General features: G+C 68.0%; 188 protein-coding genes, 8 tRNA genes, 3 rRNA genes, 1 pseudogene and 1 riboswitch (1 of these 201 cut by a window edge). Of the genes and pseudogenes, 134 read left to right on the top strand and 66 right to left on the bottom strand.

Annotated elements, in window-relative coordinates:
- On the bottom strand, nucleotides 1-1,746 hold the 5' portion of the coding sequence (gene glgP / locus AC1DB8_RS08775) for an alpha-glucan family phosphorylase (RefSeq protein ID WP_476892785.1). It extends 873 nt beyond the left edge of the window; only the first 1,746 of its 2,619 coding nucleotides appear in the window; its start codon is at nucleotides 1,744-1,746; the stop codon falls past the left edge of the window.
- A 140-nt stretch (nucleotides 1,747-1,886) separates the two neighbouring features.
- Here glgP and AC1DB8_RS08770 point away from each other — a divergent pair, with 140 nt between their 5' ends.
- From AC1DB8_RS08770 to AC1DB8_RS08695, 16 genes are all read left to right on the top strand, one after another.
- A complete protein-coding gene (locus AC1DB8_RS08770) occupies nucleotides 1,887-3,968 on the top strand; it encodes an alpha-1,4-glucan--maltose-1-phosphate maltosyltransferase (protein WP_476892784.1) in 2,082 nt (693 codons plus the stop codon).
- The gene (treS, locus tag AC1DB8_RS08765; RefSeq protein WP_441419054.1) at nucleotides 3,965-5,761 is read left to right on the top strand and encodes a maltose alpha-D-glucosyltransferase; all 1,797 of its coding nucleotides are present in this window, start codon (nucleotides 3,965-3,967) and stop codon (nucleotides 5,759-5,761) included. The genes AC1DB8_RS08770 and treS overlap by 4 nt, the downstream gene beginning before the upstream one ends.
- 1 nt (nucleotide 5,762) lies before the next feature.
- Nucleotides 5,763-9,443, top strand: coding sequence for a 1,4-alpha-glucan branching enzyme (locus AC1DB8_RS08760; protein WP_476892783.1), 3,681 nt, complete (start codon nucleotides 5,763-5,765; stop codon nucleotides 9,441-9,443).
- A 398-nt stretch (nucleotides 9,444-9,841) separates the two neighbouring features.
- Nucleotides 9,842-11,368: ribosomal RNA gene (locus tag AC1DB8_RS08755) — 16S ribosomal RNA — on the top strand.
- A 498-nt stretch (nucleotides 11,369-11,866) separates the two neighbouring features.
- Nucleotides 11,867-14,894, top strand: a 23S ribosomal RNA gene (locus AC1DB8_RS08750).
- Nucleotides 14,895-15,065: 171 nt separating this feature from the next.
- Nucleotides 15,066-15,182, top strand: a 5S ribosomal RNA gene (gene rrf, locus AC1DB8_RS08745).
- The 16S, 23S and 5S rRNA genes sit together here, the layout of an rRNA operon.
- A 1,312-nt stretch (nucleotides 15,183-16,494) precedes the next feature.
- Nucleotides 16,495-17,559 carry a hypothetical protein gene (locus AC1DB8_RS08740; RefSeq protein ID WP_476892782.1) on the top strand — a complete coding sequence of 355 codons (1,065 nt, stop codon included), beginning with the start codon at nucleotides 16,495-16,497 and terminating at the stop codon, nucleotides 17,557-17,559.
- A gap of 6 nt (nucleotides 17,560-17,565) precedes the next feature.
- Nucleotides 17,566-18,558 (top strand): HAD-IIA family hydrolase, encoded by a 993-nt coding sequence (locus AC1DB8_RS08735; protein ID WP_476892781.1) that lies wholly within the window; start codon nucleotides 17,566-17,568, stop codon nucleotides 18,556-18,558.
- A gap of 10 nt (nucleotides 18,559-18,568) precedes the next feature.
- A complete protein-coding gene (locus AC1DB8_RS08730) occupies nucleotides 18,569-18,817 on the top strand; it encodes a hypothetical protein (RefSeq protein WP_441418928.1) in 249 nt (82 codons plus the stop codon).
- Nucleotides 18,814-19,638, top strand: coding sequence for a TlyA family RNA methyltransferase (locus AC1DB8_RS08725; RefSeq protein ID WP_476892780.1), 825 nt, complete (start codon nucleotides 18,814-18,816; stop codon nucleotides 19,636-19,638). The genes AC1DB8_RS08730 and AC1DB8_RS08725 overlap by 4 nt, the downstream gene beginning before the upstream one ends.
- Before the next feature lie 13 nt (nucleotides 19,639-19,651).
- Nucleotides 19,652-20,689: an NAD kinase gene (locus AC1DB8_RS08720; protein WP_441418926.1), complete on the top strand. Its 1,038-nt coding sequence runs from the start codon at nucleotides 19,652-19,654 to the stop codon at nucleotides 20,687-20,689.
- Nucleotides 20,690-20,692: 3 nt separating this feature from the next.
- A complete protein-coding gene (recN, locus tag AC1DB8_RS08715) occupies nucleotides 20,693-22,429 on the top strand; it encodes a DNA repair protein RecN (protein WP_476892779.1) in 1,737 nt (578 codons plus the stop codon).
- 73 nt (nucleotides 22,430-22,502) lie between these two features.
- On the top strand, nucleotides 22,503-24,269 hold the full coding sequence (locus tag AC1DB8_RS08710) for a CTP synthase (protein ID WP_476892778.1): 1,767 nt from the start codon (nucleotides 22,503-22,505) through the stop codon (nucleotides 24,267-24,269).
- 27 nt (nucleotides 24,270-24,296) lie between these two features.
- On the top strand, nucleotides 24,297-24,959 hold the full coding sequence (locus AC1DB8_RS08705; RefSeq protein ID WP_476892777.1) for an NUDIX domain-containing protein: 663 nt from the start codon (nucleotides 24,297-24,299) through the stop codon (nucleotides 24,957-24,959).
- On the top strand, nucleotides 24,959-25,984 hold the full coding sequence (gene xerD / locus AC1DB8_RS08700; RefSeq protein WP_476892776.1) for a site-specific tyrosine recombinase XerD: 1,026 nt from the start codon (nucleotides 24,959-24,961) through the stop codon (nucleotides 25,982-25,984). The genes AC1DB8_RS08705 and xerD overlap by 1 nt, the downstream gene beginning before the upstream one ends.
- 151 nt (nucleotides 25,985-26,135) lie before the next feature.
- Entirely contained in the window at nucleotides 26,136-27,773 is a 1,638-nt protein-coding gene (locus tag AC1DB8_RS08695; RefSeq protein ID WP_476892775.1) for an HNH endonuclease signature motif containing protein, read from the top strand.
- A 22-nt stretch (nucleotides 27,774-27,795) separates the two neighbouring features.
- Here the strand turns inward: AC1DB8_RS08695 and AC1DB8_RS08690 are convergent, their stop codons facing one another.
- Nucleotides 27,796-28,290, bottom strand: a complete 495-nt coding sequence (locus tag AC1DB8_RS08690) for an N-acetyltransferase family protein (RefSeq protein WP_476892774.1) — start codon at nucleotides 28,288-28,290, stop codon at nucleotides 27,796-27,798.
- Between the two features lie 118 nt (nucleotides 28,291-28,408).
- Between AC1DB8_RS08690 and AC1DB8_RS08685 the strand changes: the two genes are divergently transcribed.
- The 4 genes from AC1DB8_RS08685 to AC1DB8_RS08670 all read left to right on the top strand — a co-directional run bounded on the left by AC1DB8_RS08685 (nucleotide 28,409) and on the right by AC1DB8_RS08670 (nucleotide 31,268).
- A complete protein-coding gene (locus AC1DB8_RS08685; RefSeq protein ID WP_476892773.1) occupies nucleotides 28,409-28,912 on the top strand; it encodes an RNA polymerase sigma factor in 504 nt (167 codons plus the stop codon).
- 2 nt (nucleotides 28,913-28,914) lie between these two features.
- Nucleotides 28,915-29,706 (top strand): hypothetical protein, encoded by a 792-nt coding sequence (locus AC1DB8_RS08680; RefSeq protein ID WP_476892772.1) that lies wholly within the window; start codon nucleotides 28,915-28,917, stop codon nucleotides 29,704-29,706.
- Between the two features lie 32 nt (nucleotides 29,707-29,738).
- The gene (locus tag AC1DB8_RS08675; RefSeq protein WP_476892771.1) at nucleotides 29,739-30,239 is read left to right on the top strand and encodes an NUDIX domain-containing protein; all 501 of its coding nucleotides are present in this window, start codon (nucleotides 29,739-29,741) and stop codon (nucleotides 30,237-30,239) included.
- Nucleotides 30,240-30,398: 159 nt separating this feature from the next.
- A complete protein-coding gene (locus AC1DB8_RS08670; protein WP_441418916.1) occupies nucleotides 30,399-31,268 on the top strand; it encodes a hypothetical protein in 870 nt (289 codons plus the stop codon).
- A gap of 82 nt (nucleotides 31,269-31,350) precedes the next feature.
- Here the strand turns inward: AC1DB8_RS08670 and AC1DB8_RS08665 are convergent, their stop codons facing one another.
- The 4 genes from AC1DB8_RS08665 to AC1DB8_RS08650 form a co-directional block, all read right to left on the bottom strand.
- Nucleotides 31,351-32,490, bottom strand: a complete 1,140-nt coding sequence (locus AC1DB8_RS08665) for a bifunctional 2-methylcitrate synthase/citrate synthase (RefSeq protein WP_441418915.1) — start codon at nucleotides 32,488-32,490, stop codon at nucleotides 31,351-31,353.
- Between the two features lie 62 nt (nucleotides 32,491-32,552).
- The gene (gene prpB, locus AC1DB8_RS08660) at nucleotides 32,553-33,455 is read right to left on the bottom strand and encodes a methylisocitrate lyase (RefSeq protein ID WP_441418914.1); all 903 of its coding nucleotides are present in this window, start codon (nucleotides 33,453-33,455) and stop codon (nucleotides 32,553-32,555) included.
- A complete protein-coding gene (locus AC1DB8_RS08655; RefSeq protein ID WP_476892770.1) occupies nucleotides 33,455-34,975 on the bottom strand; it encodes an MmgE/PrpD family protein in 1,521 nt (506 codons plus the stop codon). The genes prpB and AC1DB8_RS08655 overlap by 1 nt, the downstream gene beginning before the upstream one ends.
- Nucleotides 34,976-34,985: 10 nt before the next feature.
- Nucleotides 34,986-35,627: a GntR family transcriptional regulator gene (locus AC1DB8_RS08650; RefSeq protein WP_441418912.1), complete on the bottom strand. Its 642-nt coding sequence runs from the start codon at nucleotides 35,625-35,627 to the stop codon at nucleotides 34,986-34,988.
- A gap of 183 nt (nucleotides 35,628-35,810) precedes the next feature.
- Here AC1DB8_RS08650 and AC1DB8_RS08645 point away from each other — a divergent pair, with 183 nt between their 5' ends.
- Nucleotides 35,811-37,730, top strand: a complete 1,920-nt coding sequence (locus AC1DB8_RS08645; RefSeq protein WP_476892769.1) for a propionyl-CoA synthetase — start codon at nucleotides 35,811-35,813, stop codon at nucleotides 37,728-37,730.
- Nucleotides 37,731-37,786: 56 nt separating this feature from the next.
- On the opposite strand, the gene AC1DB8_RS08640 is transcribed toward AC1DB8_RS08645, so the two are convergent.
- Together AC1DB8_RS08640 and AC1DB8_RS08635 are read right to left on the bottom strand one after the other, a co-directional pair.
- The gene (locus AC1DB8_RS08640; RefSeq protein ID WP_441418910.1) at nucleotides 37,787-38,506 is read right to left on the bottom strand and encodes a response regulator; all 720 of its coding nucleotides are present in this window, start codon (nucleotides 38,504-38,506) and stop codon (nucleotides 37,787-37,789) included.
- The gene (locus AC1DB8_RS08635; RefSeq protein ID WP_476892768.1) at nucleotides 38,503-40,224 is read right to left on the bottom strand and encodes a sensor histidine kinase; all 1,722 of its coding nucleotides are present in this window, start codon (nucleotides 40,222-40,224) and stop codon (nucleotides 38,503-38,505) included. The genes AC1DB8_RS08640 and AC1DB8_RS08635 overlap by 4 nt, the downstream gene beginning before the upstream one ends.
- Nucleotides 40,225-40,358: 134 nt before the next feature.
- Between AC1DB8_RS08635 and AC1DB8_RS08630 the strand changes: the two genes are divergently transcribed.
- The 10 genes from AC1DB8_RS08630 (at nucleotide 40,359) to AC1DB8_RS08585 (ending at nucleotide 50,217) form a co-directional block, all read left to right on the top strand.
- A complete protein-coding gene (locus tag AC1DB8_RS08630; protein ID WP_476892767.1) occupies nucleotides 40,359-41,726 on the top strand; it encodes a cation:dicarboxylate symporter family transporter in 1,368 nt (455 codons plus the stop codon).
- Nucleotides 41,727-42,025: 299 nt separating this feature from the next.
- A complete protein-coding gene (locus AC1DB8_RS08625) occupies nucleotides 42,026-42,925 on the top strand; it encodes a ParA family protein (protein WP_441418907.1) in 900 nt (299 codons plus the stop codon).
- Between the two features lie 8 nt (nucleotides 42,926-42,933).
- On the top strand, nucleotides 42,934-43,782 hold the full coding sequence (locus tag AC1DB8_RS08620; protein ID WP_476892766.1) for a segregation and condensation protein A: 849 nt from the start codon (nucleotides 42,934-42,936) through the stop codon (nucleotides 43,780-43,782).
- A gap of 92 nt (nucleotides 43,783-43,874) precedes the next feature.
- A complete protein-coding gene (gene scpB / locus AC1DB8_RS08615; RefSeq protein WP_441418937.1) occupies nucleotides 43,875-44,495 on the top strand; it encodes an SMC-Scp complex subunit ScpB in 621 nt (206 codons plus the stop codon).
- 109 nt (nucleotides 44,496-44,604) lie between these two features.
- Nucleotides 44,605-45,807: a pseudouridine synthase gene (locus tag AC1DB8_RS08610; protein ID WP_441418905.1), complete on the top strand. Its 1,203-nt coding sequence runs from the start codon at nucleotides 44,605-44,607 to the stop codon at nucleotides 45,805-45,807.
- A 3-nt stretch (nucleotides 45,808-45,810) separates the two neighbouring features.
- A complete protein-coding gene (locus tag AC1DB8_RS08605; protein WP_441418904.1) occupies nucleotides 45,811-46,920 on the top strand; it encodes a prephenate dehydrogenase in 1,110 nt (369 codons plus the stop codon).
- The gene (cmk, locus tag AC1DB8_RS08600; protein ID WP_476892765.1) at nucleotides 46,920-47,678 is read left to right on the top strand and encodes a (d)CMP kinase; all 759 of its coding nucleotides are present in this window, start codon (nucleotides 46,920-46,922) and stop codon (nucleotides 47,676-47,678) included. The genes AC1DB8_RS08605 and cmk overlap by 1 nt, the downstream gene beginning before the upstream one ends.
- A 49-nt stretch (nucleotides 47,679-47,727) precedes the next feature.
- Entirely contained in the window at nucleotides 47,728-48,426 is a 699-nt protein-coding gene (locus AC1DB8_RS08595) for a lysophospholipid acyltransferase family protein (RefSeq protein ID WP_476893026.1), read from the top strand.
- Nucleotides 48,423-49,973 carry a ribosome biogenesis GTPase Der gene (gene der, locus AC1DB8_RS08590; RefSeq protein WP_346959094.1) on the top strand — a complete coding sequence of 517 codons (1,551 nt, stop codon included), beginning with the start codon at nucleotides 48,423-48,425 and terminating at the stop codon, nucleotides 49,971-49,973. Before AC1DB8_RS08595 ends, der begins: the two co-directional genes overlap by 4 nt.
- 167 nt (nucleotides 49,974-50,140) lie before the next feature.
- Nucleotides 50,141-50,217, top strand: a tRNA-Pro gene (locus AC1DB8_RS08585).
- A gap of 91 nt (nucleotides 50,218-50,308) precedes the next feature.
- Here the strand turns inward: AC1DB8_RS08585 and AC1DB8_RS08580 are convergent.
- The gene (locus tag AC1DB8_RS08580) at nucleotides 50,309-51,178 is read right to left on the bottom strand and encodes an Fpg/Nei family DNA glycosylase (protein WP_476892764.1); all 870 of its coding nucleotides are present in this window, start codon (nucleotides 51,176-51,178) and stop codon (nucleotides 50,309-50,311) included.
- Nucleotides 51,179-51,331: 153 nt separating this feature from the next.
- On the opposite strand from AC1DB8_RS08580, the gene gcvH reads away from it, so the two are divergent.
- The 5 genes from gcvH (at nucleotide 51,332) to AC1DB8_RS08555 (ending at nucleotide 54,451) form a co-directional block, all read left to right on the top strand.
- A complete protein-coding gene (gene gcvH / locus AC1DB8_RS08575; RefSeq protein ID WP_138769663.1) occupies nucleotides 51,332-51,718 on the top strand; it encodes a glycine cleavage system protein GcvH in 387 nt (128 codons plus the stop codon).
- 164 nt (nucleotides 51,719-51,882) lie between these two features.
- Nucleotides 51,883-52,356, top strand: coding sequence for an FHA domain-containing protein (locus AC1DB8_RS08570; protein ID WP_175321575.1), 474 nt, complete (start codon nucleotides 51,883-51,885; stop codon nucleotides 52,354-52,356).
- A 23-nt stretch (nucleotides 52,357-52,379) separates the two neighbouring features.
- Nucleotides 52,380-53,096 (top strand): transcriptional regulator FtsR, encoded by a 717-nt coding sequence (ftsR, locus tag AC1DB8_RS08565; protein ID WP_175321576.1) that lies wholly within the window; start codon nucleotides 52,380-52,382, stop codon nucleotides 53,094-53,096.
- On the top strand, nucleotides 53,096-53,599 hold the full coding sequence (locus AC1DB8_RS08560) for a bifunctional nuclease family protein (RefSeq protein WP_175321577.1): 504 nt from the start codon (nucleotides 53,096-53,098) through the stop codon (nucleotides 53,597-53,599). Before ftsR ends, AC1DB8_RS08560 begins: the two co-directional genes overlap by 1 nt.
- A gap of 264 nt (nucleotides 53,600-53,863) precedes the next feature.
- On the top strand, nucleotides 53,864-54,451 hold the full coding sequence (locus AC1DB8_RS08555) for a MerR family transcriptional regulator (RefSeq protein WP_476892763.1): 588 nt from the start codon (nucleotides 53,864-53,866) through the stop codon (nucleotides 54,449-54,451).
- Here the strand turns inward: AC1DB8_RS08555 and AC1DB8_RS08550 are convergent.
- Nucleotides 54,374-55,222: a ParA family protein gene (locus AC1DB8_RS08550; protein WP_441418900.1), complete on the bottom strand. Its 849-nt coding sequence runs from the start codon at nucleotides 55,220-55,222 to the stop codon at nucleotides 54,374-54,376. The genes AC1DB8_RS08555 and AC1DB8_RS08550 overlap by 78 nt on opposite strands.
- A gap of 320 nt (nucleotides 55,223-55,542) precedes the next feature.
- Between AC1DB8_RS08550 and AC1DB8_RS08545 the strand changes: the two genes are divergently transcribed.
- Nucleotides 55,543-58,938, top strand: coding sequence for a pyruvate carboxylase (locus tag AC1DB8_RS08545; RefSeq protein ID WP_476892762.1), 3,396 nt, complete (start codon nucleotides 55,543-55,545; stop codon nucleotides 58,936-58,938).
- Nucleotides 58,939-59,030: 92 nt separating this feature from the next.
- Here the strand turns inward: AC1DB8_RS08545 and AC1DB8_RS08540 are convergent, their stop codons facing one another.
- Nucleotides 59,031-60,851 carry an AMP-dependent synthetase/ligase gene (locus AC1DB8_RS08540; protein WP_441418898.1) on the bottom strand — a complete coding sequence of 607 codons (1,821 nt, stop codon included), beginning with the start codon at nucleotides 60,849-60,851 and terminating at the stop codon, nucleotides 59,031-59,033.
- A gap of 253 nt (nucleotides 60,852-61,104) precedes the next feature.
- Between AC1DB8_RS08540 and AC1DB8_RS08535 the strand changes: the two genes are divergently transcribed.
- A complete protein-coding gene (locus tag AC1DB8_RS08535) occupies nucleotides 61,105-62,127 on the top strand; it encodes an ROK family glucokinase (protein WP_476893025.1) in 1,023 nt (340 codons plus the stop codon).
- Nucleotides 62,128-62,172: 45 nt separating this feature from the next.
- On the opposite strand, the pseudogene AC1DB8_RS08530 reads toward AC1DB8_RS08535, so the two are convergent.
- From AC1DB8_RS08530 to AC1DB8_RS08520, 3 genes and pseudogenes are all read right to left on the bottom strand, one after another.
- Nucleotides 62,173-62,722 (bottom strand): annotated as a pseudogene (locus AC1DB8_RS08530) (hypothetical protein).
- Nucleotides 62,715-63,518, bottom strand: coding sequence for an alpha/beta hydrolase (locus AC1DB8_RS08525; protein WP_476892761.1), 804 nt, complete (start codon nucleotides 63,516-63,518; stop codon nucleotides 62,715-62,717). The pseudogene AC1DB8_RS08530 and the gene AC1DB8_RS08525 overlap by 8 nt, the downstream one beginning before the upstream one ends.
- 14 nt (nucleotides 63,519-63,532) lie before the next feature.
- Entirely contained in the window at nucleotides 63,533-64,360 is an 828-nt protein-coding gene (locus AC1DB8_RS08520; RefSeq protein WP_476892760.1) for an alpha/beta hydrolase, read from the bottom strand.
- Between the two features lie 111 nt (nucleotides 64,361-64,471).
- On the opposite strand from AC1DB8_RS08520, the gene AC1DB8_RS08515 reads away from it, so the two are divergent.
- Both AC1DB8_RS08515 and AC1DB8_RS08510 read left to right on the top strand, forming a co-directional pair.
- Complete coding sequence (locus tag AC1DB8_RS08515; protein WP_175321586.1) at nucleotides 64,472-65,212, top strand: lysophospholipid acyltransferase family protein; 741 nt, start codon at nucleotides 64,472-64,474, stop codon at nucleotides 65,210-65,212.
- Nucleotides 65,213-65,277: 65 nt separating this feature from the next.
- Complete coding sequence (locus AC1DB8_RS08510; RefSeq protein WP_441418894.1) at nucleotides 65,278-66,726, top strand: class II 3-deoxy-7-phosphoheptulonate synthase; 1,449 nt, start codon at nucleotides 65,278-65,280, stop codon at nucleotides 66,724-66,726.
- Nucleotides 66,727-66,836: 110 nt separating this feature from the next.
- Here the strand turns inward: AC1DB8_RS08510 and AC1DB8_RS08505 are convergent, their stop codons facing one another.
- Nucleotides 66,837-68,966 carry a protein kinase domain-containing protein gene (locus AC1DB8_RS08505; protein WP_476892759.1) on the bottom strand — a complete coding sequence of 710 codons (2,130 nt, stop codon included), beginning with the start codon at nucleotides 68,964-68,966 and terminating at the stop codon, nucleotides 66,837-66,839.
- 104 nt (nucleotides 68,967-69,070) lie between these two features.
- A complete protein-coding gene (locus AC1DB8_RS08500; RefSeq protein WP_476892758.1) occupies nucleotides 69,071-70,459 on the bottom strand; it encodes a lytic transglycosylase in 1,389 nt (462 codons plus the stop codon).
- Nucleotides 70,460-70,774: 315 nt separating this feature from the next.
- On the opposite strand from AC1DB8_RS08500, the gene AC1DB8_RS08495 reads away from it, so the two are divergent.
- Nucleotides 70,775-71,128, top strand: a complete 354-nt coding sequence (locus AC1DB8_RS08495; RefSeq protein ID WP_441418891.1) for an Rv2175c family DNA-binding protein — start codon at nucleotides 70,775-70,777, stop codon at nucleotides 71,126-71,128.
- A 113-nt stretch (nucleotides 71,129-71,241) separates the two neighbouring features.
- On the opposite strand, the gene AC1DB8_RS08490 is transcribed toward AC1DB8_RS08495, so the two are convergent.
- Nucleotides 71,242-72,336 carry a polyprenyl synthetase family protein gene (locus AC1DB8_RS08490; protein ID WP_476892757.1) on the bottom strand — a complete coding sequence of 365 codons (1,095 nt, stop codon included), beginning with the start codon at nucleotides 72,334-72,336 and terminating at the stop codon, nucleotides 71,242-71,244.
- Nucleotides 72,333-72,860 (bottom strand): hypothetical protein, encoded by a 528-nt coding sequence (locus tag AC1DB8_RS08485; protein WP_476892756.1) that lies wholly within the window; start codon nucleotides 72,858-72,860, stop codon nucleotides 72,333-72,335. The genes AC1DB8_RS08490 and AC1DB8_RS08485 overlap by 4 nt, the downstream gene beginning before the upstream one ends.
- Nucleotides 72,861-72,957: 97 nt before the next feature.
- On the opposite strand from AC1DB8_RS08485, the gene dinB reads away from it, so the two are divergent.
- The 23 genes from dinB to dnaE all read left to right on the top strand — a co-directional run bounded on the left by dinB (nucleotide 72,958) and on the right by dnaE (nucleotide 100,823).
- Nucleotides 72,958-74,184 carry a DNA polymerase IV gene (dinB, locus tag AC1DB8_RS08480; RefSeq protein WP_476893024.1) on the top strand — a complete coding sequence of 409 codons (1,227 nt, stop codon included), beginning with the start codon at nucleotides 72,958-72,960 and terminating at the stop codon, nucleotides 74,182-74,184.
- A gap of 319 nt (nucleotides 74,185-74,503) precedes the next feature.
- A complete protein-coding gene (locus AC1DB8_RS08475) occupies nucleotides 74,504-74,875 on the top strand; it encodes a DUF3040 domain-containing protein (RefSeq protein ID WP_175321592.1) in 372 nt (123 codons plus the stop codon).
- A gap of 352 nt (nucleotides 74,876-75,227) precedes the next feature.
- Entirely contained in the window at nucleotides 75,228-75,656 is a 429-nt protein-coding gene (gene mraZ, locus AC1DB8_RS08470; protein WP_056740915.1) for a division/cell wall cluster transcriptional repressor MraZ, read from the top strand.
- Between the two features lie 185 nt (nucleotides 75,657-75,841).
- Nucleotides 75,842-76,843, top strand: coding sequence for a 16S rRNA (cytosine(1402)-N(4))-methyltransferase RsmH (gene rsmH, locus AC1DB8_RS08465; RefSeq protein WP_441418887.1), 1,002 nt, complete (start codon nucleotides 75,842-75,844; stop codon nucleotides 76,841-76,843).
- Nucleotides 76,840-77,511, top strand: a complete 672-nt coding sequence (ftsL, locus tag AC1DB8_RS08460) for a cell division protein FtsL (RefSeq protein WP_441418886.1) — start codon at nucleotides 76,840-76,842, stop codon at nucleotides 77,509-77,511. Before rsmH ends, ftsL begins: the two co-directional genes overlap by 4 nt.
- Nucleotides 77,512-77,556: 45 nt before the next feature.
- Nucleotides 77,557-79,359 carry a peptidoglycan D,D-transpeptidase FtsI family protein gene (locus AC1DB8_RS08455; RefSeq protein ID WP_476892755.1) on the top strand — a complete coding sequence of 601 codons (1,803 nt, stop codon included), beginning with the start codon at nucleotides 77,557-77,559 and terminating at the stop codon, nucleotides 79,357-79,359.
- Between the two features lie 113 nt (nucleotides 79,360-79,472).
- Nucleotides 79,473-81,128: a UDP-N-acetylmuramoyl-L-alanyl-D-glutamate--2,6-diaminopimelate ligase gene (locus AC1DB8_RS08450; protein WP_476892754.1), complete on the top strand. Its 1,656-nt coding sequence runs from the start codon at nucleotides 79,473-79,475 to the stop codon at nucleotides 81,126-81,128.
- Nucleotides 81,129-81,134: 6 nt separating this feature from the next.
- Nucleotides 81,135-82,658: a UDP-N-acetylmuramoyl-tripeptide--D-alanyl-D-alanine ligase gene (locus AC1DB8_RS08445; protein WP_476892753.1), complete on the top strand. Its 1,524-nt coding sequence runs from the start codon at nucleotides 81,135-81,137 to the stop codon at nucleotides 82,656-82,658.
- Complete coding sequence (gene mraY, locus AC1DB8_RS08440; protein ID WP_175321598.1) at nucleotides 82,655-83,764, top strand: phospho-N-acetylmuramoyl-pentapeptide-transferase; 1,110 nt, start codon at nucleotides 82,655-82,657, stop codon at nucleotides 83,762-83,764. Before AC1DB8_RS08445 ends, mraY begins: the two co-directional genes overlap by 4 nt.
- Entirely contained in the window at nucleotides 83,746-85,347 is a 1,602-nt protein-coding gene (gene murD, locus AC1DB8_RS08435) for a UDP-N-acetylmuramoyl-L-alanine--D-glutamate ligase (protein ID WP_476892752.1), read from the top strand. Before mraY ends, murD begins: the two co-directional genes overlap by 19 nt.
- A 2-nt stretch (nucleotides 85,348-85,349) precedes the next feature.
- Nucleotides 85,350-86,864 carry a putative lipid II flippase FtsW gene (ftsW, locus tag AC1DB8_RS08430; protein WP_476892751.1) on the top strand — a complete coding sequence of 505 codons (1,515 nt, stop codon included), beginning with the start codon at nucleotides 85,350-85,352 and terminating at the stop codon, nucleotides 86,862-86,864.
- Between the two features lie 6 nt (nucleotides 86,865-86,870).
- Nucleotides 86,871-87,998, top strand: a complete 1,128-nt coding sequence (gene murG / locus AC1DB8_RS08425; protein ID WP_476892750.1) for an undecaprenyldiphospho-muramoylpentapeptide beta-N-acetylglucosaminyltransferase — start codon at nucleotides 86,871-86,873, stop codon at nucleotides 87,996-87,998.
- Between the two features lie 109 nt (nucleotides 87,999-88,107).
- Complete coding sequence (gene murC / locus AC1DB8_RS08420; protein ID WP_476892749.1) at nucleotides 88,108-89,520, top strand: UDP-N-acetylmuramate--L-alanine ligase; 1,413 nt, start codon at nucleotides 88,108-88,110, stop codon at nucleotides 89,518-89,520.
- Nucleotides 89,513-90,415 carry a cell division protein FtsQ/DivIB gene (locus AC1DB8_RS08415; RefSeq protein ID WP_476892748.1) on the top strand — a complete coding sequence of 301 codons (903 nt, stop codon included), beginning with the start codon at nucleotides 89,513-89,515 and terminating at the stop codon, nucleotides 90,413-90,415. The genes murC and AC1DB8_RS08415 overlap by 8 nt, the downstream gene beginning before the upstream one ends.
- 285 nt (nucleotides 90,416-90,700) lie before the next feature.
- Nucleotides 90,701-91,915: a cell division protein FtsZ gene (gene ftsZ / locus AC1DB8_RS08410; protein WP_175321604.1), complete on the top strand. Its 1,215-nt coding sequence runs from the start codon at nucleotides 90,701-90,703 to the stop codon at nucleotides 91,913-91,915.
- Between the two features lie 129 nt (nucleotides 91,916-92,044).
- Nucleotides 92,045-92,803, top strand: a complete 759-nt coding sequence (locus AC1DB8_RS08405; protein ID WP_441418877.1) for a purine nucleoside phosphorylase YfiH/LACC1 family protein — start codon at nucleotides 92,045-92,047, stop codon at nucleotides 92,801-92,803.
- Nucleotides 92,800-93,537, top strand: a complete 738-nt coding sequence (locus tag AC1DB8_RS08400) for a YggS family pyridoxal phosphate-dependent enzyme (protein ID WP_476892747.1) — start codon at nucleotides 92,800-92,802, stop codon at nucleotides 93,535-93,537. The genes AC1DB8_RS08405 and AC1DB8_RS08400 overlap by 4 nt, the downstream gene beginning before the upstream one ends.
- A gap of 101 nt (nucleotides 93,538-93,638) precedes the next feature.
- Entirely contained in the window at nucleotides 93,639-94,169 is a 531-nt protein-coding gene (locus AC1DB8_RS08395; RefSeq protein WP_175321607.1) for a cell division protein SepF, read from the top strand.
- Nucleotides 94,170-94,319: 150 nt separating this feature from the next.
- Nucleotides 94,320-94,628 carry a YggT family protein gene (locus AC1DB8_RS08390; RefSeq protein WP_441418875.1) on the top strand — a complete coding sequence of 103 codons (309 nt, stop codon included), beginning with the start codon at nucleotides 94,320-94,322 and terminating at the stop codon, nucleotides 94,626-94,628.
- A gap of 150 nt (nucleotides 94,629-94,778) precedes the next feature.
- Entirely contained in the window at nucleotides 94,779-95,462 is a 684-nt protein-coding gene (locus tag AC1DB8_RS08385; protein WP_441418874.1) for a DivIVA domain-containing protein, read from the top strand.
- A 150-nt stretch (nucleotides 95,463-95,612) separates the two neighbouring features.
- Nucleotides 95,613-96,251 carry a signal peptidase II gene (gene lspA / locus AC1DB8_RS08380; RefSeq protein WP_476892746.1) on the top strand — a complete coding sequence of 213 codons (639 nt, stop codon included), beginning with the start codon at nucleotides 95,613-95,615 and terminating at the stop codon, nucleotides 96,249-96,251.
- On the top strand, nucleotides 96,244-97,200 hold the full coding sequence (locus tag AC1DB8_RS08375; RefSeq protein ID WP_476892745.1) for an RluA family pseudouridine synthase: 957 nt from the start codon (nucleotides 96,244-96,246) through the stop codon (nucleotides 97,198-97,200). The genes lspA and AC1DB8_RS08375 overlap by 8 nt, the downstream gene beginning before the upstream one ends.
- 65 nt (nucleotides 97,201-97,265) lie before the next feature.
- Nucleotides 97,266-100,823, top strand: a complete 3,558-nt coding sequence (gene dnaE, locus AC1DB8_RS08370) for a DNA polymerase III subunit alpha (protein ID WP_476892744.1) — start codon at nucleotides 97,266-97,268, stop codon at nucleotides 100,821-100,823.
- 96 nt (nucleotides 100,824-100,919) lie between these two features.
- Here dnaE and AC1DB8_RS08365 read toward each other — a convergent pair whose 3' ends face one another.
- Nucleotides 100,920-101,378 (bottom strand): flavin reductase family protein, encoded by a 459-nt coding sequence (locus AC1DB8_RS08365; RefSeq protein ID WP_175321743.1) that lies wholly within the window; start codon nucleotides 101,376-101,378, stop codon nucleotides 100,920-100,922.
- Between the two features lie 206 nt (nucleotides 101,379-101,584).
- Between AC1DB8_RS08365 and AC1DB8_RS08360 the strand changes: the two genes are divergently transcribed.
- The 3 genes from AC1DB8_RS08360 to nrdR all read left to right on the top strand — a co-directional run bounded on the left by AC1DB8_RS08360 (nucleotide 101,585) and on the right by nrdR (nucleotide 104,239).
- Complete coding sequence (locus tag AC1DB8_RS08360) at nucleotides 101,585-102,166, top strand: hypothetical protein (protein ID WP_476892743.1); 582 nt, start codon at nucleotides 101,585-101,587, stop codon at nucleotides 102,164-102,166.
- Complete coding sequence (hisD, locus tag AC1DB8_RS08355; protein ID WP_476892742.1) at nucleotides 102,163-103,584, top strand: histidinol dehydrogenase; 1,422 nt, start codon at nucleotides 102,163-102,165, stop codon at nucleotides 103,582-103,584. The genes AC1DB8_RS08360 and hisD overlap by 4 nt, the downstream gene beginning before the upstream one ends.
- A gap of 163 nt (nucleotides 103,585-103,747) precedes the next feature.
- On the top strand, nucleotides 103,748-104,239 hold the full coding sequence (gene nrdR, locus AC1DB8_RS08350; RefSeq protein ID WP_175321615.1) for a transcriptional regulator NrdR: 492 nt from the start codon (nucleotides 103,748-103,750) through the stop codon (nucleotides 104,237-104,239).
- 142 nt (nucleotides 104,240-104,381) lie between these two features.
- On the opposite strand, the gene ppgK is transcribed toward nrdR, so the two are convergent.
- Complete coding sequence (ppgK, locus tag AC1DB8_RS08345) at nucleotides 104,382-105,185, bottom strand: polyphosphate--glucose phosphotransferase (RefSeq protein ID WP_441418868.1); 804 nt, start codon at nucleotides 105,183-105,185, stop codon at nucleotides 104,382-104,384.
- A 66-nt stretch (nucleotides 105,186-105,251) separates the two neighbouring features.
- Nucleotides 105,252-106,130: a type I methionyl aminopeptidase gene (map, locus tag AC1DB8_RS08340; RefSeq protein WP_441418867.1), complete on the bottom strand. Its 879-nt coding sequence runs from the start codon at nucleotides 106,128-106,130 to the stop codon at nucleotides 105,252-105,254.
- 98 nt (nucleotides 106,131-106,228) lie between these two features.
- Here map and AC1DB8_RS08335 point away from each other — a divergent pair, with 98 nt between their 5' ends.
- On the top strand, nucleotides 106,229-106,396 hold the full coding sequence (locus AC1DB8_RS08335; RefSeq protein WP_175321618.1) for an SPOR domain-containing protein: 168 nt from the start codon (nucleotides 106,229-106,231) through the stop codon (nucleotides 106,394-106,396).
- A gap of 132 nt (nucleotides 106,397-106,528) precedes the next feature.
- Here the strand turns inward: AC1DB8_RS08335 and panB are convergent, their stop codons facing one another.
- Complete coding sequence (panB, locus tag AC1DB8_RS08330; protein ID WP_441418866.1) at nucleotides 106,529-107,479, bottom strand: 3-methyl-2-oxobutanoate hydroxymethyltransferase; 951 nt, start codon at nucleotides 107,477-107,479, stop codon at nucleotides 106,529-106,531.
- A 273-nt stretch (nucleotides 107,480-107,752) separates the two neighbouring features.
- Between panB and glnA (AC1DB8_RS08325) the strand changes: the two genes are divergently transcribed.
- From glnA (AC1DB8_RS08325) to AC1DB8_RS08305, 5 genes are all read left to right on the top strand, one after another.
- Nucleotides 107,753-109,093: a type I glutamate--ammonia ligase gene (glnA, locus tag AC1DB8_RS08325; RefSeq protein WP_138769615.1), complete on the top strand. Its 1,341-nt coding sequence runs from the start codon at nucleotides 107,753-107,755 to the stop codon at nucleotides 109,091-109,093.
- A gap of 9 nt (nucleotides 109,094-109,102) precedes the next feature.
- Complete coding sequence (locus AC1DB8_RS08320; RefSeq protein WP_476892741.1) at nucleotides 109,103-112,114, top strand: bifunctional [glutamine synthetase] adenylyltransferase/[glutamine synthetase]-adenylyl-L-tyrosine phosphorylase; 3,012 nt, start codon at nucleotides 109,103-109,105, stop codon at nucleotides 112,112-112,114.
- Between the two features lie 186 nt (nucleotides 112,115-112,300).
- Nucleotides 112,301-113,746, top strand: a complete 1,446-nt coding sequence (locus AC1DB8_RS08315) for an amino acid ABC transporter substrate-binding protein/permease (RefSeq protein ID WP_476893023.1) — start codon at nucleotides 112,301-112,303, stop codon at nucleotides 113,744-113,746.
- The gene (locus AC1DB8_RS08310; RefSeq protein WP_441418864.1) at nucleotides 113,743-114,492 is read left to right on the top strand and encodes an amino acid ABC transporter ATP-binding protein; all 750 of its coding nucleotides are present in this window, start codon (nucleotides 113,743-113,745) and stop codon (nucleotides 114,490-114,492) included. The genes AC1DB8_RS08315 and AC1DB8_RS08310 overlap by 4 nt, the downstream gene beginning before the upstream one ends.
- 58 nt (nucleotides 114,493-114,550) lie before the next feature.
- Entirely contained in the window at nucleotides 114,551-115,066 is a 516-nt protein-coding gene (locus AC1DB8_RS08305) for a GNAT family N-acetyltransferase (RefSeq protein ID WP_441418863.1), read from the top strand.
- A 63-nt stretch (nucleotides 115,067-115,129) separates the two neighbouring features.
- On the opposite strand, the gene AC1DB8_RS08300 is transcribed toward AC1DB8_RS08305, so the two are convergent.
- From AC1DB8_RS08300 to glnA (AC1DB8_RS08290), 3 genes are all read right to left on the bottom strand, one after another.
- Nucleotides 115,130-115,423, bottom strand: coding sequence for a DUF6221 family protein (locus AC1DB8_RS08300; RefSeq protein WP_476892740.1), 294 nt, complete (start codon nucleotides 115,421-115,423; stop codon nucleotides 115,130-115,132).
- 21 nt (nucleotides 115,424-115,444) lie between these two features.
- Complete coding sequence (locus tag AC1DB8_RS08295) at nucleotides 115,445-115,894, bottom strand: hypothetical protein (protein ID WP_441418861.1); 450 nt, start codon at nucleotides 115,892-115,894, stop codon at nucleotides 115,445-115,447.
- A 189-nt stretch (nucleotides 115,895-116,083) separates the two neighbouring features.
- Nucleotides 116,084-117,508 carry a type I glutamate--ammonia ligase gene (gene glnA, locus AC1DB8_RS08290; protein ID WP_138769611.1) on the bottom strand — a complete coding sequence of 475 codons (1,425 nt, stop codon included), beginning with the start codon at nucleotides 117,506-117,508 and terminating at the stop codon, nucleotides 116,084-116,086.
- Between the two features lie 298 nt (nucleotides 117,509-117,806).
- On the opposite strand from glnA (AC1DB8_RS08290), the gene AC1DB8_RS08285 reads away from it, so the two are divergent.
- On the top strand, nucleotides 117,807-118,244 hold the full coding sequence (locus AC1DB8_RS08285) for an RDD family protein (RefSeq protein WP_441418860.1): 438 nt from the start codon (nucleotides 117,807-117,809) through the stop codon (nucleotides 118,242-118,244).
- Between the two features lie 160 nt (nucleotides 118,245-118,404).
- Here AC1DB8_RS08285 and AC1DB8_RS08280 read toward each other — a convergent pair whose 3' ends face one another.
- From AC1DB8_RS08280 to lipB, 4 genes are all read right to left on the bottom strand, one after another.
- Nucleotides 118,405-118,767, bottom strand: a complete 363-nt coding sequence (locus AC1DB8_RS08280) for a DUF3817 domain-containing protein (RefSeq protein ID WP_441418859.1) — start codon at nucleotides 118,765-118,767, stop codon at nucleotides 118,405-118,407.
- 168 nt (nucleotides 118,768-118,935) lie between these two features.
- Nucleotides 118,936-119,697, bottom strand: a complete 762-nt coding sequence (locus tag AC1DB8_RS08275; RefSeq protein ID WP_175321643.1) for a DUF4191 domain-containing protein — start codon at nucleotides 119,695-119,697, stop codon at nucleotides 118,936-118,938.
- Nucleotides 119,698-119,787: 90 nt separating this feature from the next.
- Entirely contained in the window at nucleotides 119,788-120,795 is a 1,008-nt protein-coding gene (lipA, locus tag AC1DB8_RS08270; RefSeq protein ID WP_175321644.1) for a lipoyl synthase, read from the bottom strand.
- Nucleotides 120,792-121,460 carry a lipoyl(octanoyl) transferase LipB gene (lipB, locus tag AC1DB8_RS08265; protein ID WP_441418858.1) on the bottom strand — a complete coding sequence of 223 codons (669 nt, stop codon included), beginning with the start codon at nucleotides 121,458-121,460 and terminating at the stop codon, nucleotides 120,792-120,794. The genes lipA and lipB overlap by 4 nt, the downstream gene beginning before the upstream one ends.
- Before the next feature lie 107 nt (nucleotides 121,461-121,567).
- Here lipB and AC1DB8_RS08260 point away from each other — a divergent pair, with 107 nt between their 5' ends.
- On the top strand, nucleotides 121,568-123,262 hold the full coding sequence (locus AC1DB8_RS08260; protein ID WP_476892739.1) for a protein kinase domain-containing protein: 1,695 nt from the start codon (nucleotides 121,568-121,570) through the stop codon (nucleotides 123,260-123,262).
- 25 nt (nucleotides 123,263-123,287) lie between these two features.
- On the opposite strand, the gene AC1DB8_RS08255 is transcribed toward AC1DB8_RS08260, so the two are convergent.
- Complete coding sequence (locus tag AC1DB8_RS08255; RefSeq protein ID WP_441418856.1) at nucleotides 123,288-124,181, bottom strand: TIGR01777 family oxidoreductase; 894 nt, start codon at nucleotides 124,179-124,181, stop codon at nucleotides 123,288-123,290.
- 74 nt (nucleotides 124,182-124,255) lie between these two features.
- Between AC1DB8_RS08255 and AC1DB8_RS08250 the strand changes: the two genes are divergently transcribed.
- Complete coding sequence (locus AC1DB8_RS08250) at nucleotides 124,256-127,849, top strand: S41 family peptidase (RefSeq protein ID WP_476892738.1); 3,594 nt, start codon at nucleotides 124,256-124,258, stop codon at nucleotides 127,847-127,849.
- A 71-nt stretch (nucleotides 127,850-127,920) separates the two neighbouring features.
- Here the strand turns inward: AC1DB8_RS08250 and AC1DB8_RS08245 are convergent, their stop codons facing one another.
- The 5 genes from AC1DB8_RS08245 to AC1DB8_RS08225 all read right to left on the bottom strand — a co-directional run bounded on the left by AC1DB8_RS08245 (nucleotide 127,921) and on the right by AC1DB8_RS08225 (nucleotide 134,166).
- Complete coding sequence (locus AC1DB8_RS08245) at nucleotides 127,921-128,349, bottom strand: OsmC family protein (RefSeq protein WP_441418854.1); 429 nt, start codon at nucleotides 128,347-128,349, stop codon at nucleotides 127,921-127,923.
- A 235-nt stretch (nucleotides 128,350-128,584) separates the two neighbouring features.
- A complete protein-coding gene (locus AC1DB8_RS08240; RefSeq protein WP_441418853.1) occupies nucleotides 128,585-128,935 on the bottom strand; it encodes a hypothetical protein in 351 nt (116 codons plus the stop codon).
- Between the two features lie 96 nt (nucleotides 128,936-129,031).
- A complete protein-coding gene (gene sucB / locus AC1DB8_RS08235) occupies nucleotides 129,032-130,816 on the bottom strand; it encodes a 2-oxoglutarate dehydrogenase, E2 component, dihydrolipoamide succinyltransferase (protein WP_441418852.1) in 1,785 nt (594 codons plus the stop codon).
- 126 nt (nucleotides 130,817-130,942) lie between these two features.
- Complete coding sequence (gene lpdA, locus AC1DB8_RS08230) at nucleotides 130,943-132,328, bottom strand: dihydrolipoyl dehydrogenase (protein ID WP_441418851.1); 1,386 nt, start codon at nucleotides 132,326-132,328, stop codon at nucleotides 130,943-130,945.
- Between the two features lie 311 nt (nucleotides 132,329-132,639).
- Nucleotides 132,640-134,166 carry a leucyl aminopeptidase gene (locus AC1DB8_RS08225; protein ID WP_476892737.1) on the bottom strand — a complete coding sequence of 509 codons (1,527 nt, stop codon included), beginning with the start codon at nucleotides 134,164-134,166 and terminating at the stop codon, nucleotides 132,640-132,642.
- Nucleotides 134,167-134,501: 335 nt separating this feature from the next.
- On the opposite strand from AC1DB8_RS08225, the gene AC1DB8_RS08220 reads away from it, so the two are divergent.
- From AC1DB8_RS08220 to AC1DB8_RS08205, 4 genes are all read left to right on the top strand, one after another.
- Nucleotides 134,502-135,440, top strand: coding sequence for a proteasome assembly chaperone family protein (locus AC1DB8_RS08220; RefSeq protein WP_441418849.1), 939 nt, complete (start codon nucleotides 134,502-134,504; stop codon nucleotides 135,438-135,440).
- A gap of 34 nt (nucleotides 135,441-135,474) precedes the next feature.
- Complete coding sequence (locus tag AC1DB8_RS08215) at nucleotides 135,475-136,806, top strand: MFS transporter (RefSeq protein ID WP_476892736.1); 1,332 nt, start codon at nucleotides 135,475-135,477, stop codon at nucleotides 136,804-136,806.
- Nucleotides 136,807-136,872: 66 nt separating this feature from the next.
- Nucleotides 136,873-138,240, top strand: coding sequence for a DUF4192 family protein (locus tag AC1DB8_RS08210; RefSeq protein ID WP_476892735.1), 1,368 nt, complete (start codon nucleotides 136,873-136,875; stop codon nucleotides 138,238-138,240).
- 275 nt (nucleotides 138,241-138,515) lie between these two features.
- Nucleotides 138,516-139,850, top strand: a complete 1,335-nt coding sequence (locus tag AC1DB8_RS08205; RefSeq protein WP_441418846.1) for an RNA polymerase sigma factor — start codon at nucleotides 138,516-138,518, stop codon at nucleotides 139,848-139,850.
- Between the two features lie 204 nt (nucleotides 139,851-140,054).
- On the opposite strand, the gene AC1DB8_RS08200 is transcribed toward AC1DB8_RS08205, so the two are convergent.
- On the bottom strand, nucleotides 140,055-140,276 hold the full coding sequence (locus AC1DB8_RS08200) for a DUF7455 domain-containing protein (RefSeq protein ID WP_476892734.1): 222 nt from the start codon (nucleotides 140,274-140,276) through the stop codon (nucleotides 140,055-140,057).
- Nucleotides 140,277-140,502: 226 nt separating this feature from the next.
- On the opposite strand from AC1DB8_RS08200, the gene AC1DB8_RS08195 reads away from it, so the two are divergent.
- Entirely contained in the window at nucleotides 140,503-142,611 is a 2,109-nt protein-coding gene (locus tag AC1DB8_RS08195) for a DNA gyrase/topoisomerase IV subunit B (RefSeq protein WP_476892733.1), read from the top strand.
- A 55-nt stretch (nucleotides 142,612-142,666) separates the two neighbouring features.
- Here the strand turns inward: AC1DB8_RS08195 and AC1DB8_RS08190 are convergent, their stop codons facing one another.
- Nucleotides 142,667-143,671, bottom strand: a complete 1,005-nt coding sequence (locus tag AC1DB8_RS08190; protein ID WP_476892732.1) for a M56 family metallopeptidase — start codon at nucleotides 143,669-143,671, stop codon at nucleotides 142,667-142,669.
- A gap of 5 nt (nucleotides 143,672-143,676) precedes the next feature.
- On the bottom strand, nucleotides 143,677-144,063 hold the full coding sequence (locus tag AC1DB8_RS08185; RefSeq protein ID WP_441418842.1) for a BlaI/MecI/CopY family transcriptional regulator: 387 nt from the start codon (nucleotides 144,061-144,063) through the stop codon (nucleotides 143,677-143,679).
- A gap of 311 nt (nucleotides 144,064-144,374) precedes the next feature.
- On the opposite strand from AC1DB8_RS08185, the gene AC1DB8_RS08180 reads away from it, so the two are divergent.
- Genes AC1DB8_RS08180 through AC1DB8_RS08165 form a run of 4 tightly spaced genes read left to right on the top strand, consistent with a single transcriptional unit; the run spans nucleotide 144,375 to nucleotide 151,591 of the window.
- Nucleotides 144,375-145,973 (top strand): cytochrome ubiquinol oxidase subunit I, encoded by a 1,599-nt coding sequence (locus AC1DB8_RS08180; RefSeq protein WP_476892731.1) that lies wholly within the window; start codon nucleotides 144,375-144,377, stop codon nucleotides 145,971-145,973.
- 35 nt (nucleotides 145,974-146,008) lie between these two features.
- Nucleotides 146,009-147,058, top strand: a complete 1,050-nt coding sequence (gene cydB, locus AC1DB8_RS08175) for a cytochrome d ubiquinol oxidase subunit II (protein WP_441418840.1) — start codon at nucleotides 146,009-146,011, stop codon at nucleotides 147,056-147,058.
- Between the two features lie 6 nt (nucleotides 147,059-147,064).
- Nucleotides 147,065-150,580: a thiol reductant ABC exporter subunit CydD gene (cydD, locus tag AC1DB8_RS08170; protein WP_476892730.1), complete on the top strand. Its 3,516-nt coding sequence runs from the start codon at nucleotides 147,065-147,067 to the stop codon at nucleotides 150,578-150,580.
- A gap of 21 nt (nucleotides 150,581-150,601) precedes the next feature.
- Nucleotides 150,602-151,591, top strand: coding sequence for a GNAT family N-acetyltransferase (locus tag AC1DB8_RS08165; protein ID WP_476892729.1), 990 nt, complete (start codon nucleotides 150,602-150,604; stop codon nucleotides 151,589-151,591).
- A gap of 29 nt (nucleotides 151,592-151,620) precedes the next feature.
- On the opposite strand, the gene AC1DB8_RS08160 is transcribed toward AC1DB8_RS08165, so the two are convergent.
- A complete protein-coding gene (locus tag AC1DB8_RS08160) occupies nucleotides 151,621-152,139 on the bottom strand; it encodes a DinB family protein (RefSeq protein WP_441418837.1) in 519 nt (172 codons plus the stop codon).
- Nucleotides 152,140-152,203: 64 nt separating this feature from the next.
- On the opposite strand from AC1DB8_RS08160, the gene AC1DB8_RS08155 reads away from it, so the two are divergent.
- Complete coding sequence (locus AC1DB8_RS08155) at nucleotides 152,204-152,587, top strand: VOC family protein (protein ID WP_441418836.1); 384 nt, start codon at nucleotides 152,204-152,206, stop codon at nucleotides 152,585-152,587.
- 328 nt (nucleotides 152,588-152,915) lie between these two features.
- Here the strand turns inward: AC1DB8_RS08155 and AC1DB8_RS08150 are convergent, their stop codons facing one another.
- Complete coding sequence (locus AC1DB8_RS08150) at nucleotides 152,916-155,438, bottom strand: DNA gyrase/topoisomerase IV subunit A (protein ID WP_476892728.1); 2,523 nt, start codon at nucleotides 155,436-155,438, stop codon at nucleotides 152,916-152,918.
- Nucleotides 155,439-155,548: 110 nt separating this feature from the next.
- On the opposite strand from AC1DB8_RS08150, the gene AC1DB8_RS08145 reads away from it, so the two are divergent.
- The 3 genes from AC1DB8_RS08145 to AC1DB8_RS08135 all read left to right on the top strand — a co-directional run bounded on the left by AC1DB8_RS08145 (nucleotide 155,549) and on the right by AC1DB8_RS08135 (nucleotide 160,358).
- Nucleotides 155,549-158,296 carry a bifunctional acetate--CoA ligase family protein/GNAT family N-acetyltransferase gene (locus AC1DB8_RS08145; RefSeq protein ID WP_476892727.1) on the top strand — a complete coding sequence of 916 codons (2,748 nt, stop codon included), beginning with the start codon at nucleotides 155,549-155,551 and terminating at the stop codon, nucleotides 158,294-158,296.
- A 33-nt stretch (nucleotides 158,297-158,329) separates the two neighbouring features.
- On the top strand, nucleotides 158,330-159,073 hold the full coding sequence (locus AC1DB8_RS08140) for a DUF5998 family protein (RefSeq protein WP_476892726.1): 744 nt from the start codon (nucleotides 158,330-158,332) through the stop codon (nucleotides 159,071-159,073).
- 79 nt (nucleotides 159,074-159,152) lie between these two features.
- Nucleotides 159,153-160,358, top strand: coding sequence for an alkaline phosphatase family protein (locus AC1DB8_RS08135; RefSeq protein ID WP_476893022.1), 1,206 nt, complete (start codon nucleotides 159,153-159,155; stop codon nucleotides 160,356-160,358).
- 25 nt (nucleotides 160,359-160,383) lie between these two features.
- On the opposite strand, the gene sepH is transcribed toward AC1DB8_RS08135, so the two are convergent.
- Nucleotides 160,384-161,790, bottom strand: a complete 1,407-nt coding sequence (gene sepH, locus AC1DB8_RS08130) for a septation protein SepH (RefSeq protein ID WP_476892725.1) — start codon at nucleotides 161,788-161,790, stop codon at nucleotides 160,384-160,386.
- A gap of 324 nt (nucleotides 161,791-162,114) precedes the next feature.
- Here sepH and AC1DB8_RS08125 point away from each other — a divergent pair, with 324 nt between their 5' ends.
- Nucleotides 162,115-162,414 (top strand): DUF4193 domain-containing protein, encoded by a 300-nt coding sequence (locus AC1DB8_RS08125; protein WP_138769577.1) that lies wholly within the window; start codon nucleotides 162,115-162,117, stop codon nucleotides 162,412-162,414.
- Between the two features lie 57 nt (nucleotides 162,415-162,471).
- Here the strand turns inward: AC1DB8_RS08125 and AC1DB8_RS08120 are convergent, their stop codons facing one another.
- The gene (locus tag AC1DB8_RS08120; RefSeq protein WP_476892724.1) at nucleotides 162,472-162,957 is read right to left on the bottom strand and encodes a DUF3093 domain-containing protein; all 486 of its coding nucleotides are present in this window, start codon (nucleotides 162,955-162,957) and stop codon (nucleotides 162,472-162,474) included.
- A 120-nt stretch (nucleotides 162,958-163,077) separates the two neighbouring features.
- Between AC1DB8_RS08120 and dut the strand changes: the two genes are divergently transcribed.
- The 4 genes from dut to AC1DB8_RS08100 all read left to right on the top strand — a co-directional run bounded on the left by dut (nucleotide 163,078) and on the right by AC1DB8_RS08100 (nucleotide 165,505).
- Nucleotides 163,078-163,608 (top strand): dUTP diphosphatase, encoded by a 531-nt coding sequence (gene dut, locus AC1DB8_RS08115; RefSeq protein WP_476892723.1) that lies wholly within the window; start codon nucleotides 163,078-163,080, stop codon nucleotides 163,606-163,608.
- Between the two features lie 79 nt (nucleotides 163,609-163,687).
- Nucleotides 163,688-164,404 carry a DUF3710 domain-containing protein gene (locus AC1DB8_RS08110; protein ID WP_476892722.1) on the top strand — a complete coding sequence of 239 codons (717 nt, stop codon included), beginning with the start codon at nucleotides 163,688-163,690 and terminating at the stop codon, nucleotides 164,402-164,404.
- Nucleotides 164,397-164,804 carry a hypothetical protein gene (locus tag AC1DB8_RS08105; RefSeq protein WP_476892721.1) on the top strand — a complete coding sequence of 136 codons (408 nt, stop codon included), beginning with the start codon at nucleotides 164,397-164,399 and terminating at the stop codon, nucleotides 164,802-164,804. The genes AC1DB8_RS08110 and AC1DB8_RS08105 overlap by 8 nt, the downstream gene beginning before the upstream one ends.
- Complete coding sequence (locus tag AC1DB8_RS08100; RefSeq protein ID WP_441418827.1) at nucleotides 164,801-165,505, top strand: DUF3159 domain-containing protein; 705 nt, start codon at nucleotides 164,801-164,803, stop codon at nucleotides 165,503-165,505. Before AC1DB8_RS08105 ends, AC1DB8_RS08100 begins: the two co-directional genes overlap by 4 nt.
- Nucleotides 165,506-165,566: 61 nt before the next feature.
- Here the strand turns inward: AC1DB8_RS08100 and AC1DB8_RS08095 are convergent, their stop codons facing one another.
- Together AC1DB8_RS08095 and AC1DB8_RS08090 are read right to left on the bottom strand one after the other, a co-directional pair.
- Complete coding sequence (locus AC1DB8_RS08095; RefSeq protein ID WP_441418826.1) at nucleotides 165,567-166,337, bottom strand: potassium channel family protein; 771 nt, start codon at nucleotides 166,335-166,337, stop codon at nucleotides 165,567-165,569.
- Nucleotides 166,338-167,009, bottom strand: coding sequence for a potassium channel family protein (locus AC1DB8_RS08090; RefSeq protein WP_441418825.1), 672 nt, complete (start codon nucleotides 167,007-167,009; stop codon nucleotides 166,338-166,340).
- Nucleotides 167,010-167,163: 154 nt separating this feature from the next.
- Here AC1DB8_RS08090 and AC1DB8_RS08085 point away from each other — a divergent pair, with 154 nt between their 5' ends.
- The 12 genes from AC1DB8_RS08085 to AC1DB8_RS08030 all read left to right on the top strand — a co-directional run bounded on the left by AC1DB8_RS08085 (nucleotide 167,164) and on the right by AC1DB8_RS08030 (nucleotide 182,324).
- Nucleotides 167,164-169,140 carry an APC family permease gene (locus AC1DB8_RS08085; protein WP_441418824.1) on the top strand — a complete coding sequence of 659 codons (1,977 nt, stop codon included), beginning with the start codon at nucleotides 167,164-167,166 and terminating at the stop codon, nucleotides 169,138-169,140.
- Nucleotides 169,137-170,483 carry a class I SAM-dependent RNA methyltransferase gene (locus AC1DB8_RS08080; protein WP_476892720.1) on the top strand — a complete coding sequence of 449 codons (1,347 nt, stop codon included), beginning with the start codon at nucleotides 169,137-169,139 and terminating at the stop codon, nucleotides 170,481-170,483. Before AC1DB8_RS08085 ends, AC1DB8_RS08080 begins: the two co-directional genes overlap by 4 nt.
- 146 nt (nucleotides 170,484-170,629) lie before the next feature.
- A complete protein-coding gene (locus AC1DB8_RS08075; RefSeq protein WP_441418822.1) occupies nucleotides 170,630-173,443 on the top strand; it encodes an aconitate hydratase in 2,814 nt (937 codons plus the stop codon).
- A gap of 141 nt (nucleotides 173,444-173,584) precedes the next feature.
- Nucleotides 173,585-175,558 (top strand): 1-deoxy-D-xylulose-5-phosphate synthase, encoded by a 1,974-nt coding sequence (gene dxs / locus AC1DB8_RS08070; protein ID WP_476892719.1) that lies wholly within the window; start codon nucleotides 173,585-173,587, stop codon nucleotides 175,556-175,558.
- A 94-nt stretch (nucleotides 175,559-175,652) separates the two neighbouring features.
- Nucleotides 175,653-176,210: a hypothetical protein gene (locus tag AC1DB8_RS08065; RefSeq protein ID WP_476892718.1), complete on the top strand. Its 558-nt coding sequence runs from the start codon at nucleotides 175,653-175,655 to the stop codon at nucleotides 176,208-176,210.
- Nucleotides 176,211-176,291: 81 nt separating this feature from the next.
- The gene (locus AC1DB8_RS08060; protein WP_441418819.1) at nucleotides 176,292-176,510 is read left to right on the top strand and encodes a helix-hairpin-helix domain-containing protein; all 219 of its coding nucleotides are present in this window, start codon (nucleotides 176,292-176,294) and stop codon (nucleotides 176,508-176,510) included.
- 54 nt (nucleotides 176,511-176,564) lie between these two features.
- A complete protein-coding gene (locus AC1DB8_RS08055) occupies nucleotides 176,565-177,542 on the top strand; it encodes an aldo/keto reductase (protein WP_476892717.1) in 978 nt (325 codons plus the stop codon).
- 44 nt (nucleotides 177,543-177,586) lie between these two features.
- Complete coding sequence (locus AC1DB8_RS08050; protein WP_476892716.1) at nucleotides 177,587-178,603, top strand: nucleoside hydrolase; 1,017 nt, start codon at nucleotides 177,587-177,589, stop codon at nucleotides 178,601-178,603.
- Nucleotides 178,604-178,727: 124 nt separating this feature from the next.
- On the top strand, nucleotides 178,728-179,564 hold the full coding sequence (locus AC1DB8_RS08045) for an ECF transporter S component (RefSeq protein WP_476892715.1): 837 nt from the start codon (nucleotides 178,728-178,730) through the stop codon (nucleotides 179,562-179,564).
- Between the two features lie 3 nt (nucleotides 179,565-179,567).
- A complete protein-coding gene (locus AC1DB8_RS08040) occupies nucleotides 179,568-180,320 on the top strand; it encodes an energy-coupling factor transporter transmembrane component T (RefSeq protein ID WP_476892714.1) in 753 nt (250 codons plus the stop codon).
- Nucleotides 180,296-181,876 carry an ABC transporter ATP-binding protein gene (locus tag AC1DB8_RS08035; RefSeq protein ID WP_476892713.1) on the top strand — a complete coding sequence of 527 codons (1,581 nt, stop codon included), beginning with the start codon at nucleotides 180,296-180,298 and terminating at the stop codon, nucleotides 181,874-181,876. The genes AC1DB8_RS08040 and AC1DB8_RS08035 overlap by 25 nt, the downstream gene beginning before the upstream one ends.
- Before the next feature lie 58 nt (nucleotides 181,877-181,934).
- Nucleotides 181,935-182,324, top strand: a complete 390-nt coding sequence (locus AC1DB8_RS08030; RefSeq protein WP_476892712.1) for a VOC family protein — start codon at nucleotides 181,935-181,937, stop codon at nucleotides 182,322-182,324.
- Between the two features lie 88 nt (nucleotides 182,325-182,412).
- Here the strand turns inward: AC1DB8_RS08030 and AC1DB8_RS08025 are convergent, their stop codons facing one another.
- The 9 genes from AC1DB8_RS08025 to AC1DB8_RS07985 all read right to left on the bottom strand — a co-directional run bounded on the left by AC1DB8_RS08025 (nucleotide 182,413) and on the right by AC1DB8_RS07985 (nucleotide 192,681).
- Entirely contained in the window at nucleotides 182,413-184,578 is a 2,166-nt protein-coding gene (locus AC1DB8_RS08025) for a 3-hydroxyacyl-CoA dehydrogenase NAD-binding domain-containing protein (RefSeq protein ID WP_476892711.1), read from the bottom strand.
- Entirely contained in the window at nucleotides 184,575-185,846 is a 1,272-nt protein-coding gene (locus AC1DB8_RS08020) for a thiolase family protein (RefSeq protein WP_476892710.1), read from the bottom strand. The genes AC1DB8_RS08025 and AC1DB8_RS08020 overlap by 4 nt, the downstream gene beginning before the upstream one ends.
- 138 nt (nucleotides 185,847-185,984) lie before the next feature.
- Nucleotides 185,985-187,388, bottom strand: a complete 1,404-nt coding sequence (locus AC1DB8_RS08015) for an HRDC domain-containing protein (RefSeq protein ID WP_476892709.1) — start codon at nucleotides 187,386-187,388, stop codon at nucleotides 185,985-185,987.
- A 63-nt stretch (nucleotides 187,389-187,451) separates the two neighbouring features.
- Entirely contained in the window at nucleotides 187,452-188,096 is a 645-nt protein-coding gene (locus tag AC1DB8_RS08010) for a DUF3000 domain-containing protein (RefSeq protein WP_476892708.1), read from the bottom strand.
- 69 nt (nucleotides 188,097-188,165) lie between these two features.
- Nucleotides 188,166-189,269 carry a threonine aldolase family protein gene (locus tag AC1DB8_RS08005; RefSeq protein WP_476893021.1) on the bottom strand — a complete coding sequence of 368 codons (1,104 nt, stop codon included), beginning with the start codon at nucleotides 189,267-189,269 and terminating at the stop codon, nucleotides 188,166-188,168.
- Between the two features lie 8 nt (nucleotides 189,270-189,277).
- Nucleotides 189,278-190,066, bottom strand: a complete 789-nt coding sequence (locus tag AC1DB8_RS08000) for an SDR family NAD(P)-dependent oxidoreductase (protein ID WP_476892707.1) — start codon at nucleotides 190,064-190,066, stop codon at nucleotides 189,278-189,280.
- Nucleotides 190,063-191,484: a DUF6421 family protein gene (locus tag AC1DB8_RS07995; protein WP_476892706.1), complete on the bottom strand. Its 1,422-nt coding sequence runs from the start codon at nucleotides 191,482-191,484 to the stop codon at nucleotides 190,063-190,065. Before AC1DB8_RS07995 ends, AC1DB8_RS08000 begins: the two co-directional genes overlap by 4 nt.
- 148 nt (nucleotides 191,485-191,632) lie before the next feature.
- Complete coding sequence (gene msrB / locus AC1DB8_RS07990) at nucleotides 191,633-192,175, bottom strand: peptide-methionine (R)-S-oxide reductase MsrB (protein ID WP_476892705.1); 543 nt, start codon at nucleotides 192,173-192,175, stop codon at nucleotides 191,633-191,635.
- Nucleotides 192,176-192,189: 14 nt separating this feature from the next.
- Nucleotides 192,190-192,681 carry a hypothetical protein gene (locus tag AC1DB8_RS07985; RefSeq protein WP_441418805.1) on the bottom strand — a complete coding sequence of 164 codons (492 nt, stop codon included), beginning with the start codon at nucleotides 192,679-192,681 and terminating at the stop codon, nucleotides 192,190-192,192.
- A gap of 103 nt (nucleotides 192,682-192,784) precedes the next feature.
- On the opposite strand from AC1DB8_RS07985, the gene AC1DB8_RS07980 reads away from it, so the two are divergent.
- Nucleotides 192,785-194,107 (top strand): alpha/beta hydrolase family protein, encoded by a 1,323-nt coding sequence (locus AC1DB8_RS07980; protein ID WP_476892704.1) that lies wholly within the window; start codon nucleotides 192,785-192,787, stop codon nucleotides 194,105-194,107.
- 20 nt (nucleotides 194,108-194,127) lie between these two features.
- Here AC1DB8_RS07980 and ybaK read toward each other — a convergent pair whose 3' ends face one another.
- Genes ybaK through AC1DB8_RS07965 form a run of 3 tightly spaced genes read right to left on the bottom strand, consistent with a single transcriptional unit; the run spans nucleotide 194,128 to nucleotide 196,083 of the window.
- The gene (ybaK, locus tag AC1DB8_RS07975; RefSeq protein WP_441418803.1) at nucleotides 194,128-194,628 is read right to left on the bottom strand and encodes a Cys-tRNA(Pro) deacylase; all 501 of its coding nucleotides are present in this window, start codon (nucleotides 194,626-194,628) and stop codon (nucleotides 194,128-194,130) included.
- A 9-nt stretch (nucleotides 194,629-194,637) separates the two neighbouring features.
- Nucleotides 194,638-195,108, bottom strand: coding sequence for a SufE family protein (locus tag AC1DB8_RS07970; protein ID WP_476892703.1), 471 nt, complete (start codon nucleotides 195,106-195,108; stop codon nucleotides 194,638-194,640).
- A 57-nt stretch (nucleotides 195,109-195,165) separates the two neighbouring features.
- Nucleotides 195,166-196,083, bottom strand: coding sequence for a sulfurtransferase (locus AC1DB8_RS07965; RefSeq protein WP_476892702.1), 918 nt, complete (start codon nucleotides 196,081-196,083; stop codon nucleotides 195,166-195,168).
- A gap of 216 nt (nucleotides 196,084-196,299) precedes the next feature.
- Between AC1DB8_RS07965 and zapE the strand changes: the two genes are divergently transcribed.
- Nucleotides 196,300-197,337 carry a cell division protein ZapE gene (gene zapE / locus AC1DB8_RS07960; RefSeq protein WP_441418800.1) on the top strand — a complete coding sequence of 346 codons (1,038 nt, stop codon included), beginning with the start codon at nucleotides 196,300-196,302 and terminating at the stop codon, nucleotides 197,335-197,337.
- 166 nt (nucleotides 197,338-197,503) lie between these two features.
- Here zapE and AC1DB8_RS07955 read toward each other — a convergent pair whose 3' ends face one another.
- From AC1DB8_RS07955 to AC1DB8_RS07930, 6 genes are all read right to left on the bottom strand, one after another.
- Entirely contained in the window at nucleotides 197,504-197,770 is a 267-nt protein-coding gene (locus AC1DB8_RS07955) for an antitoxin (protein WP_175321703.1), read from the bottom strand.
- A 159-nt stretch (nucleotides 197,771-197,929) separates the two neighbouring features.
- A tRNA-Val gene (locus AC1DB8_RS07950) sits at nucleotides 197,930-198,004 on the bottom strand.
- 50 nt (nucleotides 198,005-198,054) lie between these two features.
- Nucleotides 198,055-198,127, bottom strand: a tRNA-Gly gene (locus AC1DB8_RS07945).
- A 56-nt stretch (nucleotides 198,128-198,183) separates the two neighbouring features.
- Nucleotides 198,184-198,258 (bottom strand) — tRNA-Val (locus tag AC1DB8_RS07940).
- Nucleotides 198,259-198,299: 41 nt separating this feature from the next.
- A tRNA-Cys gene (locus AC1DB8_RS07935) sits at nucleotides 198,300-198,370 on the bottom strand.
- Between the two features lie 46 nt (nucleotides 198,371-198,416).
- Nucleotides 198,417-198,489 (bottom strand) — tRNA-Gly (locus AC1DB8_RS07930).
- A 553-nt stretch (nucleotides 198,490-199,042) separates the two neighbouring features.
- Between AC1DB8_RS07930 and AC1DB8_RS07925 the strand changes: the two genes are divergently transcribed.
- The 14 genes from AC1DB8_RS07925 (at nucleotide 199,043) to hisF (ending at nucleotide 210,229) form a co-directional block, all read left to right on the top strand.
- Nucleotides 199,043-199,114: transfer RNA gene (locus AC1DB8_RS07925), tRNA-Val, on the top strand.
- A gap of 87 nt (nucleotides 199,115-199,201) precedes the next feature.
- Nucleotides 199,202-200,047, top strand: a complete 846-nt coding sequence (locus tag AC1DB8_RS07920) for a cytochrome (RefSeq protein ID WP_476892701.1) — start codon at nucleotides 199,202-199,204, stop codon at nucleotides 200,045-200,047.
- Between the two features lie 69 nt (nucleotides 200,048-200,116).
- Nucleotides 200,117-200,692, top strand: coding sequence for a peptide deformylase (gene def, locus AC1DB8_RS07915; protein WP_441418798.1), 576 nt, complete (start codon nucleotides 200,117-200,119; stop codon nucleotides 200,690-200,692).
- The gene (gene fmt, locus AC1DB8_RS07910) at nucleotides 200,689-201,609 is read left to right on the top strand and encodes a methionyl-tRNA formyltransferase (protein WP_476892700.1); all 921 of its coding nucleotides are present in this window, start codon (nucleotides 200,689-200,691) and stop codon (nucleotides 201,607-201,609) included. The genes def and fmt overlap by 4 nt, the downstream gene beginning before the upstream one ends.
- A complete protein-coding gene (locus tag AC1DB8_RS07905) occupies nucleotides 201,606-203,231 on the top strand; it encodes an RsmB/NOP family class I SAM-dependent RNA methyltransferase (RefSeq protein ID WP_476892699.1) in 1,626 nt (541 codons plus the stop codon). The genes fmt and AC1DB8_RS07905 overlap by 4 nt, the downstream gene beginning before the upstream one ends.
- 61 nt (nucleotides 203,232-203,292) lie before the next feature.
- Nucleotides 203,293-203,949, top strand: a complete 657-nt coding sequence (gene rpe, locus AC1DB8_RS07900; protein ID WP_476892698.1) for a ribulose-phosphate 3-epimerase — start codon at nucleotides 203,293-203,295, stop codon at nucleotides 203,947-203,949.
- An 86-nt stretch (nucleotides 203,950-204,035) separates the two neighbouring features.
- A riboswitch (FMN riboswitch) is annotated at nucleotides 204,036-204,189 on the top strand.
- Between the two features lie 154 nt (nucleotides 204,190-204,343).
- Nucleotides 204,344-205,501, top strand: coding sequence for a bifunctional diaminohydroxyphosphoribosylaminopyrimidine deaminase/5-amino-6-(5-phosphoribosylamino)uracil reductase RibD (gene ribD / locus AC1DB8_RS07895; RefSeq protein ID WP_476892697.1), 1,158 nt, complete (start codon nucleotides 204,344-204,346; stop codon nucleotides 205,499-205,501).
- Entirely contained in the window at nucleotides 205,501-206,157 is a 657-nt protein-coding gene (locus AC1DB8_RS07890; RefSeq protein ID WP_441418794.1) for a riboflavin synthase, read from the top strand. Before ribD ends, AC1DB8_RS07890 begins: the two co-directional genes overlap by 1 nt.
- Nucleotides 206,154-206,837, top strand: coding sequence for a 3,4-dihydroxy-2-butanone-4-phosphate synthase (gene ribB / locus AC1DB8_RS07885; RefSeq protein ID WP_476892696.1), 684 nt, complete (start codon nucleotides 206,154-206,156; stop codon nucleotides 206,835-206,837). Before AC1DB8_RS07890 ends, ribB begins: the two co-directional genes overlap by 4 nt.
- 21 nt (nucleotides 206,838-206,858) lie before the next feature.
- Nucleotides 206,859-207,554, top strand: a complete 696-nt coding sequence (gene ribA / locus AC1DB8_RS07880; protein WP_441418792.1) for a GTP cyclohydrolase II — start codon at nucleotides 206,859-206,861, stop codon at nucleotides 207,552-207,554.
- A 60-nt stretch (nucleotides 207,555-207,614) separates the two neighbouring features.
- Nucleotides 207,615-208,100 carry a 6,7-dimethyl-8-ribityllumazine synthase gene (gene ribH, locus AC1DB8_RS07875; RefSeq protein WP_441418791.1) on the top strand — a complete coding sequence of 162 codons (486 nt, stop codon included), beginning with the start codon at nucleotides 207,615-207,617 and terminating at the stop codon, nucleotides 208,098-208,100.
- An 81-nt stretch (nucleotides 208,101-208,181) separates the two neighbouring features.
- Entirely contained in the window at nucleotides 208,182-208,445 is a 264-nt protein-coding gene (locus AC1DB8_RS07870) for a phosphoribosyl-ATP diphosphatase (protein WP_175321714.1), read from the top strand.
- A gap of 99 nt (nucleotides 208,446-208,544) precedes the next feature.
- Complete coding sequence (gene hisG / locus AC1DB8_RS07865) at nucleotides 208,545-209,387, top strand: ATP phosphoribosyltransferase (RefSeq protein WP_476892695.1); 843 nt, start codon at nucleotides 208,545-208,547, stop codon at nucleotides 209,385-209,387.
- A 65-nt stretch (nucleotides 209,388-209,452) separates the two neighbouring features.
- On the top strand, nucleotides 209,453-210,229 hold the full coding sequence (gene hisF / locus AC1DB8_RS07860) for an imidazole glycerol phosphate synthase subunit HisF (protein ID WP_476892694.1): 777 nt from the start codon (nucleotides 209,453-209,455) through the stop codon (nucleotides 210,227-210,229).
- A gap of 97 nt (nucleotides 210,230-210,326) precedes the next feature.
- Here the strand turns inward: hisF and AC1DB8_RS07855 are convergent, their stop codons facing one another.
- A complete protein-coding gene (locus tag AC1DB8_RS07855; protein ID WP_175321717.1) occupies nucleotides 210,327-210,971 on the bottom strand; it encodes a TIGR03085 family metal-binding protein in 645 nt (214 codons plus the stop codon).
- 144 nt (nucleotides 210,972-211,115) lie between these two features.
- On the opposite strand from AC1DB8_RS07855, the gene hisI reads away from it, so the two are divergent.
- From hisI to pyk, 11 genes are all read left to right on the top strand, one after another.
- The gene (gene hisI, locus AC1DB8_RS07850; RefSeq protein WP_476892693.1) at nucleotides 211,116-211,592 is read left to right on the top strand and encodes a phosphoribosyl-AMP cyclohydrolase; all 477 of its coding nucleotides are present in this window, start codon (nucleotides 211,116-211,118) and stop codon (nucleotides 211,590-211,592) included.
- A gap of 73 nt (nucleotides 211,593-211,665) precedes the next feature.
- Nucleotides 211,666-213,234, top strand: a complete 1,569-nt coding sequence (locus AC1DB8_RS07845) for an anthranilate synthase component I (RefSeq protein WP_476892692.1) — start codon at nucleotides 211,666-211,668, stop codon at nucleotides 213,232-213,234.
- Complete coding sequence (locus AC1DB8_RS07840; protein WP_476892691.1) at nucleotides 213,231-213,857, top strand: Trp biosynthesis-associated membrane protein; 627 nt, start codon at nucleotides 213,231-213,233, stop codon at nucleotides 213,855-213,857. The genes AC1DB8_RS07845 and AC1DB8_RS07840 overlap by 4 nt, the downstream gene beginning before the upstream one ends.
- Before the next feature lie 91 nt (nucleotides 213,858-213,948).
- Nucleotides 213,949-214,236, top strand: a complete 288-nt coding sequence (locus AC1DB8_RS07835; protein ID WP_441418784.1) for an HGxxPAAW family protein — start codon at nucleotides 213,949-213,951, stop codon at nucleotides 214,234-214,236.
- 2 nt (nucleotides 214,237-214,238) lie between these two features.
- Nucleotides 214,239-215,054 carry an indole-3-glycerol phosphate synthase TrpC gene (gene trpC / locus AC1DB8_RS07830; RefSeq protein ID WP_476892690.1) on the top strand — a complete coding sequence of 272 codons (816 nt, stop codon included), beginning with the start codon at nucleotides 214,239-214,241 and terminating at the stop codon, nucleotides 215,052-215,054.
- Nucleotides 215,055-215,146: 92 nt separating this feature from the next.
- Nucleotides 215,147-216,496 carry a tryptophan synthase subunit beta gene (trpB, locus tag AC1DB8_RS07825; RefSeq protein WP_441418782.1) on the top strand — a complete coding sequence of 450 codons (1,350 nt, stop codon included), beginning with the start codon at nucleotides 215,147-215,149 and terminating at the stop codon, nucleotides 216,494-216,496.
- On the top strand, nucleotides 216,493-217,326 hold the full coding sequence (gene trpA, locus AC1DB8_RS07820) for a tryptophan synthase subunit alpha (protein ID WP_476892689.1): 834 nt from the start codon (nucleotides 216,493-216,495) through the stop codon (nucleotides 217,324-217,326). The genes trpB and trpA overlap by 4 nt, the downstream gene beginning before the upstream one ends.
- Nucleotides 217,327-217,329: 3 nt before the next feature.
- Complete coding sequence (gene lgt, locus AC1DB8_RS07815) at nucleotides 217,330-218,667, top strand: prolipoprotein diacylglyceryl transferase (protein WP_476892688.1); 1,338 nt, start codon at nucleotides 217,330-217,332, stop codon at nucleotides 218,665-218,667.
- Nucleotides 218,668-218,938: 271 nt separating this feature from the next.
- On the top strand, nucleotides 218,939-223,555 hold the full coding sequence (gltB, locus tag AC1DB8_RS07810; RefSeq protein ID WP_476892687.1) for a glutamate synthase large subunit: 4,617 nt from the start codon (nucleotides 218,939-218,941) through the stop codon (nucleotides 223,553-223,555).
- Nucleotides 223,548-225,005, top strand: coding sequence for a glutamate synthase subunit beta (locus tag AC1DB8_RS07805; RefSeq protein WP_175321726.1), 1,458 nt, complete (start codon nucleotides 223,548-223,550; stop codon nucleotides 225,003-225,005). The genes gltB and AC1DB8_RS07805 overlap by 8 nt, the downstream gene beginning before the upstream one ends.
- Nucleotides 225,006-225,096: 91 nt before the next feature.
- Nucleotides 225,097-226,596: a pyruvate kinase gene (gene pyk, locus AC1DB8_RS07800; RefSeq protein WP_476892686.1), complete on the top strand. Its 1,500-nt coding sequence runs from the start codon at nucleotides 225,097-225,099 to the stop codon at nucleotides 226,594-226,596.
- An 86-nt stretch (nucleotides 226,597-226,682) separates the two neighbouring features.
- Here pyk and AC1DB8_RS07795 read toward each other — a convergent pair whose 3' ends face one another.
- A complete protein-coding gene (locus AC1DB8_RS07795) occupies nucleotides 226,683-227,288 on the bottom strand; it encodes an ANTAR domain-containing response regulator (RefSeq protein ID WP_056739732.1) in 606 nt (201 codons plus the stop codon).
- Nucleotides 227,289-227,495: 207 nt separating this feature from the next.
- On the opposite strand from AC1DB8_RS07795, the gene AC1DB8_RS07790 reads away from it, so the two are divergent.
- Nucleotides 227,496-227,577 (top strand) — tRNA-Leu (locus tag AC1DB8_RS07790).
- A gap of 554 nt (nucleotides 227,578-228,131) precedes the next feature.
- Here AC1DB8_RS07790 and AC1DB8_RS07785 read toward each other — a convergent pair.
- A complete protein-coding gene (locus AC1DB8_RS07785; protein ID WP_138769518.1) occupies nucleotides 228,132-228,521 on the bottom strand; it encodes a VOC family protein in 390 nt (129 codons plus the stop codon).
- A 156-nt stretch (nucleotides 228,522-228,677) separates the two neighbouring features.
- Entirely contained in the window at nucleotides 228,678-229,457 is a 780-nt protein-coding gene (locus AC1DB8_RS07780; protein ID WP_476892685.1) for an alpha/beta fold hydrolase, read from the bottom strand.
- Nucleotides 229,458-230,686: the final 1,229 nt, after the last annotated feature.

The following is a 230,686-nucleotide window of genomic DNA, read 5'->3' as shown; positions in this document are numbered from 1 at the left end:
GTCGTAGTTGGGCAGGAACGCGATCCGGTGCCGGACCGCGGGGTCGTCGGTGAAACGAACCAGATCCTGGATCATCTTCTTGCCGGCATCGTCCGCCGGGTGCGACTTGCCCGCAATAACCAGCTGGATCGGGTGGGTCTTATGCAGCAGCAGGGCCTTGAGTCGGTCCGGATCGCGCAGCATCAGGGTGAGGCGTTTGTAGGTCGGCACGCGGCGGGCGAAGCCGATAGTGAGGATGTCCGGGTCCAGCACCGAATCCGTCCAGGACAGCTCGGCGTCGGCGGCGCCGCGCTTCTTCCAGGCGGCCCGGAGCCGGCGGCGGACGTCTTCGACCAGCGAGACCCGCATTTCGCGCCGCAGCGCCCAGAGGGCTTCGTCGCTAACGTTGTAGGCCAGGTCCCAGCGGCCCTCCGTCTCGGCGTCGGCGCCGAACTGTTCACGGGCCAGCTGGGATACGCGGGGATCCACCCAGGTGGGCACGTGCACGCCGTTGGTGACCGACGTGATGGGCACCTCGGCATGGTCGAACCCGGGCCAGAGCGCGGAGAACATGCCGCGGGAGACGACGCCGTGCAGCTTCGCGACGCCGTTGGCGCGCTGGGCCAGCCGTAGCCCCATCACGGCCATGTTGAAGACGAACGGGTTGCCGTCGGCAAAGTCCTCGCGGCCCAGGTCCAGGATCTTTGCGATCGGCACATCGGGGGCCAGGCCCGCGGTGAAAAAGTGCTCGATCTGCGAGGTCTCGAAGCGGTCGATGCCGGCCGGGACCGGGGTGTGCGTGGTGAACACGGTGGAGGCGCGGCCCGCGGTCAGGGCTTCTTCCCAGCTGAGCGGGTGCTCCCCGGACATCAGTTCCTGGATGCGTTCGACTCCCAGGAAGCCGGCGTGGCCTTCGTTCGTGTGGAACACCTCCGGCGCGGGGGCGCCGGTCAGACGCTGGTAGGCCCGCAGCGCCTTGACCCCGCCCATCCCCAGCAGGAGTTCCTGTTGCAGCCGGTGGTCGCCGCCGCCGCCGTAAAGGCGGTCGGTGACGCCGCGCGCCGCGTCGTCGTTGCCCGCCACGTTGGAATCCAGCAGCAACAGCGGGACGCGGCCGACGTCGGCGCGCCACACGTGCGCCAGCAGGCGCCGGCCGTGGGGGAGCGGCAGGGAGATCTGGATGGGCCGGCCGTTACCGTCCGGGGCCGGCTCACGGAGCAGGGTCAGCGGCAGTCCGTCCGGGTCGAGGACGGGGTAGGTCTCCTGCTGCCAGGCGTCGCGGGACAGGGACTGCTTGAAGTAGCCGGCCTGATAGAGCAGGCCGACACCGATCAGGGGAACGCCAAGGTCCGAGGCCGCCTTCAGGTGGTCGCCGGCCAGAATGCCGAGTCCGCCGGAATACTGCGGCAGCACCTCGGTGATGCCGAACTCGGGCGAGAAGTACGCGATGCAGCGGGGCGCGTCCTCGCCCAGGCTCTGGTACCAGCGGGGCTGCTCCAGGTAGCGGTCCAGATCCTCGGCGGCCGCGTGGACACGGCGCACCACGTCCTGGTCCGCGGCGAGGCGCTGCAGCTCTTCCCTGCTGACGAGGCCCAGGAAGGTCACCGGATCGTGGGCGCTCTCGGCCCAAATGGCCGGGTTTAGCTGCTCGAAGAGCTCCCGGGTCGGCAGGTGCCACGACCAGCGCAGGTTGGTGGCGAGCCGCGCCAGGGGCCGGATCGATTCGGGAAGAACAGTTCGGACGGTAAATCTGCGGATAGCCTTCACCAGCGAAACACTAACGGACAACGCAGAGCCCCGGAACAGCTTTGGGTTTCTTTCCGGTAAATGTCGGATTGACCTCGGGATTCACCCAAAAAACTGAGCAGCCTTAGCATTCTGTGCGATTTGTAGATAACGTCGAGGCTGTGACGACTAACTCGCGAACCAGTGCCGTGTCCAAGCAAAAGCCGAAGGCCCTGATCACGGAGGGCCTCAAATTCGGCAGATTTCCAATCACCGCCGTGCAGCCCGCGGTCGAAGACGGAAAGTTCCCCGCCAAGGCAGTAGTCGGCGAGAGCATCGTGGTCGGCGCCACTGCCTTCCGTGAGGGCCACGACATGCTCGGCGTCAGCGCCGTGCTCCTGGACCCGCGGGGTAAGGAGCGGCAGCGCGTCCGTCTGGCCCCGCCGCGCGGGGACCGGGGCAAGGGCACCGACCGCTGGGAAGGCCTGCTCACCCCGTCCGGCACCGGCAAGTGGTCGTTCGTCATCGAGGCCTGGCACGACCGCTACGGCACCTGGCACCACAACGCCGAAGTCAAGATCGAAGCGGGCATCGACGTCGAGCTGATGCTGGCCGAGGGCGCCGCCCTGCTGACCGAGGCCTCCGAGGACGCCACCCGTCCCTCCGCCGACCGGCGGACCCTGCGGATCGCCGTCGTCGGCCTGTCCGATGGTTCGAAGACCCCGGAGGAGCGCCTCGCCGCCGGCTTCAGCGCCGACGTCGCCGATGTGGTTGCGCGCCAGCCGATCCGGGAACTGGTGACCGTCTCCGATCCGTATCCGCTGCTGGTGGAGCGCGAGCTCGCCGGCCGAGGCGCCTGGTACGAATTTTTCCCCCGCTCCGAGGGCGCCGTCCGCAACCACGAAACCGGCGAGTGGACCTCCGGGACGTTCCGCACCGCCGCGAAGCGGCTCGACGCCGTCGCCGCGATGGGTTTCGACATCATCTACATGCCGCCGATCCACCCGATCGGTACCCAGCACCGTAAGGGCCCGAACAACACCCTGCTGGCCGGCCCGCACGACCCCGGCTCCCCGTGGGCGATCGGTGCCAAGGAAGGCGGCCACGACGCCATCCACCCGGACCTGGGCACCTTTGAGGACTTCGACGCCTTCGTGGCGCGCGCAGGCGAACTGGGACTGGAGGTGGCGTTGGACCTCGCGCTGCAAGCCGCCCCGGACCACCCCTGGGTGCAGAGCCATCCGGAATGGTTCACCACCCGCGTGGACGGCAGCATCGCCTACGCCGAAAACCCGCCGAAGAAGTACCAGGACATCTTCCCGCTGAACTTTGACAACGACCCGGCGGGCCTGTCCAACGAGATCCTGCGGATCGTCCAGCTCTGGATCAGCCACGGCGTCAAGATCTTCCGCGTGGACAACCCGCACACCAAGCCGGTGTGGTTCTGGGAATGGCTGATCGCCAAGGTCAACAAGAAGAACCCCGAGGTCGTCTTCCTGGCCGAGGCCTTCACCCGGCCGGCGATGATGCACGCGCTGGGACGGGCCGGGTTCCAGCAGTCGTACACCTACTTCACCTGGCGCAACACCAAGGAGGAGCTGGAGGAGTACTTCCAGGAGGTCAGCCACGAATCCCCGGCCTACTTCCGTCCGAACTTCTTCGTCAACACCCCGGACATCCTCACCGAGTACCTGCAGTTCGGCGGACCGGCGGCGTTCAAGATCCGTGCCACGCTTGCCGCCACCGCCAGCCCCATCTGGGGCGTCTATGCCGGCTACGAACTGTACGAGCACGTCGCCCGGCCGGGCGCGGAGGAGTACATCGACAACGAGAAGTTCGAGTACAAGGCCCGCGACTGGGACGCCGCGGCGGAGTCCGGCCGCACCCTGGCCCCGTACCTCACCCGGCTCAACGAGATCCGGCACACCCACCCGGCCCTCGGCGACCTGCAGAACCTCACGGTGCACCAGAGCACGGACAACGCCACGGTGGTCTACTCAAAGCACAAGACCCTCCCGGACGGCAGCAAGGACACCTTGATCGTCGTGGTCAACGTGGATCCGCATGGCATCCGGGAGAGCACGGTGACGCTGGACCTGGCGGCGCTGGAGCTGGACCCTGAGGACCTGACGCACAACGGCCGCTTCGTCGTCGATGACCTGCTGACCGGCGAAAGCTGGGAATGGGGGGAGTACAACTACGTACGCCTTGACGCACATGTCGAACCAGCCCACATCCTGAGCATCCGGAGGCAGCGCCCGTGAGTTTCAGCCCGAGCAACCCCAACCAGCACTTCACCCCGAAGGGGACTTTCGAACTGAACGCTCCCGGACTCCAGCACGACCCCCACTGGTACCGGAAGGCGGTCTTTTACGAGGTCCTGGTGCGTGGTTTCGCCGACGGCAACGGCGACGGCTCCGGCGACTTCCACGGGTTGATCGAGAAGCTGGACTACCTGCAGTGGCTCGGCGTCGACTGCCTCTGGCTGCCGCCCTTCTTCCAGTCTCCGCTGCGCGACGGCGGCTACGACATCTCGGACTACAACTCGGTGCTGGACGAATTCGGCACCATCAGCGACTTCAAGCGGCTCGTCGCGGAGGCCCACGCCCGCGGCGTCCGGGTCATCATCGACCTGCCGCTGAACCACACCTCGGACCAGCACCCCTGGTTCCAGGAGTCGCGCAAGGACCCGGACGGCCCGTTCGGAGATTTCTACGTGTGGAGCGACACGGACGAGAAGTACCAGGACGCCCGCATCATCTTCGTGGATACCGAGGAATCCAACTGGACCTTCGATCCGATCCGCCGCCAGTTCTTCTGGCACCGATTCTTCTCCCACCAGCCGGACCTGAACTTCGAGAACCCCAAGGTGATCGATGCCCTGTTCGACGTCGTGCGGTTCTGGCTGGACCAAGGCATTGACGGCTTCCGCGCCGACGCCATTCCCTACCTCTTCGAGGAGGAGGGCACCAACTGCGAGAACCTGCCGGCCACCCACGAGTTCCTGCGCCAGCTGCGCCGGATGGTCGACGAAAGCTACCCCGGCCGTGTGATCATCGCCGAAGCCAACCAGCCGCCGGCCGAAGTGGTGGAATACTTCGGCACCGAAGAGGAACCGGAATGCCACATGGCCTTCCACTTCCCGATCATGCCGCGGCTGTACTACGCGTTGCGGGACCAGAAGGCCGCGCCCATCATCGAGACGATGAAGGACACCCCGGACATTCCCGAGGGCGCCCAATGGGGCACCTTCCTTCGCAACCATGACGAGCTCACTCTGGAAATGGTCACGGCCGACGAGCGCGCCGCGATGCTCGGCTGGTACGCGCCGGACCCCCGCATGCGCGCCAACATCGGCATCCGCCGCCGGCTGGCACCGCTGCTGGACAACTCCCGCTCCGAGATCGAACTGATCAACGCGTTGCTGCTCTCGCTGCCGGGAAGCCCGTTCCTGTACTACGGCGACGAAATCGGCATGGGCGACAACATCTGGCTCGAGGACCGCGACGCGGTCCGCACCCCGATGCAATGGAACCCGGACCGCAACGCCGGGTTCTCCAACGCCGACCCGGGCAAGCTCTACCTCCCGGTGATCCAGTCGCTGGTCTACAACTACAGCATGGCCAACGTTGAAGCCGAGGCCGCCCACTCCGGCTCGCTGCTGCGCTGGACCCGTCAGATCCTCAGCGTCCGCAGGAACCACCCCGCCTTCGGGCTCGGCTCGTTCCAGCACGTCGAGGCGGATCACGACGTCGTCCTTTCCTACCTGCGCGACCTACCGGCGGGCAACGCCGCCGGTGAGGAGGCAGAGACCATCCTGTGCGCGTTCAACCTGTCCCAGCACCCGGTGGCCACCACGCTTAGGGTGCCGCAGTATGCCGGCCGCGGGCTCCGCGACGTTTTCGGCGGTCAGGCGTTCCCCGCCATTTCCGACGACGGCACGCTGACCCTCACCCTGGGCAGCCACGACTTCTTCTGGCTGCGGATCCGTTCGGCCGCATCCAACCCGGCATCGCCCCACACCCAGGCGATGCCTATCCTGTCCATCGAAGGCTGAAATGACCCGACCCACCCTTTCCCCCGCGCTGGACGCCCTGCTCCGCAGCTGGCTGCCGCGCCAGCGCTGGTTCCCCGTCAAGAGCGCGCACTTCAGCTTCGAGCCGGCGGGCCGTGTGCGCCTCGGCGCCGGCCCGGCGGCCGCGACGCCGGAGATCGGCGCGGAGCTTGAAGTTCTGCTGCTCGCGGTGACGTACCCGACGGCGGACGGCAACCGCACCGACGTCGTGCAGGTGCCGCTCAGCTCCCGCGCCCTGCCGCTGGCGGGTGCGGGAGCCGCCCTGCTCGGGGAGATTCCCGCGGACGGCACGGACGCGGCACACGGCTGGATCTACGACGGCGTGCACGACCCGGCGTTTATCGCGGCTTGGCTTGACCTCATGCGCGAACGCGCCGCCACAAGCGACGGCACGGCCGCCGGGCACCTGGTGGAATCCGATTACCGGCTGCCGTTCGCCACTGGCAAGGTCCGGGTGCTCTCCGGCGAGCAGTCCAACAGTTCGGTCATAGTGGACGACGGCGCCTCCGCGGCGATCCTCAAATTCTTCCGGGTGCTGTCCGAGGGGCAGAATCCCGAAGTCGAGATCGGTGCGGCCCTGACCGCCGGCCGCACCGTTGAGGTCCCGGCCACCCTCGGCTGGGTCACCGGCGAATGGACCGTCCCCGGGGGTGCCTCGACCGCCCGCGGCGAGCTCGCCGTCGCGCACGAATTCCTGGCCGGCGGCCTGGACGCCTGGCGCCTGGCCGTGGACGCGGCCAGCACCGGCACCGACTTCACCGCCGAAGCCCGCGCCCTGGGCGTCGCCACGGCCACCGTGCACCGCCGGCTCGCCGAGGCACTCGGCACCGCAGCGGAGTCCGTGCCGGGCGGGGACATCGCGCCCGGCGTCGCCCAGCGGGTCCGGCAGTCGTGGGCGGAAGCCGGCGCCGCCGTCGGGCCCTTCGACGACGAACTTGAGGCGCTCCTTACGCGGCTCGAAGGCAGCAGTGCCGGCCGGCTGCAGCGGATCCACGGCGACCTGCATCTCGGCCAGATCCTGCAGGTCCCCGGCGGACCCGGGAAACCGGCCCGCTGGGCGATCCTGGACTTCGAAGGGGAGCCGCTGCGCCCGATCTCCGAACGCAACTTCCCGGACGTGCCGCTCCGCGACGTGGTCGGCATGCTGCGGTCCTTCGACTACGCCGCCGGCGCCGCCGTCCGCGAGTACGACGACGCCGTCGTCCCCGCGGCCTGGGTGGACGACTGCGCCGAGGCCTTCCTGGCCGGCTATGCGGAAGTCACCCCCGGCACGATCGACCGCGACTCGCCCCTGTTCGTGGCGTTGTGGCTGGACAAGGCTCTCTACGAAGTTGTTTACGAACTACGGAACAGGCCGGACTGGCTCGCCATCCCGGTGAATGCATCCCGTCGTCTCCTCGGCAGTACAGGCCCCGGCGTTCCCGCCGAAGCCGCAGCGGAAGGTAACAAAATGACAGGTTCAGCACGTACCGATCGACCCGGAGTCCCGCTTCCCGTGGACGCGGAGACCCTTGCGCGCGTCGCCGCCGGCGAGCACCACGCGCCGCATTCGGTCCTTGGCGCGCACCTCGACGACTACGGCCACGTCACCATCCGCACCGTGAAGCACCTCGCGGAAGCCGTCTCCGTGGTCACCGCGGCCGGCAGTTTCCCGATGTCGCACGAATCCGGCGGCGTGTGGGTGGCCGTGCTGGACCCGCTGGACGAAGGGCATGTTCCGGACTACCGGCTTGAGGTCACTTATGAAGGCCAGGCACCGCAGCAGGCCGACGAGCCTTACCGCTACCTGCCGACGGTGGGGGAGATCGACCTGCACCTGATCGGCGAAGGCCGGCACGAGCGCCTCTGGGATGTGCTGGGCGCACACGTCCAGCACTACAAGTCCGTCCTGGGCGACGTCGACGGCGTGTCCTTCGCGGTGTGGGCCCCGAACGCCCAGGCCGTGCGGGTCAAGGGCGACTTCAACGGCTGGGACGGCCGGGAATCCTCCATGCGCTCCCTCGGCTCCTCCGGGGTGTGGGAACTGTTCATCCCCGGCGTTATAGCAGGGGCGTGCTACAAATTCGAGATCAAGACCAAGCACGGGCACTGGGTGGAGAAGGCCGATCCGCTTGCCTTCGGCACGGAGGTTCCTCCGCTGACGGCGTCCCGCGTCGTCGAGCCCTCTTACGCCTTCAAGGACGAGGAATGGATGAAGGCCCGCGCGGCCCGGGATCCACACAATGCCGCGATGAGCGTCTATGAGGTCCACCTTGGGTCCTGGCGGGTCGGGCTCGACTACCGCCAGCTGGCCAAGGAACTCGTGGAGTACGTGAAGTGGCTCGGCTTCACCCACGTGGAGTTCATGCCCGTCGCGGAACACCCCTTCGGCGGATCGTGGGGCTACCAGGTCACGTCCTACTTCGCACCCACCTCGCGCTTCGGGCACCCGGACGAGTTCCGGCACCTCGTGGACGAACTGCACCAGGCCGGCATCGGCGTGCTGTTGGACTGGGTGCCGGCGCACTTCCCCAAGGATGCCTGGGCGCTGGCCCAATTCGATGGTGGGCCGCTGTACGAGCACTCCGATCCGAACCTGGGCGAACACCCGGACTGGGGCACGCTGATCTTCGACTTCGGCCGCAGCGAAGTCCGCAACTTCCTGGTCGCCAACGCCCTCTACTGGCTGGACGAGTTCCACATCGACGGCCTCCGCGTCGACGCCGTGGCCTCGATGCTCTACCTGGATTACTCCCGTGAGGAGGGCCAGTGGCAGCCGAACCGCTTTGGCGGCCGCGAGAACCTCGAGGCGATCTCCTTCCTGCAGGAGGTCAACGCAACGGTCTACAAGACGCACCCCGGTGCGGTCATGATCGCCGAGGAATCCACGGCATTCCCGGGGGTCACCGCCCCCACCAGCCAGGGTGGCCTGGGCTTCGGCATCAAGTGGAACATGGGCTGGATGCACGACTCGCTCAAGTACATGGCCGAGGACCCGTTCAACCGGAAGTGGCACCACGGCACCATCACGTTCTCCCTGGTTTACGCCTACACGGAAAATTTCCTGCTGCCGATCAGCCACGACGAGGTTGTGCACGGCAAGGGCTCGATGCTGCGCAAGATGCCCGGCGACCGCTGGCAGCAGCTCGCGAACCTGCGGGCCTTCCTGGGCTACCAGTGGGCCCACCCGGGCAAGCAGCTAATTTTCATGGGCACCGAGTTCGGCCAGGAAGCGGAATGGTCAGAACAGTACGGCCTGGACTGGTGGCTGGCCGACATCCCCGCGCACCGCGGCGTGCAGCTCCTGACCAAGGACCTGAACGAGCTGTACAGCTCCACTCCGGCGTTGTACGAACGCGACAATGACCCCGACGGCTTCCAGTGGGTCAACGGCGGGGACGCGGACCGGAACGTGCTGACCTTTATCCGTCGGGACGCCGCCGGCAACGAGCTGGTGTGCGCCTTCAACTTCTCCGGCTCCCCGCACCAGGACTTCCGCTTGGGCGTCCCGGCCGTGGGGCAGTGGCAGGAAGTCCTGAACACCGACGCCGCTGCCTACGGCGGCTCGGGTGTCCTGAACGAGGGCACCCTGACAGCGGCCGACGGCGGCACCGACGGCCAGCCCGCCACGCTCACCGTGACGTTGCCTCCGCTGGGCGCCGCCTACTTCAAGCCGATCAGCTAGCCACGTGACGGCATGGCTGTAACGGCCATCTCGATCGGAGGGCCCGGAATCCTTGGGATTCCGGGCTTTTCCGTGTCCTGCACCGGCCGCCGATCCGGGCCGCAGGAGAGACCGCCGGGGCCGCTTTGTCACCCGGCTCAAGTGGTGGTAGAGTTTATTTCCGCGCTGCTCCCCGGAGTTGATCCGCTAAGAAGACCAAGAAGCCTATGGCAAGACTGAGTCGGACCGCTGATTTGACTAGGGTGAAGCACGCGGGTAAGTTTGAAAAGTTTATTGAATTGGTTGATTGTGCCGGGCCTGCCACCCCGTGGTTGGGTCCGGTGTTTTTAGCTGGTTTCAAATTTTGTGCATTGTGTTTATCCCGTTTTCCCGGGGTTGCATGGTGTGTCTGTTTTACTTCAACGGAGAGTTTGATCCTGGCTCAGGATGAACGCTGGCGGCGTGCTTAACACATGCAAGTCGAACGATGATCCGGTGCTTGCACCGGGGATTAGTGGCGAACGGGTGAGTAACACGTGAGTAACCTGCCCTTAACTCTGGGATAAGCCTGGGAAACTGGGTCTAATACCGGATATGACTCCTCATCGCATGGTGGGGGGTGGAAAGCTTTATTGTGGTTTTGGATGGACTCGCGGCCTATCAGCTTGTTGGTGAGGTAATGGCTCACCAAGGCGACGACGGGTAGCCGGCCTGAGAGGGTGACCGGCCACACTGGGACTGAGACACGGCCCAGACTCCTACGGGAGGCAGCAGTGGGGAATATTGCACAATGGGCGCAAGCCTGATGCAGCGACGCCGCGTGAGGGATGACGGCCTTCGGGTTGTAAACCTCTTTCAGTAGGGAAGAAGCGAAAGTGACGGTACCTGCAGAAGAAGCGCCGGCTAACTACGTGCCAGCAGCCGCGGTAATACGTAGGGCGCAAGCGTTATCCGGAATTATTGGGCGTAAAGAGCTCGTAGGCGGTTTGTCGCGTCTGCCGTGAAAGTCCGGGGCTCAACTCCGGATCTGCGGTGGGTACGGGCAGACTAGAGTGATGTAGGGGAGACTGGAATTCCTGGTGTAGCGGTGAAATGCGCAGATATCAGGAGGAACACCGATGGCGAAGGCAGGTCTCTGGGCATTAACTGACGCTGAGGAGCGAAAGCATGGGGAGCGAACAGGATTAGATACCCTGGTAGTCCATGCCGTAAACGTTGGGCACTAGGTGTGGGGGACATTCCACGTTTTCCGCGCCGTAGCTAACGCATTAAGTGCCCCGCCTGGGGAGTACGGCCGCAAGGCTAAAACTCAAAGGAATTGACGGGGGCCCGCACAAGCGGCGGAGCATGCGGATTAATTCGATGCAACGCGAAGAACCTTACCAAGGCTTGACATGGACCGGACCGGGCTGGAAACAGTCCTTCCCCTTTGGGGCCGGTTCACAGGTGGTGCATGGTTGTCGTCAGCTCGTGTCGTGAGATGTTGGGTTAAGTCCCGCAACGAGCGCAACCCTCGTTCCATGTTGCCAGCGCGTAATGGCGGGGACTCATGGGAGACTGCCGGGGTCAACTCGGAGGAAGGTGGGGACGACGTCAAATCATCATGCCCCTTATGTCTTGGGCTTCACGCATGCTACAATGGCCGGTACAAAGGGTTGCGATACTGTGAGGTGGAGCTAATCCCAAAAAGCCGGTCTCAGTTCGGATTGGGGTCTGCAACTCGACCCCATGAAGTCGGAGTCGCTAGTAATCGCAGATCAGCAACGCTGCGGTGAATACGTTCCCGGGCCTTGTACACACCGCCCGTCAAGTCACGAAAGTTGGTAACACCCGAAGCCGGTGGCCTAACCCCTTGTGGGAGGGAGCTGTCGAAGGTGGGACTGGCGATTGGGACTAAGTCGTAACAAGGTAGCCGTACCGGAAGGTGCGGCTGGATCACCTCCTTTCTAAGGAGCGCCTACAATCACCGTGCCTCATGTATGTGGGTGTGTCGGGGTTGTCAGGAGTACGCCCGTTGCGCAGACGTAAGTTCTGCGGCGGGTGCTCACGGGTGGAATATCAGCAAATAGCGGCCGCATGGTTTGGTCCTTGCCCAGTACGGATGCTTTTGAGTGTCCTGGAACGGTGGGGGCCCGGGTTGTGCGGTTTAGTGTTTGGCACACTGTTGGGTCCTGAGACAACAGGACCGGGGGGAGGGTGACTTTCTTCCGGGACTTGTGTTTCTGGTTTCCCGGCTGCAGCGTTTCATGCAYTGTGTGGGTCCTTTCGGGGGTCCGGGTGTGTGGGGTGTGTGGTACGGGGTTGTTGTTTGAGAACTACATAGTGGACGCGAGCATCTTTTATAAGAAGCAATTTCCAAGAATATGAACCTGGATCTGGTTCCATGCCTTCGGGTGTGGGGACGGTTTCATGGTTCTCTCGAAAATTACTCCTTGATCTTTTGTGGTCAAGTTTTTAAGAGCACACGGTGGATGCCTTGGCATTAGGAGCCGAAGAAGGACGTAGGAATCTGCGATAAGCCTGGGGGAGTCGATAACCGGACTGTGATCCCAGGGTGTCCGAATGGGGAAACCCCGCCAGACGCGCGAGTGATCTGGTGACCCGCATCTGAACACATAGGGTGCGTGGAGGGAACGCGGGGAAGTGAAACATCTCAGTACCCGCAGGAAGAGAAAACAATAGTGATTCCGTCAGTAGTGGCGAGCGAACGCGGATCAGGCTAAACCGTTCCATGTGTGATAGCCGGCGGGCGTTGCATGGTCGGGGTTGTGGGACTTTCCGTTCTGTCTCTGCCGGGACAGTGGGGTGAGAGCATGTGCATAGGTGAACGGTCTTGAAAGGCCGGCCAGAGAGGGTGTGAGCCCCGTAACCGAAATGTAGTGTGCCGCCTGGGAAGTATCCCAAGTAGCACGGGGCCCGAGAAATCCCGTGCGAATCTGTCAGGACCACCTGATAAGCCTAAATACTCCCTAATGACCGATAGCGGACCAGTACCGTGAGGGAAAGGTGAAAAGTACCCCGGGAGGGGAGTGAAACAGTACCTGAAACCGTGTGCTTACAATCCGTCGGAGCAACCTTGTAGTTGTGACGGCGTGCCTTTTGAAGAATGAGCCTGCGAGTTAGTGTTACGTCGCGAGGTTAACCCGTGTGGGGRAGCCGTAGCGAAAGCGAGTCTGAACAGGGCGTTGCAGTGGCGTGATCTAGACCCGAAGCGAAGTGATCTACCCATGGCCAGGTTGAAGCGACGGTAAGACGTCGTGGAGGACCGAACCCACTTCAGTTGAAAATGGAGGGGATGAGCTGTGGGTAGGGGTGAAAGGCCAATCAAACTTCGTGATAGCTGGTTCTCCCCGAAATGCATTTAGGTGCAGCGTTGCGTGTTTCTTACCGGAGGTAGAGCTACTGGATGGCTAATGGGCCCTACAAGGTTACTGACGTCAGCCAAACTCCGAATGCCGGTAAGTGAGAGCGCAGCAGTGAGACTGTGGGGGATAAGCTTCATAGTCGAGAGGGAAACAGCCCAGACCACCAACTAAGGCCCCTAAGCGTGTGCTAAGTGGGAAAGGATGTGGAGTTGCGAAGACAACCAGGAGGTTGGCTTAGAAGCAGCCATCCTTAAAAGAGTGCGTAATAGCTCACTGGTCAAGTGATTCCGCGCCGACAATGTAGCGGGGCTCAAGTACACCGCCGAAGTTGTGGCATTCAGATATTAGCTAAGCCCTTGTGGTTCAGGCGTCTGGATGGGTAGGGGAGCGTCGTGTGGGCAGTGAAGTCGCGGTGTAAACCAGCGGTGGAGCCTACACGAGTGAGAATGCAGGCATGAGTAGCGAAAGACGGGTGAGAAACCCGTCCGCCGAATGATCAAGGGTTCCAGGGTCAAGCTAATCTGCCCTGGGTAAGTCGGGACCTAAGGCGAGGCCGACAGGCGTAGTCGATGGACAACGGGTTGATATTCCCGTACCGGCGAAAAACCGCCCATGCTGAACAGGGGATACTAACCGCCCGAGACCTGCCCGATCACCCTTGTGGTGTGAGGGTTTTGGTGGAGCGCGGGACCTGATCCTGGGAGGCAAGCGTATTAACAGGTGTGACGCAGGAAGGTAGCCGAGCCGGGCGATGGTTGTCCCGGTCTAAGGATGTAGGGCGAACGGTAGGCAAATCCGCCGTTCATGATGCCTGAGACCCGACGGGACCCCCGTATGGGGGGATTCGGTGATCCTATGCTGCCTAGAAAAGCATCGACGCGAGGTTTTAGCCGCCCGTACCCCAAACCGACACAGGTGATCAGGTAGAGAATACTAAGGCGATCGAGAGAATTATGGTTAAGGAACTCGGCAAAATGCCCCCGTAACTTCGGGAGAAGGGGGGCCCCCATCGTGATGGACACAAGCTGTCCGGAGCGTGCAGGGGCCGCAGAGACCAGGGGGAAGCGACTGTTTACTAAAAACACAGGTCCGTGCGAAGTCGCAAGACGATGTATACGGACTGACTCCTGCCCGGTGCTGGAAGGTTAAGAGGACCGGTTAGCCGCAAGGCGAAGCTGAGAATTTAAGCCCCAGTAAACGGCGGTGGTAACTATAACCATCCTAAGGTAGCGAAATTCCTTGTCGGGTAAGTTCCGACCTGCACGAATGGAGTAACGACTTCCCCGCTGTCTCAACCATAAACTCGGCGAAATTGCAGTACGAGTAAAGATGCTCGTTACGCGCAGCAGGACGGAAAGACCCCGAGACCTTTACTATAGTTTGGTATTGGTGTTCGGAGTGGCTTGTGTAGGATAGGTGGGAGACGTTGAAGCCCGGACGCCAGTTCGGGTGGAGTCATCGTTGAAATACCACTCTGGTCACTTTGGACATCTAACTTCGGCCCGTAATCCGGGTCAGGGACAGTGCCTGATGGGTAGTTTAACTGGGGCGGTTGCCTCCTAAAAAGTAACGGAGGCGCCCAAAGGTTCCCTCAGCCTGGTTGGCAATCAGGTGTCGAGTGTAAGTGCACAAGGGAGCTTGACTGTGAGAGAGACATCTCGAGCAGGGACGAAAGTCGGGACTAGTGATCCGGCGGTACATTGTGGAATGGCCGTCGCTCAACGGATAAAAGGTACCTCGGGGATAACAGGCTGATCTTGCCCAAGAGTCCATATCGACGGCATGGTTTGGCACCTCGATGTCGGCTCGTCGCATCCTGGGGCTGGAGTAGGTCCCAAGGGTTGGGCTGTTCGCCCATTAAAGCGGTACGCGAGCTGGGTTTAGAACGTCGTGAGACAGTTCGGTCCCTATCCGCTGCGCGCGCAGGAAATTTGAGAAGGGCTGTCCTTAGTACGAGAGGACCGGGACGGACGAACCTCTGGTGTGTCAGTTGTACTGCCAAGTGCACCGCTGATTAACTTACACCACACACTCCTTTGCGTGAACGGATTCAAAAGACGTTCACACCAGCAGAGGAGTACAAAGAAACAAGACTGCTTGCGTCCACTATGTGGTTCCCAAACAACAAACCCGCCACGGGYACGTTGCTTGAAGGAACCAAAACTGAATAACAACACCACCACCGCCCCGCCACGGGCGGTAGCGGACAAGTTGTAACCACCAGATTTCCCACCCCRGGACAACCCTCACCAGGGCCCCGGGGGCGCGGACACAGGGTTACGGCGGTCATAGCGTGGGGGAAACGCCCGGTCCCATCCCGAACCCGGAAGCTAAGACCCACAGCGCCGATGGTACTGCACCCGGGAGGGTGTGGGAGAGTAGGTCACCGCCGGACAACCAKTACAGCCAGGCCCCGACACMCAGTGTCGGGGCCTGAGCCTTTTAACACCCCAAACACAGTGCCATTGAGAGGGACCAGCGGACACTCCCTCACCACCTGCGTAGTAGACGGGATCGCTCTCGCATAACTCTCCCGCGGCACCGGCAAGTACCCGACGGACCGTCCCGCAGCCCAAGCTGTGATGAGGCCCGGGTGAGCGCCGTCCGGCTGGGCTGTGAGACTTGACACCGCATCGGCCTAAAGCCCCGCTGCCGTTAGCCGGGTGCTGGCGTCTCGCCTAGAATTGATTGAGATGTACGGACTTCGAAGCGCTTGATTTCGGGTTGCGTAGGGAACGAAACACGGAAACAGAGCGGCTGCGATTGCGCCAGTGGTCAGCTCATAACAGGAGGAATCCAACATGGCTGAGCATAACGACGGCAACCGCGGCGGCAACGACCGCGGCAACTTTGGCGGGGGACGAAACTCTGGCGGCGGTGGATTCCGTGGTACTAGCAACTCCGGGGGTGATCCCCGCGGTTTCCGCGCCAGGGACGAGCGTTCGGCCGGATCGAAGCCGGCTGGCGACCGGAAGCCGTTCAGCGGTGCCGGTGGCGATCGTGATCGGAAGCCGTTCAGCGGTGGTGGCGATCGTGATCGGAAGCCGTTCAGCGGTGGTGGCGATCGTGATCGGAAGCCGTTCAGTGGTGGTGGCGATCGTGATCGTAAGCCTTTTGGCGATCGTCCGTCGCGTGAGGGCGGGGAGCGTCGCAGCTTCGGCGCAGATCGTGATCGTAAGCCGTTCAGTGGTGGTGGCGATCGTGATCGGAAGCCGTTTGGTGATCGTCCGTCGCGTGAGGGTGGGGAGCGTCGCAGCTTCGGCGCAGATCGTGATCGTAAGCCGTTCAGTGGTGGTGGCGATCGTGATCGTAAGCCGTTCGGCGACCGTCCGTCGCGTGAGGGCGGGGAGCGTCGCAGCTTCGGCGCAGATCGTGATCGGAAGCCGTTCACCGGCGGCGATCGTGATCGTAAGCCGTTTGGTGACCGTCCGTCGCGTGAGGGCGGGGAGCGTCGCAGCTTCGGTGGCGACCGTGATCGGAAGCCGTTCAGTGGTGGTGGCGACCGTGATCGTAAGCCGTTTGGTGACCGTCCCCCGCGTGAGGGTGGGGAGCGTCGCAGCTTCGGCGGCGACCGGGACCGTAAGCCGTTCAGTGGCGGGGATAATCGCAAGCCCTTCGGCAACCGCGAGGACCGTCCCGCTCGCAGCTTTGACCGCGCCGAGTCCGGTCCGCGCCAGTTCGGCCGTGACCGCGCCGAGGACCGTCCCGTGCGCGAGCCGAACGCCCGGGACCTGCGCAGCGCTAACCGCCCGGACCGTGAGCGTTCACCGCAGATCGACGAGGACGTCACCGGCAAAGAACTCGACCGGGCCACGCAGCACCAGATCAAGACCCTTGAAGACAACAGCGCCGAATGGGTGGCACGCCACCTCGTGATGGCCGGCCGCCTTCTTGATGAGGAGCCTGAGCTCGCCTTCCAGCACGCCCTGGCGGCGAGCCGCCGCGGCGGCCGCCTCGCAGCGGTCCGCGAAGCCGTTGGCCTGACTGCGTACGCTGCAGGACACTACGGTGAGGCGCTGCGGGAATTCCGCACCTACCGCCGGATCAGCGGATCCAACATGCACCTGCCGGTGATGGCCGACTGCGAGCGTGGCCTCGGCCGCCCGGATCGTGCCCTGGACATGGCCCGCTCCGAAGAGGCCAAGGACCTCGACGCTCCGGGCAAGGTGGAACTGGCGATCGTCGCGGCCGGCGCCCGTACCGACCTCGGCCAGCTCGACGCTGCGGTCTCCGAGCTCGAAATCGCGCAGCTGGACATCAACCGCGCGTTCTCCTACAGCCCGCGGCTCTTCCGCGCCTACGCCGATGCCTTGACGGCGGCCGGCCGCGACGCCGAAGCGGGGAAGTGGCAGCGCCAGGCCGTCGTCGCCGAGAAGGCCCTGGGCATGGGCGTTGACGAGGAGCCGGACATCATCGACCTCGGTTGGGACGAGGAAGAGGAAGCCCGCGAGGAAAAGGAGCGCCGCCGGATCCTGCAGCAGCAGTCCGAGCAGCAGGCCGCCGCCGCCGCCGGCGAGGCCGCACCCCGTGCCGCCGGTGCCGGAGCGGTGGCCGGCCTCCCGGAGACCGACGCGCCGCACTCTGCTGTTCGCGATCTTGAAGCCGGCTCCGACGACGAAGAGCCCGACTTCTTCGAATCCGACGACGCCGAATCCGACGAGGATTCCGTGGAAGCCGACGAACTGGAAGCGGACGAACTGGAACCTGTGGAGTCGGAATCCAGTGACGCCGACGCCGGGGAGTCCCACTACTCGGAACGCGTCGAGGACTAGTCCGCAATGGCCGAAGCTGAGCTGATTTCCCGGTTCGACGCGCTCCTCGCCGATTTGGACGGCGTCGTCTATGCGGGCCCGCACGCCATTCCCGGCGCCGTGGAGTCGCTCCGCCGCCTCTCGGAAATCGGCGTCGGGCTGGGTTACGTAACGAACAACGCCTCCCGTTCGCCCGCGGAGGTTGCACAGCACCTGCGCGAGCTCGGCGCCCCTGCGGAGGAGCAGCAGGTCGTGAGTTCGCCACAGGCGGCCGGCGAACTGCTGGCCTCGCTGCTGCCTGCCGGTGCCCGCGTCCTGATCACCGGTGGCGAGGCGCTGGCCCGCGAAATCGAACTCGCAGGGCTGGTGCCGGTCCGCAGTGAGGCCGAGGATCCCGTCGCCGTCGTGCAGGGTTTTCACCCGGATCTGGGCTGGAAGGACCTCGCGGAGGCATCTTACGTCGTTGCGGCCGGCGCCCTGTGGGTGGCCACCAATACGGACATGTCCATTCCGCAGGCCCGCGGTATGGCACCCGGCAACGGCACACTGGTTGCCGCCGTCGCCGCCGCCACCGGCCGGCAACCGCTCGTCGCGGGCAAGCCCGAAGCGCCGCTGTTCCACGCCGCCGCCAAGCGGCTGGCGGCCGACCGTCCGCTGGTGGTCGGAGACCGGCTGGACACTGACATCCTCGGCGGCAACAACGCCGGCTTCGCGACGGTGGCCGTGCTGACCGGTGTGGACACGAGGGAATCCATCCTCGCCGCGCGCACCATGGAACGCCCCACTTTCGTGATCAATGACCTCACCGACCTCTACCGCCCCTACCCGGCGGTGGAGCGCGACCCCGAGGGACGCTACCGTTGCGGAGCGGCTTCGGCGCTCGTCGAGGGGACCACGGTGCGCGTCAGCGGGGATCCCGCGGACCTCGACTCGTGGCGTGCAGCCTGTGCCGCCTGGTGGGCTGCGAACCCCGAAACTGCAACCGCCCTGGCGCCCGGCCTCGAGTGGCTGGATCACTAGACTGGAGAGCATGACCGAGCAAAGTTCTTCCACCGACGCCGATTTGGAAAGCGCTGACGCCCGGATCGACTGGCCTGCGCCCGCCGACGCCGCTGCTGTAGACGATCCGGCTGTAGATGCCTTGCTGGTGCGCCTGAACGCGCTGCCGGAGCTGCCGGTCGCGGACCACGGCGAGGTCTACGCCGGCCTGCACGATGAGCTGGCGGCAGCCCTCAACGAGGACGTGACCGGACAGCGTGCGGGGGACTCCCCGCAATGACCAGGCTTGATCAGGCCCTCGTCAGCCGCGGGCTGGCAAGGTCCCGCACCCATGCCGCGCGACTGATCGGCGAGGGCAAGGTCAGCTCTGGAGGCGAAGTGCTCGCCAAAGCCTCCTTCCAGGTCCAGGACGGCATGGCGCTTGATGTCGCCGCCACCAGCGAGGACGACTACGTCAGCCGCGCGGCCCACAAACTGGCCGGCGCCCTGGATGCCTTTCCCGCCGTCGAGGTTTCCGGCAAGCGCTGCCTCGACGCCGGAGCCTCCACCGGCGGCTTCACCGAGGTGCTGCTTCGGCGCGGCGCCGCGCATGTCGTCGCCGTCGACGTCGGGCATGACCAGCTGGTACCGCAAATCCGCAACGACGCGCGGGTCTCGGTCCACGAAGGGCTCAACGTCCGCTACATGACCCCGCAGATGATCGGCGGCCCGGCGGCGCTGACCGTGGCGGACCTGTCGTTCATCTCGCTGACCCTCGTGGTGGCGCCCCTCGCGGCGTGCACCGAGCCCGGCGGGGACCTGGTCCTGATGGTCAAGCCGCAATTCGAGATCGGCAAGGACCGGCTGGGCCGCACCGGCGTGGTCACCTCCGTGCGGGAACGCCGCATGGCCGTCGCCAAGGTGGCGTCCGCGGCGATGGACGCAGGCCTGGACCTGGCGGGCCTCGCGCAGAGTCCGCTGCCCGGCCAGGACGGAAACGTGGAGTACTTCCTGTGGATAAAACGCGGGATCCGGACAGACCTGCCTAAGATCGAGGAGCGGGACGCAGCCGTTGCTGCGTTACTCGGATCGATCTGGCCAGAGCAGCACGAGAAGCACTAGAAGGCGGAACCCGATGAGCAGGCGTGTCCTCATCCTTGCCCACACCGGCCGCGAGGAATCCCTCAAGGCCGCTTGGGAAGCGTGCGCCCAGCTGCATGCCTCCGGCCTCGTCGCGGTGATGCAGAAATCCGAGCTCGCCGACATGGTCAGGTTCTTCGGCCGGCTGGACCAGCCCGTCGAGGTCCTGCACGACCACGTCAAACTGCCGGACGTCGAACTCGTCATGGTGCTCGGCGGTGACGGCACTATCCTGCGCGCCGCGGAGCTGGTCCGCGAGGTGGACGTGCCGCTGCTCGGCGTCAACCTCGGCCACGTCGGCTTCCTCGCTGAGAGCGAGCGGGCAGACCTGGCCCAGACCGTGGAGTGGATCGCCAGCCGCCAGTACACGGTGGAGGAGCGGATGACCATCGATGTGCAGGTGTGGGTCCGAGGGCAGAAGATCTGGCACACCTGGGCGCTGAACGAGGCCGCCATCGAAAAAGGCAACCGTGAACGGATGCTCGAGGTGGTCACCGAGGTAGACGAACGCCCGCTCACCTCCTTCGGCTGCGACGGCGTCGTCCTTGCCACCCCCACCGGCTCCACCGCTTACGCGTTCTCCGCCGGCGGCCCCGTGGTGTGGCCCGAGGTCGAGGCGCTGCTGATCGTGCCGATCAGTGCCCACGCCCTCTTCGCCAAGCCGCTCGTGGTCTCGCCCAGGTCCCGGCTGGCCGTCGAAATCCTGAACCGCACCGACGCCCAGGGCGTGCTGTGGTGCGACGGCCGGCGCTCCGTGGACCTGCCGCCGGGAGCCCGCGTGGAAGTGACCCGCTCGGCCACGCCGGTAAGGCTGGCCCGCACCCACCAGACCCCGTTCTCCGGACGCCTGGTCCGCAAGTTCGAGCTCCCCATCCAGGGCTGGCGCGGTCCGGTGCCGCAGACCGACACCATCCACACCGGGCCCCTGCCGGTGGTGCGCACCCCGCGGCCCAGCCGCGCGCTGCCCACGCCCCGTCATGCGGGCCCCGGCGCGGATCCGGAAGCACCAACTGATCCCTCGACTGTGAAGTGACCCATGCTTGAAGAACTGAGAATCCGCGACCTCGGCGTCATCACCGACGCGACGCTGCCGCTGGGCCCCGGCCTGAGCGTGGTGACCGGCGAGACCGGCGCCGGTAAGACGATGGTGGTCACCGCCGTCGGCCTCCTGCTCGGCGCAAGGTCCGACGCCGGCGCCGTCCGCAGCGGGGCGAAAAGCGCCTCCGCGGAAGCCGTGCTGAAGCTCGACGCCGGGCACGCTGCGATCAGCCGGGCACGCGAGGCCGGAGCCGAGGTCGAGGAGTTCGACGGCGGCGCCGAACTGCTGCTCGCCCGAAGCGTGGGTGCCGACGGGCGTAGCCGCGCCTACCTCGGCGGCCGCGCCGCGCCGGTCGGAGTCCTCGCCGAGATCGGCGGGACGCTGGTGGTGGTCCACGGTCAGTCGGACCAGATCAGGCTCAAGAGCCCGGTGGCGCAGCGCGAAGCCCTGGATAAGTTTGCGGGGGAGGGCCTGGCCGGTTCCCTGGCCGCCTACCAGGAGCTGCACGGGCACTGGAAGGCCAGCCAGGCCGAGCTGGACGAACTCCGCAGTGCCGCCCGCGAACGGCTGCGCGAGGCGGAATCCCTCGAGGCAGCCCTTGCCGAGATCGACGCCGTCGACCCACAGCCCGGCGAAGACGAATCGCTGAAAGCGGAGGCCGTCAAGCTCGCCAACGTCGAAGAGCTCCGAATCGCAGCCAGCACCGCCCATCAGGCCCTCATCTCCGAAGACTTCGGCGAGGACGCCGATGCCACCACGCTGGTGGACGCCGCAAAGCGCACCCTGGAGCACGTCGCGGAACACGACGGCGAACTGGGCTCTGCCGCCGCCCGGCTGGCGGAGGTGGGCTTCCTGCTCAACGACATCGCCGGCGACCTGGCCAGCTACCAGGCCTCCCTCGACACCGAGGGGCCGGAACGCCTGGCCGAGATCGAGGACCGGCGCGCCGCGCTGGCCAAGCTGGTGCGTAAGTACGCCCCCAGCATCGACGAGGTGTTGCTCTGGGCGGAGCAGGCCCGGGCCCGTTTCGAAGAGCTCCAGGACGACTCCACCCGGATCGAGGCGCTGGACGCCGAGGTCGCCCGCTCCGAGGCCGACCTCCGCAAGCAGGCCGCGGCCATCAGCAAGACCCGGAAGAAGGCCGCCAAGGACCTCTCAGCCCGGGTCAGCGCCGAGCTGACCGCGCTGGCCATGGCCGACGCCACCCTGGTCATCAATGTGGACCCCGGTGAGCAGCTGGGCCAGTTCGGCACCGACGAGATTTCCTTCCTGCTGCAGCCCCACTCCGGCGCGCCGGCCCGGCCGCTGGGCAAGGGTGCGTCCGGCGGTGAGCTCTCCCGCGTGATGCTCGCCATCGAAGTGGTGCTGGCCGCCGTCGACCCGGTGCCGACGTTCGTCTTCGACGAGGTCGACGCCGGCGTCGGCGGCCGCGCCGCCGTCGAGATCGGCCGCCGGCTGGCCATGCTCGCCCGGCATGTCCAGGTCCTCGTGGTCACCCACCTGCCGCAGGTGGCGGCCTTCGCCGACCAGCACATCCGGGTCACCAAGACCTCGGTGCGCGGGGCCGACGGCGCGACGGCGACCGGCTTCACCTCCAGCGATGTCCAGTTGCTGGACGAGGCGGAACGGGTCCGCGAGCTGGCCCGCATGCTCGCCGGGCAGGAAGACTCCGAATCGGCCCGGGCACACGCGCAGGAACTGCTGGACGACGCGAAGCTGCTGCCGCAGGCCTGATCGATCTTCCGGCGCGCCGGGACTGGGATGACCATCACAGCGGTGATTTATCGACCCTAGGACGGCCGAATTGATGATAGGCTCAAATTCCGTGGTGCAGCGATCAAATTCCCGTGTAAATTCCCGGTTCCCGGGCTCGTCCAAGACGACCAAACACATCTTCGTAACCGGTGGTGTGGCGTCCTCGCTCGGTAAGGGACTGACGGCTTCGAGCCTCGGTCACCTCCTGCGGGCACGCGGCCTGTCTGTAACAATGCAAAAGCTCGATCCCTATCTGAACGTGGATCCGGGCACGATGAATCCCTTCCAGCACGGCGAGGTCTTCGTGACCGACGACGGCGCCGAGACGGACCTCGACATCGGCCACTACGAGCGCTTCCTCGATGAAAACCTTGAGGGCTCGGCCAACGTCACGACCGGCCAGGTGTACTCCACGGTCATTGCCAAGGAGCGCCGCGGCGAGTACCTCGGCGACACCGTCCAGGTCATCCCGCACATCACCGATGAGATCAAGCGCCGCATGCGGCTCCCCGCCGAGGGCAAGAACGCTCCGGACGTCATCATCACCGAAATCGGCGGCACCGTTGGCGACATCGAATCCCAGCCGTTCCTCGAGTCCGCACGCCAGGTCCGCCAGGACGTCGGCCGGAACAACGTGTTCTTCCTGCACGTCTCCCTCGTGCCCTACATCGGGCCCTCGCAGGAACTGAAGACCAAGCCGACGCAGCACTCCGTCGCTGCGCTGCGCTCCATCGGTATCCAGCCCGAGGCGATCGTGATCCGCTCCGACCGCGAGGTCCCGCAGGCCATGCGCGACAAGATCGGCCGGATGTGCGACGTCGACATCGACGCCGTGATCGGCTGCCCGGACGCACCGAGCATCTACGACATCCCCAAGACCCTGCACTCCCAGGGCCTGGACTCCTACATCGTCCGCGCCCTGGACCTGCCGTTCAAGGACGTCGACTGGACCAGCTGGGACAAGCTCCTCGAAGCCGTCCACAACCCCAAGCATGAGGTTGAGATTGCCCTCGTGGGCAAGTACATCGACCTGCCGGACGCCTACCTGTCCGTGACCGAAGCGCTGCGTGCCGGCGGCTTCGCAAACGACACCAAGGTCAAGATCCGTTGGGTCCCCTCGGACGAGTGCGCAACCCACGACGGTGCCGTCAAGTCCCTGGCCGGCGTGGACGCGATTTGCGTCCCTGGCGGCTTCGGCATCCGCGGCCTTGAGGGCAAGCTCGGCGCCCTGAAGTACGCCCGCGAAACCAAGCTCCCGGTGCTGGGCCTGTGCCTGGGCCTGCAGTGCATGGTGATCGAGTACGCCCGCAACGTGGTCGGCCTGGAGGGCGCCTCCTCGTCCGAGTTCGAACCGGACTCCAAGTACCCGGTCATCGCCACGATGGAAGAGCAGCTCGACATCGTCGACGGCAAGGGCGACCTGGGCGGCACCATGCGCCTGGGCCTGTATGAGGCGAAGCTGGACGAGGGTTCGGTCATCGCCGAGACCTACGGCACCACTACGGTCAGCGAACGCCACCGGCACCGCTACGAGGTCAACAACAAGTACCGCGAGCAGATCGCTGCCCAGGGCCTCGTCTTCTCCGGAACTTCGCCGGACGGCAAGCTGGTCGAGTACGTCGAGCTTCCCCGTGAAGTCCACCCGTACTACGTGGCCACGCAGGCGCACCCCGAGTTGAGCTCGCGGCCCACCCGCCCGCACCCGCTGTTCGCCGGGCTGGTCAAGGCCGCCCTGGACCGCCAGCACGGCGCGGGCCAGCCTGCCGCTGCCACTGGCAAGGCTGCGGCCGCCAAGTCGACTCCGGCAGAGTCAAAGTAACTCCCAACTGAATCAAAGGACGGCGCGATGCCCGGTAAGTCTGAGACCCCCAATGCTGCACGGCAGGTTTCGGATGAGCCGAGCCCGCGCCGTCTTTTGTCTTCCGAGAAGGTCTACAAAGGCCGGATCTGGGACGTTGTCAGCGACAGTTTCCAGCTGAGCGACGACGGCGAGCCACTGGTCCGTGATTACATCGACCACCCCGGTGCGGTGGCCGTGTTGCCCATGAACGACGACGGCGAGATCCTGCTGATCAAGCAGTACCGGCACCCGGTGGGCATGGCCCTTTGGGAAATTCCCGCCGGGCTGCTCGACGTCGAGGGCGAGGACTTCGTGGCCGGGGCAGCCCGGGAGCTCGCCGAGGAAGCGGACCTGGTGGCCGGGACGTGGAACGTGCTGGCGGACTTCTTCAACTCACCCGGTTCCTCCAGCGAAGCCATCCGCATCTACCTGGCCCGGGACCTGAGCGACGTCCCCGGCCACGAACTGCACGTCCGCACCGACGAGGAAGCGGAAATCGAGCTGCACTGGATCCCGCTCGACGCGGCTGTCTCGGCGGTGCTGGACGGACGGCTGCACAACCCCTCCGCCGTCGTCGGAATCCTCGCCGCCGCCGCGGCCCGGTCCGACGGGTTCCAGGGACTCCGCCCGGCCGACGCGCCGTGGCCGGCCCACCCCAGCCAGCGCTGATGACCGGACTGCTGGCGGCCGAACCTCCCGCCGCTGAACCTCCTGCCGCTGTCGAGCCCGCGGCGAAGCCGGCGCCCGCCCGCCCGCTGACCGCCGTCGACCGCGCCATCACCGACTACCTGCAGCACATGGGGGTTGAGCGCGGACTGGCCGCGAACACCCTTTCCGCTTACCGACGCGACCTGGCGCGCTACGCCCGGCACCTCGCCAGGGCCGGCCGCCAGCGCCCGGAGGAGATCACCCGGCGCGACGTGACCGGCTTCGTGCAGGCGCTCTCCGACGGGTCCGACGGCGGTTCCGCCCTCGGTGTGCGCTCGGCCGCCCGCACGGTTGTGGCGGTTCGCGGGCTGCACAAGTTCTGGGCGCTGGAAGGTGTCATGCCCGCCGACCCGGCCAGCGATGTGCACCCGCCGATGCCCGGAAAACGGCTGCCCAAGGCCATCACGGTCGATGAGGTGACCCGCATCCTGGAAGCGGCCGGAACCGACACTGCGACCGGACTGCGCGACCGCGCCCTGCTCGAGTTCCTGTATTCCACCGGGGCGCGCATCAGCGAGGCCGTGGGCCTCGACGTCGACGACATCTCGCTCCAAGGGGACGACGAGCCCGGCCCGGCGATTGTCCGGCTGTTCGGCAAGGGCTCCAAGGAGCGCTTGGTGCCGCTGGGATCCTACGGAGCACGCGCCCTGGACGCCTACCTGGTCCGCGGCCGGCCGCTGCTGGCCGCCAAGGGCAAAGGCACCCCGGCCCTCTTCCTTAACGCCCGGGGCGGCCGGATCAGCCGCCAAAGCGCTTGGACCATCCTCAAAGCCGCGGCCGAGAAGGCCAACATCACCAAGGACGTTTCGCCCCACACCCTGCGGCACTCCTTCGCCACGCACCTGCTCGAGGGCGGGGCCGATGTCCGCGTTGTGCAAGAGCTGCTGGGCCACGCGTCCGTAACCACCACACAGGTCTACACCCTGGTCACCGCTGACACGCTGCGCGAGATCTACGCCGCCGCGCATCCGAGAGCGCTGGGGTAGGCAACCGCCTCGACTGCCCGGCCTGACCGTCTACCCTGCCTGATCCGCCTGGCCTGCTTGGCCTGCCGGGCGTGCGGCCGGCAGCTTGCCGGCCGGCAGGATGCGACGCACCGCCATCAATAATGTCGGTGCTCGTTCGTAGGCTGGGGGTATGAAAAGCGGAGTGGCTTTCAACGCGCAGACTGGTGAGGCCCTGGCAGCCGTTGCCGACTCTGTCGCTGCGCTGGCTGCCGTCATAAGTGACGGCGAAGAGCATACCGATCCGCTGCGGGCCGTGGTCGATGGTTGCCTGGACGGTCTGGCCGAGGTGGCCCGGCTGGAGGCCCGGACAGAGGCACTGAAGGTCAGGCTCGCAGCGGCTTACCCGCAGGCCGCAGAAGCCCTGGCACAGCCCGCGGCGACGCCGCGGGATTCGACGGCGCAGGAGATGGCCGTGGTAGCCGAGGTCGCGTGTGTGCTGACCGTCAGCGAACGCAGCGCCGGCGCCCTCCTGGCCGAGAGCCAGGTACTGACGAGGTCGCTGCCGCTGACGTTGGCGGCCTTGCAGGCTGGAACGATCTCGTGGCAGCACGCCCGGATCATGGTCGACGAAGCCGAGGGCCTGGATCCGGCCGGGGCGGCGGCGCTGGAGGCCCACTTCCTGGACCCGGGGGCACCAGATCCGGCGCGTGGATGCCCGGCCGGGGAGTTGGCGCCGGGCCGGTTTCGGGCCAGGGCCCGTAGCTGGCGCGAACGCCACCACCCGGTCAGCGTAGAGTCGCGCCACACCAAGAGTTCGGGGGACCGGCGGGTCGAATACTGCCCGGACCGGGACGGGATGGCCTGGCTTTCGGCGTATCTTCCGGCCGACACGGCGGCCGGTATCTGGGAGCGGATCACCAGCGCGGCCCGGGCCCTGCAAAACCCTTCGGAGGTCCGGACCCTGAGCCAGCTCCGCGCGGACGTTGCCGCCACCTGGCTGCTGAGCAACGGGGGCGGCGAAGCGGGCTGCGGCGGGGGCGAGGCTGTGGCCGGGGATGTCCCGGCGCCGCGGGCACAGGTCCTGATCACGGTCCCGGCCCTCTCCCTGCTTGGAGCGACCGACGAACCTGCCATGCTGGACGGGCACGGACCGATCCCGCCGTCGATGGCCCGCCGCCTGGTCGCGGGCGGCGCCGATTCGTTCTACCGGGTCCTGACCGACCCGCGCGACGGCGCCCCGCTGGAAATCGGCCGCACCAGCTACCGCGTCCCGAAGGCCCTGCGGCAGTGGCTGCGCCTGCGTGACGGCAAATGCCCGTTCCCGGGCTGCAACAACCTGTCCCTGGACAACGACGCGGACCACCTCCTGGCCTGGGCCGACGGCGGCACCACCGGGATCGCCAACCTCGGCCAGCCCTGCCGCAAACACCACCGCCTCAAACACACCACCGCCTGGGCACCCACCCAAGCCAGCCAAGACCACCCGCCTGGCTGGACCTCACCGACCGGCCGGCACTACGCCAGCGAACACCAGGATTGGGAACCACCCCACCTGCCGACGCTCATTGCGGAGTCGGACAGCCAGTCCCACCAAGGACTGCCCGGGCATACGGGATACGGGAGTGTGCCCGCGCCGTTTCCAGAGGATCGTGCAGGCGAACATTTTGGACTGGAACTGCCGGAGGATCCCCTCCCGGACTGGTATGAATTTCCGGACTGGTATGAATTTAGGGCCGGGCACGAAATCCCTGCCGTTGAAGCAACCGACCCGGACTGGTCCTCGGCGATGGGAACCACGCTGGTAGGGCGCCTTCTCCAACCGGTCTGATCGACTAATCAACTGACGGTCCCTACCTCACCATGCGTGCGTCGACGATCTTTGGAGCCCCGGGGTCCCTCTGTTCCGTACCGTCGAAATCGAAGCCGTTGCGGCGATAGAACGCCACCGCACGGGGATTGTCTTTCGCGACCCACAGCATGGCCCCACCATCGCCCACGGTCGCATCCATCAAGGCCTGTCCCACCCCGGTGCCGTGGTGCTCCGCCAACACGTAAAGGCTGTAGAGCTGCCGGTCGCGGGGGAGTTGCTGGCCCTTCGCGTCGAGGCTGGGACCAGCGAACGCGAAGCCGATGATCTGTCCTCTGCTCTCCGCGATTCTGATAGTCCATTCCACGCGGGGGTTCCCGAGGACCCTGTTCCACATCTGGTGTCGGCTCCGGACATGCTCCTCGGTGAAGAAGTCCTCAGGAAGTAAGCGTGAGTAGGTCTCCCGCCACGTGGCCACGTGCAGATCAGCGATCTCAAGTGCCTCGGGCGGCGCGGGTTCGCGCAAAGTGAAGGGCATCACGACATCCTGCCAGAATTTCCGCTCCTGAATGTTTTTAGTGGCCGATGTAAGAAAAAACCCGTCGCAGGACACTTAGTCTTCAGGAAGAAGTCATCCGATGTCCGGGGGAAGCACCATGTTGGCTGCCAAAGAGCAAGCGTTTATTGACCTGCACACGCAACATTCAGTGCGGGTCTACCGCTACATTGCCTGCCGGATCAGCGACCGGCACCGCGCCGAGGAACTGGCTGCGGATGTCTTCAGGATTGCCTGGGAAAAGCAGCTGCCGGAACCACCCGGTATTGGCTGGCTGCTGGCGACCGCCCGGAACGTGATCGGCAACGAATACAAGGGCCGCCGTCGCCGCCAGGAACTGGTCGACCGGCTGGAAGAGGAGGCCCGCAGCCAGGTTCCAGGGCCGGACACTGAACAACGCGCCGCCGTAGCGGACGTTCTAGCGCGGTTGAGGGAGCGGGATCGCGAGGTCCTCATGCTCAGCTACTGGGACGAACTGAGCACCGCTGAACTGTCCCAGGCGCTGGGATGTTCTCCGTCCGCCGCTGCAGTCCGACTGCACCGGGCACGCCGGGCCTTCGCGAAGGCCGCGCCCACCCATCTCATGACCGAACGGAAGGACTAGCCATGGACCGCATCGAACAGCTCATGAAGGACGCCAAGCCGCGTGTCGGTGCACCGGGCGTGGCGCCGGGGAGCGATGCTGCCCGCTCTGCCGTCTTTTCTACGGATCCCAACATTGTCCAACTGGCCGGGCGCACACCCGCAGGGCGGACACCGGCACGACGCAAAACCGTCCGGGCCGCGGCGGCAACCGTGCTGGCCGCTGCTGCTGTAGTGGCCGCAGTGGTGATCGGAGGGAACCTGATGCCGCAATCGGCGCCCGGCCCTGCCCAGACCGGGGTCCCAACGGTGACCGCCTCCGCAAGCCCCGCATCGAGTCCTGCCGGCCCCTCACCAAGTTCGGCCACCCCGACGGCGCCCACGTCCACAGCCGCTCCCGCTCCAACGAGCGCCGCAGCTTTGAGCACCGGCGGCGTCGCGTGCACGCTGTCCAATATCGACCAGCAGCGCAATGACCAGACGCGTGCCATCGCGGCGATCCCCGCCGCCGAGCAGGCTTATTACACCGTGCTGGGCTGTGCTGACGGTTGGCTCGCCTACTCCATTTCCGATGATGGCGTCCGGGCGCTCAAGCTCGACGGCGGCAACGCGTGGTACAAGATTGCCAAGCTGCAAAACGGCCGTTTCCTCTGTGACGTTCGGCAGGAGTGGGCCTACGTCTTCAACTGGGAGTTCCAGGCGACGAACAACCAGGGACTCACCGCGCAGCAGGCCATGGACAAGGAATTCGCGGCCAAGGGAATTCCGGTCAAACTGCGGCCGAAGCTGGTCGGCGAGGGCCCGGCGGCCGGGTAACTTCGGTGCCGGCGGCTATTAGGCTGGAATACATGAACCTCACACCTGTGACCCTCTGCTTCCTGCTCCGCGACACGGCGGGCGGCGCGGAGGTGCTGCTGGGCCTGAAAAGGACCGGGTTGGGCGTCGGCAAGATCGTCGGCGTCGGCGGCCACGTCGAACCGGGGGAGAGCGACGCCGAGGCCGTGGTCCGCGAGGTCTGGGAAGAGGTCGGTGTCGTGGTGCTCCAGGAGGACCTGGTCCACGCCGGCAACGTCGAGTTCATCTTTCCCGCCCGGCCGGCATGGAACATGGCCTGCCGGCTCTTCACCACCCGGCGCTGGAACGGCGAACCCGCCGAAAGCGTGGAAATAACGCCCGAATGGTTCGGCGTCGGGGAGCTTCCGTTGCACCGCATGTGGCAGGATGCCGGGCACTGGCTACCACCGGCGCTGGCCGGCGAAACCATCGACGTCGTCGTGGTCCTCAACGAGGACAACGAAACGGTGGCGTCGATCCGCTACCCCTCCACGCAGAGGACCGCGCAAGGCTGAGGCCCGGCGCCCGCGACGAATATTTCCGCGACTCGAAACTCGGTGCGGGGAATGCCGCGGCTGGGCCGGTAGCCTAGGCTTCGAACATTGCTCAGCGGCGATCCAGGCACTTCCTTCGCTCGCCGGCAAGCGGCACACGGACCACATTGGGGGCAAGGCATGGATTCAAGCAAGCACGACCTTACGGGCGGGGAGTCCTACGACGACGAACAGCCGGCCGTAAACGGTACACGCCGACGCTGGCCGCTGGCGGCTGCCGTCGTTATCGTCGCGCTGGCGGCCGTTGCCGGGGGCGTCGCCGTCGCCGGCAATATGCGGCCCGCCGACCCGGCCCCCGCTGCGGCCTCGACGGCGGCAGTATCCACGCCGACCGAATCCGCTACCGTCACGACGGAACCGTCGCCCACCGCCACGGCGTCGGAATCCGCGACGCCGTCGGCAACCACAGCGCCCGCAACGGACGGGACGGTCAGCGGAGTCACCAACGGGCGTTACGTCAGCGCTTCGGCCGGGGTCTCGTTCACCTTGCCTGACCGTTGGACGGTAGAGGAATCCACGGACCGGCCCGCCGAGTTCCCGGGGACCAAAATCATCGTCTTCAACGAAGCCAGGATGCAGGTGGCCGAGCTTTACCACGGCGCCACTGGTGCAGTCGGCGGCGCCTGCGGTCCGGGTCCGTACAAGATGACGGAACTCGACACAGCGCCGGCCCTGGACACGCCGTGGGCCCAGGCCAGTGGAGTGCGGTTTTCCTACCGCGTCCTGGATATGCGGGCGGACGGCGGCGCCTTCGACTACCAGGTTGGACTGGTCGACAATGTGACCGGGCAAGTGAAGGACAGCTGCAAGATGTTCTCCTTCGTGTCCGGTGCGCCCAAGGGCACCCTGTCCTTTGCCGACCGCACCTTCCAAAGCCAGAGGAACGATGACCCCATCTTCAACTCGCTGGCGGAGGCCAAGGACTTTATGCGGAGCCCGGAGTACAAGAAGCTCAAGGCCATGATCCTCAGCCTGAGGATGCAGGGCTAGCCATAAAAAGCGCGGGCCGTCCACCTGCAGGAGGTGGGCGGCCCGCGCTTTTTTGTTGCTCGCACTGGCTAAGTCATGCTGTCTACGGCACGTGGCGTTCCTCGACACCGTTGTATTCGCTCAGCGGGCGGATCAGCGAGTTCGAGTCCAGCTGCTCCATGATGTGCGCGGTCCAGCCGGTGATCCGGCTGGCGACGAACAGCGGAGTGAAGGTGGGGGTGTCGAATCCCATCAGGTGGTACGTCGGTCCGGCCGGGTAGTCGAGGTTCGGCTTGATCGCCTTCGCCTCGTCCATCGCGGCCTCGAGTCCGTTGTAGAGCCCCAGCAGCTCCGGACGGCCGTAGTGCGCGATCATCTTGTCCAGGGCCGCCTTCATGGTGGGAACCCGGGAGTCGCCGTGCTTGTACACACGGTGGCCGAAGCCCATGACCTTCTTCTTGTGCGCCAGGGCATCTTCCATCCAGGCCTTCGCCCGGACCGCAGCCTCGTCGAGCGACTCCTCCTGCCGGATGCCGATCTCGTCGAAGGTGTGCATGACCGCCTCGTTCGCGCCGCCGTGCAGCGGCCCCTTCAGCGCCCCGATGGCGCCGGTCACGGCCGAGTGCAGGTCCGAGAGCGTGGAGGTGATTACCCGCGCCGTGAAGGTCGAGGCGTTGAAGGAGTGCTCGGCGTACAGGATCATCGAGACATTGAAGGCCTCCACTACTTCCTGGACCGGCTCCTCGCCGAAGGACATCCATAGGAAGTTGGCGGAATAGCCCAGGTCGTCACGGGGCTCCACCGCTGCCTGCCCGTGGCGACGGCGCTGGTCGTAGGCCACCACCGCCGGCATGGCGGCGAAGAGGTCCACGGCCTTGGCCATGTTGGCCTCCCGCGAGGAGTCCTCGGCGAGCGGGTGCCGGGCGCCCATCACCGACGCCGCGGTGCGGCAGACGTCCATGGGGTGCGAGGTGATCGGCAGCGCGTCGATGACCTGCTTGACGACCGGATCCAGGGCACGTCCCGCGCGCTCGGCGGCGGTGAACTCCGCCAGCTGCTCCGGCGTCGGCAGCTCGCCGTTCCAGAGCAGGTAGGCCACTTCCTCGAAACTGCACTTGGCGGCCAGCTCCTGGACGGGGTAGCCGCGGTAGAGCAGGGAATTGGTGTCCGGGTTGACCTTGGACACCGCGGTGTAGTCCACCACGACGCCGGCAAGGCCCTTTTTGATCTCATTTTCAGCCATGCTGAAACTCCTTTGTTCCTAACGCCTGTTGACCGGCCGGGGCCGGCAGTCCGGTGGGGGTGTCAGATGCCGGGGATCTGGAAATTGAAGACCCCGGTGTCAAAGCGGTTGTACGCCTCGTAGTCGACGAGGTCGTAGAGACGCGCACGGGTCAGCATGCTCGAAACCTGTGCCTCCTGGGTGCCGTCGGATTTGATCGATTCCAGAGTACGCTCAGCAGCGCCCATGGCACTACGGAGCAGCGTTACCGGGTAGATGACCATGTTGACGCCGACGCCGGCCAGCTCGTCGACCGTGAACAGCGCGCTCTTGCCGAACTCGGTCATGTTGGCCAGAATCGGCACGTCGACGGCGTCGCGGATGGCCTGGAACTCGCTGAGGTCCTTCATGGCTTCCGGGAAGATCGCGTCAGCGCCGGCTTCCACGAGGGCCTTGGCCCGCTGCTGCGCCGCCTCGAGCCCATCGGTGGCCCGGATGTCGGTCCGGGCCATGATCAGGAAGTTGGGATCCCGCCGGGCGTCGGCCGCGGCCCGGATCCGCTTGGTCGCGGTGTCGAGGTCCACAACGTTCTTGCCGTCGAGGTGGCCGCAGCGCTTCGGGTTGAACTGGTCCTCGATGTGGCAGCCGGCCAGGCCCGCGTTCTCGAGCTCCTGGATGGTGCGTGCGACGTTCATCGGCTCGCCGAAACCGGTATCGGCGTCGACGATCGAGGGCAGGTCCGTCATCCGGGCGATCTGCCCGGCCCGGGTGGCCACCTCGGTGAGCGTGGTCAAGCCGATGTCCGGCAGGCCGAGGTCATTGGCGAGGACGGCGCCGGAGATGTACACCCCGGCGAATCCCTTTTCCTCGATCAGCCGGGCCGAGAGCGGGTTGAACGCACCCGGGAACTGCTGGATTGTCCCGGAAGCAAGCAGCTCCCGGAACCGGATCCGCTTCTGCTCCGGCGTGGTCTTCGAATACAGCATTAGAAGAGTCCCTTCGGGGCGGCTGCCAGGTCGATCACGCCGTCGGCTGCCTTGATGTTGAGCTGGTCGAGCTCGCCGGCGGCGAGTTCGGGAAGCCGCGCGGCGGCGGCCAGGAAGCGCTCGATCTCGTCCTCGGCCACGAGGCCGGCGGCGAGGGTGCGGAACTTGTTGACGTACTGCTCGCGGGCGAACGGCCGGGCGCCCAGCGGGTGCGCGTCGGCGACGGCGATCTGGTCGGTGATGACGGTGCCGTCCTTGAGCGTGATCTCCACGGAGCCGCCGAAGGCCTTCTCCGCGATGTCCAGCGAGTGGTAGCGGCGGGTCCATTCCGGATCCTCGACCGTGGTCACCTTGTGCCACAGCTCCACCGTGTCCGGGCGGCCTGCGCGCTCCGGGGCGTAGGAATCGACGTGGTGCCAGGCCCCGTCCTGCAGGGCCACCGTGAAGATGTACGGAATGGAGTGGTCCAGGGTTTCCCGGCTTGCCGTGGGGCTGTACTTCTGCGGGTCGTTGGCGCCGGAACCGATCACGTAGTGCGTGTGGTGGCTGGTCTTGATCAGCACGGACTCGACGTTGGCCGGGTCGGTGACCTCGGGGTGCTCGCCGTGCAGCTTGCGGGCCAGGTCAATCCACGCCTGTGCCTGGTACTCGGCGGAGTGTTCCTTGGTGTAGGTGTCCATGATGGCGCGCTTGGCTTCGCCGTCCTCGGGCAGCGGCACCGTGTAGTTGGCGTCGGGGCCATCGAGCATCCAGGCGATGACGCCGTCTTCACCTTCGTAGATCGGCACCGGGGAGGTCTGGCCGCGCATGGCACGGTCGGCGGATTCAACAGCCATCTTGCCGGCAAACGCGGGGGCGTGGGCCTTCCAGGTGGAGATCTCGCCCTTGCGGGACTGGCGGGTGGCGGTGGTGGTGTGCAGCGCCTGGCCGATGGACTGGAAGATGGTCTCGACGTCGAGGCCCAGCAGGGTGCCGATGCCGGCGGCGGCGGAGGGGCCCAGGTGCGCTACGTGGTCGATCTTGTGCTTGTGCAGGCAGATGGCCTTGACCAGGTTGACCTGGATCTCGTAGCCGGTGGCGATGCCGCGGATCAGGTCCTTGCCGCTGGAACCGACGTGCTGGGCGACGGCGAGGATCGGCGGGATGTTGTCGCCCGGGTGGGAGTAGTCCGCGGCCAGGAACGTGTCGTGGTAGTCGAGTTCGCGGACGGCGACGCCGTTGGCCCAGGCCGCCCATTCCGGAGCCACGCGCTCCTCGATGCCGAACACCTTCGAGCCCTTGCCGCCGGTGCTGGGACCGTGGGTGAGTGCCTGGGCGCGGGCGGCGACGATCGGGGCGCGGTTCAGGGAAGCGATGGCCACCGAAGCATTGTCGATGACGCGGTTGATCACCATGTCGGTGACCTCGTCGGAGACGGCGACGGGATCCGCGGCGACCTTGGCGATCTTGTAGGCGAGCTGGTCCTCGCGGGCCAGGTTTTCCTCGCTCTTGTAAACGCGGACGTGGTGTTCCTTAACCATGGTGCTCCTTCTAGTGAGGTACGTGGGTGGCTTTGACGTGGGAAAGGCTTCGGTGCAGATGCAGCGTGGTGGCGGCCTCGGCGAGCCGCGGGTTGCCGGCGGCGATGGCTTCGGCAATGGTGGCGTGCTCGGCGGCCGCTGCGGTGAGGCGCTCGGCGTCGTCGGCCGCCAGCCGGCGCACCCGGACCAGGTGAACGCGCAGGCTGCGCATGGCCTGGACCAGGTAGGAGTTGGAAATAGCGGCGTCGATGGCCGCGTCGAGCCGCCCGACCAGGCTGTAGTAGTCATGGCGTGCGGGGTCTGTGCCATTGATCAGCTCCGGCGCTCGCAGGAGCTCGCGACGCAGTTGCTCGAATGTCGCCGCATCGCCGCGCTCGGCGGCCAGCGCCGCGGCCCTGCCTTCGAGGGTTTCGCGCAGTTCGAAGAGTTCGTCAATGTCCTCGAGGGAAATGTCGGTAACGACGACGCCGCGGCCGCCCGCCGTCGTCGTCAGCCCTTCCGCGCTGAGCCGGCTGAGGGCCTCGCGCAGCGGGGTCCGCGAGATGCCGAGCCGCTCGGACTGTTCGACTTCGGCGAGGACTGTTCCCGGCAGGAGACGCCACTCGATGATGTCGTCGCGCAGGGCGGCGTAGGCCTTGTCACTGGCGCGCATGATGGTCTCCTTCCTCGGCTGACCCGTCCAGTGTATACACAATCGGCAGAATAGCCCACACTTTCCGGCCCTAATCAGCAAAAAGAGCCAGATCCAAGTGTCCGCTGTATACACAGCCCTTGTGGAAGGACCCCAGCAGGGCTACCATGAGCTGCATCACAACGTCGTGGACGGGATTACTTCATGGTCACCAAGAGCTACCGGGACAGTTACCAGCGCAGCGTTGAGCAGCCGGAGGACTTCTGGCTTGAGGCCGCCGGGAAGATCGACTGGAGCACGCCGCCGGGCCGGGCCCTCGACTCCAGCCGCGCGCCGCTTTACAGCTGGTTTCCCGACGGCGTGCTGAACACCTGCTACAACGCCCTGGACCGCCACGTGGCGGAGGGCCGCGGCGGCCAGGACGCCCTGATCTACGACTCCGCCATGCTGGGCACGCAGCAGCGCTTCAGCTACGCCGAGCTCACCGACCTCGTCGCTCGCTTCGCCGGGGTGCTGCGCAGCCACGGCGTCGGCAAGGGCGACCGCGTGGTGATCTACATGCCGATGATCCCGGAGGCCGCCATCGCCATGCTGGCAACCGCCCGGCTCGGCGCGATCCACTCGGTGGTCTTCGGCGGTTTCGCGCCTAAGGAACTCGCCGCCCGCATCCGGGACGCCGACCCCGCCGCCGTGGTCACCGCCTCCGGCGGAATCGAGCCCTCGCGGCGGATCGAGTACCTCCCGGCCGTCGCCGAAGCGCTGGAACTGGCCGGCGCGCCGGAGACCCCCGTGCTGGTCAAGGCACGGGAAGGCTTCACCGCGTCCGCTGCAGACCACGCCGGTTGGCTGGACTGGGACACGGCGATGGCGTCCGCCGAGCCCGCCGCCCCGGTCGAGGTCGCAGCCACGGACCCCCTCTACATCCTCTACACCTCGGGCACCACCGGGTCACCCAAGGGCGTGGTGCGGGACAACGGGGGCCACGCCGTCGCCCTGAGCTGGACGCTGGAGGATATCTACGACGTCGGCCCCGGCGACGTCATGTGGACTGCCTCCGACGTCGGCTGGGTGGTGGGGCACTCGTATATTGTTTACGGGCCGCTGCTGGCCGGCGCCACCACCGTGATCTATGAAGGCAAGCCGGTGGGCACCCCGGACGCGGGCGCGTTCTGGCGGGTCATCCAGGACCACAAGGTCAACGTGCTGTTTACCGCCCCTACCGCGTTGCGGGCCATCCGGAAGGCCGACCCCGAGGCGAAGCTGCTCGAACAATACGACATCTCCAGCCTGCGCACCCTGTTTGCGGCGGGCGAGCGGCTGGACACGGACACGTTCCACTGGGCGTCGCGCGTCCTCGGCGTGCCCGTGGTGGACCACTGGTGGCAGACCGAGACCGGCTGGGCCATCTGCGCCAACCCGCGCGGCCTGGACGGGCTGCCGATCAAGGCCGGTTCGCCCAGCGTTCCGATGCCCGGCTTCAGGCTGCGGATCCTGGACGGCGCGGGCGACGAGGTGGAACCCGGCACCGAGGGGAACATCGTCCTGGGACTGCCCCTGCCGCCGGGCACGCTGACCACGCTCTGGCGCAACGACGAACGCTACATCTCCTCCTACCTGCAGGCCTTCGAGGGCTGCTACGCCACCGGCGACTCCGGTTACCAGGACGAGGACGGCTACCTCTTCGTGATGGGCCGGACCGACGACATCATCAACGTCGCCGGGCACAGGCTCTCCACCGGCGCCATGGAACAGGTGATCGGCCAGCACCCGGCCGTTGCCGAATGCGCTGTGATCGGACTCGCGGACCCCCTCAAGGGCCAACGCCCCAGCGGCTACGTGGTCCTCAAATCGGGGGTGGACGTGCCGGAGGAGATCCTGGTCAAGGACCTGATCGCCCTGGTCCGGCGCGACATTGGCGCCGTGGCGGATTTCAAGCACGTCACGGTCGTGGAGGCCCTGCCGAAGACCCGCTCCGGAAAGATCCTGCGCAAGACCATGCGCCAAATCGCCGACGGCGACGACTATGTGGTGCCCTCCACGATCGAGGACGCCGGCGTGATCGACCAGCTCCTGGAGACGCTGCGGCCCGGCGCCGTGGGCACCCGCCCGTCAACGGCGTCCTAGTCCGCCAGTTGGGTGAGCTGGCGCCGCGGGGGAGAGGCATGGGGCCAGGTGTAGGGCTACGACGCCGGCCGGCTCCAGCGGTACTCGTTCTCCGGCCGGCCGGGGGCGCCGTAGCGTGCGGTGCGTGACACCGTACCGGCGTCCGCGAGGTACTCGAGGTAGCGGCGGGCCGTGACGCGGGACATGCCCAGTGCTTCCATCACCTCGCTGGCCGACACCGCACCGGCCTGCAGCTTCATGAAGTCCTGCACGGAATCCAGTGTCGAGGCGGACAGGCCCTTGGGCAGCGGCAGTTCGGAGGGCGCCCGCAGGCTGGCGAAGGCCTGGTCCACGTCACTCTGGGACGCCCCGGCGCCGGTACCGCCCGGGCCGGGGGAGGCCAGCTGTTCACGGAACTGCCGGTAGCTGCTCAGCTTGTCCGCGAACGTGGCGTAGGTGAACGGCTTGATCAGGTACTGCACGACGCCGGTTGCCACGGCGCTGCGGACGATGTTCAGCTCCCGCACCGCCGTGATCGCGATGATGTCCGCAAAGAGGCCGGCGGCACGCATCCGGCGGGCGATGTCCAGCCCGTGCAGGTCCGGCAGGTTCATGTCCAGCAAGACCAGTTCCACGGGCTGCCCGGCGGCTGACAGGTCCGTCATCAGGCGCAGGGCGGACTGCCCGTCCGGGGCAGACCCGGCCAGGGTGAAGCCCTCGAGCCGGCCGATGTAGGCGGCGTGGGCGGCCGCGGCGATCGGCTCGTCCTCGACGACGAGTACGCGGATATCGCTCATTGCTGTTCCTCTGCTGTCCCGGCTGGTTCTTCCCTGGCGCCGTCCGTGGCGCCTCTCGCCGCGCCTGCCGCTGCAGCCGGTGCCGTCGGCAGGGTGACACGGAACAGTGCCCCGGCCGGGCTGGTGATTGTCATGCTACCGCCCAGGCGCTGCACGGCCTGGCGGACCAGGGCCAGCCCGAGGCCGCGCCCGAAGGGACCCGGAGCCTTGGTGCTGAAGCCGTGCCGGAAAACATCCTCCACGGCGTCCGGATCGATGCCGGGGCCGCTGTCCTCCACCGTGATCTCCAGGGCTCCGCCCGCCGAGGAGACACTCAGCTCCACGAGGCGCGGCGGTGGCGCATCGGCCGCGGCGTCGATCGCGTTGTCGAGCAGGTTGCCGAGGATGGCAACGAGATCCTGGACGGCCAGTCCGGTGACCGCCGTGGAGCCGTCGGTGGTGAGGATGAGTTCGACGCCGCGTTCGTGCGCCTCGGCGGCCTTGCCCATGACCAGGGCGCCGAGCACCGGCTCCTCGAGGGAGCTGACCAGGTCATCGGTCAGCCGCTGGCTCAGCTCCAGGTCGTTGGTGGCGAAATCCAGTGCCTCGTTGCCGCGGCCCAGTTCCATCAGGGACACGATGGTGTGCAGCCGGTTGGCGTGTTCGTGGGTCTGGGCGCGGAGGGCGTCGGAGAGCGTCCGCATGGTCTCCAACTCGCTGCCGAGCGACTCGATTTCGGTGCGGTCCCGGATGGTGGCCACCGTGCCGTAGACGGGGGTACCGGAGGCCGCCGGCCGCTGCCGGGCCGCGGGGGAGCGGGGCCCGACCGCGGGGCCCTGGTTCACCACCAGGACACGCGGGCCGGTCAGGTGGATTTCGTCCTGGGCGGTCCGGCCGGATTCGAAGAGTTCCTTGAGGCTGGGGGCCAGCGGCAGTTCCGCCAGCGACGGCGCGTCCGGTCCGCGGCCGCCGGAGGACCCGCCGTCGACGGCGCGGGGCGGCACCCCGAGCAGCGCGGCCGCCTGGTCGTTGTACATCACCACCTTGCCCTTCGGGTCAATCAGGATCACCCCCTCGCGGACCGAGTGGAGCACCGACTCGTAATAGGCGAACAGCTGCGCCAGCTGCTCCGGGCCCCAGCCGCGGGTAACCCGGCGGAGGTAGCGGCCCAGCAGCCAGGAGGCCACCGAACCGCCGGCCAGCAGAGCCACTGCGATCGCGAGCAGCGCCGGCAGGCGGCCGGAAAACGCGACATCCACCGTCCCCACCGTCACGCCCGCCGCCACCAGGGCCCGGACCTTGCCGTCGGCGTCCTTGACCGGGGCGATCGTCCGCACGGACGGTCCGAGCGTGCCGGCCATGATCTCGGTGAAGACCTCGCCGCGCAGGGCCGCGTCGATCGAGCCGATGTAGGGCTTGCCCAGCTCCTCGTTGCGGGGATGGGTCCACCGGGTCCGGTCCGGCGCCATGATCGTGATGAAGTCCGCGCGGGCGTCCCGCATCACCTCCAGGGCGTAGGGCTGGAGCCTCGCCGAGGGATTGGGGGCGCTCGCCGCCTGCAGCACCAGGGGGTTGTCTGCCACCGCGGTGGCGATCCCGGCCATCCGCCGGCCGGCTTCCTCGTAGGCGTGGTCGCGGGCGTCGACGAAGGTGGCCGTGCCGACGACGGCGGTCAGGGCCAGCATGAACAGCAAGTGGGCCACAAACAGCCTGCGGGCGATGCTCCAGTGATGGATCAACTGCACCTTCCATGACCAATATGAACGCAACGGTGATGCGCGTCACTTCATCCCCAATGATGGAGAAACACGCAGAACGGACGTGATGCGCACCCCAAGCCGCATCGAAGTCCAGCCTATACAAGGAGAACACCATGGCCTCTCAACGAGGAGAGTCAGCGGCAACCGCCGCGGCGCCGGTCAAAAAGCGCAAGGGGCTGGACAAGTCCCACTACCTGTACATCGCAGTCATTGTCGCCGTGGTCCTCGGCGCCCTGGTCGGCCTGATCTTCCCCGAGGTCGGCAAGTCCCTCAAGCCGCTCGGCGACGGCTTCATCAAGCTCATCAAGATGATGATCGCCCCCGTCATCTTCTGCACCATCGTGCTGGGCATCGGCTCGATCGCCAAGGCCGCCACGGTCGGCAAGGTCGGCGGCCTGGCCCTCGGCTACTTCATCGTCATGTCGACCTTCGCGCTGGCCATCGGCCTCGTCGTCGGCAACCTGATCCACCCGGGTGAGGGCCTCAAGCTCGCCCCGTACGATCCCAACAAGAAGGCCGCCACGGACAGCACCGTCGACTTCCTGCTCGGCATCATCCCGGGCGACATCCCCGTGCTGCCCACCCTGCTCGCCGCTATCCTGGTCGGCTTCGCGCTGCAGAAGATGGGCCCGCAGGGCACCCCGATCCTGAAGGCCATCGGCCACGGCCAGGCCCTCGTGTTCCGCATCCTGATCATGGTCATGTGGCTCGCCCCGGTCGGCGCATTCGGTGCGATCGCCGCCGTCGTCGGCGCCACCGGCGTGCAGGCCATCATCAGCATGGCCACCCTCATGGTCGCCTTCTACATCACCTGCGCGGTGTTCATCGTCGTGATCCTGGGCGGCCTGCTCCAGGTCGTCTCGGGTGTCAACATCTTCCGCCTGATGCGTTACCTCGGCCGCGAATACCTGCTGATCTTCTCCACGTCCTCCTCCGAAGCGGCCCTGCCCCGCCTGATCGCGAAGATGGAACACCTCGGTGTCTCCAAGCCCGTCGTCGGCGTCACGGTCCCCACCGGCTACTCCTTCAACCTCGACGGCACGGCCATCTACCTGACCATGGCCTCCCTGTTCGTCGCCAACGCGATGGGCACCCCGCTGGACCTGGGCGCCCAGATCTCGCTGCTGATCTTCATGATCATCGCCTCCAAGGGCGCCGCCGGCGTCACCGGCGCCGGCCTCGCCACCCTGGCAGCGGGCCTGCAGGCCCACCGTCCGGAACTGCTTGGCGGCGTGGGCATGATTGTCGGCATCGACCGCTTCATGTCCGAGGCCCGCGCGCTGACCAACTTCACCGGCAACGCCGTGGCGACCGTCCTGATCGGCACCTGGGTCAAGGAGATCAACGGCGGACAGGTCGAGCGTGTCCTCTCCGGCGCCGAGCCCTTCGACGAGCAGACCATGATCGCCGGCCACACTGGGCACGTGGCCGCCGACCAGCCGGCCGGCCAGGCCGCGCAGCCGGTGCCGGTCAACGCCTGAGCACCAGCCCGAACGCACTGAAATCGCCCGGACGCGCACCCCGCGTCCGGGCGGTTTCGTTTGCGGCGGGGTCCCGGTGCCAGGCAACCCTCGACCTCTACCAGAGGGTCAAGGCGCGCGGAACGGCGGTTGTCAAGGTCCGTCGAATACCGTGTCGGGGGCTGTAACCTTGGGAGGAATAACGATCCTTGCCGGGCGGCCGCAAGCAAGATGAGGCCGCAACATGAGCCAGTCAGCACAACAAGCAGCCGGCAGGGTCAGGCACGAAAATCACCGTCATCGAAAGTGTGGATAGATACGTGAGCAGCGAACAGGGTTCAGCCACTCTGGAAGGCACCGGACTCGACCTGGAAGACGCCATCATGGGCCCCACCGGGCGCCCCCAACGCGACTTTCCGGAGCCCGCGCCGCTGTCATCCCACGGCCCGGCCCGGGTCATCGCCATGGTCAACCAGAAGGGCGGCGTGGGCAAAACCACGTCCACCATCAACCTGGCCGCTGCCCTGGCCGAATACGGCCGCCGCGTACTGCTGGTCGACTTCGACCCGCAGGGCGCCCTCTCTGCCGGCCTTGGCACCAATCCGCACGAGCTGGACCTCACGGTCTACAACGTGCTGATGGACCGCAAGGTCGACATCCGCGACGCCATCCAGAAGACCGGCGTCGAAAATGTGGACCTGCTGCCGGCCAACATCGACCTCTCCGCCGCGGAAGTCCAGCTGGTGAACGAGGTCGCCCGTGAACAGGTCCTGGACCGGGCCCTGAAAAAGGTCGAAGACGACTACGACGTTGTCCTGATCGACTGCCAGCCCTCGCTCGGGCTGCTCACGGTCAACGCGCTGACCGCGGCCCACGGCGTCATCATCCCGCTGATCTGTGAATTCTTCGCCCTGCGCGCCGTGGCGCTGCTGGTCGAGACGATCGACAAGGTCCAGGACCGGCTGAACCCCCGCCTGCAGGTCGACGGCGTCCTCGCCACCATGTACGACTCCCGCACCCTGCACGGCCGCGAGGTCATCGCCCGGCTCGTGGAGGCCTTCGGGGACAAGGTCTTCGAGACCGTGATCAAGCGCTCCATCAAGTTCGCCGACGCCACCGTGGCTGCCGAGCCGATTACCAGCTACGCCGGCAACCACGCCGGTGCCGACGCCTACCGCCGCCTGGCCAAAGAGCTGATTTCGCGCGGCGGCGCGCCCTAACCAGGGCTATGGCGGCGACGGGAACCGCGACGGCAGAGCTGTCGCCGCCCGGGAAGAAGCCCGGATTCGAGGTCCGGCTGGCCAACTTCACCGGCCCTTTCGACCTGCTGCTGGGCCTGATCTCCAAGCACCAGCTGGACATCACCGAGGTGGCGTTGGCCACGGTCACCGACGAGTTCATCAAATACATCAAGGGGCTGCAACGGCTGGGGGAGGACTGGGCCCTGGACGAGGCCAGCGAATTCCTGGTCATCGCCGCCACCTTGCTGGACCTCAAGGCGGCCAGGCTGCTGCCCGCCGGCGAGGTCGAGGACGACGAGGACATCGCGCTGCTCGAAGCCCGCGACCTGCTCTTCGCCCGGTTGCTCCAGTACAAGGCCTTCAAGCAGGTTGCCGGACTGATCGGCTCGACGCTGGAGCTGGAGGGCCGGCGCTACCCGCGGCAGGTCGCCCTGGAGGGCCAGTTCGCCGCCCTCCTGCCCGAGCTGGTCTGGAAGCACACCCCGCAGCAGTTCGCGGCTCTGGCCGAAGCGGCCCTGAAGCCCAAGGAAGCAGCCCCCACCGAGGTGGGCCTCGCCCACCTGCATGGCACGCCGGTAAGCGTGAAGGAGCAGGCCGAAATCATCGGCCACCGCCTGCGTCTTGGCAAGGCACTCACCTTCCGGGCCCTGATCGCCGACGCCGAGTCCACCCTCGTAGTGGTGGCCCGGTTCCTCGCGCTGCTGGAAATGTTCCGGGACAAGGCAGTGGGCTTCGACCAACTGCTTCCCCTCGGCGAGCTGTCCGTGCACTGGACCGCCGACGACCCGGACTGGAGCAGCGACAAGCTGAGCGAAGAATACGAGGAGCAGCCGTGACCGAAGCACCCACCTCTGCCACAGCCGGCGGGGCCCCGTCAGGCGCGGCCGGATCCGACGCCGGCGACTCCCGGGTTCCGGACGTTTCCGGACTGCCCGGCGGCGCCCGTGCCGCGCTGGAGGCCGTGCTCATGGTGGTCGACGAACCGGCCACGGCCACGGAGCTGGCCGCCGGCCTGAACCTGACGGTCGACGTCGTCGAGGGCCTGCTCGGGGAACTGCAACGGGAGTATAACGGCTATACTGGTAATGCCCCGGATGCGGACGACGCCAGCACTGCGATTAATCGTGCTGGTTTCGGTGCCGCCCCCCGGGGTTTTGAATTGCGGAATATCGCCGGAGGCTGGCGGATCTATTCCCGCGCTGAGTTCGCCGACGTCGTAGGCGGATTCGTGCTGGAAGGACAGACAGCCAGGCTGACGCAGGCGGCGCTCGAAACGCTCGCCGTCATCGCCTACCGCCAGCCCGTTTCCAGGGCGCGGGTGTCTGCAATTCGAGGGGTCAATGTTGACTCCGTCGTGCGGACGCTGACCCAGCGCGGACTGATCGAGGATTCGGGAACCGATCCTGAGTCCGGGGCCATCCTGTACCGCACGACGTCGTATTTCCTCGAACGTATGGGAATCGGCTCGGTGGCTGAGTTGCCTCAGCTTTCGCCCCATCTTCCAGGGCTTGAAGGCATAGCAGAGTTTTACGACGCAGGAAGAATGTAGGCAGGAATGCTGCCTGCGTAACGAGTATCCACCAGGGCAGAACCATTTGCCCGGCCGGTGGGGGCTGCCGTGAGGCAGCCGCCGCGGGCCAACAAACGAAGGACGGGTCATGACACAGGCGGGACGCCAGGGTTCACCACGTAACGGTTCGGGACGCACCAGCGCCGGACATCAATCAGCACGCACCCAGGGTGCGGGCGGCGCCGGCCGAGGCCAGCGCGACTTCTCCAAGGGCGGCGGCGACCGCCCGTTCAAGCGGCCCAAGCCGCGCGAAGAGGCTTTCATCGATCCGGACCTGAACCCCGCGGGTTCAGCTCCGGAATCCGGGGACCGCAACGGCGCCAAGCCGGCAGCGCGTAAGCCGGCCGCCCGCAAGCCTGCGGCACGCAAGCCCGGTGCCGGCAAGGTCCCCGGTACGCCGGGCGCGCTCAAGCCCAAGCCGCGCATCGGCGCCGGAGCGGCCAAGGCCACCGGTTCCAGCGCGTTCGGCGGCGAACGCTTCGGCCAGAACCTCGGCCCGGTCCGGAAGCCGGCCCGCAAACGCGGCCCGCGCGGACCCGTGCCGCAGTCCGAACTGCACGATGCCGACGGTGTCCGTCTGCAAAAGGTCATGGCCTCCGCCGGCGTCGCCTCCCGGCGCGTCTGCGAGGAAATGATCGCCGAAGGCCGCGTCGAGGTCGACGGCCAGGTCGTCACCGAGCTCGGCATGCGCGTCGACCCCAAGGCGTCCGTGATCCACGTGGACGGCCTGCGCATCCAGCTGGACGAAAACATGGTCTACATGGTGTTCAACAAGCCCAAGGGCGTTGTCTCCACGATGGAAGACCCGGACGGCCGTCCGTGCGTCAGCGATTTCGTCCGCAACCACCACGGCGAACGCCTTTTCCACGTCGGCCGGCTCGATGTCGCCACCGAGGGGCTCCTGCTCCTGACGAACGACGGCGAACTCGCCAACCGCCTGACGCACCCCTCCTACGAGGTGCCCAAGACGTACCTCGTCCAGGTCCGCGGGCCGTTCCCGCAGGGCGTCGGCGCGCAGCTCAAGGCCGGCGTCGAACTCGAGGACGGCATTGCCTCGGTCGACTCCTTCAAGCTCGTCGACTCGACCCCGGGCCACGTGCTGATCGAGGTCGTGCTGCACTCGGGCAAGAACCGCATTGTGCGGCGCCTCTTCGACGCCGTCGGTTTCCCGGTACTGCGCCTGGTCCGCGTCAAGGTCGGTCCCATCGGCCTGGGCGACCAGCGCCAGGGCAGCATCCGCAACCTCGGCAAGCAGGAAGTCGGCCACCTGCTGGCATCCGTGGGGCTGTAAGGCATGTCCGCTTTTCGCACCCACGGCCGCGGCCACCTGAACGGGCCGGTCGTGGTCGTGGGCACCGGACTGCTGGGCACCAGCATCGGGCTGGGGCTCCGGGGCCGCGGCGTCGCCGTGTTCCTCTCCGACCCGTCGCCTACCAACCAGGCCGTCGCCGTCGACATCGGCGCAGGCCTGCCCTTGGCGCGCCTTGACGGCGAAACGCCGGAACTCGTCGTGGTCGCCGCGCCGCCGGACGTGACCTCCGACGTCGTCGCTCGCGCCCTCGCGGACTACCCGCAGGCCGTTGTGGTGGACATTGCCAGCGTCAAGGCGTCCATCCAGGCGGAGCTGCGCGAGCGCGGCGCCGACCTGGGCCGCTACGTCGGCACCCACCCGATGGCGGGCCGGGAAAAGTCCGGCCCCGTCGCCGCCCGCGGGGAACTGTTCACCTCGATGCCGTGGGTGCTCTGCCCCACGCCGGAAACCCGGCCCGAGGCCCTGCAGGCGGCGCGTGCGCTGGCCGGGGACCTGGGCGCCGTCGTCTCCGAATTCGGTGCCGAGGAACACGACGAGGCCGTGGCGCTGGTCTCGCACCTGCCCCAGGTCATGTCCTCCCTCGTAGCCAGCCGGCTGCAGGGAACCCCGCTGCACGCGCTCTCGCTGGCCGGCAACGGGCTGCGGGACGTGACCAGGATCGCCGCGAGCGACCCCACGCTCTGGGTGCAGATCCTCGGCGCCAACGCGGGCAAGGTCGTGGAGATCCTCTACGGCGTCCGCGAGGACCTGAACCGGCTGATCGGAACCCTCGAGGATCCGACCGCGCCCGGTGCCAGGCTGGACCTTGCCCAGCTGATCAGCGAAGGCAACGCCGGCCAGGCCCGGATCCCGGGCAAGCACGGCGGACCGCCGCAGGCCTACTCCTGGCTGACCGTCCTGGTGGACGACACGCCCGGCCAGATCGCCAGGCTCCTGACCGAGATCGGCGAGATCGGCGTCAACCTCGAGGACCTCCGGCTGGACCACTCCTCAGGACAGAATGTCGGCATGGTGGAACTCTCCGTGCTGCCCAACAAGCACGAGCTGCTCATCGAAGCCCTCAACGACCGTGGATGGCGGGTACTCCAGTAATGACCCAGGAACTCATTGAAACGGTGGACGTCGTCCGCCCCGGCAAGAGCCTCGTCGTCGCAATCGACGGCCCCTCCGGCTCAGGCAAATCCAGCGTCAGCAAAGAGGTGGCGCGCCGGCTCAGGCTGGCCTACCTCGACACCGGCGCCATGTACCGGGCCCTGACCTGGTTCTGCCTTGACACCGGCCTGGACCTCGCCGACGCCGAAGCCATCGAAGCCGCTGCCGAGACGCTCCAACTGGAGATCAGCACCAGCCCGCAGGAAGAGTACGTCCGGGTCGCGGGTGCCGACATCACCGAGGCCATCCGTGAACCGGGCATCTCCGCTGCGGTCAGCGCGGTCGCCACCACGCTCGGGGCACGGACCGAACTGATCCGCCGGCAGCGCGCGCTGATCGAAAAGCACCACCGCCGCATGGTGGTGGAGGGCCGGGACATCACCACCGTCGTCGCTCCCAATGCCGAGGTGCGCATGCTGCTCACCGCCAGCGAAGAGGCCCGGCTTCGCCGCCGCGGCATCCAGCTCGGCGGCAGCCAGAACGCCGAACAGCTTGCCGCGCAGGTCACGGCGCGGGACGCCAAGGACTCCACCGTGGTGAACTTCACGCAGGCCGCCGACGGCGTGGTCACGCTGGACTCCTCGGACCTGGACTTTGCCCAGACCGTTGACGCGGCCCTCGGGATCGTGCACCGGGTCGTCACCCACACGGCCATCAACCACACGGCCATCAACCACACGGCCATCAACCGTGACTGAGGGCTCAGCCGGGGCGCAGCTTCCCGGCCGCTGGTTCAAGCACGGGACCATGGCCTGGAGCCGGCCGGTCGGCTGGCTGCTGGACCATCTGGTGTACCGGACCTCCGTCCAGGGCCGCGCCAACGTCCCGGCGGCGGGGCCGGTCATCTTCGCCGGAAACCACATCAGTTTCCTGGACGGCCCGGTCATGTTCGGTGCGGCGCCGCGGCCGATGCACATCTTCGTCAAGAAGGAGATGTTCAAGGGCTTCCTGGGCCTGGTCCTGAAGGCCTCCGGCCAGTTGGCGGTGGACCGTTCGGGTGACCGGGCGGCGCTGGAACGGGCCAAGAGCGTCCTCGACGCCGGACGGTGCGTCGGGATCCTGCCCGAAGGCACGCGGGGGAGCGGAGAGGCCGCCGCTATCAACAACGGGGTGGCCTGGCTCGCGCTGAACTCGGGGGCCACCGTGATCCCGGTAGCCATCCTCGGGACCAGGATCAGCGGCGAGCACCTCAACGCGGTTCCCCGTCCCGGCCGGCGGCTGCACGTCAGCTTCGGCGGGGCCCTCACCGTCAGCCGCAGGCCCGGGGAGACCGGGCGTGCTTCAATGGACAGGGTGGGAACCGAGATCCGCGCCGCACTGGCACGGCACGTCCAGGACACAATTCAGAGCAGCGGGCAGCGCCTGCCCGACGCGGATTCACCGCAAGAACCACAGACAGCAGTAGCCGCGACGCCGGCAGATCACCACCTAAGGAAAGTGCAATGAGCGATACGACTCAAACCCCCGGCCATTTTGGCGCCGGCGAAGACGAATACACGCCCACCGGCACGGACCAGGTGGCGGAGAATCTTGCCGCCCTGGACGACGAGGAAGCCGAGCTCCGCGCGGCCTCGCTCCGCGCCGGCCTGGACGACTACGAACTGGACGAGGAAGACGCCGCCCTGCTGAGCGGGCGCTACGAGGACGAGGACTTCGACGGCCCGGTCAAGCTTGACCCCGTCCTGGCCATCATCGGCCGGCCGAACGTCGGCAAGTCCACCTTGGTCAACCGCATCCTGGGCCGCCGCGAAGCCGTCGTGGAGGACACCCCCGGCGTCACCCGTGACCGCGTTATGTACTCGGCGCACTGGAACGGCCGGAACTTCACCGTGGTTGACACCGGCGGCTGGGAGCACGACGCCCGGGGCATCCACGCCCGCGTCGCCGAGCAGGCCGAGATGGCCGTGGAGCTCGCCGACGCCGTGCTGTTCGTGGTGGACTCCGCCGTCGGCGCGACCGCCACGGACGAAGGCGTCATGAAGATGCTGCGCAAGTCCAAGAAGCCGGTCATCATGGTGGCCAACAAGGTCGACGACTTCGCCCAGGAAGCCGACTCGGCCGCGCTCTGGGGCCTCGGCTTCGGCGAGCCGTACCCGGTCTCCGCCCTGCACGGCCGCGGCGTCGCCGACCTGCTCGACCATGTCATGGACACGCTGCCGGAGTTCTCCACGATCGAAGGACTCGAGCGCAGCGGCGGCCCGCGCCGGATCGCCCTGATCGGCCGGCCGAACGTCGGCAAGTCCTCGCTGCTGAACAAGCTCGCCGGCTCCGAACGCGTCGTCGTCGACAACACCGCCGGCACCACCCGTGACCCGGTCGACGAGTTCATCGAACTCGGCGGCCGCACCTGGCGCTTCGTCGACACGGCAGGCATCCGCCGCCGCCAGCACATGGCCCAGGGCGCCGACTTCTACGCCTCGCTGCGCACCCAGAGCGCGCTCGAAAAGGCCGAGGTCGCCGTCGTGCTCCTCGCCGTGGACGAGGTGCTCAGCGAGCAGGACGTACGCATCCTGCAGCTCGCGATCGAGTCCGGCCGCGCGCTGGTGCTCGCGTTCAACAAGTGGGACCTGCTCGACGACGAACGCCGCACCTACCTGGAACGCGAAATCGAACAGGACCTCGCCCACGTGGCGTGGGCGCCGCGCGTCAACATCTCGGCCAAGACCGGCTGGCACAAGGACCGGCTGGTTCCTGCCCTGGACACCGCGCTGGAGAGCTGGGACAAGCGCATCCCCACCGGACGGCTCAACGCCTTCCTCGGCGAACTGGTGGCGGCACACCCGCACCCGGTCCGCGGCGGCAAGCAGCCCCGCATTCTCTTCGGCACCCAGGCCTCCAGCCGGCCGCCGAAGTTCGTGCTCTTCACCACCGGCTTCCTGGATCCCGGCTACCGCCGCTTCATCACCCGCCGGCTCCGCGAAACCTTCGGCTTCGAGGGCACGCCGATCGAGGTAAACATGAGGGTCCGGGAAAAGCGCGGCAAGAAGCGCTAATTCCGAACGCGCCCGCCGAGGGAAAAAGTTCCCGTGACACAAGTGAAAGTGTCACGGGCACCCTCCGGAATCGTGTAAGCTTTTGGAGGTGGTTCGGCCGGACTGCTCGGATGAAATCCATTGGATAACAACAGGACATCATCAAGAGCGGAGAACGGCGGAACCAACGGGCTGTAGCGCAGCTTGGTAGCGCACTTGACTGGGGGTCAAGGGGTCGCAGGTTCAAATCCTGTCAGCCCGACCAACAGAAAGTACCCCGCCATTCCGGCAACGGAATGGCGGGGTTTTCTGTTTCCCGGACCGGTCGACTTCGTAAAGCGGCTCCTGGAAAAGTCCTACTTCAAAAAGCGCGACGTCCGGCGGTCCGCCAGGATCTTTCCCTTCGTCTGGCAGTGCGGGCAGTACTGCAGCGCGGTGTCGGCAAAGGAGACCTCTCGCACGGTGTCTCCGCAGACCGGGCATGCTTCGCCGGCCCGGCCGTGCACCCGCATGTGGCTCCGCTTGGCGTCCTTGAGTTCGGCCGGCGGTTTCCCGCGGGCCTCGGCCAGTGCCGTGCCCAGGATTTCGTGGACGGCGTCGTACAGGCGCTCTACCGCCGCCCGGTCCAGGGCGCCGGCGATGGCGAACGGGGAGATCCTGGCCGCGTGCAGAATCTCATCGCTGTAGGCGTTCCCGATGCCGGCGATGACGCCCTGGCTGCGCAGCAGCCCCTTGATCTGCTGCTTGCCGGCCGCGAGGATCCCGGCCAGGGTCTCGACGTCGAACCCCGGGCTGAACGGATCCGGTCCGAGCGCCGCGATCCCCGGCACATCCGTCGGGCTGCGGACCAGGTAGACCGCCAGGCTCTTCTTGGTGCCGGCCTCGGTCAGGTCCAGGTCAAGTGGTCCGCCCCCGCTGGAAAATGACAGCCGCGCCGCGATATGCCCGCTGCCCATTTTCAGCACCGCGCCGGTGGGCGCGTCGGTGAACCGCACCCAGCCGGCGCGGGCAAGGTGAAAGACAAGATGCAGCCCGTCGGCCTCCAGGTCCACGAACTTGCCATGGCGGCGCACCCCCGTCACGGTCCTGCCTTCCAACGCCGAGATGGGAGGATCCGCCGTCTTCAGTACCGCAAACGAGACGATCTGGATTTTCGTGAGGACCGCACCGCGCAGGCGCGTGTCCAGGAAATCCGCGAGGGCTGCCACTTCCGGTAGCTCAGGCATGGGCAAATCCGACCGGAACGGGTGCAGGTGCTGCCATGGCCCCATCATGCCAGAGTCCTCCCGGGGTCCGGCCGGATATGCCTATACTTTCAGCGGCGGCCCGTTCGATCGGCCGCCGTCGACCTTGGTGATTGACCAGACGAAAGGCCCGCCATGAGCATCATTCCCGAAGAGCTGTCCTACACCGCGGAACACGAATGGGTCTCCGCCCCGAATGCCGACGGAGTCGTGCGTGTGGGGATCACGGATTTTGCCCAGGACGCGCTCGGGGACGTCGTCTACGCCCAGATGCCGGAGGTCGGCACTGACATCAAGGCCAACGACGTCGTGGGGGAGGTCGAGTCCACCAAGAGTGTCAGCGACATCTACGCCCCGGTCAGTGGCGAGGTAGTGGCCCGCAACGAGGCCCTGGACACCGATTCCGCCCTGATCAATTCGGATCCCTACGGCGAGGGCTGGCTGATCGAAATCAAGCTCGCAGAAGCCGACGCCGTGGAGTCGTTGCTCAGTGCATCGGAGTACGAACAACAGGTAGGCTAATGGGAAGGTCTCCGGGCCGTGTTACTGGACACAGCAGTTGTTGGAGACAGCAATTACTGGACACAGTGGCCGGCCGGGGGGACTGACTACCGGATCTGCCAGGCTTTTCCGGACGGCATGCGTTGTTTGCAGGGGGGACACCTGCAACGAATGAGGAGGACTCAATGGTTGGGCACGGACAGAACGACACCGGTGAATACGGCACGGGTGGAGTGAAAGCCTCGGAGACCACATCGATCCATCTCACTCCCGTGCGCGACGAGCCCACCCTCACCCCGAAGGTTTCGGTCGAGGAACGCACGGCCATCGAGTCGTTGCCCGCAGGGTCCGCCCTGCTGGTGGCACACAGCGGCCCCAACGCCGGCGCCCGCTTCCTGCTCGACTCGGACGTCACGACGGCGGGCCGCCACCCGGACGCCGATATCTTCCTCGACGACGTCACGGTCTCGCGCCGCCACGTTGAATTCCGCCGCACGGCGCGCAGCTTCGAGGTCGTGGACACCGGGAGCCTGAACGGCACCTACGTCAACCACGACCGTGTCGACAGTGTGGAGCTGAAGTCCGGTAACGAGGTGCAGATCGGCAAGTTCCGGCTCACCTTCTACCTCAGCCCTGCCCGTACCGCAGGCAACGTCTGATATCGGGGTAGTTGCCTGTGGCCATGGCACAAGCCGAACGGCGCGGACCCCAGGTCCTGAACATCGGGGAGGTCCTGGCTCAACTGAGCGACGACTTCCCCAACATGACCGCGTCGAAAATCCGGTTCCTTGAAGAAAAGGGACTCATCAACCCGCAGCGGACTCCCGCCGGGTACCGGCAGTACTCCGAGGGCGACGTCGAGCGTCTCCGTTTTGTGCTGGCCCTGCAGCGGGACCAGTACCTGCCACTGAAGGTGATCAAGGACTACCTCGACGCGATTGACCGCGGCGAACGCCCGGACAACCTCCCTCCCGGGGTCACGGTCTCGCCGCGGATCGTCTCGGACCAACTCGCCGCCGAACTGAACCACCGGGTACGCCTGCTCAGCGAAGAGCAGCTCCGCACCGAGTCCGGGGCCAGCGTGCCGTTGCTCGAATCCCTGCTCAGCTTCGGCCTGATCGGCCACGTCAACGGCAAATTCGATGAACATGCCCTGCAGGTTGCCCGGGCCTGCGTGCAACTGGAGGGCCACGGCCTGGAACCGCGGCACCTGCGCCCGTTCCAGGCCGCCGCCGAACGCGAATTCGGGCTGGTGGAACGGGCGGTGGCGACCCTGACCTCGCGGAAGGACGCCGCCTCTCACGCCCGCGCCGCCGAGGCCGCCCGCGAAATCAGCGAACTCTGCCTGACGCTGCACCGGGCCCTGGTCCAGGACCGCATCTCGAGGATGGACATCTGATGATTGAGGTGGAAATCGTAGGCGTACGGATTGAATTGCCGTCCAACCAACCGCTTGTGCTGCTCAAGGAGATGCACGGGGAGCGCCACGTCCCCATCTGGATCGGCACCCCGGAGGCCAGCGCCATCGCCCTGGCCCAGCAGGGTGTGGTCCCGCCGCGGCCGATGACGCACGACCTGCTGGTGGACGTTGTCGAGGCATTGGGCCACACGATCGTCAGCGTCAATATCGTGGCGGTCGAGGACAACATCTTCTACGGCCAGCTCCAGTTCGAAGACGGCACCACCGTCAGCTCGAGGGCCTCGGATGCCCTGGCCCTGGCCCTGCGGGCCAAATGCCGGATCTGGTGCGCGGACGCCGTGATGGAAGAAGCCGGTGTGCGGATCACCGAGCACGACGACGGCGAGGAGGCCCAGCCGGGGCCCGCCGTCGACGAAGAGGGCGAGCTGCGCCGCTTCCGCGAGTTCCTGGACGACGTCGAACCCGAGGATTTCGCCGGCTGAAACGGCCCTAAGCTTAAAGTCGAGGTCGAAAGTTTCGACACGCCCCGGCAATACCCCCAACGTCTTTGACCTTGGGCCCCGGCAGGCCTAACGTCGGAGGTACAAGTTCCCATTGCATACAACAGCCGCGCAAGTCACACTGGACAGAGCCGCCGGAGCCGAAACTACACGGATGATTTTCGTGCCTACTCGGTCCGACGCAGGTCCCGGACAGCGCGTCGTTGCTGCAAGTTCCCGCGGGAACTCATGACAAGGAGGATCCACGTGAGTCCGAAAGGCGAAGCAGGCGAGCTCAAGCAGACCTCGACGGCAGGCGTTGCTGTGCCCGCGAGCGGTGCCCAGGGCCTGCTCTTCACCGAGGATCTTCCCGTCCTGGACGAAGACGCGGGTTACCGCGGCCCCACCGCGTGCAAGGCGGCCGGGATCACCTACCGCCAGCTGGACTACTGGGCACGCACCGGGCTCGTCGAACCCGCCGTGCGCGGCGCCGCCGGCTCCGGGTCGCAGCGCCTCTACGGCTTCCGCGACATCCTCGTCCTCAAGGTCGTCAAGCGGCTCCTCGACACCGGCGTCTCCCTGCAGCAGATCCGCACCGCCGTCGAGCACCTCCGGGAGCGCGGGGTCGAAGACCTCGCCCAGATCACGCTGATGAGTGACGGCGCGAGCGTCTACGAGTGCACCTCGGCGGATGAAGTCATCCGGGGCCACATCGTGGCCCCGCGCTTCTTGTTGTCCTCCATCCGGGAGGCCGGACTTCGAGCCGGAACAGTACAGCTAACGCTGGCTGCGGTTGCGGACCATGCCCGCAGCCGCCAGCTCCCCGGTACCGCCGGCCCCCATCAGGTTGCCTAGCAGCGTGTCGAACAACGCCGCGGCGTTCTTGGCGGAGTCCCCGGGCCAGTGATGGACCGAGTGGGCCGCGCCCTGGATCTGCTGCCAGTTCGCCTGCTCCGGGATGTGCGGGGTGAGCAGCAGTTCGCCGAACATGGACTGCATCTCGGCCAGACGGAAGGTGTGCTCCGAGGAGCCGGTCCGCACCCGGTTGGCGACAATGCCTGCGGGGGAGAGGCCTGGCGCGAATTCCTGCCGGAACAGCTGGATGGCGCGCATGGTGCGCTCGGTGCCCGCGACGGAGAACAGTCCCGGCTCGGCGACCAGGGCGACTTTGTCGCTGGCGGACCAGGCCATCCGGGTCAGGCCGTTCAGCGAGGGCGGGCAGTCGATCAGCACTAGTTCGTACTGCCCGGCACCTGCCAGCACGGCGGAGAGTCGGCGCAGGTCGCGGCGGCCGAGGTCGGGCCGGTCGTAGATTCCGGTATAGGCCGAGCCGATGGCGACATCCAGTACGGACGCTGCTGTTCCCTTGGAAGAAGCGCTGTGCTCCACCCATCCGCTGGGGACAACGTTGTCGGCGAGGCGGGCCCGGCGCGGGGACTTGAGCATCCGGCCGATGTCGAGTTGTTCATCGGGCCGGACGCCGAGGGCGGTGCTGGCATCCGCGTGCGGGTCAAGGTCGACCACGAGGGTGGGGATGCCGGCTGCGAGTGCGGCCGACGCCAGTCCGGTTGTCACGGAGGTCTTGCCGACACCGCCTTTGAGGCTGCTGATGCTGACTACTTGCACTTGAAAAACCAATACCTAACGCCGGTTGCCGAGACTGGGTCATGCCGGCCCGTGCGTTCCTTCGGACCGGGGCGTGCATGCGCCACCCACCAACTCATCATATGTTGACCCGGCACCGAAACCTTTCTCATCCGGCCCGACTTATCCGGGCCGGCGGGTGCCCGGACCGCTGTGGAGCCCCCCGCGCGAGAGCGATCTGCCCAATGCCGCCGAAATGACGCATAATGCTGTGATGGGCGCCACAATGATTTGTGTTTGCGCACACCAGTCTTAGAAACTGTGACGACTTACCGAACCACCCGCGATGATGCAGGAGAAGTATGTTTTCCAAGATTCTGGTGGCTAACCGCGGCGAAATCGCCATCCGCGCCTTCCGCGCCAGCTATGAGCTGGGTGCCAAGACCGTTGCAGTGTTCCCGACCGAGGACCGTAACTCGATCCACCGCCAGAAGGCGGATGAGGCGTATCTGATCGGCGAGGAGGGGCACCCGGTCCGGGCGTACCTCGATGTCGACGAGGTGGTGCGCGTGGCGAAGGAGGCCGGGGCCGACGCGATCTACCCCGGCTACGGATTCCTCTCGGAGAACCCCAACCTGGCGCGCGCCGCGGCTGCCGCCGGCATCACCTTCGTTGGACCGCCGGCAGAAGTCCTTGAACTGGCCGGCAACAAGGTCGCCGCACTGGAGGCCGCCCGCAAGGCCGGCGTCCCGGTGCTCAAGTCGAGCCAACCGTCCAAGGACGTCGACGAACTCATCGCCGCCGCGGACGAAATCGGCTTCCCCATCTTTGCGAAGGCCGTCGCCGGCGGCGGCGGCCGCGGCATGCGCCGGGTGGACACCCGGGACGCGTTGCCCGAGGCCCTGCAGGCCGCCATGCGCGAGGCCGACGCCGCCTTTGGTGACCCCACCATGTTCCTGGAACAGGCGGTGCTGCGCCCGCGGCACATCGAAGTGCAGATCCTCGCCGACGCCGAGGGCAACGTCATGCACCTCTTCGAGCGCGACTGCTCCATCCAGCGCCGCCACCAGAAGGTGATCGAGATTGCCCCCGCGCCGAACCTCGATGAGGGCATCCGGCAGGCGCTCTACCGGGACGCCGTGAAGTTCGCCAAGGCCCTGAACTACGTCAACGCCGGCACCGTGGAGTTCCTCGTCGACACCGTCGGCGAGCGGGCCGGCCAGCACGTCTTCATCGAGATGAACCCGCGCATCCAGGTCGAGCACACCGTCACCGAGGAAGTCACCGACGTCGACCTCGTCCAGGCCCAGCTGCGGATCGCCTCCGGCGAGACCCTCGCCGACCTCGGCCTCTCGCAGGAGACCGTCAAGCTCAACGGCGCCGCACTGCAGTCCCGCATCACCACCGAGGACCCGGCAAACGGCTTCCGCCCCGACGTCGGAAAGATCACCGGCTACCGTTCGGCCGGCGGCGCCGGTGTGCGGCTCGACGGCGGCACCGTCTACTCCGGCGCCGAGATCAGCCCGCACTTCGACTCGATGCTGGTCAAGCTGACCTGCCGCGGCCGCGACTACAAGACCGCCGTCGCCCGCGCCCGGCGCGCCCTGGCCGAGTTCCGGATCCGCGGCGTCTCCACCAACATTTCCTTCCTGCAGGCCGTTTTGGACGACCCGGACTTCGTCGCCGGTGACGTCGCCACCTCGTTCATCGACGAACGCCCCGAACTGCTCAAGGCCCGCGTCTCCGCGGACCGCGGCACCAAGCTGCTGACCTGGCTCGCCGAGGTCACCGTCAACAAGCCCAACGGCGAGCTCACGGCACACACCGACCCGGCCGACAAGCTGCCCGCCCTGACGGACAGTGACGCCCCCTTGGGGTCCCGGCAGCGGCTGCTCGAACTCGGCCCGGAGGGCTTCGCGAAGGCCCTGCGCGAGCAGGACGCCGTCGCCGTCACCGACACCACCTTCCGCGACGCGCACCAGTCCCTGCTGGCCACCCGCGTCCGGACCCGGGACCTCGTGGCGGCCGGACCGGCAGTATCCAAGCTGCTGCCCGAACTGCTCTCCGTCGAGGCCTGGGGCGGCGCGACCTACGACGTCGCCCTCCGCTTCCTGGGCGAGGACCCCTGGGACCGCCTGGCCGCGCTGCGCAAGGCGCTGCCGAACATCTGCCTGCAGATGCTGCTCCGCGGCCGGAACACCGTCGGCTACACCCCATACCCGGAAGAGGTGACGGTGGCCTTCGTCAACGAGGCCGCCGCGACCGGCATCGACATCTTCCGCATCTTCGACGCCCTCAACGACGTCAACCAGATGGCCCCCGCCATCCGCGCCGTCCGCGCCACCGGCACCGCCGTGGCCGAGGTCGCCCTCTGCTACACCGCGGACATGCTCGATCCGGACGAGAAGCTGTACACCCTCGACTACTACCTGGACCTGGCCCAGAAGATCGTCGACGCCGGCGCGCACATCCTCGCGATCAAGGACATGGCCGGACTGCTGCGCCCGGCGGCGGCAGCCCGCCTCGTGACGGCCCTGCGGGAGAAGTTCGACCTCCCGGTACACCTGCACACCCACGACACGGCGGGCGGCCAGCTGGCTACCCTGCTGGCTGCCGTGGACGCCGGCGTGGACGCCGTCGACGTCGCCTCGGCCTCGCTCGCCGGCACCACCAGCCAGCCCTCCGCCTCGGCCCTCGTCGCGGCGCTGGCCCACACGCCGAGGGACACCGGCCTGAGCCTGGCCAATGTGTGCGCCCTGGAACCGTACTGGGAGGCCGTGCGCCGCGTTTACGCCCCGTTCGAGTCGGGACTGCCGGGCCCCACCGGCCGGGTCTACCAGCACGAGATCCCCGGCGGCCAGCTCTCCAACCTGCGCCAGCAGGCGATCGCGCTGGGGCTGGGCGAACGCTTCGAAGCGATCGAGGACATGTACACCGCAGCGGACCGGATCCTGGGCCGGCTCGTGAAGGTCACGCCCTCGTCCAAGGTGGTGGGCGACCTCGCCCTGCACCTGGTCGGCCTCAACGCGGACCCGGCGGACTTCAACGAGAACCCGCAGAAGTACGACATCCCGGACTCCGTGATCGGCTTCCTCTCCGGCGAACTGGGAGACCCTCCCGGCGGCTGGCCCGAGCCGTTCCGGACCAAGGCCCTGCAGGGCCGCAGCGTCAAGGTCCGCGACGTCGAACTCAGCGCCGAAGATAGTGCCGCGCTTAAGGGCGACTCCAGGACGGTGCAGCAGACCCTCAACCGGCTGCTCTTTGCCGGTCCCACCAAGGACTACCAGAAGAGTGTCGAGGCCTACGGAAACCTTTCCGTCCTGGACACCCGCGACTACCTCTTCGGCCTGCAGCGCGGCGCCGAGCACGAGATCGAGCTGGAGAAGGGCGTGCGTCTGATCGCCTCGCTCGAGGCCGTCTCCGAGCCGGACGAGAAGGGCATGCGGACCGTGATGTGCACGCTCAACGGACAGTCCCGGCCCGTGGTGGTCCGTGACCGCTCCGTGGTCAGCAACGTCAAGGCCGCCGAGCGGGCCGACGCCTCGCAGCCGGGCCAGGTCGCCGCGCCGTTCGCCGGCGCCGTCACCCTGACCGTCAAGGCCGGCGACGCGGTCAAGGCCGGGGACACGGTCGCGACCATCGAGGCCATGAAGATGGAAGCCTCGATCACGACGCCGGTGGCCGGGACCGTGTCGCGGCTCGCCGTCGGCCCCGTCGAGCAGGTCCAGGGCGGCGACCTGCTGCTGGTCGTGGAGTAACGCGGCCGGACACGGCAGCACAGCAGAAAGGGCTCCTCCGGCTACGGCCGGAGGAGCCCTTCCTGGTTTATGCCAACGCGTTGAAGCGGGTCTTAGGCGTGCGTGGTGCGCTTCGCGGAGTACATCTCCTCGATCACGTTCTCGAAGTCCTTCATCACCTGGGCGCGCTTGACCTTCATGGACGGCGTCAGGTGGCCGGAGGCCTCGGTGAAATCGGAGGGAACAATCCGGAACGACTTGATGGCCTCGGCCTGCGAGACGGACTGGTTCGCACGGTTGATCAGCTCCTGGACCGCCGCCGTGACGGCGGGGTTTACGGTCGCCTCGGCCACCGTGGTCGACGCCGGCAGGCCGTGGCGCTGCAGCCAGCCCGGGAGCGCCTCCTCGTCGAGCGTCACGAGAGCGCCGATGAACGGACGGTTGTCTCCGACCACAAGGACCTGCGAAACCAGCGCGTCGGCGCGGATCTGGTCCTCGAGCAGGGCCGGCACCACGTTCTTGCCGCCGGCGGTGACGATGATTTCCTTCTTCCGCCCGGTGATGGTCAGGAAGCCCTGCCCGTCAAGCTGGCCGATGTCGCCGGTGCGGAACCAGCCGTCCACGAAGGCTTCGGCCGTGAGGTCCTCCCGGTTGAAGTAGCCCCGCATCACGCAGACGCCCTTGGCGAGAATCTCGCCGTCGTCGGCGATCTTCACGGCGTTGCCGGGAATCGGCGCGCCGACGGTGCCGATCTTGATCAGGCCGGGCGTGTTGACCGTGACCGGGGCGGTGGTTTCGGTCAGGCCGTAGCCTTCGAGGATCTGCAGGCCGATGCCTTGGAAGAAGTGGCCGAGGCGTTCGCCGAGCGGGCCGCCGCCGGACACCGCGTGCGCGACCTGGCCGCCCATGGCGTCGCGGAGCTTGCCGTAGACGAGCTTGTCAAACAGGGTGTGCTTGAGCCGCAGGCCCAGGCCCAGCTTGCCCGCCTGGCGAGCCCGCGAATAGGCGATGGCGGTTTCCGCGGCGCGATGGAAGATCGCCCCCTTACCGCCGTCCTCGGCCTTGGTCAGAGCGGAGTTGTAGACCTTTTCGAAGACCCGCGGCACCGCGAGGATGAAGGTCGGCTTGTAGCTCTGCAGGTCCGGCAGCAGGTTCTTGATGTCCGGAGTGTGCGCCACGGTAACGCCGGCCGCCACCGCCAGCACAGAAATGAAGCGGGCGAAGACGTGCGCGAGCGGGAGGAACATGATGGTCCGCGCCTGCTCGTGGACGATCTGGCCCAGGGACGTGGCCAGCACATTGTCGGAGAGCTCCACGAAGTTGCCGTGGGTCAGCTCGCAGCCCTTGGGCCGGCCGGTGGTGCCGGAGGTGTAGATGATGGTGGCGAGATCGTTGAGCGAGGCCTGACTGCGGCGGGCTTCGAGTTCCTCGTCGCTGATCCCGCTGCCGGCGGCGCGGACCTCGTCGAGGGCGTCACCTTCCAGCTGCCAGACGTGCCTCAGCCCGGTGAGGCCCTCGGAGCTGGCAGCCTGCCGGATGATGTCCTCATGGTGGGCGGACTCGCCGAAGGCGGCGACGGCGCCGGAGTCGCCGAGGTTCCAGGCAACCTGTGAGGGGGAGGACGTTTCATAGATCGGGACCGAGACGGCGCCGGCAAACCAGATCGCGAAGTCGATCAGGGCCCATTCGTACCGGGTGCGGGACATGATGCCGACCCGGTCGCCGGCAGCCACGCCGCTGGCCATCAGGCCCTTGGCGAGCAGGGAGACATCGGCCAGGAAATCGGTCGCCCGGACGTCCTGCCACTGGCCTGCGGCGTCGAGCCGTGAGAACAGGGCCGGGTTGGACGCCTTCGCGGCCTGGCGCAGGACCAGGTCCGTTACGTTCGTCTCCGGTGGGACGGTGACCAGGGGCGGGACACTGATTTCTCGCACGATAGCTCCTTTGATATCCATTGGCCCGCAAGGGGGGTACGACTAACAGTAGTATGTGGCCCCGGCGGGGTGTGTTCCACTTCACCTACTGGCGAGTAACTTTACGGTCAAGGCCCGTGTTGCGCCACCCGGGAGAGGGCCGGCGGCCCGGCCGCGCCGCTCGCTGAGGGCCCTAGAATGGGGAACGATGCATACTCCAACACCCGGCCAGAAGCCCGGACCGCAGCGCAGGACGGCCGCCTGGCGGCGCCGGATGCAGGGCTTTTCCGGCGCCTCCGAGGCCGGCAGTTTCCGTGAACACCTGCGGCTCGGGCGCAAGGGCCTCGCGATCGGCGTCGACATCGGCGGCACAAAGGTGGCGGCCGGCGTTGTGGACGCGGAAGGGCGCATCCTCAGCCAGGCCAAGCGGTCAACGCCGGGCAGCGATCCGCGCGCCGTCGAGCAGGTGATCGTCGAACTCGTGGAGGAACTGGGCCGGGGCCACCGCATCTGGTCGGTCGGCATCGGCGCGGCCGGGTGGATGGACCTCGACGGCGCCGCCGTGCTGTTCAGCCCGCACCTGGCCTGGCGCAACGAACCGCTGCGTGAGAACCTGCAGCGGCTGCTCCGCCGTCCGGTGCTGCTGACCAACGACGCCGACGCCGCCGGCTGGGCGGAGTGGCGCTTTGGCGCCGGGAAGGGCGAGAGCCGGCTGGTCTGCATTACCCTGGGCACCGGAATCGGCGGGGCCATGGTGATGGACGGGCGGCTCGAACGTGGGCGCTTCGGCGTGGCCGGTGAATTCGGCCACCAGATCATCATGCCCGGCGGCCACCGCTGCGAGTGCGGCAACCGCGGCTGCTGGGAGCAGTACGCCTCGGGGAACGCCCTTGGCCGGGAGGCCCGGGAACTCGCCGCAGCCAACTCGCCGGTGGCCCAGGAGCTGCTCAAAGCAGTGCACGGCCATGCCGACCGGATCACGGGCGTGGTCGTCACCGAACTCGCCAAGGCCGGCGATCCCACCGCGCGTGAACTCCTCGAAGACGTGGGGGAATGGCTCGGCCTGGGACTGGCGAACCTGGCGGCGGCCCTGGACCCGGGAACCTTCGTCATCGGCGGCGGGCTCTGCGACGCCGGCGAACTCCTCGTGGAACCGGCGCGGAAGGCCTTTGCCCGGAACCTGACCGGCCGCGGGTTCCGCCCGGCGGCCACGATTGAACTGGCCGCGCTGGGCCCCAATGCCGGGCTGATCGGCGCGGCCGACCTTTCCCGGGTCAGCAGCCGCATGCGCAGCTAGCCGGCGCGCGGGCGGCTCCGCAGCCGCCAGCCGGACAGCAACCGGCTAAACGCGGGCCCCGTCGTCGTTCTCGTCCTTCTCCTGCGGCAGCTTCATGATCAGGAACACCACCGACGCCGCGAAGGCGACCACCATGCCGACGACCGCCAGCAGCGGTGCGCTCCGCCAGAAAATGGCGGACAGCATCAGCGCGATCGGGCCGCCGACGGCGCCCAGCCATGCGAGCATCGTCAGCGGGTCGGACCCGGCCAGGCTGGGCGGCTCTTCGGGGACGAACGCTCCGTCGTCGTCGTCCGGCTCGTAGTCCCGCGGGCCCGGAGGCGCCCTGGCCGGCCGCGGCGTCGTCACTCCCGCCCAGCGAGGCCGCCCGGCCGCCGGCCGGGGGTTCGACCGGTGCCGGTGCCGGTGCCGCAAGGCCCAGCGGGTCGAAGTCGCGGAACGTCCGCGCGGCGGGGCTTCCGGCGTCGGCGCTGCCGGCCGGACCGGAGTCGGTGCCCTCCAGCCTGGCGACCAGATCCAGCCAGACAGCGTCGTCCTCGTTGGCGCTGGAGTCCGGGGAATCGGGGTCCGGCGAGCCCGGGTCGAATCTAGTCATCTGCCGTTTCTTTCTGGCTGGCACCGGCGGCGCCCGGGTTGGGCCCTTCCACGACCGACCGGATGAACTCCGCTGTGCCGCGGAAGATCTGTGGCGCGTCGTTGTCCATGGTAGCCACGTGGTAGCTGTTCTCCAGCCGGATGACCTCCAGCGGGGCGTTGCTCAGTCCGCGGCGCAGGGCGGCCAGGCTGGCGTCGGAAACGACGTGGTCCACGGTGGACCGGTAGACCCGGACCGGGGCCGTGATCCGGGGCAGCAGCCGCAGGGTGTCCTTGAACATCTTGTTCAGCTCGTGGGCCGCCGCGACCGGGGTCCGCGGATAGGCGCCTTCATCCACGCCCTCCTTGAGGATGTCATTGGCGATCGCCGGGGTGCTCTTCAGCACGAATTTCAGGATCCCGGCCAGCGGCGCGCGGGGATCATCGATGACCAGGCCGGGGTTCACCAGCACCGCCCCGGCCACGGGGCGGGTGGCCGCCAGCCGCAGCGCGAGGGCGCCGCCCATCGAGAGCCCGGCCACCACGACGTGGTCGCACTCCGAGGCCAGTTCCAGGTAGGCGGCGTCGAGCCCGGCATGCCAGTCCTGCCAGCGTGTCCGGGCCAGTTCCTGCCAGCTCGTGCCGTGCCCGGGCAGCAGCGGCATCCGGACCGCGTAGCCGGCCGCGGCCAGGGACTCGGCCCACGCCCGGACGCCGTGCGGGCTGCCGGTGAACCCATGGGAGACCACGACGCCGGTCCGGGGACCGGATCCGGTGAACGGACTGCTGTACGGCGAGTGGTCGGCGGCTGTGCTCATGGATGCTCCGTGGTTCATGGCTGCTCAGTTCTTACTGGCTGCTGAGGGCCTGCGGGGACAGTGGACTGGGCTGGGGACGGGGCCGCGTGCTCCCGGAAGAAGCGGGCGGACTGCGAAAAGATTACGGGAGCGTCGACGTCGAGCGTTGCAACGTGGCCGCTGGACGGCAGCGGGACCACCGTAAGGTCCGGCGATCCGAGGCGCCCGCGGAGCAGCTCCAGCGAGGTCGGCGGCACCACCGCGTCCGTGTCGGACTTGAACACGATAGCCGGAGCGTCGACGGCGGGCAGTTCGCGCAGTGTCGCGGTGAAGAGCTTGCGCAGTTGGTGGACGGCCGCGAGCGGGGTCAGTGAGTAGTCGCCGTCCTGGGTGGCGGCCGCCGTCGACTCCGTCTCCTGGAGCGGGACGGTGGTGCGCTGCAGGTACTTGAGCACCCCGATGTAGCGCACCCGGCGGTCGTAGAAACTGAGCCCGGGGTTCACGACGGCGACGCCGGCCACGCGGTGGCGGGCAGCGGTGCGCAGCGCGATGGTTCCGCCCATGGACAGGCCCGCCACGAAGCATGAGCGGGTTCCGGCGGCCAGGTCCAGGTACGCGGCCTCGAAGGCGCCGTACCAGTCCTGCCAGCCGTGCCGGGCGAGATCCCGCCAGTCGGTGCCGTGGCCGGGCAGCAGCGGGACGGAGACGGCGAACCCGAGGGAGGCCAGGTGCTCGGCCCAGGGAAGCACACTCAGGGGGCTACCGGTAAAGCCATGGCAGATCGCGACGCCGGTGCCCGCATTGGCGCCGTGGCCGGGGTAGCGAAAAGCGGCAGGCGCCACTGGAGTGCTGCTTTCGCTCATGAGCCCATCGTGTCACTGTTCCCGACAAAACTCACTAGAGTAGGGTGTCACTGAAGTCCTGGCCGGGTCCGAAGAAGGGCCGGCCAGACGCCTGCCGGAGAGGTACACCACGTGTTTTATTGGTTCATGAAGACGTTCGTCCTTGGGCCGGTCCTGAAGACGCTCTTCCGGCCGTGGGTCAAAGGCCTGGACAATGTTCCGGCCGAGGGCGCCGCGATCCTGGCCTCCAACCACCTTTCTTTTTCCGATTCCATCTTCATGCCGCTGATGGTGCCCCGGCCGGTGGTGTTCCTGGCGAAATCCGAGTACTTCACCGGCAAGGGAATCAAAGGCAAACTGACCGCCGCCTTCTTCCGGCTGACCAACCAGCTGCCGATGGACCGGTCCGGGGGAGCGGCGTCCGCCCGCTCGCTTGATGCCGGCATGGATGTGTTGAAGAACGGTTCGCTCCTGGGCATCTACCCCGAAGGCACCCGCAGTCCGGACGCCCGCCTGTACCGCGGCAAGGTCGGGGTCGCCCGGCTCGCCCTGCAGGCCCGGGTCCCGGTGATCCCGGTCGCGATGATCGGCACCGACAAGGTCCAGCCCATCGGCAAGCGGATGCCCAACATCCGCCGGATCGGGATGATCTTTGGCGAACCGCTGGACTTCAGCCGCTACTACGGCATGGAAGACGACCGCCTGATCCAGCGTTCCGTAACGGACGAAATCATGTACGAACTGATGCGGCTCTCCGGCCAGGAATACGTCGACGAATACGCCGCCGTCGTCAAACTGCGTCTCGCCGGGAAAGCCACCGAGGCACCGGAGGCCGGCGCCGGCCAGGAACCGGAGACGCCCGGAACTGTGTGACGGGCCGCCCGCGGTCAATGACGCCGGGCGCCGCCGTTCAACGCGGAGGCAACTATCCTTAGAGGGTGACTGAGCTATCTGCGCCTTCGACGTCCCTGAACAACTCCACGCCGGCGGGCCCCGCCCCCGCAGGCTCCGCTTTTGCCGGTTCTGCTTTCACGAGCACGGCCCAGAGCGGCGCCGCCAACTATCCGGGACTGGACCACTGGCGGGAGCTGCCTGCCTCGCAACAGCCCAGCTGGTCCGACGCGGCAGTCTTTGAGGCCTCGGTCAAGGAACTCTCGGTGCTGCCGCCGCTCGTCTTCGCCGGCGAAGTGGACATCCTGCGCGAACGGCTCGCCGCGGCCGCGCAGGGCAAGGCGTTCCTGCTCCAGGGCGGTGACTGCGCGGAGACCTTCGAAGCCGCCACGGCGGACAAGATCAGCGCCCGGGTCAAGACCATCCTGCAGATGGCCGTCGTGCTCACCTATGGCGCGGCGATGCCCGTGATCAAGATGGGCCGGATGGCGGGCCAGTTCGCCAAGCCGCGCTCGTCCAACGACGAAACCCGCGACGGCGTCACGCTGCCGGCTTACCGCGGCGACATCGTCAACGGCTATGACTTCACGCCGGAGTCCCGCGCGCACGACGCCAGCCGGATGCTCAAGGCGTACCACACCTCGGCATCGACCCTGAACCTGATCCGGGCGTTCACGCAGGGCGGCTTCGCCGACCTGAGGCTGGTGCACCAGTGGAACAAGGGCTTCACCGAGAACCCGGCGCACGCGCGTTACGAATCCCTGGCCCGCGACATCGACCGGGCCATCAAGTTCATGTCCTCCTGCGGCGCGGACTTCGAGGCGCTTAAGCGCGTCGAGTTCTACGCCAGCCACGAGGCGCTGCTGCTGGACTATGAGCGGGCCCTGACCCGCATCGACTCGCGAACCGGCCTGCCGTACGACACCTCGGCGCATTTCCTGTGGATCGGGGAGCGCACCCGGGAACTGGACCACGCGCACGTCGATTTCCTCTCCCGCGTCCGCAACCCGATCGGCGTCAAGCTGGGCCCCTCGACCACCGGCGAGGACGCCCTCCGCCTGATCGACAAGCTTGACCCCAACCGGGAACCCGGCCGCCTGACCTTCATCACCCGGATGGGCGCCGGCAACATCCGCGAGAAATTGCCTCCCATCGTCGAGCGCGTCACCGCCTCCGGCGCCCAGGTCCTCTGGGTCACCGATCCGATGCACGGCAATACGGTGACCTCGCCCAACGGCTACAAGACCCGCAACTTCGACGACGTCATCGACGAGGTGCGCGGCTTCTTCGAGGTGCACCACGGCCTCGGCACCGTTCCGGGCGGCCTGCACGTGGAAATGACCGGCGACGACGTGGCCGAGTGCCTCGGCGGCGCCGACCCGATCGATCAGGACGCCTTCCTGGACCGCTATGAATCCGTCTGCGATCCGCGGCTGAACCACATGCAGTCCCTCGAAATGGCGTTCCTGGTGGCGGGAGCCCTCGCCAAGCGCTAAGCCGCGCCGGCCGACACGGGCCGATGCCGCAGGCGGCGACGCCACAGGCAGTATGAGCTCCGCCCCGGCTGTTTCCAGCCGGGGCGGAGCTCTTACTTATTTGGCAGAAGTCAGGTCACGGTGATCGTGACGAGTGAGCCTTCGGGCTGCCGCCCGGTCTTGTCCTGGCCGGCCACCAGGCCCAGCACGGATGAACCGAAGGCGTAGTTGACCTTCACCTCGAAGCCGGCATCCTTGAGGGCCTGCACCGCCTCCTCCTCCGGCTTGCGGAACACGTCCGGGACCTGGACGAATTTCGGTCCCTTGGAGATCGTCAGGGTCACGGCGCCGCCCTTGGTGAGATTCCCGGTGGCCGGGTCCTGGCCGGCAACCGCGCCCTTTGGCACCTCCCGGTCGAAAACGGCTTCCGGGGCGACGACGGCTTTGAGCCCGGCGGCTTCCAGCGTTTTCACCGCGGTCTCCTGGTCCTTGCCGCGCAGCTCGGGCACCGGGATGGGCCGCGGCCCCTTGGAGACCGTCAGCCCCACGGCTGTCCCGTGCTTGGCGGGGGTGCCTTTGCCCGGCTTCTGGGCCAGCACGGTTCCAGCCGCCGCGGCCTCGTCGTAGCGCTCGGTGACGGGGCCCAGCGCCATGCCGGCGCCATTGAGGGCCGTCTTCGCCGCATCGAGCGACTTGCCCGTCAGCTGGGGCAGGGGAAACAGCTCCGGACCCTTCGAAACGGCCAGCGAGACGGACTGGAATTTCCGGACCACCTGACCCGCCTGCGGCTCCGAGCCGACCACGAGGCCAGGGGACGTGTCGTCGTCAAAGACGTCCCGGGTGGTCGACTCGAAACCGGCAGTGCGGAGCAGCTGCTGTGCTTCGGCCACGGTCTTGTTGGCCAACTGCGGAATGGTCCCCGGAGACCCCGGGCCCATGCCGAAGAACCAACCGGCGCCGGCCGCGAGCAGCGCCACCAGGACCAGCACCAGGATCCAGGCCAGGCCCCGGCGCCGTGGGTTGCCCGCCCGGAGGCTTCGGCTGGGGGTCGCGGCAGCACGCTGCCGCGCCTTTTCCTCCTCGCGGTCCTGCTTGCGTTGTGCACGCTTGCTTGCAGGCTCCGGACGGCCGTCCGGAGCATCCTCAGGATAGGCGCCAAACTCTCGTTCCTCCGGCGCGGCGAGCGGACCGTAAGCGCCGGGCCGTGACCTGCCGGCGAGGACGGTGGTGGGGTTGCTGCCGCGGTTGATGACTTCCGTGGGCTGCTGGAGGCCACCGAGGAATTCCGTGTGTGCCTCAGCGGCGGCCGGGCGGGGTTCCGTCGCGGGCCGCCCGGATGTGGAACCGCCGGGGCCTGCCGCCGCGGCGCCGGCAACGGGCGCCGCAAGGGCGGCCGGGGGCCGCAGGTCCAAGTCGGCGTCGCTGAGGTTGGTGCGGATGTGTCGAAGTTCGAAGAGCAATGCATTGCCGTCGACGGGGCGCTTGTCCGGGTCGTTCGCCGTGCACCACTGCACGAGCTCGTCGAGTTCTTCGGCCAGCCCCGGGACCAGGGCCGACGGCGGCCCGACGGTCGAGTTCACGTGCTGGTAGGCGACCTGGATGGGAACCTCGCCGTCGAACGGCTGCCGACCGGTGATCATCTCGTAGAGCATGATCCCGAGTGAATAGATGTCGCTGCGGGCGTCGGCCTGCTGGCCCAGCACGAGCTCGGGGGAGAGGTAGGCGACGGTCCCGATCAGGGCGCCGGTGCTGGTCGTCGTCGTGATCGCCCGCGCCAGCCCGAAGTCGCCGATCTTGATCCGGCCGTCGTCGGCGATGAGCACGTTCTCGGGCTTGACGTCGCGGTGGATGAGGCCGGCCGCGTGGGCGGCTCCGAGTCCTTCCACGACCGGGTCGATCAGCGCCAGGGCAAGCCTCGGCGTGAGGGCTCCCTTTTCCTTGATCACGTCCCGCAGCGTGTGCCCCTTGATGTATTCCATCACCAGGTAGGCCAGCGGGCCGTCGTCGCCCTGGTCCAGGACGCCCACCACGTGCGGGTGCGACAGCCGGGCGGCGGCCTTGGCTTCGCGGCCCAGCCGGTCCAGGAACTGCGGGTCTCCGGCCATGTGCGGATGCAGGACCTTGAGCGCCACGTCCCGCTCGAGCCGCCGGTCGGTGGCGAGGTACACCGTGGACATCCCGCCTCGGGCCAGCTTGGATCGAATCAGGTACCGGTTGTCCACCAGGGTCCCGACGAGAGCGTCCGATGTGTATTCCTGCACCCTTTGATCCTAAGCTCTGCACGGAAACGGGCCCGGATTGACATGCAACCCGGACCCGTATCGTTACGCGACGGAGGTCTCAGCCCCGTGCGATGCTGGCGGTTCTAGCTGAAGGTCTTCTGCAGCGCCTTGATCGACGCCACATAGGCCTTCGTATCCTCGTACATGCCCTTCGTGCTCACCGAGTACTGGCCCTGGTAGTACCCCGCGATGGCGTAGTCCAGGTTCTTGCTGGTCGCGACCAGTTGGCGGATGATGGCGATGCCGGCCGTGGCGTTGTCGTACGGATCCAGCAGGTTCAGCTTGCGGCCCACGAGTTCCGAGGCCCACCCTCCGGAGGACGGAATGACCTGCATGGTGCCGATCGCGTTCGCGGGGGACACCGAGCGGTGGTTGAAGCCGGACTCCTGGTAGGCGAACGCCATGGCCAGCGACGGCGCCACACCCATCCGGCGTGCGGTGTCCGCCACGATCTGCTTCATCTGCTCGCGGGTGGGAACCGGCGAGGCATTCAGCAGCGCCTTGTTCTGGTTGGCGGAGCTGACGACAGCCTTCGGGTAGCTGAACCCCAGGAACGTGCTGGGCACGAGCGGGGTCACGGTCGCCGCGGGCTGGCTTGAGGCGGGCTTCAAGGTCCCGGTGCCGGCACCGGGAATGACGAGCTTGTGGCCGGGGTAGATGATGCTGCTCATGGTCAGCCGGTTCGCCGACAGGACGGCGGAGAGCTTTACGCCGTGCCGGGCGGCAATACCGGAGAGCGTGTCACCGGATTTGATCGTGTAGGACCCCGAGCTGACTGGGGCCGGGGCGGGCTTGGGGGCGGGCTTCGGCGCCGCGGTCCGGACCGGCGCGGGTGCTGCCGCGGCGGCGCCGATGTTGATCCGCTGGCCAGGGTGGATTACCGAGCGCATGTTGAGCCCGTTCCGGCTGAACACGTCCGACAGCTTGACCCCGTGGCGGGCGGCAATGCCGCTCAGGGTGTCGCCGGACTTGACCGTGTAAACGCTGCCGGCGGACCGGACCGGAGCAGCCTTCGCCGGGACTGCCTTGGCCGGAGCTGCCTTCGCGGCGGGGCCGCCGGTGAGCTTGATTTTCTGGCCAGGGTAAATCACGGAGTTGGCGCGGAGCTTGTTCAGCGTAAGGACGGACTGGGTGCTCAGTCCAAACTTGCGGGCGATCGCGCTGATCGTATCGCCGCGGACGATCGTGTACTGGGCCGGTGCGGCGACCTTGGCGGGGCGGAACGCGGTCGGCAGCGCTACCGCAACCTCGGTTGCCGGAATCCGAGCCGAGGGCAGTGCCACGGCGGCCTGACCCTGCGCCTTCATGGCCGCCGCCAGCGTCGCCGGGATCGCCCGGGGGCGGGATTCGGCAGCAGCGGGCTGTGCGATCGCCAAGGAGGAGAGCATGACGGCGGGGAGAGCCGCCGTCGTCGCCGCAATCAGCGGGAGGCCGGGCCTCGGGTTGGGCTTTGGCGAACGTGACGTCGTCATGGGAAAGATCCTCTTCTCAGCGGCGAACCCTGCAGCACAGACAGTGTTACTGGTGTTACCAGTGTGACTGAAGATACTGCAGTTACAAATGTGATCTATGCGAATCTCTCATGAATTGCGAATTAGCACAAGAACTGTTTGACATTCTGCAACGCGGCTATTGGGAGTGTCGGCCCAGGGGCCCCGGCCGGGGCCCGCGAAGGCGTCCGCGCCGGCGGCCATTTCGCAGTCCCTTTTATACGCCGGGTTAAGCGGTCGCATTATTGGGTCGTGGCTGACTAGGCGCATTCCGCCCCGGCATGGCAATCTTGATCCGTGAGTACTGTAGAAAGCCTTGTAGGCGAATGGCTGCCCCTGCCCGACGTAGCCCAGCTGCTGAACGTTTCCATCACTAAGGTTCATGCGCTGCTGGACGAGCGCGCGCTGGCGGCAGTGCGCATCGGCGACCGGCGGATCCGTTCCGTGCCCGCGGCGTTCATCCAGGACGGCCACCCGGTGGAGAGCTTGAAGGGCACAATTGTTGTCCTCGCCGACGCCGGCTATTCGGATGAAGAACTCATCACCTGGCTGTTCACGCCGGACGAGTCCCTGCGCGGCCGTCCGATCGATGCCCTCCGCGAAGGGCGCAAAACCGAAATCCGCCGCCGGGCACAGACCATGGCCTGGTAGTACGGCCCAAAAGTAAGCTCTGGTAATACGGCAAAGGCCGTGGACGGCGGATCCCGCTGTCCACGGCCTTTTTCGTCTCCGTTTTCGTCTGCCTGCGTGTTTTGGCCTTGCGTTTAGGCGGTGCGGCTGACGGCGGCCTCAGCCAGTTTCCGGAGCGCGGTCTTGGGCAGCTCCTCCAGCGGCAGCAGGTCCAAGGCGTCGAAGGCGGCATGGCCGAATTCCTCGATCAGGACCTCCGTGGCCTGCAGTGCCCCGCAGTCGACAATGATGCGGCGGATCTCCTCGACGTCGGCGGTGCTCAGGTCCGGGCTGCCCAGCTTCGCGTCGAGAAAGCTCGATTCCGCCGGCGCGGCCTGGTCGAGGGCGAAGGCCACCAGTACCGTACGCTTGCCCTCGCGGAGATCGTCACCGGCCGGTTTGCCGGTGGTGACCGGGTCGCCGAAGACGCCCAGGACATCGTCGCGGAGCTGGAAAGCCTCGCCCAGGGGGAGGGCGAACGCGGAGTAGCCGCGCAGCAACTCGTCGGAGGCGCCGGCCAGGGCGCCGCCCAGCGCGAGCGGATGCTCGGTGGAGTACTTGGCCGACTTGAAGCGGATGATCGACTGGGCGCGGCTGACGGCGCCGGCACGGTCTCGGTGCGGCCCGGCCACCTCTTCCAGGATGTCCAGGTACTGGCCGGCCATGACTTCGGCGCGCATCAGGTTGAAGATGAGCCGGGCCTGGCTGCCCGAGGCGGCCCGGTCGCCGATTTCGGTGAACGATTCCTCGCTGAAGGACAGGCACAGGTCGCCGGTCAGGATCGCCGCCGCGTGGCCGAAGCGCTCGGGATCCAGGGCCCAGCCCTGGCTCGCGTGCAGTTCACTGAAGCGGCGGTGCACGCTGGGGCCGCCGCGGCGGGTGTCCGAGCGGTCAATGATGTCGTCGTGGATCAGTGCCGCGGCCTGGAACAGCTCCAGCGCCGAGCCGGCCGTGACCACTTCGCGGGCTCCGGCGCCGCCCCCGGCCCCACGCCAGCCCCAGTAGCACATCAGGGCCCGGAGGCGCTTGCCGCCGGTGACCAGGTTGGAGATGGACCCCATCAGCGGGTCGATGTCGGGGGAAATGGCGGACATCACCGTGGTGCGGGCGGTGAGGAAGTCGGTCAGCTTGCCGGCGACGGCGGCCACGAAGTCCGTCTGCTCAACCCGCAGTTGTTCGGCCAGGCTCACTTGACGGACTCGGCGGCGACGTTGGCGCCGATCGTGAAGGTGGAGACCCCGGCGGCCTCGACGACGGCGAGATTCACGGTTTCATTGTCCCCGCGCAGGAAGTCCTTGGACGCCACCGAACCGACGGTGCCGCCGGGGACTGCCTTGAAGCCCTGGCTTTCCAGTTTCTTGCTGTAGTACGCGACCACTCCCGCCGCCGGCGAGGTGATTTTCGCCACCAGGGCTACGGTCGCGGGAGCACCGTTCTTGTCGAAACTGCTGGATTCCACCTGTGCGCCCGGCATGACCGGCAGCAGCTTCTTGGGGAAGCCCGCAACCAGGGCACCCACAGTGGCGGAGGTGCCGGGCTCGGCGGACGGGCTGGGAGGGGCCGTGGTGGAGGGCTGGGCGGTGGACTGCGCCCCGGGCGCAGACGCCGAAGGCGACGGGGCTCCCGGGCCGGGGGTGCACGCGGCCAGGGCCAGCAAGGCGCCGGCGGCGGCCACGGCCGTCACGGCGCGTTTGCGCTCTCCAATAACCTTCACGGGGACATTCCTCCTGGTGTTGACGCCGGATCCAGCCTCCAGTTTAGTCAGTACCTGCGCATAGGATTGATGCGTGGGGCCGGACAGGGAAAATCACATCGATAAACACAGCGGGACACAATACAGCGAGGCGGGCCTTCGCGAACTCCGGCGCAGCAGCATCCTGCACGTGGACATGGACGCCTTCTTCGTCTCGGTGGAACTGCGCACCCGTCCGGAGCTCAAGGGACGCCCGGTGATCGTGGGCTATCCGGCGGACCGCTCGGTGGTCCTCTCGGCTTCCTATGAGGCCCGCAAGTTCGGGGTCAAGTCAGCGATGCCCATGGCGGTGGCGGCGCGGATGTGCCCTTCCGCCGTCATCATCGAACCGCGGCACAAGCTGTACTACGAGGTGTCGGGACAGATCATGGCCATCTTCGGATCGATCACCGACCTCGTGGAACCCCTGAGCGTCGACGAGGCCTTCCTCGACGTCGGAGGCGCCATCCGGCGGCTCGGTCCGCCCCGGGACATCGGCGAACTGATCCGGCGCCGGGTCGAGGGCGAGCTTGGCATCACGGCGTCGGTGGGGATCGCGGCCAGCAAGTTCGTCGCCAAGATCGCCTCGACCCGGTGCAAGCCCGACGGCCTGCTGCTGATCGGTCCGGACGAGACGGTGCCCTACCTGCACACCCTGCCGGTCAACGCCCTCTGGGGAGTCGGTGCCAAGACCGTGGAGGTGCTCGCCCGGATGGGGATCCGGACGGTCGCCGACGTCGCCGCAACGCCGCTGCCGTCACTGCGCAAGATCCTCGGCGCCACGGGGGAGCACGTCTACCGGCTGTCGTGGGGGATCGACCCCCGGCCGGTGACGCCGGTCCGGCTGGAAAAGAGCATCGGGGCGGAAGAGACCTTTGCGGTGGACACCGCCGACGACGCCCTGCTGCACCGCGAGCTGCTCCGGCTTTCGCACCGCACGGCGGAAAGGCTCCGGAGCGCCGGGATGCATGCCAGGACGGTTGCCTTGAAGCTGCGTTACGCGGACTTCTCCACAATTACCCGCAGCCGCACCGTCAGCACGCCCATTGACAGCGCCCAGCTGCTTTACGGCGTCGCCGTGCAGTTGCTCGAGTCCGTTGGCCAGCGGCCCATGACCGTGCGCCTCGTGGGGATTAGGGCGGAGCAGCTCGAGGAAGCCGCCCAGGCGCCGCTGCAACTCAGCCTGGACCGCCGGGATGACAACTGGCGCGCCGCCGAGCAGGCCCTGGACCGCGTCACCCGCAAGTTCGGCAACAAGTCGGTTCTCCCGGCCCGGTTGCTTGACCCGGGGCCCGCCGCCGAGTGAGCTGGCAGTGCACGGGCGCAGGCCGTCCCGGTCGGCACTGGCGGGGCTGCGTCCAAGGGGCGGGCAGGCGCCGCGAAGCCGGGCCTAGCGTCTTTCAGAACAGGGCGCAACAATCTATCCTTAGATATACATAGTTTTCGAACGACTGGATCGAACGTTCGGGTTGCCGGCCATGCCAACTAAACACCTTTCAGGGAACCGCGGATCCTTATTTCACCAATGACGGGAAACAAGGAACCAGCCGGCCATCCCGGTCGTTAGGGTTTTAGGGACAAGGACCGCGTCAAATCTGGACGTTGGTCGACTTAAGGAGGTCGTGATGCCGCTCTCGGAGCACGAACAGAAGTTGCTTGAGCAACTTGAGAAGCAGCTGCACGAGGACGATCCCAAGTTTGCCAGCTCGATGGGCTCGGATCCGGGTCGCTCCTGGTCCACCCGTCATCTGGTCATCGGGGTCCTCGGTGCCCTCGCTGGCATCCTGTTGCTGTTGCTGGGCGTCTCGTTGCAGAGCATCATCGTGGGTGTCCTTGGCTTCGTCGTCATGGGTGCCGGCGTTTACTTCGCGACCATGCGCAGCGCGGGCGGCAAATCCAAGTCCGGAGCCGCCGGCAGGAAGCCGGGCAAGCCGCGCAGTTCCTTCATGAGCAACCTGGAGGAGCGGTGGGAGGAAAGGCACCGCGGGGACGCCTGACACGTTCCCGGTTCCGTCGCCGCAACCGCCCCTCCATTCCGCCCCACCGCGACCTCCGGTAGGCACCTAAAGACCCGCTTCGGCGGGTCTTTTGCCGTTAAGCGGGCATCGACTGCTGCGTAGGTGCCCTTCCGGCTGCCCGGCCTCCCCGGGGCAAATCCCTCCACTGCGCCCCACTTTTGACGCTTCCCTTTATTTGCAACGGACATTTGTTTGAAAACTCGCCCAAAATTGCTCCAAAATGTCCCCGATGTCGTTGACGGGGGAGCGAAGTGGAGTAATGTGGAGGACGTAAGAGGGTAGTGGCAGCACAGGGGACGTTGGACTTCCTACAACAGACAGGCGGTGGGCCGTGTTTCTCGGCACTCATTCGCCACGTCTGGACGAAAAGGGTCGAATCATCCTCCCGGCGAAGTTCCGCGAGGAACTTGCCGCCGGCCTGGTTCTCACAAGGGGCCAGGAACGTTGCATCTACGTCTTCAGCGAGGCGGAATTCGGCCGGGTTCACGAGCAGATGCGGGAGGCTCCAATCTCCTCCAAGCAGGCTCGTGACTACATCCGCGTTTTCCTCTCTGGAGCCTCCGACGAGGTACCTGACAAGCAGGGGCGCGTGACGATTCCGCCGGCGCTCCGGGAATACGCAGGTCTCGGCAGGGAACTGGCCGTCATTGGCGCCGGCACCCGCGCGGAGATCTGGGACGCCCAGGCCTGGAACGAGTACCTGGCCGAAAAGGAAACAGCCTTCTCGGAAACCGACGACGCCATCCCGGGGATTCTCTGAAGCCCCGCAGGCGCCGGCACCATCAGCACCAACCGTTTCTTGATCGAGATCTCCAGCCGCCCATCCGGCAGTTCACCTGGCTCACTTCCCCGGAGCCAGGCGGGCCGCAGGGTAGGCGCGGATGGGGATCTGGACCAAGAAGCACACCACCCGACAGGTACTTCCCGCAACGAAAGGACGCAGGCATGAGCGAAGACTCCAACCAGGCGAAGCCTACGTCCGAACGCCATGTACCGGTCCTCAAGGACCGGTGCATCAATTTGTTGGCACCGGCTTTCGAAGAAGCGCGACGCCGCGGCGAGACGCCCGTCGTCGTCGATGCGACGCTCGGCATGGGGGGCCACTCCGAAGCCATGCTGCAGCGGTTTCCGGACCTGCACCTGATCGGCATCGACCGTGACGAGGAGGCTCTCGCCCTGGCCGGCGAACGCCTCAAGCCTTTCGCGGACCGGATCGACCTGGTCCACGCGGTGTACGACGAAATCCCTGAGGTCCTCGAAGACCTTGGCTTCACCGAAGTCCACGGCATCCTGATGGACCTCGGCGTTTCCTCGCTGCAGCTCGACGAGCGCGAACGCGGCTTCGCCTACTCCTTCGACGCGCCGCTGGACATGCGGATGGACACCAGCCGCGGCCAGACCGCCGCCGACGTCGTGAACAACTACAGCGAAGAAGACCTCGTCCGGATCATCCGGAAGTGGGGCGAGGAGAAGTTCGCCGGCCGGATCGCCAACCGGATCGTCGCCGCCCGCGCCGAAAAGCCCTTCACTACCACCGGGGAACTTGTCGAGACCATCCGCGCCGTGGTGCCCTCCGGTGCCGCCAAGTCCGGCGGCCACCCCGCGAAGCGGACCTTCCAGGCCCTCAGGATCGAGGTCAACGAGGAACTCGAGGTCCTGGAGCGTGCAATTCCGGCGGCCGTGGCCTCGATCGCCCTCGGCGGCCGCGTCGTCGTCATGTCCTACCACTCGCTGGAAGACAAGATCGTCAAGGGAGTCTTCCAGGCCGGTTCCAAGTCCTCGGCCCCGCTCGGTTTCCCGGTGGAGCTTGAGGAACATAAAGCCGAACTCAAGACCCTGACGAAAGGCACCGAGGTGCCCACCGCCGCAGAAATCGCAGAAAACCCACGCGCTGCCTCCGCCAGGCTCCGCGCCGTGGAACGCATCAAAGCCAGGAGAGTCGCATGAGCACCGCCGCCGTCAACAGCTTCCCCGTTGCCACAGCTGCCACGGCCCGTGCCCTCCCGGACCTGCACCCGGGTGCGCCCGCACGCAAGTCCCGCACTCCGCTCTCCGTCGTCCGCTCCGTTCCGCGCAAGCGCCGGGCACCGTTCGTCGTGATGTGCTTCGGAATTCTGGCCCTTGCGCTGATGGCGGTGCTGGTCCTGAACATCTCCGTCTCCTCGGCGCAGTACCAGCTGGTGGAGCTGCGGGCCAAGCAGTCCACGCTGACCAAGCAGAACCAGGACCTCACCCAGCAGGTGCAGAATTTTGACGCCCCGCAGAACCTGGCTGCCAAGGCCACGGAGCTGGGCATGGTGGCCTCCACGGTCAAGGGCCAGATTGACCTGTCCACCCTCGCGGTGACCGGCCAGGCCAAGCCCGCCGTCAAGGGCGACGCCCCCGGTGCCGTCATTGCCGCGCCGGCCGTTGCCGGCCAGGTCAATGTGGTTCCGGCCGCCACGGCGAATGAACCCCTCCTGAGCCGCAAGCCGGCCGCGAGCATTCCGGCAGCTGCAGGCGGTGCACCGGCCGTGCCCGCTGCAAAGGCTCCGGCCGTCCGGGCGCCCGCCCTGTCCGTGAACCTGTACGGCGGCTCCGTTCCCGCCCCCGCGCAGAAGGTCCCCGGGAAATAGCCGACGGGACCGACCACCAGCCCAGGCAAGCAGCAAGGAAATATCGTGGCGCAGAACACCGGCAAGGCACGGACAGGCAAGACGCCGAGCGCCACGCGGCGACTGCGGCTCGGGCTGGGCATCATGCTCACGCTCCTGTTGGTAGTGGGCGGGAAGCTGTTCCTGGTGCAGGGCCTCGACGTCGGCGGCATGGCTGAGGCAGCCCTCAAGAACCGGCTGAAGCCGATTGAGCTGCCCGCGGAGCGCGGCAGCATCCTTGACGCCAACGGCACCGTCCTGGCCAGCAGTGTGATCCGTTACAACGTCGTGGTTGACCAGACCGTCAACACCAACACCGAATCCTTCCCGCGGCTCGAGAAGGTCGACGGGAAGGACACCGTCGTCAAGATCCCGCGTGACCAGGGCATCGAAGAGCTCGCGACCGTGCTCGGCATGAAGAAAGACGACCTCAAGGCGGCGGTGACCGGGACGTCGCGCTACTACATCGTGGCGAAGGACATCAGGCCCGACGTCGAGGACCGCATCTCCAAACTCCAGGTGCCCGGCATCGTCACCGAGGGCACCAGCAAGCGGGTCTACCCCAACGGCTCGGTGGCGGGCGGAATCGTCGGCTTCCTCAAGGACGGCACCACCGGCCAGGCCGGGCTGGAGCAGACCCAGGACGAGGTGCTCAAGGGCACAGCGGGCAAGCGGCTGTTCGAGATTGGCGCCGACGGGCTGCGCATCCCGGTGGGCGTGGACCAGTTCACGCCGGCCGTCAACGGCAAGGACATCAAGCTCACGCTGAACTCGGACCTGCAGTACTTTGCCCAGCAGGCCATCCAAAGCCAGAAGGACAAACTCAGCGCGGAGTGGGGCATCATCGTCGTCTCAGACGCCAAGAACGGCAACATTATCGCGATGGCCGACACCGACGCGCCGGACCCCAATGATCCAGGCAAGGTCGCCGCCAAGGACCGCGGAGTCCGTGCGGTGACCGCCGCCTACGAGCCGGGCTCGGTGGAGAAGATGATCACCGCCGCGTCCGCCATCGAGGAGGGCACCGCCCGGCCGCTGGATAAATTCATCATCCCGCCGAGCTACACGGTGGACGGCCAGACGTTCACCGACGCCTTCGAACACGGCACCGAGAAGAGGACCCTGGCGGGCATCGTAGGCTATTCCATGAATACCGGGACGGTCATGGTGGGCCGGCGGCTCAGCAAGGAAAAACGGCACGACTGGCTGCAAAAGTTCGGCATCGGCGAGGCACCGGACATCGGCTTGCCCGCCGAGTCCAAAGGCATCCTCACGCCGGCCGACCAATGGGACGGCCGCCAGCAATACACCGTGCTCTTCGGCCAGGGCGTGGCCCAGTCGACGCTGCAGACGGTCCGCGCCTACCAGAGCATCGCCAATGACGGCGTCATGGTCCAGCCGCGCCTGATCGACAGCTACATCAACCCGGACGGCACCGAAGAGAAAGTCCCGGCCAAGCCCACCCGCCAAGTTGTCTCCAAGAACACCGCCAAGCAGGTCCGCGACATCCTGGAAAGCGCCGTCACCGAAGGCGAGATCAAGGACGCCGCGATTGACGGTTACCGCGTGGGCGCCAAGACCGGCACCTCCGAGTCGCCGTGCGACGACGGCAAGTCGGGTTTCTGCGGCTACACGGCCTCGATGGTGGGGATGGCGCCGATGGACGATCCGCGGTTTATTGTTGAAGTGGTCCTGCAACGGCCCAAGGGCAGCATCTACGGCATCACGAACGGACCCGTGTTCCGTTCGGTCATGAGCCAGACGCTGCGCACGTACAACGTTGAGCCGTCCACCGGCAAACCGGTCAGGCTGCCGCAGTACGCCAAGTAGCACCCAGCTTCACGAGTCAGCAGCAACAACCAGTTCCACGCAGCAGGGCCTGCGTGCGGGGCAATCCTCCGCGCGCGGCGCACGCTGCCCCAGTACCGCAAACGGAGATCCCCTTGTCAGAGCTCAATGCCCAGGACGCGGCCGCCGCGCCGTCCGGCCAGGACTCCACTTCGGCGTTCCGGCCGACGGCGGTTGCCGCGGTGCCGCTCGAAACCATCGGTGAGTGGATCGGCGTCGTCGTACCCGGCTCCTCCGCCGCCGTCCCGGTCACCGGGATCTCGCTGAACTCCCGGGCCGTCCAGCCGGGGGACCTGTACGTCGCCCTGCCCGGCGCCACCCGGCACGGCGCGGACTTTGTGTCCCAGGCGGTCGACGCCGGCGCCGTCGCGGTACTGACCGACGACGCCGGCGCCCGCCTCCTGGCGCTCTCCAACGACATCTCCGTGCCGGTACTGCTGGCCGATGAGCCGCGCAGCCTGGTCGGGCGCCTCTCCGCGCTGATCTACCAGAGCCGGCCGGAACACGCCGCGGCGCCGGCCCTGTTCGGCGTCACCGGAACCAACGGCAAGACCACCACCACCTACTTCATCAACTCCCTGCTCCAGGCGCTGGGCAAAAAGACCGGGTTGATCGGGACCATCGAGATCCTGGCCGGCGGCGAAGCGATCCCCAGCCTCCTGACGACCCCCGAGTCGACGGACGTGCACGCCCTGCTGGCCCTCATGCGCGAACGCGGCCTGGACGCCGCGTCCATGGAGGTCTCCTCGCACGCCATCTCCTTCCACCGGGTCGACGGCGTGGTGTTCGACGTCGCCGGCTTCACCAACCTCACCCAGGACCATCTGGACCTGCACGGGACCATGGAGGAGTACTTCCAGACAAAGGCGCGGCTCTTCACGGCAGAGCGCGCCCGTGCCGCCGTCGTGACCGTTGACGATGAGTGGGGCCGAAAGCTGGCCGCTGACGCCGGCATCCCCGTCACCACGCTCGCCACGGGCTCCGACGCCGCAGAAGCGGTTGCTCCGGGAGCGGACTGGAGGGTTGTGGACCCACAGCCGCGCGGCCTCGGCACCGAGTTTGGCCTGCGCCACCGGGACGGTACCGAACTGCGCCTGCACACCGGGCTGCCCGGCAGCTTCAATGTCGCCAACGCCGCCCTGGCCACGGCCATGGTGCTCGCCACCGGTATCTCCGCGGCCGAGGTGCAAGCCGCCCTGGACAGCGCGGACCCCTTCACCGTGGCCGTCCCCGGCCGTATGCAGCTCGTTGCGACGGCTCCGGCCGCCGTGGTCGACTTCGCCCACAACCCGGATGCCCTCGCCCGGGCGCTCGAGGCAGTGCGCTCCCAGACGCCGGGGTCCAAGGTGATCGTCGTCTTCGGCGCCACCGGCCAGCGCGACCAGGGCAAGCGGCCGGCGATGGGAGCGATTGCGGCCCGGCTTGCGGACATCGTGATCGTCAGCGACGACGACCCGCACGATGAGGACGCGGCGGCCATCCGCGCCGACGTGATGGCCGGAGCCATCGAGGCCAAAACCGCGGAGGGCCTCGGCTGCACGGTCCTGGAGGTCTTCCCCCGCGACGCCGCCATCCGCAAGGCGGTGGAACTCGCCGGCCCGGAGGACACCATCCTGGTTGCCGGGCGCGGCCACGAGGTCTGGCAGGAAGTCAAGGGCGTCAACCTGGCGCTCGATGACCGGGTGGAGCTGCGGACCGCCTTGACAGTACGAGGATTCACCGTTCTCGATGACCAGCGGATAGAGTCCTAAACCGAGATGATTGCATTTACAGCGGCGGAAATCGCCGAAATAACCAACGGCCGGCTGGCCGCCGAACCGGGCCTCACGCCCGGCTCTGTGGTGACCGACTCCCGCGAGGCCACGGCGGGTTCCCTCTATGTGGCCAAGCCGGGGGAGGCCGCCGACGGGCACGATTTCGTGGCCGCCGCCTTCGAACGCGGTGCCGTCCTGGCCCTAGTGGAGCGCGACGTCGCCGCCGCTGACGGGCAGAATTTCCCCGCAGTCGTCGTTGCGGACTCGGTCCTTGCCATGGGCGCCCTCGCTGCTGAAGCGGTGCGCAGGATCCGTGCCCGCCGCGCAGCCCGCGGCGAGGAACTCACCGTGATCGGGATCACCGGGTCCGCGGGAAAGACCACCACCAAGGACCTGCTGGCCGGGATCCTCGCCGAACACGGCGAAACGGTGGCGCCCCAGGGTTCCTACAACGGCGAGGTCGGCGTTCCGCTGACCGTCTTCAAGGCCGGCTATGAGACCCGCTACCTCGTGATCGAGATGGGCGCCACCGGCGTCGGGCACATTCGCTACCTCGCGGACATGGTCCGCCCGGAGATCGGTGTGGTGCTGGCCGTCGGCACGGCCCACGCCGGTGAATTCGGCGGCGTCGAAAACATCGCCCTGGCCAAGGGCGAACTGGTCGAGGCCCTCCCCGCCGACGGCACGGCCGTGCTGAACCTGGACGACGCGAGGGTGGCTGCGATGTCCGCGCGGACCTCCGCGACGGTCCGCGGTTTCTCCGCCCAGCCCGCCCGGGGCGGCCAGCAGGCCGCCATCCAGGCCGAAAACGTCGAGTTGAACGCCGGGGGAAGCCCTGAATTCGACCTCCTGCTTCCGGGCGAGAGCGCGCGGCACCACGTCTCGGCCAAGCTGATCGGGGCCCACCACGTGGGCAACCTGCTCGCCGCGGCCGGGGCGGCCCACGCCGCCGGAATCCCCGGCGCGCAGATCGCCGCCTCGCTGAGCGCCCAGGCGGCTGCCAGCCGCTGGCGGATGGAACGCACCGAACGGCCCGACGGCGTGACCATCATCAACGACGCCTACAACGCCAACCCCGAATCGATGCGCGCCGCCCTGCGGACGCTGGCGGACCTGGGCCGTGGCCGCCGGACCTGGGCCGTGCTCGGCGCGATGCTGGAACTCGGCGAGGACTCCATCCGGGAGCACACCGCCGTCGGCACCCAGGTGGTCCGGCTCAACATCTCCCGGCTGCTGGTAATCGGACGCGAGGCCCGAGCGCTCTACGTCTCGGCCGTCAACGAGGGCTCCTGGGGGGACGAATGCCTGTTTGCCGAAACCGCGGACGAGGCCTACGAAATCCTGCGCTCCGAACTGGAGCCCGGTGACCTCGTCCTCTTCAAGTCTTCCAACAGCATCGGGCTGCGCCATCTGGGGGATCGGATAGCATTACCCCCACATGCGCCGGACGCGCCGGCCGGAAGCTCGGCCGGAAACGCTGCTGAATCCGCCGCCGGAACCGCCACTGAAGGGAGTGCGCTGCTGTGATCGCACTGCTGATGGGCTCCGGTCTGGCCCTGCTGCTCTCCTTCCTGGGGACCCCGCTCTTCATCCGCTTCCTGGTCCGCAAGAGCTACGGACAATTCATCCGGGACGACGGACCCACCTCGCACCACACCAAGCGCGGCACGCCGACAATGGGCGGGACGGTGGTGGTGGTCGCGGTACTGGTCAGCTACGGCATCACGCACCTGGTCATGTGGATGATGAACCCCCGGTCGCCGGGGCCGTCCGCCTCGGCCCTGCTCCTGCTCTTCCTCATGGTCGGCATGGGCCTGGTCGGGTTCCTGGACGACTTCATCAAGATTTCCGCGCAGCGCAGCCTGGGCCTCAATGCCAAGGCCAAGCTGATCCTGCAGGCCGCGGTCGGCATCATCTTCGCGGTCCTGGCCCTCAACTTCCCGGACGAGAACAACGTCACACCGGCGTCGTACCAGATCTCGCTGGTGCGGGACATCCCGTGGCTGAACCTCGCGTTCGGCGGCACCGTGCTGGGCGCCATCCTGTTTGTGCTGTGGTCCAACCTGATTGTCACCGCAGCGACCAACGGGGTAAACCTCACGGACGGCCTGGACGGCCTGGCCGCGGGCGCCTCCGTGATGGTCTTCGGGGCCTACACGATCATCGGGATCTGGCAGAGCAACCAGGCCTGCGGCTCGCCCCGGCAGGCCGGCGCCGGCTGCTACACCGTGCGTGACCCGCTCGACCTCGCCTTGCTTGCCGCCATCCTCAGCGCCGCGCTGGTCGGGTTCCTGTGGTGGAACACCTCGCCGGCGAAGATCTTCATGGGTGACACCGGGTCGCTGGCCATTGGCGGCGCCGTCGCCGGCTTCGCCATCCTGTCCCGGACCGAACTGCTGCTCGCCTTCATCGGCGGCCTCTTCGTCCTGATCACCCTCTCGGTCATCATCCAGGTCGGCTACTTCAAGATCACCAAGGGCAAACGGTTCTTCAAGATGGCCCCGCTGCAGCACCACTTCGAACTCAAGGGCTGGGCGGAAGTGACCGTCGTGGTCCGGTTCTGGATCCTCTGCGGGCTCTTCGTCGCCGCGGGCCTGGGCATCTTCTACGCCGAATGGGTGGTGCTGCTGTGAGCGGGAACATTCCCGAGCCGCTGGCCACGTCCCCGCGGCTGGACGCGCTGACCAGCTGGGACTCGGACTGGGCCGGCCTCCGCGTGGTCGTCACCGGCATCGGCATCTCCGGTTTCGCCGCCGCCGACACCCTGATCGAACTCGGCGCCCGGGTGGTCGTGGTGGACGCCGCGGACAGCGCGAAGGCGCGCGCCCAGGCGGACACCCTCCGGATCGTCGGTGCCGCGGACGTACTGCTCGGCGACGACGCCGTCGCGTCGGTGCCCAGGGTCGACGGCGAGAAGCCCGAACTGATCGTTACCTCGCCCGGCTGGCGGCCCGACCAGTCCCTGCTGGCCGCCGCCGCACGGGCACACATCCCGATCTGGGGCGACGTCGAACTCGCCTGGCGGGTCCGGGAACGCGAGGGCCGCAAGACGGCCGACTGGCTCACCATCACCGGCACCAACGGCAAGACCACGACCGTCGGCCTGACCGAATCGATGCTGCAGGCCGCCGGACTCAAGGCGATCGCGGTCGGCAACGTCGGCACGCCGATCCTGGACGCCCTCCGCGACCCGGTGGACTACGACGTCTTCGCCGTCGAACTCTCGAGCTTCCAGCTGCACTGGAGCCACTCCGTGTCGCCGGTCGCCAGCGTGTGCCTGAACGTCGCCGAAGACCACGTGGACTGGCACGGCTCCTACGACTCCTACCTGGCGGACAAGGCCAAGGTCTACGAGCGCACACAGAAGGCGTGCATCTACAACGCCGAGCAGATTGAAACCGAGCGCATGGTGGAAGACGCCGACGTCGTCGAGGGTTGCCGCGCGGTGGGCTTCACAACCGTCACCCCGGCGATCAGCATGGTCGGCGTCGTCGAAGGCCTGCTTGTGGACCGCGCCTTCATCCCGGAGCGCAAGGACAGCGCCGCCGAACTGGCGGCAATGTCCGACCTCGGACCCGTGGCGCCCCGGCACATGGTTGCCAACGCCCTCGCCGCGGCCGCCCTCGTGCGCGCCTACGGGGTGGAGCCGTCCGCCGTTCGCCAGGGGCTGCAGAACTACCTGCCGGGGGACCACCGCATCCAGCCGGTCGCCCGCCACGAAGGCGTGCTTTGGATCAACGACTCCAAGGCCACGAACCCGCACGCCGCGGCCGCCTCGCTGTCCGCTTTCCAGAACGTGGTGTGGATCGCCGGCGGCCTGTCCAAGGGTGTGAATTACGACTCACTGGTCCGGGACAACGCCGCCCGGCTCAAGGCTGTGGTGCTGATCGGCACGGACTCGTCCGGCCTGCTGGCCTCGCTCCAGCGACACGCGCCGGATGTCCCCGTGATCGGCCAGGCCAAGGGTGACACTGAAAACGTGCAGACTGCCGAAACGGCCCACGCCGATGCAGGCCCCTCGCCAATTTACGGCGAGACCGTGATGGCACGGGCCGTCGCGTCGGCGGCACAGCTGGCCACCTCGGGGGACACTGTGCTTCTGGCCCCGGCAGCTGCATCCATGGATCAGTTCTCTTCCTATGCTCACCGTGGCGACGCCTTCATCGAAGCTGTCCGCGAGCTCGTGGAAGGGCAGGCTCAGACCACCGAGGAGTAGCAATGGTCAGCACGCCCACCCGTCCCGCCGCGGCGCGGACGGCCGCCCCAGGCAGTAAACCAAGCAGCAATACAGCCAGGACACCCGTTCGGACGGCGAGCACAAGAGCCGCGGCCGCCGGACCGGTTCCAACACCCGCAGCCCGGGTCCGCGGCTGGTACCGCGGCTTCTGGTCGGCACTGGAAGGCACCGGCAAGTCCCGGAACGGTTCCACGTACTACCTCATCCTCGGCTCCACCCTCGCGCTGACCGCGATCGGCATCATGATGGTGCTCTCCGCGTCGAGCGTGGAGGCGATCGCGGCGGGGGAGTCGCCCTACTCCGCAGCCCTCAAGCAGGGGCTTTTCGCGGCCATCGGCGTCTTCGTCATGTTCGTCCTGTCCCGTGTGAACGTGGTGTGGCTCAAACGCATCGCCTGGTTCGCCATCCTCGGGGCGCTCGTCCTGCTGGTCCTGGTGCTCCTGGTGGGCCGCAGCGCGCTGGGCAACCAGAACTGGATCGAAGTCGGCGGTATCACCTTCCAGCCTTCCGAGGCGGCCAAACTGGCTCTGGCGCTCTGGATGGCCACGGTGCTGCACGCCAAGGCCAAGCTCCTCCATCAGGCCAAGCACGCCCTGATTCCCGTGGTGCTCCCGGGGGCGGCCGGGGTGATCGGCCTGATCCTGCTGGGCAACGACCTCGGCACGGCCATGATCGTCATGATGATCACGGCCGCCGCCCTGTACTTCGCCGGGGTGCGGCTGTATCTCTTCGGCATCGCCGGTGTGGTCCTGGCCGTGGGCACGGTGGTGCTCGCCATCACCAGCCCCAACCGGGTTTGCCGCATCCTGTCCTGGACAGGACAGACCTGCGCCGACGGCTCGGACGTAAACTACCAGTCCACCAACGGCCTCTACGCCCTGGCCTCCGGCGGCTGGTTCGGCGTCGGACTGGGCCAGAGCCGGCAGAAGTACAGCTGGATCCCGGAGGCCCACAACGACTTCATTTTCGCCATCATCGGCGAAGAGCTTGGCCTGATCGGCACCGTCGTGGTCCTGGTCCTGTTCGCGGTCCTGGGCACGGCCATCTACCGCGTCGTGGTGGCCCAGCAGGATTTGTTCCACCGCGTCCTCGCCGGAGCGATTATGGTGTGGCTGCTGGGCCAGGCCACCGTCAACATGGCAGTGGTCACCGGCTTGCTCCCCGTTATTGGCGTACCGCTGCCGTTCATCTCCTACGGCGGCTCGGCCCTGCTGATGTCGCTATGTGCCATCGGCGTAGTGTTGTCGTTGGCCCGGGCCCAGATGGAGCCGAACATGCAGCCGAAGGGGATGCTCAAGTTCGGGCCTGCCGGCTTCGCCAAAGTACTCCGCAAGCGGGCGGGGGCCAGGAGCGCTGCCAGACGTCCGGCCGCGGCGGCGTCTGCCAAGGCCCCGGCTGCCAGGCCGGCTGCCGGACCGATTACAGCCAGCTCGCCCGGCCGGAAGCCCGGCACCAGGACCCCCGCCCCCAAGAATCCCGCACGGAAGCGTACCTAGCCCACCATGAACACCAAGTCGTCCCTGTCCGTCGTCCTCGCCGGCGGCGGCACTGCCGGGCATATCAGCCCGCTGCTGGCCATCGCCAACGCCATCCTTGAGGTCCGGCCCGAGGCGCAACTCCTCGCCGTCGGCACCCCCGGCGGCATGGAAGCCCGCCTGGTCCCGGCCGCGGGGCTGGAGCTCGCCACGGTGAGCCGGGTTCCGTTTCCACGCAAACCTTCGATCGAACTGCTGCGGCTCCCCGGCAAGCTCGCCGGCGCCGTGCGGGAGGCCGGCGCCATCCTCGACGAAGCCAGGGCAGACGTCCTCGTCGGCGTCGGCGGCTACGTCTGCACGCCGCTGTACCTTGCCGCGTGGCGCCGCAAGATTCCGATTGTGGTGCACGAGGCCAACACCCGGCCCGGGCTCGCCAACCGCGTCGGTGCCCGGCTCAGCCGGCATGTGGCCGTAGCTTTCGCCGCGACCAGGCTGCGCGGGGCGCGGCACGTCGGCATGCCGATGCGGCGCGAAATCTCGGGCCTGGACCGGACGGTGGCCCGCGAGGCCGCACGCACGGCCCTCGGCCTGGAACAGGACAAGCCCACCCTGATCGTCACCGGCGGCTCCTCCGGCGCGCAAAGCATCAACCGCGCCGTCGCCGCCTCCGTCACGGCCCTGGCCGAGGCCGGCATCCAGACCCTGCACATCACCGGGCGGGGCAAGACCGTCCATGATGCCCAGGGCAAGCTGCTGGCCGCGCCCGGCTACCGCCAGGTGGAGTACGTCGACGGCATGGAACTGGCCTACGCCGCCGCCGACTTGCTGCTGGCGCGCTCCGGCGCCGCAACCGTCTGCGAGGTCGCCGCCGTCGGCGTCCCGGCCGTTTTCGTCCCGCTTCCGATCGGGAACGGCGAGCAGGCCCTGAACGCGGCCGGCCTGGTCGACGCGGACGCCGCGCTCCTGGTCGAAGACAGCGCCTTCGACGCCGGCTGGGTCGCCGGCCACATCATCCCGCTGCTGCGTGAGCCCGCCCGGCTGGACCGGATGGCCGCCGCCGCGGAACAGCTCGGCATCCGGGACGCAGACCGGCGGATGGCCGCCCTGGTCCTCGAAGCCGCGCAGTCCCCGGGCAGCACCGCCGCAACTCCGTGACCAGGACAGAACCGGCCGGAACAGCAGCTTTGAACGACCGAGCACTTTGAACGACCGAGCACTTTGAACGACCGAGCACTTTGAACAGCAGGCAGGAAGCGGTAAAGCAATGACCCAGGCCCAGAACGGCACCCCGCCGGCGGTCCGCACCCAGGACTCCCTGGGGCGCGTGCACTTCATCGGCATCGGCGGCGTGGGGATGTCCGCCGTCGCGCGCATCATGGTGGCCCGCGGCGTGCCGGTGAGCGGCTCCGACGCCAAAGACCTGCCGGTGATGGCCGAACTCGCCGCGGCCGGCGCGCGGATCGCCGTCGGCTATGACCCGGCAAACCTGGGCGACGCGCAGACCGTCGTCGCCGGTTCGGCCATCCGCCCGGACAACCCCGAGCTGGCCGCCGCCCGCGCCGCCGGGCTGCCGGTGCTGCACCGCTCCGAGGCCCTGGCCGCGACGATGGCGCAGGACACGGCCGTCATGGTCGCCGGCACGCACGGCAAGTCCACCACGACGTCGATGATCACGGTGCTCCTGCAGGGCGCCGGGCTGGACCCGTCCTTCGCCATCGGCGCCAACGTCCCCGCTCTGGGGGTCAACGCGGCCACCGGAACCTCCCCGGTCTTCGTCGCGGAAGCAGATGAATCGGACGGTTCGTTCCTGAACTACCGCCCGCAGATCGCGGTCGTGACCAACGTCGAGCCGGACCACCTGGATTACTACGGCACGGCGGAGGCCGTCTATGCCTCCTTCGACCGCTTCACCGAGCTGCTGCCCGCTGACGGCCTGCTGGTGGCCTGTGCCGACGACGACGGCGCCCGCGCCCTCGCGCTGCGCACCCGGGACCGGGGCAACACCCGCGTGCTCCTCTACGGCACCGCGGCGGACGCCGAGGTGAGGCTGCACGACGGCGGACCGGGCGACGTCTGGATCTCGACGCCCGCAGGCCGCTTTGCCGTCGAACTCCAAGTGCCCGGCCGGCACAACGCGCTGAACGCCGCCGCGGCCTTCGCGGTGGCGCTCGAACTCGGTATCGCCCCGGAAACCGCCGCCGGCGCGCTGGCCAACTTCTCCGGCGCCTCACGCCGCTTCGAATTCAAGGGCGCGGGCCGCGGCGTGCGCGTCTACGACGACTACGCCCACCATCCCACCGAGGTCCGGGCGGCCCTCGCCGCGGCTCGCTCGGTGGCCGGCGAACACCGGGTCCACGTCCTCTTCCAGCCCCACCTGTTCTCCCGGACCCGGGAGTTCGCGCTCGAGTTCGCGGAGGCCCTCAACGCCGCTGACACCGCGCTGGTGCTGGAGATCTACCCGGCCCGGGAAGATCCCATTCCCGGCGTTACCAGCCAGCTGATCGCGGACCACCTCGGCCGGGGCGGACGGCTGGTGGGCCCCGGCGACGAGGCTGTCAAGGCTGTGCTCGAGGCCGCGGCTCCGGGGGACATCGTCCTCACGGCCGGCGCGGGCGACGTCACTGCTTACGGCCCGCTCATCGTCGAGGCGTTGACGGTCGAGGCGCCCGGTGGCTAGCACGCGCCGGCCCCCTTACCCCACCGGCCCGCGCGGGTCTGCCTCCGACCGGCCGGCGGCAGGGCAGGAGGACGTCATCTCGGCGTCCAAGGCGGACCACGCAGGCACCTCTTCCGCCGGCACGGCCCCAGCCGGAGACCCGGCCGGGGCCGGCACGCCGCAGCCTCGGCGCGGCAATGTGCTCGCCTTTCCCGAACCGAAGGCCAAACGGCGGCGCCGGATCATCCTCACGACGGTGGCCGCAATTGCGGTGCTCATCGCAGGGATCGTGGCAGCGGCCGTGTACTCGCCGTGGCTTGCCGTTCACACCGTCACCGTGGAGGGCAACCGGATCCTCAGCACGCAACAGGTCAAGGCCGCCCTGGCGCCGCTTCAGGGCAAGCCCCTGACACAGATCAGCGATGAGGAAGTGAGCGGGCTGTTGCAGCCCCTGGTCCAGGTCAAAGCCGTCACCACCCAGGCCCGGCCGCCGTCCACGCTTCAGGTCCGAATCACCGAGCGCGTCCCGGTGGCTCTGGTCAAGCAGGCCGAGGTGTACCAGCTGGTCGACGTCGACGGCGTGCAGCTCGGAAAGGCCAAGGACCCGGCTTCGATAAAGCTTCCGGTCATCGAAAGTGGCCGAGGCGCGCTGCCCAAGGACCTGTTCCACGCCATCACCGGGGTTCTCGGGGCGCTCCCGCCGGACGTCCTGGCCCGGCTCTCCGATGCCTCGGCCAAGTCCGTGGACGCCGTGGAACTCAAACTCGTGGACGGCCAGACGATCGTCTGGGGCAACGCGGGGGAGAAGGAGCTGAAAGCCAGGGTGCTCACGGCCCTGCTGAAGGCGCCCGCGGATCCCAAAAACCCAGTGGCAATCTACGACGTCAGCGTGCCCCGGCACCCGGTCACCCGATAGCTCTCCATCACTTACATCGCGCCGTGCGCGGGCGATAGTGGAAATGGTGCATCCGCCGGGACCCGGCGCAGCCACCAGGCAGCAAAAAAGCAGAAACGGACGGCATTTCCCCGGTATTACCGCGACACGCGGAGCCGGTTATTGAATGTCCTCTGGATAGGAAATAGCGTCACAGACATGAGTTACTTGACATAACTATAACCTTCAACTGGAAGGTTAAGGTTCAAAGCCTCAAGCTCGACTCCATCAGTTTTCGCAATAGAACACGAACAAGGGACACGTAACGTGGCAGCTCCGCAGAATTACTTGGCCGTCATCAAGGTCGTCGGCATCGGCGGCGGTGGCGTGAACGCAGTCAACCGCATGATCGAGGTCGGTCTTCGCGGCGTCGAATTCATCGCCATCAACACGGACGCGCAGGCGCTGTTGATGTCCGATGCAGACGTCAAGCTCGACGTCGGACGCGAACTGACCCGCGGCCTGGGAGCCGGTGCGAATCCTGAGGTCGGCAGGCAGGCAGCAGAGGACCACGCCGACGAGATCGAAGAGGTCATCCGTGGCGCCGACATGGTCTTCGTGACCGCCGGCGAAGGCGGCGGCACCGGCACCGGCGGCGCACCCGTCGTGGCCCGCATCGCACGCTCCCTCGGCGCGCTGACCATCGGCGTCGTCACCCGCCCGTTCACCTTCGAGGGCCGACGCCGCGCCGGCTCCGCCGAAGCCGGCATCGACGCCCTGCGCGACGAGGTCGACACCCTGATCGTCATTCCGAACGACCGGCTGCTCTCCATCAGCGACCGCAACGTCTCTGTGCTGGACGCCTTCCGCTCCGCCGACCAGGTCCTGCTCTCCGGTGTCCAAGGCATCACCGACCTGATCACCACCCCGGGCCTGATCAACCTTGACTTCGCGGACGTCAAGTCCGTGATGCAGGGTGCCGGTTCCGCGCTCATGGGCATCGGTTCGGCCCGCGGCGAAGACCGCGCCGTCAAGGCTGCCGAGCTGGCCATCGCCTCGCCGCTGCTGGAGGCCTCCATCGACGGCGCCCACGGCGTCCTGCTCTCCATCCAAGGCGGATCGGACCTGGGCCTGTTCGAAATCAACGAGGCAGCCCGCCTGGTGCAGGAAGTGGCCCACCCGGAGGCCAACATCATCTTCGGCGCCGTGATCGACGACGCCCTCGGCGACGAAGCCCGCGTGACCGTCATCGCGGCCGGGTTCGACGACGTCAAGGCCACCTCGCCGTCGATGGACCAGTCCCAGCCCGCTCCGGCCCGCCCTGCCGCTCCCGCCCCGGCTCCGGCCCAGGCGCCCGCTTCCGCGCCGGTCCAGCCGCTGCACGCCGGCGTCGGTGCGTCCGGGCTCAGCAACTGGGGCCAGCAGCGCCCCTCGGCCGTGCCGGCCGACTCGGGCTTTGATGTGGACCTGCCCTCCGTCGTCGAACCGGATCTCTCCGGCCGCCACTCGGACGACCTGGATGTGCCTGACTTCCTGAAGTAGGCATCGGTCCAAGAAGCAGCAATCAGCACCATGGCACTGCCTCCGGCGGTGCCATGGTGCTTTGGCGGGGTTACGGTGTTTGGTATGGGTTTTTCAATGTTTCCGGTTCCTGAAGTGGCGGTGTGCTGAGTGTTCTCCTGGCGAGCTGAGGTGCGGCCCGGTGTCTGGGCGGCCTTCACCAACGTTGCGGCGGGCAACCTGGCGCTCCATGTCGGGGACAACCCGGCCGCGGTGCGCCGGCGCCGGGAAATGCTCGAGCGGGCCGCCGGGCTCGGCTCACGCCGCTTCCGGTTCATGAACCAGGTCCACGGCAGCGAGGTGGCCCTCATCTCCAGCGCCGGCACTGCCCTGGCCTCCGGCCCAGCGCACGCCGATGCGGCCACCGCCGATGCGCCAACCGCCGACGCCATGGTCTCCACCGGGGAGCCGCTGGCGGTCATGGTGGCCGACTGCGTGCCGATCGTGCTGGTGGGAGAGGGCGGCCCCGCGGAGCCGGTGCTCGGCGTCGTACATGCCGGAAGGCCGGGCCTGGCCGCCGGTGTGGTGCCGGCCGCGGTGGCGCGGATGCGTGCTCTGGGAGCCGCGGACATCGGTGCCTGGATCGGCCCTTCCATCTGCGGGAACTGCTATGAGGTTCCGGAAGCCATGCGCGCGGACGTCGCGGCAATCGTCCCGGCGGCCTGGTGCACGACCGCCCAGGGCACCCCGGGGCTGGACCTGCCGGCCGGGGTCCGCAGCCAGCTCGAAGCCGAGGGGGTCGCCGTCGAATACTCCGGCGGCTGCACCCGCGAGGACGAGGGCCTGTACTCCTACCGGCGCAACAGCCGCACGGGCCGGTTTGCGGGCCTGGTCTGGACCGGCGACGAAGCTGCCGGAGTAGCCAAATGACCGTGCCGGCGGCAGCGGCAGGAGATCCGCGCCTCGATCAGCTCCGCGAACGGCTCGACGCCGTGCGGCAACGGATCAACGCCGCGGCGGCCGACGCCGGACGGGACGCCGCGCCGCAGCTGATCGTGGTGACCAAATTCCACCCGGCCGAGGATGTCGCGCGGCTCGCCGCCCTCGGCGTCACCGACGTCGGCGAAAACCGCGACCAGGAAGCAGCGGACAAGGCGGCCCGGCTGCAGGAACTGCAACTGCGCTGGCACTTCATCGGCCAGCTGCAAAGCAACAAAGCCAAATCCGTCGTGAAGTACGCCCACGCCGTGCATTCCGTGGACCGGCCGCAACTCGTCGACGCCCTGGCCAAGGCGGTACGCGCGGAGCAGGATCGAACCGGCCGCGGGGACCTCGAGTGCTTCATCCAGGTCAGCCTGGACGAGGACGCCGACGGCCACCGCGGCGGCGCATTGCCCTCGGACGTCCCGGCCCTGGGCGAACAGCTCTCCGCGGCGGCCGGACTCCGGCTGGCCGGCGTGATGGCCGTGGCGCCGCTGGGTGCGGCGCCCGAGGGGGCGTTCGAAAAGCTGGCGGAAATCTCCGCTCGGCTGCGCTCTGACCATCCGCAGGCCACGGCCATCTCCGCCGGAATGAGCCAGGACCTCGAAGCGGCCATCCGGTTCGGGGCGACACACCTTCGAATAGGCTCCGATATTCTCGGTCCGCGCCCGGCCTTGCGGTAGGTTCAACGTATTGGAAGGTAATGGCGGGGATTCCAATGAAGTGACTCCAGAACTGTCGAGTCACTAAGCGGCCCCCATACGGACACGATTAGGAGTCGACCATGGCTGGCGGTCTGCGCAAGACAATGATCTATCTTGGGCTCGCTGATGGCGACGAACACTACGAGTCCGAGCATCACACACCGCACAAGGATGAGGACGATTCCATGGAGCACGACCGCGAAGAGCGCCGCGCGCCGGCACCCGTCCGCGAAGCCCCCAGGGAAGAGCCCTACGCCGCTGAAGAGGAATACCGCGCACCCGTGACACCCATCAAGCGAGCGGCCGCCAGCCGCGAAGAGACCACCGGCCTCCGGCAGATCACCACGATCCACCCGCGGTCCTACAACGACGCCAAGCTCATCGGTGAAAGCTTCCGTGACGGCATCCCCGTCATCATGAACGTCACCGACATGGGGGAGGCGGACGCGAAGCGCCTCGTCGATTTCTCCGCAGGTCTGGTGTTCGGCCTGCGCGGCAGCATCGAGCGAGTGACCAACAAGGTGTTCCTGCTCTCGCCGTCGTACGTCGAAGTGATCGGTGACGACAAGAAGGTCAGCGAGACGCAGGCCGCCTTCTTCAACCAGAGCTAGCCCAGGATTCCCGTTCGGATGCCAGGCAGGGGTACCTGCCTGGCATCCGTGCTGAGGTTTCCGTGTTGGAATAGACGTGTTGGAATGGATGCGCAACCACTGTCAGGACACTGCGGTATCCGGAATGATCATGGAGATATGAGTTAACTCATGGGAATTGTTTTCGGACTTGTCTATATCGCACTGCTGCTCTTTTTTGTCGCCCTGATCATCCGCCTGATCTTCGACTGGGTGCAGATGTTCGCCCGCAGTTGGCGTCCGCGCGGCGTGGCGCTCGTCACCGCCCACACTGTGTACTCAATCACAGACAAGCCCCTCAAACTGCTAGGCCGGATCCTCCCGCCGCTGCGGCTCGGCGGAATCTCGCTGGACCTGGCGTTCCTGGTGCTCTTCCTGGCCGTCTCCGTGGCCATGGGCTTCGCCAGGTACTTCACCTACGCGCAGCCGATCGCCACGTAATCCGGCAACGGACCCGGTCCGCTTGCCACAAAAGATAAAAACTCCGGTTTGACACTGCGGTGTTGAATTAGAGGAACCAGACCATATTTAGGTACCGTAGTTTTGACGGCCGGAAGGCCTACTGACTAACTAGACCAACGAGGTGACCAGATGGCTTTGACGCCAGAAGACGTTGTCAACAAGCGCTTTCAGCCGACCAAGTTCCGCGAAGGCTACGACCAGGACGAAGTTGATGACTTCCTGGACGAGATCGTCGTTGAACTGCGACGCCTGAACCAGGAGAACGACGAGCTGCGCAAGAAGCTCGCCGAAGCCGGTTCCGGCACGGCCGCCAGCTCCGCTGCTGGCGCTCCCGTCGTGGAGAAGGTGCCGGCAGCCGTCAAGGCCGAGAAGGAAGACCGCGCCAAGGCAGAAGCCGAGGCAAAGGCCGCCGAAGCCGCCGCCGCCAAGAAGAAGGAAGCCGAGAAGGCTCCCGCTCCGGCAGCAGCCCCGGCCCCCGTCGCCGCCACCGCGTCCGCCGAGTCCGCTGCCGGCCTGCTGGCCATGGCGCAGCAGATGCACGACAAGCACGTCGCCGACGGCGAACAGCAGCGTGACAAGATCATCGCCGAAGCGCAGATCGAAGCCAGCAGCCTCGTCAACGACGCGCAGGAAAAGTCCCGCAAGATCCTGGGTGCCCTCGAGCAGCAGCGCTCCGTGCTGGAACGCAAGGTCGAGCAGCTCCGCGGCTTCGAGCGCGACTACCGGTCCCGTCTGAAGGCCTACATCGAAGGCCAGCTGCGTGACCTGGACGCCCGTGGTTCGGTTGCGGCCCCCGAGGTCGAAGCCAACTAGGACGTTTTACAAGTATTCTGAAAGCCGGTGGCTGAGGACTCCTCGGCCACCGGCTTTTGGCATTAACCGCCGCCTTCGCGGCCTCCTTCGGGTGCCTGCACGCGCAAGCAGCAAGCCCCCAGCCACCCCCGGCACCGGAACGAAAGCACTATGACTGACGCACCAACCCCAGACGCCGCCCAGCCCGCGGACGCCGCCCAGCCCGCGGACGCCGCAGTGGCGCCGGCGCGCAAACCGCGCCGCGCCCTGCTGCTCACCCTTTTCGCCGGATTCGCGGTGTTCGCCTACGTGTTCGACCAGCTGACCAAACTCTGGGTCACGTCGACCATGACCGAGGGGGAACGGATCCCGGTGCTGCCGCCTCTGCTGCATTGGTACTACATCCGCAACTCCGGTGCCGCGTTCTCGATCGGTGAGAACGTCACGTGGGTCTTCACGATCATCATGGCGGCGGTCTCCATAGCGATCCTGCTGCAGCTGCGCAAGCTCGGCTCCGCCTGGTGGGCGCTGGCGCTGGGGCTGCTGCTGGGCGGCGCGCTGGGCAACCTCACCGACCGGCTGTTCCGCGAACCTTCGTTCGCGATGGGCCATGTGGTGGACTTCATCCAGCTGCCCAACTTCGCGATCTTCAACATCGCCGATTCCGCCGTGGTGTCCTCGGTCGTCATCATCTGCCTGCTGACGCTGCGCGGTGTGGCGCTTGACGGCTCACGGCTGAACCCGCGCCGGGACAGCAGCGCCGGCCGGCCGGCTGTGCTGGAAGAAAACGGACGGGAACACAATGTCTGAGCCCGGCCCGGCCAATGCGCCGGAACGCCGGCACTTCACCGTCCCGGCGGAGCTGGCCGGCGTCCGGGTGGACGCCGGGCTGGCGAAGCTGATGGAGATCTCCCGGTCACAAGCGGCCACGCTGATCGCGGAGGGCAACGTCAGCAGCCATGGCAAAGCCGTGGGGAAGTCCCTCAAGCTCAGCGCCGGCGGCGAGCTCGACGTCGTCGTGCCGGAGCGCCGGGACCCGCTGGAAGTTGTGGAGGAAGTTGTGGAAGGCCTAAAAATCCTGCTGGACGACGACGAGTTCGTCGTCGTCGATAAACCCGTTGGTGTGGCAGCGCACCCGTCGCCCGGCTGGGTCGGGCCGACGGTCGTCGGCGGCCTCGCCGGCGCCGGTTATCGGATCTCCACCTCCGGCTCGCCGGAACGCGCCGGGATCGTGCACCGGCTCGACGTCGGCACCTCCGGGGTCATGGTGGTCGCCAAGACCGAGAACGCCTATACGGCACTCAAGCGGGCCTTCAAGGAGCGCACCGTGGACAAGGTCTACCACGCCGTCGTCCAGGGCCTGCCGGACCCGCTGGCCGGCACCATCGACGCGCCCATCGGCCGCCACCCCGGCCACGACTGGCGCTTCGCCGTGATCGAGGACGGGCGCGACTCGATCACCCACTACGAGGTGCTGGAAGCCTTCGGCAAGGCCTCGCTCGTGGAGGTGCACCTGGAAACCGGCCGCACCCACCAGATCCGGGTGCACTTCGCGGCGCTGCGCCACCCCTGCGCCGGGGACCTGACTTATGGGGCTGACCCCCGGCTCGCGGCCACCCTGGGCCTGACCCGGCAGTGGCTGCATGCCCGGCAGCTGTCCTTCGACCACCCCCGGACCGGGGAGCGGGTCACCGTGACCAGCGAGTACCCGCAGGACCTGAAGTATGCCCTCGAGGTACTGGAGTCCGGCAACGCCTAGCGGAGGTCCGCACCTACCGCCGCGCCGGGCACGTGGGTGTCGCTGCCCGGCACTAGAATGATTCGGTGACTTCCAGCAACAACTCGTTCGTCCACCTCCACAACCACACCGAGTACTCCATGTTGGACGGCGCGGCGCGCCTCGGGGAACTCTTTGATGAGACCGAGCGGTTGGGCATGCCCGCCCTGGCCACCACCGACCATGGCTACCTCTTCGGGGCGTTCGACTTCTGGAAGCGGGCCACCGACAAGGGCATCAAGCCGATCATCGGTGTCGAGGCCTATGTCACGCCGGGAACCGCGCGCACGGATAAGACCCGCGTGCGCTGGGGCGAAGAGAACCAGCGCAAGGACGACATCTCCGGCGGTGGCGCCTACACGCACATGACGCTGCTGAGCTACAACAACGTCGGCATGCGGAACCTGTTCCGTGCCTCCTCGATCGCCTCCCTGGACTCCGTCTTCGGCAAGTGGCCGCGGCTGGACCGCGAGCTGCTGAATACCTATTCCGAGGGCCTGATCGCGACCACCGGCTGCCCGTCCGGCGAAGTCCAGACGCGGCTCCGGCTCGGGCAGTACCGGGAAGCCCTCGAGGCCGCGGCCGAGTTCCGCGACATCTTCGGCGCCGAGAACTACTTCTGCGAACTCATGGACCACGGCCTGGACATCGAGCGGCGCGTCACCGGGGACCTGCTGCGGCTGGCCAAGGAACTGAACCTCCCGCTGGTGGCCACGAACGACTTGCACTACACGCACGAGCACGACGCCAAGGCGCACGAAGCCCTGCTTGCCATCCAGTCCGGCTCCACCCTGCTGGAGCCCACGTATGACAACGGCGGTTCACGCTTCGCCTTCTCCGGCAGCGGCTACTACCTGAAGTCGCCGCAGGAAATGCGGGAACTGTTCCGCGACCACCCCGACGCCTGCGACAACACGCTGCTGATCGCCGAACGCTGCGAAGTGTCGTTCAATACCGGCGCCAACTACATGCCCCGCTTCCCCTGCCCGGAAGGGGAGGACGAGACGTCCTGGCTGGTCAAGGAAGTGGACAAGGGCCTCCACTACCGCTACCCCCAGGGCATCCCGGACAAGGTCCGCCAGCAGGCCGACTACGAGCTCGAAGTCATCACCTCGATGGGTTTCCCGGGCTACTTCCTGGTGGTGGCCGACTTCATCAACTGGGCCAAGAACAACGGCATCCGGGTGGGCCCCGGCCGTGGCTCCGGTGCCGGCTCCATGGTGGCCTACGCCATGCGCATCACCGACCTGGACCCGCTGCACCACGGCCTGATCTTCGAGCGCTTCCTGAACCCGGACCGCGTCTCCATGCCCGACTTCGACGTCGACTTCGATGACCGGCGCCGCTCCGAAGTGATCGACTATGTGACTCGCAAGTACGGCGACGAACGCGTCGCCATGATCGTCACCTACGGCACGATCAAGACCAAACAGGCCCTCAAGGATTCCTCCCGCGTGCTGGGCTACCCGTTCAGCATGGGCGAGCAGCTCACGAAGGCGCTGCCGCCCGCCGTGATGGCCAAGGACATTCCGCTGGCCGACATCCAGAACCCCGAGGCCAAGCGCTACGGTGAGGCCGGGGACTTCCGGCAGCTGATCAGCACGGACCCGGAAGCCGCGAAGGTCTTCGAGACCGCGCTCGGCATCGAGGGCCTGAAGCGGCAGTGGGGTGTCCACGCCGCCGGCGTCATCATGTCCTCGGACCCCATCATCGACGTCATCCCGATCATGCGCCGCTTCCAGGACGGCCAGGTCATCACGCAGTTCGACTACCCGACCTCCGAGGGCCTCGGCCTGATCAAGATGGACTTCCTCGGGCTGCGGAACCTGACGATCATTTCCGACGCACTGGAAAACATCAAAATGAACCGCGGCGTGGACCTGGACCTCGAATCCCTCGCCCTGGACGATGCCGCCTCCTACGAGCTGCTGGCCCGCGGCGACACCCTGGGCGTCTTCCAGCTCGACGGCGGCCCCATGCGCTCCCTGCTCAAGCTGATGAAGCCTGACAACTTCGAAGACATCTCCGCCGTGCTGGCGCTGTACCGCCCGGGACCGATGGGCGCCAACGCGCACACCGACTACGCGCTGCGCAAGAACAAGATCCAGGACGTCATCCCGATCCACCCCGAGCTCGAGGAGCCGCTCGCCGAGATCCTCGGCGGCACCTACGGCCTGATCGTGTACCAGGAGCAGGTCATGGCGGTGGCGCAGAAGCTCGCCGGCTACACCCTGGGCCAGGCCGATATCCTCCGCCGCGCCATGGGCAAGAAGAAGAAATCCGAGCTGGACAAGCAGTTCGCCGGCTTCTCCCAGGGCATGCAGGACAACGGCTACTCGATGGCCGCGGTCAAGACCCTTTGGGACATCCTGCTGCCCTTCTCCGACTACGCGTTCAACAAGGCGCACTCCGCCGCGTACGGCGTGATCTCCTACTGGACCGCGTACCTGAAGGCCCACTACGCGCCGGAATACATGGCGGCCCTGCTCACCTCCGTCGGCGACGACAAGGACAAATCGGCGATCTACCTCAACGAATGCCGCCGCATGGGCATCACCGTGCTGCCGCCGGACGTCAACGAGTCAGCGCTCAACTTCACCCCGGTCGGCAACGACATCCGCTTCGGCATGGGAGCCATCCGCAACGTCGGCGCCAACGCCGTCGACGCGATGGTGGCCGCCCGCGAACGCGAAGGCGCCTACACCTCCTTCAAGGACTACCTGATGAAGGTCCCGGCGGTGGTCTGCAACAAGCGCACCATCGAATCCCTGATCAAGGCCGGCGCCTTCGACTCGCTCGGCCACCACCGCCGTGCCCTGGCCATGATCCACGAAGAAGCCATCGACTCGGTCATCACGCTCAAGCGCAACGAGGCGATGGGACAGTTCGACCTGTTCGCCGGCATCGATGACACCGAGTCGGAGTCCTCGCTGAGCATCGAGATCCCCGAACTGCCCGAGTGGGAGAAGAAGGACAAGCTCTCCTTCGAACGCGACATGCTCGGACTCTACGTCTCGGACCACCCGCTGCAGGGCCTCGAGGGGCTGCTCAGCCAGCACGCGGACCAGTCGATCACCTCGATCATCGCCGAGGACGGACCGCACGACGGCGCGATCATCACCATCGCGGGCATGATCACCTCGCTCAGCCGCCGGATCGCCAAGGCCAGCGGCAACGCCTACGCGCGCGCCGAGATCGAGGACCTCGGCGGCTCTGTGGAAGTGATGTTCTTCGGCCAGGTCTACGGACCGATCGCCTCGGTTTTGGCCGAGGACCTGATCGTCGTCGTCAAGGGCCGGCTGCAGCGCCGCGACGACGGCGCGGTGGCCCTGAACTGCATGGAACTCTCGGTGCCGGACCTCAGCGAAGGCCTGGACGGGCCGCTGGTGATCACCATGCCGACGCACAAGGCCACCGAGGCCGTGGTGAACGAACTCGGTGAAGTCCTCAGGACCCACCGGGGCAAATCGGAGGTGCGCCTGCACCTGCACGGCGATTCCCGGGTGGAGGTCATGGGCCTGCCCGTGCATCTGCGCGTCAACCCCAGCCCGTCCCTGTTCGGCGACCTGAAGGTGCTGCTCGGCCCGACCTGCCTGGACAGCTGACGGCCGTTCCCGACCCCCGTTTCGACGGTTCCCTGCTGGCTCGACGCCGCTAAGCGTCCTGGCGGCAGGGAACCGTCGAAACGGCCCGCGGGCGGCCTAGATTTCGTAGTCGAGCGGCACCGGCTGGCCGTAGCTTCCGCCGTGGTAGAGCAGCGGCGCGCCCTCGCCGCCGATCGCGCCGTCGACCACCTCGACGACCACTACCGCGTTGTTTTCGAAAGAGAGCCGCATCTGGATCTTGCCGATCAGCCAGCCGGAGACATCCTTGAGGATGGGGACCTCATGGGGCCCGAGCTCCCAATGGTCGCCCTCGAAGCGGTCCCGGGAGCGGGCGAAGCGGTCGGCGAGCTGCTGGTTGCCCAACCCCAGCATGTGCACGCCGATGTAGCCGGAATTCGCGACGGCGGGCCAGGAGCGGGAGGTCCGCGCCATGTTGAAGGTGAACCGGGGCGGCTTGGCCGACAGGGACGCCACCGAGGTTGCGGTGAAACCGTAAGGGACGCCGTCGTAGTTCACGGTGATGATGGCGACTCCGGCCGCATGGCGGCGGAACATTTCCTTAAACGTTCCTTCGAAGGCTTCTTCGGCTGAGGCCACGGTGGGTCATCTCCCTGCTGTTCTGCGACTGGTGCTCACTGCCAGCGTATTCCTGCGGGCGCCGCCTGCGGTATTCGGCCGGCGCCCGGGAGGGATCCGGGCGTCACGTCCCGTGCGGCGGCGTAATGTCCGGCGCCGCCGGATCCTTTGTTAAGGTTTGTTGCATGACACAACCTGCGGTGCACGTGCCCGTTCACGACCACGACGGCGGACCCTGGCCTGCCGCGCCCGGCCGGCCGGGCGCGTCCGTGCCGTGGACGGGGCTGGCCGTGATCGCCGCTGCAGGTGTTCCGGTGGGACTGTTGTGGTGGCTGCTGGCGCCGACCGGGCTGAACCTCATTACCCGGGACCCGGCATTGGCCGCCGGCAGCAACCCCGAAACGTGGCTGCCGCGGGACCTTGTCCTGGCCGGGCTGTCCCTGCTGGCCGGCTGCCTGTCCGGGATCTTCATTGCCGGCAACCGGCCCGCCCGGCTGGGAACCGCGACAGTGGTCCTGGCCGTCGCCGCGGGTGCCGTTGGGGCCCTGCTGGCCTGGGGGACCGGCGTGCTCGCCGGAACCTGGTGGAGCGCTCCGGTGGATACTTCGGCCAGCGCCAGCATCGCCTTCTCGCTCCGGGCCTACGCCATGCTGGTCATCTGGCCTGCTGCCATCGCCCTCGCGATCTTCCTCTCCACAGTGTTTGGCTCATCGGAGCCCAAGCCGGCGTCCGGGGGCACCGCGCCGGAGCGTAAAATGGACGAGTGACTCCAACTGCTGACAGCCCTGTGCCCTCCGCTCCCTCCGCCCTCAACTTCCGCACCGTGGACGTGCGCGGGCAGCGGTTGTCCCTCGCCGGGCTCCGCGCCGCCGTTCCGCGGGCGCAGCACGGCACCGTGGCCGACGCGGAGCAAAAGGTCCTGGACATTATTTCGTCGGTCCGGACGCGCGGTTTCGAGGCGCTGAGCGAGCTGGCGCTGAACTTCGACGGCGTCGAACAAGCCCACCCGCGGGTTCCCGCCGAAGCCCTCAAGGCAGCTCTGGACGGCCTGGACCCCGCAGTGCGCGCCGCCCTGGAGGAGTCCATCCGCCGGGCACGCCGCTTCGCTGACGCTCAGCGTCCGGCCGACACCGACGTCGAACTCGGCGAAGGTGCCGTGGTCAGCCAGAACTGGGTCCCGGTGGCCCGGGTCGGGCTCTACGTCCCCGGCGGTCTGGCGGTCTACCCCTCCTCGGTCATCATGAACGTGGTCCCGGCGCTGGCAGCAGGCGTGGAATCCATTGCCCTGGCCTCGCCGCCGCAAAAGGACTTCGGCGGCCTCCCGCACCCCACGATCCTGGCGGCGGCATGCCTGCTGGGCATTGAGGAGGTCTATGCGATCGGCGGCGCCCAGGCCATTGCAGCGTTCGCCTACGGCATCCCCGGTGGAACCGGAACCGGGACCGGAACCGGGACCGGGACCGGCGCTGCCGCCGGCATCGACGCCGGTATCGACCCGGTCGATGTCGTCACCGGACCCGGAAACATCTTCGTGGCCACCGCCAAGCGGCTTGTGAAGGGTGTGGTGGGAATCGACTCGGAGGCCGGCACCACCGAAATCGCCATCCTGGCCGACGCCACCGCGCGCCCGGGCCTCGTCGCGGCCGACCTGATCAGCCAGGCCGAGCACGACCCGCAGGCCGCTTCCGTGCTGATCACCGACTCCGAGGAACTCGCCGCCGCCGTCCGCCGCGAGCTCGAACTCCAGGCCGCCGCGACCAAGCACAGCGCCCGGGTCCGGCAGGCCCTGTCCGGTCCGCAGTCCGGCGTCGTGCTGGTCGAGGACCTTGAGCAGGGCATCGCTGCCTGCGACGCCTACGCGGCTGAACACCTCGAAATCATGACCGCGGACGCCGCCGGCGTCGCCGCCCGGATCCGCAACGCCGGCGCCATCTTCGTGGGGGACTACAGCCCGGTCAGCCTGGGCGACTACTGCGCCGGTTCCAACCACGTGCTGCCCACCAGCGGAACGGCCGCGTTCTCCTCCGGGCTCAACGTGACCACGTTCCTGCGCGCCATCCAGGTGATCAACTACAGCCGGAGCGCGCTGGAGGAGGTCAGCAGGCACATCGTCAGCCTCTCCGTCGCGGAGGACCTGCCTGCTCACGGCGAAGCAGTCACCGCACGGTTCTCGGCCAGCAGTTAGGGCGGCTGGCGGGCAGTCCCGCCGGAACAGCGCCCAACCACAACATGTAGTAATTACAGGCTTGTTATTCAGCAACATCTAGTCGTAAACTGATCCCGGAAGCACCAAACGTGGTGCCTCGGCTCTCTACAGGGATCCAGCTTGCGGCAGGGGAGGAACCGACGTGTATTGCCCGTTCTGTCGTAACCCTGATTCGCGCGTGGTGGACAGCCGCATCGCCGACGACGGCTCCGCGATTAGGCGCCGCCGGCAGTGCCCCGAATGCGGACGCCGGTTCACCACGGTGGAAACCACTAGCCTGACCGTGATCAAGCGCTCCGGCGTCGGCGAGCCGTTCAGCCGCAGCAAGGTCATCAACGGCGTTCGGAAGGCCTGCCAGGGCCGCCCCGTCACCGAAGACGACCTCGCCATGCTGGCCCAGGAAGTCGAGGAGACCATCCGGGCCTCCGGCGCGGCCGAGATCGATGCCCACGAGGTGGGCCTGGCGATCCTCAACCCGCTGCAGCGCCTCGATGAGGTGGCCTACCTGCGCTTTGCGAGCGTGTACCAGGCCTTCGAATCGCTGGAAGACTTCGAGTCCGCCATCGCCCTGCTCCGCCATGAGGCCGAGTCCAAGGGGCTGGAAGGCAAGAGCTCGCAGAAGAGCCCGCTCTAGGCTCAACTAAGTTCCGGTGGTGGCAGCGGAGGGGAAGCCGTGGCCACCACCGGCTCCAACCCAACTGACTCGCAGTTGTTGTCGCTTTGAGCGTTCAAAACGACACCTAGTGCCAGTCAGTTGGGTTGTTGTGCGTCCGGGACTACTTGGCCAGCTTGTGCGTGAGGGCGACCTCGATGGCCGCGCCCACGATGCCGGCGTCGTTCTTCAGCTCGGCCGGAACGATCGGCGTGCGCAACGACATGTGCGGCAGGTATTCGTCGGCCCGCTTGGAGATGCCACCGCCCACGATGAACAGTTCCGGGGAGAAGAGGAACTCGACGTGGGAGAAGTAGCGCTGCAGCAGCACGCTGTATTCGGCCCAGCTCAGGCCGTCGCGCTCACGGGCGACGGCGGAGGCCTTGCTCTCGGCGTCGAAACCGTCGATTTCCAGGTGGCCCAGTTCGGCGTTGGGGACGAGCTTGCCGTCGAAGATGAAGGCGGAGCCGATGCCGGTGCCGAGGGTGATCACCAGGACGGTGCCGGAGATGCCTTCGCCGGCACCGTAGCGGGCCTCGGCCAGGCCGGCGGCGTCGGCGTCGTTGATGACCTCGACCGGGCGGCCGAGCCGTGCGGTGAGCAGGGCATCGATGTCCAGGTTCAGCCAGGAGTTGTCGACGTTCGCCGTCGAGTGGACCACGCCGTGCTGGATGATGCCAGGGAAGGTCACGCCGACCGGAGAGTCGGCTGCGGGGGCGTCGGGACGCTTGGACAGCTCCGCTACCACCTGCGCCACGACTTCGGCAACGGCCTCCGGAGTGGACGGCTGCGGGGTGGGCACGCGGAGCCGGTCGCCGACGAGCTTGCCCTTCTTCAGATCAACGATTCCGCCCTTGATGCCGGTGCCACCGATGTCGATGCCGATCAGCGGTGCGTTCTTCTTCGACTTCTCGTCCTTCTTGGCCAATGTTGTTCCGTTCGTGGCAGGGGCGGGGTGGGTCTTGTTGTTGATTTTTGAAAGGCGGTGCGGGGATCAGGGGAGGGTCAGGACTTCGGCGCCGGACTCCGTGACCAGCAGGGTGTGCTCGAACTGTGCGGTCCGTTTGTGGTCGCGCGTCACCACCGTCCAGTCATCGGCCCACATGTCCCATTCGACCGTGCCCAGCGTGAGCATCGGCTCGATCGTGAAGACCATGCCGGCCTCCATGACGGTGTTGTAGGCCGGGGCGGCATCGTAGTGCGGGATGATCAGCCCGGTGTGGAAGGCCTCACCGACGCCGTGCCCGGTGAAGTCCCGGACTACGCCGTAGCCGAATCGCTTGGCGTAGGACTCGATGGTCCGGCCGATCACGTTGATTTCGCGGCCCGGGGCCACGGCGCGGATGGCGCGGCGCAGGGACTCTTCGGTGCGTTCGACCAGCAGCCTGGACTCCTCGTCGACGTCGCCCACGAGGAAGGTGTAATTGGTGTCGCCATGCACGCCGCCGATGAAGGCCGTGATGTCGATGTTCAGGATGTCGCCGTCCTGGACCACGGTGCTGTCCGGGATGCCGTGGCAGATCACTTCGTTGAGCGAGGAGCACAGGGACTTGGGGAAACCACGGTAGCCGAGGGTGGACGGGTAGGCGTTGTGGTCGAGCAGGAATTCGTGCCCCACCTTGTCCAGCTGGTCGGTGGTGACGCCGGGGACGATGTGCTTGCCGACCTCCACGATGGCCTGGGCGGCAATCCGTGAGGCGATCCGGATCTTCTCGATGGTCTCGGCTGACTTGACCTCTGAGCCCGTGAACTTGGCCGGAGCAGGCTTGCCGACGTATTCAGGGCGCGGTATGGACGCCGGCACGGCAAGCTGCGGGCTGACTGTTCCCGGGACGAGGGTGCCGATGGGTGCAGTCGAGGTGAGGGAAGGCATAGATTGATTCTATAAGCCCCCGGGCGCAGCCCGGAAAATACAGCGGAAAATGCATCCGGAAAAACAGCCGGAACCAGGCACACGCAGAAGGAGCCCCGATGACCGAATACTGGTACAACGTCAACACCCACGAGATCGAGGAAGACGCCATGTCCGACTGGAGCCAGCTGATCGGCCCCTACAAGACCCGCGAGGAAGCCGAACACGCCCTCGAAAAGGTCAAGGCCCGCAACGAGGCCTGGGAAAAGGGCGACGACGACGCGTAACGGCGTGCCGGCTCCCGTTGTCCTCCTGGTCCACGGGTTGCCCGGCTCCGGCAAGTCCACGCTCGCGGCGCAGTGGAAGTTGAAGCGCTGTGCCGGCAGCTCCGGCCCCTGCTGGAACCCGTTGCTTTGCAGTTAGAAGGAATGTTCCGGGCCGGGGAAGTGGCCTGATCGGACGTCGTCGCCGTAGGCCTTCGCGGCGTCGCTGAGGGTGGTCCGCAGATCCGCGTACTGCTTGACGAACTTGGCCATCTTTCCGCCGCGCAGCCCGGCCATGTCCTGCCACACCAGCACCTGGCCCGTGGTCGCGTTGCCTGCCCCGATGCCGATCGTGGGGACCTCGACGGCGGCGTCCACGGCGGCCGCCGTCGGCGCCGGAACCATTTCCATCAGCACACAGAACGCGCCGGCGTCGGCCAGGGCGACGGCGTCGTCGATCAGCCGCTGGGCGTCGTCGCCGCGGCCCTGGACCCGGTAGCCGCCGAGGGCGTGCTCACTTTGCGGTGTGAAGCCGATGTGCGCCATCACCGGGATGCCGGCCTGGACCATGGCCCGGACGGTCTCGGCATAGAACTTGCCGCCCTCGATCTTGACCGCGTGCGCGAGTCCTTCCTTAAGGAACCGTACGCCCGTCGCCACTGCCTGCTGGGCGGAGACCTCGTAGCTGCCGAAGGGCAGGTCGGCCACCACGAGGGCGCGCCGCGCGGAACGGGTTACCGCGCGGCACAGCGGGATCAGCTCGTCCACGGTGACAGGCAGGCTCGTTTCATTGCCGAAGACATTGTTGGAGGCCGAATCTCCGACCAGCAGCACCTCGATGCCGGCCGCATCGAAGATCTCGGCGGTGTACTGGTCGTAAGCCGTCAGCATGGCGAAGCGCTCACCGTTGAGCTTGGCCTGGCGCAGGTGGTGCGTGCGGATGCGGCCGGCGGGTTTGGCGGCAGTGTCTTTGGCGGCGCTGTCTTTGGCGGCGCTGTCCGGCGCCGGCTCCTGGCCTGCGCCGGCCGCGCCCGTTGCGGGGCCGTTGCCGTAGGGTGCGGCGAGTTCTGCGGACGTGCTGGAATCGGGGCTGTTGCTGGGGGCCATGCCACGAGCGTAGTGCGATACCCGGCGTCCTAGCTACCGGGCGGCCCCCCGGCCCGGTGATAGCCGTCACAAACGGGGCGTCCGGGCACCACGGGAGGGACACCCAAGCGGCGGTTCGGCGGCCGTTGTGTTAACGGTGTGTTACGCCGGTGCGCTACGCCAGCAATCCCCGGGAATGCTTAGTAGAGTGATTCGAGAGCAGCTGCGGGCGCCAGCCAGGACGAGTAGTCGGGACGGGTCCGGGGCACGGACGTAGACCCGGAAAGAGGCACCATGGACCGCCAGCAAGAGTTTGTCCTGCGGACGATCGAAGAGCGTGACGTGCGCTTTGTGCGCTTGTGGTTCACCGACGTCGTGGGATCGCTGAAGTCTGTGGCCCTCGCCCCGGCCGAAGTTGAAGGCGCCTTCGAAGAGGGCCTGGGCTTCGACGGGTCCTCGATCGAGGGCCTGGCCCGCGTCTTCGAATCCGACATGCTGGCCCAGCCGGACCCCTCCACCTTCCAAATCCTGCCGTGGCGCGGCGAGACGGAAGCGACCTCGCGGATGTTCTGCGACATCCTGACGCCCGACGGCGAGCCCTCCGCGGCGGATCCGCGCAACGTCCTCAAGCGCAACCTCGCGAAGGCCGCGGACATGGGCTTCACCTGCTACACCCACCCCGAAATCGAGTTCTACCTGCTCAAGTCCCAGCAGCCGGGCCCGGACGGCGCGCCGGTTCCGGTGGACGAGGGCGGCTACTTCGACCACGTTCCCGGGGGCGTGGCGCAGGACTTCCGGCGGACCGCCGTGACCATGCTGGAGTCGGTGGGCATCTCGGTCGAGTTCAGCCACCACGAGGCCGGCCCGGGCCAGAATGAGATCGACCTGCGCTACGCGGACGCCCTGCAGACCGCGGACAACATCATGACCTTCCGCACCGTGATCAAGGAGGTCGCGCTGCAGCAGGGGACCTACGCGACCTTCATGCCCAAGCCGTTCACCGCGCACCCGGGCTCCGGCATGCACACGCACTTCTCGTTGTTCGAGGGCGACACCAACGCCTTCTACGAAGCCGGGGCGGAATTCCAGCTCTCCGAAACGGCCCGGCAGTTCATCGCCGGCATCCTCAAGCACGCCCCCGAATTCACTGCCGTGACCAACCAGTTCGTGAACTCCTACAAGCGCCTCTGGGGCGGGGGAGAAGCGCCCAGCTACCTGAGCTGGGGCCACAACAACCGCTCGGCCCTGGTCCGGGTTCCGCTGTACAAGCCCGGCAAGGGCCAGTCCGCGCGGATCGAATACCGCGGCATCGACTCGGCCGCCAACCCTTACCTCGCCTACGCCGTGCTGCTTGGTGCCGGGCTGAAGGGCATCGAAGAGGGCTACCAGCTGCCCGCCGCCGCCGAGGACGACATCTGGTCGCTGAGCTCGGCCGAGCGCCGTGCCATGGGCCACGATCCGCTGCCGGCCAGCCTGCACGACGCGATCCGGACCATGGAGGATTCCGAGCTCATGCCGCAGATCCTGGGCGAGCAGGTCTTCGAGCACTTCCTGCGCAACAAGCGGGCCGAGTGGCAGGACTACCGCCTCCAGGTGACGCCCTACGAGCTGCAGCGCAACCTGGCCATCCTTTAGGCGGCCGCGGTGAGCCTGGCACGGCGCCTCATCGCCGCGGGTTTTAACGACCTGGACAAGGGCGAGCGGTTCCTGGCCGCCCCGGAGCTGGCGGGCCTGGACGAGGATGCCCTGTTTGCCGGGCTGCAGCTGGCCGCCAACCCGGACACGGCTCTGCAGTCCCTGGTCCGGCTGATCGAGAAACACCCGAAGCTGCGGGACCTGGCCGCGGCCGAGCCGGACCGCAGCGAGCCGCTCTACCGGGTGCTCGGCGCTTCCGAGGCGCTGGGCGAGTTCCTCATCCGGCACCCCGAGCACCTGGACGCCTTCGACACGACGGCCAGCCCCGAGCCGCAGGCAGCCGACGCCGCCGGGTTGCGCACCCGGCTGCTGCAGTCGGTCCGCGCCGACCCGAAGGCCGCCCGTCCGGTCGCGGCCGTGACCGGGCAGGAAGGGTACGAGGCCCTCCGCACGGCGTACCGGCGGGGGCTCGTGGAGCTCGCCATCAAAGACATTTGCGCCGCCGATCCGCTGGACTTCATGCCCGCCGTCGGGGCCGAACTGGCTGACCTGGCCGGCGCCGCGATCGAGGCAGCCCTGGCCGTGTCCCGGGCCGAGGCGGCGGAGCAGTTCAGCGCAGCGGACGTGGCCGACATCGGTCTGGCCGTGATCGGGATGGGCAAGTGCGGCGCCCGCGAACTGAACTACATCTCCGACGTCGACGTCATCTATGTGATCGAGGCCGGCGCCCTGGAGGACTCGCGGGCGAACACCATCGGCACCGCCCTGGCCTCGGGGATTTCACGGGCCATCATGTCCACCGGCCGGGAGCCGGGGCTCTGGGAGGTCGACGCCAACCTCCGGCCGGAGGGCAAGTCCGGGCCCCTGGTGCGCACCTTGGCCTCGCACGAGAGCTACTACGCGCGCTGGGCCGAAAGCTGGGAATTCCAGGCCCTGCTCAAGGCCCGCACCATCGCCGGCGACGCCGGGCTCGGCGCCCGCTACGAGGCCGCCGTCGCGCCGCTGATCTGGTCCTCCGCGGGCCGCGAAGGGTTCGTCGAGTCGGTCCGTTCGATGCGCCGCCGGGTCACCGAGCACATCCCGGCCGAGGAGGAGCAGCGGCAGATCAAACTGGGCCGAGGCGGGCTGCGCGACGTCGAATTCACCGTCCAGCTGCTCCAGCTGGTGCACGGCAAATCCGACGAAACCCTGCGCTGCCGGGACACCACCTCGGCCATCGCTGCGCTTTCCGCCGGCGGCTACATCGGACGCTCCGACGCCAAGGAATTCGACCGCGACTACCGGTACCTGCGCCTGCTCGAGCACCGGATCCAGCTCTTCCAGCTGCGCCGCACCCACCTGATGCCGGTCAAGGAAGCGTCGCTGCGCTCCCTCGCCAAGGCGGTGCTGGGCCCGTTCTCCAACGAACGTCCGCACCCGGACGCGCTGCTCAAGGCCTGGCGCCAGACCAAACGTTCCGTGCGGGAACTGCATGAACGCATCTTTTACCGGCCGCTGCTCAACACCGCGGCCGCGCTGAGCAGCGAGGAGGCCAAGCTCACGCCCGAAGCCGCGCAAGGCCGGCTCGCCGCGCTCGGCTACCTCGATCCTCCCGGCGCCATGCGGCACATCGAGGCGCTCACCGGCGGCGTGAGCCGGCGCGCCGCGCTGCAGCGCCAGCTGCTGCCGATCCTGCTCGGCTGGCTCGCCGAGGGCGTGGACCCCGACGGCGGGCTGCTGGCCTTCCGCCGGGTCAGCGAGGCGCTCGGCACCACGCACTGGTACCTCGGCCTGCTGCGGGATTCGACGGCGGCGGCCGAGCGGCTGTGCCATGTGCTCTCCAATTCCCGGCTCATCTCGGACCTGCTGGAGGTCTCGCCAGAGTCCGTGGCCTGGCTCGGCTCGGACAAGGACCTGGCGCCGCTCAGCTACGAGGCGCAGTGGCTGGAGATCACCTCCAAGATGTCCCGGCACTCGGACCCGGAAAGCGCCATGCGCCTGATCCGGCTGATCAGGCGCCGGGAGATCCTGCGCATCGCCATCGCGGACAGCGCCGGACTGCTGGACCAGGACCAGGTGGGCGCGGCCCTGGCCGATACCGACCGGGCCGCCGTCCTCGGCGCCCTGCGGGTGGCCGAGACGGTTGTTGCCGCCGGGGAACCACTCAAAACCCGGGTGCTGGTGGTGGCTATGGGGCGTCAGGGCGGTCGCGAGATCGGCTACGGCTCGGACGCCGACGTCATGTATGTGCACCGCGGCCTGCCCGGCGTGCCGGAGGACGAGGCGCAACAGCAGGCAGCCCGGATTGTCGGCAAGCTCTCCAGCCTGCTGACCCAGCCGCTCAAACCTGCCATCCTGGCCGAACGCGTGCTGATGGTGGACGCGGACCTGCGTCCGGAGGGCAAGAGCGGACCGATGGTGCGTTCGCTGGAGTCCTACGCCGAGTACTACCGCCGCTGGTCCCTCATCTGGGAGGCCCAGGCGCTGCTGCGTGCCCGGCCGATGGCCGGCGACGACGAACTTGCCGCCGATTTCGTAGCGCTGATCGATCCCATCCGCTACCCGGAGACCGTTGCGGAGCAGGATGTCCGTGAGGTCAGGCGGGTCAAGGCCCGCATGGAGTCCGAACGTCTGCCACGCGGCGCGGACCCGGCCCGGCACCTGAAACTGGGCCGCGGCGGCCTGAGCGACGTCGAATGGCTCGCGCAGCTGCTGCAGCTGCGGCATGCCGGCAGGCATCCGGAGCTGCGGACGACTTCCACCGTCCAGGCCCTCGAAGCAGCCGCCAGCCTGGAGCTGCTGGAGGCCGGGGAAGTGGTGCTGCTGCTGCGGGCCTGGCGGCTGGCGAGCCGGATCCGCTCCGCCAACGTGATCTGGACCGGACGCGCCTCGGACGTGCTGCCGTCCTCGCGCCGCGACCTGGAAGCCGTGGCCCGCTGGTGCGGCTACGGCCACGGCAACGCCGCCGAGCTTGAGGAGGACTACCTGCGGCTCAGCCGGCGGGCACGGGCCGTCTTCGAGCGCGTCTTCTACGGCCAGTAGGCGGCCCTGCCGACATCTGCCTCGCCGTCGGTCAAATGCGGGTAGCCTCGAGGGGTACTTTGCCGGTCCTCCGGACCGGCTGCCGCACTTACCTAGGGGTTGTTTAACTTGCCCAGACTCCAGCAGAACGGGGCCGCCCGGCCGCGGACGGCCACGGTCGTCGGAGCGTTGCTGGCCTTCGCCGCCATGCTCTTCGGTGCCTCAGGTGCCGCCGCGGCCCCCGCAGCCGCACCCGCAGCGCACCAGTCCGTCGATCGGGCCCAGCCGGCCGCCGCGCCGTCGAGCCTTTCCGGAAAGACCTTCGTCATCGGCACGGACACCACGTTCGCCCCCTTCGAATTCCGTGACGCCGGCGGTGAACTGACCGGAATCGACATGGACATCATCCGTGAGATCGCCAAGAGCCAGGGATTCGCCGTCGAGATCAAGTCGCTCGGCTTCAACGCGGCCCTGCAGGCGCTGTCCTCCAACCAGGTCGACGGCGTGATCGCCGGCATGTCGATCACGGAACCCCGCAAGCAGATCTACGACTTCTCCGACCCGTACTTCGAATCGGGCGTCCAGATGGCCGTCGCCAAGTCCAACAAGGACATCGAGGGCTACGAGGACCTCAAGGGTAAGACGGTCACCGCCAAGACCGGCAGCGAGGGCGAGACGTTCGCCAAGTCGATCGCCGGCAAGTACGGCTTCACGGTCAAGTCCCTGGACCAGTCCGCCACCATGTACGAACTCGTGAAGTCCGGCAACGCCGTCGCAGTCTTCGATGACTACCCGGTGCTGGCCTACGGGATCAGCCAGAACAACGGCCTCAAGGCCGTGTCCGAGAAGGAAAAGGGCGGCTCCTACGGTTTTGCCGTCAACAAGGGCAAGAACCCGGAACTGCTGAAGGCGTTCAACACCGGGTTGGCGGAGCTGAAGTCCAGCGGCAAGTACCAGGAAATCCTGGACAAGTACCTCAAGGACCCCACGCAGGCCGCCCAGTCCAGCTTCTGGGAGCTGCTGGCCAACAGCTTCCCCGCCCTGATGAAGGGCCTCGGGAACACCGTCCTGGTCACCGCGATTTCCTTCGCCCTGGCCATGCTGATCGGCCTTTTCATCGGGTTCATGAAGATCTCCACGAGCGCGCTGCTGCGCGGGATCGCCACCACCTTCGTCAGCATCTTCCGCGGGACCCCGCTGCTGGTCTGGGCCTTCTTCTTCTACTTCGGCATCCCGCAGCTGACCGGCCAGCCGATCGACATCTGGGTGGCCGGCGTGCTGACCCTCAGCCTCAACGCCGGCGCCTACATCACCGAAATCGTCCGGGGCTCCATCCAGTCCGTGGACCCGGGCCAGCTCGAAGCCAGCCGCAGCCTGGGCCTGGGCTACGCGAAATCCATGCAGAAAGTCGTGGTCCCGCAGGCGTTCAAGATCATGACGCCGTCCCTGATCAACCAGCTCATCATCATGCTCAAGGACAGCTCGCTGCTGCTCGCCATCGGCTTCGCCGAACTGCTTTACCAGGGCCAGCAGATCTACGCCGGGAACTTCCGGATCACCGAAACCCTGCTGATCGTCGCGGTCCTGTACTTCGTGGTGATCATGCTGCTGACCAAGCTGGCCAACGTTGCGGATAAGAGGTTCAACAAATGAGCACGGCAGTCACTGCACCCAGCAAGATTTCCGTCCGGGAGCTGAAGAAGTCCTTCGGCGCCAATGAAGTCCTCAAGGGCATCAACGCGGAGGTTGCCGAAGGCGAGGTGGTCTGCGTGATCGGGCCCTCCGGCTCCGGCAAATCCACTTTCCTGCGCTGCCTGAACAAGCTGGAGGACATAACCGCCGGCCACGTCACGGTGGACGGTTTCGACGTGACCGACCCCAAGGTGGACATCAACGAGGTGCGCCGGCACATCGGCATGGTCTTCCAACACTTCAACCTGTTCCCGCACATGTCCGTGATCGAGAACATCATGCTGGCACCGGTGGAGTCGAAGAAACAGGGCAAGGACGAAGCCCGGGCCAACGCCCTGAAACTGCTGGAGCGCGTTGGTCTCGCCGAGAAGGCCGATGCCCGTCCGGCGTCGCTCTCCGGCGGCCAGAAGCAGCGCGTGGCGATCGCCCGGGCGCTGGCGATGAACCCGGACATCATGCTCTTCGACGAGGCCACATCCGCGCTGGACCCGGAAATGGTCGGCGAGGTGCTGCAGGTGATCAAGGACCTTGCCCGTGAGGGCATGACGATGGTGCTGGTCACCCACGAGATGGGCTTCGCCCGTGAAGTGGCCGACCGAGTGCTGTTCATGGCCGACGGCGTCATCTGCGAGCAGGGCGCTCCGGAGGAGTTGTTCGGCAACCCGCAGCAGCCGCGGACCCGGGAATTCCTCTCCAAGGTCCTCTAGGCGTTGTCCGCCGGGCTGCCCGACGGCGGGGCAGCCCGGCTTTGGATACGCTTCTGATATGTCTGAACACGTGTGGCTGATCGCCTTGAAGAACCTCGACGACGACGCCCGGGCCATCAAGCTCGGGGAGGTCGCCGGACTGGAGCTGGGCGAGGGGCAACGGAAGTTCGTCGGGGATCCGCTGCGGATGATGCTGATGGGACTCGAAGAGGGTAGCCGCTTTCCCTATGTCATGGATTCCAACGGCTCGGCCGTCGGCGTGGCAACCCTGCAGGCCGGGGCCGCACGCGCCGCCGGCTGGGCCGACGACGATTCCGCCTGGCTGCTGCGCGGTTTCCTCGTGGACCGGCGGCAGCAGGGCAGGGGATTCGGTGCGGCCGCGGCAGCCGCGGCCGTGCGTGAAGCCGCCAGGCTCACGTCCGCGCTGGGCGGGGAGCAGCGCGGCGTCGTCCTGTCCGTCAACGAGGCCAACCCGGCGGGTCAGGCCGCCTACCGCAAGGCCGGATTCGAGGACCGCGGGCAATACCTGGGCGGCGACGCCGGCCCGCAGCGGATCATGTACCGGGGGTTTTGAACGGCCCACGAGACAGTCCGCCCGGGCTGCTGATTGTGATGTTACGTGCGGAACGCGCCGCACTCATTCGTGGGTCGCGGCCCACTCCGGGTCGAAATCCGGGTGGTCCTCGTAACCTGCGGCGAGGATGTTGAGCATGGCGCGGCGGGCCATGGCCAGTTCGCCCTGGGCGTCCGTGCTGTCGAAGAGGTCCGCCGAGGCCCGCTTCCAGCGCGCCAGGATCTCCCGCTTCTGGGCACACTCGGCGCGCATTGGCGCGGCGAGCGGGGGAGACGCCGAGTGGTCCGGAACGGGGGCGTGCCGGAGCTCTGCTTCTTCTTCATCGATTCGAGCTTCTAGAAACTCCACAATATCCACACCACGGATTGTGCCACGCCACTACGCCGGGTGGGAGGTTTCGCCGCCGTCGGGCCGGTTGTCATCCGCTGAGGTGAGGGCTGCCCGGATGAGCCGGGAGTAGTGCCGGTCATGGGGAGCGAGGCGGTCCAGGTGCGCAGCCAATTCCTCCACCCGCTCAATCACGGTCCGCCGCTCCTCAACGAGGGCTAGCAGGTAGCGCCTGTCCCGGGCGGACTGGTCGGCCACGCCGCCGACAAATTCGTTCTCGTCTGCCGTGAGTCTTTCCTCAATTGCGGCGAGAGCCGCGTCCGGGGAGTCTGCCGGGGCGGGTGCGGGGGTGGGCGCCGTCGGGGATCCTGCTGGCTCGCCCGGCGTTGCCGCAACCGCCGCCGATTCCCCGAGGCCATCGCGGCGGTCCAGGCGGGAGTAGCCGGGTGCCGGGTCGTCGGCCACGAGGTGTTGGCGTATAAAGCTTCGGAACCGGGACATCACCGCTCCTCGATGTAGTTCCTGGGACCAAGCGTAGCCTCGAATTGGCGGAGACGGACGGCTAATTATCTCCGGGTGCGGCACAAAGCGGCTTGACCCCGGCCTGGACAGCCCGGCTAAGCGGCACATGACACAAAAAGGCCGGCCCAGAGGTTTCGCGAACCTCCGGACCGGCCTTTTGTCTGCGGGCTAGACGCCGTAGTAGAGCTCGAACTCGTACGGGTTCGGGCGCAGCGAGAGCGGGCGGATCTCGTTCTCGTACTTGTACTCGATCCAGGTGTCGATCAGGTCCTGGGTGAAGACGCCGCCGGCCTGCAGGAACTCGTTGTCCTCGGCCAGGGCTTCCAGGGCTTCCTCGAGCGTGCCCGGGGCCTTGGGGATGTCCTTGGCTTCCTCGGCGGGGAGCTCGTAGAGGTCCTTGTCGATCGGCGCCGGCGGTTCGATGCGGTTGCGGATGCCGTCAATACCGGCCATCAGCTGGGCCGCGAAGGCCAGGTACGGGTTGGAGGAGGGGTCCGGAGCGCGGAACTCGATGCGCTTGGCCTTCGGGTTCGAGCCCGTGATCGGGATGCGGATACCGGCGGAGCGGTTGCCCTGCGAGTACACCATGTTGACCGGAGCTTCGAAGCCCTTGACCAGGCGGCGGTAGGAGTTCACCGTCGGGTTGGTGAAGGCCAGGACGGCGGAGGAGTGCTTCAGCAGGCCGCCGATGTACCAGCGGGCGGTGTCGGACAGGCCCGCGTAGCCCTTCTCGTCGTAGAAGAGCGGCTCGCCGCCGTTCCACAGCGACTGGTGGCAGTGCATGCCCGAGCCGTTGTCACCGAAGACCGGCTTCGGCATGAAGGTAACCGACTTGCCCCAGGCATCGGCGGTGTTCTTGATGACGTACTTGAACTTCTGCAGGTCATCGGCCGCGTGGGTCAGGGTGGTGAACTTGTAGTTGATCTCAGCCTGGCCGGCGGAACCGACCTCGTGGTGGCTGCGCTCGACCTCAAGGCCGGCCTCATCCAGCGCGATGCACATGGCGTCGCGCAGGTCGGCCTGCTTGTCGGTCGGGGAGACCGGGAAGTAACCGCCCTTGACGGGGGTCTTGTAACCGAGGTTTCCGCCTTCTTCTTCGCGGCCAGTGTTCCAGTGGGCTTCCTCGGAGTCGATCTTGTAGAAGCTGCCCTGCGGGGAGGACTGGTACTGAACATTGTCGAAGACGAAGAACTCGGCCTCGGGGGCGAAGAACGCGGTGTCGGCAATGCCGGTGGAGGCCAGGTAGGCCTCGGCCTTCTCGGCCACGCCGCGGGGATCGCGGTGGTACGGGTCGCCCGTGCGCGGGTTCACGATGGAGAAGTTCAGCGCGAGGGTCTTCTCGATGCGGAAGGTGTCAACGAACGCCGTCGTGACGTCCGGGATGAGCTGCATGTCCGACTCGGCGATGCCCTGGAAACCGCGAATCGACGATCCGTCGAAAAGCTGGCCGTTGACGAAGAAGTCCGCGTCAACACTCTTGGCGGGGACGTTGAAGTGCTGCTGAACGCCCGGGAGGTCGGTGAAGCGGATATCAACGAATTTGATGTCTTCGTCTTTGATGAACTTGAGGACTTCGTCCGCAGTCTTGAACATCTATGCTCCTTACGCATATGAAAGATCTGGCCGTGAGGCCGTGTGGTCCAGCGCAGTCCGACGTCGGGGAAAACGCAGTGTTCACCCCGCCTACGGTGCCGCTAGCAACTGTTACCACCCTAAGGACACGGGATTTCCCCGCGGTGTCCGCTTTGTTTCGGGCAGGTTACAGAATGCGCTGACGTGTTAAAGCTAGTCGCTGTCCACAGTGTGGCCTATCCGGGTCCGCTCTGTGACCGCCCAGCGTCCAGATGGTGAACACCCCCGAGGGCCGCCCGGGAGCCGATAGGCTTGGGGGGTGGTTGATCGTAAAGACATAGGCTCGTGGCTCAGCGGACCGGACACGTCCGGCATCTCCAAGTATCCGGGGGAGCGGCTGGGCCTGCCCGAGTCCGGCCCCGGCTCGATTGCCCGCGCGGGCCGGCGGATCCTGGCCATCTGCATCGACTGGGGGATCGCCCTGTTGATCAGCAACTTCGCTTTTGGCGGGAACTCCTGGGCCACGCTGGCGGTGTTCGCCGTCGAACAGGCCCTGCTGGTCGGAACCCTGGGCTACAGCATCGGGCACCGGATCATGGGGATCCACGTCATCCGGCTTGGCGGCGGTCCGGCGGGTCCGCTCCCGGCCCTGGTCCGGAGCGTGCTGCTTTGCCTGGTGATTCCCGCCGTCATCTTCGACCCGGACCACCGCGGCCTGCACGACAAGGCCATGAACACGGTGCTCGTCCGGATGTAGCCGCTGCGGGTTGGGCGTCGGGGACGAATCCGCCGCTGTTCTGTGCCGAAAGCGGCTGCGAATTGCCGGAAATGGCCGCTATGGCACCCGACTAAGCGGCCGTTTGTGGTGAATGGACGGGCGTGGTGCCGCAAGGTGATCCCACCGGACCCTGCTGACTCTAGACCCGGGTTGTTTCCTCGGCCGGGATCGATGTGACTCCGTGCGGACCTTCCGCCAGATAGCCGCGCCCGCCGGCCCAGCGTTCGAACCAGATGGTGGTGAACGGCAGGACCGCGGAGAGCCCTGCGAACAGCGCCACCCGGAACGGCCAGCGCTGCAGCCGCCACAGCGCCAGGGCGGACAAGCCGTAGCCGATGAAGAACGCCCCGTGGACCGGCCCCGCCAGTTCGACGCCCAGTTCGGTGGTCCGGAGCACCCACTTGAGGAACATTCCCACCAGCAGTGCTGCCCAGCTGAAGGCTTCGGCGACGGCCAGGATCCGGAAGATCCTGATCACGGCGGTCCTGGCGGGAAATTTCATGGGGCAGTCTCCGGATTCGGTTGTGGCGGTGCCGCGCGCTGAGGCCGGCGCCCGGCGTCGTACGGTCGGTCGTAAGGGATAACGCAGGGGTTAAAGTGGACCGCCCCGGCTCCCGGCAAGATGCCGGCAACCGGGGCGCCCCGGGAAAGCTGTGGCCAACGGGCGTCCCTAGCGGCCGCGGGCCGCCTTGCGGTCGGGTCGGGCCTTGTAGGGGTCGATTCCCTTGGGGATCGGCAGGCGGTTGCCGAGCGAGGAGATGCGCTTCGAAACGGTGCTGACCTCGGTCTTGGTCAGTTCGTTCTTCATCTTGCCCATCTTCTTGGCGACCTGGCTGATCGGCACCTGGCCCTCGCCCCGGCCGCTCTCGATCACGTGGATGGTGACGTTGGGCAGGATGCGGGCGAGGCGCTTGCGTTCGCCGTCGAGCAGTGGCTTGACCCGGTGGCTGGGGCCCTCGCTGACCAGTACGACGCCGGGGCGACCGATGGCGCGGAAGACGGCGTCCTGGGTGCGCGGGTTGACGGCGACCGGCTGGTCCTCGGTGATCCAGCCGCGGCGCAGGGTGCCCAGTGCGGCGCCCGAGGCCCCCGGCTGGTTCTCAATCTGGGCGAACGCGGCGCGCTCGGCGCGGCGGGACAGGATCAGGGTGGCGGCCAGAATGCCCAGCGGAATGCCGATGATCAGGCCCGTGATCCAGTTATCCAGCAGGAACCCGACGAGGAAGCTGACCGCGACGACGCCGAGGAACGCCAGCAGCATGAGCCACGGGACCATCGGATCGTGGCGGCGGGTCATCTGGAAGACTTCCCTGATCTGCTTCAGCCGGCTCGGCTTCTTGGCCTTGGCTTCCTTGGGCTTGCGGGAAAAAAGGCCACGCTTCGGCTCATCGGCTGAAGAAGTGGACGTGCTGGAGTCAGGGAAATTCGCCATAGTGCCTTAATTCTACGTGATGCACGGCTCAGGGCCGGACACCGGATTGCTCCGGTGCCGGCCCTGGGCGGCAATGGTGTGCGGTGTCTGTCAGGAGTGCGCCGCGAGCAGCGAACTGGCTTCCTGGCGGGTGCTGCCGGAGCTTTCGATGTGCGCCAGCTCGGCCGGGATTTCCCAGCCCTTCTTGCGCATCGCCGTGGCCCAGAGCCGGCCGGCACGGTAGGAGGAACGCACCAGCGGTCCGCTCATCACGCCGAGGAAACCGATCTCGTCGGCCTCCTGCTGCAGGTCCACAAACTCCTGCGGCTTGACCCAGCGGTCTACCGGAAGGTGGCGTTCGGACGGGCGCAGGTACTGGGTAATGGTGATCAGGTCGCAGCCGGCCTCGTGCAGGTCGCGCAGTGCCTCGGAGATCTCCTCGCGGGTCTCTCCCATGCCCAGGATCAGGTTGGATTTCGTGACCATGCCCAGCTTGCGGCCCTGCGTTATGACGTCCAGGGACCGCTCGTAACGGAACGCGGGACGGATCCGCTTGAAGATCCGGGGGACAGTCTCGACGTTGTGCGCGAACACCTCGGGCTTGGAGTCGCAGATCGCCTCGATGTGCTCGGGCTTGCCGGAGAAATCGGGGATCAGGAGTTCGACGCCGGTGCCCGGGTTCAGCTCGTGGATCTTGCGGACCGTCTCGGCGTAGAGCCAGACGCCCTCGTCGGCGAGGTCGTCGCGGGCCACTCCGGTGACGGTGGCGTAGCGCAGCTGCATGGACTGGACCGAGCGGGCCACCTTGGTGGGCTCGAACATGTCCACGGGGGAGGGCTTGCCGGTGTCGATCTGGCAGAAGTCGCAGCGCCGGGTGCACTCGGAGCCGCCGATCAGGAAGGTCGCTTCCTTGTCTTCCCAGCATTCGAAGATGTTGGGGCAGCCGGCCTCTTCACAGACGGTGTGGAGGCCTTCCTTCTTGACGAGGTTCTTGAGCTGGACGAACTCCGGGCCCATCTGGACCTTGGCCTTGATCCACTCGGGCTTCCGTTCCACCGGGGTGGCCGCATTGCGCTGCTCAATACGCAGCATCTTCCGGCCTTCTGGTGCCAGTGTCACAGTAGAGCTCCTTCGTGGGTTGCAACTAGGGCTTCTTCATTGTTGCGCAGTTCCTCGGTGATCCGCGACACGAGGTCTGCCGGGGCGACATCCCGGCCGGTCTCCTGCGCGATCGTGGTGACGCCGGCGTCGGTGATGCCGCAGGCGATGATCTGGCCGTAGGGGGCGAGGTCATTGTTGCAGTTGATGGCGAAGCCGTGCATGGTGACGCCCTCGTGGACCCGGATGCCGATCGCGGCAATTTTGCGCGCCGGGCCCTTCTCGTCCTGCTCGATCCAGACGCCGGCACGGCCCTTGATCCGGACGGCGTCGATGCCGTAGTCGGCCAGGACAGCGATGATGACGGCTTCGAGCCGTTCGACGTAGTCTCGGATGCCGGCCGGGTTCTTCAGCTTGATGATGGGATAGCCCACCAGCTGGCCCGGGCCATGCCAGGTCAGTTTGCCGCCGCGGTCCACGGGCACCACGGGGGTCCCGTCGAAGGGGCGTTCGTGGTCCTCGGTGCGTTTACCTGCGGTGTAGACCGGGGAATGTTCGAGCAGCAGAACGGTGCTGGGTGCGGTTCCGGCGACGACTTTCTCGTGGAGTTCGCGCTGGATATCCCAGCCGCGGGTGTAGTCGACGAATTCAGGAGCGAGACCCAGCTGGGAGAACTCAAGAGTCATGGCATCCAGCTTAGTCCTCGGCTGTCGCGCCCACCGATTCTGTGGTGAAGCTCTCATGCCTGTGGATAACTTCTGCAGGGAAGTCGAAGATCCGCTATTCCTAAACCATGGATGATTACGAACGGTCCGCGTCCCCTGCTTCCGCTTCCGATCCCGCCCTGACTCCGGAGGTTTCCGGATACGACGTCGGGCGGCTGCTGGGCCGCGGCGGCAGCGCCGCCGTCTGGCTCGCCACTGACCAGGTGACGCGGCGTGACGTGGCGCTGAAGTGCTTCAACGCCGTCGGTCCAGCAGGAGAGCCGCAGCGGGAACGACGACGGGCGGTGGATGCCGAGGAAGCCGTGCGGCGTGAGATGCGGATCCTCTCCGCCCTTGACCATGAGCACCTCGTCAAGGCGCATGCCGTGGTGCGGGTGGCTTATGGGACCAGCGGCGCCCCCGGGCTGGGGCTTGTGCTCGACTACGCCGCCGGCGGCTCGCTGGCCGAACTCCTTGGGGCCCGGGGCAGCCTGGCGCCGGGGGAGACCGTCACGGTGCTGACCCCGATCGCCCAGGCGCTGGCGTACCTGCACCGGAACGGATTTACCCATGGCGACGTCTCACCGGGCAACGTGCTGTTCACTGCGCAGGGAAAGCCGCTGCTGGCCGACCTCGGGGTGGGGCGGATGCTGGCGGAGCCGCAGGATGCCTCCGGCGCCGGCACGGACGGGTTCCGTGACCCGGCCCCGGTGGATGCCGTCCGGGCCGGGCTCCAGCCTGAAAGGGATGTCTACTCCGTGGCGGCGCTGGGCTGGTTTTGCCTCACCGGCCGGGCGCCGGAGCCGGAACCCCAGCGTCCGCCGCTGCCGCTGCTGGTTCCCGCCGTTCCGGCGGAGCTCGCGGACGCGCTCGAGGCGGGACTGTGCAGTGACCGACGCCGGCGGCCGTCGGCCGCGGAGCTGGCCGAGGCGATTTTCCGCGGCGCCCCGGCGGCGCCCGTGGATCTTTCCGTGTCGGTGCATTCGACCGTGCTGCCCCAACTGCTGACCCGGCGCTCCCTTCCGGCCGGCGCGCGGGAAAGGCGGGCGTCGCGGCTGTGGCGCTGGCGGCGCCGGGTGGCGCTGCACCCCCCGGTCGGACCAAGTGCGCGGCATGCGTCCATGCCGGTGCGCCGCCAGCCGGGAGCTCGGCCGGGAATTAGGCGCGTGAGCGTTCGGCGTGGCCTGGCGGTCCTCGTGACGGCGGTGCTCTTCACGGCGGCAGGCGTCTTCGGGACGTTGCTGCTCGCCGGGAGGCTGGCGGTGGGGGAATGGGCCCCTGAGGTCCGGCCGCTGTCCGGACCGGCAGCGGTACCGGTGACCGGGGCTGCCACCGATCCGCAGGTCGCGGCGGCCGGAGCCGTGCCGGCCGCTCTGCAGAAGCTGCTCGCCGCGCCACGGCCCGAAGACGCGGTGCGCGGCCTCGCTGGCCTCCGTTCCTACGCCTTGAGCACGGGGAACCTCGGGCTTCTGGAACAGGTCAATGCGCCCGCGTCCCCTGCCGCGGCAGCAGACGCCGGCGTCGGCTCCCGGCTGGCGGTGTCCGGCCACGTCCTCGACGGCTTCGAAGCCCGCCTGAGCCTGGTCAAGCGGCAGCCGGAGAGCACAGCCGCGCGGGCCGTGGTGTCGCTCAGCGTGGCCTCGCCGTCGTACCGGGAGCGCGACGCCGCGGGGACGGTGGTGGCCGAGGCGGCGGCCGTCCCGCAACAGCGGCTTCGCCTGGTGCTGGTGCCGGTGGACGGCAAATGGCGGATCCAGGAGGTCCTCCGCGCCGCCGGGGACTAGGACGGGCGCCTCCGGCGCCGCCCGGTCAGCCGCGGGCCGCCACCCAGGCCGCGGCCTGGGCCAGCGAGGGGTGCTGCCACTGGAACCCGGCGCCGGCCAGGGCAGCCGGTTCCATCCGCTGGCTGGCGAGCAGCAATTCATTGGCCAGTTGGCCCATCACGAGGCGCAGTACGGGCGCCGGCACCCGCAACAGAGCCGGCCGGTGGAGTGATTCGGCCAGCCGGGAGATCAACGAATTCACGTCCGCGCTCTCCGGGGCGCAGACGTTCACCGGTCCGGCCAGCGGCGCGGTGAGCAGGAAGTTGAAAGCGCCGGCCACGTCCGGAAGCGTGATCCAAGGCCAGTACTGCCGGCCGTTACCCAGCGGGCCGCCCACGCCCAGGCGCAGCAGCGGCAGGAGCCGGCCGAGGGCGCCGCCGCTGCGGCTCAGGACGACGCCGGTGCGCGCGGTAACAACGCGGACCCCGGCCGGCGCCTCCTGGGCCGCGGCCTCCCAGTCGGCGCAGATCCGGGCCAGCACGCCGCTGCCGGCCGGCGCGTTCTCGCGCAGCACCGCCTGACCGGCATTTCCGTAGTAACCGGAGGCGGACTGGCTCAGGAAGACCGGCGGCGGGTTGTCCATCCGGCCCATCGCCGCGGTCAGGGTCCGCGTCGGGCCCAGCCGCGAGGCGCTGAGCTCGTTGATCCGGCCCCGCGTCCACGGCCGGTCGCCGATCCCGGCACCGGAGAGGTTGATCACCGCGTCCGCACCCTTGAGGGCCGTGTCGTCGATGCGGCCCGCGGCGGGATCCCACTGGAACTCGCCGGGCGAGGCGGGCGGGCGCCGGACCAGGCTCGCGACCTCGTGCCCGCTGTCGCGCAACGTGCTGGAAAGGGCGGTTCCGATCAGCCCGGAGGCGCCTGCTACAAGGATTCGCATGATCCATCTCACCATGCCCGGCACGGCAGGGAAACCTCCCCGGGGCTAGGGGAGGTTTTGACTATGATCGAACGATGACCTCTTCGAGCTACCTCCGTTTCCCGCATCTGCATGGCGATCTGGTCACCTTCGTGGCCGAGGACGACGTCTGGATCGCGCCCCTCGACGGAGGCCGCGCCTGGCGGGTCTCCTCGCTGCAGCTGCCGGCCCGCAACCCGCGGTTCACCCCCGACGGAAAGCGCCTGGTCTGGACGGTCGTCCAGGGGACCGCCCCGGAGGTTGTCACGGCGGACGTCGATGGCGGCGGGTACCGCCAGCTCAGTTACTTCGGCCACAGCTCCACCAAGGTCAAGGGCTTCACCCCGGACGGCGACGTGGTGGTCACGAGCGCCTTCCGGCAGGCGGACAGCCGCCTCACGCACGCCTACAGCCTGCCCGTCGACGGCGGCTGGGCCGAGGAGCTGCCCTACGGACCGGTCGAGTCCGTGGCCTACGGCACCGTCGTCGGGGATGAACGGCCCGTGGTGCTGGCCAGTGTGCTCTCCCGTGAACCGGCCTGGTGGAAGCGGTACCGGGGCGGCGCCGCCGGGAAGTTGTGGATCGACGCGGACGGCAACGGCGAATTCGAGCGGCTCGCGCCCGAACTTGACGGCAACCTCACCGACCCGATGTGGGTCCAGGGCCGGATCGCCTTCCTCTCCGACCACGAGGGCTACGGCAACCTGTATTCCGTGCTGCCCAACGGCACGGACCTCCGCCGCCACACGGACCACGAGGACTTCTACGTGCGGCACGCGGCCACCGACGGTGAACGGGTGGTCTTTGAGTCCGCAGGCGAACTCTGGCTGCTGGCCGGTCTCGACGCCGACGCGGTCAAGCTCGACGTCACGCTCGGCTCCGCTTCGCAGGCCCGGCGCTCGTCGGCGCTGAAGCCCTCCCGCCACCTCGGTGACGTCATCCCGGACCACACCGGCGACTCCAGCGCTGTGGAAGCCCACGGCACCCTGCACTGGCTGCGGCACAAGGACGGTCCGTCGCGCATCCTCGAGGCGACTCCGGGTGTCCGGGCACGACTGCCGCGCCCCTTCGGTGCCGGCCGGATCGCCTACATCGCGGACCACGAGGGCGCCGAGGCGCTCTACCTCAAGCCCATCGCCGCGCCCGTGCACGGCGGCCACGGATCCGGCAACCACGCATCCGGCGGCCAAGCATCCGGCAACCAGGTGCAGGCCCCCGCACCGGCCGCCGCCGCGGAGGCCGGGCAGGACGCCGACGGCGGGACTCCGCTGCCGCGGCCAGTCTCCGCTGCCGCCCTCACCCGCCCCGACGCCGCGCCGGCGACCGCCGTCGTCGCCGCTGCCGAGGCCGTGCCGGTGGTGGTCGCGGATGCCGCCTCCGGCAGCGCCTCTTCGGGTGGCGGCTCCGCGCCGGAGCAAGCCGACAGCGGTCGACCGACCCGGATCGACTTCCCGAAGCCCAGCCGGGCCAGCGCGGTGGAGGCAAGCCCGGACGGCAACTGGATCGCCGTCGGCACCTCCTTCGGCGATATCTTCCTCGCAGACACCCGCACCGGCGCCCTGTCGCTGCTGAGCAGCATCGGCGAGGGCAGCATCGACGGCTTCAGCTGGTCTCCGGACTCGGCGTGGCTGGGCTGGGCCGAGCCGGTCACCTCCTTCGGCTCCAGGACCCGGCTGCGGCTGGCCCGGATCGATCGGGCAGGAACGGCAACGCCCGCCGCGGCCGGGGCGGATAAGCCTGCGATCATCGACGTCACCGACGGCCGCTTCCGGGACGAGTCGCCGGCGTTCACCCCGGACGGCAAATTCCTGGCCTTCCTGTCCAACCGCAGCTTCGACCCGGTGTACGACGGGCACTCCTTCGACCTGTCCTTCCCGAGTCCGATCAAGCCCTACCTCGTGGCCCTGGCAGCCGACACACCGTCCCCGTTCGGGCCGAGCGTCGCACTCCCCGAAGACTCGGAGGATTCCCGGGACGGGGCCGCCGCCGAAAGCGGTGCCGGAGACGCAGCCAAAACCGCCGCGCCGGTCAGGGTCGACGCCGAGGGCCTGGCGCACCGCGTCATCAGCGTCCCGGTCCCGCAGGGCAACTACTCGGACCTAGCCGCCACCGCGGGCGCGCTGCTCTGGCTCGACCACGAGCTGGCCGGCGTGACCGGCGACGGCCGGGCCAGCCTGGAGGACAAGAACGCCGCCCCGAGCCTGGTCCGCTTCGACCTCGCCAAGCGCCGAGCCACCACGATCGTCGACGCGCTGGACAGCTACCGGCTCACCGGCGACGGCGAAAAGGTCGTCCTGGTCCAGGACAAGCAGATCCGTGTCTCGCCCGCGGCATCGAAGGCCGACGAGGAATCCGGCCAACTGGTCAAGGTGGATCTGAACCGCATCCGGGTCCGGCTTGACCCGGTCAGTGTGTGGGGCCAGGCCTTCGACGAGGCCTGGCGCCTGCAGCGCGACTTCTTCTGGACCGCGGACATGGCCGGCCAGGACTGGGATTCGGTGCACGCCCGCTACCGGCCGATCGTGGACCGGCTCGGCTCCCACGATGACCTCGTGGACCTGCTCTGGGAACTTCACGGCGAGCTGGGAACCTCCCACGCCTACGTCCGCCCCGCCCTGGTGACGGAGAACGGCAGCAACGGCCAGGGCCGCCTCGGCGCCGACCTCGCGTTCACCGGCGAGGGCTGGGAAATCACCCGCATCCTGGCCGGGGAATCTTCGGACCCGCTGGCCACCTCGCCGCTGACCCGGCCGGGCGTGGACGCGCGGCCCGGGGATGTGTTGCTGGCAATCGACGGCGTCGAACTCTCGGCGTCGCTGACGCCGGCCGTGCAGCTGGCCGGAGCCGCCGGCCGCGCCGTGGAACTGACCCTGCGCAACGGTGCCGGCCACGGCGCCCGGGCAGGGGAGCAGCGCCGCGTCGCCGTCGTGCCGGTCAAGGACGAGGAACGGCTGCGCTACCAGGAATGGGTCGCGTCCAACCGCCGCACCGTGCGGGAAGCCTCGCAGGGCACCTTCGGTTACCTGCACATACCGGACATGATGGCCAACGGCTGGGCGCAGCTGCACCGCGACCTGGATACCGAGACCTCCCTCGACGGCCTGATCGTGGATGTCCGCCGCAACCGCGGTGGCCACACCTCGCAGCTCGTCGCGGAGCTGATCGGCCGCAAGGTGACCGGCTGGAGCATGCCCCGCGGCGAGCGTCCGCGCACCTATCCGCACCACGCACCGCGCGGCCCGGTCATCATCCTCACCGATGAGTTTGCCGGCTCCGACGGCGACATCATCACCCAGGTCTCCAAGCTGCGCGGGATCGGACCGGTCATCGGCACCCGGACCTGGGGCGGCGTCGTCGGTATCGACAACCGGTTCGCCCTGGCGGACGGCACCGGGGTCACCCAGCCGCGCTACGCCACCTGGTTCACCGGCGGCGTGGGCTGGGGCGTAGAAAACTACGGTGTTGCCCCCGACATCGAGGTCTCCTTCCCGCCGCACGCCTATGCGGCCGGCACGGACCCGCAGCTCGAATACGGCATCGGCGCGCTCAAGGAAATGATCCAGGAGCTTCCCACCGACCGCCCGCCGCTCCGCGAGGGCTACCGCACGGTGCGGCCCGCCCCGCTGCCGGCCCGCCGGCAGGGCAACTAGCGCACACGGCGAAGGCCCCCGCTCCGGACAATCCGGGGCGGGGGCCTTCGTGTATCTGCGGTTGCCGGCTGCTAGGCGGCCAGGGTGGCGTCCAGGGTGATCTTGATGCCCGTCAGGGCAGCCGAGACCGGGCAGCCGGTCTTGGCGTCCTCGGCGATGCGCTGGAACTCCTCCTCGGAGATGCCGGGCACCCGGGCGTTCAGGGTGAGGTGGCTGCCGGTGATGCCGGTGCCGGGTTCGAACGTGACGTCGGCCTTGGTGTTGACTTCCTCCGGCGTGTGGCCGGCCTGCGCCAGGGCGTGGCTGAATGCCATCGAGAAGCATGCGGAGTGCGCGGCGGCGATCAGTTCTTCCGGGCTGGTCTTCCCCTCGGCCGCTTCGGCGCGGGCCTTCCAGGTGACGTCGAAGTTGCCGAGCCCGGAGCTGTCGAGGCTGGTGTTGCCCGCCCCCGACATCAGGTCGCCGTTCCATACAGTGTGTGCGGTGCGTGTTGTTGCCATGTCCACTCCTCAGCGTCGTTGAGTCAGCGATCCGGCCAGGTAAGCGGATCCTGCCGTGTCCCATCCTAGGGACTCGGTCCGGTCGCCGCACCCGGTGTCCGCTGTCAGAGAATTGCCTCGACATGGCGGGGCGGCAGGGATAAAGCCCAGCCGCTGTCCCGCCGGGAGGAACGGGTTAACGACGACGGCGGCGCACCCCGGTTGGGGGTACGCCGCCGTCGCTGCGGTCGGGTGCCTACTGCCAGAGGGTGGCGATGGCGACGTTAAGCAGCGCCAGGCCGCCAACGCTGTGGGCGAGGCCCCTGCTGACCGGCTCGTCCTTCTTGTACTTGCGGCTGCCGATGAACGCGAGCACGGCCACGGCGAGGGCGATCACCAGTTTGAGGCCGAGCTTGGCGTAGTTGGCGTCCATGTTCAGGGCCGGGATGAGCCCCATCATGACAATGCCGGTGATGAGCTGGAGGGCGGCGCCGTCGAACTGGCGCGGGTGCACGGTGGGGTTCTTCATCTGGGCGATCCAGATACCCACGATCATGGCGGCGCCGATGATGTGCAGGAAGACCATGATGTTATAGACGATGTTCATGGGACCTAGCTTAGCGACAAAGTGTCCATAAAGAGCGAAGGGCACCTTCCCTTGCGGGGAGGTGCCCTTCTCTCACCCAGATGGATGAGCTGGCCGCTAGAGGCCGAGGTCTGCTTCGAACGCGCCTTCTTCAAGGCGTGCCTTCAGCGTCTGCAGGAAGCGTCCTGCGTCGGCGCCGTCCACCAGGCGGTGGTCGTACGTCAGCGACAGGTACATCATCGAACGGATGGCGATCGAGTCGTCGCCGTTCTCATCGGAGACCACGACGGCGCGCTTGACGATCGCGCCGGTGCCGAGGATGGCCACCTGCGGCTGGTTGATGATCGGGGTGTCGAAGAGGGCGCCCACGGAACCGATGTTGGTGATGCTGAAGGTTCCGCCGGAGAGCTCGTCCGGGCCGATCTTGCCGTTGCGGGTGCGGTCCGCGACGTCGGCGATCTTGCCGGCCAGGCCGGCCAGGTTCAGGTTGCCGGCGTCGGCGATGACCGGAACCAGCAGGCCCTTGTCGGTGTCCACCGCAATCGCCAGGTGCTCGGCGTTGTGGTAGGTGATCTCCTGCTTGTCCTCGTCGTAGGAGGCGTTGACCTTCGGGTGCTGCTTCAGGGCCTCGGCGACGGCCTTGGCAATGAAGGGCAGGAAGGTCAGCTTGGAGCCGTTCTGCGCCTGGAACGAGTTCTTGGCCTTGGCCCGCAGCTTGGCGACCTTGGTCATGTCCACCTCGTGCACCTGGGTCAGCTGGGTGGAGATGTCCAGCGACTCGCGCATGCGGCGGGCGATGACCTGGCGGATCCGCGGGGCCTTCTGCACGGTGCCGCGCAGCGACGAGGCCTCAGCAGATGCTGCAGGGGACGCTGCTGCCGGGGCTGCGGACGACGCGGCCGGCGCGGAAGCTGCGGCCGCCGGAGCGGCCTTGGCCTCGGCTGCGGCCAGCACGTCCTGCTTGCGGATCCGGCCACCGACGCCGGTGCCGGTCAGCGAGGAGATGTCCACGCCCTGCTGGTTGGCGAGCTTGCGGACCAGGGGAGTGACGTAGCCGGACTCGGCAGGAGTCGCAGCTGCGGCGGGGGCGGCTGCCTGCTTCGGGGCCTCCTGCTTGGGGGCTTCCTGCTGGGGAGCGGCGGCCGGAGCGGGTGCCGCGGGGGCTTCCTGCTTGGGAGCCGCGGCCGGAGCCGGGGCCTCCTGCTTGGGAGCTTCCTGCTTCGGCGCCTCCTGCTTGGGAGCCTCCGGAGCCGGAGCAGCGGCCGGTGCGGCAGCGCCGGAGCCGATCACGGCGAGGACGGAGCCGACCTCGGCCGTTTCATCCTCGGCAACGCGGATTTCCTGCAGCGTGCCGGCGACCGGAGACGGGATCTCGGTGTCGACCTTGTCCGTGGAAACTTCCAGCAGCGGCTCGTCCACTTCGACAGTGTCACCGATGCTCTTGAGCCATCGGGTGACGGTACCTTCGGTGACGCTTTCGCCCAGGGCGGGGAGCGTGACCTCGTGGCCTTCGCCGGCCGGCGCGGCCTCCGCGGCGGGTGCCGGAGCGGCAGCCTCGGCGGCCGGGGCGGGGGTTTCGGCTTCGGGGGCCGGGGCCTCGGCAGCGGACGGCGATTCGGCCGGCGCTTCCTCGGCGGCCGGAGCGGCAGCCTCGGCGGAGCCGGAGCCGTCGCCGATGCGGACCAGAGGTGCTCCGACTTCAGCGGTCTCGTCTTCGGCGACGAGGATTTCCTCGATCACGCCGGCGATCGGAGAGGGGATCTCGGTGTCTACTTTGTCGGTGGAAACTTCGAGCAGGGGCTCGTCCACCTCTACCCGGTCACCGACCTGCTTGAGCCAGCGGGTGACGGTTCCTTCGGTGACGCTCTCACCGAGGGCGGGCAAGTTAACGGATTCAGACATGTCGTCCCCGTTCTCCTTATTGATCTTTAGTGCGGATGGTTGCTGCCTTGTTCGAGCTTAGTGCACCCGGTTTTTCGGGCCGGGTGCACTAAACACGGAGTTCTTGCGGTGCTGCGGGCGGAACTGCTAGCCGTGCAGGGGCTTGCCGGCGAGGGCGAGGTGGGCTTCGCCCAGGGACTCGTTCTGCGTCGGGTGGGCGTGGACCAGCTGGGCCACGTCCTCCGGGTAGGCTTCCCAGTTCACGATCAGCTGGGCCTCGCCGATCTGCTCGCCCATACGGGCGCCGATCATGTGGACGCCGACGACGGGGCCGTCCTTCTGGCGGACCAGCTTGACCAGGCCGGACGTGCCCAGGATGGAGCTCTTGCCGTTGCCGGCGAGGTTGTATTCCTGGGTTTCGACCTGGTCGTCGCCGAACTTGGCCTTGGCGGCCTTCTCGGTGTAGCCGACGGTGGCGATCTCCGGCTCGGAGTAGGTGACCTTGGGGATGTTGACGTCCTCAACGACAACCGGCTTGAGGCCGGCGATTTCCTCGGCCACAAAGATGCCCTGCTGGTAGCCGCGGTGCGCGAGCTGGACGCCCGGGACGATGTCGCCCACGGCGTAGATGTTGCCGACGCCGGTGTGCAGGCGCTCGTTGGTGATGACGAAGCCGCGGTCGATCGTCAGACCGGCTTCTTCGTAACCAAGGTTGGCGGTGACCGGGCCGCGGCCGACGGCGACCAGCATGAGGTCCGCTTCGAAGGTCTTGCCGTCGACGAGGGTGACCTTGACGCCGTCGTCGTTCTGCTCGACGCCCTGGAAGAAGGTGCCGGTGGAGAACTTGATGCCGCGCTTCTTGAACGCACGCTCGAACGCCTTGACGATGGTCGCGTCCTCGTTCGGGACGAGGGAGGGCAGGCCTTCGATGATGGTGACGTCGACCCCGAAGGACTTCCAGACGGAAGCGAACTCGACGCCGATCACGCCGCCGCCGAGGATGATGGCGCTCTTGGGGATGAAGTCCATGGTGAGGGCTTCGTCGGAGGTGATGACCTTGCCGCCGATTTCGAGGCCGGGCAGCGTGCGGGAGTAGGAGCCGGTCGCGAGGACGATGTTCTTGCCCTTGTACGCGGTGCCGTTCACGACGACGGTGTCGGAGCCCTGGAGCTTGCCCTCACCCTCGATGACGGTGATGCCCTTCTTGCCCTTGATGAGGCCCTGGAGACCCTTGAACTTGCCGGCAATGATGCCGTCCTTGTAGGCGTTGACGGCGTTGATGTCGATGCCGTCCAGGGTCACGTTGACACCGTACTTGGCGGAGTCACGGGCGTGGTCGGCCAGTTCCGCGGAGTGCAGCAGGGCCTTGGTGGGGATGCAGCCGTTGTGCAGGCAGGTGCCGCCGAGCTTTCCCTTTTCGATGAGTCCGACGGTAAGGCCGAGCTGGACGGCGCGGAGCGCAGTTGCGTAGCCGCCGCTGCCGCCGCCGAGTACCAGGATGTCGAATTCTTGCGCAGTTGCCTGATCGGCCACTAAAACGCTCCCTCGCGTGAACGATGACACGAGAGTACGCATCATCTGGTCTTGGAACTGTCTGCCGTGATTATGCCAGCAGGCCGGTTCCCTTTCGTTTGGAATTGCTTCTATGAAGCTAATTGCTGTGAAACTACGGTTCACCTTAGCGAACCACTAATACATGCTCCACCTTGCCATGGCGTTTGTGGAGCGCTTGTGTCCAGTGTCACGCGGCCCTGTGGCCGGGGTATCAGCCCCGTGGCCGCAAGGCCGCGTGAACGGACAGTGCTTCAGGACCGGTGGTTCCGGACGCCCGCCGGCGGCCCCGCTCAGACGGCTTGGGCGAGGATGTCCTCGACGTAGGCCACCAAGGTGCGCACGGTACTGCCGGTGCCCTGCTTGTGGTTGTAGCCGTAGGGGCTGCCGTTGTTGAAGGACGGTCCGGCGATGTCGATGTGGGCCCACGGGATCTGCTCGCCGTCCTTGCCCTTGCCGACGAACTCGCGCAGGAACACCGCGGCCGTCATCATGCCGCCGTGGCGTTCGCCGATGTTGGCGATGTCCGCGACCTGCGAGTCCAGGCTGGGACGCAGCTCTTCGGGCAGCGGCATCGGCCAGACCAGTTCGCCGGCGCGGTCCGCCGCGGCCTTGAGCGCGCCGGTGACGGAGTCCGAGCCCATAACGCCGGCGGTGCGGTCGCCGAGGGCGATCAGCTGGGCGCCGGTGAGGGTCGCGACGTCGATGATCGCGTCCGGGTACTCCTGGCTGGCGGCGACGATGCCGTCGGCCATGACCAGGCGGCCCTCGGCGTCGGTGTTCAGGACCTCGACGGTCTTGCCGCCGAAGATGGTCAGCACGTCGGCGGGACGCTGCGCGGCGCCGGAAGGCATGTTCTCCGCGATGCACAGCCAAGCGGTCGCCTTGACCGGCAGGCCCAGTTCCGCGAGGGCCAGAACGGTGTTCAGCACGACGGCGGCGCCGGCCATGTCGGACTTCATGTCGCCCATGCCGAGGTGCGGCTTGAGCGAGATTCCGCCGGTGTCGAAGGTGATGCCCTTGCCCACCAGCGCGATCTTGGCGGTGGCCTTGGCGGGGGCGTATTCGACCTTGACCAGGCGCGGCTGGCGGGTGGAACCCTTGCCGACGCCGAGGATGCCGCCGAAGCCGTCCTTCTCCAGGCGCTTCTCGTCCCAGACGGTCACCTTGACCGGCAGGCCCTTGGCCAGTTCCTTGGCGGCGTCGGCAAACGTTTCGGGGTAGAGGTGGCTCGGCGGCTGGTTGACCAGCGAGCGGGTGGCGTTGACGGCCTTGCCGATCAGGGCGGCGCGCTCCAGCACCGGTGCCAGCGCCTTGTCCGCGGCGAAGTCGGTGAGGATGCGGACACTCTTGACCGGATCCTTGAGGCCGTCCTTGGTGGAGCGGTACTCGTTGAAGGAGTAGGCGCCCATCGCGGCACCTTCGGCAACAGCCGCGACGGCGGCAAGGTCCGGCGTCGGGAGCGCGAGGGTCACAGTGGCGACGCCGGCGAGCTGGCGGACGGCCGAGCCGGCCGCGCGGCGCAGTGCCTCCTCGGAGAGCGGGGTGCCCGCGGAAACCTTGCCGACGCCCGCGAGGACCAGGACGGAAGCTCCAGCTTCCGGCAGGCCGGGGAGGCGATGCGCCTGGTCGGCGGCACCGGTAAGGCCAAGAACGCCCAGTGACTCGGCCAGCGCCTCGGCCGCCTTGGCCGTTAGCGGGTTGTCCAGCAGCACGGGGCCGTCGGTGCCCTGTCCCACGCCCACGACTAGGGCGTCGGACGGGGACTTCTTCAAGTCTCCGGCGATCGCACTGAGTTTGACTTCGGTATTCTTGACCACGAGGACAGTCCTCAATTCTCTGTGATTTTTCGGCAGGAACTGCATGTTCGGCGCCCTGCCATGGGTACCTGAGCCACCGTCGGCACTGCACGCAACCGGGTGTCTGCAAGGCCGTCTATAAGGCCAGTTCCGATCGTAGTCTCTCCCCGGCGCCGGAGTTCAATTTAATGAGAGCTGGCACACACTCGGGGCAGGAATTCCCCCGGCCGACGGCGCGTTGTAGCTGGTATCGGCACTTCGGGAACCGTCTGCGCGCGGGCCTTGTCTGCGCATCGACCCGACGGTCCGCCACGGCGGCTGCTGCCGCCCACCTGCTACTGCGAAAGGAACATGTCGTGATGGAACGGATTTCCGGCTCCTTGCTGGACCCTGAAACGCTCTACGTCCGTGATGACGCGCTGTTCCGCAGCCCCGAACTGCACGGGCTGAACCTGCTTATGGGCTTCACCGGTTTCGCTGACGCCGGGCATGTGGTGAGCCAGATCACCACGGAACTGCTCGACACCCTCGACTCCGAACTCGTCGCCGAGTTCGACGCCGACCAGCTGATCGACTACCGCTCCCGGCGCCCGCAGGTGAGCTTCGTCGAGGACCACCTGCAGGACTACCAGGCGCCGCGCCTGGCCCTGTACCGGCTGATCGACGGGCTGGGGAACCCCTTCCTGCTGCTGGCCGGGTTCGAGCCGGACCTGCAGTGGGAACGGTTCGCCCGCGCCGTCGTGGGGATCGTGGAGGAACTGGACGTCAACCTGGCGGCCTGGATCCACTCCATCCCGATGCCGGTGCCGCACACCCGGCCGGTCGGTGTCACCGTGCACGGCAACCGGCCGGAGCTGATCGAGGGGATCTCGGTCTGGAAGCCCACCGTCGAGGTTCCTGCCGCCGTCGGCCACATCCTTGAACTGCGCCTCGTCGAGGCAGGCCGGAACATCGCCGGCTACGTGATCCATGTCCCGCACTACCTGGCCGAGGCCGAATACCCGACGGCCGCCGTCGCGGGACTGGAGTACCTGGGTGCGGCCACCTCGCTGATGCTTCCCACGGACCGCCTCCGCGAGGCGGGCCGGGAAGTCGGCCGGCAGATTGCCGAACAAATCAATGCCTCCGAAGAAGTCCAGCAGGTCGTCTCCCGGCTGGAGACACGGTACGACGAGAAGGCGGAGGGAACCGTGCGCCGGTCGCTGCTCGCCGACGAGAACGACCAGATCCCGAACGCCGACGCGCTGGGCGCCGCCGTCGAGGCCTACCTGGCCCGTAAAGAACCCGGCGAATAAATACTATTTATGACGTCCGGGGCATAATGGGGGAGTGACCTCCCCCCGCGCCTGGCTGATCTGGATTATCGGGATCTTCGCATACCTGGTGGCGGTCAGCCAGCGCACCTCCTTCGGTGTCGTCGGGCTGGAAGCCACGGCCCGTTTCCATGCCAGCGCCGCCGAAATCTCCTTCTTCACCGTGCTGCAGCTGCTGGTCTACGCGGGCCTGCAGATCCCGGTCGGCGTCCTGGTCGACCGCTTTGGCTCCCGGGCCATGATCGCCGGCGGCGCCCTGCTGATGGGCCTGGGCCAGCTCCAGCTCGCGTTCGCCGACAGCATCCCGGGCGGCGTCCTGGGCCGCGTGCTCGTGGGCGCGGGCGATGCCATGACCTTTATCTCCGTGATCCGGCTGATCCCGCTGTGGTTTGCCCCGTCCCGGGTGCCGCTGCTGACCCAGCTGACCGGCATGTCCGGCCAGCTCGGCCAGCTCTTTTCCGTGGTGCCGTTCGCGATGATCCTGCACTCGGCCGGCTGGACCCCGGCGTTCCTGACCCTGGCCGGCATGTCCGGGCTCGCCGTCGTGCTGACGGTGCTGCTGCTGCAGGACCTGCCGCCCGGACACCCGGCGCCGGAGCCGTCGCAGGGCCTGCGCGCCACCGGCGTTTCACTCTCCCGGGCGTGGAAGCAGCCGGGCACCCGGCTGGGGCTGTGGAGCCACTTCACCGTGCAGTTCAGCGGCACCGTTTTCGCCATGACCTGGGGCTACCCGTTCCTGATCTCGGCCCAGGGGCTGGAGGCCGGCACCGTGTCGGCGCTGATGGCCCTCTACGTGGCGGCGGCGATCGCCGCCGGGCCGCTGATGGGCAGCTTCGTGGCCCGCCACCCGCTGCGCCGATCCACCATGGTGCTGCTGATCTCCGGTGCCACGGCAGCCGCCTGGGCCGCAGTGCTGCTCCAGCCGGGCCGTTCGCCGCTATGGCTGCTGGCCGGCCTGGTGGTGGTCCTGGCCATCGGCGGACCCGGCTCTATGATCGGTTTCGACTTTGCCCGGACTTTCAACCCGGCGCACCGGATCGGGACGGCCACCGGAATTGTCAATGTCGGCGGGTTCATCGCCGCTCTGCTGTCGATCTACCTGATCGGGGTGGCCCTGGACGCGCTGCACCTGGCCGGCGCCTCGCCGGGCGGGCTGTACAGCCTCGGCGCCTTCCGGATCGCGCTGAGCGTGCAGTTCCTGCTGCTGGCGGTGGGCGCCGCAGCCATCCTCATCACCCGGCGGAAGGTGCGCCGTCAGATGGCCGCGCAGGGCGTCATCGTGCCGCCGCTGCTCAAGGCCCTGGCCCAGCAGCGCCGGCTCGTCGCGGAACGCCGCCGTACGCCCTGACGGACTTGTCCACATAAGGAAACTCCCCGGCTGACGCCCGCCGCGGGCGCGGGCGAAGCTGGACTTATGACAGCTCCCGACCACCTGAAAATCACCGGCCCCGAGGACATCCTCGGGTTCATTCCGCATTCGCTGGGCTACTGGCCAGCCAACAGCCTCGTTGCCATGACCATGCAGGGAAAACGGCTTGGGGCGACGCTGCGAGTCGACCTCCCGGACGCTTCGCGCTGCCGCGGCCCCGGGCTGGCGGCCTTCGCCCGGACCGTCCGGGACTACCTGGAGTCCGACGACGCGGCCGACGGCACGCTGCTTGCCTTTTTCACCGGCGCGCCGGCGGACGCCGAGGCCGGCGATCCAGTCGACGATGCGACCGACGATGCGACCGACAGCGCTGCGGGGGAGCCCGGTGCGGATCCCGCTGTTGATCCCGCCCCGGATCTTGCCTTGGATCCCGCCGTGCTGGCCCGGCTGCTGCGCGAACTGGAGCGCACCCTCGGCAGAGCCGGGCTGCCGGTGCGCGACGCGTGGCTGGTCGGGGAGCGGTACTGGCGCAACGCCTTCTGCGCAGACCCCTCGTGCTGCGCCCCGCCCGGCCGGCCGATCGAGGAGATCCGGAACAGCCGGCTCAATGCGGAGCTGGTCTTCCGCGGCAGCAGCGTCGGCGCGGCCCCGGGGAGGTCCGCGCCCGCCGCGCTGCCCGAGCTGGGCGAACCGGCCGTGCTGGAAGCCGAGGAGGGCTGGGCGCGGGAGTTCTCGGGCCGGTGGCGGGACCGGGCGCAGTTCGGTGCAGTGCTGGACGTGTGGCAGCGCGTGTTCGACGCCGGCGGTAGCCAGTCAGCAAGGGCGGCCAAGGCCCGCGAGGCCGTCCTGCCGGCCGGGCTCGCCGGCTGCCTGCGCGCCTCGCTGCGCGTCGCGGCGTGGCGCGACGCGGTCCTCGTCATGGCCGCCGCCGGGCGCGACGCCGCCGAGGCCGGTGCCGAGGAGTTCGGCATGTTCGACGGCGGCCCGGGCAACCCGGCCGCGCTGCCCGGGCTCGACGGCCTCCCGGTTGCGGAGAGTGCCGGGAATCCAGAGGAAGCCGGTCCGGCCGGGGCAGCAGCCGCCGAGACCCCGGGCTACGGGGACGTCCTCCTTGGCCTCGCGCCGCCGGCGCCCGACTGGGGCCGGCTGGCCGAACTCGACCGGGTCCTCCGTCAGCTCGGCAACTGCGGCGGCGGCGAAGCGCGGGCTGCGGCCCTTACAGCGCGGGGCTGGATCGAATGGTGCCGGGGCCGGGGATCGTTCGCCGATGCGCTCTTCACCGCGGCCGGAGCGGAGCAGCCGGGCTACCGGCTGGCGGAGCTGCTGGCCGAGCTGGGCCGCCGCGGCACGCTGTGCGGCTGGGCCCGCCGGCGGGAGGCGGCCTGGCAGAAGTTCGATCCGGATGCGGCCTGAGCCTCGGCGCCCGGGCCGCAACATTGTGTCGACGCGTGCGCTCCGAGGTCCCGTTCCGGAAAATCGTGAGACAATGGTTGGCGAGACCCGGTTGGGTCCGTGTATCGAGTGCGTGTAGCGAACCTTGGAAACAGGGAACATTACGGTCGCCCCGGCAGTTCTACTAAGTGGCTCTGCTGGACGTGATTGCGCCTGATGTGAAACACGGACTTGACAGGGTCATAGTGGTGTTGCCCGTATGGTGATTCCACAGACCGCCGCTAGAAAGGTTTTCTGTGACCCCGTCTTCCGCGAAGAAGGAACCCGCCGACCAGGCCGTATTGTCCCCCGAGGAGAAGAAGGCGGCGGCAAACGCAAAGCGTGCCGCCACGCGTGCAGCCAACAAGGCCGCAAAAGACGCCGCCTCCGCAGCGGGTGATGACACCGCCTCGGCTGTCGCCAAGCCTGAGCCCAAGAAGCGCGGGCCCAAGCCCGGCGCCAAAGCCGCGGCCGAAGCCGCCAGTAAGTCCCGGGACGAGGACTCCGACGACGTCGAGGTCGAAGAGGACCTGGATGAAGTGACCCCGGATGCCGTCGAGCTCGGTGAAGACGGCGAAGAGGTAGCCGGCAAGGCAGCGGTAGCCGCCACCGGCTCAGGCTTCGTCTACTCCGACGCCGACGACGATGACGCCCCCGTGCAGCAGGTCATGTCAGCGGGCGCCACCGCCGACCCCGTTAAGGACTACCTGAAGCAGATCGGCAAGGTTGCCCTGCTGAACGCCGAGCAGGAAGTCGACCTGGCCCTGCGGATCGAGGCCGGGCTGTTCGCCGAGGAGAAGATCGCGGCGGACGACGGCTCCATGGACCCCAAGCTCAAGCGCGAGCTCGAGTACGTGATCCACGACGGCAAGCGCGCCAAGAACCACCTGTTGGAGGCCAACCTCCGCCTCGTGGTCTCGCTGGCTAAGCGCTACACCGGCCGCGGCATGCTGTTCCTGGACCTGATCCAGGAAGGAAACCTGGGCCTGATCCGTGCGGTCGAGAAGTTCGACTACACCAAGGGCTTCAAGTTCTCCACCTACGCCACCTGGTGGATCCGCCAGGCGATCACCCGCGCCATGGCCGACCAGGCCCGCACCATCCGTATTCCGGTGCACATGGTGGAAGTCATCAACAAGCTGGCCCGCGTCCAGCGCCAGATGCTGCAGGACCTCGGCCGCGAACCCACCCCGGAAGAGCTGGCCCTCGAGCTGGACATGACCCCCGAAAAGGTCGTCGAAGTCCAGAAGTACGGCCGCGAACCGATCTCGCTGCACACCCCGCTTGGCGAGGACGGCGACTCCGAATTCGGCGACCTGATCGAGGACTCCGAAGCCGTGGTTCCGGCCGACGCCGTCAGCTTCACCCTGCTGCAGGAACAGCTGCACTCGGTTCTGGATACCCTCTCCGAGCGTGAGGCCGGGGTCGTGGCGATGCGCTTCGGGCTGACCGACGGACAGCCGAAGACTTTAGACGAAATCGGAAAGGTCTACGGCGTGACGCGCGAACGCATCCGCCAGATCGAATCGAAGACGATGTCCAAGCTGCGCCATCCCTCCCGCTCGCAGGTCCTGCGCGACTATCTGGACTAAGCGGCTCGGAGCAAACGCCGGTTCCGGCAACGCGGGGCCACGTCCCGCCCGTGATCTACGAATCACGGGCGGGACGTGGCCCCGCGTTTCCTGCTTAAACAGCGGCTTGGGCCGTTGTCCCAGTCCAGGAAGTTAAAGCAGAAGGACCCCTCCGCGTGGGAGGGGTCCTTCGGGCGGATCCCAATCGGGATCACTGTGGGACGTCTAGTCGACCGGAACCGGTGCCTTCTCGTGGAGGCGGCCCGTCTCGTCGTGCCAGTCGGAGCTGAGCGGACGAAGGTTCACTTCCACGGCACGGGCGTGGTGACCGCAGAAGAGCAGTTCACCGCCGGAGGCGCCGAGAACAACCCGGACGTATGCCTGAGCTCCGCAACGGTCACACCGGTCAACGGTGGTGAGTGTGCGGTCCGCTACTGCTGTTGTCATGTTCGGCCTCCTTGGTAGATCGATACATCTATATAACCAGCATTCGCTGCCGTTCCATGGCAAGGATGGGGCACTTTCGCTGTCCGCGTATCACGGCTCAGTAACAGCGGCAGGATCTTGACGGCCGTGTTGTCTCTTCGGGGAGTGGCAACCCTGAGTCCGGCGCCGGGCCGACTAACCTAGGAAGAGCGTCTCTGCGTTCCATCCCTGAAGGAGTTTCCGACCCGTGGCACCAAGTTCTGACTACACCGCCCGGCATCTGTCCGTGCTGGAAGGCCTCGAGGCCGTCCGCAAGCGCCCGGGTATGTACATCGGCTCCACGGACTCCCGCGGTCTCATGCACTGCCTCTGGGAGATCATTGACAACTCCGTCGACGAAGCCCTCGCCGGCTTCGGCCACGACATCAAGATCATCCTGCACGCCGACAACTCGGTGGAGATCCATGACGACGGCCGCGGCATCCCGATCGACGTCGAGCCCAAGACCGGGCTCACCGGCGTCGAGGTGGTCTTCACCAAGCTGCACGCCGGTGGCAAGTTCGGCGGCGGTTCCTACACGGCCTCAGGCGGCCTGCACGGCGTCGGCGCCTCGGTCGTGAACGCCCTGTCCTCCCGCCTGGACGTCGAAGTGGACCGCGGCGGCAAGACCTACAAGATGTCCTTCCGCCGCGGCGAGCCAGGCCGGTTCAAGGACCCGGGCACCAAGCCGGATCCGGCCGCCGTGTTCGAGCCCTTCGTCGATGGCTCCGTGCTCGACGTCGTTGGCAAGGCCAAACGCGGTGTCACCGGCACCCGGATCCGCTACTGGGCCGACCGCCAGATCTTCACCCCGGACGCGAAGTTCTCCTACGACGAGCTCGCCGCCCGCGCCCGGCAAACGTCCTTCCTGGTGCCCGGGCTGAAGCTCACCGTCCGGGACGAACGCAAGGTCGCCGGCACCCCCGGGGAGTTCGGCCCGCACGAGGAGATCTTCCACCACGACGGCGGCCTCTCCGAGTTCGTCGAGTTCCTCGCCGCGGATCCGGCCGTCACCGACGTCTGGCGCCTGCACGGCGCCGGCAAGTTCAAGGAAACAGTCCCCGTCTTGGACGAGCGCGGCCACAGCCAGCTCGCCGAAGTGGAGCGCGACTGTGAGGTTGACGTCGCCCTGCGCTGGGGCATCGGCTACGACAGCACCGTGCGCAGCTTCGTGAACATCATCTCCACCCCCAAGGGCGGAACGCACCAGTCCGGCTTCGAACAGGCCCTGCTCAAGACGTTCCGCAAGGCCGTGGAAAGCAATGCCCGCAAGCTCAAGGCCGGCAACGACAAGATCGAAAAGGACGACATCTTCGCCGGGCTCACGGCCGTGCTGACGGTCCGCCTCGCCGAGCCTCAGTTCGAGGGCCAGACCAAGGAGATCCTCGGCACCTCGGCGGTCCGCGCCATCGTGGCCAAGGTGGTGGAGCAGGAGATCAACGCCAAGCTCACCTCGTCCAACCGCAACGACAAGGCCCAGTCGGCGCTGCTGCTGGAAAAGGTCGTCAGCGAGATGAAGTCGCGCATCTCTGCCCGCGTCCACAAGGAGACGCAGCGGCGCAAGAACGCGCTGGAGACCTCCTCGATGCCCACCAAGCTGGCGGACTGCCGGACGGACGACGTCGGACGCTCCGAACTGTTCATCGTCGAAGGTGACTCCGCCCTTGGCACCGCCAAGCTGGCGCGTTCCTCGGACTTCCAGGCGCTGCTGCCGATCCGCGGCAAGATCCTGAACGTGCAGAAGGCCTCGGTGGGGGACATGCTCTCCAACGCCGAATGCGCAGCCCTGATCCAGGTCGTCGGCGCCGGTTCCGGCCGCAGCTTCGATATCGGCGCCGCGCGTTACGGCAAGGTCATCCTGATGACCGATGCCGACGTCGACGGCGCCCACATCCGGACCCTGCTGCTGACGCTGTTCTTCCGCTACATGCGCCCGATGATCGATGAAGGCCGCGTCTTCGCCGCTGTCCCGCCGCTGCACCGGGTGGAAGTCATCAACGCCGGCCAGAAGGCCAACGAGATGATCTACACGTACTCGGAGGCGGAGCTGCACGCGCTGCTCGCCCGCCTGGCCAAGGAAGGCAAGCGCTACAAGGAACCGATCCAGCGCTACAAGGGCCTGGGAGAAATGGACGCCGAGCAGCTCGCGGAGACCACGATGGACCCGCGGCACCGCACCCTGCGCAAGGTCGGGATCGAAAACGCGAAGCAGGCCGAGGAGACCTTCGACCTGCTGATGGGCTCGGACGTGGCGCCGCGCAAGGACTTCATCATCGCCGGGGCGGCGAGCCTGGACCGCGAACGCATCGACGCCTGAGCGGGCACAGCCCGTCCCGCGCGCCGGGCAACCCCGCGCCGCCAGAGAATCCGGTTCAGCCGAGCAGGCCCGGCACGATCAGCAGCGCCGTGGGCACCGCCAGCAGCAGCAGGCAGGCGCCCAGCACGGCGTAGCGAAGGACCTCCGGCAGCGGCGGCTGCGGGGAGAGCAGCCGGCTGACCCGCGAGGCCGTGGTCACCGCCGAACCGGCACCTCCGGTGGCTCCGGGCTGGCCGGCGTCGGCCTCGGTGCCGGCGTCGCCGAACGCCATCCGGGCCGCCGGCGCCGCCGTCGCAGCGCCAGGGCCGGCGGAACCGCTCGCCACGATCGCGATCGCCTTGATCAGGGTGGCCTTGCTTTCGGTCTTCAGGGCAACGTCGTCGGCGAGCATCTCGATCAGCGAGTTGACGGCCTCCTGCGCGAGCCGGGTGGTCGGCAGCCAGGGCAGCGCCTGCCGCCAGGCCGCGAACGCCCACAGCAGCAGATGGTGTCGTTGGCTCAGGTGGGCGTTCTCGTGGATCAGGACCGCACGCAGTTCGTCCGGCTCCAGTGCCGCCATCAGTCCATCGGAGAGCACCGTGACGGAGCGGGCGCCGCCCGGCAGGCAGTAGGCCACGGGGGAGTCATGGCTGATCACCATGGTCCGGGCGCCGTCGGCCGAGGGGGAGGCGAGCAGCGCGAGCAGCTCGCGGTGCCGCCGCCGCTGGCGCTGGATCTTGTAATAGGTGAGCAGCAGGGTGAAGACCAGGTGGGCGCTCAACAGGGCCGCGGCCGAGAGGGCGAAGATGTGCCAGAAGCCCAGCGCCGTGGTCGGCTCGTTGCGCAGGACCATGCCGGCCAGCGAGCGGAGGCCGGCCAGCAGGTTGTCCCCGACCGGCTCCAGGCCGTAGACAAGCATGGCCCCGATCATCGACAGGCCGCCGGCGAGGGCGATTGCCTGCCAGAGCAGCATGGCCGTAAAAGGGGAGCGGGCCGGCCATTGGGCACGCGAAAGCAGGATAGGTACCGGCCACGCCAGAACTATCGCCAGGACCGCCAGAAAGTATGAGGTCCAGAACACCGGTGTTAGCTGTGGTCCAGCAGTTTGCGCAGCGTTTCAGCTTCGGTCGCGGACACGGAACCAATGAAGCGGGCCAGCACGGCCTCCCGGTCGGGGGCGGAGCCGAGCACCTCATGCATCAGTTCCGCGGTGTGGTCCGCGCGGCTGGAGACTGCCTGGTAACGGTGCGGTCGGGTGCCGCGTTCCCGCTCCACCAGGCCCTTCCGCTCAAGCCGGGACAGGACGGTCAACACGGTGGTGACGGCCAGGTCCTTGCCCTCGTGACCGGCAGAGCCGCCCGCCGCCTGCGTGCTCTGCGCGAGCAGGTCCCGCAGGGTGTTCGCGGTCGCAGCCTCCTGGCCTGCCCAGAGCAGGTCCATCACTGCCCGTTCCAGTTCGCCGAGACTTGCCATTCCGTACGTCCTTCTTGAGTGCCGCCTTGGGCGGTGGTCCCGCCCGGGTGGTTTGCCGGATACTTCAGCTTTAAATTTACCGCGTTTTCCGCCCAGTTTCTACATGAGGTAGAACAGGGCCGCCGCGGCGTGTCGCCTGCGGCGCCGGGGCGGGGCGGCCCGGCGCCGGCTGCCCGCGCCGATCCATTGCGGGGCAGGGCACGCCGTGCCACGCTGGGGTGCGGGAGGGTGTGAACTTGTTCTACACTCTGTAGAAGTATCAGTTCTACACAACGTAGAAATCTCTCGGGAACCTAGCCAAAGGGACTGCCTTGGACGCCTTGGAAATCGCACGCTGGCAATTCGGCATCACCACCGTCTACCACTTCATGATGGTGCCGCTCACGATCGGCCTGGGGCTGGTAGTGGCGGTGATCCAGACCCTCTGGTACCGCACCGGCCGGCCCGAGTACCTCCGGATGACCAAGTTCTGGGGCAAACTCTTCCTGATCAACTTCATCATGGGCGTGGCCACCGGCATCGTGCAGGAGTTCCAGTTCGGCATGGCGTGGAGCGAGTACAGCCGCTTCGTCGGGGACGTCTTCGGGGCGCCGCTCGCCATGGAGGCGCTGCTGGCCTTCTTCGTGGAATCCACTTTCCTGGGCCTCTGGATCTTCGGCTGGAAGCAGCTCAAGCGCGGCGTCCACCTGGCCTGCCTCTGGATCGCCGTCATCGGCTCGGTCTTCTCCGCCTACTTCATCATTGTGGCCAACAGCTGGATGCAGCACCCGGTGGGCGTCGAGATGATTGACGGGCGTCCGGTAATGACCGACGCCTGGGCCGTCTTCACCAACAACACGGCGCTCGTGGCCGTGCCGCACACCCTTTTCGGCGCCCTCGCCGTCGCCGGGGCCTTCCTCCTCGGCATCGCGTGGTACCACCTGTGGCGCCGCCGCCACGACGGCATCGACACCGTGGGAGCCGACGGCAAGGTGATCCCCGGGGAGTCGGAGATCCCGGGCCGGGACCGCGCGGACCACGCCGTCTGGATCCGCTCGCTGCGGATCGGCGCCGTCGTCGCGATGATCTCCTTCGCGGGCACCGCCATCACGGGCGACCTGCAGGGCAAGCTCATGTTTGAGCAGCAGCCCATGAAGATGGCCGCTGCCGAGGCGGCCTGCCACGACGGCACCGGCTTCTCCATCCTGAGCGTCGGCAACGTCGGCTCCAAGAACTGCGACGACGTCGTCGCCGTGATCGAGGTCCCCGGCATCCTGTCCTTCCTGGCCAAGGGCGACTTCACCACCGAGGTGAAGGGCGTCAACAGCCTGCTGGAGCAGTACAAGGCCGACTACGGCACACACCTGCCGGACAACCCGATCTACGGTGACCGCGCCGGCCAGGAAATCCAGTACGTCCCGGTCATGGAAGTCACCTACTGGGGGTTCCGGATGATGATCGGCTTCGGCGGCGTCGCAGCCCTCGCAGCCCTCGTGGCACTCTGGATCACCCGCAAGGGCACCGTCCCGGCCTCCCGCGGCCTGATGCGGCTCGCCGTGTTCGGCATCCTGGCCCCCTTCGGCGCCAACGCCGCCGGCTGGATCTTCACCGAAATGGGCCGCCAGCCCTTCGTGGTTGCCCCCAACCCGGATCTCAGCGGGATCGACCAGGTATTTATGTTCACCGCCGCGGCGGTGTCCCCGGGCGTCTCCGCCGGCGAGCTGCTGACCTCCCTGGTGGTGCTGACGGCCGTGTACGCGGTGCTGCTGGTGGTGGAGGTGAAGCTACTGGTGAAGTACATCCGCGGCGGTGTGGTCTCCGCGATGCCCGAGCTGGCCCACGCCCCGGCGGACGAAAACGAGGACCAGACCCCGCCCGGCGGCACGCCCGGCAAACCCGGGGCCGACGACGTCCTGGCCTTCGCCTACTAACGCCCCCCCCGAACAAGAAGCAGAGGAAATTCAGCATGGAACTGCTACCCACCATCTGGTTCATTGCCATCGCGCTGCTGTGGACGGGCTATCTATTCCTGGAGGGCTTCGACCTCGGAGTCGGCATGCTCATGAAGGGCTTCGCCCGGAACAACACCGAACGCCGGGTGCTGCTCAACACCATCGGCCCGGTCTGGGACGGCAACGAGGTGTGGCTGCTCACCGCCGGCGGCGCCACCTTCGCGGCCTTTCCGCTCTGGTACGCCTCCCTCTTCTCCGCCCTTTACCTGCCGCTGCTGCTGGTCCTGGTAGCGCTGATCTTCCGCGCCGTGGCCTTCGAATACCGCGGCAAGGTGGACACCCCGCAGTGGCGTGCCCGCTGGGACTGGGCCATCGCGCTGGGCTCCCTGGTCGCCGCCTTCGGGGTCGGCGCGGCTCTGGCGCTGACCACCACGGGACTGCCGCTGAACGCCAACGGTGACCGCGAGGGCGGCCCGTTCGCCTGGTTCAGCGCTTACGCCGTGCTGGGCGGACTCGCCGTCGTCGGCTTCTCCCTGCTGCACGCGCTGGCGTTCCTGGCGTTGAAGACCGACGGCGACGTCCGGCACCGCGCACGGCAATGGTTCGTCCGGCTGCTGCCGGTGCTGCTCCTGCCGATCGCCGGCTGGGCGATCGTGCTGCAGTTCCAAAGCGGCAAGGCCTGGACCGTGGCCGCCGTCGTCGCCGCCGTCGTGGCGGCCGCCCTGGCCTGGAACTTCGCCCGTGGCGGCGCCGAAGGCAGGGCCTTCCTGTCGCTGGGCGTCTTCCTGCTGCTCGGCAGCGCCTCGATTTTCGGCGCTGCCTTCCCGGTGGTGCTGCCCTCGACCCTCAACCCGGACTTCAGCCTGACGGTCGCCAACGCCTCCTCCTCGGACTACACCCTGGGCCTGATGACCATCGTGGCCTGCATCGGGCTGCCGCTCGTCCTCGCCTACCAGGCCTGGACCTACTGGGTGTTCCGGCGCCGGGTGAGCGCCGCCCACATCCCGGAAGCGCACAGTTTCCTGCCCGCGATTGCCGCCAAGGCCCTGGCGCCGAAGGACTAGCCGCCGATGAGACCGCAGTTCCCCGCGGGCCCCGCCACCCGCTCCGCGCTCTACCTGCTCGGGTTGCTGGCTGCCCTCAAAGCGCTGTCGCTGGTGCTGATGGGCCAGGCGGTCGCCGGCATGCTGGCCGGCCTGATGGCGCACAACCCCGCTTGGTCGGAACAGCTCGGCTGGGGAATGGCCGGGGTGGTGCTGCGCTCGCTCACCGTGTGGGCCCAGGCGGTGGCAGCCCGCCGCTCCGCGCTGGGCGTCAAGGAGGAACTGCGCTCACGGTTGCTGGAACGGGCCTTGAGCACCGGGACCCGCACCGCCGGTCCGGCCGACGGCGGACTCGCGATCCTGGCGACGCGGGGACTGGATGCCCTGGATAACTACTACACCCAGTTCCTGCCCGCCCTGGTGAACTGCGCCGCCATCCCGCTGCTGCTCGGGGCGCGGATCCTCTTCGCGGACTGGATCAGCGCCGTGGTGATCGTCCTGACCGTCCCGCTCGTGCCGCTGTTCATGATCCTGATCGGCCGCTACACCGAGGACCGGGTCCGGGAAGCGCAGTCGGCCCTGTCCCGGCTCTCCGGGCACATGCTGGAGCTCGCCAAGGGCCTGCCCGTGCTGGTGGGCCTGGGCCGCGCGGCCGCCCAGCGCAAGGCCCTCGAGGACATCTCGGAGGACTACCGATCCAAGACCATGGGGACCCTGCGCACCGCCTTCCTCTCCGCCTTGGCGCTGGAGCTCATCGCCACGATCTCCGTGGCCGTGGTGGCCGTTTTCATCGGTGTCCGGCTGGTGCACGGGGACATGGCGCTCGAGGCCGGGCTGCTGGCCCTGATCCTGGCCCCCGACTGCTACCTTCCGCTGCGCGAACTCGGCACCGCCCACCACGCCAGCGACGAAGGACGCGCCGCGCTCGCCGACACCACGGAGGTCCTCGACGCCGTCCAGGCCGCACCGCTCGTCCCCGCCGCGGTCCGCCGGGACGGCGTCGCTCCCGTTCCGCCGGCCGTCACGGTCCGCGGGCTGACCGTGCGCTACGCCGGCCGCGCGGAGGCCGCCGTCGGACCGCTGAGCTTCACCGCCGCCCCCGGCGGGATCACGGCCCTGGACGGCCGCAGCGGCGCCGGAAAGAGCACCGTCTTGGGAGTCCTGGCCGGCATCATCGGCTCCGGCACCGGGACTGAGGTCACCGGACGGCTGGAGGGGTTCGCGACGGCGGACCTCGCCTGGGTGCCGCAGCACCCCGTGATGGTGGAACCCACAGTCCTTGCGGAGGTCCTGCTATACCTCGGTGCCGGCCCGGACCGGTCCCCGGCGCAGCCCAGCACCGAGGACATTGCCGAAGCCAGGCGCTGCCTCGCCGCCTGCGCCGCGGAACACCTCGCCGCGAAGCATCCCGCCGAGCTCAGCCCGGGGGAGTTGCGCCGGGTGGCCGTGGCCCGCGGGCTGGCCCGGATCGCGGCCGGCGCCACGGTGCTGCTGCTGGACGAGCCCACCGCGCACCTGGACCGGGCGTCCGCCGATGCGGTCAGCCGCACCATTTCCGGACTGCGCGGGAAGGCCACGGTGCTGCTGGTCGCCCACGACCGGCAGACCCGCGAACTCGCGGACCGGCTGGTGGGCGTTGGGGGACCTGCCGGCGGCACCGGGACCGTCGCCGCGGCCGTGGCGCCGCCCTTGGCCAGCCGAGACCGCGCCCCGGACGGGCAAGACCTCCCGCCGGCATTAGCCGACGCGGCCGCCTTCGACGCCGGCAATCCCGGCGACGCCGGCACTCCTGCCGAGGCCGCAACGTCGGCCGCCGGAGCTGCGCGCTTTGGAACTGCTGCCGCCCAGCTGCGCCGGCTGCTTGCGCCGGTGGCCGGGAAGTTTGCCGCCGCCGGCGCGGTCGGGGTCCTGGCCGCGCTGTTCGCCGTCGCCCTGTCCGGGCTCTCCGGCTGGCTCATCATCCGCGCCAGCGAGCAGCCGCCCATCCTGTACCTGCTCACCGCAATCGTGGGGGTGCGCTTCTTCGGCGTCGGCCGAGCCGCCCTGCGGTACACCGAACGGCTGCTCCTGCACGACGCGATCTTCAGGGCGCTGACGCGGCTCCGCGGCCGGCTGTGGGAGTCTCTGAGCCGGCGGGCGCTGTCGCTGCGGCGACTTCTGCAGGGCGGCAACGTCCTGGGGGCCGTGGTGGACGACGTCGACACCGTCCGCGAGCTGCTGCCGCGCGTCGTGCTGCCGCCGCTGACCGCCGTGGCCGTGGGCGCGGCCGCGGTCACGAGCGTCGGGCTGCTGCTCCCGGCAGCGCTCCCGGCGGTGGTTGCCGCCGCCGTCGTCAGTCTCGCGGCCTCGCCGGCCTTGGCACTGCTCGCGGACCGGATGTCCGCCGGAACCGAGCAGCAGCTGCGGTCCGGGGTGCTGCGGCGGGTTGCCGCGGCGCTGGATGCCCGCGCCGAACTCCATGCCAACGGTGTGGGCGCCCCGGTCCTTGCCGATATCCACCGTGCCGACCGGGAGGCGACTACCGCGTCGCAGCGTTCGGCCCTGGCCGAGGGGCTCGGGCAGGCGCTGACGGTGCTGGCCTGCGGGGCCGCCGCGCTGGCCAGCGCGGTGCTGGCCGCCCCGCTTGCCCTCAGCGGCGCCGCCGAGCCGGCGACCGTCGCCGTCGTCGTGCTGCTGCAGCTGGCCCTCGTGGAACCGTATTCGGCGATCACGACGGCGGTGCGGCAGTATCCGGCGCTGCGCTCGGTGCTGCGGCGCATCGGCGGCTCCGGTGTCCTGGCTGCGGAGCTGCCCGAAGAATCCGGCGGACCAGTGCCGGTACCGGCGCGGCCCGGCGGACTTCCCGGCGTGGAACTCGATCACCTGGCGGCGGCGTGGCCGGGCGGCACGGCGGTCTTCACCGGGCTGACCGCCAGCGCCGAACCGGGCCGCTGGCTCGCCGTGACCGGCGCCTCCGGTTCCGGAAAGTCCACCCTGCTGGCCGTCATGCTCGGCTTCCTCCCGCCCGCGGACGGCCAGCTCTTCCTGACCGGACGCGCGGCCTGGTGCCCGCAGGAGGCGCACCTCTTCGACTCGACCATCCGCGGCAACCTGATGCTGGGGCTGCCCGAGGGCGATCGTCCCACGGACGGAGCAACAGGCGCGGCCACCGGGCTCGACCTGCAACTTTCCGATGCGCTGTCCGCCGTCGGCCTGGAACCGCTGCTGCAGCGGCTCGACCGGGGCCTGGACACCCCCATCGGCCCCGGTGGGGCGTTCCTCAGCGGCGGCGAGCGCCAACGCCTGGCGGTGGCCCGCACACTGCTGACCGGAGCCGATGTGATTCTGCTCGACGAACCCACGGCCCACCTGGACGCGGAAGCCGGCCGCGAAATGCTGGCCGAGCTGCGCCGCGGGCTGGCCGGCCGCACGGTCGTCCTGGTGACGCACAACCCGGAGGACATCAGCCCGGAGGACAGCCGGCTGGACCTGGACCGGGACCAGAACCCGGACCTGGACCGGGCAGGGTCGCCACAGCCGGAGCGGCTGCTGGCGCGGGGGTAGGGTCGCCGTTAGCCTGTAGCCATGACCGGACGCACCGACCCGCAGACCAGCCTGGATCCCCGACTTTCGTGGCGGCCGGCCGGCGCCGCGGAGCTGGACGACTGGGCCGCCCTGATTGCCCGTACTGCGGCCGTCGAGCGGCCCGTCTGGTTTGAGCGGCGCGAGGACCTGGCGCAGATCCTGGAATCCCGGACAAACCCCGTGCCCGCGAACAGCATTCTCGGCTTCGACAGCCGGGGAGTTGCGCGGGCCTATGCCAGGCTGACGAAAAACCCGGCCGGAGACAAGGCCGTCGGCTTCGGCTGCGTGGACCCCGAGTGGCAGGGCAAAGGGATCGGAACCGGGCTGCTGGCCTGGCTGGAGTCCCGAACGCTGCAGCGGTTCGCCGAGGATGCCGGCGCCGCCGGCCCGAGGCTGCGCCTCTACATGGAACAACAGCACATCCATCAGGCATCACTCTTCGAGGGCCGCGGCTACCGAATTGTCCGCTACTACAACGAGATGCACCGGCCGCTGGATGCGGACTTCCCGGAGCCGGACCTCGACGACGGGCTGGAACTCGTGGACTTCGGGCCCGGCCTGCATGAGGCCGTCCGGCTGGCCCACAACGAGGCCTTCCGGGACCACTGGGGCAGCGAACCCCGCGACGAGGAAGCCTGGGGATTCGTGGTGAACGATCCGCAGGCGCGGCCGGACCTGAGCGGCGTCGTCGTCGAGACGGCCAGCGGCCGCGTGGCCGGCTACCAGATCGCCAGCCATGACGCCGACAGCGCCGCGGACCGGGGCTTCAAGGAGGGCTACACGGACCTGCTTGGGGTGCGCCCGGAGTTCCGGGGCCGGGGGATTGCCCAAGCCCTGCTGGCTGATGCCATGCGCCGCTTCGCCGCAGCAGGAATGGACAAGGCCTCGCTCGATGTCGACGCGGAGAACCCCACCGGGGCACTGGCGCTCTACACGAAGATGGGGTACGTCGCGGTCAACCGCAGCATGGCCTGGGACAAGGAGCTGTAGGCGTTCACGCTGCGCTAGCCGCCCAAGCGCTATCCATCCACATCGTGGAGGTGGTGCACGACGTCGTGCAGGAAGTACTGTGCGAACGTCAGGACCGTGAACTCCGAGCCGTTGCTGCGGGTGCCTTTGCGGTCCCAGTCCCGCTCCGGGACGCGGCCAAAGGACGCAGCGATCTGCTCGCCCTCGGCCGTCAGGGCGGCACTCACCTCGGCCGGATCGGAGTCGGCGTAGTCCTGCTCGACGGCTGTCCGGTCCTGGTCCCAGTCCTCGAAGCGCGCGTCATCCTCAGTGAGCATGAGGTCGAGGCGGTGGTCGAAAAGCGTGAACACGTCCCGGACGTGGCAGGCGTACTCCAACGGAGACCAGGTGTCCTCATCCGGGCGCACTGCGGCGTCCGGGCGCCGCAGCACGGCGCGCCAGCGCGGCAGCATGCTGGCGACCCGTCCCGGCGCCGTGGCGGGGGTGCAGGCGGAGATGTCGAAACCGCACTCGGGGCACGGCCGTGACAGCACCCAGGTCCAGTCTTTTTGATCGGGCACGATAGGCATGTCTGCAGTCTAGGCGAAGGAGTAGGATGCGTTCCGGGGGAAGGGCCTGGAAAGGAACATAGCCATGCTCAAAGACCACCCGGTCGGCGCCGTCCTGCCGGCCGCGGACCTCGCCCGTGCGCGGGGTTTCTACCGCGACAAACTCGGACTCGAACCGGATAACCCGGACGCCGAGGACAACCTGATGTACACGTGCGGTGCCGGCAGCAGATTCCTGGTGTACCAGACGCAAAACGCCGGTTCGGCCAAGAATACCCAGATGGGATGGATGGTCCCCGATGTGCCGGCCACCGTCGCCGAGCTCCGCGCGGCGGGGGTCGTCTTCGAGGACTACGACTTCCCGGGCCTGAAGACCGAAGACGGCATCGCCACGCTGCCGGACGGCAGCACCGCTGCGTGGTTCCTGGACAGCGAAGGCAACATTCTAAACATCAACTCGGGGATGTAGGACCCGCCAGATGACCCCGGGCGGCCGCTCATGGCGGCGGCCCGGAGTCCGCTGGCCCGAAGACTTTGGGATCACCCCGGCGTGCGCCCGGAGACTTACCGCATGTGCGCAGAAGCGCTGGTCCGGCTCGACGGGCTGACCATCGAAGGCGGCGAGGTTTTCGGCTGTCTGGGCTCCGCCACAATGCGGGTTCGCAACTGATTGCGCCCGGCCGTTTGCCACGAATGGCCGCTAAGCCGGGCAAGTTAGCGGCCGTTCGTGGCGAATGGGTGGACCTGGAAGCTTGCGCCGCCCCGCACGGCACCGGATGCCCGGTCTAACGGCCCGTCTAGGCCTCCGGCGCCGCTTCTTCCCGGGCCCAGGCCATGCTCGGACCGATCGCGTCGATGGCCTGGGACAGCGGAATGCCGGAGCCGTCGCGGCGGCCGTGCTCGCCCGGAAGCGAGCGGGCCACCCCGGCCAGCGAGGATGCCTTCGCCGGGCCGTGACCGGCCCAGGCGAGGAGCAGGGTGTCCTCGCCCTTGAGGAAGCGGTGCGCGCGGACACCGGCCGTGCCGCGGCCCTTGGCCGGGTACTCTGCCAGCGCCGTCACCTTGGCGGCGCCCGGGGCGGTGCCCGGCAGCGCGCCCTCGGTGCCGGCGATGGTGACCACCACGGCGGCGTCGTCGTCTGGGCGCGCCGTGCCGAAGTGCAGCACCCGGTCACCGGCAGCCAGCTTGATCCCGGCCATACCGCCGGCGGTGCGGCCCTGCGGCCGGACCGCGGAGGCGCTGAAGTGCAACAGCTGGGCCTGGCGCGTCACGAAGACCAGCCCGACGTCGTCGGCGGCGGCGGGCTCGACGCCCACCACGGTGTCCTTGTCCTTGAGCGCGATCACTTCCCAGTCCTCGCGGTTCAACGGGTAGTCCGGCTGGACGCGTTTGACCACGCCCTGCGCGGTTCCGATCGCAAGGACCTGATCCAGCGGCGCGAAGGCCACGAGGGTTTCGCCCTTGAGCAGCGTGATGAAGTCCTTGGCGGGGACGCCGCCGGCCATGTTGGGGGTGCCCGAGGTGGGCGGCAGCACCGGCATGTCCATCACCTGGAGCCGCAGCATCCGGCCCTGCGACGTGACCGCGGCAATCTCGCCGCGAGCGGAGGTCTTGACCACGGAGCGGAACACGTCGTGCTTGGCCCGCGGGCCCGACTCGGCGAGGCTGTCCTGGTTGGCCGTGCGGGCGATCTGGCCGGAGGCCGTGAGGATGGCCCAGCAGGGGTCGTCCGCGATCTCCAGGGCCAGCGGCGCGGCCTTGCCCTTGGCGCCGGGTGCGGCGGCGAGGGCGGCGGCCACCGTGGGGGAGACGGCCTCGGATTCGAGCAGCACGGTCCGTCGCGGCGTGCCGTACTTGTCGGCGAGTTCGCCGAGCTCGTCGGAAACCAGCCCGCGCAGCAGCTCGGGGGAGTCCAGAATGGCCTGGAGTTCCGCGATCTCGCGGCGCAGCTCCTCCTGTTCCTTCTCCAGCTCGATCCGGGAGTACTTGGTCAGCTGACGGAGCCGCAGCTCCAGGATGTAGTTGGCCTGGATCTCGGAGAGATCGTAGATGGACATCAGCCGGGTGCGGGCCGCGGCGGCCTCGTCCGAGGAGCGGATGATCTGGATGACCTCGTCGATGTCCACGATCGCGATGAGCATGCCCTCGACCAGGTGCAGGCGGTCCTTCTTCTTGCCCAAGCGGAAGGAAGTGCGGCGGCGGACCACGTTGATGCGGTGGTTCACGTAGACGGAGAGCAGCTCCAGCAGGCCCAGGGTCTGCGGCTGGCCGTCGACGAGCGTGACGTTGTTGATGCCGAAGGAATCCTCCATCGGCGTGAAGCGGTAAAGCTGCTGGAGCACCGCGTTCGGGTTGAAGCCGTTCTTCAGCTCGATCACGAGCCGCAGCCCGTGCTTGCGGTCGGTGAGGTCCACGATGTCGCTGATGCCGGTCAGCTTCTTGCCGTTGACCGCGTCCTTGATCTTCTCGATCACCTTCTCCGGGCCCACCATGTAAGGCAGCTCCGTGACCACGAGGCCGGTGCGGCGCGCCGAGAGCTGTTCGACGTCGACCTTGGCCCGGGTCTTGAAGGAGCCGCGGCCGGTGGCGTAGGCGTCGCGGATGCCGTCCAGGCCTACGATCCGGCCGCCGGTGGGCAGGTCGGGGCCCGGGACGAACTTCATGATGTCCTCGAGCGAGGCGTCCGGATGCGCGATCAGGTGCCGCGCCGCCGCCACCACTTCACCCAGGTTGTGCGGGGCCATGTTGGTGGCCATGCCGACGGCGATGCCGGTGGCGCCGTTGACCAGAAGGTTCGGGAACGCGGCCGGGAGCACGTCGGGCTGGGTGAGCTGGTTGTCGTAGTTCGGGACGAAGTCCACCACGTCTTCGTCGAGGTGGTCCGTCATGGTCAGCGCCGCCGCCGCCAGCCGGGCCTCGGTGTAGCGCGGGGCGGCCGGGCCGTCGTCGAGCGAGCCGAAGTTGCCGTGGCCGTCGATCAGGGGCAGCCGCAGGGAGAAGTCCTGCGCCATCCGAACCATGGCGTCGTAGATCGCGGTGTCGCCGTGCGGGTGCAGCTTGCCCATCACTTCGCCTACCACGCGGGCGCTCTTGACGTGTCCGCGGTCGGGGCGCAGGCCCATCTCGCTCATCATGTACAGGATGCGCCGCTGCACGGGTTTGAGGCCGTCGCGGGCGTCGGGCAGGGCCCGGGAGTAGATGACCGAATAGGCGTACTCCAGGAACGAGCCTTCCATTTCGGAAGTGACGTCGATGTCGACGATGTTCTCGATGAAGTCCGGGGATTCCCCTGCCGGGGGCGTGGTTTGGCGGCGTGCCATGAGGCTGGTGGGTCCTTCTACGGGTTACTCAGTTGATGGTGCGTTGGACTTGCGTGGCTGTTGAGGCGCGATGACGGCGGGCAGCTCAAGTTTATGGCTAGGCTAAGCCTATGGTGGATCAGCCCGCGGACGGCGTATATCCGGAACATTGGGAAGCCGATGTCGTGCTGCGCGACGGCGGGACAGCGCACCTGCGCCCCATCCACCCCGCCGACTCCGACGCGGTGCAGGCCTTCCATGTGGGCCAGTCGCAGAAGTCGATCTACATGCGCTTCTTCGCCTTCAAGTCCAAGCTGTCCGCCAAGGAACTCAAGCGCTTCACCGAGGTCGACTACAAGGACCGGGTGGCCCTGGTGATCACCATCGGCGGCGAAATCATGGGCATCGGCCGCTACGACCGGCTCGACGACCCGGAAGAGGCGGAGGTGGCGTTCAACATCGCCGACGCGCACCAGGGCCGCGGGATCGGCTCCATCCTGCTCGAACACCTCGCCGCCGCGGCCCGCGAAAACGGCATCCGCAAGTTCAGCGCCGAGGTGCTGCCGGAGAACCGCAAGATGCTGATGGTCTTCTCCGACGCCGGTTACGACGTCAAACGGCACTTCGACGACGGCGTCGTGAGCCTCGAGTTCAACATCGACCCCACGGACAAGTCCCGGGCCGTGATGGAGTCCCGCGAACACCGCGCCGAGGCCCGCAGCATCCAGGAACTGCTCGCCCCGTCCTCGGTGGCCGTCATCGGTGCCAGCCGCAAATGGGGCACCGTCGGCTACCAGCTGCTGGAACACATCATCGAGGGCGGCTTCACCGGCCCGGTCTACGCGATCAACCCCGAGGCCCTGGAACTGGCCGGCATGCTCTCCTTCGCCAAGCTCTCCGAGGTCCCCGGACCGGTCAAGCTCGCCATCATCGCGGTCCCGTATGACGAGGTGCCCAAGGTGGTCCAGGAGTGCGGGGAAGCCGGGGTCAAGGGGATCGTGGTGGCCACCGCCGGCTACGCGGACGACGGCGAACGCGGCCTCGCCCGGCAGCGCGACCTGGTCCGCCAGGCCCGCGCCAACGGCATGCGCGTGATCGGCCCGGCCTCGCTGGGCATCGTCAACACCAACCCCGCCGTGTCCCTCAACGCTTCGATGGCTCCCTCGCTGGCGCGCCGCGGCGGCCTCGGCCTGTTCAGCCAGTCCGCGGCGATCGGCGTCTCGCTCTACGCCGCCTCCAGCCGCCGCCGGGTGGGCATCTCCACCTTCCTCTCCGCCGGGAACCGCGCCGACGTGTCCGGCAACGACATGATGCAGTTCTGGGAGGACGACGCCGACACCACCGCCGTCGGGCTCTACCTCGAATCGATCGGCAACCCGCGCAAGTTCTCCCGCCTGGCCCGGCGGCTCGCGCGGACCAAGCCGGTGATCGTGGCCAAGTCCGATGCGATGGGCCTGAACCTGCCTCCCGGCCACGCCGTGCGCACCACGCAGGCGCCGCCCGAGGCCCTGGACGCCATGATGCGGCAGGCGGGCGTGATCCGGGTGGAGACCATTGAAGAGCTGATGGACGTCGCCCAGATCGTCTCCAGCCAGCCGCTGCCGAAGGGGCCCGGCGTGGCCGTGTTCAGCAACTCAAGCGCGCTCGGCAAGGTGGTGGCCGACCGGGCCACCGCGGCCGGTCTCGGCGTGGAGCGCATCGTGGCCGACGTCGACCTGGACGCCGGCATGTCCCGGTCGCTGCCGGCACTACGCCGCAGCCTGCAGGAGACCCTGACCGTCGACTCGGTGCACGCCGTCGTGGTCGCGCTGTTGCCGGCCCGGGGGCTGACCGTCGAAAAGATCGGCGCGGTGCTGGCCGAGTGCTCGGCGGCCGCAGGGAAGCCTGTGGTTGCCGCGTTCACCGGCCTTCTTGACCCGTCCATCTACGTCGAGGGCATGGTCGGCGCTCCCGCCGAAGCCGGCGCGAAATCCGCGGCCGCGGGAGCCGCCGCGGAAGCCACAGCTGCGGAACCGGCCGCCGGGGTGCCCTGCTACTCCAACCCCGGGGCCGCCGTCGCCGCCCTCGCCGCGGTGGTGCGCTACGCCCACTGGGTGGTCCGCGACCAAGGGCTGTTTGTGGAGCCCGAAGGCTGCGACCCGGAGGGCGCCCACGAGGACCTGGAGGAGCTGCTCCGGCCCGTGAGTGGCGAGCAGCTGGTCCGGTTGGACCCTCCGTCCGCCGCGAAGCTGCTGGGCCGCTACGGCATCCGGGTGCTGCCCTCGGAGGGCTTCGAGTCGGAAGACGACGCCGTCGCCGCGGCGGAGCGGCTCGGCTGGCCGGTGGCGCTGAAGACCACGGACCCGGCGCTGCGGCACCGCCTCGACCTTGGCGGGGTACGCCTGGACATCCAGGACGCCGACTCGCTGCGCCGCAACATCGCCCAGATGCGCAAGTCGCTGCAGCGCTACGGCTCACCGTCCCTCGAGGTCCAGTCGATGGCCCCGGTGGGGCAAGCCTGCACCTTCCGCGCCATCGAGGACCCGCTGCTGGGCCCGGTGGTGTCCTTCGGGCTGGCCGGCGACGCCGTGAACCTCCTCGATGACTGGGCCCACCGGGTGCCGCCGCTCTCCGGCTCCGACGTGCACGACTTCATCCGCGCGCCCCGCGCGTCGCGCAAACTCTTCGGCTACCAGGGCCTGCCCGCCGTCGACGCTGCCGCGCTCGAGGACCTGGCGGCCCGGCTGACCAGGCTCAAGGACAACCACCCCGAGATCGCCCTGGTGGAGTTCAACCCGGTGCTGGCAGGACCCGACGGCGCCGTGATCCTGGCCGCCGACGTCCGGATTGCCAACGCCGCCCAGCGCACGGACACGGCCAGGCGGGCCATGCGCAGTTAGCATGTCCCCAGCCGATCTGTGAAAATGGGAGCCATGAGTTCCCAGCCTCCAGCATCCCAGCCCCAGGCGTCCGTCTCCGGCCGCCACGGCTCCCCGCACCATGGCCTGCACGACCACAGCGCGCAGGGCCAAAGCCTGGACGGCGCCCTCCAGCAGGCAGGCTTCTACCCCCGCCTGGTCGCCGACGTCGTCGCCGACGCCCTGGACGGCCGCGACTGCGTGGCCCACCTGGTCCACCTCGAGACCCACTTTGACCGTGCCGAAGTGCGCCGGCACATCACCGTGCTCGTGCTGACCGAGGACATGCTGGTGATCACCCATGTGGACGACCAGCAGCTCGACGAGGCCGGCGAGCAAATCGTCGCCCAGGTTTCCACCGAGTCCGTCCCCGTCACGCAGATCCGCTCGGTGGTGCTCAGCTACGTCTACGCACAGCCGCAGGACTACAAGCCCTCGGACCCGGTCCGTGAGCTGACCCTCTCGATCGCCTGGTCCGGCGGCCAGCGCCTCGACATGGGCCCCGCCAGCTGCGGTGACCCGCAGTGCGAAGCCGACCACGGCTACAGCGGCACGATCGCGCAGGAGGACATCGTGCTGCGGATCAGCGCCGAAGCCGACGGCCTGCAGGCCGTGCAGGACGCGAAGCTCTTCGCCCGCGCACTCCGGGCCGTGAACACCGGCTCCACGGCCCCCGCGCCGCACGGTGTCCCCACGCTTCCGCCGCGCCCCCGTACCGGCGTCTTCGGAAACCGCCTCAGCCGCGGCCACCAGCGCTGAGATGGTGCCGGTCCGCGCCTCCGGGTCCCCGCTGCCTTCGCCGCAGGCGTCCGTCCGTGCTCCCGGCGGCCCCGCCGGGATGCCCGCGCCCCCGGCCTATGGGGAACGTTCCATCGCGGAGGTGCTCAGCAGCGCCGCGGCCAGCCTCGGCGTCCCCGGTTTCCAGAACCGGCTGAACCTCCCTTCGGCAAAGCACGTCTGCGTCGTCCTGGCCGATGGCCTCGGCCGGCAGCTGCTCAAGCAGAAGATCGCCCACACCCCGTTCCTGCGCTCGGTGCTGCAGGCCGGCCAGGGAGCCGTGCCGGTGTGGCTCGATGCGGCCTTCCCCTCCACCACGGCCGCGTCGCTGGCCAGTTTCGGGACCGGGCTGCCCGCCGGGCAGCATGGGATGGTCGGCTACGACGTGCTGGACCCGGACCAGGACCGGGTGGTCAACATGCTGGGCAACTGGGACGACGGCGTCGACCCTCAGCTCTGGCAGCCCCTGCCCACCGTGTTCGAGCGGGCCGCCGGGCACGTCGACGTGAGCACTGTCGCCCTGCCGCGGTTCAGCGACTCCGCCATGACCCAGGCCGCGCTGCGGGGCGGACGCTTCCTGGCCGGAACCACCTCGCACGCCCGGACCGCGGCCGCGGCGGAAGCCATGGCCGGGGCGGACAGCTCGCTGATGTACTTCTACGTCCACGAACTGGACAAGGCAGGGCACCGTTACGGCTGCCAGTCGCCGCAGTGGGAACACCAGCTCGAAGAGCTCGACGCGACCGTCCGCCGGCTCAATGCCACCCTCCCCGCCGGCACCACCGTACTGGTCACCGGTGACCACGGGATGCTCGACGTGCCGGAATCGCAGCGGATCGACTACTCCGCCGAGCCGGACCTCATCGCAGGCGTCCGGCACACGGCTGGGGAGCCGCGCATGGTCCACCTCTACCTGGAGGATGGAGCCGGCGACGCCGGCCGGCTGCGGCTACTGGAGGCCTGGCAGGCCCGTTTCGGTGACCGGATCTGGGCCTTCACCCGGGAAGAGGCCGTGGCTGCAGGACTCTTCGGCGAGGTCCGGGGCCCGGTCGGGCCGCGGATCGGCGACATCATGATCGCTGCCCGCGACGCGCTGGCGTTCTACGACACCCGCAGGGTCCAGGCCAGGGCGCTGGAGGTGGTGGGGCAGCACGGCTCGCTGACCAAAGCGGAGCGCGAAATACCGCTGCTGTGCTTCGCCGCGGAAGGAAAGCCGGGTGGGCCCAAGGCCGCCGGGAAGGCCGCCAACAAAGCTCCGCGCCGCTGATTTGGTCCCTGGCGGGGCGGAGACCCTAGTCGCTGCGGGTGCCGAAGACGATTTCGTCCCAGCTGGGCACACTGGAGCGCTTGGGCTTGGAGGGCTGGCGCTCCGGCGTTTCGGGCTCACGTTCGTTCCGGGAGGCTTCGTTCCTGGAGGCTTCGCTGCGGGATGCCGCTGATGACTCGTTCTGCGCCCGCCGGGACGGTCCGCCGCCCAGGAGCTCATCCAGTCCGGGGCTGGACGTGGGACCGGTGCGTACCGGGCGCAGCTGCGAGGCCGCGATGGTGATCTCGCGGGTCTCGGTGCTGACCCCGTCGTGAAGCTTCAGCGCGTCGTCTTCGCTATTGTCCTGGTGCCGTGGCGCCAGGCTCAAGCGGGAGAGCATGGACGGCCGGGCGTCCCGGCGTCGGGTCAGGGCGTCGGGGTTGGGAATCGAATGCGGTTCGGCTGACGCCACGGGCGGGGTTGCTTCCTCTGCCGGCTCGTCCTCCCGTGGCGCCTCAACCTCCACCACGTCGTCTTCGGTCTCGTTCAGCGACGGAACCTCGGACGGCCGCGGGTGGGCGGCGGGAACACCGTTTGTCAGCAGCAGCGCCAGGGCGTCGTCGGCGTCTTCATCCAGGCCGAGGCGCTGCCCGCGGCGGGAACGGAGCATGTCCAGCAGCCCGTCGGCGTCCTTCTCCTGCTGAACTCCGTGCTGCTGAACGATGCTGAGCTGCGCCGTGGCACTGCGTGCCGCGGCTTCCGCATCGGTCTCGAAATCAAAGGGCCGGTCCGAAACCGCCGAGAGGCGGCGGGCCGGGATAGGGCCGTCCATCGGCTCGAGTTCGCTGAGCTGCTGGGCCCAGCGGTTGGCGTTCTGCAACGACTTGCGCGCCGGGCTGAACGTCCACATGGCCGGCGGCTCTTCACCGATCGCGGCGTGGGCGCCGGGCTGTGCATCGAAACGGGCCACCACGTTCCAGCTGCCGTCCGGGCGTCGCCAGGAGTCCCATTCCACCGTTGAAGGCTCGATTCCATGGGCCCGCAGCCGGTGCATGACCATGTCGTCCAAGGTCGCTGGCTGGTCGCCGAAGAAGGAGCGGTAGCTGTCGTGACCCGCGGAAGGGGAGGCCACTTCGATTTTGCGTGCCTGCTGGGCGACGTACTCGCGTTCGGCCAGCACGGGGCCCTCGTACCGCTGCACCTTGGCCAGCGGAATGCCGGAAAGAGCGGCCACCTCCGCGGCGGTCGCACCGCTGCGGATCCTGGCCTGGATATCGCGGGGGGACATGGCAATGGGCTCCGCGCCCCCGCCGGAAGCAGCCCTCGCCGGCGTCCGGCTCGCAGCCGCCCGAAGAGCCTCATCGATCGGCAGCTGGAACATCGCGCCGCCGGTGCCACTCAACAGGAGATGCTCCCCGTCGTCGTGGACGCCTACAAGCCGTAGATCCTGCATACAAATCCTCCACCCTGGCATTACTAACATTCGAAACTCTGCCACCGTTGGGTCCCAATTCGGGTTAGGAGGGAGGGCGCGCCGTGATTTTCCGCGACTTTCCGCCGGATGGGGGCCGTCCGGAGCGGACGCCGCCGCCGCCGGACCACTGGCCTCTGGCGCTCGGCAGGGGTTTGGGCAAAAATGACCCGACATCGGGCACAAAAAGCGATTGTCCGGCGTTGACATCGGTGAACCGAACCCGGACCGGGGCGGGGGCTACCAGCCCCGCCGGTGCGGCGGAGGCGGACCAACCCAACGAATGCGGAGTGTGAGCAACAACTAATGGCGACAGACTACGATGCGCCGCGCAAGACTGAGGAAGACCTCAACGAGGACTCCATCGAGGAACTGAAGTCGCGGCGTACGGACAAGCCTTCCGCGGTGGTCGATGAAGACGAAACCGACCTCGCCGAAGGCTACGAACTCCCGGGCGCCGACCTTTCCGGCGAGGAGCTGCTGGTCCGGGTGCTGCCCGCCCAAGCAGACGAATTCACCTGTGCCTCCTGCTTCCTGGTCCGCCACCGTTCGCAGATCGCCCGCGAAAAGGACGGCCTGAAGTACTGCAAGGACTGCGAGGGCTAAGGGCCGCCGCCCTCCTGCCGGCCTGGGACCGGCCCGGGCCGTTGTTAGCCGGGGTTGTTAGCGCGACAGCGCCGTGACGAGCTCGTCGGGGTGCCGCGTGGACGCCAGCCAATACGGGGTGCGGTCCGAGGGGTCGGTGATCTCGATGCGGACCACCGGGTCGATCCAGCCGCGGATGCACATGAAGGCGAGGCCGTTGAGCCGGGTGCCGCGCTCCGCCGTCGCCTCCGCGCCGCGGAAGGCCGTGGCCTCGCCGACGAAACGGCGTTCAATCGTCGCCCGGCCCACGCGCAGCGTTGCGGCCGTCACCGTGATGGACGGCGTGGACACGATCAGCAACACCGCCAGGATCGTGAAGAGCACGACGGCGGCGGTGATGCCGGCGGCCATACTGATCGGCGCGAACACCAGGATGCCGGCCGCGGCCAGCCCGGCAGCCACCAGCCAGATCCAGAAATTCGGCCAAAGCTTTTCGCTGAACAGGACGGTGGCGTCGTTGGGGGTGCTGTTGGAGGCCGGCATGGCTGCGCTGGATTCGGGCATGAGCCCAGCTTTCCACTTTTCCCGGGCCATTTCACCTTGGCCGCCAGGCCGCCGCCCGCGGACACCGGGGGCGGCGGCGCGGTAGGTCTATCCTCCCCGCGGGCGTTACAGTGGGGAACTGTGACTGAAGAAACCACTGCCGTGAATACCCCGGCGGCAGACCCCTCGGCCAGCGGCCTTCCGGCCTACGGAGCCCCCACCCTGACGGTGCAGCTGAAGATGCTCGACGACGGCCTGCAGCCGCCGTCGTACGCCCACCCGGGCGACGCCGGCGCGGACCTGCGTGCCCGCGAGGACGTTGTGCTCGGGCCGGGGGAGCGGCGGCTGGTGCCCACCGGGGTGTCCATCGCGCTTCCTGACGGCTTTGTCGCCTTGATCCACCCCCGTTCCGGCCTGGCCACCAAGCACGGCCTGACCGTGGTGAACGCACCCGGCACGGTGGACGCGGGCTACCGCGGGGAGATTGCCGTGACTCTGCTGAATACTGACCGCGACGAGGCGATTGAACTGCGCCGCGGCGATAGAATTGCACAAATGGTCATCCAGCGCGTGGAGTACGCGGAGTTCGTGCCCGTCCAGGAGCTCAGCGATTCGGTCCGCGGCGCCGGCGGCTTCGGCTCCACCGGCGGTTTCGGCGCCCCCGGGGCCTGAGCCCCGCCCGTTTGACGCATCTGTTCCCTGTCCCGAGGCCGAGCGCCTGGCACAGGATCACAACTAAGGAGACAACACCATGGTTTTTGGGCGTGGCAGGAAAGCCAAGCAGGAGCAGTTGACGGACACCGGCGACACCCGGGAGGACGCAGCTGTTGACGCCGGCGCGCCCGCCGAGGGCACGGCTGGCGCCCTGCGGAGCGCCGGTCCCCATGACGTCGCGGACATCGACAACCAGGACGGCTACGTCGACCTCGGCGCCCTGTTGATTGCCCCGCGCGAAGGGCTGCAGCTCCGCCTTGAGGTCGAGGAAGCCACCCAGCGCGTCGTGGCCGTCACCATGGACCTGGAAGGTTCGAGCCTGCAGCTGCAGGCCTTCGCCGCGCCCCGCTCCGAAGGCCTCTGGGACGAAATCCGTGAGCAGATCGGCCAGTCCGTGGGCAGCCAGGGCGGCCAGGTTGAGGAGATTGAGGGCCACTTCGGCATCGAGCTCGTCGCCAAGCTGCCGGCCGGCGACGGCAGCGAGGGCTATCGGGTGGCTCGGTTCATCGGCGTCGACGGCCCCCGCTGGTTCCTCCGCGGTGTCCTCGGCGGAGACGCCGCACTGGACCGCGACGCCGCCGCCGGACTCGAGGAACTGTTCCGCCAGATCGTCGTGGTGCGGGGCGAGAGCCCCATGCCGCCGCGCGAGCTGCTTCAGCTCCGCCTTCCCCGGGACTCCGGCGTCGCGGCACCGCAGGGTGCCCCGGAGTTCGAGCAACCCGAGCGCGGACCGGAGATTACCCAGATTGGTTGATGCCGCCGGCAAGAAAGCTGCCGCAGCCGTCCCCGTGCGGGGGCTGCCCGAGCGCGGACGTGTGCTGTGCCGCGGCTTCATTGAATCCGTGACCTATGCCCCGGCCAGCGAGGTGGCAGCTTTCACAGCCATCGTCACCGACCATGACGCCCCGCCGGCCAAGGCGCGGCCGGCCGCTTCTGGGGTCCAGGCCGCCCAAGCCGGCCAGCCCGGCGTCCGGCGCAAGCGGCCTGCCGCGGCCGCCGACCGGCTCCGCGTGATCTGGCTGGGACGGCGCCGCATCCCCGGCGTGAAGGCCGGCCTGGAGCTACGGCTCGAGGGCATGGTCACTGTCCGGGACGGGCTGCCCACCATGTTTAATCCGCGCTACGAAATACTTTCCCGCCTGGAGGAACAATGAGCACGCCCGAAGACCAGCAGCCCTCGGTGGCCCAGCTCGCCGAAGGCTACGCGGCGAAGGCGGGACTGCACCGCACCAGCAACGGCAACATCGACGTGCTCAAGAGCGCCGGCGGTGTCCAGGGCATCGCCGAAAGCATCCTTCCGGGGCTGGTGTTCCTGATCGCCTTCACCGTGACCCGTGAACTTCCGCTGGCCCTGATCGCCGCGCTGGCGGTGGCCGCGGCGTTTACCGTCGCCCGGCTGATCCAGCGCAAGCCGCTGACGCAGGCGCTGGCCGGCATTGTCGGCGTCGGGCTATCAGCCTGGCTCGCGAACTCGACCGGCAAGGCCGAGGACTTCTACGTCCTGGGCTTCTTCACCAACCTCGGCTACATCCTTGCGATGTCGATCTCCATCGCGGTGCGCTGGCCCTTCGCCGGGCTGCTGTTCGGTTTCATCCGGAACGAGGGCCTGGACTGGCGCAAGCATCCGGCCCGGGTGAAGGCCTACCGGATCGGCACCTGGGTGATCATTTCGGTCCTGGCCCTGCGCCTGATCGTGCAGGTCCCGCTGTACCTAATGGGGGAGCAGGGCCTCGCAGGCCTCGCCACCACCAGGCTCATCATGGGCGCGCCGCTGTACATCCTGGGCATGTGGGTCGCCTGGCTGCTCACCCGTCCCGCGCCGGCCCCGGCTGACCAGCCGAGCGAAGCCGACTAACCCGCAGTTGTTGTCGTTTTGAGCGGTCAAAACGACAACAACTGCGAGCCAGTTGGGCGGTTCAGCCGTCGAAGCCGTCGTCGCCGGCGGGCTGGGTCTCGCGGCCATGCAGGTCCGCGTTGACCGGGTGCTGGCCGGCGCTCGAAGGTTCACCGGCTGACTCGACCTCGGACTCCGGGGCCGAGAGCAGGGCCCGCAGCCCGTCCTCGGCAACGATGGTGGTGACGAAGAACAGCTCGTCGCCGCCGTCGATCACGTCGTCCCGGCTCGGCGTGATGGGCGCCTGGTCGCGCAGGATCGCCACCAGGGTCGCATCCTCCGGCCAGTCGATGTCGCCCACGGTCAGGCCAATCACGTGCGAATCATGCGGCACCGTGAACTCCACCAGCGAGGACACCCCGGTCTGCAGGGTGAGCAGGCGGACCAGGTCGCCGATCTCCACGGCCTCTTCCACGAGGGCTGTCATCAGCTGCGGGGTGTTCACCGCGACGTCGACGCCCCAGGAATCATCGAACATCCAGTCGTTCTTCGGGTTGTTCACCCGGCCGACGGTCCGTCCCACACCGAACTCGGTCTTGGCCAGCAGCGAGACCACAAGGTTCACCTTGTCGTCGCCCGTCGCGGAGACCACGACGTCGGCGTCCTCCAGCCGGGCGTCCTTGAGGGTGCTGAGCTCGCAGGCATCGCCGACCAGCCAGTGCGCGCCGCGCAGCCCGCTGCGGCCGATCACCTCGGGCTTGAGGTCGATCAGCAGGATCTCGTGTTTGTGGGCCAGCAATTCACGGGCGATCGAGGAACCGACGCTGCCCGCCCCGACGATGACAACTTTCACTTAGGACTCCTTGGCGGGGGACTTGGCAAGAATGTGGGCGACCTCGGAGGTGCGGTCCACGCTGAGCATGGCGTGGACCGTGTCGCCGTCCTGGTACGAGGTTCCGGGCCCGGGGAGGATACCCTCGCCGAAGCGCGTGAGGTAGGCGACGCGGATGTCGGCGGCCTTTTCAAGCGCGGACACCGGGTGGCCGATCCAGCCGGAGTCCACGTCCACCTCGGCCAGCACCAGCCGGCCGGAGGGGTCGCGGAAATCACCGGCGAGGTGCTGTTCCGGAAGGATCCGCCGGAGCACCTGGTCCGCGCTCCAGCGCACCGCCGCGACCGTGGGGATGCCGAGGCGCTGGTAGATCTCCGCGCGGCCCGGATCGTAGATCCGCGCCACGACGTGCGGAACGTGGAACGTCTCGCGGGCCACCCGGGTGGCCAGGATGTTGGAGTTGTCGCCGCTGGACACGGCAGCGAAGGCGTAGGCCTCCTCGACCCCGGCCTGCTTGAGGGTTTCCCGGTCAAAGCCGACGCCGGTGACCTTGCGGCCGGAGAAACCGGTCCGGAGCCGGCGGAACGCACGGTCGTCCTGGTCGATGATCGCGACCGAATGGCCGGCGTCCTCCAGTGTGTGCGCCAGGGTTGCCCCGACACGGCCACAACCCATGATCACGAAGTGCGCCACACGTGCCTCCTCAAGCTTCTGTGTCTGTTGCTGCGTAAAACTCTACCGGCCACCGGGGCCCCGGAGCCGGTCCGACGGCGGTGCGGCCGGGCGCCTGCCCGCAGGCAGGCTTCGCCGTCATGACATCGCGTCCGAATCAGACTAGCTTTGTCTGGTGCTGACAATTTTCAATGCCGTGAAGCGGGTGCTGGTAGGCAGGCCCTTCCGGAACGACCGTCTGGCCCACACCCTGCTGCCGAAGCGGATCGCGCTCCCCATTTTCGCCTCCGACGCGCTGTCCTCGGTGGCCTACGCGCCGGACGAAATCCTGTTGACCCTGGCGCTGGCCGGCGTCAGCGCGGTGGCGTTTTCCCCCTGGGTGGGGCTCGCCGTCATGGTGGTGCTGCTCACAGTGGTGGCCTCCTACCGCCAGAATGTGCACGCTTACCCCTCCGGCGGCGGCGACTACGAGATCGCCAACGAAAACCTGGGCAAGTACGCCGGCCTCACCGTCGCCTCGGCCCTGCTGGTGGACTACGTGCTCACCGTCGCGGTGTCGATGTCCTCGGCCGCCGCCTACCTGACCACTGCCGTCCCCTCGCTGCACGGCCAGCAGGCAGCGATCGCCACGATCGGCGTCGTAATCCTGGCCCTCGTGAACCTGCGCGGCATCCGCGAAGCCGGCAGTGTCTTCGCGGTGCCCACCTACATCTTTATGTTCTCAATCCTCGGCATGACCGCCGTCGGCGTCTTCCAAGCCGCCACCGGCCAGCTCGGCCAGGCGCCGTCGGCCGAGTTCCAGATCGTCCCGGCCCCCGGCTTCGACGAGGGACTGGTCGGACTCACCGGGGCGTTCCTGCTGCTCCGTGCGTTCTCCTCCGGCGCCGCGGCCCTCACCGGCGTGGAGGCCATCAGCAACGGCGTGCCGAACTTCCGGAAGCCCAAGAGCAAGAACGCAGCCACCACGCTGCTGCTGCTCGGCGTGATAGCGGCCTCCATGCTGGCCGGCATCATCTATCTGGCCAACGCCACCAAGGTCCACATCGTGCTGGACCCGGCGAAGGAGTTCCTGCTCAACGGCAAGCCGGTGGACGAGGACTACATCCAGAACCCGGCCATCAGCCAGATCGCTCAGACCGTCTTCGGCGCCGGCTCCATCCCCTTCTACATCGTGGTCGCCGCCACCGGCGTGATCCTGGTGTTCGCCTCCAATACCGCCTTCAATGGCTTCCCGGTCCTTGGCTCGATCCTTGCCCAGGACGGCTACCTGCCCCGCCAGCTCCGCACCCGCGGGGACCGGCTCGCGTTCAGCAACGGCGTGCTGGCGCTGGCCGCCGGCGCGCTGGTGCTGATCATCGCGTTCAACGCCGACGTCACCAAGCTGATCCAGCTCTACATCGTGGGCGTTTTCATCTCCTTCACGCTGAGCCAGCTCGGCATGATCCGGCACTGGGGACGCGAGCTGAAGCTCGCCAAGGACCCGGCCACCAAGCTGCGGATGGTCAAGTCCCGCACCATCAACACGATCGGCTTCGGCATGACCGGCCTGGTCCTGGTGATCGTGCTGATCACCAAGTTCGAGCAGGGCGCCTGGATAGCGCTGCTGGCCATGTTCATCCTGTTCCTGATCATGTGGAGCATCCGGGCCCACTACGACAACGTGGCCAAGGAACTCGCCGTGGACGAGGATTCCTCGCCCCGGGCGCTGCCCACCCGGGTGCATGCCGTGCTGCTCGTCTCGCACGTGCGCAAGCCCGTGCTCCGGGCGCTGGCCTACGCCCGTGCCTCGCGGCCCTCCCGGCTGGACGCCATCACGGTGGACATCAGCCCGGAGGAGACCGAACAGACCCTGGCGGATTGGGAGAAACTGGAAATCCCGGTGCCGCTGACGGTGCTGGCCAGCCCGTTCCGCGAAACGGTCACGCCGATCATGGAGTACATCAAGAACATGCGGCGCGACTCGCCGCGCGACCTGATCGTCGTCTACATCCCCGAATACGTCGTCGGCAAGTGGTGGGAGCAGCTGGTCCACAACCAGACGGCGCTGCGGATCAAGACGCGGCTGCACTTCGAGCCCGGCGTCATGGTTGCGAGCGTGCCGTGGCAGCTGAAATCGTCCGAGGAAGCCAAGAGACTGCAGGATATCCAATGAGCACCGACACCACGACGCCCGCCCGCACCGAGCTCGTCGTCGACGTCGGCCCCGTCGCGCACGGCGGCCACTGCGTGGCCCGGCACGAGGGCCGCGTGATCTTTGTCCGTCACGGCATCCCCGGCGAGAAAGTCCGGATCCGGCTGACCGACGAGGGCGAGTCCGCCAAGTTCTGGCGCGCCGACGTCGTTGAGGTGCTGGAGGCCTCCCCGGACCGGGTGGAGCACTTCTGGCACGCGGCCGACGCGCAGCGGTCCTGGTCCCACGGCCACCCTCCCGTCGGCGGCGCCGAGCTGGGCCACATCTCGCTGGACCGCCAGCGCAGCCTCAAATCCGAGGTGCTGGCCGAGCAGCTGCACCGCCTGGCCGGCGTCGACGTGCCCGTCACGGTTGAGGCTGTGGGGGAGGCGGCCACCGGCGCGGCGACCGGCCTGGCCTGGCGCACCCGCGCAGGTTTCGCCGTGACGCCGGGAGGCAAGCTCGGCATGCATGCGCACCGCTCCGACGCCGTGTTCCCGGTCCGTGAGATGCCGCTGGCCGTCGAGGGCATCAACGCCCTGAAACTCTGGGACATCGACCTGCAGGGGATTGAACGGATTGACGTCGCAGCTCCTGCCAACGGGTCGCGGCCGCTGGTGCTCCTGGTGCCCTCGGCCGGAACCCGGGCCAAGCGGCTCAGCGCCGTCCTGGCCCAACTGCCGGACGACGTCTCGGTGGCGCGGGTGGACCCGGGCACGGGCGAGGTGACGCAGTTGCGGGGCCGCACCTGGGTGCAGGAAACGGCGGCCGGCCACGAGTACCGGGTCACCGGCGACGGCTTCTGGCAGATCCACCGCGACGCCCCGGACACCCTGGTGGGGGCCGTCACCGGCTTCCTGCACGACGGCGGCTACCTGGCCGCCGGGGCAGTCGTGGCGGACCTTTACGCCGGCGCGGGGCTCTTCACCGCACCCCTCGCCGACGCCGTCGGCGTCACCGGCTCCGTGCTGTCCGTGGAAGGGGCGCCCGGCACCAGCCGGGATGCCCGCAAGAACCTGCACGGCGCATCCCAGGTCGAAATCGTGCAGGGGAAAGTGGAGCGCGTGCTGCGGCAGAAGCCGCGCAACTTCGACGCCCTGGTACTTGACCCGCCCCGGGCCGGCGCCGGCAAAGCCGTGGTCAACCAGCTGGTCGCGGCCGGTCCCCGGGCGATCGCCTACGTCTCCTGCGATCCGGCGTCATTTGCCCGCGACGTGGGCTACTTCCAGCAGGCCGGCTGGGTACTCGGGGAGCTGCGTGCCTTCGACCTGTACCCGCACACCCACCACATGGAGACTGTGGCGTTGCTGACTCCCCGGGGCTAAGGCCACTAGGATGGGCGGAGTAGTCCGACCTCGCGCACTGCAGTCCCTGAAATGAGTTTCACTACACATGTCCTAGTTAGGCTGCCCTAACTAGCAAGGGGTCTGCGGCGCGACAAAGATGAAACTGTTGCGAGAGGAGTCCTGCGATGAGCATTGTGGACAGCTTCGGTTCAAAAGGCAAACTTAATGTAGCCGGTACCGAATACGAAATTTTCCGGTTGAACTCCGTTGAAGGTGCAGAAAACCTTCCGTTCAGCCTCAAGGTATTGCTTGAAAACCTGTTGAGGACCGAGGACGGCGCCAACATCACGGCCGATCACGTCCGAGCACTGGCCGGTTGGGACCCCAACGCCGAGCCCGACACTGAAATCCAGTTCACGCCGGCGCGCGTGATCATGCAGGACTTCACTGGCGTGCCCTGCGTTGTCGACCTCGCCACCATGCGCGAGGCCGTGAAGGAACTCGGCGGCGACCCCAAGCGGGTCAACCCGCTGGCGCCGGCGGAAATGGTCATCGACCACTCCGTCCAGATCGACGCCTTCGGCAACTCCGGCGCACTGGAGCGCAATATGGAGATCGAGTACCAGCGCAACGGTGAGCGGTACCAGTTCCTGCGTTGGGGCCAGACCGCGTTCGACGACTTCAAGGTCGTCCCGCCGGGAACCGGCATCGTGCACCAGGTCAACATCGAATACCTGGCCCGCACCGTCATGACCCGCGAAATCGACGGGGTCGTCCGTGCCTACCCGGACACCTGCGTCGGCACCGACTCGCACACCACCATGGTCAACGGCCTCGGCGTGCTCGGCTGGGGCGTCGGCGGCATCGAGGCCGAGGCTGCCATGCTCGGCCAGCCCGTCTCCATGCTGATTCCCCGCGTCGTCGGCTTCAAGCTGACCGGGTCCATCCCGGCCGGCGCCACCGCCACCGACGTCGTGCTCACCATCACCGAGCAGCTGCGCCAGCACGGCGTGGTCGGCAAGTTCGTGGAGTTCTACGGCGAAGGCGTCGCGGCTGTGCCGCTGGCCAACCGCGCCACCATCGGCAACATGAGCCCCGAGTTCGGCTCCACCGCCGCAATGTTCCCGATCGACGACGTCACGCTCGACTACCTGCGCCTCACCGGCCGCTCGGACGAGAACGTGGCCCTCGTGGAGTCCTACGCGAAGGAACAGGGCCTCTGGCACGATCCCTCCCGCGAGATCAAGTTCTCCGAGTACCTTGAGCTGGACCTGTCGACGGTTGTCCCGTCGATCTCCGGCCCGAAGCGCCCGCAGGACCGCATCATCCTCACCGAGTCCAAGGCACAGTTCCGCGAGGACCTGCGCAACTACGTGAAGGAAGAGCTCGCGGACGGCAGCCTGGACGAAGCGATCGACGAAAGCTTCCCGGCTTCCGACTCGCCGTCGTTCACCGCCTCGGCGACCCACCTCACGGACCAGGCGCCGCACGCGCACGGTCCGAAGTCCAACGGCCGCCCGTCCAAGACCGTGGCCGTCAAGACCGCCGACGGCCGCGAGTTCGAGCTGGACCACGGTGCGGTGTCGATCGCCTCGATCACCTCCTGCACCAACACGTCCAACCCGTCCGTGATGCTGGCCGCCGCCCTGCTGGCCCGCAACGCCGTGGACAAGGGCCTCACCTCGAAGCCCTGGGTCAAGACCTCCGTGGCCCCCGGGTCCAAGGTCGTCACCGACTACTACAACAAGTCGGGCCTGACCCCGTACCTGGAGAAGCTGGGCTTCTACATCGTCGGCTACGGCTGCGCGACCTGCATCGGTAACTCCGGTCCGCTCGACGCCGAAATCTCGGAGGCCATCCAGGCCAACGACCTTTCCGTCACCGCAGTCCTCTCCGGTAACCGCAACTTCGAAGGCCGGATCAACCCGGACGTCAAGATGAACTACCTGGCCTCCCCGCCGCTGGTCATCGCGTACGCCCTGGCCGGCACCATGGACTTCGACTTCGAGAACGACGCGCTGGGCCAGGACGAAGCCGGCAACGACATCTTCCTGAAGGACATCTGGCCGAACCCGGTCGAGGTCCAGCAGGTCATCGACTCCTCGATCGACAAGGGCATGTTCGCCCGCGGCTACGAGGGCGTCTTCGACGGCGACGACCGCTGGAAGGCACTCGACACCCCGGCCGGCGACACCTTCGCCTGGGATGAGAAGTCCACCTACGTCCGGAAGCCCCCGTACTTCGAGGGCATGAAGGCCAAGCCGGAGCCGGTCCAGGACATCACCGGAGCGCGCGTGCTGCTCAAGCTCGGCGACTCGGTCACCACGGACCACATCTCCCCGGCCGGTTCCTTCAAGTCGGACACCCCGGCCGGCCAGTACCTGCTGGCCAACGGTGTGGAGCGCAAGGACTTCAACTCCTACGGCTCACGCCGTGGCAACCACGAAGTCATGATCCGCGGCACCTTCGCCAACATCCGGATCAAGAACCAGCTCCTCGACGGCGTCGAGGGCGGCTTCACGCGCGACTTCACGCAGGCCGACGCCCCGCAGGCCTACGTCTACGACGCCGCGCAGAACTACCAGGCCGCCGGCACCCCGCTGGTCGTCCTGGCCGGCAAGGAATACGGCTCCGGCTCGTCCCGTGACTGGGCCGCCAAGGGCACCGCACTGCTGGGCGTCAAGGCTGTCATCGCCGAGAGCTACGAGCGCATCCACCGCTCGAACCTGATCGGCATGGGCGTCCTGCCGCTGCAGTACCCGGCCGGCCAGAACGCCGCCAGCCTGGGCCTGACCGGCACGGAGACCTTCGCGGTCTCCGGCGTCACCGCGCTCAACGAAGGCACCACGCCGAAGACCCTTACGGTCACCGCGACGGCCGAAGACGGCTCCACCACCTCCTTCGATGCGGTCCTGCGCATCGATACCCCGGGTGAAGCCGACTACTACCGCAACGGCGGCATCCTGCAGTACGTGCTGCGCCAGATCTCCGCTAGCTAGCGGCAGCCAGGCAACACCACCCGAAAGCCCCGGCCCGTCCCTGACGGACCGGGGCTTTCGCGTTCCCGGGACCACCGGCACCCGGCCCGGTTCCGAGGCGTTAGAGTTAAAAGGCATGTCTACTACCCGGAGGAGGGGCCGTTGGGAATTTTGGAGACCATCCGGAGTCCGCAGGACCTGAGCAAGTTGTCCCAGGCGCAGCTGGACCAGCTGGCCGCCGAGGTCAGGGAATTCCTGATCGGCAACGTCTCCCAGACGGGAGGCCACCTCGGGCCGAACCTTGGCGTCGTTGAACTCACCATCGCGGTGCACCGGATCTTCGATTCCCCCCGCGACAGCATCGTCTTCGACACCGGCCACCAGTCCTACGTGCACAAGCTCCTCACCGGGCGCCAGGACTTCAGCACGCTCCGCCAGCAGGGCGGCCTGTCCGGCTACCCGGACCGGGCAGAATCCGAGCACGACATCGTCGAAAGCTCGCACGCGTCCTCCTCGCTGTCCTGGGCCGACGGCATTTCCCGCGCCCGGCAGCTGACCGGCGACGGCGACCGCTACGTGATCGCCGTCGTCGGTGACGGCGCCCTGACCGGCGGCATGGCCTGGGAAGCGATCAACAACATCGCTGCGGACAAGAAGCGCCGCGTCGTGATCGTGGTGAACGACAACGGCCGCTCCTACGCCCCGACCGTCGGCGGCGTCGCCGACTACCTCGCCTCGCTGCGCCCCACCATCGATTCGCTCCGCGCCGCCCCCGCCTACGAGGGCGCCCTTGACTGGTGGAAGAAGCGGCTGCAGAGCGGCGGCCCGGCGGGCCAGTTCACCTACAAGAGCCTGCACGCCATGAAGAAGGGCATCAAGGACTGGTGGGCCCCGCAGGGCATGTTCGAGGACCTCGGCATGAAGTACATCGGCCCGGTGGACGGCCACAACCTCCAAGCCATGGAGAACGCGCTGTCCACGGCCAAGAACTATGCCGGCCCCGTGATCGTCCACGCCATGACCGAAAAGGGCCACGGCTACGCCCCGGCCCGCGCGCACGAGGCGGACCAGTTCCACGCCGTCGGCATCATCGACCCGGAAACCGGTGAGCCAACCGAGGCCGGCGGCGCCAAGTCCTGGACCTCCGTTTTCGCCGACGAGATCGCCGACATCGCCGACGAACGCAAGGACATCGTTGGCATCACCGGCGCCATGCTGATCCCGGTTGGGCTGCACAAGTTCGCCGCCCGCCACCCGGAGCGCGTGTTCGACGTCGGCATCGCCGAACAGCACGCCCTCACCTCCGCCGCCGGCATGGCCTTCGGCGGGCTTCACCCCGTGGTGGCCGTCTACGCGACCTTCCTCAACCGCGCCTTCGACCAGCTGCTGATGGATGTCGCCCTGCACAAGGCCGGCGTCACGGTGGTGCTGGACCGGGCCGGCGTCACCGGCCCCGACGGTGCCAGCCACCACGGCATGTGGGACATGGCGATGGTCCAGATCGTCCCCGGCCTGCACCTCGCCGCGCCGCGTGACGCCTCCCGGCTGCGCGAGGAACTGCGCGAGGCCGTGGCCGTCGAAGACGCACCCACCGTCATCCGCTACTCCAAGGGCACCGTCGGCGCGGAAGTCGAAGCCCTCGAACGGCTCAGCGACGGCGTCGACGTGCTGGCCCGCCGCCCGGCCGGATCCAGCGACAACGACGTGCTGATTGTCAGCGTCGGCGCCATGTCCGAACTCGCGCTGGACGTGTCGAACCGGCTCGGCGCCCAGGGCATCAGCTCCACCGTGGTCGACCCGCGCTGGGTCCTTCCCGTGCCCCAGTCGGTCATCGCCCTCGCCTCGCACCACCGCCTCGTGATCTGCATCGAGGACGGCGTCCGGGCCGGCGGCGTCGGCTCCCGGATCCGCCAGGAAATGCGGGCCGCCGGCGTGGACACGGCCCTCAACGAGGTGGGCCTCCCGGTGGAGTTCCTGGACCACGGGAGCCGCAGCCAGGTGCTGGAGCGGGTCGGCCTGACCGCCCAGCAGATCACCCACGACGTCGTCGCGCAGGTCCTCGGGACCAAGGTGCCGTTCGCTCGGCCGCTGCCCGGCCAGGCGCACCCCAGCACCGGCAGCCTGCCGATCCTGTGAGGAATCCGGCGTCGGACCAGCCTTACCAAGCCGTCAAGGCACAGCAATCACCCTTCGACGGCACTGACCGCGGACGGTTTACGAAGGGACAGCCATGAGCGGCATTATCCGGGTCTACAAGCGCGACGAAGAGGGAGTCCTGCACTTCAGGGAAGCCTGGATTGACGAGGAGTACCACGAGTTCGTGATGAACCACGGCGTCGTCGGGCACCAGAGCAAGACCGAGGAGACGGCGGCCGCCGACGCCGCCGCGGGCGAGGGGCTCATGGAGGCCTTCGCGGCGCAGTGCGCTGAGGACGGCTACGCGGAGATCCCGGAGGAGGAGCAGTTCTGGGTGGTGGCGCAGTACGCGCTCAAGACCAAGGAGGGCACCAGCCGCGACCGCTACCTCGAGGAAAAAGCCAAGGACGCCCTGATCAGCCACCTCGCCTGGCGCGGCCTCGGCGTCGTGGACCGGTCCGAGTTCTCCGACGCCAAGCTCAACATCTTCTGCCTCACCCCGGACGTCAACAAGACCGTCAACGCTATCAAGGTCTGCATCCGGGGCGAAGACCTGGACTTCACCAAGCTGAGCATCGGCGCCGCCCCGTTCGGCAGCACTGACTTCAAGCTCAAGCACTCGGCCAAACCGGCCAACAGCTTCGCGCTCTAGGCACCACGCCTGGATATCCACCGGTAAGGAGCCGGCCACGGCTCACATCAGTTTGGGGGCAAGCGATTGGAAGGAAACGCAATGACGCGGAAATCCCCTCGACCAGGCAGCACTCCACTTCCCGCCGGGCTGGCGGCGCCGGCCCGCAGGTCCCTGGCCCATGCGGGGGTGGAAACCCTCGAGCACCTGGTGCTGCTGGGCCGGCGCCGGCTGGCAGGGATGCCGGGAGTCTGCCCGCGCACCCTTGCGCAACTACAGGACGCCATGGACGAGCAAGGGCTGGAGCTTCCCGCGGGGTAGCAGCGTCCGGGAGCCTGCCCGGGAGCCCGCCGCGGCCGTTATAGGCTGATTCCCATGACTGAATACCGCCGCGTAGGAAATTCCGGACTAACCGTCTCCGTCGTGGGACTTGGCTGCAACAACCTGGGCCGGGCCAACACCGCCACCGAGTCGCAGGAGGGGACCGACGCCGTCGTGCATGCGGCCCTGGACGCCGGCATCACGTTCTTCGACGTCGCCGACGCCTACGGCCGGGAGCCCGGGCTCAGCGAAACCATGCTGGGCAAGGCCCTCGGTTCGCGCCGCGCCGACGCCGTGATCGGCACCAAGTTCGGCATGGACATGCGCGGGACCAACGGCAACGACTTCGACGCCCGCGGCTCCCGGCGCTACATCATCAAGGCAGCCGAGGCCTCGCTGCGCCGGCTCGGAACGGACTGGATCGACCTCTACCAGTTCCACACGCCGGACCCGCTGACACCCATCGACGAGACCCTCGCCGCCCTGGACGAGCTCGTGACCAGCGGCAAGGTCCGCTACATCGGCCACTCCAACCGGGCCGGCTGGCAGATCGCGGAGGCCGAATTCGTGGCCCGCGGCCGCGGCGGAGCCCGCTTCATCTCCAGCCAGAACCACTACAACCTGCTGGACCGCCGCGCCGAGCTGGAGGTCACCCCGGCCGCCGAGGCCTACGGCCTGGGCGTGCTCCCGTACTTCCCGCTGGCCAACGGCCTGCTGACCGGCAAGTACTCGCAAGGTAAGGCGCCGGAGGGGTCGCGCCTGAGCCACACCCGCACCAACCTCGTCCACGACGCCGACTGGAAACAGCTGGGTGCCTTCTCCGCCTTCGCCGCCGAGCGGGGGCTCAACGAGATCCAGGTCGCGTTCTCCTGGCTCGCCGCCCAGCCCTCCGTCAGCAGCGTGATCGCCGGTGCGACCCGGCCCGAGCAGGTCCGGCAGAACGCCGCCGCGGTCGCCTGGGTCCCGGACGCCACCGAGCTGGCAGAACTCGATGAGATCTTCCCGCGCACGCCGAAGGTCGCACTCTTCTGAGCCCGGAAATACCCCGCGCCCTGGACGCCGACCACCTGGTCCTGATGGACGTCGATACCGGGATCGACGACGCCCTCGCCATCGTGTACCTGCTGTCCCGGCCCGAGGTCCGGCTGCAGGCCATCACCTGCACCGCAGGCAACGTCGGGGCGCGCCAGGTGGCGCTGAACAGCCTGTCCCTGCTGGAGCTGTGCGGGCGGGAAGGGATCGAAGTCGCCGTCGGCGCCGAGGTCCCGCTGGAAATCCCGCTGGTCACCACCGAAGAGACCCACGGGCCGCAGGGGATCGGCTACGCCGAGCTGCCCGCCCCCGCCCAGGCCATTTCGCCGCGGCACGCCGTGGACGTCTGGGTGGAGGAGGCCAGAGCGCATCCGGGGGAGATCACCGGCCTGATCACCGGACCGCTGACCAATTTCGCCCTGGCCCTGCGCCGCGAACCGGAACTGCCGCGGCTGCTCAAAGGCCTGGTGATCATGGGCGGCAGCTTCTACTACCAAGGCAACACGACGCCGACGGCGGAATGGAACACCGCGGTGGACCCGCACGCCGCCAAGGAGGTCTACGCGGCCTACCGCGGGATGCCCGAGGACAAGCTGCCGGTCGTCTGCGCGCTGGAGACCACGGAGCGGATCGAGATGCTGCCGGAGCACCTACGCCGGCTCGGCGAGGCCGCGGGGGCTGCCGAACCCGAGCTGGTGCTCCCGGAGCAGCCCGAAGGACTGCGCAGCGGCTCCAGCAGCCCGCTGGTGGCGTGCCTGTCGGACGCGATCCGCTTCTACATGGAGTTCCACCGACTCTATGACCAGGGTTACGTCGCCCACATGCACGACGCGTTCGCCGCCTGCGCCGCCGTCGGACGCACGCCCTTCAGCACGCGGCTGGCGACGGTCGACGTCGAGACGGAGTCCCCGCTGCTGGCCGGCACAACGGTGGCCGACTTCCGCGGCCTGTGGGGGCTGCCGCCGAACGCCAGGATCGTCAGCGGCAACGACCCCGGCCAGTGCTTCGACGAGCTGATTGCCTCCGTGGGCGCGCTGGCACGCTCCCTGGGCGCACTGTAGCCGCGGGCGCCGGCCGGGTCCACGGCGCCGGTGTTCCCGGCCGGTCCGCCTGATCGCTAAGATGGTAGCTGCGCCGAGGTGACATGAGGCGGTTGTTGCAAACCCCAGCCGAAGGACTTTTCCCATGTCACCGCAGCCCCTGACCCTCCCCGACGCAGGCTCCCGCACCGGAGCCGGCACGGCACCCGGCCGCCGCCGGCTGCTCGAAATCGCGGGCGCCGCGGCCATCGCCGCCACCTACGTCTTCCTCGTCCTCACCCAGCCGGTCGAGATCGCCAACGGACCGGCAAGCTTCTCCGCCCTGGTTGCCTTCGGCGGGTTCCTGCTCGGCGCGGTGCTGCTGCTCGTCGCCGTGCTGCCCGTCCTGCCCACCTCCACCCTGGTCCTGATGCCGGTGGCGATTGTGCTGAACGTGGTCCTCGGCCAGCTGATGGGCAGCACCGGGCTGCCGTTCTACCTGGACGCGATCGGCACGGTCCTGATCGCCGTCCTCGCCGGGCCGGCCGCCGGTGCCGCCACCGGAGTGCTCGGCAGCATTGTCTGGTCCTTCTTCAACCCCACCGTGCTGCCCTTCGCCGCCGGCGCGGCCCTGATCGGGTTCCTCGCCGGGCTGGCCGCCCGCGGGGGACTGTTCCGCCGCTTCTATTTCGCGCCCGTGGCCGGCTTCCTTACCGGCATCCTGGCCGGCGTCGTCTCCGCCCCGATCGCAGCCTTTGTCTACGGCGGAACCGCGGGTCTGGGCACCGGCGCCATCGTCAGCGCGTTCCGTGCCATGGGCGACACCCTGCTGGCAGCGATCACCAAGCAGGCACTCATCTCCGACCCGATGGACAAGGCAATTGTCTTCACGATCGCCGCGCTGCTGGCCTACGCCCTGCCGCGGCGCACGACGTTCCAGTTCGCCTTCGTCCGCCGCTTCCGGGTACTCGCGGGTAAGGTCCCGGCGGATCCCGCAGCCTAGGCCATGCGCCTGCACCCGCTCACAGCCCTGACCGCGGCGTGCTGTGCCGCGGTCATTACGACGGCGGCCGGCAGCTGGCCGCTGTCCGTCGCCGTGGCCGTGGCCGCCGTGCTGCTTGCCGCACGCGCGGGCGTCACAGCGCGGGTGCTGCTGGCTGCCGGGGTCATCCTCGCACCGTTGTTCCTGTCCCTGCTGGTGCTGCACGGCTTGTTCTTCCCGGAGGGGCACACCGTGCTGGCGCAGTGGGGGCCTGCCCGGGTCACCGCCGAAGGACTCAGCTTCGCCCTGGAGTTGGCCTCGCGGACAGCCGCGTGCGTCCTGCTGCTGCTGTTGTTTTCCTTCACCGTCAGCGTCCCGGATCTGCTGACCGCCCTCGCCGCGCGGCGCATCCCTCCGCAGTTCAGCTTCGTGCTCGCGTCCACGCTCACGCTGGTCCCTGCGATGGCCGAAAGGGTGGAGAAGATCCGTCAGGCCCAGGAAGCGCGCGGGCTGGTGGTCGGGCGCGGGCTGCTGTCCCGGCTGGCGGCGGCCAGGCTGCAGGCGGTGCCGCTGGTCCTGGGCCTGGTGGAGGATGCCGGGCTCCGGGCACAGGCCCTGGACGCGCGGGGTTTCGGCACCACCGGACCACGGACCAGCTACCGGCAACTGCAGGACCCTCCTGCGCAGCGCATCGTCCGGGCCGTAGCGCTCCTGCTGGCCGCCGCCGCCGTGGTCCTGCGGCTCATCACGGCATGGCCCGCGGCGGTGCACTCGTGAACGGGGGCGGACGCGCCCAGCCCGGGCAGCCCGCCACCGGGGCGCTGCCCGCGGCCGCTGCCCGGATCAGGAGCTTCAGCTTCCACGGGGATGCGGGCGATGCGCTGCGGGATGTGCAGCTCTCCGTCCTGCCGGGAACCCTGACCGCCGTGCTGGGTGGTTCCGGCAGTGGCAAGACCACCCTCGGCAAGCTCCTCGCCGGCTGGCTTCGGGGCGGCCATTCCGGTGTCCTGCGCGGCAGTCTGGCGCTGGGCGCGGACCGCCTCGAATTCCACGGCGGCAGCGGCGACCCCCGGATCAACCCCGCTGCCTGGTCCGGCCGGGTGGGTTACGTGCCGCAGGACGCCGCCGCCATGCTGTCCTCGGTGCGCTCTACGGTGGCGGATGAACTGGCCTTTGGCCTGGAAAATCGGGGTGTGCCCCGCCCCGAGATGATCCGGCAGGTGGCCCGAATCGCCGAACAAACCGGCCTGTCCGGGCTGCTGGAGCGGGACCCGGCAGAGCTCTCCGGCGGCGAGCTGCGCCGGCTGGCAGTCGCGTGCGCGGTCATCGCCGACCCGCAAGTGCTGGTGCTGGACGAACCACTCGGGTCCCTCGACGCCGACGGTGCCAGCCGGCTCCGCACCCTGGTGAGCCGGCTGCTCGAAGCCGGCACCGCTGTGGTGCTTCTGAGCCAGAGGGCCGACGCACTCGCCCGCAGCGCCGGGCACTGGATCGTCCTGAACGGCGGCACGGTAACGGCGGAAGGCCGGCCGGCCGAGCTGGGGAACGGGGCCGCGCTCCGCGATGCAGGCGTCGTGGCGGAGAGCCTGGACGCCGGGATGCCGAAAGACCTGACCTGGGCCGCCGCGTCGACCCCGGTCCTTGAACTGCGAGGCATCGGCTTCGGCTACGGGCCAGGCAAGACTCGCGCGGGGGGATCCGCGAGGGGACCGGCGGGGAACGTGCCCCGCGCGGCCCTGCTGCGCGACCTGGACCTGACCGTGCGCCCGGGGGAGATTGTCGCTATCACCGGCCCCAACGGCACCGGCAAGTCCACGCTGCTGCGCCACTTCAACGGCCTGCTGCGGCCGCAGGCCGGTGAGGTGCGTGTCGAAGGTCGAGGCATCGACCGGATCCCGACGGGCCGCATCGCCGCTTCGGTCGGGATGTTGTTCCAGCAGCCGCGCGACCAGCTTTTCGAACGGACGGCGCTGCGGGAGGTCGGCTTCGGGCTGCGCCGGCTTGCCGGTGCGGAGGCGGCCGGCCGGGCGCAGGAGGCACTGGCCGCCGTCGGGCTCTCCGGCGCCGCGCAGACCCACCCGGCCGAGCTGCCGTCTTCCAGCCAGCGGTTGCTTGCCCTGGCCACGGTCCTGGCCCGCAGGCCGGCCGTCATCGCGCTGGATGAGCCCACCGTGGGACTGGATCGACAGGGGCTCGAACGGCTGCAGCACACGGTCGCCGCCGCAGCGGCGCGGGGCGCCGGCGTCGTCCTGGTCACGCACGATCTCGCTTACGCCCGGGCCAGCGCCCACCGTGTCCTCGCGCTCGACGGCGGCAGCCTGCGGGACATCTGACGGGCGCCGGTTACGAGCCATCTGCCACCCGGCGCTGTATATTTCTTGGAGTTTTCCCGTGCCGGAGCAGGCACGGGCCATTGACCAGGAGGAACCGTTGAAGAACCCCATCGCCCGCCAGATTGGAACGGTTTTCGTCCCGGTCAGCGACATTGCCAAGGCCCGGGACTGGTATTGCGGCCTGCTCGGTGTCCCGGCCGACGGAGAAATCCTCTTCGACCATCTTTATGTACTGCCGATGGACGGTGCGGGCCTGGTCCTGGACAGCAAGATCTACTCCGCGGACGCGGTCTTCCGCGTCCCCGCGTTCCATCTCAACACGGCAGATATCGAGGCCGCGCACCTGCACGTGCAGGACACCGGGGCCGAGGTCGCGGAGATCCGGGACGGGCATTGGTTCAACTTCAAGGATCCGGACGGCAATGTGCTGATGATCTGCGAGTGCTAGGAGCGGCCGCCGCGCCCGGGCCGAACGCACGAAGGCGCCGCCGCCCGCGCCGTGATGGCCGGGGCAGCGGCGCCTTCGTCTTTGGTTGCTAGGCTGCCGGTTCGGAGGCCACGCCGGGTGCCAGGAACTTCTTGCCGGTGACCCGCTCGGAGGCGCCCACCCGGTCCAGGTACGGAGTGATGCCGCCCAGGAACATTGGCCAGCCCGCGCCGAGGATCATGCAGAGGTCGATGTCCTCAGGTCCGGCCACCACGCCTTCGGACAGCATCAGGCCGATCTCCTCCGCGAGGGCGTCCTGCGTGCGGCGCAGCACTTCCTCTGCCGTCGAGGGCGAATCGCCGAAGGTCATCAGGGCCAGGGTCTCGGCCGGGATGACCGGACTGCCGGCCTTCACCGAGGCCGGGTCCCAGATGGACCTGACTCCGTGGTCGATCAGCGCCTGCAGGTTCCGGGACACGGTGAAGCGGTCCCCGAAGGCGTCGTGCAGGGATTCCTGCACGTGCTGGGCGACCGGCAGCCCCACCATGGCGCCGAGCGTGAACGGCGTCATGGGCAGGCCCATCGGGCGCAGTGCGTTGTCCGCGACCTCGGCGGGGGTTCCCTCATCGAAGGCCGCGGTCACTTCGCCCATCAGCCGCAACAGGAGCCGGTTGACCACGAAGGCGGCCGCATCCTTGACCAGCACCGCGGACTTCTTCAGTCCCTTGGCCAGTTCGAACGCGGTGGCCAGCACGGCGTCGTCGGTCTTCGGGGCGCGGACGATCTCCAGCAGCGGCATTACGGCCACCGGGTTGAAGAAGTGGAAGCCCACCAAGCGTTCGGGGTACTGCAAGTCCTCGGCCATGGCCGTGACGGACAGCGAGGAGGTGTTGGTGGCCAGGATGCATTCCGGCGAGACGATCGCCTCGACCTCCTTGAACACCTGCTTCTTGACGCTGAGCTCCTCGAACACTGCCTCGATGACGAAGTCGGCGTCGGCGAAGGCCTCCTTGGAGACCGAGCCGCTGACCAGGGCCTTGGTCCGGTTGGCCGCGTCCGCGCTGATCCGCTTCTTCGCCAGCAGCTTGTCCACCTCGGCGTGCACGTAGTCCACGCCCTTGTCCACGCGCGCCTGGTCGATGTCCGTCATGACCACGGGCACCTTGAGCTGGCGGGCGAACAGCAGTGCGAGCTGGCTGGCCATCAGGCCGGCGCCGACGACGCCGATCTTCGTGACCGGGCGGGCGAGCTTGCGGTCCGGGGCACCCGCAGGGCGCTTGGAACGGCGCTGCACGAGGTCCAGGAAGGCGTACACCGTGGAGCGGAACTCGTCGGTCTGCATGAGGTCCGCGAGGGTCTGGCACTCCAGCTCCGCCGATTCGGCCTGCGTCAGGGTGCGGTTGGCCTCCAGCACGTCCAGCACCTTGGCCGGGGCCGGGGAGGCGTTGGAGGTCTTGGCCTCCACGAACGCGCGGCCCGCCGCGACGGCGCCGGCCCAGCGTTCGGCAACGTCCGGCGCGGAGGGGTCGACGGCGTTGGCGCGTTCCGGTACGACTGCGCCGGCGATCACCTGCGCGGCCCAGGCGACGGACTGTTCGACGAAGTCGGCCGGCTCGAAGATGGCGTCCGCCACGCCGAGGTCGTAAGCCTGCGGACCCGTCAGGGTGCGGTTGTTGCTCAGCGGGTTCTCGATCATCACCTTGACGGCGTTCTCGGGGCCGATCAGCCGCGGCAGGATGTAGACCCCGCCCCATCCCGGGATCAGCCCGATGAACGCCTCCGGCAGGGCCAGCGCGCCGGCTCCGGTGGAGACGGTGCGGTAGGTGGACTGCAGGGCGATCTCCAGCCCGCCGCCCAGGGCCAGGCCGTTGATGAACGCGAAGCTCGGGACGCCGAGGTTCGCCAGGGTGGCGTAGACGTCGTGGCCGAGCTGGGCCATCCAGAGGCCCTGTTCACGGCCGCTGACCGACTTGACCGTGGACAGGTCCGCGCCGGCGACCAGGAAGTACGGCTTGCCGGTCACGCCGACGCCGACGATCTCACCGCGCGCGGCACGGTCCCGCAGCCCCTCGAGCACCGTGCCGAGCTCGATCAGGGTGTTCGGGCCCAGCGTGGTGGGCTTCGAATGGTCCAGGCCGTTGTCCAGCGTGACCAGGGCGAAGGTGCCGGGGCTCGTGCCGTTGACGGCGGGAAGCTGAATGTCCTGGACGTAGGAATGCGTTACCGTCTCGTTCGGAAACAGCTCGGCAAGCTTGTGGAAATCTGCGGCGCTCATGCTGCGGCTCCAGTCTTGGTCGTGTAGTCGGTGCCGTAGTCGGCGTGGTGCGGGTTCTCCCAGATGACGGTGGCACCCATGCCCAGGCCAATGCACATGGTGGTCATGCCGAAGCGGACCCCGGGATCTTCCTCGAACTGGCGGGCCAGCTGGTTCATCAGCCGGACGCCGGACGAAGCGAGCGGGTGCCCGACGGCGATCGCGCCGCCGTAGCGGTTCACCCGGGGGTCGTCGTCGGCGATGCCGAAGTGGTCCAGGAAGCTGAGGACCTGGACGGCGAAGGCCTCGTTGATTTCGAACAGGCCGATGTCGTCGATGCCGAGCCCGGCGTTCTTCAACGCCTTTTCAGTGGCCGGGACCGGCCCGATGCCCATGACTTCCGGTTCGACGCCGGCGAAGGCGTAGCTGACCAGGCGCATCTTGACCGGCAACCCAAGCTCCTCGGCGGCGTCGGCGGAGGCCAGCAGCGCCGCGGTGGCGCCGTCGTTGAGGCCGGCGGCGTTGCCGGCGGTGACGCGGCCGTGCGCGCGGAACGGGGTGCGCAGCGCGGCGAGGTCTTCCACCGAGGTGCCCGGGCGCGGCGGTTCGTCCACGGTGTTGACCGTCCAGCCCTGGCCGGGCTTCATGGTGGCCACGGGAACCAGGTACGGCTGGATCTGTTCCTTGGCGTAGGCCGCGGCCAGTTTGTCCTGGGAGGCCACGGCGTAAGCGTCCGTGCGTTCCTTGGTGATGGCGGGGAAGCGGTCGTGCAGGTTTTCCGCGGTGTTGCCCATGTTCAGGGCGGCGGGGTCGACGATCCGTTCGGACATAAAGCGCGGGTTGGGGTCCGCGCCGGCACCCATCGGGTGGTTGCCCATGTGCTCCACGCCGCCGGCAATGACGACGTCGTAAGCGCCGAAGCCGATGCCGCTGGCGGTCGTCGTCACGGCGGTCATGGCGCCCGCGCACATCCGGTCGATCGCGAAACCGGGAACGGTCCGCGGCAACCCGGCCAGCAGGGCGGCGGTGCGGCCGATGGTCAGTCCCTGGTCACCGGTCTGCGTTGTAGCGGCGATGGCGACCTCGTCGATGCGCTCGGCCGGCAGTGCCGGGTTGCGGCGCATGAGTTCGCGGATGCACTTGACCACGAGGTCATCGGCGCGGGTTCCGGCGTAGATACCCTTCTCGCCGGCGCGGCCGAACGGGGTGCGGACGCCGTCAACAAAAACGACCTCGCGGATGGCCCTGCTTTGTCCGATTGTCGGCTTTGCGCTGCTGGCTTGGCTCACGTATTACTCCTCATTGAGACATGGGTGCCGGATTTCCGCCCCCGGGCGGTGGGCTCGGGAAACAGGAGTGATCCTGGCGGCATCCCTAGCTATGTTACTCATGAGTAACATAGCTGGCAAGGAGTGACGGGCAGCCCGTCAGGAAACGGCGTTGGGCGCTGCTTCGGCAGGGGAGGCCACGGAGGCCGCGGAAGGCTTGGCTTCCTTGGGCGGCAGCGGCTGCGGGTTCAGGAAAGCCTCGGCGATCAGCGGAGCAGTGAGCTGGATCTGCCATTGGCGGGCGCCGAGGTTCTGGAGCTCCTCGGCAATGCCTTCCTCGCTGATCTCCGCGGGAGGACGCCATGCCACGCGGCGGAGGTAGTCCGGGGTGAGCAGGTTTTCGACCGGCAGGTTCAGCTCCTCGGCCCGGGCCTGCAGCTTGGGCCGGGCGGTGGCGAGCCGTGCCGCGGCCTCCGGATCCCGGTCGGCCCAGACACGCGGCGGCGGGGGAGCGTTGGTGGGCAGGTGCAGCGGCGGGAGCTCCTCAAGGCTGCGGGCCGTGCTGATGCAGCGCAGCCAGCGCGGAGCCTCGCGCTGCGCGGCCCTGCCGTGGAAGCCCTTGGTGCCGAGCAGTTGCGGCACGGTGCTGGGCATGGCCTTGGCGGCGGCCACGAGGGAGGAATCGGGGATAAGCCGGCCCGGGGCGACGTCGCGCTTCTGCGCCAGCGAGTCGCGCTCCAGCCAGAGTTCGCGCACGGCGGCGAGCTGGCGGCGGTCGCGGATCTGGTGCAGCCCGGAGGTCTTGCGCCACGGGTCGACGCGCGGCGGGGCCTGGCCGGCTTCGAGGATCGCGGCGAATTCCTGCTCGGCGTACTCCAGTTTGCCGTCGGCGGTGAGGAGTTCGATCAGCTCCTCGCGGAGCTCGGTGAGGACTTCGACGTCGAGCGCGGCGTAGCGCAGCCACGGCTCCGGCAGCGGCCGGGTGGACCAGTCGGCGGCCGAGTGTTCCTTGGCCAGGCCGAAGCCCAGCAGCTGTTCGATGACGGCGGCGAGGCCAACCCTCGGCAGTCCGGCCAGCCGTGCGGCGAGTTCGGTGTCAAAGAGTTTGTCCGGCCACATGCCGAGTTCGGACAGGCACGGGAGGTCCTGGCTGGCCGCGTGCAGGATCCACTCGACGCCGCGCAGGGCCTCATTGATGATGCGCAGGTCACCAAAGGGCTCCGGGTCGATTAGCCAGGTGCCTGCGCCCTCGCGGCGGATCTGGACGAGGAAGGCGCGCTGGCCGTACCGGAATCCGGAGGCGCGTTCGGCGTCCACTCCCGCCGGGCCGTGGCCGGCGGCCAGGGCTGCGGCACAGCGTTCCAGTCCTGCTTGGGTCTCGATAACGAGCGGGACGCCGTCGCGGGGAGCGTCGAGGTCGATGACCTCGGGGACCAGGCTGTCGAAGCCTTCCACCGTGATGTGGGCCGGCGCGCCAGCCGCCTCTGCGGTGCTGGAGGCTGTGGTGGCGGCCGTGCTTGGGGCTGTGCCCGCGGTGGTGATTTCCGGATTATGAGGGGTCATGATGACTCCAGTTTACCGACATCGCCGTCGTTGCAGGCCGAGGCCGCGGCCGCCGGGGTCCGGTCATGGCTGCCGTGGGCGTCGGCGCGGCAGTGCGGAGACGCCGTCGGGCAGCGGCGGCAGGCCCGCAAAGGTGCAGACCATGTCCGACCACGCTTCCAGGTGGGCGGTGATGTCCCGGCCGGCCGGTGTCCAGGAAGCGCGGAGTTCAATGTCGATGGTGCCGGGCCGGCCAGCGAGCGTGCCGAAGCTTTCCGAGAGCACCCGGGTGGCGGTGCCCCCGGCCGAGCGGTACGCCGCTTGGTGGTTTTCCAGCGCCTCCACGAGCCAGGTCCACGCGACGGAGCCGAGCATCTCGTCGTTGCCCATGTCCGGCTCAAGCTGGGCGCGGATGTAGGTGACGATCCGGAATTCGCCGTCCCAGACCGCGGAGCCGTCCGGGTCATGCAGGAGGATAAAACGGCCGGTGGCGAGTTCGACGTCGTCGCTGCCGGACGCCGGGGACAGCGCGGCGGCCGCCGGGCCGTGGACCGCACCTGCCGCGGCGTCGCCGGGGACGACGACTTCCGCGCCGAGCGCCACCGCGTAGGGAGCGAGCCGGCCGGGGGCCGGGATCTCATCGAGGCGCAACTCGCTGCGGCACCGTGCTTTTCGAAGCGTCCCCAGGGCGAAGAGGAAATCCGCCGGAACCTGGTCGAGTGGGTTCACAGTGAAAGATTATGCACGGTGCCCGTCCCGGCCCGGCAGGCTCGCCGCCCGGCCGGGACCGGCTTGCACCTAGCCGGCCGCGAGCTCGCGCTTGATCGCGGCGATAAAGGAATCAACGTCTTCCTCGGTGGTGTCGAAGGAGCACATCCAGCGGACCTCGCGGGCCGCCTCGTTCCAGTCATAGAACCGGAAGGACTTCCGCAGCCGGTCCGCCACGCCGGCGGGCAGGACGGCGAAGACGCCGTTGGACTCGGTCTTCTGGCTCAGTTCGACGCCGGGGATCGACTCGACGCCGGCGCGCAGCCGGGCCGCCATCGCGTTGGCGTGCGAGGCCGAGCGCAGCCACAGGTCGCCCTCGAGCAGGGCGATGAACTGCGCGGACATGAACCGCATCTTGGAGGCCAGCTGCATGTTCATTTTGCGCAGGTAGACCAGGCCGTGGGCGGCGTCGGGGTTAAGCGCCACCACCACCTCGCCGAACAGCAGCCCGTTCTTGGTGCCGCCGAAGGAGAGGATGTCCACGCCCGCGTCGCGGGTGAAGGCGCGCAGCGGCACCGCGAGGTGGGCGGCGGCGTTGGCCAGCCGGGCGCCGTCCATGTGCAGCTTCATGCCCTTGGAGTGGACATGCTCAGCGATGGCGCGGACCTCCTCGGGGGTGTAGCAGGTGCCCAGCTCGGTGGTCTGCGTGATCGAGACCGCCAGCGGCTGCGCGCGGTGCTCATCGCCCCAGCCCCAGGCCTCCTGGTCGATCAGGGCGGGGGTGAGCTTGCCGTCCGGCGTCGGGACCTGCAGGAGCTTGATGCCGCCGATCCGTTCCGGCGCGCCGTTCTCGTCCATGTTGATGTGGGCCGTGGAGGCGCAAATGACGGCGCCCCAGCGCGGCAGCAGGGACTGGAGCGAGAGGACGTTCGCGCCGGTGCCGTTGAAGACCGGGAAGCACTCGATGCCCGAACCGAAGTGCCGCTCCATCAGCTGCTGCAGGCGGGCCGTGTAATCGTCCTCGCCGTAGGACACCTGGTGGCCTTCGTTGGCGGCGGCCAGGGCGGCGAGCACCTCGGGGTGCACACCGGAGTAGTTGTCCGAGGCGAAGCCCCGGACGGAGGGATCATGGAGCCGCAGCGCGGTGCTGGCCGGGGCAGTGTCAATGGTGTTGGTTTCGACCGTGCTGGTCATCTCGTTGCTCACGCTTTCAGTGTAGAGGTGCCGGCATACTGGCTAAGCGGCAGGCGCCGGCCGTTCAGTTCCGCGGCGGGGGTCCGGAAGAGCCCGACGGCGGCCGCCGCCAGCTCCTCGACGTCGGTGAAGCCCGGGAACTTGCGTTCCGGGGAGGCTGCGCGCATGGCCGCGTCGACGAGGGCCTTCACCACGAAGACGACGGCGGCGCTGCGCTGCTCCACCGGCTCGGCTGCGGTTCCGGAGGCCGCGGAGCTCCCGGAGTTCCCGGACTGGGCGCGCCGGAAGCCGTCGGCCACCGCGAGGGTCCAGGCCTCGGCGGCGGCCTTCGCCGCCGCGTAGCTGGCGCCGGCCGCCGTCGGGCTGGCCACCGCGGTGGACGAGACGATCGCCAGGCGCCCGGCATCCGAGGCGGCCAGGTCGTCGTAGAAGGTCCGGCTGACGTTGCGGAGCGTGGTGACGGCGTTGCGTTCCAGGAAGGCCCAGTCCTCGTCGCTCTGGTCGGTGATGCCCTTGGCGCCGCGCCAGCCGCCCACCAGGTGGATCACGCCGTCGACGCGTCCGGCCCGCCCCGTGAGCGACGCGTGGAGATCCCGGACCGCCGCCGGATCGGCCAGGTCGCAGGCCAGCGGCACCACGCCGTCGCCGGCTTCTGCGGCGGCGGCCTCGATCCGGGCGGGATCGGAACCAACGGTGAACACCGTGTGCCCGGCACCCCGGAGGGCGCGGGCCACGGCGATCCCGGACGGGCTGCTGCCGCCGGCTACCAGGACGTTGAGGGCGCGTCCGTCGCTCATCCGGCGTTCATGGCCTGGCTGGTGGAGCCGGCGGCAGCGTTGGTGTCAGCGTTGGCGTCCGTCGACCCCGTGATGCCGGCGGTTGAATCGATCACGTTCCGCATCTTCTTCTCCAGCGCCTCGTAGAACATGGAGAGCGGGAACTCGTCGTCGAGCACCTGGTCGGTCAGGCCGCGCGGCGGCCCGTCCAGCGGCAGGGCGTCCGGTCCCTTGGCCCAGACCGAGGCCGGGTTGGGCGTGACGGTGCCGGAGATCAGCTCATAGGCGGCCAGCCAGTGGGCCATCTTGGGGCGGTCGATCGAGCGCCAGTACAGTTCCTCGATCCGGGCGCCGAGTTCCACTACGACGTCGGCCGCTTCGTCCCAGTCGATGCTGAGCTTGCTGTCGGTCCAGTGCAGCACGTGGTGCTGGTGCATCCAGGCGAAGAGCAGCTGGCCGCCGAGGCCGTCATAGTTGCGGACCCGGCTGCCCGTGATGGCGAAGCGGAAAATGCGGTCGAAGATGACGGCGTACTGGACCAGCTTGGCGTGACGGCGGGCTTCCGGATCCGCCTCCTCGTCCTTTTCGATCTTCACGGACTCGCGGAAGGCGGTGAGGTCGCAGCGGAGTTCCTCAAGTGAGTACAGGAAGAACGGCATGCGCTGCTTGATCATGAACGGGTCGAACGGCAGGTCACCGCGCATGTGGGTGCGGTCGTGGATGAGGTCCCACATGACAAAGGTTTCCTGGGTCAGCTGCTGGTCTTCGAGCAGTCCCGCGGCGTCCTCCGGGAGCTGCAGCGAGGTGATCTCGGCGGCGGCGCGCAGCACGCGGCGGAAGCGGGCGGCCTCGCGGTCGGCGAAGATGGCGCCCCAGGTGAAGGTGGGGGTCTCGCGGACGGCCACGGTCTCGGGGAACAGTACTGCCGAGTTGGTGTCGTAGCCGGGGGTGAAGTCAAGGAAGCGGATCGGCACGAAGAGTTTGTTGGAGTACTCGCCCGCTTCCAGGCCGGCAATGAACTCGGGCCAGATGACCTCGATCAGCACGGCCTCGACCAGGCGGTTGCTGCTGCCGTTCTGGGTGTACATCGGGAAGACCACGAGGTGCTGCAGGCCGTTGACCCGGTGCTGCTGAGGCTGGAAGGCCTGCAGCGAGTCGAGGAAGTCGGGTACGCCGAAGCCGCCGTCGGCCCAGCGCTTGAAGTCTACGGCCAGCAGTTCCAGGTACCGCGCGTCGTGCGGGAAGGCCGGGGCCAGGGCGGAGACGGCGTCCGTGATGGCGGCGACGTGTCCAGCCGCCGCCTGATGGTCGGCGGCATCGGGCACGGAGCCGTCCTGGCTCTGGAGGGCCTGCAGGGCGGTGGCGGCAGCCTTGAGCCGCTGCCATTCCGGGGAGCCGGCAGTGATCGGGGCAGGGGCGGTGAGGGCGGTCATGGTCATCGTCAGTCGCCTTTCTGGTTGCTGGGAACGTCTACGGCGAGCGTAGCAAGCAAACAGAAGCTCTAACTCAAAAATGGGCTGAGCATAAGGAACTCTGAGGCATGGTGGCTGCGCCCAGCGTTCCAGCTCCAGCGGGACCGGGGCTGGCTCAGGCGTCCGTGCCGGAGGCGGCGGACTCCGCCGCTGGGACGAGCTTCAGGGAGACCGAGTTGATGCAGTAGCGCTGGTCCGTGGGCGTGCCGTAGCCCTCGCCCTCGAACACGTGGCCCAGGTGCGAATCGCAGGCGGCGCACCGCACCTCGATCCGCTCCATCCCCAGGGTCCGGTCGTGGATGTAGCGCACGGTGCCATCCGCAAGCGGGGCCCAGAAGGACGGCCAGCCGCAGTGCGAATCGAACTTTTCCCGGCTGGTGAAGAGTTCGGTGCCGCACGCCCGGCACTGGTACACGCCCGCGGTGTGGGTGTCCCAGTACTCTCCGGTGTAGGGCCGCTCCGTTCCGGCCTGGCGGAGGACCCGGTATTCCTCAGGGCTCAGTTCCTCGCGCCACTGCTGGTCGGACTTTTCCACCGGCGCCTGGCCGGCCCGCACCGGTTCCGCCGGCGCGCCGGCGGAACCGGCGTCGTCATGGGCGGGGGAGGACGCGGGGGAGGTGACGGGCGCGACTTTGGGCTTGTTGCTGAAGATGCTCATGACCTCAATAACGCTCAGGAGTCCCCGATAAATCCCGATCCGGCGTACAAATGCAGCACCGGCAGGCCGAGCTTGTCCTGCGCCTCGTTGGCCCAGTCGGTGTGGAAGGTGTCCGCGACGGCGTGCGGCCTGGTGATCACCACGGCCTGCCCGGCGTTCAGCTCCTTGACCTTGGCGACCAGGGCGTCAACCGCCCGGCCCTCGACGACTTCGCCGGTCACGCCTCCGCCGATTCCGCCCAGCGCGGCGAGCGACGCGGCGAGCGTTTCGGCCGCCGCCGTCCGTTCCACGGCCGGATCGGGATGCTTGGCAGTCAACTCCCGGAACGCCTTGGCGACCTCCAGCATGGAGAGGTTCTCCAGGAAGTCCACCAGCAGGTGGCGCTCCGTGTTCGCCGGGACCAGGACGACCAGCGGCGAATCACCGTCCGCCACGAGGGTTTCGATGTTGACGCGGTCGTCCGCGCCGAGGGGCTCTTCTGTCAGGATGACGATTGGGTCGCTCATGCCCCCAGCCTAGCCGTATTGCGCCGGGGCCGGCCCCCGCACCGGCGGCGGTATTGGTGCGCCGGATGCCGGGGTTGGCCCGGAGTTCGGTAAGAATGGTGCCATGGCATCCACCCCGCGCCTCGCCCCGCCAACGCCCCGGACCCTGATTGCCCGATCCAGTTCCCGCGCTCTGCCCGCGGGAAACCCGGACACCGGCGTGCTGGACACCGGGCTGAAGGGGAACGCCAGGTGGGCGGTGGGCGGCATCATCGGCGGAAGCGCCGCAGCCGGACTGCTCGCCGCCGGGTCCTCGGCGCTGGCCCTTTACTTCGCCCGGCGTGTCATCACCCCGGTCCGGGTTCGCGAGGAGGACCAGGAGGTGCTGGCCGTAATCCGAGAGGGCCGAGGCCTGCAGGTCATCCTCAAGGCGACCCCCGATTCCACCGTGGAGGGCGTCTACGGTTTCTTTTTCGACGGTGGCCGCGGCCATGCCCGCCTCGGCCGGATCCTGTCCTACTCGCCCGCGGAGCAGACCGTGCTGCGCGAAGTCGAGGCGGTCTATAGCGGGGACCTGACCGCGGCGCGGCGCGGCTACTGGAGCGGTGCCGTGCACCCCGACCCCGCGGCGATCGGACTGCCGTTCGAAGAGGTGCAGATTGCGGTCGACGGCGGGACGGCACCAGCGTGGCAGGTCAGGGCCGCCCCGGCGGCCGGGACGCCGACGTCGGATACCTGGGCGATCATGGTGCACGGGCGCGGCGCCTCGCGGCAGGAGGGCCTGCGCGCCGTCCGGGTGGCCCGCGAGCTGGGCCTCTCCAGCCTGCTGATCTCCTACCGCAATGACGGCCTGGCCCCGTCGGCCGCGGATGGCCGTTACGGCCTGGGCTCCACCGAGTGGCGGGACGTCGAAGCCGCGATCGGATATGCGCTGGAGCAGGGGGCGCACGAGGTGGTGCTCTTCGGCTGGTCCATGGGCGGCGCGATTTGCCTGCAGACCGCGGATTTGTCCCGGTACCACCACCTGATCCGGGCCATGGTGCTGGACGCCCCGGTGATTAACTGGGTGAATGTCCTGGCGCACCATGCCGAGCTGAACCGGATCCCCTCCGCCGTCGGACGCTACGGGCAGTTAATGATGAGCCACCGGCTGGGCCGCCGCCTGACCGGCCTGGCCGCCCCCGTGGACCTCAAGGCGATGGACTGGGTCTCCCGTGCCGTGGAGCTACGGACACCGACGCTGATCCTGCACTCCGTCGACGACGAATACGTTCCCTACGGCCCGTCCGCGGACCTGGCGGAGAAGAATCCGGAGATGGTGACCTTCGAAGCGTTCAGCACGGCACGGCACACGAAGGAATGGAACGTCGACCCGGAGCGCTGGGAGTCGCTGGTCACGGCCTGGCTCCGGCAGCAGCTCGCGCCCCGGCCGTCACCCGCGGGCTAAGGCTCCCACCGCCGGAGCCGTTAGCGGTGGTTGGAGGTGCCGATCCGGGCCGTGCTGGCGCCGGTCAGCCGGATCAGTTCGGCCGGGCTGAGCTCCAGGTCCAGGCCGCGGCGGCCGCCCGAGACCAGGATGGTTTCCAGCTCCAACGCGCTCTCGTCGACCACGGTGGGGGAGGGCTGGCGCTGTCCCAGCGGGGAGATGCCGCCGAGGACGTAGCCGGTGCGGCGCTCCGCCGTCGCTGGGTCCGCCATCGCGGCCTTCTTGCCGCCCAGGGCCGCCGCCATCGCCTTCAGGTCCAGGTTGCCGCTGACCGGCACGACGCCGACGGCGAGGCGCCCGTCGACGTCGACCATCAGGGTTTTGAACACCCGGGCGGGGTCGATCCCCAGTACCTCGGCGGCCTCCAGGCCGTAGCTGGCCGCGGCGGGGTCATGGCTGTAGGGGTGCGCAACGAAGGAAACCCCGGCCGCCGCGAGTGCCGCGGTGGCAGGGGTTCCCTGGGATGCCTGTTTGCGGGCCACGGGACCGGCTCAGCCCTGCTGCGGCAGGGCGGCGACTTTGCGCTTGATCCGGCCGAGCATCGCCGTCATACCGCGCATCCGCAGGGGAGTGATGGCGCGCGTGAGTCCGAGGAGTTCGGGCATGTCGTCCGGGACGGCCAGGATCTCCGCCGGGCTAAGCCCGTCGAGGCCCTCGTGCAGCACGCCGGCGAAACCGCGCGTCGTGGGGGCCTCCGGCGGAGCCTTGAAGAACAAGCGCACGCGCTCCGGTGCGCCGCCGGACTGGCCGTCGACGCCGGGTTCCGTCTCGATCGTCAGGAACAGCGGCGACTGGCATTCCACCACCTGCTCCATCAGCTCCGGGTGGTCCTGGAGGCGCGCCGGAGGATCCGGCAGCTCCCGGGAAAACTCGAGCAGCAGCTGGAGCCGCTCGGCTTCTTCGAGGGCTTGGAAGTCGTCAACAATTTCCGCGAGGGCGGCCGGGAGGGCAGAAGTATTCATCAGTCCCAGCTTACGCACGGGCGGCGATTGTGTCCCGGTCGGATCCGGTGACTGCCCCTAGAATCCGGCCGGAACGGTGCCACGGTCGGTGCCCTTGACGATCGGGACACGCACGGCGTTTCCCCACTCGGTCCAGGACCCGTCGTAGTTGCGGACGGTATCAAAGCCCAGGAGGTACTTCAGCGCGAACCAGGTGTGGCTGGAACGCTCACCGATCCGGCAGTAGGCAACGACGTCGTCCCCTTCCTTGAGCCCGGCCTCGCCCAGGTAGAGGGCCTCGAGTTCGGGGCGGCTGCGGTAGGTGCCGTCCTCCGCTGCGGCGCGGGCCCAGGGGATGGACGCGGCGGTGGGGATGTGGCCGCCGCGCAGGGCGCCCTCTTCCGGGTAAGCCGGCATGTGGGTGCGCTGGCCGGTGTACTCCTCGGCCGAGCGGACGTCGATCAGCGGCTTGCCGAAGTGCGCCAGCACGTCCTCCTTGAAGGCGCGGATCGGGGCGTCGTTGCGCTCGACCACGGGGTAGTCGCCCGTCGCGGGCACTGTCCGGTCCGTGGTGATCGGGCGTCCCTCGGCGATCCACTTGTCGCGGCCGCCGTCGAGCAGCCGGACATCCTCGTGGCCGAAGAGGGTGAAGACCCACAGCGCGTAGGCGGCCCACCAGTTGGACTTGTCGCCGTAGATCACCACGGTGCTGTCCCGGGAGATTCCCTTCGCGGCGGCCAGGGCGGCAAAGGCTTCACCGTCCACGTAGTCGCGGGTGACCTCGTCGTTCAGGTCGGTGTGCCAGTCGATCTTGACCGCGCCGGGGATGTGGCCGGTTTCGTACAGCAGCACGTCCTCGTCCGACTCGACGACCACCAGTTTGCCGCCGTCGAGCGCACCGCCTTCAAGTGCCGCCGCGAGCCACTCGGTGGAAACCAGGCGTTCGGGGTGGGCGTAGGCGCTGAATTTCTCGTTCTGCTCAACCGGGTAGGGCATGAAGTGGGCCTTTCACTGGGGCTTTTGGGAGGCCGGGCCAGGGGTGGTACACGGCGCCGGGTCTGCCTCCACACTAACCACGCCCCGGCGGGATTGCTTCCCGGGCCTACATACGCGGAAATATGGCCTTGGTCACGTCCGTTCCCGCGCCCGGAAGGGAACCCGGCCTTTGCCGGTATTCTTTCTGGGGACACGAGACCAGCAGAACGGACCACCTTGGTACAGATCGAACAGCTCGCCGCCAGAACCCCGGCGGTTTCCGTCGATGAACTCCTCAACGGGTTTTATCCGTCGCCGCGCTTCGGCGGGGTGTCCTTCGCCAGCTACCGGCCGGATCCGGCCCAGCCCAGCCAGGCGCACGCGGTGCATGCCCTGCAAAGCTTTGCCGCCGGTGTCGGTTCCCGGGACGGCGACGGCCTGTTCAAGCGGCTCTTCGGCAAGAAGGACACCTCGCGGGCGGGCATCTACCTCGACGGCGGCTTCGGCGTCGGCAAGACCCACCTGCTGGCCTCGCTCTGGCACGCGGCCCCGGGCCCCAAGGCCTTCGGCACCTTCGTGGAGTACACCAACCTGGTGGGGGCGCTGTCGTTCCGCAAGACCGTGGAGGCGCTCAGCCACTACAAGCTGGTCTGCATCGATGAGTTCGAGCTTGATGATCCGGGTGACACGGTGCTGATGTCCCGGCTGATGCGCGAGCTCGCCGACGCCGGAGTCAAGCTCGCCGCAACGTCCAATACCCTGCCCGGCTCCCTCGGTGACGGCCGCTTCGCCGCCGTCGACTTCCAGCGCGAGATCCAAGTCCTGGCGGACCAGTTCGACGTCGTCCGGATCGACGGCGAGGACTACCGCCACCGCGGCCTGCCGAAGGCGCCAGCGCCGCTGCGCAACGACGAGCTTACGCACCATATGCAGGCGGAGTTCGACGGCCAGACGGTGGCCAAGGATGAATTCAGTACCCTGATCAACCACTTGGCCGGGGTGCACCCGAGCCGCTACCGGCAGCTGATCGACGGGATCGACGGCGTGGTGTGGCGCAACGTCGAGACCATCACCGAACAGGCCGTGGCGCTGCGCTTCGTTGTCCTGGCGGACCGGCTGTACGACAAGGACGTGCCGATCCTGGCCAGCGGCGTGCCGTTCGACCAGCTCTTCACCGAGGAAATGATGACCGGCGGGTACATGAAGAAGTACTTCCGTGCCGTGTCCCGGCTCACCGCCCTCGCCCGGGAGGGCCAGAACCACGAGCCGTCCTAGCCCCGGCCGCGGTAGGAACCCAACTAACTCGCAGTAGTTGTCGTTTTGAGGGCTCAAAACGACAACTACTGCGAGCCAGTTGGGGCTGACCCCGCGTCGGTCGTTAAACGACAAAGGTGCCGGCGCCGCCTCGCGGCGGGACCGGCACCTCGCTGACGTACCTGGGTCAGAGGCCCTGCTGCCGGGGTTCCCCGGCGACTGGTGGCTCACCCGCGACGTGCGGCTCTGCGACGGGGGCCGTTGCCGGCCGGCCGTCCGCGTTGTCCACGAAGTCGGAGGCGCCTCGCTGGGCGGAATCTACTTTGTCGGCGTATTTTCCGCCGGTCTTCGAATCGACGAAATCACCCGCCTTTTCGATGCCGTCCTTGATGGCCTGTTCGTTGCCACCAATCAGATGCTGAGCCTTGCCCTTTAGATCGTCAAGTAAACCCACGGGCACCTCCCTTCAGTCGCGGAGCCAGATCGCTCCTAGCGCTTCCGATCCTAACCGCCGGGTGGGGACGTGCCAAGGGTGTACGCCCAGAGGAGAAAGACTCTGTGCGGGGCCGTGGGAAGGGGAACGAAAAAAGCAGCTCCGGGGGAGCTGCTTTCATGGTGGGCGATACTGGGATCGAACCAGTGACCTCTTCCGTGTCAGGGAAGCGCGCTACCGCTGCGCCAATCGCCCGCAACCGGAAGGATCCGGAGTGGAGTTGTGTGAATCTGGTGAAACGACAGAGCGGACGACGAGATTCGAACTCGCGACATCCACCTTGGCAAGGTGGTGCTCTACCAGCTGAGCTACGTCCGCATTTTTAGTCCATTCCGGCAGGCCGGTGGTACTGGATCAAGCAAGTTGCCTTGCTTTGGTGGGCGATACTGGGATCGAACCAGTGACCTCTTCCGTGTCAGGGAAGCGCGCTACCGCTGCGCCAATCGCCCCTTTCGCATCCGGCCGGAACCGGAAACCAGGGTTTTCACCGAGGTGGGTACGGGATTCGAACCCGTGTATACGGCTTTGCAGGCCGCTGCCTCGCCTCTCGGCCAACCCACCGTGTAGACACAGTTCCGAAGAACTGTTGCCGTGACAGTGTCCTGCGAGCGGACGACGAGATTCGAACTCGCGACATCCACCTTGGCAAGGTGGTGCTCTACCAGCTGAGCTACGTCCGCATTGTTGCCTGCGATTCCCTGCCGTATTCGGCATTTCCTCGCGTTCCAACGAGTAAGAACTCTATAGGAGGTTCAGGGAATCTACAAATCGGGCCGCGTCCGGCGTCACCGGACCCCCGTTCTTCCCCGCAATCTAGGGGATTTTGCTAATTACAGGAGTGTAATTCGCCCCCGTTCTCACGTCGCCTGGGCGGGGCGGCGGACATGGTGTCCGACGACGACGGCGGAGGCAGACGCGGTCAGCGAAGGAGCGGTGCCGGGGGAAGGCCTGCGAATCGTTGGGGCGAGCCCGTTCCGCCGATTGCCGCAGACGGCAGCTAAGCCGACCCGTATTGCGGCTATCTTCGTCCAGCGGGGCGCGGTCCGGGCCGGCACCCACCTGCCCTCCGCCCCCGCCCCACCGATTCGCCAATCGTGGCCGCCAAATGACCCCGGAAAGCGGCCATCTTCGTCCAACGGGCGCAGCCAGGCCGGGTCGCCGAGGGGGTCCGCCCGGCATCCGGAGCGCCGATTTCTATATTCCGCCGGGGTGGGCTAGCATTCAATGGCACCGGGGCGATTGGCGCAGTGGTAGCGCGCTTCGTTCACACCGAAGAGGTCACTGGTTCGAACCCAGTATCGCCCACCTGGAAAATGGTCCGTTCCGCTCACAGAGCGGGGCGGGCCATTTTGTTTTCCCTAGAGCGTCCGACCCCTGTGAAAGAGTCTTTTTATGACCGCCCCGCTTCTCGCCCACGCCACCGACTACGGCCGGATGTATGCACGTTCCACGTCCGAGCAGTTCTCCGTACCCTCCATCACCACCGTGATCGGCCAGCAGCCCCACGGCCTGGACGGCTGGTTCGGCTACATGGGTGCGAGCAGCCTCGCGGCGGATCCCTCGCTGCCGGCGATCCTGGGGAGCCCGGCCAAGGTGCGGCAGGCGGTAAGCCGGGCGGCGAAGGCAGCCGAAACGCACCGGGACGACGCCGCCAAGCGTGGCGACCGCGTGCACAACTACTGCGAGCAGGTGGCCCTGCGGGCGCTTGGCCGGCCGCACCAGATGAAGGAAACCCGTGAGGCCCTCGCGGCCAACGGCGAGGAAGCCTTCGCCGCGCGCTTCGACGAGTGGTGGGAACTGTTCCAGGTGGAGCCGATAGCCCCGGAGATCACGGTCTGGAACAAGACCGTGGGCTACGCCGGAACCCTTGACCTGGTGGCCAAGATCAATGGCCGCACCTGCCTCATCGACTACAAGACCAAGGGCACCAGCCGGGACGGCACGGTCAAACCGCTCGACGACAAGGTCGTCATGCAGCTGGTGGCCGGCATGAAGGCGGAGGAAAGCCTCGTGGACCCGGTGGCAGGGGAGTGGGAAGCCTGGCAGCACGGCGATTCCCCGATCCTCCTCGCGGTGGCCATCGGCGAGACCGAGGTCCGGCCGCAGCGGGCCAACCCGGAGGTGCTCAAGCATCACTGGTGGAAGTTCTGCGCGCTGCGCCGCGTCTGGGAGATGTCCGCCGACACCTCGGCCGCCGGAGCAGCCCTGCTGCCGATCGCGCCGCCGGTGGCCCGCTGAGCCGGAAACCCGAGGCTGCCACTAAACTGGATGGGATCCCAAGCAGCCCACCGTGAGGACAGATTGCCCATGGCCATTTTGAATATCCGCATCATTGGGGACCCGGTGCTGCGCACAGTTGCCGATCCCGTGACGGAATTCGGGCCTGAGCTGGAAAAGCTCGTTGCCGACATGACCGAAACCATGGAGGACGTGGAGGGCGCCGGCCTGGCCGCACCCCAGGTCGGCATCAGCCAGCGGGTCTTCACCTACCGCATCCGCGGGGTGGAGGGCCACATCATCAACCCGGTGCTGGAGAACAGCGAAGACTTCCAGCCGGACGAGGTGGAAGGCTGCCTCTCCATTCCCGGACTGGGGTTCCCAGTCCGCCGGCGCCGCAGCACCCGCGTCACCGGCGTCGACGTGCACGGCAACCCGGTGGTGCTTGAAGGTGAGGGCATGCTCGCACGGGTCTTCCAGCACGAAACGGACCACCTGGACGGGATCCTCTTCACCGACCGGCTCGAAGGCGAGGACCGCAAAGCGGCCCTGCGCGCCATCCGCAACGCCAACTACGACTCCATCACCGAGCAGACGACGTCGAAGCGCGCCAAGACCGTCGGCTCGAGCTTCGGCGCGGGTTCCTCCTTCGGAACCGGCCAGTGAGGGTCCTCTTCGCGGGAACCCCGGCCGTCGCCGTCCCCTCGCTGGACGCCCTCGTCGCGGCCGGCTTCGACGTCGTCGCCGTCCTGACCCGGCCGGATGCCCCCTTGGGACGCAAACGCGTCCTGACGCCCTCGCCGGTCGCCGCCCGCGCCGCGGAGCTCGGCATCGAGGTCATCCATGCCGCCAAGGTCGATGCGGCAGTGAGGGCCAGGATCGAGGCGGCCGCGCCCGACGTTGCCGCAATCGTCGCCTACGGCGGACTCATTCCGCGGGCGGCCCTGGACGTTCCCCGGCACGGCTGGATCAACCTGCACTTTTCGCTCCTGCCGGCCTGGCGCGGGGCTGCGCCTGTGCAGCGGGCACTCATCGCCGGGGACGACATCACCGGCGCCGTGACTTTCCGGCTCGAAGAGGGCCTGGACACCGGACCCGTGTTTGGCACCCTGACCGAGGCGGTGCGGCCCACGGACACCGCAGGGGAGTTGCTGGACCGACTCTCGCACAGCGGCGCCGTGCTGCTGACCCAGACGCTCTCCGCCGTCGACGCCGGCAAGGCCACCGCCGTGCCGCAGCAGGGCGAGGCCAGCCTGGCCCCGAAACTCACCCTCGAGGACGGCCGGCTCGACTGGCAGCAGCCGGCACTCGCGATCGGACGCCGCGCCCGCGGAGTGACGCCGGAACCCGGGGCCTGGACCACGCTGGACGGGCAGCGCATCAAGCTCGAACCGGTACTGCTCCGGCCCGGGGCTCCGGCCCTGCGCCCGGGGCATCTGGCCCTCGACGGGAAAGCCGTCCTGGTCGGGACCGGCTCGCATCCCGTTGAGCTCACCCGGGTCCAGCCTTCGGGCAAGAAAATGATGACCGCCGCCGACTGGGCGCGCGGACAGGCAACACTGGAAAGCGTGGTCTTCGAATGAGCGAATCCGGATCAAACGGCAGCGGCCGGGCCAGGGGCCCCCAATCCGGCGGACAGGGGTCCGGCGGCCAGGGGTCCAGCGGCCGCGGCGGCCAGGGCCCCCGGGGCGGCGTGAAGCGGAACGCGCAGGGACGCGAGCGGAACCGCGGACCGCAGCGCAGCTACACCGAAAACGCCCCCTCCCAGCGCAGCCGTCGAGCCGACCCGGCGCGGCTGGTCGCCTTTGAGGTGCTGCGTGCGGTGGCCGCCGAGGACGCCTACGCGAACCTCGTGCTGCCGGCCCGGATCCGGCATCACGGATTGGACAAGCGCGACGCCGGTTTCGCCACCGAGCTCAGCTACGGCGCCCTCCGCGGCCAGGGCACCTATGATGCGATCCTTGCCCGCTGCGTGGACCGCCCGCTGGACCAGCTGGACCCGGCCATCCTCGACGCCCTGCGGATCGGCGCGCACCAGCTGCTGGCCATGCGGGTCCCGGCGCACGCCGCGCTCGACGAGACCGTCGGCCTGGCCCGCGCCGTGATCGGCGCCGGCCCCTCCGGCCTGATCAACGCCGTGCTCCGCAAGGTCTCCGCGCACACGCTGGACGAGTGGCTGGAGCTGCTGCTTCGCGACGAGCCGGACGAGACGAAGGTGGCGTCGGTCCGCTACGCCCACCCCGAGTGGATCGTGCGCGCCTTCCGGCAGTCCCTGGTGGCGCATGGCCGCCCGGTGACCGAAATCAACGACCTCCTTGAGGCAGACAACGCCGCGCCCGTGGTGAACCTCGTGGCGCTGCCCGGTCTCGGCAGCCTCGACGAAGCCCTCGAAAGCGGCGCCACACCCGGCGAGCTCGTGGAAGGTTCGGCGCTCTCCAGCGGCGGCGACCTTGGCCGGCTCGCCTCGGTGCGGGATGGCAGCACCCGAGTCCAGGACGTCGGCTCGCAGCTGGTGGCGCGCGCCCTGGCCTCCGTGGACCTTGCTGCGGGAACCGGCGCGGGCGGCGCCGAAAGCGCCGTCGGCGGCCCTGGCAGCCAGGCCGGCGGCGAACGCTGGCTTGATCTTTGCGCCGGACCCGGCGGCAAGGCAGCCCTGCTCGGCGCCCTGGCCCGGCAGCACGGCGCCACCCTGCTCGCCAACGAGCCGGCGCCGCACCGCGCGAAACTTGTCCGTCAGGCCCTCGCCGCCGTCCCGCACGAGGTCTGGCATGTCCGCACCGGCGACGGCCGCGAGGTCGGGTCCGAGATGGCGGAAAGCTTCGACCGGGTGCTTGTGGACGTACCCTGTACCGGACTGGGCGCACTGCGCCGCCGCCCGGAATCGCGCTGGCGGCGCACCCCCAAGGACCTTGTCGATCTCGGCCCGCTGCAGCGGGAACTGCTTAAGTCGGCCCTGGATGCGGTCAAGCCCGGTGGTGTGGTGGCCTACGTGACGTGTTCCCCGCACCCGGCCGAGACCACCGCCGTCGTCAGCGACGCGCTGCGCAAGCGCGACGACCTCGAGTTGCTCGACGCCGGCGCGGCCCTCGACGCGGTGAGCCTCACCGGCCACCTCGAGGCCGGCCACGACCTCACTGCCCAGCTCTGGCCGCACCGGCACCGGACGGACGCCATGTTCCTGGCGCTGATCCACAAGAAAGCCTGAGCTTCGGCCATACTGGCACCAGTTACCTGACCTTCCGACCAGCGCAACGACAAGGAAATCCATGGCCCATTGCTGCATCCACCCGAGCATCCTTTCGGCGGACTTCGCGAACCTCCAGTCCGAGCTCCACAAGATCAGTACCGCTGACGCCGTGCACGTGGACGTGATGGACAACCATTTTGTGCCCAATCTCTCGCTCGGGCTTCCGGTGGTCCAGCGGCTGCAGGAAGTCAGCCCGATCCCGTTGGACGCGCACCTCATGATCGAGCACGCCGACCGCTGGGCGCCGGCCTACGCCGACGCCGGGTTGGCTTCCGTGACGTTCCACGCCGAAGCATCCATCGCGCCGGTGAAACTGGCCCGCGAGCTGCGCGCCCGTGGCGCCAAGGCCGGCCTGGCGCTGCGGCCCGGCAGCGGCGTGGAGCCGTTCCTGGACATGCTCGGCGAGCTGGACATGATCCTCATCATGACGGTGGAACCCGGCTTCGGCGGCCAGGAATTCCTGGACCTCACGCTGCCCAAGATCCGCCGGGCCAGGGCGGCAATCGACGCCTCCGGCCTGGATATCAAGATCCAGGTGGACGGCGGAATCACGGAGAAGACCATCTGGCGTGCCGCCGAGGCCGGGGCGGACGTCTTTGTGGCCGGCTCCGCTGTCTACGGCGCAGACGACCCGGCGGATGCGATCGGGCGGTTGCGGGCCGCGGGCAGCCGCTAGCCCGCCGGAACATGACGAAAGTTGTACCGTCCGTTCCGCGGGAATAGCCGGGCCGTCCGCCCGGTTGTGTCAGAATAGCTACACACATACGTGCTCCGGGGTCGGTGTAAGTCCGAACCGGCGGTTATAGTCCGCGACCCGCGAGCCGGCACTCTTCCCTTGGGGAAGGATGACGGCGGACGGTTGAACCGGTGGAACTCCGGTACCGACAGTTAAAGTCTGGATGAGAGAAGCACGTACAGCTGTTACTGCGGAGCCCTCACGGCGCCGCGGAATTGCGCTGTCGTATACCCCCGGAGCCATCGCGGTTCTTGAGGGAAGGAACGACAGACATGAACCCCTTGCGATGGCTCTTCGCCGACTCCGCGGTCCTACGGGACCGGGCGGGCGGCAAATGAGCGTTCAGCAGGCGGCCGCCGGGCCGCAGGAACAACCGGACAAGGAAGACTTCGCCGCTGCCGGCTTCAGCGCCGCCGAGACGGCCGCCATGGATGCCGCCCTCGCCGCCGCGGCGCAGGGCCCGCGGGGGGCGAACCCGCTGGTGGGCGCCGTCATCATCGGGCCCGACGGCACACCCCTCGTGACCGGCCACCACCGCGGCGCCGGCACCCCCCACGCCGAGGCCGACGCGATCTCGCAGGCCGCGGCGGCCGGGCTGGACCTGACCGGCACCACCATGGTGGTCACGCTCGAGCCGTGCAACCACTGCGGCCGCACCGGCCCCTGCGCCCAGGCCATCATCAACGCCGGCGTGGCCGACGTCGTCTACGCCATCGACGACCCGCATGATCCCGCCGCCGGGGGAGCGGCCACCCTGCGCGCCGCCGGTGTCAGGGTCCGGTCGGGCCTGGGCGCCGTCGCAGCCCTCGAGCTCAACCGACGCTGGTTCGACGCCGTCGCCGCCAAACGGCCCTTCGTCACCTTGCACATCGCCCAGACCCTGGACAGCCGGATCGCGGCCAGCGACGGCACCAGCCAGTGGATCTCCAGCCCCGAGTCGCTCGCCGACAACCACGCGCTGCGGGGCCGGATCGATGCGATCCTGGTCGGCACGCAGACGGTCCTGGTCGACAACCCGCGGCTCACGGCCCGCACCCCCGACGGCGCAGCCGCGGAAAAGCAGCCGCTGCGGGCCGTCATGGGCCTGCGCGGGATTCCCGACGGCGCCGCCGTCAACGGCGGCGACGGCAAGGCGCTGCACCTGCCGACCCGGGACCCCCGCGAGGCCCTGGACCAACTGTTCGACGCCGGCGTCCGGCACCTCATGGTCGAAGGCGGCTCGCGGATCCTGAGCGCTTTCCTCGCCGCGGGCCTCGTCGACGAGCTGATCGTCTATCTGGCCCCGACGCTGCTTGGCTCGGGCACGCCTGCCCTGGAGGACCTCGGCATCGGCACCCTCGCCGATGCCCAGCACTGGGACTGGGACCAGGCCTCCGGCGGCGCCGTCCGGATGCTGGGCCGCGACCTGCGGCTGCACCTGCGCCCCGCCACTGACACTTCATCCGATTCCACCCCGCGCAGCGACGCGGACACCGCCGCAGGAGGCTACTGATGTTTACCGGAATTATCGCCGAGCAGGGGAAGGTGCTCTCCGTCGAGCGCGACGGCGAAACCAGCGCCACACTGCGCCTGCACGCCCCCGGCAGCACCGAGGGACTGGCCCACGGCGGCTCGATTGCCGTCAACGGCGTCTGCCTGACCGCCACGGACATCGACGGCGCGGACTTCAGCGTCGACGTCATGGGCGAGACCCTGGTCCGCAGCACCATCGGCGGGCTGGCAGCCGGGGATCCGGTCAACCTCGAGCGCTGCGTCCAGGCCGGCGGCCGGCTCGACGGCCACGTCGTGCAGGGGCACGTCGACGGCGTCGGCGAACTGCTGGAACGCGAGCCGCTCGGCAACTGGGACCGGCTGCGCTTCGGTGTGCCGGCCGGGCTGGCCCGCTACATCGCGGAGAAGGGCTCGATCGCCGTCGACGGCGTCTCCCTGACCGTTACGGCCGTGAGCCCGGCGCCGGAGCCGGCGCCGTGGTTCGAAGTCGGCCTGATCCCGACGACCCTGGCCGAAACGGGCCTGGGCGCCAAGTCCATCGGCGCCCGCGTGAACCTTGAAGTGGACGTGCTGGCCAAGTACACCGAACGGCTGCTCGCCTTCGCCCCCGCCACGCCCCGCCCGGAGGCTGCGCACCGCCAGGCGGCCGCATCATGAGCCGGCTGCAGGAGAACCGCGGACTCGCCGTGGACGCGCCCGCCGCGCTGGACCCGATCGAAGACGCGATCCGCGCCATGGCCGCCGGCCGGCCGGTGCTGGTGGTCGACAACGAGGACCGCGAAAACGAAGGCGACATCATCTTCGCCGCGCAGCACGCGACCCCGGCGCTGATGGGCTGGACCATCCGCTACAGCTCCGGCGTCATCTGCGTACCGCTGACCAGTGAACGGGCGGACGAACTGGCGTTGCCGCCGATGGTGGCGATCAACCAGGACTCCAAAGGCACCGCGTACACGGTTTCGTGCGACGCGGCGGTGGGCGTGAGCACCGGAATCTCGGCCACCGACCGGGCCCTGACGGCCCGGATCCTGGCCGATCCGACCAGCCAGCCAAATTCGCTGACCCGTCCCGGGCATGTTTTCCCGCTCCGCGCCGTTAAGGGGGGTGTGCGGGAGCGTCCCGGCCACACCGAGGCGGCTGTTGAGCTGTGCCGGCTGGCCGGCCTGGAGCCCGTGGGCGTAATTGCAGAGCTGGTGCACGACGACGGAGAAATGATGCGGCTGGACGGACTTCGCGGTTTCGCGATCGAACATGGCTGCCCGCTGATCTCGATTGCCGACCTGGTGGCTTACCTTGAGGCCGGTAACCCCGGCAGCCACGCAGCGGCATCCGCCTGACACCTGGATTGAGGAGAGACAATGACGACTTCTGAAGCGCAGCCGGCCACCCCGGGACAGCAGCCGCATCCGGTCAGCGGCGGGCCAATCGTCCAGCTGCCCACCGCGTACGGCGACTTCGTGGCGCAGGCCTGGACCGATCTGGACACCGGCGCCGAACACCTCGCCGTGAGCTCCCCGCTGCCGGCCACGGACGGCCAGGCCCCCCTGGTCCGGCTGCACTCCGAATGCCTCACCGGGGACGTGTTTGGTTCCTACCGGTGCGACTGCGGCGAACAGCTGGCCTATGCCCTGGAGATGATCCACGAATTCGGTGGCACGCTGCTCTACCTGCGCGGCCAGGAAGGCCGCGGCATCGGCCTGGCCAACAAGATCAAGGCTTATGCCCTGCAGGAGGCCGGCTTCGACACGGTCGAGGCCAACGAGCAGCTGGGCCTGCCGGTGGACGCCCGCTGCTACAAGGCAGCGGCCCAGATCCTCGCCGAGATGGGCCTGCACGAGATCCGCCTGCTGAGCAACAACCCGGACAAGCAGGACAGGCTGGCCCAGGCCGGCGTCCGGGTGGTCGAGATGGTCCCCACAGAGGTGCCCTCCCGGGAACAGAACCTCCGCTACCTGCAGACCAAGAAGGACCGGATGGACCACCGGCTGGTCCTCGACATGGAGCCCGCCGCGCCCGCCGCCGGACAGCTCGGCTTCGAGCGCGAACAGGGCTGAGCCCTCCCGCAGCACCCCCAAGCAAGCACCCCCAGACACCTCCCACAGCAAGGAGCTCCCATGAGCGGCCACGGCGCACCCCAGATTGACCTGACCACCTTCCAGCCCGACGAAACCTCACGGCTGAAACTGGCCATCGTGGCCGCCAGCTGGCACACCAAGATCATGGACGGCCTGCTCGACGGCGCGCTGCGCGCCGCCAAGGACGCCGGCATCACCGAACCGACCGTGCTGCGCGTCCCCGGAACCTTTGAACTGCCGGTCGCGGCAGCCCGGCTGGCGCCGCACTTCGACGCCGTCGTGGCGCTCGGCGTCGTGATCCGGGGCGGCACCCCGCACTTCGAGTACGTCTGCGAAGCCGCCACCCTCGGCCTGACCGAGGTCAGCGTCCGCACCGGCGTGCCGGTCGGCTTCGGCGTGCTGACCTGTGACACCGAGCAGCAGGGCATCGACCGCGCCGGCCTCCCCGGCTCCACCGAGGACAAGGGCCACGAGGCCGTCACCGCCGCGCTGGCCACCGCCGTCACGCTCAAGCAGTACTCCTAAGCTGTGTATTCGCTCACATCCGGGCCGTCATGCAAGGGCCCGGCAGGCGTGCTCCGGCCGTGAACAAGTAGGCTGGAGGGTGTGAAGAATTTCGAGTCGCTGTTCGCAGAACTGAGTGAGAAGGCAGCCACCCGCCCGGAGGGCTCCCGCACCGTCGCCGAACTGGAGTCCGGAATCCACGGCATCGGCAAGAAAGTCGTGGAGGAAGCAGCCGAGGTCTGGATGGCTGCCGAGTACGAATCCGATGAGGCCGCCGCGGAAGAAATTTCGCAGCTGCTCTATCACCTGCAGGTTCTGATGCTCGCCAAAGGACTCAGCCTGGAAGACGTCTACAAGCATCTCTAGCCACGTCGCGCCTTCCCCCGGACCTTTGTCCGGGGGACCGGCGCACCGCGTGGCCCGCTGTGCCTGCACCGATGACTTCCTAACCAGAAAGAACTTCCCATGCTGAGAGTTGCCGTCCCGAACAAGGGATCCCTGTCCGAAGCCGCCTCCGCCATGCTTGCCGAGGCAGGCTACCGCCAGCGCCGCGACAGCCGCGAATTGGTCATGGTGGACCCGGTCAACGACATTGAATTCTTCTTCCTCCGCCCCCGTGACATCGCCGTGTACGTCGGCCAAGGCACCCTGGACGTCGGCATCACGGGCCGCGACCTGCTGCTCGACGCCGAGGTTGAAGCCGAAGAGCTGCTGCCGCTGGGCTTTGCGGCCTCCACCTTCCGCTTCGCCGGCCCGGTGGGGGATTTCACCGCCATCGACCAGCTCGAAGGCAAGCGCCTTGCCACCAGCTACGACGGGCTGCTCCGCGGCTACCTCGCCCAGCGCGGCATCAACGCCAAGGTCGTCCGGCTCGACGGCGCCGTCGAATCCTCCGTCCGGCTCGGCGTCGCGGACGCGATCGCCGACGTCGTCGAAACCGGCACCACGCTCAAAGCTGCCGGCATGGAGATCTTCGGCGAGCCGATCCTGAACTCCGAGTCGGTCCTGATCGGCCGCAAGGGCGAGCAGAACCCGGCCACCGAAGTGCTGATCCGCCGCCTCCAGGGTGTGCTCGTGGCCCGGCAGTACGTGCTGATGGACTACGACATCCGCAAGGAACTCGTGGAGCAGGCCGCGGCCTTGACGCCCGGACTGGAATCGCCCACCGTCTCGCCGCTGCGCGACTCGGAGTGGGTGGCCGTCCGCTCGATGGTGCCGAAGAAGGACACCAACCGGATCATGGACGAACTCTATGACCTCGGGGCCCGCGCCATCCTGGTCAGCAGCATCCACGCCTGCCGGATCTAGCGCGGCCCGTCCGTGAAGCCATTATCCGTGAGCCCATCGTTTGTGAGCCCAGTTCAGGAGCAGCCATGTCCGTAGCCGTCCGTGTCATCCCGTGCCTGGACGTCGACGCCGGCCGGGTGGTTAAGGGGATCAATTTCGAGGGCCTGCGCGACGCCGGCGACCCGGTAGAGCTCGCGCACCGCTACGACAACGGCGGCGCCGACGAGCTGACCTTCCTGGACGTCACCGCGTCCTCCGGCAACCGCGAAACCACCTTCGACGTCGTCCGGCGCACCGCGGAGGAAGTCTTCATCCCGCTGACCGTGGGCGGCGGCGTCCGCGGCGTGGCCGAGGTGGACAAGCTGCTGCGCTACGGGGCGGACAAGGCGGCCATCAACACCGCGGCCGTGGCCCGGCCCGGGGTGATCGACGAGATTACCCGGCACTTCGGCTCGCAGGTGCTGGTGCTTTCCCTCGACGCGCGGCGCACCCGTCCCGGCTCGCAGCCGACACCGTCCGGGTTCGAGGTCACCACGCACGGCGGCCGCCAGGGCACCGGCATCGATGCCCTGGCCTGGGCCCGCGAGGCCGCCGACCGCGGCGCCGGCGAGATCCTGCTCAACTCGATCGACGCCGACGGCACCAAGGACGGCTTCGACCTGGAACTGATCCGCCTGGCCCGCGCCAGCGTGAAGGTGCCGTTGATCGCCTCGGGCGGCGCCGGCAGGCCCGAGCACTTCCCGCCGGCCGTAGCTGCGGGCGCGGACGCCGTGCTCGCTGCCTCGGTGTTCCACTTCGGGCCGCTCGACATGATCGCCCAGGTCAAAGCCGCCATCCGCGAGGCAGGCTTCGAAGTCCGCTAACCCCCAGCCTGATAAAGCAACGCGGGGTCACATTGCGCCCATCCCGAAGGGGGAAATGGGCGCGATGTGACCCCGCGTTGCTTGGTTAAGCGCGAGCTTAGAGTCCGACTTCGGCGGACTGCAGCAGCGCGACGGCGTCCGGCTGGCCCTCGAAGGTCACCAGTGCGTGCCGGGTCCGGCCATGCGCGTGCATCAGGAGCTCACCCGGTTCGCCCACGATCGCGACCGAGACGGGGGCCCGCTTGGCAACATGCCGCGGCCCGGATGGGCGCACCAGCACGATGCCGAGGTCCACGCCGCGGTACAGGATGGCGGCGCGCTTGATCAGTTCATCCCAGAGTGCGTCCGAGTAAGCCTCGTCCAGGGCCCGGGGCGCCCAGCGGTCCACCGCCCGGCGGACATCCTCCGTGTGCACGAAGTACTCGATCAGGTTGGAGCTTTCGTCCAGGGCCTTGATCCGCATGGGGGATAGGGCGGGCGGCCCGGCGCGGAAGGTGTTGACCAGCTTCGCGTAGGCTTCCGGGGTCCGGACCGTGGCGGCGAGCTCGGCCGTGGCCTCATCCGAGGCCTTGGACAGCCGTTTGATCAGGAGCCCCAGGCCAACACGGGCTTTGCGCTCCCGCAGGTAGAGGTGGGCTGCAAGATCACGGGTTTGCCAGCCCTTGCAGAGCGTGGGGGAGTCAGGACCGGCCGCCAGCAGGGTTTCGGCCAGAACTTCTCGGGACGGTTCGACGAAATGCATCACTTGTGAAACTAGCACGAGAGGCGCGCCTCTGGGCACAGGAAGCGCCGTGGTTTCGGCCGCAACGCGCTTTCGGCGGCGATGTTAAGCGCGGTGCCCGCAACGCCGGACAGCGGCGGGCGCGGAGGCACTAGACTTGAGCTGATGTCTGAGCAGCCCGCCCCCGCCCCCGTCCCGGTCGACGACCAGCTAAACGCCCCGGAAAATTCCGTCCCGGTTTCCGCCGCGCCGGGTTCTGCCGTCCCCGATTCGGCGCACGACGCCGGCCCGCTCCCCGCGGGTCTCGCGGCGTCTCTCAAGCGGGACAGCGCCGGCCTGGTGGCCGCGATCGTCCAGCAGTTCGACACCAACGAGGTGCTCATGCTGGGCTGGATGGACGACGAGGCGCTGCACCGCACGATGACCAGCGGGCGGGTCACCTTCTACTCCCGCTCCCGGCAGGAGTACTGGCGCAAGGGCGACACTTCCGGCCACGTGCAGTGGGTCAAGTCGCTCGCTCTGGACTGCGACGGCGACGCCCTGCTGGTCCGGGTCGACCAGGTCGGCGCCGCCTGCCACACCGGGACCCGGACCTGCTTCGACGGACGCGCGCTGGACGCCGTCGTCGGCCAGGCCGACTGACCGGCGCACCGCGGCGCAGGCCGCGGGCACCTCGCAAGCTTTAGACCAAGAGAACAGGCGGAAAAACGCAGCCATGCAGGACCTTGGAATCATCAGCCCCAGCCTGGACGAGTTCCGGGAACTCGCCGGCCACAGCCGTGTCATCCCCGTCCGGCTCAAGGTGCTGGCTGACGCCGAAACGCCGATCGGGCTGTACCGCAAGCTCGCCCAGGGCCAGCCCGGGACGTTCCTGCTGGAGTCCGCCGCAGTGGGCGGCGCCTGGTCCCGTTACTCCTTCATCGGCGCGCGGTCCCGCGCCACGCTGACCACCAAGGACGGGCAGGCGCACTGGCTCGGCGAGCCGCCCGTCGGCGTGCCGCTGGACGGCAGCCCGGTCGATGCCATCCGGGACACCGTCCGTGCCCTGCACACCGAACGTTTCGAAGGACTGCCGCCCTTTACCTCCGGCCTCGTCGGCTTCCTCGGCTGGGAAACCGTCCGGCACTGGGAAAAGCTCACCAGCCCGCCGGAAGACGACCTGCAGCTTCCGGAAATGGCGCTGAACCTCGTGACGGACATGGCCGTGCACGACAACATGGACGGCACGGTGCTGCTGATCGCCAACGCGATCAATTTCGACAACAGCTCCGAACGCGTCGACGAGGCCTGGCACGACGCCGTCGCCCGGGTGAAGGACCTGCTGGCAAAGATCAGCACCCCGACGGAGCAGCCCGTCTCCGTACTCCAGCCCGCAGCCCTGGACTTCGCCTCGAGCGTGCAGGAGCGCTGGGATGAAAACGATTACTTGGCCGCCCTGGACCGTGGCAAGGAAGCGATCGTCGACGGCGAAGTGTTCCAGGTGGTGATCTCGCGCCGCTTCGAAATGGAGTGCGGAGCCGATCCGCTGGACGTCTACCGGGTCCTGCGCAACACCAACCCCAGCCCGTACATGTACATCTTCAGCCTCGAGGACGCCGCCGGCCGCCAGTACTCGATCGTGGGCTCCTCCCCGGAGGCCCTCGTGACAGTCACCGGGGAGGAAGTCATCACGCACCCGATCGCCGGGTCCCGGCCGCGTGGCAAGACGGTTGAAGCGGACAAGGCCTTCGCCGAGGAGCTGCTCGCGGACCAGAAGGAACGCGCCGAACACCTCATGCTGGTGGACCTGTCACGCAACGACCTCTCCAAGGTCTGCGTGGCCGGAACCGTGGACGTCACGCAGTTCATGGAGGTGGAGCGGTTCAGCCACATCATGCACCTGGTGTCCACTGTGGTGGGCAGGCTCGCCCCGACCGCGACTGCCTACGACGTGCTGAAGGCCACCTTCCCGGCCGGCACCCTGTCCGGAGCGCCCAAACCCCGTGCGCTGCGGCTCCTGGACGAGCTGGAGCCGCACCGCCGCGGCATCTACGGCGGTGTGGTGGGCTACCTCGACTTCGCCGGCGACATGGACATGGCGATCGCCATCCGTTCCGCCCTGCTCCGCGAAGGCCGCGCCTACGTGCAGGCCGGCGGCGGGATCGTGGCCGATTCAGTCAACGCCACCGAGGCGATCGAAACCATCAACAAGGCCGCCGCCCCGATGCGGGCCGTCCACACGGCCCAGTCGCTGCGCAACATCACGGCCGACACCGTGCCCAGTGCCGGGACGGAGCAGCCATGACCGGCCCCGCCATGGTCAAGAGCACCAGCCCGGCCGTCCCGCGCTGGGCCCGGAAATCCACCCTGGTGCTGGTGATTGCCGCACTTGCGCTGGCGGTCTTCGGCACCACCACGCAGACCTGGCTGACCGTGCAGCTGGACCCCAGCCAGCTGGGTCAGGGCGTTAGCAGCCAGAACGGCCTGCAGGTCCAGGGCAGCAAGGCCGCCACCACGGTGACGGCCCTCGCCCTTGTCGCCCTCGCGGGAGGCCTCGCCGCCTCCATTGCCGGGCGCATCGCCCGCTGGGTCATCACGGCGATCATCCTGCTCGCCTCCGCAGGGATCGTTGCCGCGGCGGCAACCGTGCTGGCCGACCCGCTGGCCGCGGCGCAGGGTTCCATCGCCGCCGCCACCGGCATCAGCGGCAGCAACGTCCAGGTGGCCCTCACCGCATTCCCCGTGCTCGCCGTCGTTGCCGGGTCGCTGCTGGGCCTCGGCGCCCTCGCCATCGTCCCTGCCGGACGGTACTGGAAGAGCCGCACGAAGTACGACGCGGCCGCCAGCGCAGGCGCTTCGGACCCCGCGCAGCCAGCCGATGAGATCGACAGCTGGGACCGGCTCTCCCGCGGCGACGACCCCACCTGAGCCCGCACCCCGCAGCGCGGCCGGTAACGCGGCAAACACCACTGTCAATAAATGGCAGAATGTAAGCAGTATTGATCCTGAGGAGATTTCCATGAGCAAAGCCCCTGTTTCCGCATCCCAGCCCGCTGCCGGCACCGGCATCTACGACGGCGTCGACCACAGCGAGCCGACCGGCCACGGCAACAGCCCGGCGGCCTGGACCACCGTGATCATCATGCTGGTCGGCGCCCTCATCGCGGCCATCGCGTTCGTCATCGCCAACACCCCGATCTTCGTCGCCGGTGCGGTCGTCATGCTGATCGGCCTCGTGGTGGGCTTCGTGATGCGCAAAGCCGGTTATGGCGTCGGCGGCAGCAAGCTGAAGAACTCCGGCCACTAAGAGTGACTGTTCTCGATGACATCAATGCCGGTGTCAGGGAGGATATGGAGGCCCGCCAGCGCCTCGTCACGCTCGCCGAGCTGAAGGAGCGTGCCGCGGCGGCCGCCCCGGCGCGTGACGCCTGGGCCGCCCTGGGCGGGCCCTCGGACCGGACCCAGCTCAAGGTGATTGCCGAGATCAAGCGGCGCAGCCCCTCCAAGGGCGATCTCGCGAGCATTGCGGACCCGGCCTCGCTCGCCGTGCAGTACGCCGACGGCGGCGCCGCCGTGATCAGCGTCCTCACCGAACAGCGGCGCTTCAACGGCTCCCTCGCCGACCTGGACGCCGTCCGGGCGGCCGTGGACATCCCGTTGCTGCGCAAGGACTTCATGGTCGACGAGTACCAGATCTGGGAGGCCCGTGCCCACGGAGCCGACCTGATCCTGCTGATCGTCGCCGCGCTGACCGATGCGCAGCTGGGCGAGTACAGTGCGCTCAGCCGTGAGTTGGGCATGAACGTGCTCGTGGAGACCCACACGCCCGGCGAAGTTGAACGAGCCGTTGCCGCGGGCGCGAGAATCATCGGAGTCAACGTCCGCAATCTCAAGACGCTCGACGTCGACCGCTCCGTCTTTGCGGATCTCGCCGCCGGCATCCCCGCCGGCGCGCTCGTGGTCGGCGAATCCGGTGTCCGCGGCGTGGATGACGTCCGGCACTACGCGGCAAACGGCGCCAATGCGGTCCTGGTGGGCGAGGCGCTGGTCAGCCATGCGACCCCGCGCGAGCGGATCGCCGAATTCATGGCCGCCGGCGCCGAAGAAATCGCCGCACGCTCCTGACCCGCGGTCCGGCCCGGCCCCCGGCCGGACCCCGCGGTGCTTCCGTGCGGCACCGAAGATCTAGTTAGCAGTGGAACAGGATGGTGAGACTGATGGTCGATGCGCCAACAGCCGGCTCAGATGAAAGCCCCGTGGATGCGTTCCTGGAGGGCAAGCGCCCGGACGAGGACGGACCGCAGGGTGCACCCTCCCTGCGCCACGCCCCCGGACCCTACTTCGGCTCGTACGGCGGCCGCTGGATGCCCGAGTCCCTCATCGCCGCCCTGGACGAACTCGAGGATACCTTCGAGAAGGCCAAGGCTGATCCCGAGTTCACCGCCCAGATCGCGGAGCTGAACAAGAACTACTCCGGCCGTCCCTCGCTGCTCACCGAAGCCAAGCGCTTCGCCGAGCACGCCGGGGGAGTCCGCATCTTCCTCAAGCGCGAGGACCTGAACCACACCGGCTCGCACAAGATCAACAACGTGCTGGGCCAGGCGCTGTTGGCCAAGCGGATGGGCAAGACCCGTGTGATCGCCGAGACCGGAGCCGGCCAGCACGGCGTGGCCAGTGCCACCGCCGCCGCCCTGCTGGGCCTGGAGTGCGTGGTCTACATGGGCGCCGAGGACTGCCGCCGGCAGGCCCTCAACGTGGCCCGGATGGAGCTGCTCGGGGCCACCGTCATCCCGGTGACCAACGGATCGCAGACGCTCAAGGACGCCATCAACGAGGCCCTCCGCGACTGGGTCGCGAACGTGGACAATACGCACTACCTGCTCGGAACCGCGGCCGGGGCGCACCCGTTCCCGGCCATGGTCCGGTACTTCCACGAGGTCATCGGCGAGGAGGCCCGCGCCCAGATCCTGGAACAGACCGGCCGGCTGCCGGACGCCGTCTGCGCCTGCATCGGCGGCGGCTCCAACGCCATCGGCATCTTCCACGGCTTCCTGGATGACCCCTCGGTGAAGATCTACGGCTTCGAAGCCGGCGGCGAAGGCGTCGAAACGGGTCGCCACGCGGCCACCATCACGCTGGGCAAGCCCGGCGTGCTGCATGGCGCCCGGTCCTACCTCATGCAGGACGACGACGGCCAGACCATCGAGTCGCACTCCATCTCGGCTGGCCTGGACTACCCGGGCGTCGGACCCGAGCACTCCTACCTCGCCGACATCGGCCGGGTCAGCTACGAGCCCATCACGGACAGCGAAGCCATGGAGGCCTTCCGGCTGCTTTGCCGGACCGAGGGCATCATCCCGGCCATCGAGTCCGCGCACGCCCTGGCCGGCGCGATCAAGATCGGCCAGCGGCTCGCCGCGGAGGCTGGCGATGCGTCAGAAAAGATCGTCCTCGTGAATCTCTCCGGCCGCGGCGACAAGGACGTGGCCACCGCCGCGGAATGGTTCGACCTGCTGGACAAGGATTCACCCGAACACGAGATCGCCCAGGAGGGGGAGCAGCTGTGAGCACCGCCGAAAACAGAGCAGAAGGCAAGCAGCAGCCCGCCAGCAAGTCCGCGGCGGCCATCGACCGCGCCCGGGCCCAGGGCCGTGCCGCCCTCATCGGCTACCTGCCCGCTGGCTACCCGAGCGTCGAGGACACCATCGCCGCGGGCATCGCCCTGGCCGAAAACGGCGCCGACCTGATCGAAATCGGCATCCCGTATTCGGATCCGGTGATGGACGGCCAGGTCATCCAGGCCGCCACCACGGAGGCCCTCGCCAAGGGCTTCCACGTCGGCCAGGTGTTCGACGTTGTGCGCGGCATCACGAGCAAGACCGACGCGGCCGTCCTGGTCATGACCTACTGGAACCCCGTGGTCCGGATGGGCGTGGACGAGTTCTCCCGCCGCCTGGCGGACGCCGGGGGAGCCGGGCTGATCACGCCGGACCTGATCCCGGACGAGGCGGCGGAATGGATGGCCGCCTCGGACAGGTACGGCCTGGACCGGGTGTTCCTCGTGGCGCCGTCCTCCTCGCCGGAACGGATGAAGCGCACGGTCGACGCAAGCCGCGGCTTCGTCTACGCCGTCTCCATCATGGGCGTCACCGGCGCCCGCACCTCGGTCAGCTCCGCTGCCAAGGACGTCGTGGCCGCAGCGCGCGCGGCGGGCGCCGAGCGCGTCTGCGTCGGCCTGGGCGTCTCCAACGCGGGCCACGTCCGCGAAATCGCCGCCTACGCGGACGGAGTAATCGTCGGCACGGCCCTCGTCGCGGCGATCGGTGAGGGCGGCGTCGATGCTGTAGCGTCCTTGACGAAAGAGCTCAGCACCGGCCTCACCAAGGAAGAAGCGTAAGCAATGCAGTCAGTCCTCCACGCGGCAGCGATGGTTCCCGCGAGCATTCCGAGCCCGGACTGGTCCGGCTTCGATATCCCGCTGCCCTGGGGGTCCCTGCGCATTCACGCCTACGCGCTGTGCATCCTGGCCGGCATCATCGCCGGCCTCTGGCTGACGTCGGTGCGCTGGGCGCGCCGCGGTGCGCCCGAGGGCAGCGTCTGGGACATTGCCATCTGGGCGATCCCCTTCGGCATCATCGGCGGCCGGCTCTATCACGTGGTGTCCTCGCCGGACGCCTATTTCGGCCCGGGCTTCGACGGCACCGGCGACCTGTCCCTGATCCCGCAGATCCAGCGCGGCGGACTCGGCATCTGGGGTGCCGTGGTGCTGGGTGCCGTCGGCGCCTGGATCGGCTGCCGCCGGGCCGGAGTCAAGCTCAGCGCCTTCGTTGACGCCGCGGCGCCCGGCCTGCTGCTCGCCCAGGCGATCGGCCGCTGGGGCAACTACTTCAACCAGGAGCTCTTCGGCGGCCCGACCACCCTGCCGTGGGGCCTCCAGGTCGACGCCGACAGCCCCAACTTCCCGGCCGGGATGCCCGCCGACACGCTGTTCCACCCGACCTTCCTCTACGAATCCGTGTGGAACCTCGTCGGAGTGGCGCTGCTGCTCGCGTTGGACCGCAAGTTCGCGTTCCGCCGCGGCCGGCTGTTCTGGCTCTACGCCATCTACTACACGCTGGGCCGCGTCTGGATCGAGGCCATGCGGATCGACGACGCCGAACAGATCAACCTCTTCGGCATCACCACCCGGCTCAATGTCTGGACCAGCATCTTCGTCCTGCTCGCCGCCCTGGTGGTCTTCATCGTCCTCGGACTGCGCAAGCGCGACGTGCCGGACACCCCGTACCTGCCGGGACGCGAGCCCGAGTCCGCGGCGCTTGCCGGGGACGCCGAGGACGAGACGGCCGGCGTCGAGACGACAGACCACGAGACGACAGACCACGAGACGACAGGCCACGAGAGGGACGCCGCCGACGAAGAAGCCGACAAGACGGCTGACGACGACACCGCCGACGCCGCCGTCGGGCCCGAGCCGGCGGCGGAACCCGGCGAACCCCGGGAGCCGGCGACGGTCCCGGCCGACCGCGGAACCATCCGCCATTCGGACTCTGCTGTCTCAGATACTGAATCGCGTGATAATCTCCGGGAGAACCAGAGCGGTCCGGACCGCGCCTCAGCCTCAGCTGCGGCGGCCGGAGAATCCACCGGCGGCACCATGCCCGCCACCGGAGAACCGGCAACCGGAGTATCCGGCCGCCGGGCCACCGGGACCGCACCGGACGCTGACAGCACCAAGTAACTCAGCTCCGGCAATCGGGCTGCAGGGCGATCGCCGGCTGGGTCCGAGTCCACAGCGTCGTGGCGACAGGGTTTGTACGATTGAGCAGGCAGCAGACAGCTGCGCGCTATGCAAACCCAGGTCGGCGGCCCGCGTAACTGTTCGTACAGCAAGCGGCGCTGGCCTACAATTCGAGTAGGAAAATCACGTTGTTGTGCCCGTCACACCGGCGCACCGATTCGGGCCAATGTTGTCCCTCCCATACGCACGATCAGGAGGAAGGACGTCTCCCATGACCCAAACCCTGCATAGCCCCAGCTGGTCCGGTCCGGAACAGCCCACTACGGCGGTCTCACCGTTCAAGCGTTTTGCGGCGCTGCCCGAAGCTGCCGGGCTTTACAACCCGGAGCAGGAGAAGGACGCCTGCGGGCTGGCCATCATCGCCACCCTGCGCGGCGAGCCTGGCTACGACATCGTCGATGCTGCCCTGACCGCCCTGCGCAACCTTGAGCACCGCGGTGCCGTCGGCGCCGATGAAGGAACCGGCGACGGCGCCGGCCTCCTCATGCAGGTCCCGGACGAGTTCTTCCGTGCAGTTACCGACTTCGAACTCCCCGCCGCCGGGCAGTACGTTGTGGGCACCGCGTTCCTGCCGGCCGAACAGCGCGAATCCGATGCCGCCAAGGCAGGCATTGAGGGTCTCGCGGCCGACGAAGGCCTCACCGTCCTGGGCTGGCGTGAAGTCCCGATCGTGGCCGACCTCGTCGGAGCCATGGCCCGGGCCTGCATGCCGTACTTCGCGCAGCCCTTCTTCGCTTCCAGCACCGGCGAGACGCTCTCCCGCAACGAACTCGACTCCCGGGCCTGGCGGATCCGCAAGCGCGCCCAAAACAAGTACGGCGTGTACTTCCCCTCGCTGTCCTCCCGGACCATCGTCTACAAGGGCATGCTCACCACCGCCCAGCTGGAGCCGTTCTACCCGGACCTCTCGGACAAGCGCTTCAAGACCAAGCTTGCGATCGTCCACTCGCGCTTCTCCACCAACACCTTCCCGTCCTGGCCGCTGGCCCAGCCGTTCCGCACCATCGCCCACAACGGCGAGATCAACACGGTCAAGGGCAACCGGAACTGGATGCGCGCCCGCCAGTCGCAGCTTGCCAATCCGCTGCTGGGGGACAGCCCGGAAGAGCTGTACCCGATCTGCACCCCGGGCGCCTCGGATTCGGCCTCCTTCGACGAGGTCGCCGAACTGCTCTGGCTCTCCGGCCGGCCCATCACGCACTCGATCATGATGATGATCCCCGAGGCCTGGGAAAACCACGCCACGATGGATCCCGCCCGGCGCGCGTTCTACGAGTACCACTCGCTGCTGATGGAGCCGTGGGACGGTCCCGCCGCCGTGTCCTTCACCGACGGCAACCTCGTCGGCGCCACCCTGGACCGCAACGGGCTGCGCCCGGGACGGTACTGGATCACCGAGGACGGCCTCGTCGTCTTCGCCTCCGAGGTCGGCGTGATCGACGTCGAACCCTCCAATGTGGTCAAGAAGGGCCGCGTTTCGCCGGGCAAGATGTTCCTCGTGGACACCGAAGCCGGCCGGATCATCGACGACGCCGAGGTCAAGGCCGAGGTCGCCGCGGCGAACCCCTGGGCCGAGTGGCTCAAGGACAACCTGATCGACCTCAAGGACCTGCCCGAACGCGAGCACGTGGTGCACACCGCCGCCTCGGTCAACATCCGCCAGCGCACCTTCGGCTACACCACCGAGGAACTGAAGATCCTGCTCGGCCCGATGGCCCGGACCGGTGCCGAGCCCCTCGGCGCCATGGGGTCGGACACCCCGGTGGCTGTGCTCTCCAAGCGGCCCCGGCTGCTCTTCGACTACTTCGTGCAGTCCTTCGCGCAGGTCACCAACCCGCCGCTGGATGCCATCCGCGAGGAACTGGTCACGTCCCTGACCTGCGCGATCGGCCCCAACGGCAACCTGCTGGACACCAAGCAGGTCCGCCAGCCGCAGGTCTCGCTGCCGTTCCCCGTGATCAACAACGACCAGCTCGCCAAGATCGCGAACATCGAGAACGCCGACGGCGACCGGGTCGCCATGAAGGTGCGCGGCCTCTACCGCCCCGACGGCGGCGAGAGCGCCCTGCGCGCCCGGCTGACCGAAATCTGCGAGCAGGTCTCCGGCGCCATCAACCGCGGCGTCCAGTACGTCGTGCTCTCGGACCGCGACTCCAACGCCCAGTGGGCGCCGATCCCGTCCCTGCTGCTGGTCAGCGCCGTGCACCACCACTTGCTGCGCAGCGCCAACCGCACCAAGACGGCGCTCGTGGTCGAGGCCGGCGACGTCCGCGAAACGCACCACGTCGCCGTGCTGATCGGCTACGGCGCCTCCGCGGTGAACCCGTACCTGGCGATGGAATCCGTGGAGCAGCTCATCAGTTCCGGAGACGTCACCGGCGTCACCCCGCAGGACGGCGTCTACAACCTGATCAAGGGCCTCGGCAAGGGCGTCCTGAAGATCATGTCCAAGATGGGCATCTCCACGGTCGCGTCCTACACCGGCGCCCAGACCTTTGAAGCCCTCGGCCTCGGCCAGGACCTGGTGGACGAATACTTCTCCGGCACCCACTCCCAGCTCGGCGGCGTCGGCCTCGACGTCATCGCCGCGGAGGTCGCTGCGCGGCACCGGATGGCGTACCCGGAAAACGGCATCGAACAGCCGCACCAGCCCCTGCTGGGCGGCGGCGAGTACCAGTGGCGCCGCGACGGCGAACCGCACCTGTTCAACCCCGAGACGGTGTTCCGGCTGCAGCACGCCACGCGTGAACGCCGCTACGACATCTTCAAGGCCTACACCCGCGGCGTTGACGACCAGTCCGAGAACCTGATGACCCTGCGCGGGCTGCTGAAGTTCAAGGCCGGCCTGCGCCCCGCGGTCCCGCTCGAGGAAGTGGAGTCCGTCTCCAGCATCGTCAAGCGGTTCTCCACCGGCGCCATGAGCTACGGCTCCATCTCGCAGGAAGCCCACGAGACGCTGGCCATCGCGATGAACCGGCTCGGCGGCAAGTCCAACACCGGGGAAGGCGGCGAGGACGTGGACCGGCTCCTGGATCCGACCCGGCGCTCGGCCGTCAAGCAGATCGCCTCGGGCCGCTTCGGCGTCACCAGCCTCTACCTGACTAACGCCGACGACATCCAGATCAAGATGGCACAGGGTGCAAAGCCCGGCGAAGGCGGCCAGCTGATGGCCCAGAAGGTCTACCCCTGGGTGGCCCGGACCCGGCACTCCACACCCGGCGTCGGGCTCATCTCCCCGCCGCCGCACCACGACATCTACTCGATCGAGGACCTCGCGCAGCTGATCTACGATGCCAAGCGCGCCAACCCCTCGGCGCGGGTGCACGTCAAGTTGGTCTCCGAGGTCGGCATCGGCACGGTCGCGGCCGGCGTCACCAAGGCCAAGGCCGACGTCGTGCTGGTTTCCGGCCACGACGGCGGCACCGGCGCCTCGCCGCTGAACTCGCTTAAGCACGCCGGCGTGCCGTGGGAACTCGGCCTCGCCGAGACCCAGCAGACCCTGATGCTCAACGGCCTGCGCGACCGCGTGGTGGTGCAGGTGGACGGTCAGCTCAAGACCGGCCGCGACGTCGTGATCGCCGCGCTGCTCGGCGGCGAGGAGTTCGGTTTCGCCACCGCGCCGCTGGTGGTCTCCGGCTGCATCATGATGCGCGTCTGCCACCTGGACACCTGTCCGGTGGGCGTCGCGACGCAGAACCCCGAGCTGCGCTCACGCTTCACCGGCAAGCCCGAATTCGTGGTCAACTTCTTCGAATTCCTCGCCGAGGAAGTCCGCGAGATTCTGGCCGAACTCGGCTTCCGGAGCCTCGAGGAAGCGATCGGCCACGCCGAAATGCTCGACACCCGCGAGGCGATCAGCCACTGGAAGGCCGAAGGGCTGGACCTGGACCCCATCCTGCACGGACTGGAGTTCGACGACGATGCGCCGCTGCGCAACCTCACGGGCCAGAACCACGAGCTGGACAAGCACTTCGACCAGCGACTGATCGCGATGGCCGCCGAGGCCCTCAGCGACCGGACCCCGGTGAAAATCGCCGTCGACGTGATCAACACGGACCGGTCCGTGGGCACCATGCTCGGCCACGTGGTCACCAAGACCTTCAGCACCGACGTGCTCGCCACCGACACGATCGACATCACGCTGACCGGCACCGCCGGACAGTCGCTCGGCGCGTTCCTGCCGGCCGGCATCACTCTCCGGATGTTCGGCGACTCCAACGACTACGTCGGCAAGGGTCTTTCCGGAGGCCGCATCATCGTCCGCCCGGACCGCACCAACGTGTTCCCGGCGGAGCGGAACGTGATCGCCGGCAACGTGATCGGATACGGCGCCACGAGCGGCGAGTTGTTCCTGCGCGGGCAGGTGGGGGAGCGCTTCATGGTGCGCAACTCCGGCGCCACCGCGGTGGTCGAAGGCATCGGCGACCACGGCTGCGAGTACATGACCGGCGGCCAGGCGCTCATCATCGGCCGCACCGGCCGCAACTTCGGCGCCGGCATGTCCGGCGGCACCGCCTACGTCCTGGACCTGCAGACCGAACGGGTCAACAAGCAGGCCCTCGACGCCGGCGAGCTGCAGCTGCGCGAACTCGACGCCGAAGACCGCGAAATCGTCCACGGACTGCTGGTCAAGCACCTCGAGGAGACCGAGTCGCAGCACGCGGCCCGGCTGCTCGAGAACTTCGACGACACCGCGGCCCGCATTACCAAGGTGCTGCCGCGCGACTACGCGGCCGTGCTGCAAACCCGTCTTGACGCCATCGAAGAGGGCCTGGACCCCGACGGCGAAGAAGTTTGGTCTCGAATCCTGGAGGTGACCGGTGGCTGATCCACGCGGATTTCTGAAAGTACGCCAGCGTGAAACACAGCCGCGCCGTCCCGTCCCGGTCCGCATCATGGACTGGAAAGAGGTTTACGAAGCCCAGGAGAAGGGCGTCCTGAAGAGCCAGGCCGGCCGCTGCATGGACTGCGGTGTCCCGTTCTGCCACCAGGGCTGCCCGCTGGGCAACCTCATCCCGGAGTGGAACGACCTCATCTGGCGGGACAAGGGCGAGGAAGCGATGGAGCGGCTGCACGCCACCAACAACTTCCCCGAGTTCACCGGCCGGCTCTGCCCGGCACCCTGCGAGGCCTCCTGCGTGCTGGGCATCAACCAGCCCGCCGTGACCATCAAGCAGGTCGAGGTTTCCATCGTGGACCAGGCCTTCGACAAGGGCTGGGTCAACCCGCTGCCGCCGGCACGCCTCTCCGGCAAGACGGTCGCCGTCGTCGGTTCCGGCCCCGCCGGGCTCGCCGTCGCGCAGCAGCTGACCCGGGTGGGCCACACCGTCGCCGTGTATGAGCGCGACGACAAGATCGGTGGCCTGCTCCGCTACGGCATCCCCGACTTCAAGATGGAAAAAGAGCACGTGGACCGCCGCCTGGACCAGATGAAGGCCGAAGGCACCCGCTTCCGGACCGGCGTCGCCGTCGGCACCGATGTGACCTGGGAGCAGCTGCGCCGGCGCTACGACGCCGTCGTGGTCGCCACCGGCGCGACCGTGCCGCGGGACCTGCCCATCCCGGGCCGGGACCTTGAGGGCGTGCACTTCGCGATGGATTACCTCGTCCCGGCCAACCGCGTGGTGGCCGGCGAGACGGTGGAAAACCAGATCAACGCCGCCGGCAAGCACGTTGTGATCCTCGGCGGCGGCGACACCGGCGCGGACTGCCTCGGCACCGCACACCGGCACCAGGCAGCGTCCGTGACCACGCTGGCGATCGGCAAGCAGCCGTCCGCCGAGCGGGCCGCGCACCAGCCCTGGCCGACGTTCCCCACCCTGTTCGAGGTGGCCAGCGCGCACGAGGAGGGCGGCGAACGTACCTACCTCGCCTCCACCGTGGAATTTGTCGGCGAGAACGGCAAGCTGACCGGCGTGAAGGTTGCCGAGACTGAATTCGTCGACGGCAAGCGCCTGCCGAAGGCCGGCACCGAACGGATCATCCCGGCGGACCTCGTTTTCCTGTCCCTGGGCTTCACCGGCGCCGAACCCGCCGGGATCACCGAGCAGGTGCACGCCGAGTTCGACGGCCGCGGGAACGTGGCCCGGGACGGTTACTACATGACCAACACGGAAGGGGTCTTCGTCGCCGGAGACGCCGGTCGCGGTCAGTCCCTGATCGTCTGGGCAATCGCCGAGGGCCGCGCCTGCGCCGCCGCGGTGGACAAATTCCTGATGGGCAGCACCATTCTCCCGGCGCCAGTTGCGCCGACCGACCGGGCGATCGCCGTCCTGTAACCCGGTCCGGACCCTGCCGGGTCCGGACCGGGCACCGGCCGTTCATCACCGCAACAACTTAAAACAACCAAGAGACAACTAGGGTAGGTATATGAGACGCGCTAAAATTGTGGCCACCTTCGGACCGGCGATCGCGAGCTTCGAGAACACGCTTGCCGTGCTGGAAGCCGGGGTCGACGTGGCCCGCATGAACATGAGCCACGGAGATTACTCCGTGCACGACAACACCTACGAGAACGTCCGCAAGGCCGCCGGCCAGCTCGGCAAGGCCGTCGCCATCATGGCCGACCTGCAGGGCCCGAAGATCCGCCTCGGCCGCTTCGTTGACGGACCGCACCTGCTGGCCGTCGGTGACACCTTCACGATCACCACCGAGGACGTCCCGGGCACCAAGGACATCTGCTCCACGACGCTGAAGAGCCTCACCGAGGACGTAAACCCCGGCGACTCGCTGCTGATCGACGACGGCAAGGTGGCGCTGCGCGCCATCGAGGTGGACGACGTCAAAGTCGTCGCCCAGGTGGTTGTCGGCGGCTACGTGTCCAACAACAAGGGCATCAACCTGCCCGGCGTGGCCGTCAACGTGCCCGCGCTGAGCGAAAAGGACGAGGACGACCTCCGCTGGGCCATGCGCCGCGGCGTGGACATGGTGGCCCTCTCCTTCGTCCGCGACGCCTCGGACATCAAGCGCGTCCACGAAATCATGGACGAAGAAGGCCGCCGCGTGCCGGTGATCGCCAAGATCGAAAAGCCGCAGGCCGTGGACCAGCTCCCGGAGATCATCGACGCCTTCGACGCCATCATGGTGGCCCGTGGCGACCTCGGTGTGGAGCTGCCGCTCGAGGAAGTGCCGATCGTGCAGAAGCGCGCCGTCGAACTGGCCCGCCGATGGGCCAAGCCCGTCATCGTGGCCACCCAGGTGCTCGAATCCATGATCGACAACCCGCGCCCGACCCGCGCCGAGGCCTCCGACTGCGCCAACGCCGTGCTCGACGGCGCGGATGCCGTCATGCTCTCGGGCGAGACCAGCGTGGGCAAGTTCCCGATCGAGACCGTCAAGACCATGGCCCGGATCATCGAATCCACCGAGGTCCACGGCCTGGAACGCGTCCCCCCGCTGGGCACCAAGCCCAAGACCCGCGGCGGCGCCATCACCCGTGCCGCCGTCGAGATCGCCGACCAGCTGGAAGCAAAGTACATCTGTACTTTCACCCAGTCCGGCGACTCCGCACGACGCCTGTCGCGGCTGCGGCCGATCCGCCCGGTCTTTGCCTTCACCCCGGTGGAGCACGTCTGGAACCAGCTCGCGCTGACCTGGGGCATCCAGCCGGTACTGGTCCCGATGGTGGGCCACACCGACGAGATGACCGCCCAGGTGGACCGCAACCTGCTCGAGATGGATCTCGTCGAGGACGGCGACATGGTGGTCATTGCAGCCGGTTCGCCTCCCGGAAAGGCCGGTTCCACGAACATGCTGAAGGTCCACAAGGTAGGCGACCTGGCCGACGCCGGCAGCCACGGCGAGAACGCCGTCACCAAGGACAAGCTCGGCCCCTGGCCGGAAAAGAAGAAGAAGAACACCAAGATCTAGTTCTTCTCCAGATACACCAAAGGGAGGGCTCCGCCGCTGGCATTCAGCGGCGGGGCCCTCCCTTTTGTCTGTCTGTTTGTTAGCGGCTAGTTGACCTGGTTGATGATGGTTTCGGCGACCTCGCGCATGCTGAGGCGGCGGTCCATGGATGTCTTCTGGATCCAGCGGAACGCTTCCGGCTCCGTCAGGCCCATCTTGGTGGTCAGGAGGCTCTTGGCGCGCTCCACGAGCTTGCGGGTGGCGAACTGCTCCTGCAGGTCGCTCACCTCGCTTTCGAGGGCCTTGATTTCCTCGTGCCGGGACAGTGCGATCTCCAGGGCCGGGATCAGGTCGGCCGGGGTGAAGGGCTTCACCACGTAGGCCATGGCGCCGGCGTCGCGGGCCCGCTCCACGAGTTCCTTCTGGCTGAACGCGGTGAGCAGCACGACCGGCGCGATCCGGGCCTTGACGATCTTCTCGGCCGCGGAGATGCCGTCCATGACGGGCATCTTGACGTCCATCAGGACGAGGTCGGGCTTGAGCTCTTCCGCGAGCTGTACGGCCTTCTCGCCGTTGTCCGCCTCGCCGACGACGTCGTAGCCCTCGCCACGCAGGATCTCGATGATGTCCAGCCGGATGAGGGTCTCATCCTCGGCGACGACGACGCGGCGCGCCGGCTGGGAGGTGGGGGTTGACTCCGTCTGTTCTGACACGGGTACTCCTTGGAAAGGTACGGCGGGAACTGGACCATCTGAGGCACGTCCGCGGGTGTACTGGGGGCCGGTAGGGATCGATGCGGCGTCACTGGCGCGATTCTGGAATTCAGCCTATCTGCATGTAGAGTAATTTCGCGCACCGGAAGCGATCGCGTTGCTCACAGCACCATCGAGCAAGCGAATATGACAGCCGGTGTACTCCGCGCCCGAGTGGCGGAATTGGCAGACGCGCCGCACTCAAAATGCGGTATCGAAAGGTGTGTGGGTTCGAGTCCCACCTCGGGCACGTGTTTTCCCTGTTCAGTGGCCTGCGGGTCACTGAACGTGCACAAACTGTTCACTGATGGACCCCCTCGGGGGCTTTTTTTGTTGGTGGCTGTGCCTTCTCCTGGGTTTGGGCAGCGGTGTGGCTGGTTATCTGTTCATGGCGGGGAGGGTCTTGAACTGCATGACCTGATGCTGGCTGGGCGAGCGGAGTCGCCTCGGCTCGTTTGCACTAATTCCGGTCACGACTGTTCATGGCAAGATTTCCGGATCTGTCTTTGTCGTACCGGGTTGTGTTGAGAGCGGGCAGATGCGGCTCGAACGGTTTCTTGCCTGTTCTGTCGAATATTTCTGGCCCTGCACGGGAAGCTGAAACTGGCTCCACGCTGTGACGATGGTGAGCGACGAAAACCGAGCCACGGCGTCCGGACCGCACACCCATCTTCAGCCGTGGATAGTCCGAATTGATCCAGCTGTGGGAGCTTAAGAGCGCGCAGACGATCAGAGTCTTTGGGTGTTTTCGTGGCGCCCCGTTGGCGGAGCCTCTCACACAGCCGATGCTTGACTTGGGTCGGGTCACAAACCCTGTTGGTCTGTGGGTGGGTGTTCGGCCACGCAGAAGAGGTTCCCCTCCCGGTCAGCAAGAGTGGTCCACTGCACGTGTGGGAATTCGTCAAGGACGTCCCACTGGTAAGTGGCACCGAGGTCGAGGAGGCGTCTGACCTCGGCCTGTCGTGACCCCCAGGGCACGGTCAGATCTAGGTGGAACGTTTGGTGCTCGGGGCGAGGACCGGTCATGGGTTGGAAGAACATTGCGAACCCTCCGGGACCCGCAGATGGCAGGTAGACGCTGTCGCCGCCCGGTGAGGGCAAGGCGCCGGTCACGGACGCCCAAAAATCGGCAAGCGTGGCTGGATTCTGAGCCTCCAGGTTGATCGCACCAAGGGTGATCTGATGTGTCGTCATGGTTGCAACGCTAACAGGATCCTCGGACAGCCTCTCGTTAGTGCACGGCGGCGTCGATGCCTCCCGAGACTGGGGCGTCATCCCCAGCCGTCGCAGGTTCCACCTTTCGGAAGCCAACTCAAACATAATGGCTCCGCCCCGGCGCTCAGCCGCAGCTCAGGCGGTGCTATCGAGGATCAGGCGCGCCGCTTCCGTTGGTTGGTCCCAGTGCGGGAAGTGACCGCAGTTTTCGAACCAGTGGAGCGTTGCATCCGGGAACAGCTCCATGGCCCGCGCCGCCTCACTGGGAGCGGTGACCTTGTCCTTCCGCCCCCATCCAATGACCACTTTTCCCTTGAGTGAACCGGCCGGTGCGCCTTCCTGGCGGGGTCCGTGAATCAGCGCGTTGAGGGCAGGGTCCAGACTGGTCGATGTCTTGAACCCGCGAAGTTCATGCAGGACCAGATCCTGCGGCAGCTTCCATGGGTGGGCGGAGAACTGAGCCAACAGGGCCGTGCGGCCAACGGGGTTGCCCGTGAGGAAGGGGAGCGCCGGTTGGATACGGCGCACCAGTGCGACGGATGCCTTGATGCTTGCTCCAAAGATCGCTGCCTGGCGGTCATTCCAGAATCCACCAGGGTCCAGTGCGATCGTGGTGCCAGCGTGCCCTCGCCGTGCCATTTCCAACACCATCCGGGCGCCCATGGAGCTGCCTACCAGATCAAGGTCACCCAGTTCCCCGTCGCGGATAAAGGCTTCGACGGCATCGGTCAGCGTGGCAATGGTGGTTTCTCCGGTTAGCGGCGCGGATTCGCCGCAACCGGGGAGGTCGACGGCGATGACATCGCGTTCAGCGGCCAGCGCCGGGATTATCGGGTTCCAGTTACCAATACTGGAACCGAGCCCATGGATCAGGAGGAGTGGCTTACCGGAGCCTTGCCGGGTTGAGTGCAGCATGACTTCACTGTAAGGGGCGGTGCAACATATCTGGTCAGAGGTCATCTGGCGAAAGGCTCGACGGCACAGCGATACGCGGTTGGGCAGCGCATCCAACACGCCTCAGGTCGAACACATCTCAGGCAGGGGCGAAGAGTTCATGCGCCACGTTGTCGGGGCCCTGAATTCCAGGATCTTACCGGCGCCGATGCCCTTGGACCACCGTGGTGGAGAGCGCCGGATACGACGGCGACAGTGAGAACGTCCGGGTGTCCTCGGGCCAAACCCGCGTAGGTCGTTTTCTGTCCAGTCCGTGCCGGAGCGGGCGGTGATGTCGAAAAGGAGGAACCCGCCGCCGTGATCTTCATTGATTTCCAGCATGAGGGCCGCGCCGTAGTGCTGTGCTTGTTCGAGCCCGGTCCGGTTCCGGTGGCCTACTCTTCAAATCGGAGCGAAATCGCGTTCAAGCCACAACTGCCCCGCGCGGACTGCCGCTTTAGCAGCCTGGTTGCGCTGAAGTGGGCAAAAGAGGGGGTGTGCACAATGTGCACACCCTGGGCTTCGGATCGGGTCGTACTGCTGCCGGAGTGGGCCGGGTTGGCGATGTTTGCGGGGGAGTGCCGGGAATTCAAGGCCTGGAACCCGTTTCGAGTCCCACCTCGGGCACAGTGTTTTCGCTGTTCAGGGGCTTGTGGGCCGCTGAGTGTGTACAAACTGTTTCACTGTTAGGTCCCTTCGGGGGCCTATTTTTGTTGGGGGCGGCTGCTGTGGCCGAGTGGCTCCTTCTCGTGGTTTCGGGCGGCGGTGGCTCTGCCTACTCCTTCATGGCCGGGCTCGCTGCCAACGGCATGACTGGACGCTGGCCGGCTGCCCTTGACGGGGATCGTCCGGCCGGTGGGCTCCGGGTCGGTCAACGTGGCGGTGCCGGCGGTGCGGGATCATCAACGTCGGTGCACCCGTTGTGTAACGGGTTGGTGTCGGTTCGGTGGGGACCCATCCGGGAGGGCGGGTGTTGCCGAAGTACTCCTGACAGACCAAGCCGGACCCGCAGGAAAGTGTCAGCCCCTACCAGGGCGGCGGGGACGGGACACCCATTGAGCTATTTCCAAGGAGCACTCCCATGCGTACATCCATCAAGACTTTCCTCGGCGTTGCCGCTGCCGGTTCGCTCATGTTTTCCCTGGCTGCCTGCAGCCCGGCGAACAACGCTTCCTCCGCTCCGGCCACCTCGGCGTCTTCCTCGGCTGCGG

The organism is Arthrobacter sp. 10N410 (genome assembly GCF_056394945.1).
This window is presented reverse-complemented; position numbering and strand designations above follow the sequence as displayed.

Coding starts and splice junctions, on each gene's coding strand:
- AC1DB8_RS08760 (WP_476892783.1), top strand. CDS start 5,763: ATGACCCGACCCACCCTTTCCCCCGCGCTGGACGCCCTGCTCCGCAGC.
- AC1DB8_RS08735 (WP_476892781.1), top strand. CDS start 17,566: ATGGCCGAAGCTGAGCTGATTTCCCGGTTCGACGCGCTCCTCGCCGAT.
- AC1DB8_RS08730 (WP_441418928.1), top strand. CDS start 18,569: ATGACCGAGCAAAGTTCTTCCACCGACGCCGATTTGGAAAGCGCTGAC.
- AC1DB8_RS08725 (WP_476892780.1), top strand. CDS start 18,814: ATGACCAGGCTTGATCAGGCCCTCGTCAGCCGCGGGCTGGCAAGGTCC.
- AC1DB8_RS08720 (WP_441418926.1), top strand. CDS start 19,652: ATGAGCAGGCGTGTCCTCATCCTTGCCCACACCGGCCGCGAGGAATCC.
- recN (WP_476892779.1), top strand. CDS start 20,693: ATGCTTGAAGAACTGAGAATCCGCGACCTCGGCGTCATCACCGACGCG.
- AC1DB8_RS08710 (WP_476892778.1), top strand. CDS start 22,503: ATGATAGGCTCAAATTCCGTGGTGCAGCGATCAAATTCCCGTGTAAAT.
- AC1DB8_RS08705 (WP_476892777.1), top strand. CDS start 24,297: ATGCCCGGTAAGTCTGAGACCCCCAATGCTGCACGGCAGGTTTCGGAT.
- xerD (WP_476892776.1), top strand. CDS start 24,959: ATGACCGGACTGCTGGCGGCCGAACCTCCCGCCGCTGAACCTCCTGCC.
- AC1DB8_RS08695 (WP_476892775.1), top strand. CDS start 26,136: ATGAAAAGCGGAGTGGCTTTCAACGCGCAGACTGGTGAGGCCCTGGCA.
- AC1DB8_RS08690 (WP_476892774.1), bottom strand. CDS start 28,290: ATGCCCTTCACTTTGCGCGAACCCGCGCCGCCCGAGGCACTTGAGATC.
- AC1DB8_RS08685 (WP_476892773.1), top strand. CDS start 28,409: ATGTTGGCTGCCAAAGAGCAAGCGTTTATTGACCTGCACACGCAACAT.
- AC1DB8_RS08680 (WP_476892772.1), top strand. CDS start 28,915: ATGGACCGCATCGAACAGCTCATGAAGGACGCCAAGCCGCGTGTCGGT.
- AC1DB8_RS08675 (WP_476892771.1), top strand. CDS start 29,739: ATGAACCTCACACCTGTGACCCTCTGCTTCCTGCTCCGCGACACGGCG.
- AC1DB8_RS08670 (WP_441418916.1), top strand. CDS start 30,399: ATGGATTCAAGCAAGCACGACCTTACGGGCGGGGAGTCCTACGACGAC.
- AC1DB8_RS08665 (WP_441418915.1), bottom strand. CDS start 32,490: ATGGCTGAAAATGAGATCAAAAAGGGCCTTGCCGGCGTCGTGGTGGAC.
- prpB (WP_441418914.1), bottom strand. CDS start 33,455: ATGCTGTATTCGAAGACCACGCCGGAGCAGAAGCGGATCCGGTTCCGG.
- AC1DB8_RS08655 (WP_476892770.1), bottom strand. CDS start 34,975: ATGGTTAAGGAACACCACGTCCGCGTTTACAAGAGCGAGGAAAACCTG.
- AC1DB8_RS08650 (WP_441418912.1), bottom strand. CDS start 35,627: ATGCGCGCCAGTGACAAGGCCTACGCCGCCCTGCGCGACGACATCATC.
- AC1DB8_RS08645 (WP_476892769.1), top strand. CDS start 35,811: ATGGTCACCAAGAGCTACCGGGACAGTTACCAGCGCAGCGTTGAGCAG.
- AC1DB8_RS08640 (WP_441418910.1), bottom strand. CDS start 38,506: ATGAGCGATATCCGCGTACTCGTCGTCGAGGACGAGCCGATCGCCGCG.
- AC1DB8_RS08630 (WP_476892767.1), top strand. CDS start 40,359: ATGGCCTCTCAACGAGGAGAGTCAGCGGCAACCGCCGCGGCGCCGGTC.
- AC1DB8_RS08620 (WP_476892766.1), top strand. CDS start 42,934: ATGGCGGCGACGGGAACCGCGACGGCAGAGCTGTCGCCGCCCGGGAAG.
- AC1DB8_RS08610 (WP_441418905.1), top strand. CDS start 44,605: ATGACACAGGCGGGACGCCAGGGTTCACCACGTAACGGTTCGGGACGC.
- AC1DB8_RS08605 (WP_441418904.1), top strand. CDS start 45,811: ATGTCCGCTTTTCGCACCCACGGCCGCGGCCACCTGAACGGGCCGGTC.
- cmk (WP_476892765.1), top strand. CDS start 46,920: ATGACCCAGGAACTCATTGAAACGGTGGACGTCGTCCGCCCCGGCAAG.
- AC1DB8_RS08595 (WP_476893026.1), top strand. CDS start 47,728: ATGGCCTGGAGCCGGCCGGTCGGCTGGCTGCTGGACCATCTGGTGTAC.
- der (WP_346959094.1), top strand. CDS start 48,423: ATGAGCGATACGACTCAAACCCCCGGCCATTTTGGCGCCGGCGAAGAC.
- AC1DB8_RS08580 (WP_476892764.1), bottom strand. CDS start 51,178: ATGCCTGAGCTACCGGAAGTGGCAGCCCTCGCGGATTTCCTGGACACG.
- gcvH (WP_138769663.1), top strand. CDS start 51,332: ATGAGCATCATTCCCGAAGAGCTGTCCTACACCGCGGAACACGAATGG.
- AC1DB8_RS08570 (WP_175321575.1), top strand. CDS start 51,883: ATGGTTGGGCACGGACAGAACGACACCGGTGAATACGGCACGGGTGGA.
- ftsR (WP_175321576.1), top strand. CDS start 52,380: ATGGCACAAGCCGAACGGCGCGGACCCCAGGTCCTGAACATCGGGGAG.
- AC1DB8_RS08560 (WP_175321577.1), top strand. CDS start 53,096: ATGATTGAGGTGGAAATCGTAGGCGTACGGATTGAATTGCCGTCCAAC.
- AC1DB8_RS08545 (WP_476892762.1), top strand. CDS start 55,543: ATGTTTTCCAAGATTCTGGTGGCTAACCGCGGCGAAATCGCCATCCGC.
- AC1DB8_RS08535 (WP_476893025.1), top strand. CDS start 61,105: ATGCAGGGCTTTTCCGGCGCCTCCGAGGCCGGCAGTTTCCGTGAACAC.
- AC1DB8_RS08525 (WP_476892761.1), bottom strand. CDS start 63,518: ATGAGCACAGCCGCCGACCACTCGCCGTACAGCAGTCCGTTCACCGGA.
- AC1DB8_RS08520 (WP_476892760.1), bottom strand. CDS start 64,360: ATGAGCGAAAGCAGCACTCCAGTGGCGCCTGCCGCTTTTCGCTACCCC.
- AC1DB8_RS08500 (WP_476892758.1), bottom strand. CDS start 70,459: ATGACGACGTCACGTTCGCCAAAGCCCAACCCGAGGCCCGGCCTCCCG.
- AC1DB8_RS08475 (WP_175321592.1), top strand. CDS start 74,504: ATGCCGCTCTCGGAGCACGAACAGAAGTTGCTTGAGCAACTTGAGAAG.
- rsmH (WP_441418887.1), top strand. CDS start 75,842: ATGAGCGAAGACTCCAACCAGGCGAAGCCTACGTCCGAACGCCATGTA.
- ftsL (WP_441418886.1), top strand. CDS start 76,840: ATGAGCACCGCCGCCGTCAACAGCTTCCCCGTTGCCACAGCTGCCACG.
- AC1DB8_RS08445 (WP_476892753.1), top strand. CDS start 81,135: ATGATTGCATTTACAGCGGCGGAAATCGCCGAAATAACCAACGGCCGG.
- murD (WP_476892752.1), top strand. CDS start 83,746: ATGGGTGGTGCTGCTGTGAGCGGGAACATTCCCGAGCCGCTGGCCACG.
- ftsW (WP_476892751.1), top strand. CDS start 85,350: ATGGTCAGCACGCCCACCCGTCCCGCCGCGGCGCGGACGGCCGCCCCA.
- murG (WP_476892750.1), top strand. CDS start 86,871: ATGAACACCAAGTCGTCCCTGTCCGTCGTCCTCGCCGGCGGCGGCACT.
- murC (WP_476892749.1), top strand. CDS start 88,108: ATGACCCAGGCCCAGAACGGCACCCCGCCGGCGGTCCGCACCCAGGAC.
- AC1DB8_RS08400 (WP_476892747.1), top strand. CDS start 92,800: ATGACCGTGCCGGCGGCAGCGGCAGGAGATCCGCGCCTCGATCAGCTC.
- AC1DB8_RS08395 (WP_175321607.1), top strand. CDS start 93,639: ATGGCTGGCGGTCTGCGCAAGACAATGATCTATCTTGGGCTCGCTGAT.
- AC1DB8_RS08390 (WP_441418875.1), top strand. CDS start 94,320: ATGGGAATTGTTTTCGGACTTGTCTATATCGCACTGCTGCTCTTTTTT.
- AC1DB8_RS08385 (WP_441418874.1), top strand. CDS start 94,779: ATGGCTTTGACGCCAGAAGACGTTGTCAACAAGCGCTTTCAGCCGACC.
- lspA (WP_476892746.1), top strand. CDS start 95,613: ATGACTGACGCACCAACCCCAGACGCCGCCCAGCCCGCGGACGCCGCC.
- AC1DB8_RS08375 (WP_476892745.1), top strand. CDS start 96,244: ATGTCTGAGCCCGGCCCGGCCAATGCGCCGGAACGCCGGCACTTCACC.
- AC1DB8_RS08365 (WP_175321743.1), bottom strand. CDS start 101,378: ATGTTCCGCCGCCATGCGGCCGGAGTCGCCATCATCACCGTGAACTAC.
- AC1DB8_RS08360 (WP_476892743.1), top strand. CDS start 101,585: ATGACACAACCTGCGGTGCACGTGCCCGTTCACGACCACGACGGCGGA.
- map (WP_441418867.1), bottom strand. CDS start 106,130: ATGCCTTCCCTCACCTCGACTGCACCCATCGGCACCCTCGTCCCGGGA.
- AC1DB8_RS08335 (WP_175321618.1), top strand. CDS start 106,229: ATGACCGAATACTGGTACAACGTCAACACCCACGAGATCGAGGAAGAC.
- panB (WP_441418866.1), bottom strand. CDS start 107,479: ATGGCCCCCAGCAACAGCCCCGATTCCAGCACGTCCGCAGAACTCGCC.
- glnA (WP_138769615.1), top strand. CDS start 107,753: ATGGACCGCCAGCAAGAGTTTGTCCTGCGGACGATCGAAGAGCGTGAC.
- AC1DB8_RS08315 (WP_476893023.1), top strand. CDS start 112,301: ATGCTCTTCGGTGCCTCAGGTGCCGCCGCGGCCCCCGCAGCCGCACCC.
- AC1DB8_RS08310 (WP_441418864.1), top strand. CDS start 113,743: ATGAGCACGGCAGTCACTGCACCCAGCAAGATTTCCGTCCGGGAGCTG.
- AC1DB8_RS08305 (WP_441418863.1), top strand. CDS start 114,551: ATGTCTGAACACGTGTGGCTGATCGCCTTGAAGAACCTCGACGACGAC.
- AC1DB8_RS08295 (WP_441418861.1), bottom strand. CDS start 115,894: ATGTCCCGGTTCCGAAGCTTTATACGCCAACACCTCGTGGCCGACGAC.
- glnA (WP_138769611.1), bottom strand. CDS start 117,508: ATGTTCAAGACTGCGGACGAAGTCCTCAAGTTCATCAAAGACGAAGAC.
- AC1DB8_RS08280 (WP_441418859.1), bottom strand. CDS start 118,767: ATGAAATTTCCCGCCAGGACCGCCGTGATCAGGATCTTCCGGATCCTG.
- AC1DB8_RS08275 (WP_175321643.1), bottom strand. CDS start 119,697: ATGGCGAATTTCCCTGACTCCAGCACGTCCACTTCTTCAGCCGATGAG.
- lipB (WP_441418858.1), bottom strand. CDS start 121,460: ATGACTCTTGAGTTCTCCCAGCTGGGTCTCGCTCCTGAATTCGTCGAC.
- AC1DB8_RS08260 (WP_476892739.1), top strand. CDS start 121,568: ATGGATGATTACGAACGGTCCGCGTCCCCTGCTTCCGCTTCCGATCCC.
- AC1DB8_RS08255 (WP_441418856.1), bottom strand. CDS start 124,181: ATGCGAATCCTTGTAGCAGGCGCCTCCGGGCTGATCGGAACCGCCCTT.
- AC1DB8_RS08250 (WP_476892738.1), top strand. CDS start 124,256: ATGACCTCTTCGAGCTACCTCCGTTTCCCGCATCTGCATGGCGATCTG.
- AC1DB8_RS08245 (WP_441418854.1), bottom strand. CDS start 128,349: ATGGCAACAACACGCACCGCACACACTGTATGGAACGGCGACCTGATG.
- AC1DB8_RS08240 (WP_441418853.1), bottom strand. CDS start 128,935: ATGAACATCGTCTATAACATCATGGTCTTCCTGCACATCATCGGCGCC.
- sucB (WP_441418852.1), bottom strand. CDS start 130,816: ATGTCTGAATCCGTTAACTTGCCCGCCCTCGGTGAGAGCGTCACCGAA.
- AC1DB8_RS08210 (WP_476892735.1), top strand. CDS start 136,873: ATGACAGCTCCCGACCACCTGAAAATCACCGGCCCCGAGGACATCCTC.
- AC1DB8_RS08200 (WP_476892734.1), bottom strand. CDS start 140,276: ATGACAACAGCAGTAGCGGACCGCACACTCACCACCGTTGACCGGTGT.
- AC1DB8_RS08185 (WP_441418842.1), bottom strand. CDS start 144,063: ATGGCAAGTCTCGGCGAACTGGAACGGGCAGTGATGGACCTGCTCTGG.
- cydB (WP_441418840.1), top strand. CDS start 146,009: ATGGAACTGCTACCCACCATCTGGTTCATTGCCATCGCGCTGCTGTGG.
- cydD (WP_476892730.1), top strand. CDS start 147,065: ATGAGACCGCAGTTCCCCGCGGGCCCCGCCACCCGCTCCGCGCTCTAC.
- AC1DB8_RS08165 (WP_476892729.1), top strand. CDS start 150,602: ATGACCGGACGCACCGACCCGCAGACCAGCCTGGATCCCCGACTTTCG.
- AC1DB8_RS08160 (WP_441418837.1), bottom strand. CDS start 152,139: ATGCCTATCGTGCCCGATCAAAAAGACTGGACCTGGGTGCTGTCACGG.
- AC1DB8_RS08155 (WP_441418836.1), top strand. CDS start 152,204: ATGCTCAAAGACCACCCGGTCGGCGCCGTCCTGCCGGCCGCGGACCTC.
- AC1DB8_RS08150 (WP_476892728.1), bottom strand. CDS start 155,438: ATGGCACGCCGCCAAACCACGCCCCCGGCAGGGGAATCCCCGGACTTC.
- AC1DB8_RS08145 (WP_476892727.1), top strand. CDS start 155,549: ATGGTGGATCAGCCCGCGGACGGCGTATATCCGGAACATTGGGAAGCC.
- AC1DB8_RS08140 (WP_476892726.1), top strand. CDS start 158,330: ATGAGTTCCCAGCCTCCAGCATCCCAGCCCCAGGCGTCCGTCTCCGGC.
- AC1DB8_RS08135 (WP_476893022.1), top strand. CDS start 159,153: ATGCCCGCGCCCCCGGCCTATGGGGAACGTTCCATCGCGGAGGTGCTC.
- sepH (WP_476892725.1), bottom strand. CDS start 161,790: ATGCAGGATCTACGGCTTGTAGGCGTCCACGACGACGGGGAGCATCTC.
- AC1DB8_RS08125 (WP_138769577.1), top strand. CDS start 162,115: ATGGCGACAGACTACGATGCGCCGCGCAAGACTGAGGAAGACCTCAAC.
- AC1DB8_RS08120 (WP_476892724.1), bottom strand. CDS start 162,957: ATGCCCGAATCCAGCGCAGCCATGCCGGCCTCCAACAGCACCCCCAAC.
- AC1DB8_RS08110 (WP_476892722.1), top strand. CDS start 163,688: ATGGTTTTTGGGCGTGGCAGGAAAGCCAAGCAGGAGCAGTTGACGGAC.
- AC1DB8_RS08100 (WP_441418827.1), top strand. CDS start 164,801: ATGAGCACGCCCGAAGACCAGCAGCCCTCGGTGGCCCAGCTCGCCGAA.
- AC1DB8_RS08080 (WP_476892720.1), top strand. CDS start 169,137: ATGAGCACCGACACCACGACGCCCGCCCGCACCGAGCTCGTCGTCGAC.
- AC1DB8_RS08075 (WP_441418822.1), top strand. CDS start 170,630: ATGAGCATTGTGGACAGCTTCGGTTCAAAAGGCAAACTTAATGTAGCC.
- AC1DB8_RS08065 (WP_476892718.1), top strand. CDS start 175,653: ATGAGCGGCATTATCCGGGTCTACAAGCGCGACGAAGAGGGAGTCCTG.
- AC1DB8_RS08060 (WP_441418819.1), top strand. CDS start 176,292: ATGACGCGGAAATCCCCTCGACCAGGCAGCACTCCACTTCCCGCCGGG.
- AC1DB8_RS08055 (WP_476892717.1), top strand. CDS start 176,565: ATGACTGAATACCGCCGCGTAGGAAATTCCGGACTAACCGTCTCCGTC.
- AC1DB8_RS08050 (WP_476892716.1), top strand. CDS start 177,587: ATGGACGTCGATACCGGGATCGACGACGCCCTCGCCATCGTGTACCTG.
- AC1DB8_RS08045 (WP_476892715.1), top strand. CDS start 178,728: ATGTCACCGCAGCCCCTGACCCTCCCCGACGCAGGCTCCCGCACCGGA.
- AC1DB8_RS08040 (WP_476892714.1), top strand. CDS start 179,568: ATGCGCCTGCACCCGCTCACAGCCCTGACCGCGGCGTGCTGTGCCGCG.
- AC1DB8_RS08035 (WP_476892713.1), top strand. CDS start 180,296: ATGGCCCGCGGCGGTGCACTCGTGAACGGGGGCGGACGCGCCCAGCCC.
- AC1DB8_RS08025 (WP_476892711.1), bottom strand. CDS start 184,578: ATGAGCGCCGCAGATTTCCACAAGCTTGCCGAGCTGTTTCCGAACGAG.
- AC1DB8_RS08015 (WP_476892709.1), bottom strand. CDS start 187,388: ATGACCCCTCATAATCCGGAAATCACCACCGCGGGCACAGCCCCAAGC.
- AC1DB8_RS08005 (WP_476893021.1), bottom strand. CDS start 189,269: ATGACCAGCACGGTCGAAACCAACACCATTGACACTGCCCCGGCCAGC.
- AC1DB8_RS08000 (WP_476892707.1), bottom strand. CDS start 190,066: ATGAGCGACGGACGCGCCCTCAACGTCCTGGTAGCCGGCGGCAGCAGC.
- AC1DB8_RS07995 (WP_476892706.1), bottom strand. CDS start 191,484: ATGACCATGACCGCCCTCACCGCCCCTGCCCCGATCACTGCCGGCTCC.
- msrB (WP_476892705.1), bottom strand. CDS start 192,175: ATGAGCATCTTCAGCAACAAGCCCAAAGTCGCGCCCGTCACCTCCCCC.
- AC1DB8_RS07985 (WP_441418805.1), bottom strand. CDS start 192,681: ATGAGCGACCCAATCGTCATCCTGACAGAAGAGCCCCTCGGCGCGGAC.
- AC1DB8_RS07980 (WP_476892704.1), top strand. CDS start 192,785: ATGGCATCCACCCCGCGCCTCGCCCCGCCAACGCCCCGGACCCTGATT.
- AC1DB8_RS07970 (WP_476892703.1), bottom strand. CDS start 195,108: ATGAATACTTCTGCCCTCCCGGCCGCCCTCGCGGAAATTGTTGACGAC.
- AC1DB8_RS07965 (WP_476892702.1), bottom strand. CDS start 196,083: ATGCCCTACCCGGTTGAGCAGAACGAGAAATTCAGCGCCTACGCCCAC.
- AC1DB8_RS07920 (WP_476892701.1), top strand. CDS start 199,202: ATGACCGCCCCGCTTCTCGCCCACGCCACCGACTACGGCCGGATGTAT.
- def (WP_441418798.1), top strand. CDS start 200,117: ATGGCCATTTTGAATATCCGCATCATTGGGGACCCGGTGCTGCGCACA.
- AC1DB8_RS07905 (WP_476892699.1), top strand. CDS start 201,606: ATGAGCGAATCCGGATCAAACGGCAGCGGCCGGGCCAGGGGCCCCCAA.
- rpe (WP_476892698.1), top strand. CDS start 203,293: ATGGCCCATTGCTGCATCCACCCGAGCATCCTTTCGGCGGACTTCGCG.
- ribD (WP_476892697.1), top strand. CDS start 204,344: ATGAGCGTTCAGCAGGCGGCCGCCGGGCCGCAGGAACAACCGGACAAG.
- AC1DB8_RS07890 (WP_441418794.1), top strand. CDS start 205,501: ATGTTTACCGGAATTATCGCCGAGCAGGGGAAGGTGCTCTCCGTCGAG.
- ribB (WP_476892696.1), top strand. CDS start 206,154: ATGAGCCGGCTGCAGGAGAACCGCGGACTCGCCGTGGACGCGCCCGCC.
- ribA (WP_441418792.1), top strand. CDS start 206,859: ATGACGACTTCTGAAGCGCAGCCGGCCACCCCGGGACAGCAGCCGCAT.
- ribH (WP_441418791.1), top strand. CDS start 207,615: ATGAGCGGCCACGGCGCACCCCAGATTGACCTGACCACCTTCCAGCCC.
- hisG (WP_476892695.1), top strand. CDS start 208,545: ATGCTGAGAGTTGCCGTCCCGAACAAGGGATCCCTGTCCGAAGCCGCC.
- hisF (WP_476892694.1), top strand. CDS start 209,453: ATGTCCGTAGCCGTCCGTGTCATCCCGTGCCTGGACGTCGACGCCGGC.
- AC1DB8_RS07855 (WP_175321717.1), bottom strand. CDS start 210,971: ATGCATTTCGTCGAACCGTCCCGAGAAGTTCTGGCCGAAACCCTGCTG.
- hisI (WP_476892693.1), top strand. CDS start 211,116: ATGTCTGAGCAGCCCGCCCCCGCCCCCGTCCCGGTCGACGACCAGCTA.
- AC1DB8_RS07845 (WP_476892692.1), top strand. CDS start 211,666: ATGCAGGACCTTGGAATCATCAGCCCCAGCCTGGACGAGTTCCGGGAA.
- AC1DB8_RS07840 (WP_476892691.1), top strand. CDS start 213,231: ATGACCGGCCCCGCCATGGTCAAGAGCACCAGCCCGGCCGTCCCGCGC.
- AC1DB8_RS07835 (WP_441418784.1), top strand. CDS start 213,949: ATGAGCAAAGCCCCTGTTTCCGCATCCCAGCCCGCTGCCGGCACCGGC.
- trpB (WP_441418782.1), top strand. CDS start 215,147: ATGGTCGATGCGCCAACAGCCGGCTCAGATGAAAGCCCCGTGGATGCG.
- lgt (WP_476892688.1), top strand. CDS start 217,330: ATGCAGTCAGTCCTCCACGCGGCAGCGATGGTTCCCGCGAGCATTCCG.
- gltB (WP_476892687.1), top strand. CDS start 218,939: ATGACCCAAACCCTGCATAGCCCCAGCTGGTCCGGTCCGGAACAGCCC.
- pyk (WP_476892686.1), top strand. CDS start 225,097: ATGAGACGCGCTAAAATTGTGGCCACCTTCGGACCGGCGATCGCGAGC.
- AC1DB8_RS07785 (WP_138769518.1), bottom strand. CDS start 228,521: ATGACGACACATCAGATCACCCTTGGTGCGATCAACCTGGAGGCTCAG.
- AC1DB8_RS07780 (WP_476892685.1), bottom strand. CDS start 229,457: ATGCTGCACTCAACCCGGCAAGGCTCCGGTAAGCCACTCCTCCTGATC.